The sequence below is a fragment of the Ruegeria sp. HKCCD6157 genome, assembly GCF_013110685.1.
In the GTDB taxonomy this organism is placed as follows: Bacteria; Pseudomonadota; Alphaproteobacteria; order Rhodobacterales; family Rhodobacteraceae; genus Ruegeria.
Genome location: NZ_WVRB01000005.1, coordinates 1 through 224125 on the forward strand (window position 1 = coordinate 1; position 224125 = coordinate 224125).

Genomic DNA, 224125 nt, shown 5'->3' on the forward strand with positions numbered 1-224125 from the left:
CGTTGCCACCGCCATTGCCGCCACCGTTGCCACCGCCATTGCCGCCACCGTTGCCGCCACCGTTGCCACCACCGTTGCCGCCACCGTTGCCACCGCCGTTGCCGTTACCATTGCCGCCAGCATTGCTTCGGCCTGCACTGTTTCCACGAGTGGTAGAGGCACTCTGAGCGTTGTTGCTTTTGGATTTGGTTGAATTGCGTGCGGCTTCAGAAATCTCGCGCCCCGTACTTGAGCGGTTCGAGACGACTGTGCCGGTTTCGGCGTTCACGATCACGCTGACGATTTTCCCGCCCGGCTTTTTGACCAGGATACGATAGTAAATCTTGTCTGTTTTGAATGCGCGCGCATCAACAGGTGTTCCGCCGTATGCTTTTTTCACGCCTTTGATCACACGGTTCAGCCGTATCGCACTGCCTGACAACGTCGCCATGCGCAGTTCAGACTGTTTGAGTTCGCGTGCATCTGCCGCCGCTTGCCCACCAGACAAGACAGTCAGCAAAGCTGCAACCAGAAAAAACGTTTTGGCCTGCATAACACCCTCAAACACCTTCATCGAAGACTACTAGGCCAGACATGAACCGATGATGAACAAGCAGTTAGCCCTGCGTTCAAGCGACCTAAAGTTAAATCAGTGGCAACGGTTTTGATTCGACTGCGAGTCAGACTGCCGAAACACCGTGGTCAACCTCAGCGCGCTGATTGCCATTGCTGGAGGTTTTGAGGAGATTGAAAATGAAAACCACCAAGTGCGGACTGCTGAAAGCTTCGACGATCGCGATTGCCTTGTTGGGGTCCACGGCCATTGTAGCCACCGTCGCAGCTCCTGATTTTGCTTATGCCAAGCCGGGCAACGGTAACGGTAGCGGCAATGGCGGTGGAAACGGCAATGGCGGCGGAAACGGTGGTGGTAACGGTAATGGCGGCGGCAACGGCGGTGGTAACGGTAATGGCGGTGGGAATGGCAACGGCGGTGGCAATGGAAACGGCGGTGGGAATGGCAACGGCGCCCAGGGAGATCGCGGAGACAAAAGCTCGGCTGGGAATGGTGGCCGTGGGAAAGGGGCCGACAAAAGCCGTAGCGGGGCCAAGGCCGGGATATTCGGACAGGGGAAAACAAAATCGCAGTCTGCTCGGTCTGGTACCAAAAAAGGCGGAGGGTTTTCTCTGAAAAATCTGTTCAACGGGAAAGGCAAAGCTCGCAATACAGCAACCAACTCAAGGGTTGCTACGACAACCCTTCAAACGCAAAAGACCAAGGCGCAAAGAACGGTTCGCCAGAATGTGATTTTAAAAGAGTCCAAGCGCCCAGTTGCCCGGGCAAAAGGCAATCGTATGGCTGCGCTGCTTGGTGCAGATCCCTCTGAGTTGGGCGCACTGAACGCCGCCAATGCAAGCCCAACGGCCCTGGCCAATGCAGCACCCAATTCGCGGGTTGGCAGAATTGCCACGTACCGAGACACAGTGCTGGCCGGAGAGCCTTTGCGGGAGGAACTGGAAGAACAGTTGGAGTTTCTTGAAGGGCTGGAAGAACCAGAGCGGACAGTTCAAGAAATCGAGGATGACTTGGAAGTCGCAGTAGGTGAGGTACAAACCAACCAGGATACGGTCGCAGAACTTGAACAAGCTTTGGAGGATGCGGGCGGTAGTGATCCGGATATCGAAGCGCAGCTAGAAGAGGCCCAAGCCGAATTAGATGCTTCGATTGATGAAGCCCAGACTCTGAATGACGAAAGACAGGCAGCCATTGAATACAATGAAGCCGTTGAAGAGGTGGAAGAGCTAACTGAACTTGTCGAAGAGCAAGATCTGGCCGAACGTGAGGCACTGGAAGCCGCTGCCAACAAGCCTGTTACGGATGCAGTTGAGGAACAGGTTAAAGCGCTGCTGGGGCTTTGACCTGAGGCTTCTCGGCAATCGCCAGTCTCCACTTCAGGACGAACTGAAAGCTGGAGCGTCGATAAGCCTTTCGGATACTAAGTTGGAAGGTAGATTCAGTCGGCCTGATAGGCGCAAGCTCTTGATGATTGCGATGCGCAACAAGAAAACCCCGCCCCAAGCTGGGACGGGTTCCTGTTACAATTCAGATGTTTAGGGCGAAAGTCGAGAATTGTCGGGGGGGCCGCCGAATTGCCTTCAGACGTTTTGGTGAGCCTCGGATAGCCGCTTGTTTTTTGTGATCTCTGTCAGTGCATTTTCGATAGGAGGGAAGCGGCTATTGCTCGAATTCATCGCGGTTTGCAGGCGCTCTTCAGCAGATTTGCTAGAGGTCCGCATCGCAATTTCAGTGCTGCGATCTTCAGTCACAAAGGCAGGTTTGACCATTTTGTTCCCCTTGTTTCCGTCAAACGATATACGTCTCGTTCGATCCAACTTGGTCAGTATGCGCAAAGTTGTTTGAACCTAATGAGAATACACTGTTCATGTTCGGTTAATGTTGTTTACGAAATAAGAACAAAGGATTGGCCTGGCCGGGCGCCACTTCAATTGCCCCATTCCAACTTGACGGTTTCTAAGGTCGTTAGATGAGAATGTTGTGCCAAGCGAACCATAGCTTCACAGCAGAAGACTTCGGCAGTAAGCCAGTCTCCGCCGATGCATTGGTCAAATCCCGAAGATGATCATAATTGGAAAGATCAGTTAAAGGAGGCGGAAAAGATGAAAACGGCTTTGGCAATCACGGCGACGGTGTTCACTATGCAGGCCGGGCCCTTTGCGGGTGCGAGTTTTGACATCCAGTCTCTTGATTTTGGACAGAGTATCGGGTCGCACAATGCACTGCAGCCTGTTTTCGTGAAATCAAAAGCAGGTAACTGTCCTCCGGGTTTGGCCAAGAAAGCAGTGCCGTGCGTTCCGCCCGGCCAAGCTAAACGATACCGAGTCGGGGATTTCATCTACAATGGGTATGTTCGCATCGACAATCCTAGCCGATATGGCCTGCGGCGAAACGGCTACTATGTGCGTGCCGGAGACTATGTTTACCAAGTGAACCGGGAGACACACGAGGTGCTGAACCTAATAGGGGCAGTGGTCGATGTTCTTAATTGATTGCATACTTTACGATCAATCACTGCTCGGATTGACGCCTTTGGGTTGTAGGTGAAGCACGGGAGTTTGGGCTTTTCGAGGCCGTCATAGGCGAAGCAGCATCACCGTTAATCTTACCCTGTAACGTCATTAGGGAAGGTCCAGAGCCTACTTTGAATGTTCCCTCACAAGTCTGTCGTCGCAGCCCGCTTTCCGATCATGTGCCGCAGTTCTAGGTTCTAGGCTTCAGCGAATTCACCAGATGCGCAGGAAGCCGCCGCTAGCTGCATTGCGATGCAAAGAGACCATTTGAATGTCTGGTCTGCGGACATAGCACTAGTTCGCTGCGTTTGCTCGAATGTCGGCAATCTGGCCAACGCTTGGACTAGAATCGAGCTTTCAGCGAGGCCTTCGAATTTTGCCGGTCATTCGCAAGCCATCACGAATGTTAAGTCCCATCATCGTTAGGTTGGCCGCCCCGGCGACTAGTTCAATCACCTGAACCGTGTAAAAGGTGCTGTCGAATTCGCCAGCGGCGGCTTTGCCTGCAAGAAACCAGGCGGCAGGTACGAGGATCAGCAAGCCGTTGAGCGCAATGATCGGCATACGGGTCTTCTTTGCTGTCGTCAGTGCATCTTTGCGTTTCCGACCCATTGCCATGCCCGATCCGCCAGCAATCGCCATTGCCGGGATGAGGATGAACATGCCTTTCAGGATCAATGCCTTGACGGTCGCGACTGTTTCATGGCTCGCAAAGAGTTCGCTGGTGGCCGTTGACGTCCAGAAGAGGAGGATCATCACAAAGCCGATGCCGCCCGCGATGGCGTGAATCTTTGTTTTCATAGCGGTTCACTCAAATTGGCTTTTGGAAAGGATTACGTCAGGCCGTACAGCAATTCAGCACCGCAACCTTCTCGAACAGGTGGGGTGCGGTCACAGCGCTTGAAGGATAGTGGCTGAGCTGCTGCTGAAACTCGGGGTTGGAAAACGCGGCGCGGAAGTCCGCAACAGACTCCCAGACCGCGTAGTTCAGGTACATGCTGCCGTCGCCAACGGCTTTGTGCAGTTGGGTGCTGATGTAACCCGGTTGCTTCTTCATCCATTGGGCATCGCACTTCCAAGCTTCTACCAAGGCGACTTGGTCAACGAGATCGACTGTGAAGAGATTGACGAGAACGACAGGTCCAGCGTCGATGTCCAATTGCCGTTCAATGGGAAACTCCGGGTCGAGGGGTTTGAAACTTACCATTTCGGTGCTCCTTGAAAGTAGCTTCGTTTTGGTGTCATGTTGTCATATTTAGGAAGTATCAAACATAATGACAACACGTTGTCAAATGAAATGAGGAATCGACATGCCGGATGCGCGAAGGACTGAAGAAGGAGAAGCCGTGACAGCGCTGATACTGGATGTGTTTCGGTTGAACGGTCGATTGCAGCTTGCCGGCGATCGCCTCGTAACAGAACTCGGTCTGACAAGTGCCCGATGGCAAATCCTTGGCGCGATTGCTTATTCGGATCGGCCGGAATCCGTTGCCTGGCATGCACGGACGATGGGTGTTCACCGGCAGGGCATACAACGGATCATCAATGAATTGAGCAAAGAAGGCATCGTGGAGTTTCGGCCAAACCCGCACCACAAACGTGCGCATCTTGTTGCTCTGACGCAAAAGGGGCAGGAGTTGTACGAAGCCGCAATTGCGAAGCAAATCCCATGGGTCAATGAACTCTCGGAAGGCCTGTCGCCAGATGATATTGCGACAGCGCAAAATGTTGTTGGTCGTCTCAAGGCACGCCTCGAAGAAACCTCAACGCGACAAGATCAGAGTTCGACCCAAAGCTGACACTCGTACAGAGTGCAGCATCGGACGTTCTTGGGCTCGGTGCGGTCATTCGCTCGATTCAGCTGACCGTCTGCATTGTGGGCATAGCTGTTGTTCGCACGTCTGTCCGAATGTCAGCTAACTTTCGCAGACCGCCCTCATAGTCCCGAACGGCGGCGGGTTGAAATGAGTTGTGCGCGCCTCATCACAACTCGTTCTATTCGATGCTTAATTATGTCGAGAATTCAACCCTCACCGCGTCATCTCAGGCAGTTTGATCCTTTGGATCTTACCTGATGGGCCTTTCGGCAACTCTTCCAGTAAATAAACCGTGTCTGGAGATTTGAACGCGCCGAGCCTTTGGACACAAATCTCGACAAGTTGTTCGGACGACAACGTGGAGCCATCACACAATTTAACGGCCGCCTCCACACGTTCACCATAAGTTTCGCACGGGCGAGCAAAAGCGGCGGCTTCAATTACGTCAGGATGCGAATACAGTGCTTCGTCGATTTCACGAGGGGCAATGTTTTCCCCGCCCTTGATAATCAGTTCCTTCAGTCGACCGGTGACAAAGAAATACCCGTCGTTGTCGATATGGCCCAAATCACCTGTTCGAAGCCACCCTTCCGAGGTGAAGGTTTCGCCGGTTGCGTCGGGGTTCTTGAGATACTCGCGCATAACATTTGGTCCACGCACAGCGATCTCGCCTTGCAGATGAGGTGGTAGAGGAGTCAGATCAGGCGACAGGATGCATGCCTCATTGCCAAACGCCTTGCCCGGTGAGCCAATTTTGCGAATACCCGGCGGCAATGGGTTCGATAGTATCTGAGCGGCGGTTTCGGTTAGGCCCATGGTTTCAACAATCGGCACTTCGAAACGGGCTTCGAATGCAGTTTGCACATCGGGTGCAAGCGGGGATGACGCTGAACGGCCGAAGCGTAACCGATCCCGGGTGTCGGATGCCGGGGTTATGTCAGAGTGGAGCAGGTGCGAGATGATTGTCGGCACGACAGAGAACCATGTCGCCTTCGCCTCTTCGCACTGGTCCCAAAACTTGCTGGTTGAAAACTTCTCGGCCACCGCCAATGATCCGCCAGAGACCAATGCGCTTATGACCGTTACGCACAAGCCGTTGATGTGGTAAATTGGCAATACGCAGAGACCGCGATCGCTTGGCGTCAACCTGTGGGCCACGGTTGGTGTCCAACCGCCTGCCAACAAGCTCGCGTGGCTGTGCACGACACCTTTGGGGCGTCCTGTTGTCCCCGATGTGTACATTAGCAGTGCGTCGTCTGCTGGCTCAAGCCGGTGCAATACCGGGGCTTTGTTGTCACCGGCTTCTGTGAGCCGAGACATTCTCGTCGGGCTCACCCTTTCGAACAAATTGACCTGTGTCTCGCCGACAAGTGCAATGCGCGCTTCGCAGTGATCCAGCGCATATCCTATAGCTTCGTCTCCCGCGACGAGGTTGATCACCGTCGCACGGAACCCGCCGTAAAGCACTCCGTAAAGGCATTCGATTGCCTCGCGACCGTTTGGCTGCAGGATAGCGACGCTCGTCCCTTTATTCAGTCCCAACGCCGTCAATTGTTGCGCAAGTTGTTTTGCTTTGCTCTGCAAATCCGACCAGGTCAGCGCAGGCTCGCCGTCAAAAAACAAATAGGCGTCGCGATCACCGTCGGTGCTTGCCCGGTCATCTAGCCAGTCGCGGACGGTGCCGTTTGGCGGCGTATGATCATCCACCTTCATTCCCCTGCATCCGCCCAGTAGTCTCCGAAGATGTCTTCGACGGTGGGTTCGATGGGTGGAATTTCCCGAACGATCTTGGTGGTTTGGATGAAGTGCTTCCAATGCAGGTTCTCATCAATTGCATTGCCCCCCCAACTGCCGCATCCCATCGAAAGCGAGAAGGGCATGCCGTTGTTGAATGAGCCACCGGTCGCGAAAGTGTGCGCCTGATTGACGATGACACGGCAGGTTGGCATCAAGGCACCCAATGCCACCGCACGCGCGTCATCTGCGGTGTGAATGCCGATGGAATGCCCTGCCCCTTGATAGTCCAGAATGCGCGCCGCGATGGCTCGCGCGTCCTCGTAGTCCTTCGCGCGGTAAAGCGCGGCAACGCGGCTTAGCTTTTCGCCGGACAGCGGATGATCCGGGCCGATGCCTTTAGTTTCGACCGCAAGGAACTTTGTGTCTTCGGGCACCTGATCAGACAGACCTAACGCCGCAATCATCTTGTCGGCATCCTGCGCGATGACCTCTCGGTTCAGATGGCCGTCGGGCCAAAGCTTCGAAACAATCTGAGCTTCGTCTTCCACCAGCGCCCCACCTTCATTGGCGAGCGCCGCAATGAAATCCTCATAGATCGCGTCCACAACGATCATCGAGTTTTCAGACGAACAAGAAGTTGCGTTGTCGAACGTCTTGGAAGCGGTAATTTTTTGAGCAGCAGCCTTCAGGTCGGCGGTCTCGTCAACGATAACCGTAACGTTGCCTGCGCCCACGGCCACAGCGGGTGTACCGCAGGTCTGGGCACGATGGACATTGTTCTGGCTGCCTGTGCAAATCACCCTGTCGCACAGCTCCATCATGGCCTGAGTTTTAGCCTTGGAGCCGGGCGCGGAGACCATCTGAACAAGATCATGATTCAGCCCCAGCTTGTCAAATTCGGCATGAATGTTGGACAAAAGCAACTCGCAGCTGGCCATACCTTTGGGCGAAGGGGCAACAACCACCGCGTTGCCACACTTCAATGCGTTAATGATGTTGTTGGCAGGCGTGGCTGCAGGGTTGGTTGAGGGCACCACAGCGCCCACCACCCCGATGGGGCGCGCGATTTCGGTGATGCCAGTGGAGGCGTCGTTGCTGATAATCCCGTGCGTTTTCACGCCCTTGATGTCGCGCATCAAGCCAAGTGTCTTGCGATGGTTCTTAATGATCTTGTCGGGCACATTGCCAAGCCCAGTTGTCTCGACCGCAAGTTCGGCCAAAGCCCGATTGCGAGAAGGCTCCATAATCGCCCAAGCGGCAGCTTCGGCAGCGCGGTCATAGCGCCTTTGGTCGGCACCCGTCTCGTAAGCTTTCTGCGCGGCGCGGGCTCGCGCCACAACCGTGCTCAATTGAGCAAAATCATCATGTGCATTCATCGCGAAATTCCTATGGAAGAGGATAGGGCTCGTGTCGCCCCATCCAGTACTCTGCCACTCGTTAAAGACCTGCCAGAAGCTCTTTCAGAGTTTCCTGACGTGCAGCCCACATTTCCTGAACCTCTTCACGGGTCATGATGTGCATGGGCGAACCGCCTGCTTTCATTTTGCCCGCCACACGCGAGTTCTTGAACATCTCGGGCACGGTTGCGGCCAGTTTGTCGATGACCTCTGGCGGCGTGCCTTTGGGCACCATGACACCGCGGAAGTTCACGCTGGCGTTGTCGATGTCAAAGCCCTGCTCTTTTAACGTCGGGACGTCAGGCAGGAACTCATTGCGTTCCAGATCAAACACGCCAAGGATTCTGACGTTGCCCGCTTCCTGAGCACGGAATGCGTCTGACAGATTATTCACGCCGCCCATGACGTCACCCGCTATCACGGCTTTCATTGCTGCCGCACCGCCGCCTTTGGTCGGGATGTATGCCATTTTAACACCTGCTTCTTTCTCAAGTTGCAAGGCGGCAATGTGGTGTCCAACAAACAGACCTGCCCCAGAGAACGTCAGTTTCCCGGGGTTTTCCTTGGCGTAGGTGACCACGTCCTCCATGGAGTTGAAGGGGCTGTCCTTGGCCACCACAAATACCGCGGGGTCAGCGCCCCAGTTGGCGATCGGTTCGAAGCTGTCCGCCGAGTATTCGACACCGCCCTTAATCGACTGCGCAATGAAATGCGGAATGTTGTATGCCCCGAGCGTATAGCCATCAGCCTCGGCCTGGGTTGCAAACCAGTTCCAGCCAACCCGCCCACCAGCGCCGGGTTTGTTGATGATCGCAATGGGCATGCCAAGCGCATCTTCATTACCTGCCGTCATGGTGACAATGCGGGCCTGGAAGTCGGTGGCCCCGCCAGCACCATAGCTGACCATCATCATGATGGGGCGTTCCGGGTAATCCTCGGCGATGGCCATGCCACCGGTCAGGGACATTAGCGCCAACGCGGCGCCTGCCAGTAAATGTTTCATGTTAGATCCTCCCTTGGATTTTTGATCGCCGCTTTGCGCGGTCTTTTTCAGAAAAATATCTCTCGCGGTGTGTAGACTTTGAGCAGCAGGGCGAAGAGCCCGTACATCACCGCCAGAAACCCTGCGGTGATGATCAAGCGCTTGACCCAGGTCTTGGCTTCGTCATGTGGCGCCGGGTCGTAGAAGCTGAGAAGCAAGAAGAACGTGATCGTACCCGCGGTGTAGAAACCCAACGCCTTGGCGGCCCAGAAAATGTAGACAAGCGAGATGGTCAGGCCTGGCAGAAGCCACACGAGATCTTTGCGCGAAACGCCATTTCCCACCTTTGTCCAACCAAGGATCGCTTTGACGAATGTCCACAATGCCAAGACGACGAAGACGGTCGAAATCAAACGCGGAAACAGGAAGGCTTCGGCAGGCTGTTGCGTATAGCTTACCCATGCCACCCACATCCCGACCGCCGCAATAATGCCGGACGCCACAATGTGTTGAATGCGTGGAAGACTGATTTGGCTCATCCCATGATCTCCTCTTTAGAGGTGTAGCGACGGCTGCGAAGTTCCATCCAGACCGAATAAGCAATTGATGCAATCACGATGGCAATTAGGACGATGTTCAGCGTGCCAGTCAGGAAATAGCTCGCCATCCCGTCAGTGGCTCCGGCAATCATTGACCCTTGGATGAAATTTGCTTCGGCAATCGGTCCAAGGATCAGGCCAAGCACCAGCGGCGCGGCCGAGAAGCCGAAGCGTTCAAGGAAGTACATCATAACGCCCAATGCGGCCATGACGTAAACGTCGCCCATGCTGGACTGGACCGAGTAGCTGCCGAAGACGGCGAGCCCCAGAACAACGGCCGCCATGACGCTTTGCGGCACCTGTGCAACCCGGGCGGCAAGGCCAGCCACATAAAGGCCGAAGATGCACATGAGCACCTGACCGATCAGCATCGAGTTGATAAAGGTCCACGCCACATCCGGATGATTGTCAAAGAGATCGGTGCCCGGAAAAATTCCGTGGATCAGCAGACCACCCAGCAGCACTGCTGCCGTGGGTGAACCAGGGATCGAAAGCGTCAGAAGTGGCACAAGGCTTGGGCCGACCATGGCGTTGTTCGCGCTTTCTGCTGCGATCACACCTTCACTGTGGCCCTTGCCAAATTTATCGCGTTCCGGGCTGAACTTTTTGGTTTGGTCATAGGCGACAAGACCTGCGATTTGACCTCCGACGCCTGGAACAAGCCCAATGATCGAACCTGTGATGGTACCAATGCTAAGGGCGCGAGGGCGGCGCAGAAGCTCGCGCACCGCATCCATGATCGAATGTTTCTCGACCTCGATCACTTCAGCATTTGCTGCTTTGCGGCCTTTTGCGAACATGGTCAGTACCTGGGGAATGGCAAACAACCCGATGAGCGCCGCAATGATGTTGATACCGCCACCCAATGCTGGGTGAAAAATAAACCGCTGCGCGCCCATGATGTCGTCAAATCCGATGGTCGCAAGCCAGAGGCCGATGCAACCGGACAGAAGGCCCTTCACCACCGAAGCGCTGTCCAGCGAACCGATTACAGTGACGCCAAGGATGGCGAGCCAGAACAGGTGACTGGGACCGAATGCCAGCGCCCACTGCGCCAGAACGGGTGTCAGGAAGATCAACAGCAGAACACCAATCACGCCCCCGACTGCCGAAGCTAGGAAGCTGAGCTGCAACGCTTGCGCCCCTTTGCCTTGCTTGGCCATGGTGTGACCGTCCAACGTCGTGGCGATGTTTGCAGGTGCGCCGGGAATTTTAAGAAGAATGGCGCTGACCGCGCCACCTGCCACTGTGGATGTATAGGCCGCTCCCAAAAGGATTAGTCCCTGAACGGGTGCCAGGTGGAAGGTGAAGGGGATTAAAAGGGCCACTGCCATTGTCGGTGATAGTCCGGGGGTTGCCCCCAAAATCAGCCCACCAATCGTCCCCAAAAGCAATAAGCCAAAAGAGATCGGTGTGAAGACATCTCCGAAGTAATAAAGGAATTCCAATGTTCCACCTGATGGTTTTCTCACGTTGACATCACAGGCTAAGAGATGAAAATAGTTTTGCAAATGTTTTCATTTATTAGCCGACAAAGTGTGAATAATGGCTCGAAAACAAAAAGATAAACCTGATATTGTCGCTGTTGCGAAAGCGGCAGGGGTGTCCATCTCGACGGTCTCACGAAGCTTCAATCACCCTGATCTTCTCAAACCGGCGACTCGCAAGAAGATCGATCGAGCGGTTCAGAAACTGGGCTATATTCGCAATCGCGCGGCGCAGGTGATGCATGGGCGGCGCAGTGGCACCATCGGACTGGTCGTGCCAACAATTGACAACGCGATCTTTGCCGAATTGATCCAGTCCTTCTCTGATGGGCTCGATCAGTACGGATTCACGATGCTTATTGCATCTCACGGTTTCGATTTGGATCGCGAATACAAAATGCTGCGCAAACTGATGGAACACCGTGTCGATGGGCTGGCGCTTATCGGGCTGGAACACTCAGACGCCACCCTTCAACTGATCGAACAGCAGGGGGTGCCAACTGTTGCAATCTGGAACTATGCCGACGACGCACGATTGTCTTGCGTAGGGGTCCAGAATTCAGAGGCTGGCAGCTTGGCCGCGCGTCACCTGTTGGATCTCGGCCACCGCGACATCGGCCTTGTCTTTCCTGACCTTGCTGGAAACGACCGAGCTCACGATCGGTTGCACGGTGCTCTTTCAGAGCTGCGGCGGAAAATGATCGAGGTGCCTGCAGAATGGCGACTGCAAGCCCCCTACAGCATTGCGGACTCAAAACGCGCTAGCCTGTCATTGTTGGGTAAGTCTCCGCGCCCCAGTGCCATTTTGTGCGGTAACGACATTATTGCTCAAGGCGTGCTTTATGCCGCGAAACACTTGGGCATTGCTGTGCCTGGAGAACTTTCAATAATGGGGATTGGCGATTTCAAAGGATCGGGAGAATTCGAACCGTCACTCTCCACCATCCGCATCCCGGCCAAACGAATTGGAGCTTTGGCCGCAAAGCAAATAGCGGACGCCGTTACTGGAATAAGCACGGGTCCAACGGCGACAAAGTACGAACTCAGTGTATTAGTTCGGGATTCCACCGCGACTCCATCTGGAATGGCAAACATCTGAAACGGTCCTGAACATCTTGGCGAACACAGCTTGCCACTTGGAGCGATCACTGATGGTGCCAAGCAAACTTCTTTTAAGGTCCGCTGCACCGAGATTGCCTGACATTCGTGCAAATAGCAGCAATTGTTGAAATGGGCTCGAGGCAGTCATCCAAAGGTTTTTGTCGGATGCCGGCTAAGCGCCGCTGCAGTAAGTGCAGAACCCTTTGCTTCCATCAGCTTTCTCCTCTTACTCCATAAACGAGAGTACGCCCAATTGTGATACGCGGTGAGTTTTTTGGAGTGCTCAAGAAAAGTCAAACGATTGACCGCTATGGGCTCAAAGCAGTCGTTTGCTAAAACCGGCGTGAGTGTCAGTTACAAGTATTTAACCAACGTTCTGTCGCATGACACGTTGCGCTATCCGCGCTTGGTATCCGGCTTTGTGTGGTATGTATTTTGGTATCTTTTATCAAGAACTGAATAAATTATATACTTAACATGAGCTTGTAGGTTTAATTATGCTGACTTCGTCTCCGCCATCCAACTTCCTTTATCTTTCTGTTCGGGGAGATTCAGCCCGAAGATGGCTGGGCCCCAGATATCCTGTTTTGCATTGGATTCTGCGATTTCTCGAAAGATCGGAAAGCGGCGGCGGGGCTTGGTGTCCAGCGCGATCGTAGCCCTTTCTATCCCGAATATTCCCAATCTCTTTCAGAACAGGGCAAAAAGCCTGTCAGAATGACCGGTCACGATCCGGTAACGGCGTCGTGCGAATCGTTGTTTCCGTCGATCGGGAGAGCAACATGCCGCAACATTTCGTTCCGTCTGAACGCTGGCAGGACCTGGAAAAGCCCAATCTTGGATTGAACCGGGATCAGTGTCCTTCGAGCGCGCCGATTGGTGCCCGAGACAGGGCGGCCGCAGAACATAACGGCGAAGCAGACCTGTTTGCCGGGACTTGGCCCACGAGCTTTTCGAAGGGCTTGCGGCATGACGAAAATGGTATCGTCGACGCGCAGGTTTATACCGAATTTCTGGAAGAAGTGGCTGACCCTACCTGCACCGACAATCATGGAAACAGGCTGACGCTGTTTGACACGCCAGCCTATTCCGGGCCCTTCCGCACCGCGCCATCAGAGGGTGGTGAATTTAGATGGCGTGCGTGGGAAGGGCCAATCCTGGGTCATCGGTTGGGGTTCAATGGATTGGACGCCGGCGGTTTGGGTATCGCTCCGGCGCCCAGGCTTGGGTCAGATGAATTGGCGGCAGAGATGGCCGAACTCTATGCGATGGCCTGTCTGCGGGATGTGCCCTTCGAAACCATTCGGGATAGTGCCGAGGGAACCGACAAGGTGCTTGGCGCCCTTGGCCGGTTGGAGTGGTTCCGCAAAGACGGTTGCCCAAAGGATGCCAGCGGCGGCGAGATCGGGAAAGTACCGGCGGCGCGCCGGGTTCGAGATGGCGAAGGTCTGTCTTCGCGAACTTTGTTCCGCGGCTCGGGCCAAGGCTGTTCGGACGGGCCTTACGTGTCGCAGTTCCTTTTGCAGGGGTACGACCCGCTGACGTCAGACGCGGCGCATGTGCAAGGGCGGTGGTTGGCAAATACAACTGCGCCAAGGGCAATGCCGTTTGGTCCATTTCGGGTTGACCAAAGAGTTGCCCCACAGGCCGTAGGCGTGGACTATTTGCGGGACTGGGCCGAGTGGCTGGACGTTCAGAACGGCGCGGACGCGACCGGCGAACAAGTCTTTGAAGCCTGTGGCCCGAAGTTTATTGAAACACCTCGCGACCTTGCTACCTATGTGCATTTTGACTCGATCTATCAGGCTTTTTTCAATGCCTGCCTGTTGATGTTGGGCCGCGGGTTTCAAGCAGATGACGGTCTGCCCGAAGTCTGGAATTCCCGTGCGGAGGATGGCGGGACCCATTGGGGCGGATCGCACGCGCTGTCGATGCTGGCAGAAACTGCGACCAGGGCAATGCGGGCCGTGCGACGCCAGACCTTTCAGGTGCACAACCGCGCCCGTCCTGAAAAGCTGGGCAGCGTTGCAACTCTGGTGGCGAATGGTCATGGCGCGGTGCTTGGGGCAGCGGAACCGTTTGCCGCAGCCCATCTTGAGAAATTGGAAAGCGCCGCCTGCGAAGATTTCAGTCTTGTGGAAGCCATATCCGCCGCGCCGGCCACTAAGCGGTTCGCCCACAACGCGGTTTCTCATAAGGGGCTGCCACAAATCGATCGCAACCTGCTGTTGCCTGTTGCTTATCCCGAGGGCTCGCCAATGCAACCGTCCTACGGGGCGGCGCATGGCGCAGTTGCCGGGGCGTGCGCGACGCTGCTCAAGGCGTTCTTCAGAACACATGCGCTGGACGGGTCCCGGGTATCTTTGGCAGAGGCGGGTATGGAGCGCGTCTTTGTTCCTGCTCCGGGTGGCAGGACACTGGTTGACTCCGTGCGGCCAGAGGACAGCGCAGCGAAACTTACGCTGAATGGCGAGCTGAACAAGTTGGCTGCGAATATCGCGATCGGGCGCAATTTTGCAGGGGTACATTTCTACAGCGACTATTTCGACAGTATCCGAATGGGTGAACGCGTTGCAGTGGGCATTCTGGCCGAACAGATGGCGAATTTCCGGGGGGGCGCGAAAATGTCGCTTGAAACATTTGATGGAGATCGCCTCAACATCGTTGGCGGTCGTTCTTGCGGTAGCGAAATCCACATTGTGAACAGTACGCCCGAATTGTGGTGGACCCGTCATTTGCCCGAACAGGCGGGGTGGGCAGGATGAAGCTATCAGGCCCCATGACAGGTCGGTTTCCATGATGCTTCCTTGTTCGTCACCGGTGGCGATCGCCCCGTCGGAATTGAAACCCTGCGGGCATCGACCGCTGACTTTCCATTCTAGTGTCTCTGAAGCCCAACGGTGTTCTTTGATGTCTGTATTCCAATCGCCGGGACTTGCTGATCAAGGCGTGAACGACGCCACCCGGTCCGCGTGGAATTCGACCATTCAGTACATATTCGACGTGCAGGGCGTCAGCCCGTTTCTGGTCATGGATCCGCGTGACATCGAGGCGGGCCAGCCTTCGAATGGGTTCAGATGGCGCGCCGATCCGCGGGAACCGCGGGACTGTCTGGGCGATGAGCTGGCGGCGCGCGTGTGTGACCAAGGCTGGCCCGGCAGGGTTGAGCTGCACAATGAATATCTTGAATACACGTTGGTAATGCGACCCGATACCAGTGGCAGACTGCGCCCGAAGCGATTTGTGGCCACTACCGAGTTTGTGGAGTGGTGGCAGTTCATGGCGGTGTTCGATTTCGATCACTTCCTGTCGGTGGTCGCATCGGTGACCGGGCGCTTCTACTCCTGCAAGGATCTGTTTGAAGTCTCACGGTCGGTATGGACGTCGATGGATGTGTCCGAGCGTGCAGCCCGCTTTCACAAAAGGCTGGTGGGTAGGGATCACGCGCATCCGCCGGAACATCCGTTGAATATCCAGCATGCCCTGTTTCTGGCCAAGGGTACGAACCGTTTGACCGATCTGATCCAGACCATGCATTTTTCTTCCTTCCCGTATCTCGTGAAGGACGGCGAGAGCAACCGGCGCGCCCGGCTTGAAGAAGTTCTTGATTTCGCGAACCGGCAGGATCTGTACTGCGGGCATGCAGGGTTCCGCCTGGTGAGCGATACGCTTGAACTGGCCGCGGGGAAATGTGGCAAGTCACCAGCGGGTCGGGCGATGGCATTCTCTGATCCGCTTGGGCTGTATATTCAGGCATTCCATACATCACGACTGTTTGTGGGTGCGGGCAGGGTGCCTCGGGGCTGGGTCCGGTTCAGTCGCGGTGCGCGGGGAATGCACATGCGCCTTGAATTCGGGCCTGCCGACGACGATCCCCGGTTTTTGGATGATACCACGCTGGGAACAGGCCCTTCGGCGCGCCCTGTCTCGGGCTATGCTCTGGCCAGCCTGATCGAGGTCGGCCCGATGATCACATTTGCCGCCAGGCCACGCGTGATCACCCGTGTCGAATTTGTTGAAACTCCGCATGTTGATCCGGGGCGGGTTGTCCGCAGCCTGCCCGAGACCGAACGTTGCAGGCAGCTTTTGGAATTCGCGGACCGTTGCAAGGCAAAGACCAACGGCGACACGACACGCTTTCCCAGAGACGGATCCTGACCAGTGCTCAAACTGCTACGGCTTTGACCACCGGCAGGGGAATTTCAGGTGCGGTCATGTCAAAAACCGCAACCGGACGACCAAGGGCGCGGCTTGCCGCTGTCAATACCGTCGTCAGCGACGGGTTCGGGCTGTCCCACGTCCGCGTGTCGAACAACCGCGTCGGAGCAACAGGCCGGTCATTCTGCGCGCCGCGATAAAGCCGGAACAGACGGGCCTGTTCGGCATCCATGCCGTGATCCGTTACACCGTTGTGATCAAGCATCACCATGTTGCGCCAGGACACCACCGCCTCGGATGCTGCGTGCCAGACGCCCTGCTCCAGATTTGCGGAAAGCGCCGATCCATAGGTCGGCCTGCCGCCATCCGCATCTGCGCAGACCGCGCGCAGCAGAAGGCCGATGCCCGGAACTTCGAGGACGTGAAGGCTCAGTTGCCGCAGTTGGACGTGCAGCCACTGCGTCAAATCACGGGGCAGGACCGTGTCCGGCGCCAGGTGGTCAAACCTCTGCGACCCAAGAGCGTGTTCCAAACACTCCAGCGCCGCCCACAGCGCGGCGGCTTCATGTGTCGGGCCAGCCGCGGCACCTTTCGAAGTGACCTTTCCGTCACTGCCCGGAACACCCAGTGCAAGCGCGTCGTTTGGCATCACATGGGATGCGCCATCCGACGCAATCAGGCTTTCGCGGGTTTGTGGTGCTTTGGCACTGTATTGCAAGGCATAGCGCTCGATCGCTTCGAACCCGGCCAGCCGCGCCGCCTCTTTTGGTGTGCGGCCGGTGCCGAAAGACACGCGATGGCCCATCCCGCCCTTGGGGGGCAGAGCTCCGTCGCGCAGCTCGATCAAGCGAAAAGCCGCGTGGATCGGCGCATCTTTGGGGAATTCGGCAAACGAGGGTTTGGAAATTAGCCGAGCAGTTTCAGCGCGTTCTATCAACGTGTCGGTCATTTTCATTTCCGGATAAGCATATAACGGGGTATACAAGTGGGCATTGTTGTTTGAGAAGGAGATTTTACATGGCTCGTTTGGCAATCAACCCGAATTATTCGTTGAAAGACTTGGGGTGCGAAGTTCTGAATGCCGCGCGCGGCCGTGCGCTGGGGTCGCAAGATGATCAGGACGCGGCGGAACGCAAAATTCAAGAAATCCTTGCGGACAGTGGTAATCCAGAGGTCAGGTTTGTCTATGACACCAAGGATCTGGTTCATATCGTTGTTCCGGACCTGAGTGACAAGCAGCCGGAACCGAACCCCGATCACGAGTCATGGTGCTGCAAACTGGCCTATGAAGCGATGGGCGGTATCGTCATATTTGGATGCAGCGGTTAACGACAACCCCCGAACGTTTTTGAGGGCCGTTAGTGACTGAGGCAAAAACCAAGGTTTTTTTGACCGGACCGTTTCAGATTGTCCGTGACGACGGTCAGGATGTGACGCCTCGGGGCACCAAAGCGAAAGCTCTTCTTGCTTTGGTGCTTCTGTCGAAAAACGCGATACGCAGCAGGGCTTGGTTGCAGGACAAGCTCTGGAGCGAGAGTTCGCCCGCACAAGGCGCGGCGTCGCTGCGCAAAGAGCTGAGTGTTCTCAGCAAGCACTTTTCCAAGCACAAACTTGATATTCTTGAAATCACCCGTGAAACGGTGTCGGTCAATCTGGCAGCAGTCGAGGTTGATCTGTTTGACGAGCAGCTTAGTTCCGATCGGGCTGAATTGCTGGAAGGGTTGGACGTTGCCGAACCCGAGTTCGAGGCATGGCTGACGGTTGAACGGCAGGCCTATTGGGACATCGATACAGACTCAGACGGGCCGGTTCTGGCGGGCCGTGGTTTGCCGGTGCATTGGGGGCGTTTGCGTCCAGCGGTTGTGGTTGAGCCTTTTGAAGTTGTCGGGGAAACGCCGGATATCAGCATCGCCGCCTCCTCCATACGAGACGAACTCATGTTTCTTCTGGGCACAATGTCCGACGTGATCGAACTGCGTGACGCGCGCAGGCAGGAAAGCCCGGTTGAAGGTTATGTTCTCAGCGGCAGCGTGGTTGGCGCGGAAGGTCTGCGGGTGGCCGCTCAATTGACGTCAACCGCGGATCAGGTGTGCCTTTGGACACAGCGGTTCCGCTTTCGTGCGAAGGAAACATTCGACGCGGTCGAAGAAATCGCCATGAAGGTCGTCGAGGCGCTCCAACTGCGATTGCGTGACGGGTATTGGTCAGAAATCTGGTCTGGCCGTGCCACTTCGACCGAGGCCTGGTCTGCGTTCCAGAAAGCGCGCATATTGGAAAGTCAGGCAACGGAAGACGGGTTGCAGGATGCCATCCGTCAATACCGCGCCTGTCTCGAGTTTGACCCCGGATACCTGCCGGCACGTGTGGCGATCGGTTTCTGTCATTTGGACATGATCCGCCTGGGTATGGATGCAAACCCGGCCGAGACGCTGGCAATGGTAGAGGCCGAATGCAAACAGTTGCGCAACCTGAACCCGACTGACCCGTATTGCTCGGCCCTCCATGCTTTTACCCACAGTGTTGCCGGCAACACGTCAGAGGCTTGCAGCTTGATGCTTGCCGTCGTGGAACGTTTCAGCGGAAGCCCGGAATTGTTGGGATATTACGGCATCCTGTTGGTGTATGATGACCGGGCCGAAGAAGGTGTTTCGGTCTGCAAGAAAGCGTTGGCGTTGACGCCGCATCCGCCCATTTGGATCGAAGCAAATCTGGCAATTGCAATGATGATGACCGGGGACAAGGCCGCGTGGCAGCATGCCCATAACGTGTTGCGGGTTGATCCCGGACGCGTTCGTCCCAGGGTCGTGCTGTGCATGCTGTCCGCCGCTGCCGGGAACCATTCCCTGGCGCGTCGACATGCCCGGCAGATTCTGGAATTGCAGCCGGGCTTTTCGGCCGAACGCTGGGCCTGGCCCGGCTGTTTCAAGAACAGGCAACACTACGAGAAAGGCGTGCGGCTGTTGTCGGCGGCTGGTCTGTGACGGGTCGTCAGGTTTCTTCCAGCACCTTGCGGGCCACGCGAAAACACTCCAGCGCCTGAGGAACACCGCAATAAATCCCGACCACGTGGATGATGGCGCGGATTTCTTCCTTTGAAACCCCGTTGTTGATGGCGCCCCGGCAGTGGATTTCCCATTCATGCATCTTGCCCAGTGCACCGATCATAGACAGGTTCATCATCGACCGGGTCTTGGCGTCGATCACGTCGTCGCCCCACCCAAACCCCCAGCACCAGGCCGTCATGGCTTCTTGAAACGGGCGGGTGAAGTCGTCGGCGGCAGCAAGGTTTTTTTCCACATACTCTGCGCCCAGCGTGTTCTTCCTTTGCTCGAGCCCTTTCAGAAACAGGTCTTCGTCGAAAATGTCGGCCATTGCGGGTCTCCGGTGTGTCAGTGTGTCAGGCGGTGTCTGTAAAGGTGATCGTAATGCGGTTTCATCCTGCGGTGCACCTGTTTCACACGGTCTGGCGCGTCCGCGATGTCGATATGCGTGCGGGGCTGCGGGGCAAGCCCGGTCGATTTCGCCAGTTTGCCATGGAACGATCCGCCGTCCCACCAACTGAGGGCGGACGGATCACCGCCCGGTTCCCATGTCAGCGCCTCTTGGATGAATGGGATTCCCACCGCGTCACAGAAGGCCCGGGTCATGCCGTGTGGGTCTTCCAGCAGGTCATCGCTGTCAATGACCGGCGGCGGAGTTCCGTTCAACGCCGTCAACAGATCGAACAGCGCGCGCTGTTCGGGAAAGCCAACCTCGCCTTCGGCAAAGTCCGGCCATTGCTTGTACATCGAAGTGATGGTCTTGGCCGGGTCCCGGATCAGGAAGGCGTGGGTGAAATGCGACAGAAACTCGGCATCCCACATGTGGTTGATGTAATGCGGAAAATCCTTTAGGAAGACCGGCCCCCGTTTCGCCCGCTGCTGAATGTCCTGCCACACGCTGTCCAGTGTCAGGCCCGGCGTTGTCACATCACCCGGTTGGAACCGATGCCAAAGCGGGTCTTCACCCTGATACCACGCCTCGCCAAAGGGCTCGTGCAGGCAGTCGAGATCACCGCGTTGCCGCATCATCCACTCGAACGCGGTTGACGTGGATCTGGGCACGGCCCAGAGCGCGAGGATTTTGTGCATGGTCATGGCCTCTCGAACAACTCAAGACGTTTCAGCAATTGCCCGTGCGGTTTGTCGGGTGCGATACCGAGGGATTTGAAGATGCGCCAGTAAAGCGCGATGTCGTGGCCGATCACCGGTTTGCCCAGCGCGCCTTCAAGCGTGTCGGCCAGATGCAGCGGGCGCTGGGGCAAGCCACCGGGTCCGGTGCGGAAATTGCACATGCCATTGATCAGGATCGCTTCGGCCCGAGGTGCCTTGTCGGCCACATATTCAAAGCTTTTCAGCGCCAGATCGCCGTCAAAGACCCAGCGACAGGAATTGACGTCTTCCTGACTGTCGAACCAGCCCTGATCGTGGAAATTCCCGGCCCAGACCACATCAAACCCGGCTTCTTTCAAGAAACCGACCGTGCCCTGCCACCATTCCGGCCAATGATAGGCGGCGTTCAGGGCAACCTTTTCGACATTCAGGTCACGCAATGCCTCGACCATGGCATATCCCGCCATGTGAAAGCGGGTGCCATATGTGTCTGACAGGTCTTCGCAGTGTTGCCGAACGCCTTCCACGCCCAGCCCGCAGGCATGGACCCAGTTCGAACCGACCTGACCGCAGACATCCACACCGTTGCGGGACATGCAGTGCACGAAGTCTTCGAGCATGCCAAAGTTCTGTTTCCGCTGATCCAACCCGTGCACATAATCTGGCACATGCAGCATCCACCCGTGAACGCCCACCGTTTCGGGGCACATGCGCAGGAAATCCGATGGCGCGGCGTCAAAATCGAACGGCGGGCAGGTGAACCCGACCTGATGAGGGAACAGTTTGTGTTCCGGGCGCCAGACTTCAGGCATCAGCATCAGCGTGCAACCTCGGCCACTAATCCACCGCCTCGCGCATCCATTGCTGAAGCCGCGCGATGGAATGTTCCGACATCACCCCGCAGCCCGGATCCAGAACAAGCGGTCCGGGGCGATAGCCCCGCGACTTGAGCCCGCGATGAACGGATTCCACAAGGCGGATGTCTTCCTCGACCGTGGTTTCACGGTCCTGTACCGCCAGTTGCCGGATGACCGCACTGTCCGAGCCGCCCTCGGTGTACCAGCCGCGCCAGACGGTGCAGTGATCGGCATCAACCGCGCGCCAGTGATAGGTGTTCAGCACGTTGCCGGGATAACACTGGAACGAGAACATCGGCCACAGGAACCACGATTGGTAATCGCCCGCGTGCGGTACCGACAGGTCGATGGGGTAGGTCATCTTGTCGAGGCTCTGGCATTCCGTCGTGTGACGCAGGACGTAGCCGCCGCCCGCGTCCGGCTGAATGTCATAGGTCTCGGGTTTGACCACACCTTCGGCAAAGGTCGGGTGATTGGTCGGGCAGTGATAGCATTCCGAGTAGTTCTCGACACTGACCTTCCAGTTGCAGTTTTCGGGGATCTCGACCCATTCCAGCGGTTCCAGATCGTCGATATGCGGAACGAACGCGCGGATTTCCTCGCGCACGCCGGGGTACCATTCATCCATTGGCGTGGCGTCGTCATCGAGGTTGACGAAAATGAAACCGTTGAACACTTCGGTGCGCACCGAGGTCAGGCAAATGGCGCTGCGGTCGAACCCCGGGACGGATTTGATGTTGGGTCCGGCGCGCAATTGACCGGACAGCTCATAAGTCCAGGCGTGGTAGGGGCAGACGACGACACGCGTGTTGCCCGCGCCGGTGACCATTTCATGCGCGCGATGCTGGCAGACGTTATAGAATGTGCGGATTTCGCCGTCGCGGCCGCGAATGCAGAACAAGTTCTGGCCGGCGATCTCAAACGCAAAGTAGTCCCCCGTTTCCCGGACCTGCGCGACATGGCCCGCAAACTGCCACGTTCGGGACAGAAGCCCCTGCATTTCCTTCTCGAAAATAGCAGGATCGATATAGTATCGCGCGTCCAGTGAGTGGGTCAGGGGTGCGTTCATTCGGGCTCCTCCGCGTAGAGGCCAAGTTGGTGTCTGCGTTGGTGAAACCGTTCCACCCGCTCGACGATCTCATCGCTGGACACTGCGATCACGAAGGACAGCAGAGTTTCCAGCAAGGCAATCGTTGAAACGGAGGACGGAAAGAATTGCGGCGTGTCGGCGGCGACGACAAAACCATGATGGGCGTTCAGGATCACCGGGCTGGCCGGGCTGTCGGAAATACCGATGACGGTCAGACCCTGTTGACGAGCCAGCTTGATCGCCTCGATGACTTCGGTGCGATAGGGGTGGCAGGTGATCGCGATCAGCACGTCCTGTTCATCGGCCCAGGCCAGATCATCCACCGGGGTCGAGCCGGGGCGGGGAATCGCGTGGAACTGCTTCATCCCGGTTGACGCAAGATAAGTGAAATTGCGCGCGTTCGAGTTGTTGACGCCGACGCCCAGCGTGAAGATCTGGCGGCAATTCCAGATATCCTCGGCAGCGGCTTTCAGAGTTGCGGCATCGATCCCGGCAAAGGTTTCTTCGATATTGCGGATCGCCGCACCCACCATATCGGCATAAAGCCCACCCAGTTCCCCTGACTTGCCAATGTCCTGCAACCAGCGCGCGCGGTCTGGAAACGACACGTTGCCCCGTCGAATCGCTTCGCGGAAGGGGGCCCGGAAATCTTCATACCCTTCGAAGCCCACCTGCCGGGCCATGCGCACGAAAGTATTGGGTTTGACCTTGGCCGCCTCGGCAATCTCGCGCACGGTTGAAACCCCAACATCCGTTGGGTTTTCCAGCACGTACCGAGCGGCTTTCTGCGCCTCGGGGGTAAGGGCGTCCCACTCCTGGCTCAGGCGGTCCAGAACGATTGATGATACATTTGTGTCATTCATGATTGACGATGGTACATTTGTGGAATTAGCCTGTCGAGCAGAAACGCGACTCGGGAAGAGGAAAAATCATGTCCGAGAAGAATCTGCCGTCACACGCCCGCGTGGTCATCGTGGGCGGAGGTGTCATGGGGGTCGGTCTGGCCTATCATCTGGCGCATGAAGGGTGGGGCGCTGACACCGTCCTGCTGGAAAAGGCCGAGCTGACCAGCGGCAGCACCTGGCATGCAGCGGGACAGATCACGCATTCGACCTCAAGCTTTGGGCTGGGAAAATGCGTGGATTACAACATCGGGCTGTACTCCGGCCGGTTGGAGGCTGAAACCGGCCAACCGGTCACATGGCATGGCTGCGGTTCGTTCCGTCTGGCCTATACCGAGGATGAGATGGACTGGCTGCGCCACACCTTGTCGGTTGGTCGGTCTCTGGGCTTCAATATCGAGCTTGTCGGCCCCGAAAAGGTGGCTGAACTGCATCCGTTCTACAATCTCGAAGGTGTTCTGGGCGCGCTGCATACGCCGGATGACGGGCATGTGGACCCGACCAATGTGACCATGGCCATGGCCGCTGGAGCTCGGCAAAAAGGCGTTCGCATCTTTCGCAGCTGCCGTGCCACCAACATCACGCAGGCCGAGAATGGCGAATGGGTGGTTGAGACCGAGCAAGGCACCATCACCTGCGAGCATGTGGTGAATGCAGGCGGCACCTATGCAAGGCAAATGGGCGAGTGGTCGGGGCTGCAACTGCCGATGACCTCGATGACGCACCATTACTTCGTGACCGAACCGGTGCCTGAATTCCAGAACCTGGACACCGAACTGCCGGTGATCCGTGATGACCGCAAGGTCTCGGGCTATATCCGGATGGAGCAGCAGCGCGGTCTGATCGGGATTTACGAAAAAGAGAACCCGAACTCGGTCTGGCATGATCGCTGCCCATGGGAATACGAAAACTGGTTGTTCGACGCGGATTACGACCGGGTGATGCCGTGGCTTGAGGAAAGCCTGAACCGGATGCCGATCTTTGCCGAACTGGGCATTCAGCGCGACGTGCACGGGGCGATCTCGCACCCGCCGGATGGCAACCCTTTGATCGGACCAGCGCCGGGGGTTCGGAACTATTGGTGCTGTTGCGGGACGCAGATCGGCATCGGCTGGGGGCCGGGTCTGACCCGCGAACTGGCGCGGTGGATGGTGCATGGTGCTGCCGATATCTCGATGCGCGAATTCGATCCGCGCCGGTTCGGCAGCTATGCGACCAAGGATTGGCAGGTGATCAAGGCCGAGGAAGATTACTGCCTGCGCCATGAAATCCCCTTTCCGCATTTCAACCGTTTGGAGGGGCGACCGATCAAGCCGTCGCCGCTGCATGAGCTGCTGAAATCCAAGGGCGCGGTGCATGAAGAAGTGTATGGTTTCGAACGCCCCCGCTGGTTTGCGCGGGAAGGTGTGGAACAGCGCGATCACTACTCCTTCCGCCGCACCCCCGCCGACGACATGGTCGCGGCCGAGGTCAAGGCGGTGCGCGAGAGCGTCGGCATCATGGATGTCACCGCCTTCACCAAGGTCGAGGTTTCGGGGCCGGACGCCTATGCCCTGCTTGATCGGCTGACCGCCAACCGGATGCCGCAAAAGGTAGGCTCGATCACGCTGACCCATATGCTGAACTGCCGCGGCCGTATCGAATTGGAGACCACGATTGTCCGCATGGCCGACGACCGCTTCTATCTGGTTTGTGCGGCCTTCTTCGAACAGCGCCTGCTGGATCATCTGGCGCAGCAGCGCGCGAATGAGGATGTGCAGGTAAATGCCCTGTCCGCAGACTGGTCGGCCCTGTCGCTGAACGGTCCTCGATCGCGGGATGTGCTGGCGCGCTGTACCGATGCCGATCTGACCAATGCCGGGTTCCGCTGGCTTTCCGCGCAGGAAATCACCATCGCCGGTCACAAGGTCTGGGCCTTCCGCATGTCCTATGCCGGTGAACTGGGCTGGGAACTGCACATGCCGAACGCCGCCTGCCTCGACGTCTACAACGCGCTTTGGGCGGCAGGTGAGGCGCGTGGCATCACCGACTACGGCAGCTTTGCCATGAACGTGATGCGAATGGAGAAGGGCTTCAAAGGCGCGGGCGAGTTGACCAACGAGGTCACTCTGGCCGAGGCCGACGTGCTGCGTTTTGCGCGCACCGACAAGGATTATCTGGGCAAGGACAAGACGCTCAACACCGACCTGCCCTGGATCTGTGCCTATCTTTCAATTGAACCGGATGGAGAGATTGATGGGCATGGCGGAGAGGCGGTGCTGCTGGACGGGCGCGTCGTCGGGTCCACGGCGTCGGTCGCTTATGGCCACACCGTCGGCAAGATTTTGGCCTTTGCATACCTCAAACCCGAAGCGGCCAAGGCCGGGACACAGCTGGAGGTCGTGATCCATGGCCAACCCCGTGCCGCCCGTGTTCTGGACAAACCTGCTTACGACCCCGACAGTTTGCTGCCCCGCAGTGACGCCATACTGGAGACCGCTTGATGAGCCTGCCCGATACGATGAGAGCCATGGTCACAATGGGCCATGGTGGTCTGGAACAGATGGTGATGCAGGAAGACTGGCCGCGCCCCGAACCCGCGGCCGGTGAAGTTCTGATCAGGGTCGCAGCCTGCGGCCTGAACAATACCGACGTCAATACGCGGTCCGGCTGGTACTCCAAGACCGTCACGGATGCGACCACCGGTGGCGCATTCGAGGAAGTCGGTGAAGAAGACCCGACATGGGGCGGCAACCCGATCACCTTCCCGCGCATTCAAGGCGCAGATGTCTGCGGCCGTATCGTGGCCGTTGGCGAGGGCGTGGACAGCGCTCGTATAGGCGAGCGTGTCATCACGGATGGCTGGCTTCGAGATCCAGCTGATCCCGGCAACATGAACAAGACAGGGTATTTTGGTTCGGAACGCGATGGCGGGTTCGCCGAATATACTACGACTCTGGCGGTCAATGCGGTGCCGATCACTTCGGAACTGTCGGATGCCGAACTGGCCACATTCTCCTGTTCCTATTCTACCGCCGAAGGGATGCTGTCCCGTGCCAACGTGACGGAAAAAGACACCGTTCTTGTGCCCGGTGCCTCTGGCGGGGTGGGTGGTGCTTTGGTTCAATTGGCCAAACGCCGTGGCGCGCGTGTGATTGCAATGGCATCCGAATCCAAACACGCCGACGTCGCCGATCTTGGCCCCGATGTGATATTGCCCCGCACACCTGAAGATCTGCGGTCGGCGCTGGGCGACGAGAAGATCACCGTGGTCGCCGATGTGGTAGGTGGCCCTTACTGGCCGAACCTGATCGACGTACTGGAGCGCGGCGGGCGCTACACCTGTTCGGGGGCCATTGCAGGTCCGATGGTCGAACTTGACCTTCGGACGTTCTATCTGCGCGATCTGACCTTCACCGGTTCGACCGTGATCGGACCCGAGGTCATGAAGAACCTCGTGGCATATATTGAAGCCGGCGAAATCAAGCCAGCTCTGGCCGCAACCTATCCTTTGGAGGAGTTGCGGGAAGCGCAAGCGGCGTTCATCGCCAAACAGCATACCGGCAATATCGTGGTGGTGCCATGACGTTGGATGATGTTCTCGAGGCGGCCCGCCAATTGCATCAGGCGCATCCTGACCTTGCCGCGTTTGCATCATGGCCGGACGATCTGACGCCGACGGGTTTGCAGCCTGCTCACATTCCGGCGACCGATCTGTTGGGCGATTTTGGCCTTGATGGCGTGGCGCCAACCCGCGATCTGGTCGCGGCGATCAAGGCCAGCGCGCATCTGGCTCAATGGAAACACACATATACCGAAGAGGAAGTCGGTGCGGATTTCCTGAATCGGTACGGGTATTACGAACTGTTCGGACCGACCGGGCATTTCCACTCGACCCAATTGCGCGGCTACGTGGGATATTGGGGCGCGGGGCTGGATTATGACTGGCACAGCCATCAGGCGGAAGAGCTGTATCTGACCCTTGCGGGCGGAGCGGTTTTTCGCAGCGACGAGGATGAAACCTTCGTCGGCCCGAACCAGACACGACAGCACAAAAGCTGGCAAAGCCACGCCATGACAACGACGGACCAACCGATCCTGACCTTTGTCCTGTGGCGAGGCGAAGGGATGGGCGACCTGCCCAGAATGGACGCCGCATGAAAATCACCCGCATCCGAATTTACCAGACCGGGCTTCCCTATGTCGGCGGTACCTATGCCTGGGGTGCGGGAAACGCGATTGAAACGGCCATCGCATCGGTGGTGGTAATCGACACTGACGCGGGTTTGCGGGGCTGCGGTGAGTTCACGCCCTGTGGCGAAAACTACATGGTGGCCCATTCCGAAGGTGTGGCTGCGCTGGCGCGTCTTGTCGCCGGCAAACTGCTGGGCGAGGATCCGCGTCAGGTGGGGCGGATCGAGCACTTGATGGACCATCTGGTACAGGGGCATGGCTATGCCAAGGCTCCGTTCGATGCGGCATGCTGGGATATCCTGGGTCAGGCGTGTGATCAGCCGGTCTGGATGCTGTTGGGCGGCAAGCTGACGGATGGCGCGCCAATGTACCGGGTCGCTCCGCAGAAAGCGGTCGAGGAAACCGTGGCCGAGATGGACCGGTACCGGGAACAGGGTTATCGGCAGTTTCAGATCAAAGTGGGCAGCGACTGGGCCAGTGACATTGACCGGATACGCACCACTGTACCGTTGCTGAAACCCGGCGAGAAAGCCATGGCCGATGCAAATCAGGGCTGGCGCGTGGACGATGCGATCCGCATTGCACGCGAGACCCGGGATCTGGATTTCATTCTCGAACAACCTTGCCGCACGTATGAGGAATGCCAGCAAGTGCGCCGGATTGCCGAGCAGCCATTGAAGCTGGATGAATGCGTGACCGGGATCCATATGGCCCAGCGTATCGTCGCAGACCGGGGGGCAGAGATTTGTTGTCTCAAGATCTCGAACCTTGGCGGAATCAGCAAAGCCCGACGGGTACGGGATTACCTGATCGACAACCGCATCCCTGTGGTCAGCGAAGACACCTGGGGAGGAGAGATCACGTCTTCGGTTGTCGCCCATTTTGCGGCGTCGACCCCGCCTGAATACCTGCAGAACACCACGGATCTGATGAACTACAACACGCGATCCACGGGCGTCGGCGGTCCTGTCGTGAAAGACGGAAAGCTATATGCAACCAATTCGCCGGGATTGGGTGCAACCCCCGATTTTGAAAGCCTCGGCGCACCCGTGGCGGAGTATGCGCTATGAAGATTGAAACCATTACCGTTTTTCAGGTCGATTTGCCGCTCGAGCATCCCTATTGGCTTTCCGGGGGGCGCCTGAAGTTCGAAACGCTTGATGCGACGCTGGTCAGGCTCGAAACCGATACCGGTCTGATCGGCTGGGGCGAGGGCACGCCCTGGGGGCACACCTATGTACCTGCGCACGGGCCGGGCATCCGGGCCGGGATCGAAACGATGGCCGCTTTCATCCTGGGCCTTGATCCGCGTCGCGTGCTGGACGTGGAACGGGCCATGGATCTAGCCTTGCCCGGGCATCTATATGCCAAAAGCCCCATAGATATGGCCTGCTGGGATATTGCCGGTCAGGCGGCGGGTTTGCCGATTGCCGATCTGATGGGCGGCGGATCGCGGACACCGCGCCCGATCGCGTCCTCGGTCGGGGCAAAAACCGTCGAGGAAACACGCGAGGTCATGGAGCGGTATCGCAGGCGCGGCTATGTCGCGCATTCGGTGAAGATCGGCGGTGATGTCGAGCGGGACATTGCCCGAGTGCGGGATGTGGAAAGCATCCGGCAGCCCGGAGAGATTGTTCTTTATGATGTCAACCGTGGCTGGACGCGCCAGCAGGCCTTGCGGGTGATGAGCACCTGCGAAGACCTGAACGTGATGTTCGAGCAACCCTGCGAAACACTGGATGATATCGCGGCGATCTCGGGGCTTCATGCGTCCCCTGTGTCTGTGGACGAGTCCCTTGTGACCTTGCAGGATGCCGTCCGGATTGCCCACGATGGTCTGGCCCAGATATTCGGGATCAAGCTGAATCGCGTGGGTGGCCTGACCAAGGCCGCGCGGATGCGCGATATCGCGCTGGCCCATGGGATAGACATGTTCGTGATGGCCACCGGTGGAACGGTTCTGGCCGATACCGAGGCGCTGCATCTGGCCGCCACGATCCCAGATGACCGTTGCCACGCGGTTTGGGCCTGTCAGGACATGATCACGGTTGATGTTGCAGGTGGTCGAGGGCCCCGCAACGTCGATGGCCATCTGCATCTGCCCGAAGCGCCGGGGCTGGGCGTGCATCCGGACGAAGCCGCATTGGGTGATCCAGTAGGAGAATATGCTTGAGAATTGACAAGATAACACTCTGGTCCGTCGATCTGACAAGCCATGAAACCTATCACATGGCCGACGGCAAGACCTGCGCGACCGTGACGTCTCATATCCTGCGCCTTGAGACGGATACAGGTCTGACAGGTTGGGGCGAGGTCTGCCCGATCCCGCATTATCTGCCCGCCTATGCAAATGGAGTACCGGGGGCCATCGCTGAAATGGGTCCCGAGATTCTCGGGATTTCACCAATTGGGGTCGACGCACCGATGCGAAAGCTGGACGGGTTTCTGCAAGGCCACAGCTATGCGAAATCGATCGTCGACATTGCACTGTGGGATCTGTTCGGCCGCGCGGCGGGGGTGCCGGTTTACGCGTTGCTGGGCGGGCGGACACGGGCGGATATGCCGCTTTACCATTCGATCACATGTATCGCGCCGGACGAAATGGCGCGCATTGCCAAGGCAGCCTTCCAGACGGGCATTCGGCAATTCCAGGTCAAGCTGGGTGTCGAGGGTGATTGGCAAGCCGACGCCGAGCGGCTGATCAAAGTGCGCGAAGCCGTGGGAACCGGACCGCTTGTGTATGGCGACTGGAACTGCGGCGCATCGCGCCTTCAGGCAACGCGAACCGGGCGCGCAGTGGCGCATCTGGATATGATGCTGGAACAGCCCTGCAAAACACTGGAAGACTGCGCCGCTGTTCGTCAGTCGACGGGTCTGCCCATGAAGATCGACGAAAACGCCTTTGATCTTGCATCGCTGATGCGGGCGCATGAGTTGGGTTGCATGGACGCGGTGGCGCTGAAACTGTCGAAATTCGGCGGTCTTTCGGCAATGCGCCGCGCACGCGATCTGACCGTGCAGCTGGGTGCCGAGATTTGTGCAGAATGCACCTGGGGATCGGATATCGTAACGGCGGCTTCGCTGCATTTTGCGGCTTCGACCCCGCATGGATCGCTGATGAACACTTGCGACTTGTCCTCTTACGTTGCTCCGCGCCTGTGTCCTGACGCACCAAACCGTGAAAACGGCCGGATTGCACCGCCCGAAGGCCCGGGTTTAGGTGTAACACCTGACCTCGAAATTCTTGGTGCCCCGATTTTGGAGATTGATTGAGATGCTGAAGATCCAGACACAGTCCGAGTGGATAGCACGCGCACAAGAGGTTCTGCCAGCTGGCGGTTTCGGCAACTTCGATCCGGGCATCATCATCGCCCGTGGCGAGGGCAGCCATGTCTGGGACGAGGACGGGAACGAATATATCGACTATCTGATCGGGTCCGGTCCGATGTTGCTGGGCCATGGCCACCCCGAGGTGATGGAAGCGGTGCTGGAGCAACTGCCCAAAGGCATGACCTTCTTCGCCAACAACAGCAAAGGCATCGAACTGGCCGAGGCCATCATCGAAGCCGTCCCCTGTTGCGAGCAGGTGCGTTTCGTTGCCTCTGGGGGCGAAGCAGACATGTACGCCATGCGGCTGGCGCGCGCCTATACAGGGCGCGACAAGATCCTCAAGTTCGAAGGAGGGTATCACGGAATGAGCGCCGAGGCGCAGATGAGCCTGGCCCCCAGCCGCCGGGTCAATTTCCCGCAGGCCGTTCCCGACAGCGCGGGTATCCCCCAAAGCGTGGCCGAGCAGATGCTGATCGCGCCTTTCAATGATCTTGACGCGGTGGCGGCGCTGCTGGACGAACATGATGATGTCGCTGCGATCATGGTCGAACCCTTGCAGCGGATCATCCCGCCCGAGCCGGGGTTTTTGCAGGGCTTGCGGACCTTGTGCGACAAATTTGGTGTGCTGCTGATTTTTGATGAGATCGTCACCGGGTTCCGTCTGGCTTATGGCGGCGCACAAGAGCGATATGGCGTGACCCCGGATATCTGTACGCTTGGCAAGATCACCGGTGGTGGCTTCCCTCTGGCGGCACTGGGTGCCAGCACCGAGATCATGAAGCATTTTGACAAATCGAAGGTCGGAGACCAGGGCTGGCTGATGCAGTTGGGCACTTTGTCCGGCAACCCCATAGCCTCAGCGGCGGGGCTGAAGACGATGGAGGTTTTGCGGCGCGACGGCACCTATGAACACCTGCGCTCGATTGGGAGGCAGTTGCAGCAGATGCAATCGGACGCTTTGACTGAGGCGGGCATCGCCCATCGCATCTGCGGTGACGAGACCTTGTTCGACATTTATTTCACCAAGGCCGAATGTCGGGATTATCGCAGCGCAAACCATGATGATCCGCAGCGCAATGCAACTTACAATGCAACCTTGCGGGCGCACGGGGTCTTCAAGGCTCCGGGCAAACTGTACCCGTCGCTGGCGGTTACCGAAGCGGATCTGGAACAGACCAGTGAGGCCGTTCGTCACGCCGTTGACGCGATTTCCTGAAGGCGGGTCTGGCACAACGCAATCTGGCACAACGTAAACGGGTCGCTGTTGAACTCAACAGCGACCCGCTACCTTTGGAAGCCGGGGGTCAGCCTCGCCCCCTCGAATACTGATTAAAACACCGGCAATCTGAAAACTTTTCGATACTTTCGAGACTGGCCCGACTTCCTCTTCGGTATGTCACAGTAATGCCGGATCGCGCCGCCTGCTACAGTGATCAAGTTCACACTAAACAAATTTATTTTGATTTTTTCCATTCGAATAGATCAGGTCCCGCCTGTTCAAGCAGTTCAGCCGCCATCGCGCGGGCCATCTCGGGCCCATCCTCGACGGGGCCGGTCATATCCCTGCTGGCGGTTTCCGTTCCGTCCGGGCGCAGCACTTCGCCCCGCAACCTTAGGGTGTTGCCGTCAAGTTCGGCAAGGCCGGCGATCGGGGTTTCGCAGGACCCGTCCAGCGCGGCCAGCAATGTGCGTTCAGCCGCCAGACGCCATCCCGTTTCGGTGTGATGAATCGCGTCCAGCATTTCGGCCGCGCGCATGTCGTCGCTGCGCCGTTCGATGCCGATGGTGCCCTGCGCGATCGCTGGCAACATGTCGTCAGGGGAAATGGCGCTGGCCGGAACCTCATCCATTCCCAAACGGCGAATGCCTGCCATTGCCAGAAACGTGCAATCGGCAACCCCGTCTTCAAGCTTTTTCAGCCGTGTCTGCACGTTTCCGCGAAACTCGACCACTTTCAGATCCGGCCTCCGGTTCAGCAGCTGCGCCCGCCGCCGCAAGGACGAGGTGCCCACAACGGCGCCTTCGGGCAGATCGTGAATCGAGCCCAACCGCGGAGATATGAAGGCGTCGCGCACATCCTCGCGCGGCAGAAAGGTATCCAGGACCAGCCCTTCGGGTTGTTCAACGGGCATGTCCTTTGTTGAATGCACGGCGATGTCGATCTCGGCGCGCAGCATCGCCTCTTCGATTTCCTTGGTGAACAGGCCCTTGTTGCCGATTTCCTTCAGCGGTCGATCCGCGTCGATCATGGCGCGATTGTCACCGGTCGTCTTGATCACTACGATTTGGAACGCATCCTGTGGCAGATCGAACGCATCGCTCAGACGCTGTCGCGTTTCATAGGCCTGAGCCAGAGCCAGCGGCGAGCCACGAGTGCCGATTCTGAGGGGCGATGCGGGGGTGGGCAGGGTCAAAGTCATGTGCACAGCTTTAGTCGCGTCACATTGCCCTGACAATGGGGGCTGAGCTTGACAAATTGCCGCCGAAGGACGACCCGTTGCCAAAACCTGAATGCTGGGGACAAACATGGCCGAGACAAAGAAGCTGCTGCGGGCGCTGGCGGGCGAAGTACAGGATGTGCCGCCGATCTGGATGATGCGTCAGGCGGGTCGGTATTTGCCGGAATACCGGGCCACGCGTGCTCAGGCCGGAGATTTCCTGTCACTGTGCTACAATCCTGAACTGGCAGCGGAAGTTACCTTGCAGCCAATTCGGCGATATGGGTTCGATGCGGCGATCCTGTTTGCCGACATCCTTCTGGTGCCACAGGCGCTGGGGGCTGATCTTTGGTTCGTGACAGGTGAAGGCCCGCGTTTGTCCACCATCACGCAGCAGGCCGAGTTTGATGCGTTGAAGCCTGTTGACGCGATTCACGAGACATTGTCACCGGTTTACGAGACGGTGCGCATTCTTTCGCGGGAATTGCCGTCGGAAACCACCTTGATCGGATTCGCAGGTGCGCCGTGGACTGTGGCTACGTACATGATTGCAGGGCGCGGCACGCCGGATCAGGGTCCCGCGCATGCGCTGCGCGAAGGTGATACCGCTTTGTTCGAGGCGCTGTTGGACCGCATCACCGCGGCGACGATTGAATATCTGTCCGCTCAGATCGACGCCGGTGCCGAGGTGGTCAAGATATTTGACAGTTGGGCGGGGTCTTTGAAGGGCGAAGCTTTCCGAAAATACGCGGTCGAGCCGTGCCGGGTGATCACGCAGGCCATCAAGGAACGTCACCCCGGTATCCCCGTGATTGGATTTCCGCGGGAAGCAGGCGACGGGTATGTCGGGTTTGCAAGGTCGACCGGCGTGGATTGCGTGGCGCTGGACAATTCCGTGTCGCCCGAATGGGCGGCTGAGAACGTGCAGATTGATGGCTGTGTACAAGGCAATCTGGCGTCGTCGCACATGGTTACCGGCGGGCAGGCGCTGGTGGATGAGACCCGGCGCATCGTTGAGGCGTTTTCCACGGGGCCGCATATTTTCAACCTCGGCCATGGGATCACTCCGGATGCCGACCCGGACAACGTTCAGCTGATGATCGACACGGTGCGCGGCGGGTAGAACGCGTGGGAGGGGGCCAGCCCCCTCTTGGCCGCTGGCCAATTCACCCCCGGGATATTTCTGGCCAGATGAAGAGTGTGTCAGGTGCGTTCTGGCGCTTGGAGTTCGTTCAGGATCTCGGCGGTGTGTTGTCCGCGCGCCGGGCTGGGCTTTGGTTGCCACTGGTGTGTGGAGAAGCGTGGGGCGGCGGCGGCCTGTAGGGTGCCGTCAGTCTGGCGCCAGGATTGACGGGCTGCATTCATCGGGTGGGCTGTGGCCTCGTCGGGGCTGAGTACCGGTGCGACGCAGGCGTCTGACCCGTCGAACAGTTTGGCCCAATGGTCGCGCGGCCTGGACGAGAAGATTTCGACCAGGCGCTGGGTCAGGTCGGGCCAGAGCTTGCGGGTGTACTGCTGTTGGAATGCCCGGTCCCGGGACAGCCCCAGGATTTCAAGAAATCGGGCGTAGAATTTTGGTTCAAGGCATTGGACCGAAACAAATCCGCCGTCCGCGCAGGTGTAGGTTCGGCTCCAATGCGGACCGTCCAACAGGCTTTGGCCGCGGGTTTCAGACAGGTTTCCGGTTTGGCGCATAGTCATCAGAAGGTTCATCATATGGGCCGAGCCGTCGTAGATGGCGGCGTCGACCACGGTGCCTTTCCCGGTTCTTTGTGCGTTGATCAAACCTGCCAGGATGCCCGCGACAAGGTACATGGCGCCTCCGCCGATATCGCCGACCAGGGTTGCAGGGGTTTGAGGCGGCTGATCCGGGAGAGAGGCGTACCAGAGCGCACCGGACAAGGCGATGTAGTTCAGGTCATGCCCAGCCGTTTCGGCCAGCGGGCCATCCTGCCCCCAGCCTGTCATGCGGCCATATATCAGCTTTGGGTTGCGGGTCAGGCAAAGATCCGGGCCAAGTCCCAGCTTCTCCATCACGCCGGGGCGAAAGCCTTCGATCAGTGCGTCCGCCGTGTCAATCAGGCGGCGGGCGGTCGCCAGATCTTTGGGATCCTTCAGATCAAGCGCGATCGATCGTTTGCCGCGGTCCAGAAGCGAGCTGTCCGGCATGCCCGGTGTTACTGCCTGGCCTTTGCGGTGGATCGTGATGACGTCGGCGCCCAGATCGGCTAGCTGCATGGCGGCAAACGGGCCGGGGCCCAGCCCTTCGATTTCGACTATGCGTATTCCATTCAGCATCGGCGCCCTCCGTTTTGGCAGAGTTTGCGGGTGGGTTGACGGATTGCAAGTTGGAATTGAGCATGGTTCTGACAACCATTACAGAATGCGCAGCACGTTGCGCGAAATTGACCTGTTACAGGCTGGTTCCGCGCGATAGGGTCTCGGTCGGAACGGGGAACGGATATGACGACCATTTTGTCCATCAAAAACCTTCGCAAGTCTTACGCGGATGGGTTCGAGGCGCTGAAAGGTGTGTCTCTGGATATTGAAGAGGGTGAGATACTTGCGCTTCTGGGACCAAATGGCGCCGGAAAGACAACCCTGATTTCGACGATTTGCGGAATAACGGCTCCGACCTCGGGGGTGGTCACGGTTGGCGGACATGACACCCAGTCCGATTATCGCGCAGCGCGCAGGATGATAGGGCTTGTACCGCAAGAGATCGCGTTGGAACCGTTTGAAAAGGTCTGGAACACGGTCCGGTTGTCGCGTGGGCTGTTCGGTCTTGGCAAGGACAACGCGCGGATCGAAGAGATTCTGCGCAAGCTGTCTCTGTGGGACAAGCGCAACAACGCGATCAAGGAATTGTCCGGCGGCATGAAGCGGAGGGTGCTGATCGCCAAGGCCCTGGCCCATGAACCCCGGGTGCTTTTTCTGGACGAGCCGACTGCCGGAGTGGATGTCGAGTTGCGCAAGGACATGTGGGAGCTTGTGGCGGAACTGAAACGGGACGGTGTCACCATCATTCTGACCACACATTACATTGAAGAAGCAGAAGCGATTGCGGATCGTGTCGGCGTCATCGACAAGGGTGAGCTTTTGCTGGTGCAGGACAAAGACACACTCATGTCGCAGATGGGAAAAAAGCAGATCGAAGTCATGCTGACCGAACCCATCGACCGAATTCCCGATAGTCTGGTCAGCCACAATCTGGCCCTCAACGGCGCGGGTGATTGTCTGATCTATACCTACGATACCCATGCGGATCGTACCGGCATAACGACCTTGCTGAATGACGTGTCCGAGGCCGGGTTGGTGTTGCGCGACGTGCAGACTAGGCAATCAAGCCTGGAAGAGATTTTTGTCAATCTGGTATCTGGAGAGGCCGCATGAACTGGACCGCGATCGCTGCCATCTACCGGTTCGAAATGGCCCGTTTCTTTCGCACTCTGGCACAGAGCTTTCTGTCGCCGGTTCTGTCGACGTCGCTTTATTTTGTGGTTTTTGGCACCGCCATCGGCAGCCGTATCCAAGAGGTCGAGGGCGTTTCATACGGTGCGTTCATCGTGCCGGGGCTGATCATGTTGTCGGTGGTGATGCTGTCGATTTCGAACGCGTCGTTCGGAATTTACTTCCCCAAGTTTCTGGGCACCATCTACGAGCTGTTGTCCGCTCCGGTCAATTTCATCGAGATCGTGATCGGATATGTCGGAGCCGCCGCAACCAAGGCGTTGTTCGTGGGGTTGGTGATATTGGTCACCGCGACGTTTTTCGTCGATATTCGGATCGAGCATCCATTCGCCATGGCAGCGTTTCTGATCCTGTCCTGTCTCAGCTTTTCGTTGCTGGGATTCATCATCGGCATCTGGGCCAGCAACTTCGAGCAGATGTCGCTGGTGCCGCAGTTGGTGGTGACGCCACTGATCTTTCTGGGGGGTACGTTTTATTCGATCTCGATGCTGCCGCCATTGTGGCAGACCATCACGCTGTTCAATCCCGTGGTCTATCTGATTTCGGGTTTCCGCTGGTCCTTTTACGGGCTGGCAGATGTGCCGATCGTTTTCAGCCTTCTTGCCATTGTCGCGTTTACAGCTCTGTGCTTGGCGGTTATCGGCTGGATATTCAAAACCGGCTGGCGCATTCGCAGCTGACCCTCGCCAAGGCGTTGCATTTTTGCCCATCGGGTGTGTGAATTTGGTTCACGTCGCGTTTAACGCCGGCAGAGTCCCTTGTTTACGGGTTGGGGGCACTCTACATCGGCACCCATGAAGCTCAGCCTGCCGTTCGTAAAAAAGCACCCTTGCGTGGCCGTTGTCCGTTTGTCCGGTTCCATTGGAATGGCGGGGCGTGGGGCGCTGAACGACACAACCCTGGCCCCGGTTCTCGACAAGGCGTTTCGAAAGGGTAAACCTGCGGCTGTCGCGCTCGAGATCAACTCTCCGGGCGGGTCGCCTGTACAAAGCTCTTTGATTGGCGCCCGAATTCGGCGCTTGTCGGAAGAGCTGGACGTGCCCGTGATCGGGTTTGTCGAAGATGTTGCGGCATCCGGAGGGTATTGGCTGGCGGCCGCCGCGGATGAGATCTGGGCCGACGACAGTTCGGTTCTTGGCTCGATCGGAGTCATTTCGGCAGGTTTTGGCGCGCATGTTTTCCTGGCGCGGCAGGGGTTCGAGCGGCGCGTCCATACAGCGGGCAAATCGAAATCGATGCTGGATCCCTTTTCGCCGGAAAAGAAAGAGGATGTGGCGCGCTTGCAAGGGCTGCTGGGTGACATCCACGAAAACTTCATCGCGCATGTCAAAGCCCGCCGAGGTGACAAGCTGGATCACAGTGCCGATCTGTTCACGGGTGAAGTCTGGCTGGCGCGTCGCGCGCATGAACTGGGTTTGATCGATGGTATCGCCCATCTGAAACCCAAAATGCAGGAACGCTTTGGCGACAAGGTCAAGTTCCGCCGTTATGGCTTGCGCAAACCAATCTGGTCGCGGTTCGGGGCCAACCTGGCACAGGATGCCATCGCCGGATTAGAGGAGCGTGCGGCCTACGCGCGTTTTGGTTTGTGACGTGATCATCAAGGCTGTCACACTTTTTCTGATTGGCATGGGTGTCCTGGCGATGTTCGGCAAACTGCGCTTTCCGGGGCAGAAGAAACTGAGTTCCGCCAAGTGTCCGCGCTGCGGACGGTTTCGCATAGGCAAAGGCCCCTGCGCCTGCGAAAAAGGAGGTCGGACTTGATCACCACTTGGCTGCTGTCTGGTCTTGGGCTGTTGATCCTGCTGCTTGCAGGCGATGCGCTTGTGCGCGGTGCTGTAAACCTGAGCCTGCGTCTGGGTGTTCCGGCGTTGATCGTCAGCCTTACGATTGTGGCCTTCGGCACGTCTGCGCCCGAGTTGCTGATCGCCATCAGCGCATTGAAAGAGAACGCGCCCGGTATTGCGCTGGGCAACGTTGTCGGATCGAACACGGCCAACATCCTGTTGGTTCTTGGACTGCCCGCATTGCTGGCAACGCTTCACACAAGTGAATGTGACAGCCGCAGGAATTACGTCTTCATGCTGATGGCGACGGTTCTGTTCATCGGGCTGGCTTTTTGCGGAACATTCACCTTCTTCAGCGGTCTGATCCTGCTGGCGGCGTTGAGTCTTGTCCTGATGACTGCCTTTCGTGAGGCAAAAGCACATCGCAAGGCCTGCGGTGAGGCTTGCGCGGATGACGACGAGCTTGAAGGCTTGGAGGAAGCCGACCCTGACATGCCGTACTGGAAGGTATCGATTTACCTGATCCTGGGGTTGGTGGGGCTTCCGATGGGTGCGCACTTGCTTGTCGACAACGCGACCGTCATCGCAAGAACCTATGGGGTCAGCGAAACGGTCATCGGCCTGACCCTGATAGCGGTTGGAACCTCTTTGCCCGAACTGGCGACGACGCTTATGGCGGCATTGCGCAGACAGGCCGATGTTGCGCTGGGAAACGTGATCGGTTCGAACATGTTCAACCTTCTGGCCATCATCGGGATCGCAACCTGGTTCGGCCGTATTCCGGTCGATCCGGAATTCCTTCGATTCGATCTGTGGGTCATGCTGGGCGCATCGCTGCTGCTGGTTCCGTTTGTATTCCTCAAACGCGACATCTCGCGCGTCTGGGGGTTGGTGTTGACTTTCCTTTATGTGCTTTATGTCATCGTACTGCTGGTGTGATCTGACCAAACGAGGTGAAGCATGACCCGAGCCCTAGTCACCGGCGCCGGTATTCGTCTGGGCCGGGCCATGGCACTGTATCTGGCAGATCGAGGTTTCGATGTGGCCGTGCATTACGTCTCATCCGAAGGCCCGGCGCAGGAGACGGCGGCAGAGGTACAGGCCCTGGGCCGAAAATCCGTGACCCTGAAGGCCGATCTGCTGGACGAAGCTCAGGTTCAGGGGCTGCTGCCCAAAGCGGCCGAGGCGCTGGGCGGGCCGATCACGTTTCTGGTGAACAACGCATCGATCTTCGAATACGACAACATCCGCACGGCAACCCGGCAAAGCTGGGATCGACATCTCGACAGCAACCTGCGCGCGCCCTTTGTGCTGACGCAGGCCATGGCAGGTCAGGGGCTGAGTGCTGGAACAGATGAAAATGGCGAACCGCTTGCAACCGGCCTTATCGTCAACATGGTGGACATGCGCGTGCGTAAACTGACGCCCGAGTTCATGTCATACACCATCGCAAAAATGGGTTTGTGGGCACTGACCCGAACGGCGGCGCAGGCGTTGTCTCCGACGATCCGTGTCAATGCGATCGGGCCCGGCCCAACGATGCAAGGCCACCGCCAAAGCCAAGAGCATTTCCAGGCACAGCGTTCAAATACCGTTCTGGAGCGGGGATCCAACCCGTCTGACATAACCGCTGCGCTTGGGTACTTTCTGGATGCACACGCGGTCACTGGACAGCTGTTATGCGTGGACGGCGGTCAGCATCTGGGTTGGAAAACTCCGGATGTTCTGGGTGTAGAATAAGTAATTCTGCTGCAAGTTTTGCACCGCTCGCAATTGTGTTACACGCGCGTTACAAAAATGTCTTTTTTTTCATACACTTGCTAAGTATACAAAAAAATAACATTTAAAAACAAGTACTTGATAAGTTGCCTATTTTTTGTGCAAGTAAAGGAAAAGGCAAGGAAACAAGGGGATTTCCGATCTTCCGGAATTTTATCTTCACACTTATCCACAGAAACAGTGGATTTGTTTTCTCTTGATCTGGAAGGCGTGAGATTGCAGCCATTGCCAGAGAATCATATCTCAGGATCATGACCACCGACAGCGAATCATCCCCCACCGGCTATGCCTGCATTCAGCGCTATGTAAAAACGCTGGACAGTTCTCCGGGCGTTTACCGCATGCTCGATGCAGACAGCCGGGTTCTGTATGTCGGCAAAGCCCGAAATCTCAGGGCACGGGTGTCGAATTACACACGGCCGGGTCATTCGGGGCGGATCGAAAAGATGATCGCCGCGACGGCCTCGATGATGTTCCTGACCACGCGAACCGAGACCGAGGCCCTGCTGCTGGAGCAGAACCTGATCAAGCAGCTCAAACCTAAGTACAATGTACTGTTGCGGGATGACAAAAGCTTTCCGAACATACTGGTCGCCAAGGATCATGACTTTCCGCAGATCAAGAAACACCGAGGGGCGAAGAAGGAAAAAGGTGCCTATTTCGGCCCCTTCGCCAGTGCCGGTGCGGTGAACCGGACGCTGAACCAGTTGCAAAAAGCGTTCCTGCTGCGCAACTGCTCGGATTCGATGTTCGACAGCCGAACGCGGCCATGCCTTCTGTATCAGATCAAGCGGTGTTCCGGGCCGTGTGTCGGCCTGATCTCAGAGCAGGATTACCGTGAAAGCGTGAAGGACGCCGAACGCTTCCTGTCGGGCCGCTCGACCAAGGTGCAAGAGGAACTGGCCGAGCAGATGATGGCCGCATCCGAGGCGATGGAGTTCGAACGTGCCGCCGGTCTGCGTGACCGCATCCGGGCTCTGACGCAGGTGCAGACCTCTCAGGGCATCAACCCGCGCGGTGTGGCCGAGGCGGACGTGATCGGCCTGTATATGGACAGCGGTCAGGCCTGCGTGCAGGTGTTTTTCATCCGTGCGAACCAGAACTGGGGCAACAAGGATTTCTATCCCCGCGTCGGCCCGGATGTTTCACCTGCCGAGGTGATGGAGGCCTTTCTGGGCCAGTTCTACGACAACAAGGAACCGCCGCGTCAGCTGATCCTGTCGGACGGAATCGAAAACGTGGATCTGATGCAGGATGCGCTGTCTGAGAAAGCCGGGCGCAAGGTCGAAATCCTTGTGCCGCAGCGTGGCGAAAAACAGGAACTTGTTGCCGGTGCCTTGCGCAACGCGCGCGAGGCTTTGGCCCGCCGCATGTCGGAAAGTGCCACGCAGGCCAAGTTGCTGCGCGGGCTGGCCGAGGCGTTCGATCTGGATGGTCCGCCGGGACGGATCGAAGTCTATGACAACTCTCATATTCAGGGCACCAATGCTGTCGGCGGCATGATCGTGGCCGGCCCCGAGGGGTTCATGAAGAACGCTTACCGCAAGTTCAACATCCGCGGAGACGACCTGACACCGGGTGACGATTTCGGCATGATGAAAGAGGTGCTGAACCGCCGCTTCACCAGACTGCAAAAGGAAGACCCGGACCGCGACAAAGGGTTGTGGCCCGATCTGTTGCTGATTGATGGCGGCGCCGGGCAGGTAAGCGCGGTGCATCAGATCATGGTCGAACATGGGGTCGAAGACATTCCCATGGTCGGCGTCGCCAAGGGGGTCGACCGCGACCACGGCAAGGAAGAATTCCACCGGATCGGCCAGCGCCCCTTTGCGCTGAAACGCAACGACCCTGTGTTGTATTTCATTCAACGTCTCAGAGACGAAGCGCACCGGTTCGCCATCGGCACCCATCGTGCGAAACGCGCCAAGGCCGTGGGTGCAACGCCGTTGGATGAAATCCCAGGGGTAGGTGCCGCGCGCAAGCGTGCTCTGTTGACCCATTTCGGCAGCGCCAAAGCCGTCAGCCGGGCCAATCTGGCCGATCTGAAAGCGGTCGAAGGGATCTCGGCGGGGTTGGCGCAGAAGGTTTACGATTTCTTCCACGACAAGGGCTAGGCCTGCCGGCCCCGCCAGAGGATGTAAAGACCCGACGCGACGATCAGCGCGCTGCCGATCCACATGTTGGGATCCAGCTTCTCACCAAACATGGCTATGCCAAGCCCGATGCCGAACAACAGCCGGGTGTATCTGAACGGGGTCACGGCGGACACTTCGCCTGTGCGCATCGCCTTCATCAGTGACGCATAGGCCAATACGCCCATCAGCACCGCACCGATCAGATGCAGGCTGGTGTGAAGGCCGACCGGTGCAATCGGCGCGCCCTCCCAGAACCGATAGGCCACGCCGGCCACGATGATGCTGAGGAAGCCGTAGAACCCCAGGACTTCGGTTCCAAGCGTGGCAGGTGCTGCGCGGCTGGCCAGATCACGTCCGGCAAATCCCAGCATTCCCAGCACCGCCAGTATCGACAGCAGCGAAAAGCTGTCTCCGGTGGGTTGCAGGATGACGACAACGCCGATCATGCCGACAAAGATTGCGCTCCAACGCCGCCAACCGACTGTCTCGCCAAAGAACAACGCGGCGCCTGCAACAACGACCAGAGGCGTGGCTTGCAGAATCACCGTGGCCGAAGACAACGGCGTCAGTGCGATGGCCAGAACATAGAACAACCGACCAAAGACCTCGAACAGCACCCGAATTTTCATCGGGCGGGACAGAACGTCAGGTTGCAGCAGCCGCTGCCCACGGGCCCGGGCCACCGCAGCGAAAATCACCGACCCGCCCGCGCCGAAAAGAACCAGGACCTGCCAGATCGGCAGCGCGGCTGAGGCTGCCTTCAGCAACGCATCCTCCAGCGCAAAACCGGCCATCGCGGCGACCATCCAGAGGCTGCCGATCATGTTCGACCGTGTGTCGGTTTGAATATGCGCTGTCATCTGGTGCTTTCCGGCTGGGCTTGCGCGGCAATCTGACCGCAAAGCCGGGAAAGGCCAAGAGGTACTGTTCTGAGACGTCGGGCCTGCGGCGCTTTGACCAAGCGTTTGTGAGTGATGCAGTTTTTTGTCTGATTGGCTTTTCTGTCCCGGACCGGCGATATAGGGTCCAAGCCATGAAGTGGAATTTGCCTAATCTCCTGACCGTCCTGCGCCTGCTGGCCGCGCCCGGGCTGGCAGTCATGTTTCTGTATTTCACCCGTCCCTATGCGGACTGGTTTGCACTGATCCTGTTCCTGTCAGCGGCGATTACCGATTGGTTCGATGGGTATCTGGCCCGCGCATGGAAGCAGGAGACCAAGATCGGAGCGATGCTGGATCCGATCGCCGACAAGGCCATGGTGGTGATCGCGCTTATGATCCTTGTGGGCTATTCGACCGAGCACTGGACGCCGTGGCTTGTCCTTCCTGCAACCGTGATCCTGTTTCGCGAAGTCTTTGTCTCGGGCCTGCGGGAATATCTGGGCGATGTGGCCGGGACGCTCAAAGTCACCAAACTGGCCAAATGGAAGACCACGGCCCAGATGATCGCCATCGCGGTACTGTTTTCGCAGGGTATCTTCGAGCACTATGCCGTGATGGCGAGTTTTGGCATGGATGCCGAGCTGGTCGAGCAGATCATTGCGGGTCAGGTCGAAGACGTGAACCATCTGCGCCTGAATGTCGATGGCATGTACTGGGCGGGTCAGGTCGGGCTGTGGCTGCTGTGGATTGCGGCAACGCTTACATTGATCACCGGTTATGACTATCTACGTAAAGCCATGCCTCATCTGAAGGAGAGCTAACCGATGGATGTTCTGTATTTCGCCTGGGTGCGCGAACGCATCGGCTTGCCAAGGGAAAAGGTCGAAACGCAAGCGGCCACGGTCAGCGAATTGGTGACTGAACTAAGCGCTCGGGAAGAGCGCTATGCCGCGGCATTTGCCGATCTGTCCGCGCTGCGCGTTGCGTTGGATCAGGAGCTGTCGGATTTCGATGCGTCGCTGGCAGGTGTTCGGGAAGTTGCGTTTTTCCCGCCGATGACGGGCGGTTGACCGATGCGGATCGCGGTTCAGGAAGAGGCATTTGATCTGGGGGCCGAGGCCAATGCCTTTGCTGCCGGGGATGATTCCAACGGTGCCATCGTCACCTTCACCGGCGTTGTGCGTGACCTGGCGAGCGGTGATCTGGATGTGATGGAGATCGAGCACTATCCCGGTATGACCGAACGCGCCTTGACCAAGATCGCCGAAGAGGCGCAGGCGCGTTGGGCATTGGGTGACGTGCTGGTCATACACCGTTTTGGACGCTTGGTTCCGGGGGATCGCATCATGATGGTGGCCACGGCGGCTCCGCATCGCAAGGACGCGTTCGAGGCGGCCGAATACCTGATGGATTACCTGAAATCCCGCGCGCCGTTCTGGAAAAAGGAAATTACCTGTTCCGGTGCCGAATGGGTTGCGGCCAAAGATCAGGACGAAGACGCTCTGACCCGCTGGTAGCGTCGCGCGACCACCGCGGTGGTTCTGGAATCCGAACGGTTTCAATTCTTCTCTGGACGCCGGCTCACGAGCCTGCGCTAAATCTGCGCAAGTGAATCAAGAGGATGGCGGCATGCATGACGGGCTGAGAAACAAGGGCCTAGCGACACGGGCAATCCACGCAGGCGAGGCCCCGGACCCGGCCAGCGGTGCGTCTGCGCCGGCCCTGCATATGTCTTCGACATTCGTCACGGATCAGGTGGCGGGGTTTTCGGCCCACGATCTGGAGGAAGAAGCCCCTTATCTTTATGGGCGCTGGGCCAATCCCAACGTCAGGACGCTGGAAGCCAAGATCAGCATGTTGGAAGGCACCGAAGATTGCCTGTGTCTGGCGTCCGGTATGGCGGCCGCCACCGCCATCTTCCTGACGTTCCTGTCTGCCGGGGATCATTTGATCGTTTCCGACGTCTCTTACGCGGGCGTGGCAGAGCTGGCGCGGGACACGCTGCCGCGTCTGGGGATCCATGTCAGCACGGTCAACATGTCCGATCTTTCGGCGGTATCAGCAGCCATCAGGCCGAACACGCGTCTCATCCACACGGAAACACCCGTGAACCCGATCGGTCGTCTGACCGATCTGGCATCGATTTCAGCAATTGCCAAAAGCGCGGGGGCGTTGCTGTCCTGCGATGCGACTTTTGCGTCTCCGCTTGGTCAGCCAAGCAAAGAGCTGGGCGTTGATCTGATCATGCATTCGGCGACCAAGTATGTCGGCGGGCACGGTGATGCCATCGGTGGTGCGGTGGCCGGGCGAAAGGACCTGATCGCGAAAATCCGCACCGAATCCGCGATCCACCACGGCAGCATCATGTCCCCCTTCAACGCGTGGATGATCGCGCGGGGCATGGCCACTCTGCCGCTGCGGATGACAGCGCATCAGGCAGGTGCCACCGTCGTTGCCGATTGGCTTGAGACACGCGCGCGCGTGACCAGAGTGATCTATCCGGGGCTGAAGTCGCATCCCCAATACGAGCTGGCCCAACAGCAGATGCGCAACACATCCGGCATGATCGCTTTTCAGGTGGGTGATCACGCAACAGGCGAGGCACTGGCCCAGCAGATGATCGATAAACTCCGGATCGTTCACTATGCCGTGTCGCTTGGCCACCATCGCAGTCTGATATTCTGGATGGGAACCGAAGCTTTGATGCAATCGTCCTTCCGATTGGAAGGGGCGCAATTGGCAAGTTACCGGGATTTCGCAGGCGACGGCGTGTTCAGGCTGTCGGTTGGACTGGAAGACTCCGAAGATCTGATCGCAGACTTGGCGCAGGTCCTGTGAGCCGTCCGGGAAGGCGGTTTCTCAGTCGGCGTTGTTGATCCGACCGCGCATTTCCTCGGCCTCTTGCCGCGCGGCGCGCAGACCGTCCATGGCCGCGGCCAGCTCTGCCTCTGTCTGGGTCAGCTGATTGGTCAACTCGGCTTCACGTTGCTGAAGATAGGTTATGGCCTGATCGCGGGTTTCTTCCGCTTCGTGCAGTTCCTGGCTCATGCGATCCAGATCGGCAACGTCGCTTTGGCGGACGCGGGACAGGCGGTGTGCCAGCCAGTTGGCAAACCAGCCCATGCAGAAGGCCGCAAACAGAATGACGGCTGTGGCGATGATGAATTCGGTTCTGTTCAACTTACTGGTCCTCTGCGTCCGTGTCTGGTGCGGTCGATTCGGTCTGATCCGTTTCAGGCGCGTCAGCCTCGGCCTCAGCCTCGAGCGCTTCGAGGCCTGTTTCGGAGGCTTCGACCGGCTCGGGACGAATCAGCCGGAACTCGATCCGCCGGTTGGCTTCGCGGCCTTCTTCGGTGTCGTTGTCCGCGATGGGCTGTGTTTCACCGTATCCAACGGCAGTGTAGCTGCTGGTGGGAATGCGCCGCCCGCGCAGCTCGTTCAGAATCGATTGCGCCCGTGCCTGGCTGAGCTGCTGGTTCATCTCTTCGCGGCCCTGGCTGTCCGTATGGCCCTGGATCTCCAGCCGGATCGGCCCGCAGTCACGCAGGATGTCGGCGATCTGGTTCACCGTATCGCGCGAGTCGGATGCGATCGTTGCCGATCCGGGTTCGAACGCAATTTTGCTGACGGATTGAATTTCGGCGATCTGCGCTTCGCAGACTTCAGGATCGGGCAGCGCGTCTTCGGGCTCTGGCGGAGGCTGATAGGTGATCGTCAGAGTGAATTCCTGCCCTTCGCCCAGCTTGTCCGACAACTGACCTGCGATACGGGCTTTGGCATCCTCTTCATGGCTGAGGCCGGTCAGTTCGACCGAGCCTGGTGTTACGGTCAAGGCCCCGTTGTGAAGCTGGGCCAACGCCTCGAGGCCGGCCAGAACACGCACCGGCCAATCTGCCGGAAGCCCCGGCGCGATGCGGGTCGCGGTATAGACCTGATCCGAGCCGAAGGCCGCGCGGGCATAGCTGTCGACCATGTCCCGCAACGTTTCATCCCCAAGACGCCCTCGCAGTTGCACAAGCCCTTCGGGGCTTCGGGTCGCCGAGAACTCAACGGGTCCGGTCTGTTCGCTGGTTTCAGGTTCCGGCAGCACAGCATGCAGGGCAAAGACCTGAGGCAACGCTGTTTCAAGTTCACCTACAACCCGGTCGAACAAGGCTGGATCCGTGCCTTGCGCCGCAACCAGGGTAATGTCCGCATCCGACATCGTGACCGAACCTTTGCCGATTCTGGCCAGTGCCTGAATGCTCTTCTCGGCGGCTTCGGGCCAGCGTGGCGAGGGCTCGCCCAGACCGATGGTGCAGGAATATGTTCCCGACAACCCGGCATCGCGCGCAGCGGTCACGATCTGGTCGCGTGCCTTTGCATCCTGTGCCGAACAGGCGTCAAATTGCCCACCGTCTTCGTTGATCAGAAAACGCAGCGTAAAGGGCGTTATGACGGGACGAGGTGCCGAGATCGCCAGCCCGATCCGCAGGCTGGGCGGCGCGGCGCGGGTCAGATCGCGTTCGAGACGTTGTTTTTCCTGTTGGCTGTCCGCAATGGCGGTGATTTTGACCAAATCGGCGTTTGCGGAAATTTTGGCACGCGGCAGGCTCGCCAGCGCCTCGATGGCATATGATATCGCGGCATCCCAACCGTCGGGCTTGGGGTAATCCGCGGTTTCCATCAGGTCCGAAACTGCGATGTTGCGGTCGAGTTTGCTCAGCCTTCTGATCAGGTCATCTCTGTCTTCGCTGGCCGGGATCAGGCCGATGATCGAGATGCCGTGATCGTTGCGCAGAATTTCCGCCGAAAAGCGCGGCGGCGCCAGGGCAGAGGTTGCTTCGACCTCCATTTCATCGATTACGCGGGACGCATCGACCTCAGTTCCGGCTGCGGTCAGTGCGTTGAATCGTGTCGCCTCATCGGGTGCAATCCCGGTCAGGACCACGCGCAAGCCGTCTGACTCGACCTCGGCCCAGTCGTGTCCTTTGAGGTCAAGCGCCCGGCGCACGGCGAACTCCGATGTCTCTTCGATCTTTGTGACGGCATAGCTGGCTGCCAAAAGCGACAGCCCGGCTGATACAAGAAAGATCAGGGAAACAACGATAAAATACGGCAGACGCATGTTTGGGTTTGACACTCCTCAGGCGGTTGGGCCGATCTTTACAGGCCGCGTTCAGCAGGTGCAATCAGAGCAACAGGGCGACGCAGAGGAAGATCAGCGGAATCAAGCCAGTGTCGCGGTTGAGCCTGAACAATTGCAACAGTCTGGCATTGTCTTCGATGTCCAGCGCGCGGAGTTGCCACATCATGTGCCAGCCCATTGCCCAAGGCCCACAGAGCGCAACGCCCAATGCCAGCATCGAGGCATCCGGCACCCCTGCATCGACGATGGCCAGCCCCATAAGCGACACGGTCGCCACCAAAAAGTACTTCAGCCACCGCGCTGTATCAGCTCCGAACAAACGAGCAGTTGATTTGATGCCGATCAGTTCGTCATCCTCGGTATCCTGATGCGCATAGATTGTATCGTAGAACAGGGTCCACGCGATTCCAGACAGGTAAAGCGTCACCGCTGGCCATCCCACGGAACCGCTATGCGCCGCCCAGGCCAGAAGGGCGCCCCAGTTGAAGGCCAGCCCCAGAAACACCTGAGGCCACCAGGTAAACCGTTTGGCAAACGGATAGATCGTAACGGGCAGCAGGGACAGAACACCCATTGCGATTGCCGCCTGATTGAAGCTGAGAAGGATGCCAAGCGCCAGAATGCATTGCAGGACCATCCAGACCGCGGCCTGCCGGACACTGACCTGACCCGAAGGAATCGGGCGCGAGCGTGTGCGTTCGACCTGCCCGTCGAATTCCCGATCCGTAATGTCATTCCACGTGCAACCGGCGCCCCGCATCAGGAAGGCCCCAAATGCGCATCCCATAGCGATCCACAGATCTTCCCAACGCGGCTGACCATCATGCAGGATCGCCAGCGCCAGCCCCCACCAACAGGGTATCAGCAGCAGCCATGTCCCGATGGGTCGGTCCGCGCGGCTGAGGCGCAGATAGGGGCGGGCAAAGGCCGGGGCACGGGAGTCGACCCAGTTGCCGCTGACGGCATCGGCGACTTGACCATCTGGTGTTGGGGCATTGCCTTGCATATGTAGGGTCTCATGAGTGCGAAGATCAGACTGTATGTAGAGCAGCCCTTGGGTCAGGGGCAATCGGTTCCTTTGACGCGCGACCAGGCGCACTACCTCTTTGGTGTCATGCGACTTGCAGTCAAAGGGCAGGTCGCCCTGTTTAACGGGCGGGACGGAGAGTGGTTGGCCGAAGTCTCCGAGGCGGGAAAACGCGGCGGGAAGCTGACCTGTATCGAACAGACGAAACCGTTGCAGTTGCCACCCGATCTGTGGTTCCTGTTCGCACCCATAAAAAAGGCCCGCACCGATTTCATCGTGGAAAAAGCCGCCGAAATGGGCGCGGCGCGTATCCTGCCGGTGCAGACCGAGTTCACCAATTCCGAACGCATTCGTCAGGACCGCCTGCAGGCCCATGCGGTCGAGGCGGCCGAGCAGTGCGGCGGAACCTTCGTGCCCGAGGTTGCCGATTTGCAGCGGTTGGATCGGCTGCTGGATGCATGGCCCGAAGATCGTCAACTGATGTTCTGCAACGAAGCCGAGGTTGGATCGGCCCTGCGACTGGCCGCCAATGAAAAAGGACGGCCCTGGGCAATTCTCATCGGCCCGGAAGGCGGGTTTTCGGACCAGGAACGCGCGCGTTTGACAGGGTTGCCATTCGCGCATGTGGTCAGCCTTGGCCCTCGTATCCTGCGGGCCGACACGGCAGCGGTGGCTGCATTGACCATGTGGCAGCAGGCGCTGGGGGATTGGGCGTGATCCAAGAAGCCTCGCCGTCTGATGCCCCGGCCATTGAGGCGTTTTTGGCCAAACATCCCGATACTTCCATGTTTCTGCGCAGCAACCTGTTGGCGCACGGGATTGGATTTGGAGACGATGACCACTCCACCCGGTTCTTCATTTGGGGGCAGGATCGCATCCAAGGCGTATTTGGCCTGACCAAAAAGGGCTACCTGATGGCGCAACTGCCCGATTGTTCGCCAGAGGCCGCTCAGGCATTTGCGGGCCGGATCGCAGGTCAGATCGTTCTGGGCATGACAGGGGCTGCACAACAGGTTGAGATGATATTGGACGCGCTAGGGCTTGGACAGGCCTGTTATCGCCTGCATCATGATGAACCCCTGTACCGCCTGGATCTGGGCGAAATCCCAGAGGCACCGATTCCATTTCGTGCCCTGTCCGAGGCAGACCGGCCGTTACTGACGCGTTGGTTTGCGGATTACTTCGAGGATACCGACCAGGCCAAAGGGCAAGAGGCGCGTGAAATGGCCTCCGATCGGATCACCACCGATATTCAATCAGGCAGGGCGATTGTCATGCTGGAAGACGACGCCCCCGTAGCCATGGCCGCCATCAATGCATCAGTCCGGGATCAGGTTCAGGTCGGCGGTGTATTTGTGCCGCGCGAGAACAGAAATTGTGGACTCGGGCGCAAGGTCACAACAGCTGTGTTGCAAAAGGCGAGGACCGACGGCGCGAACGCGGCCATCCTGTTCGCCAACAATCCACCTGCCGCGCGAGCCTATGAAGCTATGGGGTTTCAGCAGGTCGGCTGGTATCGGATCGCCCTGTTGCAAACACCACAAAAGGTGCTGTCATGAGTTTCATCCGACCCGAGGCAAAACTGGCCCTGTGGCGCTGGCGCGAAGTGCTGGTTGCCGGGTTTGTCCTGATCCTCGGTTTCAGCTGGATCAACGGGCCCGGTGGTCTGCTGGGGTGGATCGGCTGGCTGCTTGTCGCTGTCGCAATCGCCCTGGCGGTGATCGGGGTGCAGCGCGCGCGGTTCAGAACCGGCACTGGCGGACAGGGTGTCGTGACCGTCGATGAAGGTCAGATCACCTATTTCGGCCCACTGGATGGCGGCATCATCGCCATGCGCGAGATTGAGCGGCTGGCGCTCGATCCGACCTCGACGCCGGCGCATTGGGTGTTGGAACAACCGGGTCAGACGGTGCTTCACATTCCTGTGAATGCGGAAGGGGCCGAGGCGCTGTTCGATGTCTTCTCGGCGCTGCCGGGCCTGAAAACCGAGCATATGCTGGCCGAACTGAACGGTGGATCGGCCCATCCGGTCGTGATTTGGGAGCGTACGCCCTCGCGCCCTCCACACCTTCGGCTGCATTGACACCGGCGCGGTTTGCCCCCACGACTGGCCAAAAGACAGACACATCAGGATCGGAGCACGGGTCTCATGTCCATCCCCCAGTCCGGCGGCGGACCAATCGAACGCCATGAGCAATTGGCCGAATATCTGGAGTCGGGCTGCAAGCCCAAGGCAGACTGGCGCATCGGCACCGAGCATGAGAAATTCGGCTACTGCAAGGACACGCTGAAACCGTTGCCGTTCGAAGGTGCGCGATCCATCGTGGCGGTGTTGGAGGGCCTGCGCGACCGGCACGGTTGGGCCGAAGTCCGTGAAGCGGGTCATCTGATCGGTCTGGAAAAGGATGGCGCCAATGTCAGCCTGGAGCCGGGCGGCGCGCTGGAGCTGTCGGGGGCTCCGCTCGAGACCATCCACGAAACCTGCGATGAGGTGAACACCCACCTGCGCGAGGTAAAGGACATCGCAGATGAGATCGGCGTGGGTTTTATCGGTCTGGGCGCTGCTCCGATCTGGACCCATGACGAGATGCCGTTGATGCCCAAGGGCCGCTACCGGCTGATGAACGACTACATGGAGAAGGTTGGCACCATGGGTCGCGCCATGATGCGGCGCACTTGCACCGTTCAGGTCAATATCGACTTCGGGTCTGAAGCCGACATGGTGCAGAAACTGCGCGTGGCGCTGGCCTTGCAGCCGGTGGCAACGGCGTTGTTTGCGAACTCGCCCTTTTTCGAGGGCAAGGTAAATGGCCAGAAAAGCTGGCGCAGTTACATCTGGCGGCATCTGGACGATGCGCGTACGGGCATGCTGCCTTTCGTGTTCGAAGACGGCTTTGGGTTCGAGCGTTACGTGCAATACGCGCTCGATGTTCCGATGTATTTCGTCTATCGCGACGGCCAGTATATCAATGCGCTGGGCATGTCTTTCCGCGACTTCCTGAAAGGCGAACTGCCCGCTCTGCCGGGTGAAACGCCCACGCTCAGCGATTGGGCCGACCACCTGACCACCGCCTTCCCCGAGGCGCGGATCAAGAAATTCATGGAAATGCGCGGGGCCGATGGTGGCCCATGGCGGCGCCTGTGCGCCTTGCCCGCCTTCTGGGTTGGCCTGACTTACGATCAGACGGCCCTGGATGCGGCTTGGGATCTGGTCAAAGGCTGGGACACCGAAACCCGCGAGGCGCTGCGTGTCGCAGCTGCCAAAGACGGTCTGCAAGCGAAGGTCGGCAAAATCAACATGCACGATCTGGCGCGTGAGGTTGTGGCGATCTCCGAGGCCGGCCTGAAAGCCCGCGCCTATCCCGGTGCCGGTGGTCTGGTGCCGGACGAGACCCATTTCCTCAACGCGCTCAAGGACAGCATCCAAAGCGGGAAAGTGCCTGCGGATGAGTTGCTGGAACACTACAACGGCGACTGGAACGGTGATCTGACCCGGATTTTCCCCGAATACAGCTATTGATCCGCCCGGTCCCGCTTGCATTCGCGGGGCTGGCCCGATAGCAGGTTGGCGACCAAATTCAGAGGGCGTCATGGACGATCTTAAGGCAAAATATCTGGGCCAAATCGCCGAGGCAGGCGACGAGAACGCGCTTGAGGCGATCCGCGTCGCCGCCGTCGGCAAAAAAGGCGAGGTCGCGCTGAAGATGCGCGAGTTGGGTAAAATGACGCCCGAGGAGCGCCAGGTGGCAGGCCCCGCGCTGAATGCCCTGAAGGATGAGATCAACGCGGCCCTGTCCGCCAAAAAGGCAGCCCTGGCCGATGCTGCGCTGGATGAGCGTCTGCGCACCGAATGGCTGGACGTCACCCTGCCGACCCGCCCGCGCCGTCAGGGCTCGATCCACCCGGTCAGCCAGGCAACCGAGGAACTGACCGCGATCTTTGCCGAACTGGGCTTTTTGGTGGCCGAAGGGCCGCGGATCGAGACCGACTGGCACAATTTCGACGCGCTGAACATCCCCGGCCACCACCCCGCGCGGGCCGAGATGGACACGTTCTATATGCACCGCGCCGAGGGCGATAACCGCCCGCCGCATGTGCTGCGGACACACACATCTCCGGTGCAGATCCGGTCGATGGAGAAACAGGGCGCGCCGATCCGCGTCATCTGTCCGGGCGGCGTCTACCGCGCTGACTATGACCAGACCCACACGCCGATGTTCCATCAGGTCGAGGGGCTGGCGATTGACAAAGACATCTCGATGGCGAACCTGAAATGGGTTCTGGAAGAGTTCGTGAAGGCGTTCTTCGAGGTCGGCGACGTCGAGCTACGCTTCCGCGCCTCGCACTTCCCCTTCACCGAGCCGTCGGCCGAGGTCGATATCCGCTGTTCATGGGATAACGGTCAGCTGAAGATCGGCGAGGGCGATGACTGGATGGAGATTCTGGGCTCGGGCATGGTCCACCCCAAGGTGATCGCCGCCGGTGGCATCGACCCCGAGGTCTATCAGGGCTTTGCCTTCGGCATCGGCATCGACCGTCTGGCGATGCTGAAATACGGCATTCCGGATTTGCGGGCGTTCTTTGACAGCGACCTGCGCTGGCTGCGGCACTACGGGTTTGCAGCGCTGGATATGCCGAACCTGCATGGTGGTTTGTCGCGGTGAGCTTTTTTGTAGCTCTGGTGAAGTAAATGCAGTTTTCGATTTGGCTGCCATTTCTTGGGGCAATAATTGGTGCTTCGATTCCGGTTCTACTGGGTGCACTTTTTTATTCTTCCCAGAAAAGGGCGGATCGTCGAGAGCAGTTGCACGACGAAAAAAGGCACGCTTATCGAAACTTCTTAAAGTGCTTGCAGCAACTAGGTATGGCATCTTTATTGAAAGCAAGGACACCAGAAAAAGAGCTCTCTCAGGAGATCACGGAAGAAGCGCTTACAGCTTTGTTCGTGCTCCAATTGTATGCGCCTGACGAAATTGCCGACAGTGCCGGTAAATTAGTATCTCAAGCAATAGATCTCACATTGGAAGATCGCGTTTTTGCAAAAGATAGACGCACACTTACTAAGGCCATGCGAGCAGATCTATCACGCTAGCGGATTGGCTGGATCGCGCGGGGCAAAGGCCGAAAGGCCTCGCGCTATCGCCAGACCGCCCGGACGGGCTGGCGATTTGTCTCCGCCCGCGCACCGCTCGAACAGCGCGCGGATTCGGCTGGCATAAAGTGCCCAATACAGACCAAGGATCGCCATCCCGCGGTCTGGCGACGGCGCGGCTTATTACACTCCCCCACGGGCTTGTGACGTGACAGTGCGGAAAGTACCGCTAGGGTCGGGAGCATGATCTATCGACTGATTTGCCTTTTTCTGCTGGTCGCAACACAAGCCCTCGCCGTGGATACTTGCCATGGCGAGACCGCCTGTAACCTTGGCGAGCGCTCATACCATGTGCTGGAACCGGACGGGTGGGACGGCGAAACGCCGCTGCCGGTACTGCTGCACTTTCACGGATGGGCGCGGCAGGGGGATGTTGTGGTCAATCATCAACGGATCGCGGGCGCGACCAAGCTGCGTGGCGTTTTGTTGGTGGCGCCGAACGGGCTGGGCAAAAGCTGGGATTTCTGGACCTCGGACACTGGCGATGTGCCTTTTGCCGACCGGGTGCTGGAGGACGTGGCCAAGCGCTATCCGGTTGATCCGGACCGCATCTATGTCTCCGGCTATTCTTTCGGGGGCGCGATGGCGTGGCGCTATGTGTGTCAGTCGGGCAATGATGTTGCTGCGTTGCTGGCCGTTGCGGGCTCGATCCGTCAGACGGAAGACTGCCCCGAAGCCCCGCGCGAGGCGCGCCATGTGCACGGCCTGAGCGATACGGTGATGGATTTTCCATACGGCGCAAATGGCGATACCACCTATCCGGTGGCGCTGTGGCGGGAAAAGTACAACTGCAACGGCGGCACCCCGCGCGGCGATTGGAGCGTGAGACCGTTCCTGACGCTCAGCCGGGTGGAATGGGCCGATTGTGCGCAGGGGCAGGTGGTGCTGGACACCCATCCGGGCGGGCATTTCATCCCGCATGGCTGGATCGGGCGGCAATTGGACGAGCTTTTGGGCCGCACCCCCACCTATCCGTGACCCGCAGCGCTTGCACCTTGGCGCATTCTTTGTCATTGCCTGTGCCGACTGGATATCTGCCAAAAAAGGCCCCGAGCAATGAAATTCACTCTGTCCTGGCTGAAAGACCACCTCGACACCGATGCGTCGGTTGATGAGATCACTGAGGCGCTGACCGATCTTGGCCTTGAGGTCGAAGAGGTCATCAACCCGGCTGACAAGCTCAAGGACTTTACGCTGGGCTATGTGAAACACGCGGAAAAACACCCTGACGCCGACAAGCTGCGTGTCTGCAAGGTGGACACGGATGAAGGCGAGTTGCAGATCATCTGCGGCGCGCCCAACGCCCGCGAAGGGATCACTGTCGTCGTCTGCAAACCGGGCATGTATATCCCCGGTCTGGACCTGACGATCAGCGTCGGCAAGATCCGCGGCGTCGAAAGCTTTGGCATGATGGCGTCCGAGCGCGAGCTGGAGCTGTCGGACGAACATGACGGTATCATCGAATTGCCCTCGGGCGAGGTCGGTGACAGATTCGTTGATTGGCTTGCCGAGAATGACCCGTCGAAAGTCGATCCCGTGATCGAGATCGCGATCACTCCGAACCGGCCGGATGCTCTGGGCGTGGAAGGCATCGCGCGTGATCTGGCGGCGCGTGGGATCGGCACTCTGAAACAGCGCGACTACGTGCCGGTGCCCGGTGATTTCGAAAGCCCGATCAAAGTATCGATTGACGAGGATACGCTGGATGGCTGCCCGCATTTCACGGGCCGGCTTATCAAGGGCGTCAAGAACGGCCCCAGCCCGCAGTGGTTGCAGGATCAGTTGAAGGCGATCGGGCTGCGTCCGATTTCGGCGCTGGTGGATATCACCAACTATATGACATTTGACCATAACCGCCCGCTGCATGTGTTTGACGCGGACAAGGTGCAGGGCAACCTTCGCGTTCATCGCGCCAAAGGCGGTGAAACCCTGGTGGCGCTGGACGAGAAGGAATACACCCTTCAGCCCGGCATGATGGTCATTTCCGATGACAAAGGCCCGGAATCCATCGCAGGCATCATGGGCGGTCAGGAAACCGGCTGCACCGAGGATACTGTGAATGTGTTTCTGGAAAGCGCGTTCTGGGATCATGTGCAGATCGCGCTCGCGGGTCGGGCGCTGAAAATCAATTCGGACGCGCGGTATAGGTTCGAACGCGGCGTGGACCCTGAATACACGCTGGAAGGGCTCGAGCACGCAACCCAGTTGATTCTGGACATCTGCGGTGGCGAAGCATCCAAAGTGGTCGAGGCGGGCAAAGCGCCGAACCACGCGCGTGCGTACAAGCTGGATGCCGAACGGGTGCAGTCTCTGGTCGGGATGGACATTCCCGAAAGCGAGCAACGTCAGACGCTGACCCGTCTGGGTTTCCGTCTGGAGGGCGAGATGGCCCACGTGCCAAGCTGGCGCCCCGATATCATGGGTGAGGCCGATCTGGTGGAAGAGGTCGCACGGATCGCCTCGTTGACCAAGTTGCAGGGCAAGCCCTTGCCGCGTGTCACCGATGGTATTCCCAAGCCGGTGATGACACCGACTCAGCGCCGCCAGTCCATGGCGCGCCGCACCTGCGCCGCGCTGGGTTACAACGAATGCGTCACCTATACGTTCATCGATCAGGCTTCGGCTGCTTTGTTCGGTGGCGGGGATGACGTGACCATGCTTGAAAATCCTATCTCGTCCGAGATGAGCCACATGCGCCCGGATCTGCTGCCCGGATTGTTGCAGGCCGCGGCGCGCAATCAGGCACGCGGATATGCCGACGTCGCCCTATTCGAAGTTGGCCCTGTTTTCCATGATGGCGAACCCGGCGACCAGGAAACCCAGATCGCCGGCCTGCTGGTTGGCCGCAACGGCCCCAAGGATGTGCACGGGGCCTCGCGCCCGGTGGATGTCTTTGATGCCAAGGCGGATGCCGAGGCCGTTCTTGCGGCGATCGGATCACCGGCCAAGGTACAGATTCTGCGCGACGGCGATGCCTGGTGGCATCCGGGTCGTCACGGCAAGATCTGTCTGGGTCCAAAAAAGGTGCTGGGTGTTTTTGGTGAGCTGCACCCGCGCGTGTTGCAGGCGATGGATATCAAGGGTCCGGCAATGGCCTTTACGATCTGGCCCGACGAGGTTCCCTTGCCCCGCAAGTCCGGTGCCACACGTGCCGCATTGGAATTGCGTGACTTGCAAGCGGTTGAACGTGACTTTGCCTTTGTCGTTGATGAAAACGTCGAGGCGCTGACATTGGTGAACGCGGCGGCAGGTGCCGACAAAGCGCTGATCGAAGATGTGCGTGTCTTTGACGAATTCATCGGTGGCAGCCTGGGTGAAGGTAAAAAATCGCTGGCCATAACGGTACGTTTGCAACCGACAGAGCAGACGCTGAAGGAAAAGGACATCGAAGCGGTGGCCGAAAAGATCATCGCCAAAGTCTCCAAGGCGACCGGCGGTGTTCTGCGGGGCTGATGCAGGGCCGCCTCCGGCGGGAGTATTTCAGAAAAGATGAAGGGGCGGTGGCGCCCTTTCCGCGATTACGGAGGACGAAAGATGCTGAACGTGTACCTCTCTGGCGAAATCCACACCGATTGGCGCGAACAGATCATCGACGGCGCGCAGGGGTTGGACATCACATTCAACAGCCCGGTGACTGACCACGCGGCCAGCGACGATTGCGGCGTTGCCATTCTTGGGGAAGAGCCGAACAAATACTGGCATGACCACAAGGGTGCGATGGTCAACGCGATCCGGACGCGCAAGGGCATTTCGGATGCTGACGTTGTGGTTGTCCGGTTTGGCGATAAGTACAAACAGTGGAACGCGGCTTTTGATGCGGGCTATGCCGCAGCGCTGGGCAAATCCGTCATCGTGCTGCACGGCCCTGAGCATCAGCACGCGTTGAAAGAAGTGGATGCAGCTGCGCTGGCCGTGGCAGAAAAGCCCGAGCAGGTTGTTGAAATCCTGCGGTATGTGCTGACGGGCGCACTGCCGGGCTGAGTTTTGCGAAGAGGGTGCCAATTTTTTGGCACCCTTCCAATCGTGAAACAGATTAAGCGCGTGCGGGTATGGCCTTGCCGCGCTGCACCGCCGGGCGCTGCATGAAACGGTCGACATAGGCGACGACATTGGCGTAGTCGTCCCAGCCAACAACCTCTTTCGCGCCGTAGAAGTCCAGAGCATTCAACCAGGGGGCAAGAGCGATATCGGCGATGGAGAAATCGCCGGCGATCCAGTATTTCCCTTCCAGTTGCGTATTGACCACGTTCAAAAGGCGTTTGGCCTCGTTGACATAGCGTTCGCGCGGTCGGGGGTCTTCGATTTCGCTGCCCGCGAATTTGTAGAAGAAGCCAAGCTGGCCAAACATCGGCCCTACGCCCCCCATTTGGAACATCAGCCATTGTGTAATGCGATGCTTGTCCGCTGCGCTTTTTCCCAGCAACTTGCCTGATTTCTCGGCCAGATACAGCAGGATTGCCCCGCTTTCGAATAGGGCCAGCGGCTCACCGTCCGGCCCGTTGGGATCGATGATGGCTGGGATTTTGTTGTTTGGGTTCAGCGACAGAAACTCGGGGCTTTTGACATCCGCATCCGATAGCGTCACCAGATGGGGCTCATAGGGCAGGCCGGTTTCCTCCAGCATGATCGACGCCTTGACGCCGTTTGGAGTCGGATAGGAATACAGTTGAATCTTGTCCGGGGATTGCGCGGGCCAACGCGCCATGATCGGGTGAGGTTTATTGTCCAGCATTGGGGGCTCCTGCTTGGCTGTCTGTGTAACAGCTAGGGGCCACGCCTGATTTATTTAAGCCCTTGGCGATGTGCATTTCCGGTCAGGCCGTGTTTTCTGGTGAACAAAGGGGAAATCCAACGCAACTCGCACCTAGACCGGAAGCCAAACTTGGCTCACAATCTGGTGACCCCCGCGAAAACCTCGCGGGTTTCTTGCTGTTGAAAGGAGATGGGCGTGGATGAGGTCGTAACACAGGTGGGCGCATTTGCCCCGCTGATCATGAGTGCCGTCAAGGCGCTTGTCGTTCTGATCCTGGGCTGGATCGTGGCTGGTGCAATCGGGGGCATGGTTCGCCGCAGGATCAATTCGACGCCGCATATTGATCCGACGCTTGGGAACTTTATGGCAAGCCTGATCAAATGGGCCATTCTCGCCATGGTTCTGGTTGCCGTTCTGGGCATCTTCGGAATTGAAGCCACCAGCATCGTCGCCATTCTGGGTGCCGCGTCCCTGGCTATCGGCCTGGCGCTTCAAGGCACGCTCAGCGATCTGGCGGCCGGTGTGATGCTGGTTGTCTTCCGGCCTTACAAGCTGGGTCAATTCGTGGATATCGGCGGCACGTCAGGCACCGTAAAGGACCTGAACCTGTTCACCACCGAGCTGGTGACGCCGGACAACGTGCAGATCATTGTTCCGAACGGTCAGGCATGGGGCTCGATCATCACGAACTACTCTGCCCATGACACGCGTCGTGTCGATCTGGTATTCGGAATCGACTATGGTGACAGCGCGGACAAAGCCATGCAGGTCATTCTGGATGTGGCCAAAGCGGACAGCCGCATTCACAGTGACCCGGAGCCCTGGGTTCGGGTTACGAACCTTGGTGACAGCTCGGTGGATTTGACGGCACGGCTGTGGTGCTCGGCGCCAGACTATTGGGATGTCAAATTCGAGTTGACGAAAACGATCAAGGAAGCCTTTGACGACAAGGGTATTTCGATCCCTTATCCGCATTCGGTGGAAATCCAGAAACAGGGGTGACGGCTCCCGCCCGTCGATCGGGCATTCGAAAATGCCCTCCTCCCGTTGGGCCGGGCACCGCGCAAGAGCGCGGTGCCCTTTTCTTTGTTCAAACCATCGCTTTGAGTCCGACCGCGCCACGCCTGTGGCGTGGCGCTATGCCCAACGCTGGAAATCGCTTTTCAAAAGCGATTTCAGGGGCGGGAGTGTTTACGACTTGACGATCACGTTGGGCGAGACGACGTCGATACCAAGGGCCTTGCCGACCGCATAGTAGGTCAGCTTGCCAGCGTGGACGTTCAGACCTTCCAGCAGATGCGGATCGTCCTGACACGCCTGTTTCCAGCCTTTGTCCGCCAGAGACAGCATGAACGGCATCGTGGCGTTGCCCAGGGCGATGGTCGAGGTGCGCGCCACCGCGCCCGGCATGTTGGCAACGCAGTAATGCATGATGCCGTCGACATCGTAGATCGGGTCGGCATGGGTGGTGGCTTTCGACGTCTCGAAGCACCCGCCCTGATCGATGGCAACATCGACAAGTACGGCACCGGGTTTCATCGTCGACAGCTGTTCGCGCGAGACAAGTTTTGGGGCCGCGGCGCCGGGGATCAGAACGGCACCGATGACCATATCGGCATCCTGGATCAACTCGGCCGTGGCACCAGCGGTCGAATACTGGTTCTTGAAGGTTCCGCCAAAGACGTCGTCCAGATAGCGCAGCCGCGGCAAGGAACGATCCAGAACGGTGACATCCGCGCCCATTCCGGCAGCGATCTTCGCCGCATGGGTCCCGACGACGCCACCGCCGATTACGACCACTTTGGCAGGGCCGACACCGGGTACGCCACCCATCAGAACGCCGCGCCCGCCATTGGCCTTTTGCAGGGTCCACGACCCGACCTGAGGGGCCAGACGACCGGCGACTTCGGACATAGGTGCCAGCAGGGGCAGGCCGCCGTTCGCGTCGGTCACAGTCTCATAGGCGATTGCGGTGCAGCCCGATTCCAGCAGGTCATGCGTCTGATCCGGGTCCGGAGCCAGATGCAGATAGGTGAACAGCAACTGCCCTTCGCGCAGCATCTTGCGTTCCACGGCCTGGGGTTCCTTGACCTTGACGATCATGTCGGCGGTAGCAAACACCTCTTCCGCAGTGTCGATGATACGCGCGCCAGCCGCGACATAGGCGTCGTTGTCAAATCCCGCGCCGATGCCTGCGCCGGATTCGATCAGGACTTCGTGACCCCGTGCAACTGCTTCCTGAGCAGCATTGGGCGTCATCCCGACGCGGAATTCCTGAGGTTTGATTTCCTTGGGGCAACCGATTTTCATGGGGTTCTCCGTACATAAACTGCTTAAATTATGTGCATTTCGCAGTGCAATTTCTGTGAAAGAAAACGTGTCAGTACATTTTTCTTTGGAAGAATATCGCGTAATATACAAAAACCTTGCAAAGGAATTGCATAAATGAGCTTGGATACGACTGATCGAAAGATTCTGGCGGCATTACAAAAAAACGGCAGGATGTCGAATTCGGAATTGTCTGAACAGGTCAACCTGTCTCCGTCGGCTTGCCACCGGCGTGTTCAGCGGCTGGAGGTTGAAGGCTACATTCGCAACTACGTGGCGCTGCTGGATGCGCGGAAGATGAACGTGCCGACAACGGTCTTTGTCGAGATCACGCTACAGGGGCAGGCCGAAGAGGTTCTGGATGCGTTTGAAAAGGCGGTGGCCCGGATACCGGATGTGCTTGAATGTCATCTGATGGCCGGTACGGCGGATTACATTCTGAAAGTTGTGGCGGAAGACACCGAAGATTTCGCCCGCATCCATCGGCAATACCTGTCGCGCCTGCCCGGGGTTGCGCAAATGCAAAGCTCGTTTGCCTTGCGTACCGTGTTCAAGACCACTGCCTTGCCGGTCTGATTGTCATAAAGGCCCGGGATAGGTGAACAGAAAAAGGTGGATCAGGTTGAACCCGAAATGCATCATCACAGGCACCCACAGGCGCCTGGTTGCATAGTATCCCAATCCGCAGGCCAGCCCGAGAATGGAAGCAAAAACCACCAGCGCCGGACCCCCGGCGACATGGGCCAGCCCGAACAGCAGGCTGGCTGCTATTACACTGCCAACGGCCCCCAGGCGCGGGGCGATGGCCGATTGCAGATAGCCACGAAAGAAGGCTTCTTCTGTCAGGCAAGTCAGAAACAGGTTGGACAGGGCAAATACCAGCCACCAGGGCGGGACCGTAAATTCCGGCTGCACCGCGCCGAAGGAAAGCCCCAACAGAAACAGCCCCGGCAGGAGCAGCAACCCTGCCAGCAAGGCCGTGCGATTGATCTGCGTTTTGCCGCGCAGCATCCCGGGCCAGGCCAGAAGAACGGCAAAGAAGACCATCGGTTTGTCCAGGTTCAGATGCAGGGTGAAACTGGCACTTCCCGCGCCTGCCTGTACCTGATCCAGAATTTTCACATTTTCGAATCCCGGCAGCAGATGTGCACCCATCACCAGACACCACAGGATCAACAACAAGTGTCCGGCGACAGCAGGCCATCCTTTCAGATGGGGCAGCAATGAAGCTCCGACCAGACCAAAGGCCGCCGCAGCGATCGCCATGGGTGACATCAATCTTGTCACCGAGGCAATGCTGATGAACAACGCCAGTAACGACAAGCCGATGCCTGTCCGCCGGGTCAGCACCATCAATTGCGCTGATATCAGAACAAGCCAGGGCCAGATCGCGGGCATCACGGAAAGAAGGAAAGTCACAATCGCCTCGTCTTTGTCATGCGCACCGTGATGCCGCACCAAAACGAGGCAATGCAAGCATCCGTGGCCAAGTGCCGTGCATTGCGTCAATTCAGACGCTTGTATCCCGCGGGACAGATGTACAAATTCAGGTGAAAGATCATATTCCCGCGCTGGACCTGATTTGCAGGTACGACAACAGCGGCAGGCCTCGTGACCCTCGCATCAATTTATCTGGTGGCATCAGGTTGTTACACGGGCCCGATATGGTCCGAACCCGAAGACCGAGAAGGAGCTGACCTTGGACAACGAAAACACTGGCGCCCCCAAAGACTGGCTGGAAGCCGAGCTGGAGGACACGCTGGACGAAGATTTCGAGATAGAATTCAGTGAACCGATGCTGTCGATGGAAGTCCGGAAAATCTATCGGGAACAGCATCCGGACATGTTGGATCGCAAGGTTTACTTCCGCAATCTGCTGCGCCTGCAAGCCGAACTGATCAAGGTTCAGGACTGGGTACAGCATACCGGGGCCAAGGTCTGTATCCTGTTTGAAGGCCGTGACAGTGCCGGTAAAGGGGGCGTGATAAAGCGGATCACCCAGCGTCTGAACCCGCGTGTCGCGCGCGTGGTGGCATTGCCGGCACCCAGCCGCCGAGAGCAAAGCCAGTGGTATTTCCAGCGTTACGTACCGCATCTGCCGGCGGCGGGCGAAATCGTTCTGTTCGACCGCTCCTGGTACAACCGGGCCGGCGTCGAGCGGGTGATGGGTTTTGCGTCCGAGGACCAGGTTGAACAATTCTTTCAGGACGTTCCTGAGTTCGAGCGGATGCTGGTGCGGTCAGGGATCATTCTGCTGAAATACTGGTTCTCGATCACGGACGAGGAACAGCAGTTGCGATTCCTCATGCGTATTCACGATCCGATGAAGCAATGGAAGCTGTCACCGATGGATCTTGAATCCCGCATCCGCTGGGAATCCTACACAAAGGCCAAAGAGGATATGCTTTTCCGAACGAATATCCCCGAGGCCCCGTGGTACATCGTCGAAGGCAATGACAAAAAACGCGAAAGGCTAAACTGTATCGAGCATCTTTTGACAAAAATCCCGTACGAGGACGTGCCTCAGGAAAAGGTCAATCTGCCCGATCGCAAGTACAACCCGGAATACGAACGCCGCGTTTTGCCGGATGAGCTTTACGTACCAAAGATCTATTGAAGCAATATCAGGCTCTGAGCCGGAATATGCGAGGCCGACACGGCCGGCCTCGCACAGGGTCAAATGATCAGGCTGCATCCATCATGCAGTCAAAGTGGAAGAAGTTGACTATTGTGATGTCACAGTCATCGACGTCGGCGGTTTCGGTGCCCGCAGGCTCGGATTCCGTTTCCGGCGTGGCGTCGGCGGTCGGCATCATGTCGATATCATCGGTGTCTGCCACGTCCGTGTCGCCGTTCATATCGTCACCCCAGTTGAACTCGTCAAACTGCGCTTGCAGGTTTTCGAGGAAACTGGCGATTTCATCCAGGAAGGCCTGAACGTCAAAGCAGAACGTCTCGGCCTCACCCCCGTCAACCACGTCCACGTCCGGCGTTTCGAGTTCCGGCTCTTCGGTCTCGGTGACGTCGGTGTCGGGTGTTTCGGGCTCCGGTTCCTCGGTCTCGGTGACGTCGGTATCGGGCGTTTCGGGTTCCGGCTCTTCGGTTTCGGTGACGTCGGTGTCGGGTGTTTCGGGTTCCGGCTCTTCGGTTTCGGTGACGTCGGTGTCAGGTGTTTCGGGTTCTGGTTCTTCGGTTTCGGTGACGTCGGTATCGGGTGCTTCGGGTTCTGGTTCCTCGGTCTCGGTGACGTCGGTGTCGGACGTTTCGGGCTCCGGCTCTTCGGTTTCGGTGACGTCGGTATCGGGTGCTTCGGGTTCTGGTTCCTCGGTTTCGGTGACGTCGGTGTCGGGCGTTTCGGGCTCCGGCTCTTCGGTTTCGGTGACGTCGGTGTTGGGTGTTTCGGGCTCCGGTTCCTCGGTCTCGGTGACGTCGGTGTCGGGTGTTTCAGGTTCCGGCTCTTCCGGAACGGCAACTTCGTCCGGTGTGGTTGGCGGAACGAGCGGTGTGTTCGTATTGCCGTTGTCCAGCATGACTGCCGCGTCGGTTGCGGCAAAGTTCTGGGTGACCATCACCGCATCAAAACCCTGCATATCGCCGGTTTCGATGCCGATCCCGATATACTTGAAATCCGGGTTCAGAATATTGGCGCGGTGGCCCGGGCTGTTCATCAGGTTCTGGTGCAACTGAGCCACGTCATCGCTGATGCCGGGCTGTCCGCGTTCGGACTGCCATGCGATGTTTTCGCCGGTCCGCCAGTTGCCCTCAAGATCGAACCCGGCGTTTTGCATCCGCTGAGTCGCACTGGAACCGCCCGAGCCGGTGTGGCTGAACGTGTCTGTGTCCAGCATCCAGGTGCTGTGATCTTCGGATGAATCGTTCAGCTGTGTCTCAAGCTGAAGCGGGTTGAGCCCGCGGGATGTGCGTTCCTGGTTTATCAGCTCCAGCATCTCGCGTTCGAATGTACTTGCAGTCGACATTTTTGCCTCCGTTTGTGTTTGTGCCCTTCCGGACGGGCTCACTTAGAGGTCGGGATATCGACGGTGGTAGAGGGTGTTTCACCTCAGGCGAGTTTTGGCAACGCGATGCTACCGATGCGGGATTCGCTGCGCTGCAAAATGCCGGGCAAAATGTTGCTGGCGAGGAAATGGCGGCTTGTCGCACAGCCGGTACCACGAGTCGGCGGATTGAAACCGATCGCCGAAACGACAAACCCCCGGGCGATGCCTCGGGGGTCGTCAAATAGTGTCATCCAAAGCTGGACGAGACCAAAGGTCTTAGAGCAAACCTTCGCGCTGTGCTTTCTTACGTGCCAGTTTACGGGCACGACGGATCGCTTCAGCCTTCTCGCGCGCTTTTTTCTCGGACGGTTTCTCGAAATGTTGCTTAAGCTTCATTTCACGGAACACGCCTTCGCGCTGCAGCTTTTTCTTCAGGGCACGAAGCGCCTGATCGACGTTGTTGTCGCGAACACTAACCTGCATGTGGTTGTCACCACCTTTCTAGATAGAGTTGCAAGGAAATTGCAGGAGTTGGCCGTATAGCAAAGCCGCTCTAACTTGTCTAGTACTGGGGCCGACAACCGGAGAACCGCCATGACGACCACATATGAAGATGCAAAACAGCAGCTTTTGGATGCGATGCTGATCCATGTTCCCTTCGATGGGTGGTCGGAATCCAGTTTTCGCGCCTCCATTTCCGATTGTGGTCTGGATGACGGCCTGGCGCGCGCGATCTGTCCGCGCGGCGCGGTTGATCTGGCGCTGGCCTACCACGCGCGCGGCGATCAGGCGATGCTGGACCGCATCAAGTCCGAGGACCTGAGCGGGCTGAAATTCCGTGACAGGATTGCCGCTGCGGTTCGGTTCCGGTTGCAGGCCGTCGAGGACAAAGAGCTGGTGCGCCGGGGCATGACACTGTTTTCCCTGCCGACACATGCAGCAGATGGTGCCAAGGCGGTTTGGCAGACCTGCGATCTGATCTGGGATGCGCTGGGCGACACCTCGGATGATGTGAACTGGTACACGAAGCGGGCCACTTTGTCGGGTGTCTATTCCTCGACGCTGCTGTTCTGGCTGGGCGATGACAGCCCGGATCATCAGCGCACGTGGGAGTTTCTGGATCGCCGGATCGCTAATGTCATGGAGTTTGAAAAGTTCAAGGCACAGTTGCGCGAAAACCCGGTGTTGAAACCGTTTCTGGCGGTTCCGAACTGGCTGGCGGGTCAGGTGAAGGCTCCGGTAAAAATGCGGGCCGATCTTCCGGGGATGCTGAACCCCCGAAAGTAGCGCGTCTTGGTGCTGGGCCTTGGCCCTGATGCCTGTTAGGCATTGGGCAAAGGAGGTGCCTATGACCCAGATGATGCGCGCTGTTGAGATCACCGAACCGGGTGGTCCCGATGTTTTGCAACTGACCGAGCGTCCGATTCCCGAACCGGGTGCAGGGCAGGTCGTTCTGAAAGTGGCCTATGCCGGGGTGAACCGCCCGGATGCGTTGCAGCGCGCGGGCGCTTACGATCCGCCGCCCGGTGCCAGCGACCTGCCGGGGCTTGAGGCTTCGGGCGAAGTGGTCTCGGTCGGGGCCGGGGTCGAAGGACTGTCCGTCGGCGATCAGGTCTGCGCGTTGCTGCCGGGCGGCGGCTATGCCGAATATGTCGCCACCCCTGCGGCCCATTGCCTGCCGGTCCCTGCCGGCATGGGACTGAAAGAGGCGGCCTGCCTGCCCGAGACCTTTTTCACCGTCTGGTCCAACGTGTTCACCCGGGGCGGGCTGAAAGCAGGCGAGAGATTTCTGGTTCATGGTGGCTCGAGCGGGATTGGCACGACGGCCATCCAGTTGGCCAATGCTTTTGGGGCCCGCGTTTTTGCCACCGCAGGGTCGGATGAAAAATGCGAGGCTTGCGTCAAATTGGGTGCGGAAAGGGCGATCAACTACCGCGATGAGGATTTTGTGGCCGTCATGCGGGCCGAAGGCGGGGCAAACCTGATCCTCGACATGGTCGGAGGCGACTATATCCCGCGCAACGTCAAAGCTCTGGCCGAGGATGGGCGGCTGGTCCAGATCGCCTTCCTGCAAGGCCCGGTGGTCGAGCTGAACTTTGCCCTGATGATGGTCAAGCGCCTGACCCTGACCGGCAGCACCCTGCGCCCGCAAAGCGATCTGGCCAAGGCCCGGATTGCGCAGGACCTGCGCGAAGCTGTCTGGCCTCTGCTTGAGGCTGGCAAGGTTGCGCCTGTCATGGACAGCGAGTTTGATCTGGCCGAGGCTGCCGCCGCCCATGCACGCATGGAAAGCTCGGGCCATATTGGCAAGATCGTCCTGAACGTCGCGGGCTGAACTCTGCGCGCGCGGGGCAGACCCGCGCGTTCACGCAACCGCGCGGCGGTACAGGTGCCATGTGGCATGACCCAGAACCGGCATCACTATGATCAGGCCCAACAGCATCGGCAGGGCACCCAGAAACAGAAGGGCCGCCACGATGAACCCCCAGGTCAAGATGACGCCGGGGTTGTGACGCAACACGCGAAACGACGTCACGACCGCCACCGGCAATCCGACTTGCCGGTCCAGAAGCAACGGAAAGCTGACGACGCTGATTGCCAGAGCGCAAAGAGCGAATACGAAACCAACGGCGAGTCCGACAACCATCATGGTCCAGCCGGCAGTCGTCGTGAAAGCCTGCTTGGCAAAAGTGCCAAGTGACGCGGGGGCTTCTGGCCCCATTGTATGCGTGTAAATGCTCTGCGCCACCATCAGCCAGATCAGCAGAAGCATCACCAGATAGAAGCCCAAAACCAGAATTGCGCCGAAAGCCGGAGAGCGGAATACACCGAACGCATCCAACCAATGCACCGTGCTGCCTTGTTCTCGTTTGCGGCTGATCTCATACAGCCCCACAGCTGCGACTGGACCGATCAAGGCAAAACCGGCGATCAGAGGCGCCAGAAGGGGCACCATGTTGACGTTCAGGGCAAAGCCGAACATCAAAAGCCCCGCAATCGGGTATATCAGCACAATGAATATGGCATCCGCCCGTGTTTCGACAAAGTCGTGATACCCCGCCTTCAGACAGGCGCGCAGATCTTGCATCGTCAATGTCTGCACCATCGGCAAATGCTTGGTATCTGCGCTTCCGAGTTTTGAAACGCTATCCGAGACATGATCACTGGCCGCCCCCAGATTCTGGGCCGCCCAACTGATCGGATTTCCGATTGTTTTAGCCATTTTCATCCCCTTTCCTGGCGAGATTTGCGCCGCGGAATGGATCCGGCATTAAGTTGTCCGTGGCCGGACCAGCCGACAACGCCTGATCGCAGTATAGCACAGTTTGGCGGAATCCTGATCAACACTCTGATATCTGACGATTGCTCCGCATCGCAGTCATGTTAGCTTGATGTCAGGCAAGAGGAGGTCAGGATGCAGACAACAGCGAAAACGGTGGTATTGCACGAATTCGGCGGGCCCGAGGTTCTGCGGATCGAAGACAGGCCATTGGGCGACCCCGGACCGGGTGAAATACGTATCCGTCATCATGCCTGCGGTCTAAACTTTATCGATGTTTATCAACGCACTGGATTGTACCCCCTGGAGCTCCCCCATGCTTTGGGGATGGAAGCGGCGGGTGTCGTCGAGGCCGTCGGGGAAGGGGTAACGCACCTGAAACCCGGTCAACGGGCCGCGTATGCCGCAGCCCCACCCGGCGCGTATTGCGAGGCCCGCGTGATGCCTGCGGCACAGGTGTGCCCTTTGCCGGATGGCATCTCTTTCGAAGCGGCTGCGGCAATGATGTTGAAGGGTTTGACGGTTGAATACCTGTTTCACCGAACCACTCCGCTGAAACGCGGGGATACGGTGCTGTTCCACGCAGCGGCGGGTGGGGTCGGACTGATCGCCTGCCAATGGGCGAAGTCAGAAGGGATCACTCTGATTGGCACGGCGGGAACCGACGAGAAGTGCAGCCTCGCCCGGTTCAACGGGGCCGCGCATTGCATCAACTACCGCTCTGAGAATTTCGCCGAACGGGTGGCCGAGATCACCAAAGGCAAGGGTGTGGATGTGGTCATGGATTCCGTGGGGGCGGACACGTTCGAAGGATCGTTGAACTGCCTGAAACCCTTGGGAATGATGATTTCCTTCGGCAACGCCTCAGGGCCGGTGCCGCCATTCGATATCGGTGTTCTGGGCAAGAAAGGATCGCTCAAGATTACCCGCCCCACTTTGTTCACCCATATTGCGGACCACTCCGTCTGTCAGGCAATGGCGCGCCGCTTGTTCGGCAAGGTCGAGGGCAGAGAGGTCAAGATCCACATCGACCAGCGCTTTGCGCTGGATCAGGTGGCCGATGCACATCGCGCGTTGGAAGCGCGGCAGACGACCGGCAGTACGATTCTGGACCTTTGATGCGAAACCCGGCCTGTCAGGCCGGGTTCAACTTTATCCGGAGTGCCGTTCAGAACCGGTAAGAGACACGAACCTGCAATGTGGTTGCGTCGACATCCACATTGTTTCCGTTGAAGTTATCGAATTCGTGGTACAGAAGTTCTCCGCCAATACTCACATTTGGGGCCACGATCTGTTCATAGCCTGCGCCGATGAACCACCCGTCATCACTGCCCAGGGTGTCGGTGCCCGCTTCGGCGTAGCCTGCCGTGCCGTACAGCAAACCTTGCGGGTTTACCTTGTAGCCGGCGCGCGCCTTCAACCGCCAGACATCTTCGACAGTTGCGGCGCCGGACAGGCCCACGTCAGTCCAGTCATAGTCAAATCCGCCGCCAACGACCCAGTCGCCCAGATCATAGTCGTAGCCCAGGATGATACCACCGATCGCGCCATCGCCATCGACACCGGACAGGCTGGTGTCTACATCGGCATAACCCAGTTGCAGACCGCCATAAAACCCGGTCCAGTTGCCCGAGGATTGTGCCATTGTCGATCCCGCGACCACGGTTGCGACAGTAGTGATGAGAGCCAATTTCAAAGTCATCTCATTTCCTTTCGATTGTCACTCTGCTCCAGTGAAATTCGGTTCACTTATGCAGACAGTTACGATCCGCGGACGTCATCGGATCAGTGATACCTACGAACCCCTGCCCGAATTTTGCCTCTGAAACGTGACAAGACACGCCGGGGGCCTTTGAAATCGGGCACTTCTGATACTGATGAGATAGGTAGAGATGAGAGGTCTTCAAACGATATGCGGCAGCGGAACATTCCGCCGCCGACACAGCTGAAGATTTAGGCGGATTATTGCTTTTGCAATTCAGCAGGGGTCTTGTCCGCGATGTTTTCCCAGTTTGCACTTGCGCTTTCGATAAAGCCCGGGATGTCGCCTTCCCAGCGTTCCTGGATGTCTTCCGACAAGTTCAGGTACAGTTTGTTGTCGACGATTTTCCAGTGGTTCGGGTCACCGTCGAACTTGAAGCCCATGGCTGTACCAAAGGCACAATAGCCGCCGTAGGCAGGCAGGTAAGCTTCCGGGTTGGCTTCGAAGGCGGCTTTGTTTTCCTCGGACGAGAAACGGTACAGCGCATCGTCGTGTAGCGCGGTGATGCGATAGTCGCCCTTGGTCGCTTCACCGACGGTGAAATAGGCAACCGGGTCATAACCCTGCATGGCCAGACCGGTCGAGCTTGCGTTGATGTCCACTCCAGCGGCCAGTGCGGATGTTGCCAGTGCAACGGACAGAGCGACGCCACCGATCAGAGATTTAAACTTGTTCATTGTTCCACCTTTCGTGAAAGGAGCCTCGTCTGTGTGCGGATCGAAGGCCCCGGATTGTTGTCCTGTGTGGCCCGTAATTGACCGTCACGACAGCGATCTGGGAAGCAGGCGGATCACGTTCAAAACAATGAATCGTGATTGTGCGTCAGAGAGGAACGTCTGTTCAAAAATGCAGGCCTGACATTACGCGTCCGGTTCAAAATCCAGAACAAACGCGATGACTTTGCTGGCCGCCATTTCACAAGGCCTCAGCAGCGCGCCGCTGATGCGTGTCTGATACAGATTCATGCTGATATAGTCGGTGCCGCCCAGTTCGCGTGCAACCAGCTTGTGGGATTTCCCCTTTGCCATCTGTTGGCGCACGACGACATAGCGCCGATTCCCCGATGTACCGGCAAACCTGCCCTCGGGCAGTGCGAAAAACGCGGAAACGAAAGCGTCCGGCGGTGTCACGATTTTCCGATTTTCGGTTCAGTCCCGGCCTTGATCCGTGCGACGTTGGTGCTGTGACGCCAATAGATCAGAAGGGTCAGGATAATCCCAAGGATAAAGGATTGTCCGTTTGTCAGAACCAGCACCCAGGTCGTTGAAAGCGCGGCCGCGGCCAGTGCTCCGACCGAGGATATCCGCCAGATCGCCGCCGCCACCAGCCAGCTGAGACAGCACGCAACTCCGACGCGCCAGTCCAGCGCCAGCCAGAGGCCCAGAAAGGTGGCCACGCCTTTTCCGCCCTTGAAACCCAGCCAGATGGGAAAGCAATGACCCAGAAAGGCAAAAAGGGCTGCGATCTGCGCGGCGTCTTCTCCGGCATAAGCACGGGCAATCAGAACCGCCGCCGCGCCCTTGGCCGCGTCGAACAGCAAGGTCAGCGCCGCGGCGGCTTTGTTGCCGGTGCGCAGGACATTGGTTGCGCCGATATTTCCGGATCCGATTTCGCGCAGATTTCCCAGCCCCATGACCTTTGCAAGCAGCAGGCCGAAGGGAATGGAGCCCAAGAGATATCCAACCACCGCCCACTGGAGCAGTTCGCTGGTCGAGTTGTCGATCGGGGGCATTAGGAACTCCGGAACACTTCTTTACCTGCAACATAGGTCGAAATGACCTTACCTTGCATCCGCTGGCCGTCAAATGGCGTGTTCTGAGATTTGGATTTTAAGGCAAAGCGATCAAGCACAAAAGGCACATCCGGGTCGAACAGAAGCAGATCCGCCGGCGCGCCTTCCGACAATCGGCCGCTTTCCAGACCAAGCCGTTTGGCCGGGTTCAATGCCATCACCCGGAACAGGGTCGGCAGGTCCAACTGGTCGGCATGATACAGGCGCAATGCCGCCGGCAAGAGCGTTTCCAGCGCCACCGCGCCCGAGGCGGCCTCTTCAAACGGCAGGCGTTTGCTTTCTTCGTCCTGCGGCGTGTGCATCGAACTGATCGTGTCGATCAGGCCGGTGCGCACCGCCTCGATCACCGCCTGCCGGTCATCCTCGGACCGCAGCGGAGGCTTGACCTTGAAGAAGGTACGATAGTCGGCCACGTCCAGTTCGTTCAGCGTCAGGTGATGGATCGAGGTGCCGGCAGTGATGTCCAGCCCGTTGCGCTTGGCCCGTTCCAGCGCGGGCAGGGCGCGGGCGGTGGTGATTTGGTCGGCGTGATAGGCCGCGCCCGTCATTTCCAACAGCGCGATGTCACGGTCCAGCCCCATGCGCTCGGCCATGGGCGAGACCGCAGGCAATCCGCGCAGGGCGGCGAATTTGCCGCTGGTGGCCGCGGCGCCATGGCTCAGGCCCGGATCTTGCGGGTGGGCAATCACCAGCGCGCCGCAGGATTTCGCATAGGTCAGTGCGCGGGAAAACACCTTGGTATTGGTGATGACGTGATCGCAATCGGTAAAGGCCACGGCGCCTGCGTCCTGCAAGAACCCGATTTCCGTCATCTCACGCCCTTCGCGCCCCTTGGTCAGCGCGGCCATCGGCAGCACGTTGACCGGCGCATCCGCCTGCGCGCGCCGGGTCGCGAATTCCAGCGTTTCTGGCGTATCGACCGCAGGCAGTGTATCCGGGCGGGTGACAATGGTGGTGACACCACCGGCTGCGGCAGCGAGGCCTGCAGACTTGTAGCTTTCCTTGTGCCGTTCGCCCGGCTCACACACCTTGACGCCGATATCGACGATGCCGGGGGCGAGGCACTTGCCCCCGCAGTCGATGACCTGGGCGTCAGCAACGGGCGCGTCGCCGTTGCCCTTGCCGTGAATGAGGCCGTCGGCAATTTGCATCCAGCCGGGACTGTCCGTGCCGGTTTCAGGGTCGATCAGGCGGGCGTTGGTGAAGATCAGGGCGGTCATGTATGGGTCTCTCGGGCTTGGGTCAGCGCGGCCAACGCGGCATCCGGGTCGGGCAGATGGTCGAATCTGAAAAAGGGGTGGCGGTTAAAAACCACCGCTGAGGGCACAGTGCGGAAATTCAGGAACCGGTTGATTTCAAGTTTTTTGGTTTTCAGTTCTTTGTTGACTTGCCACGCGTTCTGCGGCGTCACAACATAAACGCGTTGCGAGCGAACAAAGCGGTCCGCCCACATCACGAATGCCAGCACGCCCGTGCAACTGAGCAGCTTCCAGAAATCCCGCACCGAGTCGACAATCCACGGGCTGGCGAACCACGCCAGACCGACAGAGCCGATCAGAATCCTGTAGGACCAACCCAGATGAGGTGGGAAGAAACCGTTATGCGGCCGCCCGAACCATAGAACCTGTTCGCCCTCTGGTATCTTGTCGCGCCACCATTCGTCGCTCATCCCATCGCCCTTTCAATCGCGGCTTTGGTGGCGGCCGGGTCTGACTGGTATTTGATCAGATGCTTGTCGCCGGTTTTGGTGACAACCTGGACGAAGCTGCCCATGATATTCACGGCGGTGATCTGGTTCAGCGGCACGCTGCGTCCGCCGGGACCGGTCAGCGCGGTGTCTGACAATTGCCAATTCGAGACCAGTTCTTCCGAGGCCAGATACCACGCGCGTATGCCGATGGCGGCCAGGCCAGCTGGGGCTCCGGTCCAGACGTAAGGATTGCCGATCAGCCACAGCACGGCCATTGCACCGGCCATGGCAACGGCAGCCAGCCATGCATTTGTGCGGATATAGGCCCCTTTGTCCGGGGCGAAGATCACAGGATCAGCCATAAGATGCCTCCGATGACCACAAGCGCGACCAGTGCCAGAATGGCAGATCCGACGCGGCGGGGGGTGTCACCCGCTGTGACGGTTTGCGGGGCGGAAAAGGGTTTGGCGCTTTCGGTTTCGATGATCCCCCCGGTCCAGTTCGTGGCCTCTTCCGTGAACAGGCCGATCAGGCGCAGGCGCGGATCGGGGTTCAGCGTCGCCGGGTGTCCGTTGAAAGCCGCGCTGCGAAGGACCATGACCCAACCGTCGACAGAGGCCAGAGCGTTCCGGTCCAGCTGGTCCGCAGACACGCCGCAGCCCTCGGTCATGTAGCCGTACAGGCCGAGCTCTTCGAGGTCGGAGACCGGGAAAATATCGATATGGCTGGAATCCAGCCCGTCGACCCCAAGCACCTGATCGGCGGCACCCGGTTCGCGCAGGAACTTCGCCTCTTCCGGGCGCATGTCCAGCGTGAACAGGCGCAAAACGCCGCGTTCGTGGGGGGCGACGGTCAGATCGTTCATGCGGCCTCGCGCAGGTTGCGGGCCAGCATATCCATCGCGGCCATGCGGACGGCGACGCCCATTTCCACCTGTTCCTGAATGACGGATCGGTTGATGTCGTCCGCCAACGTGCCGTCGATCTCGACCCCGCGGTTCATCGGGCCGGGATGCATCACGATCGCGTCCGGCTTGGCCTGCGCCAGTTTTGCGGCGTCCAGACCGTAGCGGTGGTAATATTCGCGTTCCGAGGGGATGAACCCGCCATCCATCCGCTCTTTCTGAAGGCGCAGCATCATGACGACGTCAACGTCCTTGAGGCCCTCGTTCATGTCGTCATAGATTTCGGCCCCGAACTCGGCGAACTGGCTGGGCACCAGCGTCGGCGGGCCAATCAGGCGGATGCGGTTTTCCATCTTGCCCAGCAGGATCAGGTTCGATCGGGCGACGCGGGAATGGGCGACATCGCCGCAAATGGCAATGCTCAGCCGGTGCAGGCGACCTTTGGCGCGACGGATGGTCAGGGCGTCCAGCAGGGCTTGCGTGGGGTGTTCATGTTTGCCGTCACCGGCGTTCAGAACGGCGCAATTGACCTTCTGCGCCAGCAGATCGACCGCGCCGGAATGCGGGTGCCGCACCACCAGAAGATCCGGGTGCATCGCGTTCAGCGTCATCGCGGTGTCGATCAGGGTCTCGCCTTTTTTGATCGAGCTGGCCTGCATCGCCATGTTCATCACATCCGCACCCAGACGCTTGCCCGCCAGTTCGAAACTGGCCTGCGTGCGGGTCGAGTTTTCAAAGAACATGTTGATCTGGGTCAGCCCCGACAGAACGTCGGAATGCTTGGTCGACTGGCGGTTCATGTCGACATAGGTCTCGGCCAGATCCAGAATGTCGGTGATATCGGATTGCGACAGATGCTCGATGCCAAGAAGGTGACGATGGGCGAAACGCATGGGCGGGCTCCTGTCTGACAATCGCGCCGCTTATAGGAAGCCGGGCGGCGCAAGGCAACCTAAGGTTCCGTACCCTCAGGCAGTTTTTCGCAGCCGCCTTCGGGCAGGCATTGCTGGCCCGGCTTGCACCATTTGCCATAACCGCAGTCGATGGCCTTGATCGGTACGCAGCCTTGATGCGCCGAGCATTTGAAACCGGGGCGGCATTGTGATCCGGTTTCCTCGCACAGGAACCACCCCGGACGCGAGCAGCCCCCGCCGGGCAGGCAGGCCGAACCGCGCGCGCAGGTTCTGCCATCAGCGCATGTGGTCGGTGGCGTCGTATCCAGTTCCGGTGCGCTTCGTTCACACTCGCCACGGCCATTGCAAAAACTGTCGCCCGGACAATCCAGCCGCGATGCGCATTTGTTCAGGCCTGCGGGCGCACATCTGAGTCCACCAGCGACGCAGCGTTCGAACGGACCGCAACTGCGCCCGCCGCCGCAATAGGTGCCGCCCAGTGGAATGCAATGGCCATCAAAACTGCATCTTTGCCCGCCTGAACAACATGTGCTGCCACATTTGAACTGACCCGCACGGCACTGCCCGTGTTTGTCATGAAATGTGGCCCATGCCGGATCATCGGTGACAACCAGCACTAGTCCAATGATGAGGAATCGCAGAAATCTGAGCATCGCATGCCGATGGTCGGCGCGACAGAGCGACCGATCAAGCCCTATTCGCTTTCCCTCAGCCCTCAGGCGGGTAAGTTATCCCTATGGAATCGGGCTTGGACTATTATTCTGCGCGGGCGCTGCTGGAATGGCAGATCGAACTGGGCGCGACCGAGGCAATCGGTGATGTGCCGGTTGACCGGTACGCTTTGCCCGACACCTCGGCCAAACCCAGGAAACCGGAAACGCCCCCCGCCGCCCCGGCAAAGCCAAGGGATGTGGACCCGGTAGCAATCGCGGGATCCGCAGCACGGGGCGCGGGATCGCTGGATCAGCTGCGCGCAGCGATGGACGCGTTCGAGCATTGCGAGCTCAAGCGCGGCGCGCGGCAGTTGGTCTTTGCCGACGGGACCCCCGGCGCGCGCGTGATGATCATCGGCGAGGCGCCGGGTCGCGATGAGGATCGCGAGGGCAAACCCTTTGTCGGCCGTGCGGGTCAGTTGCTGGACCGGATGCTGGCGGCAATTGAACTGGATCGTCGCGAGAACGTCTATATCACCAATGTGCTGCCATGGCGGCCGCCGCAGAACCGCGACCCCAAGCCCGAAGAGATCGGGATGATGAAGCCGTTTCTGGAACGCCACGTGGCCTTGGCCAGACCCGAGGTTTTGGTTGTGATGGGGAATATCAGTTGTCAGGCGGTGCTGGGCAAACGCGGCATCACCCGCCTGCGCGGCAAATGGGATCAGGCAATGAATCTGCCGGTGATTCCGATGTTCCACCCGGCTTACCTGCTGCGGCAACCGCAGATGAAACGGCAGGCCTGGGCGGATCTGCTGGAACTGAAAGCGCGGCTGCGAGGTGCAACATGAAGGTTCTGGCATTCTCTGATCTGCACATGGCGCGCAACCGGGCAGCCGATCTTGTTGCCGCCAGCGCCGAGGCTGATCTTGTCATCGGTGCCGGTGATTATTGCAATTCGCGTCAGGGGCTGGACCAAGCGATGCAGATGCTGTCCGGCATTTCGGCCCCGCTGGTCCTGATCCCGGGAAACGCGGAAAGCGCAGAAGAACTGGGCAATGCGGCCCCGGACGGTGTTCATGTCCTGCATGGGTCTGGCATGACCATAGACGGCTTGCGCTTGTTTGGTCTTGGCTACGGCGTACCACCGACTCCGTTCGGAGACTGGTCCTGTGACCTGACGGAAGGTGAGGCGACCGAGATGCTCGACCGGTGTGAAACGGCTGATGTCCTGATCGTTCATTCTCCGCCCAAAGGGTATGGGGATCAGACATCGCAAGGCCTTTCGGTCGGATCGACTGCCATACGGGATGCGGTGGAACGCCTTCAGCCGGGATTTGCGTTCTTCGGTCATGTGCATGAAAGCTGGGGCTATCGCGGGTCCTTGGGGCGAACGCATTTGGCCAATCTGGGCCCGATGCCAAGTTGGTTTGAGGTGGATGCGTGATCGAATTCCAGACTTTGCTGGTCTTTGTTCCAGCGGCACTGGCACTGAACCTGACGCCCGGTGCTGATATGATGTTCTGCTTTGGCCAAGGGCTGCGATCCGGGGCGTGGCCTTCGGTATCGGCAAGCGCCGGCGTGTCCGTGGGTTCGATGATTCACGTGCTGCTGGCAGGGCTTGGGCTGGGCGCTGCGGTGTCGGCGCTGCCCTGGCTTTTCGAAGTGATCCGCTGGATGGGTGCCGCTTACCTGATGTATCTGGCTTGGGGAGCGGTCCGGAACGGCGCTTCGACAGGGGATGCGCCTATGCGGTCGACGCGCATGGCCTTTCGGGATGGGTTGTTGGTCAACCTGACCAATCCCAAGGTCATTCTGTTCGTGTTGGCGTTCATACCGCAATTCGTCGACCCGACTGCGGGATCGGTTCTGGTGCAGTTCCTGATCTTTGGGCTGATCATCTCGTTTGGCGGGTTCTTGGTGAACGGGCTGGTCGGAATTTTTGCCGGCGGGGCAGGCAAGGTGCTGATCGGCAACCCGCGCGCCTCGCGTATTATTGGTTGGGTCACAGGGGGTATATATTCCGCCCTCGCGATCCGGCTTGTCATGATGGAAAGGGCCTGACGCAAGATGTCACGCATTGACGAAACCAAGGAGTTCATCCCCGTCAGAATTGCCGTTCTGACCGTTTCGGACACCCGATCGATGGACGAAGATCGCTCGGGGCAGACATTGGTGGACCGGATCGAAAAAGCGGGCCATGTTGTTGCGGATCGCCAGATCATCCGGGATGAGCGCGACCAGATCGCCGATCAGTTGCGGGCATGGGTGGCTAATGAACAGATCGATGTCGTGATCTCGACCGGTGGAACGGGTCTGACGGGGCGGGACGTGACCGTCGAGGCGCATCGGGACGTGTACGAAAAAGAGATCGACGCATTCGCTACTGTCTTCACCATCATTTCGATGGAGAAAATCGGCACTTCGGCGGTGCAGTCCCGTGCAACCGGGGGGGTTGCGGGGGGAACATACCTTTTTGCATTGCCCGGCAGCCCGGGGGCCTGCAAGGATGCGTGGGATGGGATTTTGGAAAAACAGTTCGATTACCGGCATCGCCCCTGCAATTTTGTGGAAATAATGCCCAGATTGGACGAACATCTGCGACGGAAGTAGACTGGTCGTACGTTCAATTCCGTATAACCGCTTTGTGGCTTGGCATAATTCGTGATCCGGCTACATGTTGTGGACGGCAGCTTGGTGCAACCGGGGTAACTGTTTGATGCGATTTCTACGGCAGAGTCTTGTCGGTATCTTTCTGGCGTTCCTGACGCTTGCTCTGCTGTTTATTGCCGCGCAGATCATCATGGGTGCCGTTCAGGACGTCCTGACGCGTGAGGACCAGGCGCCCGCCGCCCGCGAACGGGTCTTTGCGGTTGCCGTACGTCAGGCCGAAGCGGAAACCGTAATCCCATATCTCGAAGCATTCGGAGAGGTCCAGAGCCGGCGCAGACTTGAATTGCGCGCGGCACTGGGTGGCCGCGTTGTCGCCCTGGCAGAGGATTTCGTGGATGGCGGAACGGTGACTGCCGGGGAAGTTCTGGTTGAACTGGATCCGGCGGATGCCCAATCCGCGCTGGATCGGGCCAAGTCCGATCTATTGGACGCACAATTCGAAGAACGTGATGCCGAACGGTCTTTGCTGCTGGCGCAGGACGAATTGAAATCGGCCGAGGCGCAAGCCGAACTGCGGGAACGGGCGCTGCAACGGCAACGCGATCTGGAGTCCCGAGGGGTAGGCGCCGCCGCCAGCGTGGAAGAGGCGGAACTGGCGGCTGCTTCGGCACAACAGGCTGTGCTGGCGCGCCGTATCGCGCTTGCACAGGCTGAATCCCGCGTCGATCAGGCAACGACGTTGTTGGCGCGGGCGGTGATCGCCTTGGAGGCAGCCGAACGCGATCTTGACGATATGACCATTCGGGCCGGATTCAGCGGTACGCTGACCGATGTGACGCTTGTGGAAGGGCGGTTGGTGTCGGCGAATGAAAAACTGGCTGAACTGGTTGATCCAAACGCTCTTGAAGTGGCGTTCCGGGTGTCGACGGCACAATATGTACGTCTGTTGGACGAGAATGACAGGCTGATCAACGCACCGGTCACGGTTTCTCTTGAGGTGACGGGCACCGATCTGACCGCGACTGGTCATATCAGCCGCGACAGCGGTTCTGCGGGCGAGGGTCAGACCGGACGTTTGATCTATGCGCGTCTGCAAGAGGCATCCGGTTTCAAGCCCGAAGATTTCGTCACCGTCTCGGTTCAGGAACAACCGCTTGCCAATGTGTTCCGCTTGCCGTCTTCGGCATTGGACGCATCGGGAACGGTTCTGGTGCTGGGTACGGATGACCGTCTGGAAAGTTTGCCGGTGCAGCTTGTCCGCAGACAAGGTGACGAGGTTTTGCTGCGGGGCGAAGGGTTGGAAGGGCGCGAGGTTGTCATCGGACGCACGCCGTTGCTTGGATCTGGCGTGCGGGTGCGGCCCTTGCGGCTTGAGGCCGGGGCAGACCCGGGTATGGTCGAACTGTCAGATGCGAAACGCGCTGAACTCGTGGCCCGGGTCGAGGCCAACGAATCCATGCCTCAGGATGAAAAAACTCAGGTTCTCGGTCAGTTGCGGGAAGCGCGCGTCCCTTCATCTCTGGTGCGGCGCATTGAAACCAAGGCCGGGGGCTGAGCGTCATGATGCGCGAGATACCTGGCGCAGCGGGTGGCCTTCTCAGTTACTTCACACGGCACCGGACGGTCGCCAATTTGCTGCTGCTGGTGATGCTGGTTCTGGGTGCAGCGGCTATCCCGAACATGCGGGCGCAGTTCTTTCCGGATGTCATTCTGGAACGGGTTGATGTCACCGTCTCGTGGGAAGGTGCAGGCCCCGAGGACATGGATGCCGGTATCGTGCAGTTGTTGGAACCTGCGCTGCTGGCCGTTGAAGGGGTAACCAGTACCGAGGCCAGTTCCCACCCAAGTTGGACCCGCGTCAGACTGGAGTTCGAGCCGAACTGGGACATGTCCCGCGCGGTCGAAGACGTCCGGACCGCCATAGACGGTGTGACGGATCTGCCCGAAGGCTCGGAAGAACCTGAAATTCGACGCGGCGCTTGGCGGGATCGGGTTACGGATGTCGTTATCAGTGGCCCCACCGACACCAATCAACTGGCGAAGCTGACGGATGAGTTCATCAACCGCTTGTTCTCGGCAGGGGTTACGCGAACCGAAATCAGGGGCATTGCCGCGCCCCAGATCATTGTCGAGATCACCACGGCGCAATTGATCGCAAATGACATCACCATGGAAGAGATCGCGTCGGCGATTGCGGCCGAGGTCAGCACCGATCCCGCTGGTGAGGTTGAGGGCGCAGGTGCGCGTATCCGGGCCGGAACCGAAAAGCGGACCCCGGAACAGATCGAAGACATCGCGCTGCGGACCTTTGCCAACGGGTCGAAGCTGAAGGTCGGTGATATCGCCAGGATTCGGGTCGAAGGTGTCACACGGCATCGCAGTTATTTCGTCGACGACGATCCGGCCATGTCCATCCGGGTTGACCGGTCAAACCTGGGTGATGCGATAGACATCCAGCACAAGGTCGAAGATGTTGCCCGTGAAATGCAGGCCAGCTTGCCCGAAGGTGTGAAGATTGAGCTGATCCGCACTCGCGCCCAGGCCATAACCGACCGATTGAACATCCTGGTCAACAACGGGTTGATGGGTCTTGGCCTTGTCGTCTGCCTGCTGTTCTTGTTCCTCAACGCGCGCATCGCTTTCTGGGTTGCGGCGGGTATCCCGGTGGCGATGTCGGCCGCAATCGCATTGATGTATCTGGGGGGCTTGTCGCTGAACATGGTCTCGCTGTTCGGCCTGATCATCACGCTGGGCATCGTGGTTGATGACGCCATCGTGGTAGGGGAACACGCGGATTTCCGCGCCCGGCGTTTGGGTGAGCCGCCCGTTGTGGCAGCAGAACGTGCGGCGCGGAGGATGGCCATGCCGGTGCTGGCTGCGACTGTCACGACGGTAATTGCGTTTTTCGGCCTGACCCTGGTGGGCGGACGTTTCGGAGAATTGATCCGCGACATTCCCTTTACGGTGATCGCCGTTTTGATCGCTTCGCTGGTCGAATGCTTTCTGATCCTTCCCAATCACATGGCGCACGCCATCGCGCATTCGGCCAAGGAACACTGGTATGATCTGCCCAACCGGGTCGTCAATCGTGGTTTCCGTTGGGTTCGGGATCACCTGTTCCGTCCCTTGATCGCCTGGGTGATATGGGCGCGCTACGTCGTCGTGGCGCTGATGATCGCGGTATTGGCCAGCCAGGTTGCGCTGTTCATTCGCGGCGACGTGAATTGGCGTTTTTTCAATGCACCAGAGCGAAGTTCGGTGACCGGCGGCTTTATCATGCGCGAAGGTTCGACGCGATCAGATACGCTGGAAATGATGCGCCTTCTGCAACAGGCGGTCAATGACCTGGGCCAGATCTATGAAGAGCGTCATGGGCGCAATCCGATCGACTATGTCCTGGCCGAGGTCGGCGGCAATGCCGGGCGTGCGCTTGCTGCGGCTGACGGCAAGGACGGCAGTGTGCTGGGAGGCATTTCGATTGAATTGATCGACGCCGATTTGCGCCCATATTCGAGTTTTGAGTTTGTGGGTGAGCTACAGGATTTCGTACCGCGTCACCCCAAGGTCGAAGTGATCAGCTTCCGTGGTTGGCGGTCCGGCCCCGGCGGCGATGCTATCGATGTGCAATTTTATGGTTCGGACGTAAATGTCCTGAAAGCCGCATCAGAAGATCTGCAAACTGCGCTGTCGAAGCTTCCCGAAGTCTCGGCGCTTGAGGACACTTTGACATATGACAAGGAAGAGTTCATCCTGGACCTGACTGCACAGGGAGAGGCGCTGGGTTTCCGGATTGAAACGCTTGGTCGCGCCCTGCGCAATCGCCTGAACGGTATCGAAGCGGCGACTTTCCCGGACGGGCCACGCAGTGCCGAGATCCGTGTGGAACTGCCTGAAGGCGAACTGACGGCTGATTTCCTCGAGCGTACGCTCATGCGGTCTCCTGACGGGGTTTACGTACCGCTGGCCGACATCGTTTCGGTCGAGCGTGAATCCGGTTTCTCGACGGTTCGGCGCGAAAACGGTCTGAGGGTTGTTTCGGTCTATGGCGACATTTCCGAGGATGACCCGGCACGCGCGGCTGAAATCGAACGGGCGATGCAGGAAGAAATCCTGCCGAATATCGCTGCCGAACGGCAAGTCGAGTGGCGCATGTCGGGCCTCAGCGAACAGGAAAATGAATTCCTTGCCGAAGCCCGCACCGGTTTGATCCTGTGCCTGACAGGTATCTACCTTGTTCTGGCCTGGGTGTTCGCCAGCTGGACACGGCCTGTGGTGGTCATGGCAATCATACCTTTTGGCCTCGTTGGTGCGATCTGGGGCCACTACATCTGGGATGTGCCGCTTAGCATGTTCACGGTGGTCGGGTTGCTGGGCATGACGGGGATCATCATCAACGACTCGATCGTTCTGGTGACGACGATAGATGCGTATCAAAGAGACCGTGGTCTGGTTCCGTCCATTGTCGAAGGTGCAGCGGACAGGTTGCGTCCCGTGATGTTGACCACTTTGACCACGGTTCTTGGACTTGCACCGTTGCTTTACGAAGGCTCGCAACAAGCGCAATTCCTCAAGCCGACCGTGATCACGCTGGTTTACGGGCTTGGGTTCGGGATGTTGCTGGTTCTGATCCTGGTGCCTGCCCTGTTGGCGATCCTCAATGACGTGGCGCGTCCTATGACAGCCATGCGCCGTGCCGCGCGGGCACCCGACCGGGTGGTTCGCGGGGCGCTGGCGGCAACCGGGGCCGCATTGGCTGTTTGGTTCGGCCTGACGATGATTTGGCCCGCGGTTACAGGCGCACCGCTTGGCGTGCTGCAAGGCCTCTATGCGGGTGGAGATGGCATTGCGGTGCTGCGAATGGGGTTGGGTGCATTCCTGGCCGGGGCAATTCTGATCGTGGTCCTGAGCGTGATCCTGTCAGGTTTGCTTTATGGGCGGCTGACAAGATCGGCCGATGCCTGATCCGCGCGGATCGCGTGTTCCAAAAGGTCGATGACCCGCGCGCTCATCGGCAGGTCGCCCCGGCGTATCTGCTCGATAGCGAACCAGCGGGCATCCAGCGCGTCGTCACCAGCCTGTGGTTTGCCGGAGAGATAGCGGCAAGCAACGCCGACCAACAGGTAATGGGACAAAACCTGACCCGCCTTGTCGTGACGCAGCAGATCCAGATTTCTCAGGTAATGAGACGGTTCCGCAATCACCGAGGTTTCTTCCCGCAACTCGCGCTGCGCCGCCTGCAAAACGGTTTCACCCCACTCTACATGGCCGCCGGGGAACCCCCACAGCCCTTTGTCCGGCTGTTTGCTGCGCTGAACCAGAAGAACCTTGTCCCGATGCAGAACAACCGCCAACGCACCGATCTTGGGGGATTGGCTCATGCATTCAGCCCGCGCTACAGCCCAGAATATCCACCGCGTGGTCGGATCCCAGAACGGTGATCCGGATCTCGGATCGGTCCAGCGCAAAAGGTGCACCTGATGTGTGAATGATTTCCGCTTCGGCCACCAATGTATCCCCCTGCCTCTGAGATACGGGTTGCGAGGCCCATAGCAAAGGATTGCCGGGTTCGATCACGGCGACTTCTCGACCACCCGCGGACGGCATCGTCATCCGTGCCTCGATCCGCATCCCATCTTTCGTGGGCGTCAGATTGCAGGTGGTCTTGGTGACACGGGCTTCGCGCGCGGAATAGGGTCTTTGCGCCATCGCTGCGGCAATCGCCGGGTTGCGATCAGCTTCGGCGTCCAGCGTGTGGTCGAAATCCAGGCGTTCCGGGATGCAAACGTCTTTGCAGACCCCCAGATCCATCCTGCCTTTCAGACGGACCGGTTTTGCCGGGTTGCGCGGAGTGACCTTGATGGGCAGGACCAGCTGATTTTCATAGCCAATCGATTGCAGGCCATTCTGGTCAAAGACCTCGGGCGAGGGCCAGATGATTTCCACCTGGCCGACATTGCTGGATCGCTTCCAGTCGAACTCGGGCGGGATGCCGGAATCTCCTGGCGCGCGCCAGTAGGTCTTCCAGCCATCCTTGAGCGTCAGTTTCAACGCGGACATATAGGTGCCGTTGGTCGTCCGTCCACCATCCAGAACATCCAGCCGAACCACGTTGTCCAAGTCTTGCGCGGCAACTGGGACGGACAGGCTCAGACACGCGAGCGCGGCGACGGCGGTGGGTTTGATCGGCATCTTCATACCCCATAAATGCGCGTCGATGGCGCGGATTCCAAGTCACGATCCGGTCACCGCGCTGAAATCTGTCGAAATACGGGTTGGTCTCTTGCAAACCGGGGTGCGGCAGGGCCATTGTTGACGTGAACTGACAAAGAGATGACGGCCCATGGACCTGACCGGAAAACTGTTGATTGCGATGCCCGGAATGGGCGATCCGCGATTCGACCATTCGGTGGTGTATATGTGCAGCCATGGCGACGATGGCGCCATGGGATTGATCGTGAACAAGCCTTCGGATCTGCGAATCAAGACGTTGCTGGGGCAACTGAACATCGCCTGCCGTATCCCGGTGATCGGAGAGCGCCTTGTGCATTTCGGTGGCCCGGTCGAGATGTCGCGCGGATTTGTCCTGCACAGCGCCGATTATGAGGCCAATCTGCATTCGATGCATATTTCCACGGATTTCAGCATGACGGCGACGCTGGATGTGCTTGAAGATCTGGCCTCTGGCAGCGGACCACTGAATTCGATGCTGACGCTGGGCTATTCCGGCTGGGGGCCGGGTCAGCTTGAGGACGAAATCGCGATGAACGGCTGGCTGACCACCGAAGCGACGACAAAACTTGTCTTCGACGTGCCTGATGACGAAAAATGGGAAGCTGCCTTGGCGACGCTCGGGGTGGACCCTCTGACGTTGTCCGCCAGCGCAGGCCGGGCCTGATCAGCTGTCGCGCGGCGCAGCGGCACGGCGCAACCTGTCATTGATTGCAGCTCCCAATCCGGTGTTCGGGATCGGAGATACGGCAATGGGTCGGCCGGTCTCGTTCAATCTGTGAAGGGCTGCAAAGAGGTTCGCGGCCGCCTCGGTCAGACGTCCATCGACAGACAGGTTCAGGTCGCAATCCACTGGCCCAAAGCCCAGCAGAACCTCATCCCCGTGACGCGCAGTGGCGTTCAGGCGGACCGGGGCGTCGGGCGCATAATGCGACTGCAACTGCCCCGGAGCGGTCAGCAGATCGCCGGATTGGTGCAGGTGCAGGTGCATGTTCAGCACGCTTTCGATCCGGTCCAACGCAACGCCGCCAGGACGCAGCAATGTGGGCTCTCCGGCCAGACCCACAATGGTGGATTCCAGACCCACCGCACAGGGGCCGTCGTCCAGAACAGCCGCGATCCGTCCGCCAAGACCGGACCACACATGAGCCGCCGTCGTGGGGCTGATCTGACCCGAGGGATTGGCCGAAGGGGCCGCGACCGGCCCGTCAAAGTCGGCCAGCAGCGCACGCGCCGTCGGATGCGCAGGTACCCGCACGGCCAGAGTGTCCAGCCCGGCGGTCACCAGCGAGGAAACCCCGTGCCTTTCGCGCAACGGCAAAACCAGGGTCAGAGGACCGGGCCAGAAGGCCTGTGCCAGCTGCTCGGCCAGATCCGACCATTGCACAAAGCGCTGGGCCGCTTCGACCGAGGCGACATGGGCGATCAGCGGGTTGAAGCTGGGCCGTCCCTTGGCCTCGTAAATCGATGCGACGGCCTGTCCGTTGCGGGCGTCGCCGCCAAGGCCATAGACCGTTTCGGTCGGAAAAGCGACCAGAAGACCCTGGCGCAAAAAATCGGCAGCCTGCGCGATGCCGCCGGGATCTGCCGTCAATTCCTGTGTGCCGGATGAGATCATATCTGATGACGCCGCGTTTTGGTTGCCTGGAACTTGAGGTAAGGTACGTAATCGGTTCAGGCCCACACGCTTACCGGCGCTTGCATTTGATTCCAAGCCCGCCGATGTATTCTGATCCGTTAGACCCCGAGAGAAATCATGCCATATCGCGCCCCAATCTCAGATTATCAATTTCTGCTGGACCATGTCGTCGGGTTCGACCAGGTCGCCGCCACCGAGACTTTTGCAGATGCCAGCGCTGATGTCGTCACTGCCATCCTGACCGAAGCGGCCAAGATGAGCGAAGAGGTTCTGGCCCCGTTGCAGCGTGCCGGTGATCTGGAACCGGCGCGGCTTGAGAATGGCGTGCTCCGCAGCTCTCCGGGTTATGCCGATGGCTGGAAGGCGATTGCCGAAGGCGGGTGGATCGGGATCAGCGCTGATCCCCAATTTGGCGGAATGGGCCTGCCGATGGCTGTCACCACTGCCGTGAACGAGATGATGAGCGCCGCTTGCCTGTCGCTGCAACTTGCTCCGCTGATGGCGCAGGGCCAGATCGAGGCGTTGGAACATCACGCCAGCGACGAATTGAAGTCGCTGTATCTGCCCAAAATGATTTCGGGTGAATGGTCTGCTACCATGAACCTGACCGAAGCTCAGGCCGGATCGGATGTGGGCGCGCTGACCTCGAAGGCTGAGCCAAATGGTGATGGCACATACTCGGTGACCGGGCAGAAGATCTTCATCTCCTGGGGCGACAACGACTTTGCTGAAAATGTCTGCCATCTGGTTCTGGCCCGCCTGCCGGACGGTGTGCCCGGCACCAAGGGCATTTCCTTGTTTCTGGTGCCGAAATACATCCCCGATGCGGATGGCAATCCCGGCGTGGCCAACGACCTGAAGGTTGTTTCCGTCGAACACAAGATGGGCCTGCATGGCTCTCCCACCTGCGTGATGCAATATGACGGCGCCAAAGGATGGCTTGTCGGTAAGGAACATGGCGGTATGGCGGCCATGTTCACCATGATGAACAACGCCCGCCTGGGCGTGGGTGGCCAAGGTGTGGGCGTTGCGGAAGGCGCCTATCAGCATGCTTTGGCCTATGCGCTGGAACGCAAGCAGGGCAGGACGCCTTTAGGTAAGATCATCGATCATGCGGATGTGCGTCGCATGATCATGGATATGCGCGCCGATATCTTTGCAGCTCGGGCGATTCTTCTGGCCAACGCGACCGCGATTGACATGGCGAAAGCCACCGGCGACGCCGATTGGGCCGCGCGGGCCGCGTTGTTGACGCCAATCGGCAAGAACTTTGGGGCCCGGACCGGGATACGCGTGGCCGAAACCGGCGTACAGGTGCATGGCGGCATGGGCTTTGTCGAAGAAACAGGCGCGGCGCAATACTCCCGCGATGTTCGCGTGACCGCGATTTACGAGGGAACCGACGGCATTCAGGCCATGGACCTTGTTGCGCGCAAAATGATGGACGGGGGCGAGGCGGCGTCGAACCTTCTGGACGAGATCGAAGAACAGGCCGAGCACGCGCGCACGACGATGCCCGATCTGGCCGGTCCAGTGTGGGAGGCAACAGAAACCCTGCGCGAGGCAACCGAATGGTTGGTGGCACAAGACGACATGAACGACCGATTTGCAGGCGCAACGTCCTATCTTCAGGCGTTTGCCCGGGTTCTTGGCGGGCATTATCACCTGTCCGCGGCACTGGCTGATCCGGAAGGACCACGGGCCAAACTGGCGCGCTACTACATCAACGCCTTGTTGCCCGAGCATTCCGGGCTTCTGGCGCGGGTGCAAAGCGGCGCGGATGACCTCTTTTCGCTCAGCCCGGATGAGTTGGCGGCGTGATGGACGGGGATCGCGTATCGGGGATCAGATATCCGTGGGCGGAACCGCCTGCGCCGGGTGAAGCCGTCGAAGTTGCCGAGGGTGTGCTGTGGATGCGCCTGCCTCTTCCGATGGCGCTGGATCACGTCAATATCTACGCGCTGGACGATGGCGAAGGTTGGACGGTGATTGACACCGGGCTGTCGTCGAACAAAACGCGGCGTATCTGGGAAACCCTGATGGGCGGGCCTTTGAAAGGCAAACCGATCACCCGTGTGGTGGTGACGCACCATCATCCTGACCATGTCGGCAATGCCGGGTGGTTTCAGTCGGAAAACGGGGCCGAGCTGGTCACAAGCCGCACCTCATGGCTGTTCGCGCGGATGCTGACGCTGGATGTGCAGGAGACATGGCCGCAGGAAACGCTTGATTTCTATCGCAACGCCGGCATGGCACCCGAGGTTCTGAAGGCGCGGATGAAGGATCGTCCGTTCAACTTTGCCGACACGGTTTACCCCATGCCGCTGGGCTTTGCTCGGATCAAGCAGGGCGACGTGATCCGAATGGGAGGGCGCGACTGGGATGTTCATATGGGCAATGGCCACGCGCCGGAACACGCCACCTTCTGGAGCCGTGACGACAATCTGGTGTTGAGCGGCGATCAGATTCTCAGCTCGATCAGTCCCAATCTGGGCGTCTATGCCACGGAACCGATGGCCGATCCGGTTTCAGCGTGGCTGGAAGCCTGCGAGCGGTTGCAGACGCTTGCTCGGCCCGATCATCTGGTTCTGGGCGGGCACAAGCTGCCGTTTTCGGGCCTGCCGCTGAGGATGAAACAGCTGATCGACAACCATCACGGCGCGTTGGACCGCCTGTTGAAGCATCTGGATCAACCCAGAGCGGCCGCAGATTGTTTTCTGCCACTGTTCAAACGCACGATCCGCGAAGGCGAATATGGGCTTGCGCTGGTTGAGGCGGTTGCGCATGTGAATCATCTCTACCACATTGGTGCGGTAACCCGGACGCAACGCGCTGACGGGGCATGGCTGTATCAGCGCAAAGGGTAGAAGAATGCAGGACCAGATCGAAACCTCGGCCGAGGCCGCCGAAGCCGCCGCTTTGCCGCGGTGTCACGAGGTGCACGCGGATCCCAATGCCGAATCCGGAGCCAAGGACCTGCCCGAGGGGTTGAAGAAGCCTGTTGTCAACAAAAGCCCGGCGCAATGGGCTTACGAGCGTCTGATCATGTATATCCAGAACTTTGAAAAGACGCTGGACGGCAATCACGAAGTCGCCATGGGCTTTACCGGTGGCGATGCCGGCGTCATGCGGATCGAAGGGATGGGGTATTTCGACCCCGACATGATCACCTTTTACGGATCCGACGGAACCGGGGCCCGCACGCAATTGGTGCAGCATGTCAGCCAGTTGAACGTGATGCTGCGCGCCCTGCCCAAATCGGTCGAGGACAAACCCGCCAACCGAATCGGTTTCCGTCTGGCGGCGGATCTGGAAGACAGCTGACTTGCAATTCACGCTTGCGCGCCTTTGAATGACTGCATCAGTCCGGAGGCGCCCACGTGACAAGATTTTTTCAAGCAGTAACACATGCCTATGCAGGTGCCTGGGAACGGCGCCGGGTCTTTGTGCCAATCTATGTCGCAGTGCGCTTGCTGCTGGTGGCGCTGATCGCGCCGGGTGTGGCTGTGGCTGTCAATCTGGCGGTCTCTCTGTCAAATCAGACCGCTCTGACCGATCAGGACATTGCGATGTTCCTGCTGTCTCCGGCAGGGTTCATCGCGGGTGTTGCTGTGCTCAGTCTGTTCTTGCTGGCCGAGGTTCTTGTGTTCGCGGTCATGGCCGGGTCCTTGCGTATGGGAGAAAACGACCCTTGGCGCGCAGGCAGTGCGGCACTGGCACTGAACCTGTCCCGCTTTCCGGCGCTGTTCGGATTTGCCGTTCGGTTCATCCTGCGCGTTCTGCTGCTTGCCTTGCCGTTTGTGGCCGTCGCGGGGGTGATCGCATGGTGGACGCTGACGGAATATGACATCAATTATTACCTGACATTCCACCCTCCGGCCTTTCAGGTGGCCGTGGTTCTGATCGGGCTTGTCGTTCTTGCGTTGGCATGGGTGTTGATCCGCCGTCTGTCGGGATGGGCGCTGGCGTTGCATCTGGTCCTGTTCGAGGGGGCCTCACCACGCGGAGCATTCGCGAAAAGCGAACAAAAGATGGAAGGCAAGCGCGGGCGTTTGAAGATCGAGCTTGCCCTTTGGCTGGGACTGCGGCTTGTGATTGCGGCTTTGATTGCGGCGGTGGCCAGTCTGTTGTTTGCGGTTGTGCCCTTGCAGGAAGGCGGCAGCCTCAGACTGGCATTGATCCTCAGCCTGATCATTGCGGGGCTTTGGTCCCTGGCGGGCTTGGTTCTGGCGGCCACGGCGCTGGGCGCATTGGCGGTCTTGCTGGACGGTTTCTTTGAAGCTGAGACCAAGGACGTTCCCCATCCCGAACCCCGAAGGATCCGCGTGCCGGTTCTTGTCACTGTCGCGGCGGCCTTGGCCGCGTTGGGCGTTGGCTTCTGGCTTGGGCAAAGCTTGCTGGAACGCGTGCAGGCGCCGGATCAAGCCGAGGTCATCGGCCATCGGGGCGCTGCGGCTTTGCGACCTGAAAACACAATGGCCTCGGTCCTGAAAGCGATAGAAGATGGTGCGGACTGGGTTGAGATAGACGTTCAGGAAACGGCGGACGATGTGGTTGTCGTGGCCCATGACAGCGATTTCATGAAATTGGCCGGCGTCAACCTGAAGGTCTGGGATGCGACCATGCAGGATGTGGCTGATATCGACATCGGAAGCTGGTTCGGACCGGAATACGCCGCAGAGCGGACCCCGACCCTGCGAGAGGTACTGGAAGCGGCCAAAGGTAAGTCGAAGGTTCTTATCGAGCTGAAATATTATGGTCACGACGTCGATCTGGAAAATCGGGTGATCGGCCTTGTCGAAGAACTTGGGATGCAGAACGACGTTGCCACCATGTCGCTGAAATACCCGGCCGTGCAAAAGATGGAAAAGTTGCGGCCCGATTGGCGCTCTGGTGTGCTGGCGGCCACGGCCATTGGGGATCTGTCGGGGTTGGAAGGTGAATTTGTCGCCGTCAATGCAGGCATGGTTACACCCGGGCTGATCCGCAAAGTGCAGGACGCTGGTAAGGATATCTATGTCTGGACGGTGAATGATCCGTTGCAGATGTCCAGGATGGCCTCGATGGGTGTGGATGGTTTGATTACCGACCGCCCGGCCATGGCCAATGAGGTTTTGCGCATACGCGCTGAAATGGGGCCGGGCGAGCGGCTGTTGCTGTGGCTGGCAACCACCTTTGGATTGCAGGTCGATACAGAGGTGATGCGCGATGAAAGTCCTTGATATGGCGCTGTTTCTGTCTCTGCTACCACTGTCGGCATGGGCACAGGATCTGATGCGCGGATTTGAGATGCCGGGCCACCGTGCCCTGATCGAGCAAAGCGAGGGCGCCGAACTGACGCCGTTTGAAACCGATGGCTGTTCAGGCGGGTTGTCAGCCAGTTGGCGCTGGGTGGCAAAGCAATTCCCACAGGTTGGCGCGCTATATCAAGAGCACCCGCCGTGGGAGTACTGCTGCGTCATCCACGACCGGGTATATCACAATGCGGGCGGTGCAGAGACAGCCAACGAAAGCTATGAGGCACGTCTGGCAGCGGATGACGCCTTGCACGCCTGTGTGGTGCAGCACGGAGACAACCATGCCGAGGACTATGCCGACCAGTACGACATGTCGCCTGAACAGATTCGCAGCGTGCACGCGATCACTGCGGATGCAATGTACGGGGCGGTGCGATTCGGTGGCGGGCCGTGCAGCGGCCTGCCCTGGCGGTGGGGGTTCGGGTATCCCGGTTGTTCGGTTCTCAAGTAACAGCGTCCTGCGCGCGAATGACGTGGTGACAGGCGTTCTGTTTTCTATTATCCAACAGATCAATCACGCGAATTGGGAATCTGAGACTCATGGCTGAACACAAGCACGGCGAAATGGACATCACGGTCCAAACCAAGACATTCAACGGTTTCATCAAGGCCACCACGTGGTGTGTGGTCGCCATTGCCTTCCTGTGCCTGTTCCTGGCGGTTTTCGCCTCCTAATCGTTTCGGGGGCTGACTTGTTTAGGATATTGATTGCCTGCTTGCTGGCAGCGACAGTGGCGGGCTGCGCCAATTCGAACCGTCCACAGGCGGATCGGAACGAGATCGTGTCCCGGTCCTACCGTGATCCGGGGCCAGCGACCCTGACGCTGTACACAATGATCAACACACGCACCGGATCGGGCGCGCATACGTCGCTGATGATCTCGGGCAGCGAGCGTGTGATCTTTGACCCTGCCGGTTCGTTCCGGGCGGATGTGGTTCCGGTGAAGGATGATGTGCTTTACGGCATTACCCCGGCGGTCGAACGAGCTTATCGCAGCTCGCACGCGCGCGAGACGCATTATGCCCGCATACAGACTATTCAGGTGAGCCCGCAACAGGCTGAAATCGCCTTGCAACTGGCAAAGCAATCCGGTCCGGTCGCCGGAGCGTTCTGCACTAACTCGACTTCTCAACTGTTGAAGCAGGTGCCGGGGTTCGAGCAGATTGATGTGACGTTCTATCCGGTTAACCTGTCGGAACAGTTTGCGCAGATTCCGGGCGTCGTGACCGAAGAATATCGGGAAAATGACGATGCGGATCTGCAAAAAGGTTTGGCGGCAAACAATGCGCGTCTCAACCAGCTCGACGCTGTCTCAACTCAGTAGATAAAGCAGACCATAGAGCGTGGCGGCCCCGGAAAAGATGGCCGCTATCACGTTTTTGCTGATCACTCCGACCGCCAGGGCAACGGCTGCCGCCGACATACGTGGCAGATCAGGCTGCCCTTCGGTGGCAGAGGGCCAAACGACCAGCGGTGCGATCAATGCGGGAAGGATGGCCACCGCTGTATATCGCAGGTGACGCAGCAGCCAAGGCGGCATCGGGCGATCACCCACAAAACCGATAAAGACAAAGCGCAGCGCATAGCTGCCGATGGCAAGCCCGATGATAATGGTCCAGATGGTGACGGAATCGGGCTGTGTCATTGTCGCGTCTTTCTGCGTTCGAGAATCAGTTCCGCCTGTGCTCCGGCAACCATTCCAGCGCATCCGGCGATCAGCAGACCCAGATTGAACGGGATTACGACGGTCAACAACGATACCGCGATGGCCACAAGGGCCGCGACCACATGTGCAAAGGTCCGCATCATCGGCCCTATCATGGCCAGAAAGGTGATAGGCAGGGCAAAATCCAGCGCCCAGCTTTCCGGTATTTGCGCACCCAGCACCGCGCCCAGATAAGTGCTCAGAATCCAAAGCGGTGTGATCGGCGTGACAGAGCCCACGAAATAGGACATGCGTAGTGGCACTGACAGGTCGGGCTCTTTCTCGAACCGCACGATCGAGCAGGCATAAGATTGATCCACGGTCAGATATGCCGCAAAGGCACGCTGCCACATGGGCGCGGAACCCAGGTAAGGTGTCAGTGATGCGGAATACATCGCCATACGCAGATTCACGGCCAGCGCCGAGATTATGATGATCACGGTCGGGGTGTTGTCTTGCAACAATTGCAACGCCGTGAATTGCGCGGCACCTGCAAAAACGGTCGATGTAAAGGCCATCGTCTGGACAAGGGTCAACCCGGCTTCGGTCGCAAAAACACCAAACAGAAGGCCAAAGGGCACGGCGACGAAGATAAACGGCGTCCCGTCCCGAAAACCTTTCCAGAAGTATGACTTGGATGTGGCAGAGGCCATGGCTAAATCCTATGGTGATTCATGCAGCAGTAACTGTCTTGGGAAGGGGTTGCAATTGGCCACGGAATTCGATCTGTCGGACTATCTTATCGCCCCTGATCCGGGTGCGATGCGCCTAACCCGAGCGGTCGAGGGTGTGGACCAGAACGGTGAAATCAGCCAGATATCCGTGGTCGAGGAACGCCCGCTGACGATCTTCCTCAATTCGCAGGAAATCGTGACGGCGATGACGATTGGCGACTATCCCGAATATCTTGCGCTGGGCTTTCTGCGCAATCAGGGGATGCTGCTGTCGGATGACGAAATCACGCGCGTGGAATATGACGACGATCTTGAAACCGTGATCGTCCGAACCGCGCGCGAAACATCGTATGAGGACAAGCTGAAGAAGAAGACCCGCACCAGCGGGTGTGCCGTGGGTACTGTGTTTGGCGACATGATGGAGGGCTTGGAAGACGTACAACTGCCGCAGGTTCAGGTGCGCACCTCCTGGCTGTATGATCTGGCCTCGAAGATCAACCGCACTCCGTCGCTGTACCTCGAGGCCGGAGCGATTCACGGCACGGTCCTGTGCCGTGAAAACTGCCCGCTGGTCTATATGGAGGACGTGGGCCGCCACAACGCCGTCGACAAGATCGCAGGCTGGATGCTGTCAGAAGGAGAGAGTGCGGCGGACAAGATCCTCTATACTACTGGTCGTCTGACATCCGAAATGGTGATCAAAACGGCGATGATGGGGATTCCGGTACTGGCTTCCCGCTCGGGCTTCACCGCCTGGGGCGTCGAGATCGCGCGCGAGGTCGGGCTGACGCTGATCGGGCGGATGCGCGGCCAGCGCTTTGTCTGCCTGTCGGGTGAGGATCGCCTGCTGCGCGACGTGGACCCGTCAACCGTAGCGATCGAAGACAGGAAACACCGCCGGAAAAGTGCAGGATGATTTTGGAAACCCTTAGACTTTTTTTCCTGTTTGTTGTTGCAGTCAGTATCTTGCCGCTGAGCATTCTTGCTGCGCGAAACTACGCGCGCAGCAAACGAGCAATCGTAGAGGGCATGGCACGGTTGGACGAAGAAATTTTGGATCGATTGGGGTGGGAGGCAAGAGAATACATCGGCACATTCGACCTGTTTGCCCCATTCCGGATGGGATGGGCAGCTTGGGGATTGGCGGTGCAAAAACAAAGCGCCGTGTTGCAACGTACCCTTCTTCAAGGTTTGCCAGCCTCAGTCGTTTTGCCAAACGAAATCAGACGATCACTTCGCAGGTATCGGTGCTTTTTCTGGTTGTTTTTCGCGCCTGTGGCGGTTTTGGTGCTCTTTTTCGCTTTCATTCGCTTGAGCCATGTCTTGGCCGACTTTTCCGGACTTCCTGTGAGCCTGTGTTTCATTTTGCTTGGTGCGGGTAGTGGGGTTTGGATTTTTTCACCGCTGGAGAAATTCCAAAAATGGCCGGAGATCGAGGACCCATCATGACGAAACCGCTTGGCGTCATTCTTGCAGGCGGGCAGGCCACACGTATGGGTGGTGGCGACAAAGGTTTGCTGCAGATCGGGGGGCAGAGCCTGCTGTCCCATGTGATTGACCGTCTGTCCCCACAGGTAAGTGGGTTGGCGTTGAACGCGAATGGCGACCCTGAGCGCTTCGCTGATCTGGGCCTGCCCGTCCTGCCTGACACGATCGAAGGGTTTGCCGGGCCTCTGGCCGGTGTGCTGGCCGGGCTCGACTGGGCGGCAGAGCAGGGGGCGGACTGCATCGTGACAGCTGCCGCGGATACGCCATTTTTCCCGCGCGATCTGGTTACGCGACTGACGCAGGCTGCGGAAGGGCAGGTACACCCGTTGGTCTTGGCCACCACGCCGCGTTCGGGCGACGAGGCGCTGAAATCCGGTGGTGGCAAGCGAGTCAACCGACACCCGACGTTCGGGCTTTGGCCCGTGGCGCTGCGCGATGATCTGCGGGCGGCGCTGATGGACGGGTTGCGCAAGGTGGTGCTGTGGACCGACAAACATGACGGGCGCGAGGCATTGTTCAACGCCGACCCGTTTGATCCGTTTTTCAACGTCAACACGCCTGAAGATCTGGATCGTGCCCGGACACTGTTGGAGCAGGCATGAGGGTCTATGGCGTCACGGGCTGGAAGAATGCCGGCAAAACCGGGCTGATGGAACGGTTGGTGGCCGAGATCACCAGCCGGGGCTTTACGGTCTCTACGGTCAAGCACGCGCATCACAGCGTCGATGTGGATCAGCCAGGCACCGACAGTCACCGGCACCGCGTTGCGGGGGCCAGCGAGGTGCTGCTTGCCTCGGGGCAACGCATTGCTTTGATGCAGGAATTGCGGGGCGCGCCTGAACCGCCGCTGGCCGAGCTGCTGGCGCGGCTCTCGCCGGTCGATCTGGTGCTTATCGAAGGCTTCAAGCGCGAGGACCACCCCAAGATCGAAGCGTATCGCGCCGCGGCGGGCCATGCGCTGATGGCACCTGAAGATGCCACCATCCGCGCGGTGGCCAGCGACACTCCGCTGGACTTGGACCGCCCGGTCTATGATCTGGATGATAGTGCCGGGATTGCTGACTTCATCCTGAAAGAGGTCGGTTTGTGAGCCTGTTCCAGACCTTTGCAATGGTGGATTGGTCTGGCGGAAACGACACCGGGCCGACCCCGCGCAAGGATGCGATCTGGGCTTGCATTGTACGAAACGGAAAAGCGCTTGACCCCGAATACCTGCGTAACAGGCGGATAGCCGAGCAGAGGTTGGATGCTCTGATCCGCGCCGAACTTAAGGCCGGTCGCCGCCTGCTTCTTGGGTTCGATTTTCCTTTTGGATATCCTTGCGGCTTCGCACGGGCGATGACCGGAACGGACGATCCGCTGGCGTTGTGGGACTGGTTCGACCAACAAGTCGAGGATTCTCGGAAGGCCAACAACCGCTTTGATCTGGCGGGTCGGATCAACCTTCAGTTTGGCGGCCGTGGTCCGTTCTGGATGAATGGATTGCGCCGAGAGATTGACGGCCTGCCGCGTACCAAATCGGACTATTCCAACCCGTTCCCGAACCGTCGTGTCGTTGAGACTCTGGCAAAAGGAAGCTTCACCTGCTGGCAGATGGCAGGGGCAGGCGCGGTTGGTGGCCAAGTCATGATGGGGCTGCCGATTCTGAACCGGCTTCGCCACCGGTTTGCCGGGCAAATCTCGGTCTGGCCGTTCGAGCCGTTGGATAAACCTGTCGCCTTCGTGGAAATCTGGCCGTCTTTGACCCTTGGCGCTGCACCGGATGGGCGGATCAAGGATGCCTGGCAGGTTGAACAGGTCGCCTTGACTCTGTCGCGTTTGACAGAGCAGGAGTTGGATGCGCAATTGAACGTCTCAGCGGCAGAGGAAGGTTGGATATTGGGTGTGCCTCAGGACAAGCCGAACATAGCCCCGCCCCCGTTGCGGAACGATTGCTTCGCGTTGCCCGCCGGGGTCAATTGGACACCGGTGGATGAGGCGCTGGCCTGTTTGCGTGACAGGCTGCACCCGATTACCGCATCTGAGACGATGGCGCTGACCCGGGCATGCGGGCGCGTTCTGGCTGGGGATGTGGTCGCCCGACGTTCGAACCCGCCGCAACCGAATACGGCCGTGGATGGGTACGGTTTTGCCGGTCCCGCCCCTGATGGCCCGCAGATCATGCTGTTGATTGACGGGCGCGCGGCGGCAGGGATCCCGTTCGACGGTGTCGTGCCTGAAGGTCGGGCCTTGCGCGTGCTGACGGGGGCGGCGCTGCCCGCCGGTGTCGACACGGTCATTCTGGAAGAGGATGTCACGGTCAAGGACGGCCACATAGCCTTCCACGGCCCGTTGAAGAAAGGCGCCAACACACGGCACGCGGGAGAAGATGTGACCGCAGGCGATATCGCCCTTCCTGCCGGGCGCAGGCTGACCCCTGCCGATCTTGCCCTGCTGTCTGCCGTGGGGATTGCCGAAGTCAACGTGCGCAAACCGCTTCGCGTGGCCGTGGTCTCTACGGGTGATGAATTGGTCGAAGCCGGAGAGAGCGCTGGTCCAGGTCAGATTTTCGACGCCAATCGCCCGATGCTGCTGTCATTGATCGAACGTATGGGGTTCGTGCCCGTGGATATGGGGCGTGTTTCGGATGATCGGGACGCCTTGCGGGATCGATTGGATCAGGCCGCGGAACAGGCGGATGTGATTTTGACCAGTGGTGGCGCGTCAGCGGGTGATGAAGACCATGTTTCGGCCCTGTTGCGTCAGGCCGGAGCGATGCAGCACTGGCGCATTGCGTTAAAACCCGGGCGGCCGCTGGCTTTGGGTTTGTGGTCTGGCGTGCCGGTGTTTGGCCTGCCGGGAAATCCGGTTGCCGCCATGGTCTGTACGTTGATTTTCGCGCGTCCGGCCTTGGGGCTGATGTCCGGCGAAGGCTGGGCTGAACCGCAAGGTTTCGAAGTGCCTGCCGCCTTTGAAAAGCGCAAGAAGCCCGGTCGCCGGGAATATCTGCGCGCCCGAATGCGGGATGGGCGGGCCGAGGTCTTCCACTCGGAAGGATCAGGCCGGATCAGTGGCCTCAGCTGGGCTGAAGGGTTGGTTGAAATCGAGGACGGCGCGCGCCATGTCAAACCCGGCGATATGGTCCGGTTCCTTCCGTATGGAAGTTTCGGGTTGTGACGGTCACGATTTCCAGAGGGTTCGCCGATCGGGAACGCGCGCAAGCGGCGGCACTGTTCTGGCAGGCATTTGCGGCCAAGCTGGGCAAAGTCATGGGGCCGGACGAAAAAGGATTGGCTTTCTTTGAAATCGCATTGAACCCGGATTTCGCGCTGGTTGCACGGGATGAAACGGGCCGGATGCTGGGTCTGGCAGGTTTCAAGACACGTGACGGCTCTTTTGCGGGGGGCAATATGTCTGTTCTGGCGCAGGTCTATGGCTGGTTCGGGGCGACTTGGCGCGCCTTGGTTCTGAGCGTGCTGGAGCGCGAACTGAAACCGGGCGTGTTCCAGATGGATGGCATTTTTGTCGCTGCCGAGGCGCGCGGCAAAGGAGTGGGCACGGCATTGCTGAATGCCATCAAGTCCGAGGCCCGCAACCGCGACATGTCAGAGGTTCAGCTTGATGTCATCGACACGAACCCCCGCGCCCGCAGCCTTTACGAGCGCGAAGGATTCCAGCCCATGGGTCAAGAAAAAACCGGACCGCTGAAGTATCTGTTCAATTTCAGCAGCGCGACCAAAATGTCGTGGATTGTCGGGCCGGATTAATCAAACGTGCCCGCCACGCGACCCAGCAACATGAATGCGCGGGCCGTTCGGGTTTCACCCAGTTCACTCAGTTCCGCATCGCTTGCCGTGGGTTCGAACTCGGCCATCATCTTGTCAAACCGACGCAGGAAATGGTGCGCGGCGTCGCGGAAAATCGGATCCTGTTTCATCCGGGCTGCCGTCAGCGCAAGTGAGGATCTGTCGCGTACACCCCCCAGTGCCGCCACGGCGCGCCCGCGTGTGCCCTGGGCGAACTGGCGCCAGATTTCTGGCCGGGCCTTGTCGGGCCGCAGGTCATCCATGTAGATGCCTTCCTGGCTGAGCAGCGTCAGAACATCCTGTGAAGCTTGCACAAGCTGTGCCGTCTTGCGGTCCTTCAATGCAACACGCAGCGCATTGAACCCCTCGGTGTCATCCTGCGTTTCGGGGAAGTTCAGGGCGCGGATGAAAACTTCGGTACTCAGCGGCGGAGTGATCTCTTCCGCAGGTGTGCCCAGTTCCAACGAGGTCTGGTCGCCCGGAGCGGAACTCTGCGCGGTCGTGGCAGAGCGCGCCGTGCGTTTGGTCGAGAACGTTGCCAAGGCGTCTTCGGTTTTCCGTGTGGCCGCAGCGATTTCATCCAGCTTTTTGGTCACCGCAGGTTCATAGGTGCTGGAGGCGCGCTGCTGCTGCGCCACATAGGCCTGCCGGATCGCGTCGATTGCCGTTTGCAACCGCGCGCTTTCCTCTCGCATCACCCGGCTGGCGCGCATCGCGGTGGCCGCAACCCAGATCATCGCCACGGGCATGAACACGGCCAGAAAGGCGACGACAAAGCCACCGTTCTGCCCCTGTCCGGGCAGCACGAGAAAGACGACCGACACCACCAGCCAGATCAGGCTGAGCACCAGTGCAACAATCTCGATTTCGGTGACAGCCGGAGACTTCGGGCGATCATAGATGCCCAGCGACGTCGGCTTTTCGGTTTCCGGGTCAGGTTTTGGCCCCGACATTACATGCGCTCCGGTCAGGCGTACTCGATACTCAGGATTTCGTAAGAGCGCACGCCGCCGGGTGTGCGCACTTCGACACTGTCCCCTTCATCTTTGCCGATCAGGGCGCGGGCGATAGGGGATTTGATGTTCAGCAGGCCGTTTTCGATATTGGCCTCGTATTCACCAACGATCTGCCAGGTCTTTTCTTCATCGGTATCTTCGTCGACCAATGTGACTTTTGCGCCAAACTTGACCGCACCCGACAATTTTGCCGGATCGATGACATCGGCCAGCGACAGAATACCTTCCAGTTCCTTGATGCGACCTTCGATGAAGCCTTGTTTTTCACGGGCAGAATGATATTCGGCGTTTTCCTTCAGGTCGCCCAGCTCGCGCGCCGAGGCGATGGCTTCGATGATCGCCGGGCGTTCAACGGATTTGAGGTTCTTCAGCTCAGCCTCGAGCGCGGCATTGCCCGCAGGCGTCATCGGGATCTTTTCCATACTCTCTACGTCCACGCATAAATTGAGTCGCCCCGCCGCACAGGAGCGTCGGGGCGAATGTTAGATTGGCAGTTACCTGACCCAAATGCCACGTGAATTGCAAGAGGTGACAGCGTCAGCAGCGATCAATTCGCGACTTCGCGCCGTTTTGATTTGGGGTGGGGCCTGTGCCGATGATCGGGATGCCGCGACCTGCGCCAACGCTGCGATGGGGTGCAAAGCCAAATCATCTCAATCATATTGCACCACTTCGAACTCGATCCCGTTGTCATCGCGGAAATAGAACCGGCGCCCTGGTTCGTAATCGGCATGGTTGTGGGGCTCGAATCCTGCCTTGCGAACCTTGTCTTCGGTGGCATCGATGTCTTCGACCAGAACACCCACGTGGTTCAGCCCGCCGATTACATCATAGCTGCTTTCATCCGACTGCTTCGGGTCGTCAGGTTTGTACAGTGCCAGATACGTATGGGCCGAGCCGACATGCACGGTGTATCCGCCGGCAATTGCGGGGCCCTCCCAGCGGGTTTTCCAGCCAAAGACCTTTTGCATCCAATCGGCCGAGGCCTTCGGGTCGCGGACAGTGAAGTTGGTGTGTTCAAGCGTCGCCATCATGGGATCTCCTGTGTTTTTTGGCTTGTCCCGACTCAGCGTAATTTCTAAACCTAACTTTAGGTCAAGGAATTTTTTGTGAGGGTTGATGGCGGTATCAGAGGGGCTGGCGATTGGCGCATTGGCCCGGCGCACAGGTCTGGCCGTGTCGGCCATCCGGTATTACGAAGCACAGGGTCTGATTTCGCCCTGGCGCAACGCGGGCGGACAGCGGCGCTATCAGCGGGCCGATATTCGGCGGCTGAGCTTTGTCATGATTGCGCAGCAGTTCGGCCTGACCCTGCCGGAAATCCGTCAGGTGCTGTCGGGCCTGCCGGGAAACCGCACGCCGACGCCCCAGGACTGGAAGGCGATCAGCGTACAGCTGAGGGCCCATCTGGATCAGCGAATCGACACCCTGACGCGGTTGCGCGACAATCTGGATGGCTGTATCGGATGCGGGTGTCTGAGCCTGCCGAAATGCGCGCTTTACAACCCCGATGACCGGGCAAAATCGCATGGTAGCGGTCCCAGATACCTGATGGGGGACACACCGGAAGGTTGATGTGTCGAATAGCGCCCTTGTTACGCCGTGTTTCGATTGACCAATGTCTTTGTGACCATGTAATCAGCCGTGAAACAAAATTGCGCAGATCATGCGGTGACAGCGCCAATTCGGAAAGTTAGCTAAGGAGCCCGCGATGGCCGAGATTGAACGCGAAGCGATGGAATACGACGTGGTGATCGTGGGTGCAGGTCCTGCGGGCCTGTCTGCGGCCATCCGTCTGAAACAGCTGGATGCCGACCTGAACGTAGTGGTTCTGGAAAAAGGTTCGGAGGTTGGCGCGCATATCCTGTCAGGCGCGGTTCTCGACCCCTGTGGTCTGGATGCTCTGATACCGGACTGGAAGGAAAAAGGCGCGCCGCTTAATGTGCCCGTGAAAGACGACAAGTTCTACATGCTGGGTGAGGCGGGTCAGGTCCGTATCCCGAACTTCCCGATGCCGCCCCTGATGCACAACCATGGCAACTACATCGTTTCGATGGGCAATGTCTGCCGCTGGATGGCGGAACAGGCCGAAGAACTGGGTGTCGAGATCTTCCCGGGCATGGCGTGCTCGGAAATGGTCTATGGCGAAAATAGCGAAGTCAAAGGCGTGGTTGCCGGTGTCTTCGGTCTGGAACCAGACGGTTCCTATGGCCCCAACACCGAACCGGGGATGGAGCTGCACGGCAAATATGTCTTCCTGTCGGAAGGTGTCCGTGGGTCGCTGTCCAAGGAAGTGATTGCCAAATACGATCTGTCTGCCGGCAAAGAGCCGCAGAAATACGGTGTCGGCATGAAAGAGATCTGGGAGATCGACCCTGCCAAGCACAAGGAAGGAAGCGTGACGCACACGATGGGCTGGCCGTTGGGCAGCAACGCTGGCGGCGGGTCCTTCATTTATCACCTTGAAAACAATCAGGTTTACGTCGGATTCGTGGTTCACCTGAACTACAAGAACCCGCACCTGTACCCCTATATGGAGTTCCAGCGGTTCAAGCACCACCCGATGGTGGCCGATCTGCTGAAAGGCGGCAAGCGCGTGGCCTACGGCGCCCGCGCGATTACGGAAGGCGGCTATCAGTCGATGCCAAAACTGGTTGCTCCGGGCGTGGCGCTGTTGGGCTGTTCGGCGGGCATGGTCAACGTGCCGCGCATCAAAGGCAACCACAACGCGATGCTGTCGGGCAAAGCTGCGGCCGAGGCTGCTTATGACGCCATCAAGGCCGAGCGTTCGGGCGATGAACTGACGGTTTACGAGACCGAAGTTCGCAATGGCGCGATTGGTTCCGACCTGAAAAAGGTTCGCAATGTCAAGCCGATGTGGTCGAAATGGGGTCTGACCGCCAGCCTGATGCTGGGTGGTCTGGACATGTGGACCAACACGTTTGGCTTTTCGCTGTTCGGCACGCTGGGTCACGGCAAGAACGACGCGGAATCGACCGAGGATGCCAGCAAGCACCAGCCAATCGATTACCCAAAGCCGGATGGAACGCTGTCCTTCGATCGTCTGACGAATGTCTCGTTCGCAGCGACGAACCACGAGGAAAGCCAGCCCTGCCACCTGCGTCTGGCCGATCCGGAAATCCCCGTGAAGGTCAACCTGCCGAAATACGATGAGCCGGCGCAGCGGTATTGCCCGGCCGGTGTTTATGAAGTGGTCGAGGATGAGAGCGGTCCGCGATTCGTCATCAACTTCCAGAACTGCGTTCATTGCAAAACCTGCGACATCAAGGATCCCAGCCAGAACATCACCTGGACCACACCGCAGGGCGGCGACGGTCCAAACTATCCGAACATGTAAGCAAAAAACGGGCAATGGCGGCGCTGTGAAGGCTCTGCCATTGCCTCTTGCCTGCCGAAGCCCTAGCTTACCCCTCAGTCAACGATAGCAAGGCAGGATTTCGGTGTTTTCCCTGGTTCGTCGCGCGGCTTTGTCCGTGCTGTTCATGTCGTCGGTCGCAGTTCCGGCCTATTCGGAAACGGGTGCCGGGTCATATCTGGCCGGGCGGCAGGCGATTTACGAAAACGACTATTCTGCCGCTGAAAGGTACTACGCTCAGGCCCTCAGGTTTGATCCCCAAAATGCGCTGTTGCAGGAAAGTGTTGTCGTCGCGCGCATCGCTTTGGGGGAAGTGGCGCGCGCGCTGCCGATCGCCCAGCAGATCGAAGAAGCCAACCTGCCCAGTCAGGCTGCGCGTATGGTGATTTCGGCCAATCTGATCGCCGATGGGAAATTTGACGACCTGCTGGCCCGTGACCCTGAAACACAGGGAGTTGGCCCCCTTGTTGACGGCCTGATGATCGCCTGGGCCCATCTGGGACAGGGTGAGATGACGAAAGCGATGGAACAGTTCGATTCCGTCGCCACACAGGATGGTCTCAGGGAATTCGCGCTTTACCACAAGGCGATGGCTTTGGCGTCTATCGGTGATTTCGAAGGCGCCGAGGCGATACTTGCGGACAATGATGGAACGGTTGCCCGGTTCTCTCGTCGTGCCGCCTTGGCCCGCACCGAGATTCTGTCGCAGCTGGATCGCAACGAAGACGCCATTCAGTTTCTGGACGATGTGTTCGTGGCGGGCAGTGACCCGACCATCGAGGCGTATTTGAGCCAGTTGGCGGCGGGTGAAACACTGCCGTTCACCCATGTCCGATCCGCTCAGGACGGCATGGCCGAGATTTTTTTCACCGTCGGTGCCGCATTGAACAGCGAAGCTTCGGCCGATTACGTTCTGCTGTACGCACGCTTGGCCAGTTTCCTGCGCCCCGATCATACGGATGCCATTTTGCTGAGCGCGGATCTGCTGGACAACTTGCAGCAATATGATCTGGCGGTTGAGGCATACCGCCTGGTCCCGGCGGACAGCAACGATCACCATGCGGCCGAATTGGGCCGCGCCGAAGTTCTGGACCGTTCGGGAAAAACCGATGCGGCCGTCGAGGTGTTGCAGAACCTGGCTGCGCAAGACCCTGATTTTCCGGGTGTGCATGTCGCTTTGGCAGACTTGCAGCGCCGACAGGAAAACTATGCCGCTGCCGTGGCCTCTTACGACACTGCGATCGCGCTGACGGACAGCGCGGCGGGTGGAAATTGGTTCCTGCATTATGCTCGCGGAATCAGTCATGAAAGGCTGAAGCAATGGGATCAGGCCGAAGCTGATTTCCGCCGGGCGCTGGAACTGAACCCGGATCAGCCTCAGGTTCTGAATTACCTGGGGTATTCGCTGGTTGAGCGCAAAGAAAAGCTGGATGAAGCATTGGATATGATCGAGCGCGCAGTAGCTGCGCGTCCGGACAGTGGCTATATCGTGGACAGTCTGGGTTGGGTTCTGTTCCGTCTGGGGCGTTACGACGAGGCCGTCGAACACATGGAACGTGCGGTTGAGCTGATGCCGGTGGATCCGGTGGTCAACGATCATCTGGGTGACGTCTACTGGGCTGTCGGCCGCGCGCGCGAGGCCGAGTTTCAGTGGAGCCGCGCCTTGTCCTTCATCGACCCGGAAGACACGGACGGCGAAGCCGATCCGGATCGAATCCGGCGCAAGATCGAAGTCGGGCTGGATGCCGTTCTGGCCGAAGAAGGTTCGGAGCCATTGAAAGTCGCCAATGGAAATTAAGGCGTTTGCGCCCGCCAAGATCAACCTGACCCTTCATGTGACTGGCCGTCGAGACGACGGCTATCACCTTTTGGATTCGTTGGTTGTATTCGCCGATCTGGGTGATCGGCTGACATTCACCCCCGGCCCCGAATTGTCCATGGACGTTCGCGGCGAGTTTGCCGGCGGAGTCCCCACGGACAGCCGAAACCTGGTCTGGAGGGCGGCAGAAGCTGTCGGTTGGACCGGTCATATCCAACTGACCAAGTCCCTGCCCCATGGGGCGGGCATTGGCGGAGGGTCGTCTGATGCTGCGGCCACGCTTGGGGCCCTGGCAGATCAGGGCCACGACCTCCCGCAGTGCCTGCCGTTGTCATTGGGGGCGGATGTCCCCGTCTGCCTGGAAGGTCGGGCGACAAGAATGCAGGGCATTGGCGATCGTTTGACGGCGGTGAACCTTCCGCACCTGCCCGCCCTTTTGGTCAACCCGAATGTACAGGTGCCCACCGGTGCCGTTTTCAACGCGCTGGCGTCCAGAGACAACCCGCCAATGCCTGAAAGCGCACCTGAGTTTGAAAATGCCGATGAGTGCGCCCAGTGGCTGCGCAATCAACGCAACGATCTGCAAGTGCCCGCCATGAACGTCGCACCTGAGATCGAACAGGTTTTGGACGAGTTGACGATGACCAATTGCGCGCTCGTGGTGCGAATGTCAGGGTCAGGATCAACCTGTTTTGCGCTTTATCCGACGATGAAAGACGCGCATTTTGCGGCCTATGAGATCGGCGCAGCCCATCCTGATTGGTGGTGCCGCGCCACACAGCTCAATTGAGACGTGAAACCACGTAATCGGCCAATTCGCGCAACAGGCTGCGAATCTCATGATCCGGCAGTACCTCCAGCGACGCCTTGGCTTTGTTGGCCCAGCCCAAAGCGTCTTGCCGGGTTTCTTCCAGCGTGGCGTATTTGTTCATCAGACCCAGCGCCTGATCCAGATCCCCATCCTGTTGGCGGCCCTTTTCGATCGTGCGCTCCCAGAAGGCGCGTTCTTCCGGCGTGGATTGCGCCACGGCTTTGATGACGGGCAGGGTCAGTTTCCGTTCACGGAAGTCATCGCCAACATTCTTCCCGGTCGCTTTGCTGTCGCCCTGATAATCCAACAGGTCATCGGCAATCTGGAACGCGATGCCCAGTGAATCGCCATAGTCGAAAAGCGCTTTGACCTGCTCTTCCGAGGCACCTGCGATCACGCCGCCCACTTCGGTCGCGGCTGAAAACAATGCCGCTGTCTTGCCGCGCACGACCTGAAGATAAACGTTTTCATCCGTGCGCAGATCGGTTGCGGCCGTCATTTGCAGCACTTCGCCTTCGGCAATGGTTGCAGAGGCATTGGCCAGGATATCCAGAACGCGCAGCGAGCCCGTTTCCACCATCAACTGGAAACTGCGTGAAAACAGGTAATCGCCAACCAGAACGCTGGATTTGTTGTCCCAAAGCAGATTGGCGGTCGGGCGGCCCCGTCGCTGTGCGCTTTCATCCACGACGTCGTCATGCAGCAGGGTGGCGGTGTGAATGAACTCGACCGTCGCAGCAAGGCGCACATGGTGGTCGCCGGAATAGCCAAACAGGCGTGCTGCGGCCAGTGTCAGCATCGGGCGCAGGCGTTTTCCACCTGCTTCGACCAGATGCCGCGTCACTTCCGGGATGCGTGGCGCATGGTCCGATGCCATCCGCGTGCGGATCAGCCCGTTCACGGCCTCCATCTCGCCCGACAGAATTTCAGCCAGACGCTCATGCGGTTTTGAGATCATGTCGACGGTCATCACACTCCTGATACAAGGCTCGACTTTCGCCTCGCCTTGCCCTTACATCCATCCCCATGAAAGAACTGTTGCGCAGTACCGATCCGACAATCTTGGCCTTTGCATCCGCTCTCCTTGAGGGCGAGGATATAGACTGCTTTCAGATGGACGTAAATATGAGCATCCTCGAAGGTGGTATCGGGATCTTCCCCCGTCGACTGATGGTTCGGTCCGAAGACCTGACCCGGGCCGAGCGTGTGATGCGCGACAACGAGATCCCGCTGGGCCGATGATGCGTTTTGACGACAATGAATTGACGTGCAACGATTTCCTTGGTGGCCGGGTGCGATTGCTGCAACCTGCGTCAGGTTACCGCGCCGGAGTAGACCCTGTTTTGCTTGCGGCATCCGTCCCTGCAAAGGCCGGGCAATCCGTGCTGGAACTGGGATGTGGCGCGGGGGCTGCCATTCTGTGCCTGTCCGCGCGGGTGCCGGGGCTGCAAATGGTTGGGATCGAATTGCAACCGGCCTACGCGGATCTGGCCCGCCGCAATTCGGAAATCAACAGCTGTGATCTGGATGTGATCGAGGCTGACCTGAACGCTTTGCCTGATGACCTCCGACAGCGGCACTTTGATCACGTAATCGCGAACCCGCCCTATTACCGTTCTGGGGCGCATAGCCCCGCCAGCGACACAGGGCGGAGCATTGCCCTGGGTGAAAATACGCCTCTAATTGACTGGATCACCGTGGCGGCCAAACGCCTTGCCCCTCGGGGGTTCCTGCACATGATCCAGAAAGCCGACCGTCTTCCCGATATGCTGACGGCTTGTGAAGGGAAACTGGGTTCAATCGAGGTGCTGCCGCTCAGCGCGCGGGTGGGCCGCGAGGCAGAACTGGTCATCCTGAGCGCCCGCAAAGGGGGACGCGCGGCATTTCGCCTCCATGCGCCTTTGATTCTGCACGCCAGTGAGCGCCACGAAAAAGACGGTGAAAGCTATACCGAGGCGGTCTCAGCCGTGCTTCGACAGGCCGCTCCGTTGCCTCGGAACTTGTGCCATCGGCAATGACCAGCCGAATTTGTCGGATTTGTTACAGATTCTGTGCGTCTGCAGCGTGACAGGGTGGAAACGATGTGGTCAAATTCTTACGTGACATACAGACACATAAACAAGGAGGATCGCAATGAGCGTGAGCGCACATCTGACGGAACTGAAGAAAAAGCACGAATCTCTCGGTCTAGAAGTGGAACAAGCCCAACGCTCGCCAGGTATCGATGATCTCCATATTGCTCAGTTGAAAAAACAGAAGCTCAAGCTGAAAGAAGAGATCGAACGCCTGTCCGCTTAAGTTTTCAGGCTGGCGCGGGCCGCGATCAAGGCCCCGCCGGTGATCAGAAAGGCAGCGATCGCAAGCCCCCAGGACGGGGTCGCGATCCCGGCCACCACCAAAGCAAGGGTCGACAATAACGGGGCCGCATAGGATGAGGTTCCGAGGATTTGAATGTCGCCTTGCTTGACGCCAATGTCCCAGACGTAGAACGCCAGCCCGACGGGCCCAAGGCCGAGTGCCAGCACCGACGCCCAGCCCAGTGCCGTATCGGGCAGTACAGTATCTTCCACAGCCAGATGCAGCAGACCCGAAGCCAGTGCAGCCGCAAGGCAGAATACTGCGACGGAACTGGTCGGCGTGCCCTCCAGTTTGCGTGATAGAACGGAATAGCCCGACCATGTCAGTGCGCAAAGCAAAGCCAATGCGTATCCGGGCAGGTATTGGGCCTGAAAGCCCGCGCCGCCACCCCCGGCAATGATGACAGCGGCCCCTGCGAATCCAAGGCAGGCCCCGATCAGGTGGCCGATACGCAGATGTTCACCCGGAAGCAGGCCTGACAGAAGCACAATGAGCAGAGGCCAGAGATATGCGATCAGCCCGGCCTCGGCAGCCGGCGCCATGCGCAGGGCCGAAAAATACAGCGCGTGATAGCCAAACAGGCCCAATGCGCCAAACAGGTAGGTCGTCCAGGGGACTTGCTTTAGATCGCTCAGACCACCTGTCGCCGTCGCCCAGACAAGCCCAAGCGTACCACCAATCGAAAAGCAGATCGTGTTCAGCAGCAGGGGCGGCGTGGGTGCCGACCCGACAGTGAACAACGCCAGCAAGGCCCATAGCAAGACAGCCACGAAGCCGATGGCCGTTGCGCGCATTTTGGTCATGGGCGGGAAACCTCTTCAATCGGTATGATTTTGAACTCATCCGATATATGCGCGGTTTTTTCAATCTCGGTCAGGAACCAATCGCGAAACGCCGCGATCTGAGGTTTCTTTTCAGCCCCCGGCAGGCACAGAAACCGGAACCGGCCTTGTGTTTCCAGGGCCACCTTGAACGGCGCAACCAAGCGGCCTTCGGTCAGGTCCTTGAGAATCATGGCGCGTCGCCCCAGTGCCACGCCGACACCGGCAACAGCGGCATCAATCGCGTGATCGGCATTGGAAAAGTGCGCGCCATGGGTCGGAGTAAAATCCACCCCCACGGCACGGAACCAAGCGGGCCAATCGCAAGGCGGGGTCAGAAAACTGATCGAATCGTCATGGATCAGCGGGGCCCCTTCAAGGCTTTCCGGCGTGGTGAATTGTTCCGCAAGTTCGGGCGTCATTACAGGGGTCAGCCATTCCTTTCTGACGGGAACGGAATACAGCCCGTCATCGGCCGAATTCCCGAAGCGGATGGCGACGTCCACGTCGTCCCGTTCCAGATCCATGTTGCGCAGCGTGGCCGAGAATTTCAGATCGATCTCGGGATGCGCCCGAGCAAATTCGTAAAGCCGCGGCGCCAGCCACTTGGCGGTCAAAGCTGGGCCCGCGGTGACGGTCAGGCTTGTGTCATCTTCCTGTCTGCGCACCGCACGCCATGCGGCTTGCAAGGTGGCAAACCCTTCTGCCGCACCAGGCGCAAGGGCACGGCCCGCCTCGGTCAGTTCTACGGCGCGGTTCAGACGACGAAACAGCGGCCTACCAAGGTGTTCTTCAAGCGACTTGATCTGAAACGACAGGGCAGCTGGCGTCACATGCAGCTCTTCCGCCGCCTTCGAAAAAGACATGTGCCGGGCTGCGGCGTCAAAAGCACGCAACGCGGTCAGCGGAGGCAGATAGTCACTCATAGTGAAGAAAAACTTAACTGAAGTCTCAAGAAAGCTCGTTTGTCGTGTTTGTTTTTAACAGCCATATTCACATCAGGTCAAATAAAACTGATTTGAAAAGGAGACTGCCATGATCGAGATGACGACGAATCCCGCCGCCCAGATGGCGATCCTGCGTGCCCACCAAGAGCGCAGCAGGGTGGTCTGGCAGTTTTGGGGATGGATATTCGGTTCCCGCTGATCGCAGCGCGCGCGTTCTTACGGGATCAGAAAGGGCCGGCCCAAAAGGACCGGCCCGTTTTTTGTTCACAAGTCTGGATCAGACGAAGAATTGCGCACCGTTGGCCGAGATCGTCGAACCGTTGATGAACTGCGAATCGTCCGATGCCAGGAAGACCACGCAGCGGGCGATTTCCTCCGGCTCACCCAAACGGCCGGCCGGGATCTGGCCAATGATGGACTCGCGCACCTTCTCAGGCACTGCCATGACCATTTCGGTTGCAATATAGCCGGGGCAGATCGCGTTGGCAGTGATCCCCGCCCGCGCGCCTTCCTGCGCCAGGGATTTCACGATGCCCAGGTCGCCTGCCTTGGTCGCTGCATAGTTCACCTGAGCGAACTGGCCTTTCTGACCGTTGATCGAGCTGATGACGATGACACGGCCGAACTTGCGCTCGCGCATGCCGGGCCAGATTGGGTGCACGGTGTTGAACACGCCAGTCAGGTTGGTGTCGATCACGTCTTTCCACTGATCCGGTGTCATTTTGTGGAACGGTGCATCGCGGGTGATGCCTGCATTGGCGACGACCACATCGATGGGGCCAACCTCGGCTTCAACCTTTTCGATGCCCGCTTTGGATTCGTCATAATCCGCGACGTTCCACTTGTAGGTCTTGATCCCGGTTTCTTCGGTGAATTTTGCGGCTGCTTCGTCGTTTCCTGCATAGGTGGCCGCAACGTTATATCCTTCGGCTTTTAGCGCCTTGGAAATTGCTGCGCCAATGCCGCGGGAACCGCCGGTTACGAGTGCTGTTCGTGCCATTTATGACTCCTTCAATTTTAGTCGTCTTAGTAATGCTGTTACTCTGAGAGATGGTTGTGCGCAATATTGTTTCGTTTTGAATCTCGGTTTCCGGGCGGCAATATCGTCGCATCCAAGGGTTAGAACCTCAATGTAACAAAAAAAGGCGCCCACTGGGCGCCTAATTCTATTTGATTGTCAAAGCGCTTAGTCGCGCTCCACACAAAGGGCAACGCCCATGCCACCACCGATGCACAAGGTGGCCAGACCCTTTTTCGCATCGCGTCGCTTCATTTCGAACAACAGGGTGTTCAAAACACGGCACCCCGAAGCACCGATCGGATGGCCGATGGCAATGGCGCCGCCGTTTACGTTCACGATCGACGGATCCCAGCCCATATCCTTGTTCACCGCGCAAGCCTGCGCGGCAAAGGCTTCGTTGGCTTCGACCAGGTCCAGATCGTCTACCGACCAGCCTGCTTTTTCCAGTGCCTTGCGCGATGCATAGATCGGGCCGACGCCCATGATCGACGGGTCCAGACCGGCGGTCGCATAGGACGCGATGCGCGCCAGAGGTTCGATTCCCCGCTTTTCGGCGTTTTCGGCTGACATCAGCAGCGTCGCGGCCGCACCGTCGTTCAATCCCGAGGCGTTGGCAGCTGTGACCGAACCGTCCTTGGTGAAGGCCGGACGCAGTTTGGCCATCGCCTCCATGGTTGCGCCATGACGAATGTATTCGTCCTTGTCCATCACGATGTCGCCCTTACGGGTCTTGATGGTGAAGGGCACGATTTCGTCTGCGAACTTGCCGGCCTTTTGGGCTGCTTCGGCCTTGTTCTGCGAAGCAACGGCGAATTCATCCTGCATCTCGCGGCTGATCTGCCATTTCTGTGCAACATTCTCGGCAGTCTGACCCATGTGATAGCCGTTGAAAGCATCCCACAAGCCATCGCGGATCATCGTGTCGATATACTTCATGTCGCCCATCTTGTGACCGGCGCGCAGCGCGGCGGCGTGGGGTGACAGCGTCATGTTTTCCTGACCACCAGCAGCGACGATTTCCGCGTCTCCCAGCTGAATATGCTGGGCGCCCAAAGCAACGGCGCGCAGGCCCGAGCCACAAACCTGATTGATGCCCCATGCGGCGCTTTCCTGTGGCAGGCCGGCATTGATATGCGCCTGTCGCGCGGGATTCTGGCCTTGGGCGGCAGTCAGAACCTGACCCATAATGGTTTCGCTGACTTCGCCTTTTTCCACTCCGGCGCGCTCGACAACTGCTTCCAGAACGGCAGCGCCCAGATCATGGGCAGGTGTGTTCGCAAACGAACCACTGAAGCTGCCAACACCTGTGCGTGCGGCGGATGCGATTACTACGTTGGTCATATGATCAGTCCTTTACCGTCATGGGCCAGCGGAATTTCTGACGGCGCAGGTCGAAAGGTGTCCTTTCGAAACAAGAGCGCCCCGTGATCCCCCGCTCAAGTACTCTTGCAATAGCGTAACGCTGCACATGCAGCAACGGGCAGCTTGTCTCAGTGTCGGAAATGGTAGGAAAATGTCGATGAACAGGCAATCAACTGACTGTTTTTGATCTGTTTTCCAGCTTCCAGGGTTCCACGACACTGGGTGCGCCATACAAGAATCCTTGCAGGCAATCCACGCCACTTGCCACCAAGAAAGCGGCATCCTCCTGCGTTTCAACCGATTCGGCCGTAACCAGAATTTCAAATTCACGGGCCACTGCAATCAGGGCCCGCACCAAAGTCTGGTTGTCGGGATCGTTGCTGATGCCCCGAACGAACTGTCCATCGATTTTGGCTGCGTCGAACAGAAACTCGCGAAAATGGCGAAAGCTGAAGTTGCTGGCGCCAAAGTCATCCAACGCAAAAGCGATGCCGCGATCCTGCAAGCGGTCCATGAAGTCGACAACCAGCTCAGGCACCTGCATGGCCGAGCTTTCGGAGATTTCGAGGATCAAGCGTTCGCCCAATCCGGCGTCTCGTTTCAGGAATCTGTCCAGTACTCTGGACCAGTTGGAATAACCGATCGAACGAGCAGACATGTTGATCGACAGGCGTATTTCCGGGTTCCTCGCCAATGTGCGCAACCCAAGCTCCAACGCGACGCAGTCCAGATCGCGGCCGATAGGAGTGTTTTCGACCTGAGGCATGAATTCTCGCGCCGGGATGACGCGGCCGGTTTCGTCCAGAACCCGAATGAACCCTTCGTAAAACGCGACTCGGTACGGGGCGTGCGCCTGTATCACCGGCTGAAAAGCCAGTTTGCATTGCTTATGCTTCACGGCATCGGTTGCCATCTGCACAACCGAACGATCCCGCGTCGAAACGGCCGCATTCAACGGGCTGTCCGACCCCTCAGGCAGATTTGCCAGTTTTTTGTTTCCCATAAGCGCGGATTCCCATGTGTCCGGGACAGGTGTCCGGTCACAGTCTCGGGGCAAAGAGATGAATCTGCGGTTAAGGGTTCGGAAAAATTTCCGTCTCGCGGGCTCAGCGGGTGGATTGCCACGCGCGCGTCAAAGAAGCTGCCGCTCCAAGTATCGCGCCCATCGCACCTAGGGCCATCATTGCAAAACCCAACGCGATTAGGGCTGCAACGGCGCCCCCAAGGGCTGCGAGCATGGCCATCAACAGGCCGAACAGGCCGAAAAATGTTGAAATGGTTGCCAAACGATTCATACCGACCCTCGCTTACTCACACACACGTCTGTTGACTGATATGGCGCTGAATGACCGAGATTCAAGGCACAAGCAGGGTTCAGCCGGCCGTTTCAGGCCTGTTCTGCTTGTCCGCTGGGCAGTTTTTTGTCCAGATGCTCAAATCCTGGCGTTCCGCGGTCTTCCGGGTGGCGCGCCAGATGCTTGGCCTTGATCTGTTCCGAACTGTCCCGGCTGCCGTCATGGCTGTACCCAGGTGGGGCAAAGCAGTAGGCCAGCCGCTGTTTCAGGGTCAGACCCGGCTGGGTCGCGTCGCGCCAGATGGCCACCCATTCGTGAAAGGCCACCCGCAGGGGATTGAAAGTGCCGATATTGTGCACAAGGCCATAGTCCACCCGGTCGTCCTCCTGCTCGGGGACGAAGGTGCCGAACAGCATGTCCCAGATGATGAACACCCCGGCATAATTGCAATCCAGATAGCGCGCGTTGCGGCCGTGATGGGCGCGGTGGTGACTGGGGGTATTCATTACCGCCTCGAACCAGCGGGGCATCTTGCCGATGGCCTCGGTGTGAATCCAGAACTGATAGATAAGATTGAGACCACCGACGAACAAAACCATCGCAGGATGGAACCCAAGCAGGATCAGCGGGGCGCGTACGACCATCATGAAAGTGAACGTATAGGTCCAGGTCTGCCGCAGCGCGGTCGTCAAGTTGTAGTGCTGCGAGCTGTGATGGTTTACGTGGCTGGCCCAGACCCAGCGGATGCGATGGCCAAAGCGGTGGACCCAGTAGTAACGCAGATCGTCCAGGACAAAGCACAGGATGATAACCGGAATTGACGTACCCAGGTTCATCGGCGTGATCTGCCAAAGCCACATGAAAAACGCGTAGGCGATAAAGCCCAGCAAAAAACCCGATGCGATGTTTCCGGCCCCCATGATCAAAGAGGTCACCGCATCGCGTGTTTCATAACGCCCGCCTTTGCCTTTGACTGCGATCCACAGAAACTCGGCCAGAATTGCTGCGATGAAAAAGGGAACGGCCCATTGTACCGCATCGGGAAAACTCATTTGGTCTGTCATGCGGGCTCCATCAGGTCACGCCAGTGATGGCGTTCGAAATCGTCCAGTCGGATGAGTGTTTTGGGTACCGAGAATTCGTGAAACAGAATCTCAAAGCCTTCCGGATGATCCAGAAGATCATAGTCCACCAGATGCCGGGCCACGGTGTCGGCCCCGAAGGACCAAAGCAACCCATTGCCCGAACTGGTGCGCACCACCGCGGCGTGGCCATCATGGGAAACCGTGACGTCGACCACATCATCGTCCGGAAAGTGACGTGCCCATTGTGATCGTGCAATGTCGGGCGTAAGCCTTACCTGCTGCGACCTGCCGGTGAGATGCAATAACAGGGTGACACCAGCTATGCCGCCGACGACCAGCGCCAGTAGAATTTCAAGTGGCATTCCATCCTCCTGAGCGCAGAGTGCAAAGGAGTTGAAACTCTGTCAAAGGTGGCGTAGCGTCAGCTGTTTTCCAGCCGTTCCAGTATCTCGTGTTGCACCACACGTTCGACGAAGGGCACCAGCCCCTCGGGGCCGGATGTACGATCCTTCAGGTGGATGCAGATATCCGGGCGGCGGGCGGCAATAATGCCCACCATTTCACCACGGATCGTGTCGTCAAGCCCCGCGCCCAGGATGGCGCAGGCAATCCGGGGCTCGGCATCCAGCTGTTTCCGAACCTCGTCCGTGTCATGTGCGCCCAGCCACTGAATCGGCAGATGATCCAGTTGCCGTGCCACGTCACCGATTACATTTGGCAACCGTCCAATCAGCAGTACGACGGGTTTCATCATTGCCTCCATTCCAAACAATATACCTGCCCTGTCCGGCAGGGCAGGAACAGTATATCACGCGATTGAAAGGGGCTGACGCCTTTAGTTGTTGATCGAATAAATGGTTGTTTTGCCCTTGCCTTTTTCGCGGGTCATTCGGGCAGTGGCCCCGTCAATTTCCCAAAGCTGACAATCCGTGCCCAGTGCCTTGCCGTCCAATACTCCGTTTCGGCACCAGAATTTTTTGTTCCAAACCCAGGTTCCGCTGAACTTTTTCCCACTTTTGAGTTTGGCTGAAATCGTGCCATCAGCATTCGCGACAAAAACATTGCCTTGTTCGTCGGTCAGCTTTTTCCCAACAATATCGGAATTGAACTGCTTTGCGGTCTTGATCCGTTTGTAGTCCGCATGTGCGGTGCCAGCGATTGCCAATGTGCCTGCAACAGCAAGGAATAAAATCGTATGTTTCATAAAAAACCTCCCACTCTTAATGCGTGGGAGGGTACCATAATTCCGCAAATTTTTCTAAATGCGTTAACTTTCGGCGCCAACAAGCGTCGAAATGATCGCCTTCGCACTGTCCGAGTTCCATTCGGCGTCGCCGATCAGCCGGGCGATTTCCTGCCCTTCGGGGTTCACGATAACCGTGATCGGCAAGGCGATCACGCCGAACTCACGGGCAGCGGCCGAGCTGGGGTCCTGGTGACGGGGCAGGTTGGCGATGCCGTTCTCTGCAAAAAACTTTTTGATGCCGGCAGACGAGTTGCGGCCCGTGGCCAGTGTCAGAACCTGAAACTTGTCGCCGCCGAACTCTTCCTGAAGCTCAGCGATCTGAGGCATCTCTTTGCGGCAAGGCGCACACCAGGTGGCCCAGAAATTCAGCAGCACATACTTGCCCTCATAATCGGCAAGCGTGCCGACGCCGCCGTCATCTTCCAGCTGGAATTCGATTGATTTCGCGGGTTTCGGTTCCTTGTGCAGGATCAGACGTTTCAGGCTGTCTTCCCGCAGAGGGGCCAGCGTCTCGGCATCGGTCGCCAAGGCGGCATTTGCACCCAGCGCAAGGGCCATATAAAGGGGGATCAAACGAAATAGGCGCATATCAACTCCGGGTTTTCTTACATGACCGATCAATCCTCGAACCAGATGTGGGGCGGCCGCTTTGCCGCCGGTCCAGACGCGATCATGGAGGCAATCAACGCCTCGATCGGGTTCGATCAGCGGATGGCAGCCCAAGACATCGCAGGCTCGCGCGCCCATGCGGCCATGCTGGCAGCCACAGGCGTCATAAGTGATAGTGACGCCGAAGCCATTCGGGAAGGGCTGCTCACCGTTTTGTCAGAAATCCAGAACGGAGAGTTCCAGTTCTCGACCGCGCTGGAAGACATCCACATGAATGTCGAGGCCCGTCTGAAAGAGATCATCGGAGAGCCCGCAGGCCGTTTGCACACAGGCCGGTCACGCAATGACCAGGTCGCAACCGATTTCAAACTCTGGGTTCGTGATCAGCTGGACGCCGCTGAGAGCGGCTTGCTGGCCCTGATCCGCGCGCTTTTGGCGCAGGCCGAGGCCGGGGCCGATTGGGTCATGCCCGGCTTTACCCACCTGCAAACGGCGCAGCCGGTGACATGGGGCCATCACATGATGGCCTATGTCGAGATGTTTGGCCGTGATCTGTCCCGCGTTCGTGACGCCCGCGCCCGGATGAACGAATCGCCACTGGGTGCTGCGGCGCTGGCCGGAACGTCCTTTCCCATCGACCGCCACATGACGGCACAGGCGCTGGGCTTTGACCGGCCTGCCGCCAACTCGCTGGACGCCGTCAGCGATCGTGACTTCGCGCTGGAGTTCCTGTCCGTGGCCTCGATCTGCGCCGTGCATCTGTCTCGGTTTGCCGAGGAACTGGTGATCTGGTCCTCGGCCCAGTTCCGTTTTGTCACCCTGTCCGACCGGTTCTCGACCGGCTCGTCGATCATGCCGCAGAAGAAAAACCCCGATGCGGCAGAGCTGATCCGTGCCAAGGTGGGTCGGATATTTGGCGCCAACACGGCGCTGATCATGGTGATGAAGGGCCTGCCGCTGGCCTATTCAAAGGACATGCAGGAAGACAAGGAACAGGTCTTTGATGCCGCCGACAACTGGATGCTGGCGCTGGCGGCGATGGAAGGCATGGTCAAGGACATGACCGCCAATCGCGACAGCTTGGCCGCTGCGGCGGGTTCGGGTTTCTCGACTGCAACTGATCTGGCCGACTGGCTGGTGCGGGTGCTGGGCCTACCCTTCCGAGACGCGCATCATGTTACCGGATCGCTGGTGGCCATGGCCGAGAAGAAGGGCTGCGACCTGCCGGATCTGACGCTGGACGACATGCAATCGGTCCATGCCGAGATCACAAATGACGTCTACTCTGTCCTTGGTGTCGAAAATTCTGTAAACTCACGCCAGTCCTATGGTGGCACGGCCCCGGATCAGGTGCGTGCTCAGGTTGAACGATGGAAGGCAATGGTGTGATGACCGTGCTGCGCGCGATTCTGATTGCAGGGTCCGGCCTAATGCTGGCCGGATGCGGAGCCGACGGTGAACCCGTTCAGCCGGCGCCCGCTCAGCCAACTGTCAGTGCAACCGTCGGCGTTGGCTCTGGTGGAGCGTATGTAGGCGGTGGCGTAGGTCTAAGCCGTGGGCCGCTGGGGATTTACCTGGGATTCTAAGCCACTTTCATATTGCGCATCGGTTTTATATCCACCAACGTGAGGTGGCATGTCGGTGCGCATGTCATCCAAAGAAAAGATACTGAAATGAGAACACTAGGACTGTTTCTGGTATTTGCGGCTTTGACGGCTTGCGAACCTACATCGGCAAGACGCCCGGAACCTGCGGCAGAGCCCAAGCAATCGGGCACCGGAGTTTCGATCTCGGGCTATGGCAGGGTTGGAGTTTCGACCCGAAATTAAACTTGGTTGATGGGTTCGGAATCCATTGATTCGAAGCCATCTTCTGGTCTAAGCGCGCAGTCATGGATCATTTTCTCTACCGCGACGGCGCGCTTTTCGCCGAGGATGTCCCTGTCTCCGAAATCGCTGCCGCGGTCGGAACGCCGTTCTATGTCTACTCTACAGCAACCTTGCTGCGGCATTTTCAGCTGTTCGACGATGCGCTTGACGGCACGGACCACCTTGTCTGCTATGCGATGAAAGCGGCCAGCAATCAGGCGATCCTGAAAACTCTGGCACAGGCGGGCGCGGGGATGGACGTGGTCTCGGGCGGGGAATACCTGCGCGCCAAGGCGGCGGGCGTTCCGGGCGACAAGATCGTGTTCTCTGGCGTAGGCAAAACGGCGGATGAGATTCGTACCGCGCTGACCGGAGGCATCCGTCAGTTCAACGTCGAATCCGAGCCCGAGATGGAAGTGATCAACGCCGTTGCACTGGAATTGGGTGTGGTTGCTCCGATCACGGTCCGGGTGAATCCGGATGTGGATGCCAAGACCCATGCCAAGATTGCGACCGGCAAGTCCGAGAACAAATTTGGAATACCGATTTCACGCGCGTCAGAGGTCTATGCGCATGCGGCCAGCCTGCCGGGTTTGGAAGTGATCGGTATCGACGTCCATATCGGCTCGCAGCTGACGGAACTCGAGCCATTCGAGCTGGCCTATAGGAAAGTGGCCGAACTGACCGAGCAGTTGCGGGCTGAAGGCCACAACATCCGTCGTCTAGATCTGGGCGGTGGATTGGGCATCCCCTATACCCGCTCGAATGACGCGCCGCCGCTGCCGGTGGAATACGGCGCATTGATCAAGAAAACACTGGGCCATCTGGGCTGCGAGATCGAGATCGAGCCGGGCCGCCTGATCGCAGGCAATGCGGGGCTGATGGTCAGTAAAGTGATCTATGTGAAGTCGGGCGAAGGCCGTGATTTCCTAATTGTCGACGGCGCCATGAATGATCTGATCCGCCCGGCGATGTATGAGGCGCATCATGATATCGTCGCGGTGCAGGAACCGGCGGCAGGCGTGGAGCAGCAAGCCTATGACATCGTGGGCCCGGTTTGCGAATCCGGTGACACTTTTGCCAAACAACGCAACATGCCGCCGCTGAAATCGGGTGACCTGATCGCCTTCCGCAGCGCGGGTGCCTACGGCGCGGTGATGGCCAGCGAGTACAATACCCGCCCGCTGATCCCCGAGGTTCTGGTCAATGGTGATCAATTTGCAGTCATTCGTGAACGACCAAGCTTTGACGAAATCATAAACCGCGATACCATACCTTCATGGCTTTGACGCGATGACCGCGCGGGCCTAACCCCGGAGGCTCGTCTTGTCCGACCGTTCAAACCTGCCCATTCCGCGCCTGTCCGTGTGGCTGACCCATGTCGGCATGGTGGCTGAACAGGTGCTGCGCGCGTTCTGGCCGGCGTTCTCGATCGTACTTGTTCTGCTTGCGGCTTTGATGCTGGGGCTTCAAGACGTTGTTTCCGTGGAATTTGTCTGGGCGGTCGGCGCGCTGTCCCTGGGGTTGTTGTTGACGGCCGCGGTGCTTGGCCTGAGGGGTCTCAAGTTGCCTTCGCGCGCCGACGTTTTGGTGCGGCTGGATGAGACCTTGCCGGGACGCCCAATTCAGGCCTTGATGGATGATCAGGCCATCGGTGCGGCCGATCGGGAATCCGTGGCGCTGTGGCAAGCCCACAAAGCCCGGATGGCGCAACGGGTCGCAACGGCCGAGGCCGTGAAACCAGATCTTCGGCTGGCATCGCGAGATCCTTATGCACTGCGCTACGCGGCGTTGCTGGCTTTTGTCGTGGCGCTGGTTTTCGGCTCTTTGTGGCGCGTGGGGTCTGTGGCGGACATGGCCCCGGGCACTGCCGCCGCCGGGCAAGGGCCGACTTGGGAAGGATGGGTCGAACCCCCGCGCTATACGGGCCTTCCAACGCTGTATCTTGCGGACCAAACGGATGCAGAGCTTGCCGTTCCCAAAGGCAGCCGCGTTACCTTGCGGCTGTATGGTGAGGTCGGGGCACATAGCCTGACGGAAAACAGCTCGGCCCTAGGGGCCGAGGCGGCGACCGACCCCGAGCAGGAGTTCGTGGCAGAACGCTCTGGCCAGTTGCGCATCGACGGGCCAGCGGGGCGGGAATGGGCCGTTGAGATCATCGACGACACGGCACCACAGATAGCCGTGGCCGGATCGGCTGAGGCCGAAGCGGGCGGGCAGATGAAGCTGCCATTCGTCGCAGGAGATGACTATGGTGTGGTTGCAGGCTCTGCCTTGATCGAACTGGATCTGGCTGCCGTTGACCGCCGCTATGGTCTGGCGGCAGAGCCCGAGCCACGTGAAGCGATCGCGGTTGAACTGCCTATGCCGATCACCGGCGACCGGGCGGATTTTGCAGAAGATCTGATCGAGGACTTCTCGCAACACCCATGGGCGCATCTGCCGGTCCGGATCACCTTGATGGCCACGGACGCGGCGGATCAGCAATCGTCTTCCGAACCTTATGTGACCGACCTTCCGGCCCGTCGGTTTTTTGATCCGCTGGCCGCGGCGGTGATTGAACAACGGCGCGATCTGCTGTGGTCGCGGTCAAATGCGCCTCGGATCGCGCAACTGCTGCGGGCTGTATCGCATCTGCCAGAGGACCTGTTTCGTTCGGAAACTGCCTATTTGCGTCTGAGGGTCGTGCTGCGGCGGCTAGAGACCTTTGATCAATACGGGCTGAAACCCGAACAGCAGGCAGAGATCGCCCAGGCTCTCTGGGATCTTGCGGTGTTGATCGAGGACGGCACGCTTGCGGATGCGCTGGAACGGATGCGGCGTGCGCAGGAACGTCTGACCGAAGCAATGAAGAACGGGGCCAGCGACGAGGAAATCGCGGAACTGATGCAGGAATTGCGCGAAGCGACGCAGGATTACCTCCAACAGCTGCAACGGTTGGCTCAGCCAAACGGCGAAGATGGCGAGCGTCAGCAGGGCCAGAACGGCGAGTCCCTGCAAATGACGCAGGATGATCTGCAACGCATGATGGACCGCATTCAGGAGCTCATGGAACAGGGCCGAATGGCCGAAGCCCAGCAGGCGCTGGAAGAGTTCCAGCAGATGATGGAAAACATGCGTGTGACTCAGGGTCAGAGCGGAGGGCAGCAGTCCGAAGGTCAGCAGGCCATGGAAGGTCTTGCGGAAACTCTGCGCGAGCAACAAGGGCTGAGCGATCAGGCCTTCCGTGATTTGCAGGAACAGTTCAACCCAGGCGCTCAATCCGGTGAAAGCCAGGGCAATGAGGGACGCAATGGCGGGCAAGGCCGGGGGCAAAGCCACGAAGGTCAGGGCGGTCAAGGGGAAGGCTCGGATCAGGCTGGCGAAGGCCAGCAGGGTCAAGGCACACTTGCGGATCGGCAGCAAGCGCTGAGAGATGAGCTGAGCCGCCAGCAACAGGGGTTGCCCGGTGCCGGTACGCCCGAAGGCGACGCCGCGCGCGAAGCGCTGGATCGGGCCGGGCGCGCCATGGACGAGGCGGAACAGGCCCTGCGTGGGGATGATCTGGCCGAAGCCATCGACCGGCAATCCGAGGCGATGGAAGCCCTGCGCGAAGGGATGCGTTCGTTGGGTGAGGCGATGGCGCAGAACCAGCAGAATCAGCCGGGTCAGGGAACGCAGGATGGCGATATGCAAGCCAACAACCGCGATCCGCTGGGCCGAAATCCGGGTGCCGCCGGTTCGATTTCAACAGATGAGAATTTGCTGCAAGGCGAAGACGTGTATCGGCGCGCGCGGGAACTGCTGGATGAAATCCGGCGCAGAACCGGGGAATCGGACCGTCCTCAGATCGAGTTGGAATACCTGAAACGTTTGTTGGAGCGGTTCTAGACCTCAGTTCTGGGTACCGGATCCAGCCTGTGCCTCAAGCCAGATACGCGCCTGATCCACAAGCGACACGTATGAACTCAGCAACGGGTCGGCCTGAGGGACCGCTTCGCTGATCTGTTGGGCATTTCCATAGATCAGATACAGAACCACGCCGATGATCAGCATCAACGCGAAGCCGCGTAGGAATCCGCCCGATTTGCGGGGTGGCTGCGGGACCTCTTCCGGCTCATCTGATCGCATGGTTGAATTGATGGCTTCGACATCCGGCAGCGCGTCTTTCTGCCCGGCATCGACAGCGGTTTCCGAAGCCGAAGGCCGCTTGGGGCGCACCTTGGGTTCTGGCGGCGTATCCAGCCCCAGATCGGGCTGGCTTTCGAGGCTGCTGCCTTCCTGCGCCCGCAATTCCGCTTCGCGGGCAGCTTCCTCTCTCAGAATGCTGGCGACGGACGGATCGACATTCCCGGTGGGCGCGGCGGGTTCATCAATTTCTGGCTTGTCTTCGGATACCGCTTTTTCAACAGGTTCCGGTTCAACGCCCTGCGGAGCGTCGACCACGTCGGGCGATGCGTCATCCTGTTCAGGGGTTTCCGCTTTTTCGTCCGGTGCCTCTGCGGCTTCGGCAGGGTGCTTCGCTTGGAACCAGGTCTGATCGCAGTTGGAACACTGTACGTCGCGGCCTTCCTCGGGGATGACCTCGTCAGGAACCTCGTACTGCGCGCTGCAATTCGGACATGTAAGACGCATGCTGCCTCCTCGGCCGGGCGAAGGGCCGATAATAGTTTTTTCAGGAATGATATTCGGTTAAGACCCAACAGCAAAGAGCGTTTTCGGTTTCGCGGGTCAAGTGTCACCAATTGGACTCGGTAGAGCCATTGAAACCATCACCATGCTCGGGCAAGAAGAGCGGCAAAATAACGGGGGCACGTGTGATCGAGCTGGAAAATGTCAGCTACACCTACGGTGGCGGCGAATTGCTGAGTGATGTCACGGTACAATTGCAGCCGGGTTCGTTTCACTTTCTGACCGGGCCTTCCGGGGCGGGCAAGACCACGTTGCTCAAGCTGTGCTATGGTGCCCTGCTGCCGAGCTCAGGGCGGTTGAGCGTGTTTGACCAGGATATTTCAACGCTTGATCGCGACCAGCTGGCCGTAATGCGTCGCCGCGTTGGTGTCGTGCATCAGGATTGTCAGTTCCTTGACCACATGACGCTTGCAGAAAATGTCGCGTTGCCACTGATGGTGTCCGGGCGTTCCGAAACATCCGAGCAGGAAAACCTGACCGAGCTGCTTAGCTGGGTGGGTCTTGGCGCCAGGCTCGAAGCGCTCCCGCCTGAACTGTCCGGCGGCGAGCGGCAAAGGGCCGCTCTGGCGCGTGCCGTCATATTGTCGCCTGACGTGGTTTTGGCGGATGAGCCGACAGGCAATGTTGACTGGGAAATGTCGCAACGGCTGCTGCGTCTTCTGATCGAACTGAACCGGATGGGCAAAACCGTCCTGATCGCCACCCATGATCTGAGCCTGATCCGCGCGGCCAAAAGCCAGGTACAGGCCCGTGTCTTGCGTATTTCGCAGCGCAAGCTGCAACTGGCGGGGGCGGATCTATGATCAGTCCTGACCTCAGAAATCTGTTGCGCGGTGACAAACGGGCAGACCGGGTTGTTCCCCCAACGGGATACACGGCGCACCTGACCCTGTTTGTCGCGGGTGCGATGGCGTTTCTTGCGGTATTCGCCCTGGCCCTGTCTCTGGCGTCGGGGCGCATTGCGGATCGCTGGGCCTCGGAACTGGCCGGCGCCGCAACCCTGCGCATCAACGCGCCAGCGGAACAGCGTGCAGCCCAGACCGAGGCCGCGCTGACCGTTCTGGGCCAGACGCCTGGCGTGGCCTCGGCCCGTGCTTTGACGCAGGAAGAGCAGGCGGCGTTGCTTGCCCCGTGGTTCGGGCCGGATCTGCCGCTGGATACGCTGCCCGTGCCGCAGCTTATCGAGATCATTGAAACCGAACCGGGCATCGACGCGGCTGGGTTGCGTTTGCGACTGGGGGCCGAGGTGCCGGGTGCCGTACTAGATGATCATACGCGGTGGCGGGAGCCTTTGGTTGATGCGGCGATGTCCCTGCGTCGTCTGGGGTGGATTTCGATCCTGCTGATCGGCGGTGCGACCGCTGCCATGATTACCCTTGCCGCCAACGCGTCGCTTGCCGCAAATGCCCAGATCATCGAAGTGCTGCGCCTGGTCGGTGCACGCGATGGGTTCATAGCGGGCGCATTCGTAAGGCGGTTTGCATATCGCGCATTCTTTGGGGCATCGGTCGGTACATTGCTGGGCATGACCGGTGTTCTGATGCTGCCCGAAGCCTCGGAATCGGGTGGTTTTCTGGCTGGCGTCGGCTTTCAGGGCAAAGACTGGGCGTTGCCGGTTCTTATTCCGATCCTTGGTGCCATGGTCGCGTTTTTTGCCACCTGGGCTGCGGCCCGACGCAAATTGAAGGAGCTTTCCTGATGTTGATGGCTGTTCAATGGGTTCGGTCATTGATCTTCATGATCGTGATCTACGCCTGGATGCTGATCCTTGGCATTGTCTTTCTGCCCTATGCACTGTTTTCCAAGGCTGGCGCCCTGAGGGCGTGCAAGACCTACGCGCGCAGCACCATGTGGCTGGCTCGTTGGATGGTTGGCATTCGGTGTGAAGTGCGGGGTGGGGTCCCAACGAATGAGGTGGTCATAGCCGCAAAACACCAGTCGTTTCTTGATATCATCATCATTTTTGATGCCATTCCGCACGGCAAGTTCATCATGAAGCGCGAGCTTTTGTTTACGCCAGTCATTGGAATGTATGCGCGGCGACTTGGCTGTATTCCGGTCAATCGCGGCAAGCGCGGTGCTGCCGTGACCAAGATGGTCAAAGATGTGTCGAAAGAGTTTTCGGAACCCGGGCAGCTTGTGATTTACCCGCAAGGGACACGTGTGGCGCCCGGTGCGAAGAAACCTTACAAGGTTGGAACAGCCGTTCTTTACGAAGGGCTCGGCTTTCCCTGCGTTCCGGTCGCGACGAATGCTGGCGTTTTCTGGCCCCGAACGGGTGTCATGCGCAAACCGGGCCTTGTGATCGTCGATTTCCTCGACCCAATCGAGCCGGGTGTTGGCCGGGACGAATTCCTTGCCCGGCTGGAAGATGTGATAGAAACACGTTCCAACGAGTTGATGCGGGAAGTGGGGTTTGATCCGGATGGAGCATATTCGTGACATTGAAACGCTTGAAGCTTTGTATGGTCGGCCCGGTGCTCCGTCCTTGCGAAAGGTCGTTAATCAACTGACGCCTCTCTATCGCAAGTGGATCCTCGCATCGCGCCTCTGTGTGCTCAGCACAGTCGGCCCTGAAGGTGTGGATGGCAGCCCTCGGGGCGATGATGGCCCGGTGGTTAAAGAGCTGGATGCGAATACGCTGGCTCTGCCGGACTGGCGCGGCAACAACCGTCTGGACAGTTTGCGCAATATCGTGCGCGATCCACGTGTTTCGCTGATGTTCCTTGTTCCGGGGTCCAACAACGTCGTTCGGGTGAACGGGTTGGCGCGGGTAACGGCGGATGAGACCCTGCGGCATCAATTCGAGAAGGTCGGCAAACGCCCGGCGACCGTTATCGTCGTTGAAATCGCCGAGATATACAGCCAATGTGCCCGTGCTCTGATCCGGGCGCGTATCTGGTCAAGCGGTGATGAAAGCGGCGATCTTCCCACGATAGGCCAGCTTCTGTCCGAGGCATCAGACGGCGCGGAAGGCGGCGCGCGATATGACGAGGAATGGCCTGCACGCGCCGCAAAAACGATGTGGTAGATGTGGGTGTCGGCTGTGGTTCAAACCGCAGCGGCCCCGATCCTGGATACTTTTTCCACCCAGCGATCTACGCTGCCGGGCTTGGGATAGCTTGCACCGGAAAAATAGGTGAAACGCGTTGGTTTGAAGCCGACGAACCCAAGAATCTGGTCCCGTACCTGACGGATTAGCGCCTGCCGGTATATCAGGCGCATGAACCATCCCGGCGTGTCTGACGTCAGGATGACACGCGCGGTGCGCCCTGTCAGCATCGGGGCCGGAAACCCGATCTTGGTAGTGTTCCGTGTGTCAAAGGTTCGCCCCGGAATGAACATTCGGTCGATCAGTCCTTTGAGTTTGGCTGGAAGGCCGCCCCACCACATGGGGGTGGTCAGGACCAGATGGTCGCTCCACTCAAAGTCTTGCAGCACTTGTTCCAGAACCGGCTCAAGTGGTTTGAAGTCGTGATAATTGCCCTGACCGAAATCAAAATCGAATTGCAGATCGCTCAGATGAACCAACCGTACATCGTGCCCGTTTTTGCGGGCCGCGTTCCTGTACGTTTCGGCAAATGTGCGTGACAGGCTGCTTTCTGCGGGGTGTCCGTCAAGGATGAGAATCTTTTTCGTTTGCATCGGGTATCTCCTGAAAAAGTGACCGTGGTCAATTTATAGAATCAAAAAGTGACCGAGGTCAATAAAAAATTTGACCACGGTCAGAAATTATGCGATTGAGCCATATGCAAAAGACAATTCAGAAACGTACGATCAAGACCCGCGCCAAGCTTCTTGCGGCCGCTGAAGAGGTCATCCGCAATGGCGGATATGAAGCGTTACGGGTGGAAGAGGTCGTGAAGGCCGCTGGGGTCGCGAAGGGCACCTTTTTCGCGCATTTTCACGACAAGGATGCGCTGATGGAAATTCTGATCGCAGACAAGCTGAACGCCTGTCTGGATCTGGCCGAGGCCGGAACGCCACCCAAAACTGTTGCAGAAATCGTCACTGCGCTGGAACCGGTTCACAGTTTCATGACGTCCGAGCGATATGTATTCGATCTGTTGATCAGGTATTCCGGTGCGACGGCTGTCGCCGAAATAGGACCGGTGGCCTATTGTTTTGAGCGATATTTCCGCATCGTGATGCTGTGGCTCGAAGACGCAGAGGTGCGCAAGGATGTGCCACCCGAGTTATTGGCCGAAGGTGTGCAGGCCTTTGCCATTCAGGCCATGTCACTAAGATTCTGTGCGTTGCATTCCGCGACGACATTCACCGACAGGTTGGAGACCTATCTGGATGCCTGGTTGACCCCGACAGGCTGATCGCTGTCGGGATCAAGGTTGTCAGCTGGGGATCGGGCCGTCGCCGCAAGCCAGAGCGGCCTCGCGTACAGCCTCGGAATAGGTCGGATGCGCGTGGCAGGGTTTGACGTGGTTCGGCGCAGCCGATGAAAGGTCCGGTGGACCTTTCACGCGTCAAACGGGCGGAGCCCGACCTGCCTAGCTGTGGATCGGACCATCGCCGCAAGCCAGTGCGGCCTCGCGCACGGCCTCGGAATAGGTCGGATGCGCGTGGCAGGTCAGGGCCAGATCCTCGGCGGATGCGCCGAATTCCATCGCCACGCAGACCTCATGGATCAGATCGCCTGCTGCGGGGCCGATGATATGGGCGCCCAGGATACGGTCGGTTTCCTTGTCGGCCAGGATCTTGACGAACCCGTCAGAGGCAAAGTTGGCTTTGGCGCGGCCGTTGCCCATGAACATGAACTTGCCGACCTTGTAGGCACGGCCTTGTTCTTTGAGCGTCGCCTCGGTTTCACCGACATTGGCGACCTCGGGCCACGTATAGATCACACCCGGAATGACACCATAGTTTACATGGCCATGCTTGCCCGCAACCTGTTCCGCGGCGGCCATGCCTTCATCTTCGGCCTTGTGCGCCAGCATCGGGCCTTCGATCACGTCACCGATGGCGTAGATGCCCGGTACGTTGGTTTGCCAGTCCGCACCCACCTTGATCTGGCCGCGCGGGGTCATCTCGACGCCCAGAGCGTCCAGCCCCAGACCATCGGAATAAGGTTTGCGCCCGGTGGCCACCAGCACGGTATCGGCGTCGATCACATGCTCACTGTCGTCCTTGAGCAGCTTGTATGTCACCTTCGCCTTGGTCTTGGTTGCTTCGGTTTTCTGCACCGCGGCACCCATGATGAAATTCAGCCCCTGTTTCTTGAGGATACGCTGGAATGTCTTCTGTACTTCCGGGTCCATGCCCGGCGTGATTTCCTTGAGGAACTCGATCACCGTCACCTCGGCACCCAGGCGGCTGTACACCGAACCCAGTTCCAGCCCAATCACACCCGCGCCAATCACCACCATTTTCTTCGGGATCTTGCCCAGAGACAGCGCGCCGGTTGAGGTCACAACGACTTTCTCATCCACTTCGACACCGGGCAGCGAGGACGGTTCGGAGCCTGACGCAATGATGATGTTCTTGGTTTCATGGATTTCATCGCCAACCTGAACCTTGCCGGCCGCAGGGATCGAGCCCCAACCTTTCAGCCAGTCGATCTTGTTCTTCTTGAACAGAAACTCGATGCCCTTGGTGTTGCCCTCGATCACCTCATCTTTATAGGCCTGCATCTGTTTCCAATCGACCGAAGGCGATTTGCCCTTCAGGCCCATTTTGGCAAAGTTGTGTTCGGCTTCATGAAGCTGATGGCTGGCATGCAGCAAAGCTTTTGACGGGATGCAGCCCACGTTCAGGCAAGTGCCACCCAGTGTTTCGCGTCCCTCGACCACAGCGGTTTTCAAACCCAGTTGAGCGCAACGGATCGCGCAGACATAGCCGCCGGGTCCGGCGCCGATTACGATGACGTCATAGTTTGCCATTACATTCTCCTAAACCGACCGGACGATCCGGCGCTTTCCCGACCCGATCTGGCGGGTCGGGAATATCTATTGTCAAACGGGTTCCAGCAGCTTGATCGAGATATGCGCAATGCCGCCGCGTTCATGGTGCATTGCCAATTCTTCGGATCCGAAAAATGCCTTGGCCTTGTCCAGGTTGATCACCTCGAACATCGCGATCGCATGGTCCTTCTGATCGGGATCGCGCCAGACATGCAGGTCGCGGATACCCGCGGCCTTGCGCATTGGCTTGTCCTCGCGGAACACTTTCAGCCAGGCGTCGAAATCGGCCACATCGGCCTGCCAGAGTACATGTGTCGCCATGGTTACAGATCCATCAGCAGGCGGCGCGGATCTTCAAGCGCCTCTTTCACGCGAACCAAGAAGGTTACCGCGCCCTTGCCGTCAACAATGCGGTGGTCATAGGACAGGGCCAGATACATCATCGGGCGGATCTTGATCTCGCCATTGATGACCATCGGGCGTTCCTGGATCTTGTGCATGCCCAGAATGCCGGATTGCGGGGGGTTCAGGATCGGCGAGGACATCAGCGAGCCATAGACACCACCGTTCGAGATGGTGAACGTGCCGCCCTGCATCTCAGCCATGCTCAGCTTACCTTCGCGGGCGCGTTTGCCCTTTTCGGCGATAGCTTTTTCGATGGCCGCAAAGGACATGCTGTCAGCATCGCGGATGACCGGTACAACCAGACCCTGTGGCGTGCCAGCAGCCACACCCATGTGAACGAAGTTCTTGTAGACGATGTCCGTACCATCGATCTCGGCGTTGACTTCGGGAACCTCTTTCAGCGCGTGACAGCAGGCCTTGGTGAAGAAGGACATGAAACCCAGGCGCACACCGTGCTTCTTCTCGAACTGGTCTTTGTACTGATTGCGCAGGGCCATCACCTCGGTCATGTCCACCTCGTTATAGGTGGTCAGGATCGCAGCGGTGTTCTGCGCATCCTTCAGGCGCTTGGCGATGGTCTGCCGCAGACGGGTCATCCGTACACGCTCTTCGCGGGCTTCATCTTCGGCAGCAACCGGTGCGCGCGGAACCTGAGCAACGGGTGCCGGCGCAGCCGCCGCAGGTGCAGGGGCCGAAGCAGCCGCAACCGCCTTGGCTACATCTTCCTTCATGATGCGACCATCGCGACCAGTGCCGGTGACCTGATCGGCTGACAACCCGGCCTCGGCCATCGCCTTTTCGGCAGACGGCGCATTTGCAACATCCTTGCCGGTGCTTGCCGCAGCAGGAGCCGCAGCAGCAGCTGCCGGTGCAGGGGCTGCGCCTGCGGTCGCGCCCGAGATGACTGCCAGCTTTGCGGTTGCATCAACGGTTGCACCTTCCGGCGCGACGATTTCCGCCAGAACACCCGCAGCCGGGGCGGGTACCTCGACCGAGACTTTGTCGGTTTCCAACTCACACAGCATCTCGTCCTGCACGACGCTGTCGCCGACTTGCTTGAACCAGGTCGAAACAGTCGCCTCTGTCACGGATTCGCCAAGCGTGGGCACCATCACGTCAACCGACCCGCCCGATGCAGAGGGTGCGGCCTCGGGGGTTGCTGCGGCTGTTGCCGGGGCAGGCGCGGCTGCACCTTCACCGGCAGCAATCGTCGCCAGCAGAGCATCGACACCAACCGTGTCGCCTTCGGCGGCCACAATCTCACCCATCACGCCAGCTGAGGGAGAGGGCACTTCGACCGTCACCTTGTCAGTCTCCAGCTCACACAGCATCTCATCCACGGCGACTGCATCACCGGGCTTTTTGAACCATGTTGCAACAGTGGCTTCGGTGACCGATTCGCCAAGCGTGGGAACACGAACTTCAATCGTCATCGCTTATTTTCCTTCGAGGCTCAGCGCTTCGTTAACCAGCGCTTCTTGTTGGGCTTTGTGTTGGCTGGCCAGGCCCGTTGCGGGCGAGGCCGAGGTTGCGCGACCGACATAAGCCGGACGGGTATGTTTCGCGCCGATCCGGGAAAGAACCCATTCGATATTGGGTTCAATAAAGGTCCACGCACCTTGGTTTTTGGGCTCTTCCTGACACCAGACCATTTCGGCATTCTTGAACCGTTCAAGCTCGTTGATCAGAGAATGCGCCGGGAAGGGATAGAACTGTTCGATCCGCATCAGATAAATGTCGTCGATGCCGCGAGCATCGCGTTCCTCCAGCAGGTCGAAATAGACTTTACCGGAACACATCACCACGCGTTTGATCTTGTCATCCGCCACCAGCTTGGTGTCGGAATTGCCCTTCTGGGCATCATCCCACAATACCCGGTGGAAGCTGGATCCGGTGGTGAAATCCTCTGCGGTGCTGACTGCCAGCTTGTGGCGCAGCAGTGATTTCGGAGTCACCAGGATCAGCGGCTTGCGGAATGTCCGGTGCAGTTGGCGGCGCAGGATGTGGAAATAGTTCGCAGGCGTCGTGCAGTTCGCCACGATCCAGTTGTCCTGACCGCACATTTGCAGGAACCGCTCCAGCCTTGCCGACGAATGTTCGGGGCCTTGCCCTTCGAACCCATGCGGCAGCAGACAGACCAGGCCGGACATCCGCAGCCATTTCGATTCACCCGAACTGATGAATTGGTCGAACATGATCTGCGCGCCGTTGGCGAAGTCCCCGAACTGGGCTTCCCACAGGACCAGCGCATTTGGTTCGGCCAGCGAGTATCCGTATTCGAAGCCGAGCACTGCATATTCGGACAGCATCGAGTCGATCACTTCGTAATGCGACTGACCTGCGCGAATGTTGTTCAGCGGGTAATACCGTTCTTCGGTTTCCTGATGAACGAATCCGGAATGGCGTTGGCTGAAGGTGCCGCGCGTGGCGTCCTGCCCTGCAAGGCGTACCGGGTAGCCCTCGGTCAGCAGGGACCCGAAGGCCAGCGCCTCACCAGTGGCCCAGTCAAAGCCTTTACCGGTTTCAAACATCTGTTTCTTGTGCTCAAGCAGACGACCAACCGTCTTGTGCATGGCAAATCCGCTTGGTGCGCGGGTAAGGGCATCGCCGATTTCGGCCATGGTTTCCGGCGTGATCGCCGTCTCGCCGCGCATGTATTCGTCTTTGTTCTTGTCAAGATGCGACCAGCGCCCATCCAGCCAATCGGCCTTGTTGGGTTTATAGTCCTTACCGGCCTCGAATTCGTCGTTCAGATGAGCCTGGAAGGCCGCCTTCATATCCTCGATCTCACCCTCGGGGATCAGGCCATCCTTGACCAAGCGTTCCGTATACAAGGACAGCGTGGTCTTATGCGTCTTGATCTTCTTGTACATGATCGGGTTGGTGAACATGGGCTCGTCGCCCTCGTTGTGACCAAACCGGCGATAACAGAAGATATCCAGAACCACGTCCTTGTGGAATTTCTGGCGGAACTCGGTCGCCACCTTGGCTGCATGAACAACCGCCTCGGGGTCATCCCCGTTCACGTGGAAGATCGGCGCCTCGACCATCAGCGCGATATCCGTCGGATATGGGCTGGAGCGTGAAAAATGCGGCGCGGTGGTAAAGCCGATCTGGTTGTTCACCACGATATGCATTGTCCCACCGGTGCGATGCCCGCGCAGACCGCTCAGGCCAAAGCCTTCGGCCACGACGCCCTGACCGGCAAAGGCTGCATCGCCGTGCAGCAGAATGGCCATGACCTTGGTGCGGTCCGTGTCGCCCAACTGATCCTGCTTGGCGCGGACCTTGCCCAGAACCACAGGGTTCACCGCCTCAAGATGCGACGGGTTCGCCGTCAACGACAGGTGCACGCTGTTGCCGTCGAACTCGCGATCGCTTGAAGCACCGAGGTGGTATTTCACGTCGCCCGAACCATCCACGTCTTCGGGTTTGAAACTGCCGCCCTGGAATTCGTTGAAAATGGCGCGGTACGGTTTGCCCATCACATTGGCCAGAATGTTCAAACGGCCCCGGTGCGGCATCCCGATCACGATATCACTGAGGCCGAGCGCGCCGCCACGCTTGATGATTTGCTCCATCGCCGGAATAAGCGCCTCACCGCCATCGAGACCAAAGCGCTTGGTGCCCATGTACTTGACGTGCAGGAATTTCTCAAAGCCTTCGGCCTCGACCATCTTGTTCAGGATAGCTTTGCGGCCTTCCTTGGTGAACTGAATTTCCTTGCCATAACCCTCAATGCGCTCTTTCAGCCAGGCGGCCTCTTCCGGGTTCGAGATATGCATGTATTGCAGAGCAAAAGTGCCGCAATAGGTCCGTTTCACGATCTCGACGATCTGCCGCATCGAGGCGACCTGAAGTCCCAGAACGTTGTCGATAAAGATCGGGCGATCCATATCGGCATCGGAGAAGCCGTAGGTTTTGGGATCCAGTTCCGGATGATTGCTGGCCGCGCGCATGCCAAGTGGGTCAAGGTTGGCGGCCAGATGGCCCCGGATCCGGTAGGCCCGGATCAGCATCAGCGCCCGCAGACTGTCCAGCACCGCGCGCTTGATCTGGTCATCGCTGACTTCGACACCTTTGTCGGCGGCCTTTTCCTTGATCTTCTTGCCTGCGGCCTTGGCGTCAATCTCGGCCCACTCGCCGGTCAACGCACCGGTCAGATCATCCGCTGGCATGGGCGGCCAGTCCGTGCGCGCCCACGAAGGCCCTTCGGCCTCGCGCTGCACATCAGGCGCGGCGTCACCCATGGCCTTGAAGAACTCGACCCAGGCAGCGTCTACCGCACCGGGGTTCTTGGTGTACTGCGCATAAAGCTGTTCCAGGTATTCGGCGTTATGCCCCTGCATGAAGCTCGAGGCATGAAAGGCAGTATTGGGCGAGTGTTCGGTCATTGGGCTACCTCATGTGGGTTGGGACCGTATTGATTGGTGCCTGGTTGACTGGGGCGGGTCAGCCACCACAGCACCAGGAGGGGCGACACCACCAGAACGATAAGTGTCGGGATGACGATCAGCAATGTTGCGCGGGTAAACAAAATGTCGAGCGTTCCGCCATGCTGGAAACTCGAGGCGATCCCGATACCAAAGATCAGGACGGCAAAGGCCCCAAGGACCAGCAGGATCGGCAGCAGAGCGTACAGCCCACTGCGCCCGGTATCGTGCATCCGCCGCCACGCAACGGCCAGATGCGGGAAGAAGACGATCAGGCCGACGATGCTCTGCACCGGAGCCGAGGACGTTGCGGTGACAGATTTCACCTCATCGCTTTCGGTGATCGCGACCTGAGTGAAGAACTGCCAGTCGATGATGCCGGCGATGATGTTCCAAATCACGATGAACAGGAAAAAGAACCAGTATTCGGGCCGCGAGGCACGACCTGAGAAGGTGAAAAACTTGGAGAAACAGGTGCGTATGGCGTCGGAGAAGGTCATGCGAAGCCCTCTTCACGTGGCACCCCAAATCGATTTTTGTCTGGGTCGGAAGCAACCAGCATCAACCCGATAACATTGGACGCAACCAGCGCGCTTGTCACTATCGCGATTAGGAACACTGGAACAAAAAGAAAGATGACCAGAAGAAACAGGAGAATCGGTCCGCCGATCAGCAACCCGAAGCCAAGAAAGACATGATACCCCAGCCAAACGATAAATACTGTTGCGAACGGATAGAGCGCTTGATGCCCATCTTCGCCAGTATCCTGCAGCCGTCTGCACATTGCCGAAAGCAGGGGCAAAGACGCGGCGGTGATCACCAAAAGCCTCGAGGTGCCCCAGTTTACGAGAACGCTCCAGTCAAACAGTAATGCGGCGGAGATCGGCAAAACAATTGCAATAGGGGCAAACCACCAAAACTCAGAACGCGACGCTCTGCCCGAAAAGACAAATGTCTTTCGGATGCCGGTCGATATGGCTTGCTTTGGTCCCATCGTTACTGTTCCGCCCGGAATTGCCAAAGGCAAACTTCAGGATTGATGGGCGGGCGCGTCTCGCCCACCCCCGAGCCGGGCGTTGCCCCAAAAGCATATGCCCGGTTCTTGGTCACTTACCCAATCGCTTCCAGCACGGCTTCGCCCAGCTGCGCCGGGCTTTCGGCCACGACGATACCGGCCGAGCGCATGGCTTCGATCTTGTCTTCGGCGCCGCCTTTGCCACCGGCGACAATCGCGCCTGCGTGGCCCATACGGCGGCCCGGAGGGGCTGTGCGGCCTGCGATGAAACCGGCGGTCGGCTTCTTGCGGCCCTTCTTGGCCTCATCCGCCAGGAACTGCGCGGCTTCTTCCTCGGCCGAGCCACCGATCTCACCGATCATGATGATCGACTCGGTCTCGTCATCGGCCAGGAACCATTCCAGCACATCGATATGCTCGGTGCCTTTGATCGGGTCGCCGCCGATACCCACGCAGGTGGACTGGCCCAGACCCACATCGGTGGTTTGCTTGACGGCCTCATAAGTCAGAGTGCCCGAGCGGGACACAACGCCGACCGAGCCGCGCTTGTGGATATGGCCGGGCATGATGCCGATCTTGCAGGCGTCGGGTGTAATCACACCGGGGCAGTTCGGGCCGATCAGGCGGGATTTGCTGCCTTCCAGCGCGCGCTTCACCTTCATCATGTCCAGCACCGGGATGCCTTCGGTGATGCAGACGATCACTTCCATCTCGGCATCAATCGCTTCGAGGATCGAATCCGCAGCAAACGGCGGCGGCACATAGATCACGCTGGCATTGGCTTCGGTCACGTGCTTGGCCTCGTGGACCGAGTTGAATACGGGCAGGCCCAGATGCTCCATCCCGCCTTTGCCGGGGGTGACGCCGCCGACCATCTTGGTGCCATAGGCAATGGCCTGTTCGCTGTGGAATGTACCCTGCGAGCCGGTAAAGCCCTGACAGATCACTTTGGTGTTTTCGTCGATGAGGACTGCCATATTGTCCCTTTCTCTAGGCGGTGTTGGATTGATTGGGTTCAGTCGCCGGCAGAACCTGCGGCGCGTAGGTAATTTTCTCGAGCGTGGCACGTCCCAGGGCCAGGTTGGCCGTCGTACGCAGGCCGCTGCTGATTTCAGCGATGCCACGCCTTGCTTTTTGCCGGATCAGGGGCCAGCCTGTTGGCCGCGCGCGCGGCGCACCCATATTGTATTCGCCGGGCGCTTCGTTGCCCTGTTCGACCATGGCCGGGATCACCTGATAGATGTTGGTCTGGCGCGCCGCCGGCGAGGCGGAAGGGTTGAACAACAAACCATCCAGCGTAATGTCAAAGGGTTTCTGGGCCAGGAAGTGCCGGGCCGCTTCGCGTGTAAGCGCATAAGCTGCACCACCAGGATGGCGCGAGCGCATCAGGCGCAGTTCCCGCCCCAAATGGGACAAACGCTTGCGTCCAAGTGCCACGTAAAGCTTCGTGCTGCGCCAGCGTTCGAACCGGACGATATCGGCATCTGTGGGCCACCATGAGGCATCATTCAGCCAGTCTGCCAGTTCCGGTGTCAGAAACACATCATCCTCAAGGATCAACGCCTGTTCCGCGCCCGAGGCGATCAGCGCCTCCCATGCTTTGGCATGGCTGAGGGTGCAGGCCATGTCCTTGGTATGGAAATAGCCCCACGGCCCCTCGGCCCGACAGTCGCGCAGGAAATCCTCACGGGTGGCGGCGTCGCAATCAACAGCATTGACGCGCGTCGCCGACAGGCCTGCCTTTTGCAGCTCCTGCTCCATCAAACGCGCCCGCCCTGTGGCGCGTTCCAAGCCTATGAGGAAGATGGGGATGGTCATCAGATCGATTGCTTCTTTCGGCCTTGCGCGGCAATGCTTTTCAGCTTGGTTTTAGCCGCGATGGGGCGGGCCCGAGGCCAGCCCCACTTGAACAAGCTTAACCCTTGACCGCTTTCACGATCTTCTCGGCGCCGTCTTTCAGGTTGTCCGCCGCGATCACGTCCAGGCCAGAGGTGTTGATGATCTCTTTGCCTTTCTCGACATTGGTTCCTTCCAGACGCACAACCAACGGAACCTTTAGGCCGACCTCTTTCACCGCGGCCACGACGCCCTCGGCGATCACGTCACAGCGCATGATGCCGCCGAAGATGTTGACCAGGATGCCTTTGACCTGCGGATCGCTGGTGATGATCTTGAACGCCTCGGTCACCTTCTCTTTGGTGGCGCCGCCACCCACGTCGAGGAAGTTGGCAGGCTCGGCACCATAAAGCTTGATGATGTCCATCGTCGCCATGGCCAGACCGGCACCGTTGACCATACAGCCGATCTCACCATCCAGCGCTATGTAATTCAGGTCGTATTTGCTGGCTTCCAGCTCCTTGGGGTCTTCCTCGGTCGTGTCGCGCAGCTCGGCGATGTCGGGGTGGCGGTAGACCGCGTTGCCGTCAAAGCCGACCTTGGCGTCCAGCACCTTGAGATCGCCGCTGTCGGAAACGATCAGCGGGTTGATCTCCAGCATCTCCATGTCCTTCTCGACGAAGGCTTGATAGAGCTGACCCATCAGTTTGACGCATTGCTTGACTTGCGGGCCTTCCAGACCCAGCGAGAAGGCGATGCGGCGACCGTGATACGGCATGTAACCGGTGGCCGGATCGACCGAGAAGGACAGGATTTTCTCGGGCGTTGCGGCGGCCACCTCTTCGATGTCCATGCCGCCCTCGGTCGAACAGACGAAAGAAATGCGGCTGGTTTGACGATCTACCAGCAGGGCCAGGTACAGTTCGCGCTCGATGCCCGAGCCTGCTTCGATATAGATGCGGTTGACCTGCTTGCCTGCCGGACCGGTCTGATGCGTGACCAGAGTACGGCCCAGCATCTTTTTGGCTTCTTCGGCGGCTTCTTCAACCGATTTGGTCAGACGAACACCGCCTTTTTCACCGGCGTCGGCCTCTTTGAACGAACCCTTGCCGCGACCACCTGCGTGGATCTGTGCTTTGACAACCCAAAGCGGGCCGTCCAGCTCACCTGCTGCGGTTTTGGCTTCTTCGGCGCGCAACACGGCGCGACCATCGGACACCGGTGCGCCATAGCTGCGAAGGAGGGCTTTGGCCTGATATTCGTGAATGTTCATCGAAACTGTCCCGTCTGACTGCGTTTAATCGTTATAGGGGTGTCTAGCGGGCAAGTTTAAAGGGTTTTTTGATGCTCGATGGGTTTTTAGCGAAGATTTTCAACATTTGTGATCACGGGATTTTAGGGTGTGATCACAAAATTTCTGATGTGGCAAAACGATTCGAAAAAACTGCGCAGCGTCAGAAAACCACATTCGAAAAAAGGGATTTGCGGCGTTTGCGCCAACATTTGCGACCGGGACATGCGCGGGCCAAACGAAAACCGGCCCTGAAACGGGCCGGTCTGTTATTCGGAGTTCAGGGTTGTTTTACGCCAGCGAGCTGTCGATGCCCTTGCACGCGTCGATCAGACCCTTCACGGCGTTCACCGAGTTGTCGAACCCTGCCTGCTCGTCTTCGTTCAGCTTGATGTCAACGATACGCTCGACGCCGCCAGCGCCGATCACAGTCGGAACACCGACATAGAGCCCGTCTACGCCCAGTTCGCCGTTGCAGTAGGCCGCGCAGGGCAGAACGCGTTTCTGGTCTTTCAGATAGGCTTCGGCCATTTCGATCGCCGACGTTGCAGGCGCGTAATAGGCCGAACCGGTTTTCAGCAGGCCAACGATTTCGGCGCCGCCGTCACGGGTGCGCTGCACGATGGCGTCCAGTTTCTCTTGCGTGGTCCAGCCCATCTCGACCAGATCAGGCAGCGGAATACCGGCAACGGTCGAGTAACGGACCGACGGCACCATGGTGTCGCCGTGGCCGCCCAGAACGAAGGCGGTGACGTCGCGCATCGAGACGTTGAACTCTTCCGACAGGAAGTGTGCAAAGCGCGCGGAATCAAGCACCCCTGCCATGCCGCAGACCTTGTTGTGCGGCAGGCCCGAGAATTCGCGCAAGGCCCAGACCATCGCGTCCAGCGGGTTGGTGATGCAGATAACGAACGCTTCGGGTGCGTGGGCTGCGATGCCTTCACCAACCGACTTCATGACTTTCAGGTTGATGCCCAGCAGATCATCGCGGCTCATGCCCGGTTTGCGGGCCACGCCTGCGGTCACGATGCAAACATCCGCGCCAGCGATATCGGCATAGTCGCTGGTGCCTTTCATCGAGGCGTCGAACCCTTCCGAAGGGCCGGATTCAGCGATGTCGAGCGCCTTGCCCTGAGGCAGCCCGTCTGCGATGTCAAACAGGACAACGTCACCCAGTTCTTTGACAGCTGCGAGATGTGCGAGCGTGCCGCCGATGTTCCCCGCGCCGATCAGCGCAATCTTGGGTCTGGCCATTTGGAATTTCTCCATATCCGGTCGGTATTGAAATCGCGGTTGTGCTAGTCGTTAAAACGTCAATAGGCAAGAGTTCTGCGACGTGGCATACAACCGCATACTGTTTGCAGGCCCCGCTTTGATTGCGCTAAACGGCCTTTGAGACAAGCCAAAACCGGGACTGTCACATGTTCGAATTGAACTTGATGTTTTTTGCCGTGGCGATCCCTGCCGTGATCTTTGCCGGTATTTCAAAGGGCGGTTTCGGTTCCGGCGTGGCCTTTGCCTCGTCGTCGATTCTGGCCTTGATCCTGACGCCCGGGCAGGCTTTGGCCCTGATGCTGCCGATCTTGATGGTGATCGACGTGGCCACTTTGGGTCCCTATTGGAGGCGGTGGAGCTGGCCGGATTCCCGTCTGCTGATCCTTGGCGCCGTGCCCGGTGTGGCGATGGGTGCGTGGCTTTATCGTGCAACAGATGATGATCTGTTGCGTCTGCTGATTGGTGGCATCTCGGTCGGGTTCGTAATCTGGCACATCGCGCAGTCGAAAGGGTGGGTGCGCGGGTTTGCCAGGCGACTGCCGCCGTCTTCCGGTTTGTTTGCCGGGCTGGTCGCGGGTTTCACAAGTTTCGTCAGCCATGCCGGTGGCCCCCCGGCAGCGGTCTATCTATTGTCGCAACGCCTGACGAAAACGGAATTTCAAGCCAGTACGGTACTGGTTTTCTGGGTGATCAATATCGCGAAATTCATACCTTATGCGTATCTGGGTATGTTCACATGGCAGACGTTATGGGCGGATTTGCTGCTGACACCCTTTGCGATCCTGGGGGCATGGCTGGGCGTCCGGGCACATTTCATGTTGTCCGAACGCCTGTTCTTCGGGCTTGCCTATGTGCTGCTGACGCTCACCGGCAGCAAGCTGATCTGGGACGCGCTTACCTGATCAGGCATTGGGTCGCAGCGCCTCGGTCACCTCTTCAAAAGCCTGACCAGAAGCCACAAGGCAGGTGATCCCGTTGGGCAACGTCACCGTGATCGTCCAGCTGCCGGTTTCGTTCGAGGCAAAAAGCTCCATGACGGCGCCTTTCCGGGCCAGTCCCAAACCCCTGCGCGTTTCGCCATAGGCCTCGTGCAACCGTTCCAGTACAGCTTCTCTGGGCGCACAGTTTTGACCCTGAGCATGCACATGTTGCGCGGCCAGGACCATGATCCCAAGCCCCATCGTCATCTTGAACACCGTCTTTCGCATCCCGTACCCCTTTTTGATTCCAACTGCCGATCAGGGTGGGTGGCAAGGGACGAAATCCGGTTAAGGGAACGCACGTTGCGTCGGGTTTGCTGCGGTGCGGCGATTTTGTGCTTGAACTTTCCTGCAAAAAATGTCCCATTCCGCGCAACTTTATTTCAATGGGAGTGGTCCATGGATCCTCGTCTGCGCCCCTATCGTTCGGTTCTCTACATTCCTGGTTCGAGGGACCGGGCCCTGGACAAGGCCCGTTCTTTGCCTGTGGATGCGATCATCTTCGATCTGGAAGATGCAGTTGCAGCGGACGAAAAAGAAAACGCTCGCGAAACGCTGAAAGGGGCCTTGGCCGCTGGGGGCTATGGTGCGCGGGTCAAGATCGTCCGGATCAATGGGCTGGACACCGAATGGGGGCGTGCCGATGCCGAGGCGGTGCGCGACATGGATGCCGATGTTGTCCTGTTGCCCAAGGTGAATTCGGCGGCTGACGTGGATGCTCTGGCGGCGATCACCGGAGAATTGCCGATCTGGGCCATGATGGAAACGTCGCGCGGAATGCTGAACGCTGCCGAGATCGCCGCGCATCCGCTGATGGCCGGGTTCGTGATGGGCACAAACGATCTGGCCAAAGAACTGCAAACCCGCTTTCGTCCCGATCGCCTGCCGATGATGACTTCGCTGGGTCTGTGCCTGTTGGCCGCCAAGGCCGAAGGGCTGATCATCATCGATGGCGTGTACAACGCATTCAAGGAAGCCGAGGGTCTGGCCGCCGAGTGTGCGCAGGGTCGCGACATGGGCTTTGACGGCAAAACACTGATCCATCCGGCCCAGGTCGATGTGGCCAACACGGCCTTCGCACCATCGGATGACGAGATCGATCTGGCCCGCCGCCAAATTTCGGCATTCGAAGAGACCGAAGCGCAAGGGCAGGGTGTTGCCGTCGTGGATGGCAAGATCGTTGAAAACCTGCACGTTGCAACGGCCCGTGAAATTCTGGCAAAAGCAGAGGCGATTTCAGCTTTGCAAGCGGGGTAAGCCAGCATGGGCTTTGTTCTTCTGATTTTGGGCGTGGCGCTGTGGTGGGCCGCGCATCTGTTCAAACGCGTGGCGCCTGAACGCCGCGCCGCGATGGGCGACGGGGGCAAGGGGGCAGTAGCCCTGGCGCTGGTCGCGTCGATCCTGTTGATGGTGTTCGGCTATCGCATGACCGACTTCATTTATGTCTGGGCGCCGCCGACCTTCCTGATTCACGTCAATAATCTGTTGGTTCTGATCGCGATTTTCATGATGAGCCCCGCGGGCACAAAAGGCCGGGTGCTGAACAAGCTTCGCCATCCGATGCTTGGTGGATTCAAGCTGTGGGCCTTTGCGCATTTGCTGGTGAACGGAGATCTGGCCTCGATCATCCTGTTCGGCGGTCTTCTGGCATGGGCCGTGGTCGAAGTTGTTGTGATCAACAAGGCCGAACCCGACTGGACGCCCGGTGAACCGGGAACCTATGGCAAGGATGCGATGTTCTTTGTGGCGTCGATCGTGCTGCTGGTGATTATCGGATATATCCACGGCCTGGTCGGACCGTCTCCGTTTGGCTCATGAGGACCTGACCCCATGGCGAAACTCTATCGTTTGTTGACCGAAGAAGACACGTCAGCCTTCTGCCACAAGGTGTCAGATGCGCTGGCGAAGGGATGGGAGCTGCACGGCGACCCGTCCTATGCCTTTGACTCAGCCAACAATGTAATGCGGTGTGCGCAGGCTGTGACCAAAGAGGTCGAAGCCGACTATTCCCCCGACATGAAACTGGGACAGCAGTAATGGTAAAAACAAATCCGGGCCGATTTTTCGAGGATTATTCCGTAGGGCAGGTGTTGCAACACGCCGTGCCGCGCACAGTGACCGAGGGCGAACGCGGTTTGTATCACGCGCTTTATCCCGCGCGTCACGCGCTGTATTCCTCGGACGAATTTGCCCGGGATTGCGGTTTGCCGGAAAGTCCGCTTGATGATCTGGCGGCGTTTCATCTGGTTTTCGGTAAAACGGTTCCGGATGTCTCGTTGAACGCGGTAGCCAATCTTGGTTATGGCGAAGGCCGTTGGCTGAAACCCGTCTATGCCGGTGATACCCTGCGATCTGTGTCCGAGGTGATTGGCGTCAAACAGAATTCCAACGGGAAAACAGGTGTCGTCTGGGTCCGCACCCGTGGATTGAACCAATTGGACGAAGTCGTCATCGAATATGTCCGTTGGGTGATGGTGCGCAAGGCAGACGTGAATGCGCCAGCGCCCGAAACGGTTGTTCCCGAATTGAAGAAGGCCTTGACGCCCCAGGATCTGATCGTGCCCGAAGGTCTGGATTTCTCGAATTACGATTTCGCTTTGGCCGGTGAAGCGCATCGTTGGGGCGATTATGAAATCGGAGAGAAAATCGACCACGTGGACGGCGTCACCGTGGAAGAGGCCGAACACATGCTGGCCACGCGATTGTGGCAGAACACCGCCAAGGTGCATTTCGACCTGACGTTCCGCCCGGAAGGCAGGTTGATCTATGGCGGGCACGTGATCTCGATGGCGCGGACATTGTCGTTCAATGGGCTTGCGAACGCGCAGATGATTGTCGGCCTGAATGGCGGCGCGCATGCCAATCCGTGTTTCGCGGGCGACACGATCAAGGCCTGGTCCGAAGTTCTGGATAAGGCAGAAACCGGTGTTCCCGGCGTGGGTGCGATCCGCCTGCGTCTGGTGGCGACAAAGGGTGGCGATCCGTTCGTTTTGAAGAATGACGAGGGCCGGTATTTGCCGGATGTGCTTCTGGACCTCGACTATTGGGCGCTCATGCCGCAATAGGCGTGCTGACGGTAATGTGAGCCATTCGCGTGCAAGCCGTGCTAGGCTTGCAACATGCATATTCTGCGCGCGATATTGACCAGCGTTTGTCTGGCGCCGGCGGCTCAGGCCTGCGATCTGGCGCTGGCCCTGGCGGTTGACGTTTCCGGCTCTGTCGACGCCAGCGAGTTTCGTATCCAGATGGACGGGCTGGCCGCTGGTCTGCGTGACCCGATCGTGTCCGAGGCATTGGTTCGTGGTCAGGCGCAGTTGATGCTGGTGCAATGGACCGGGTCGTCGCGCCAGCAGGTCACGATCCCCTGGACCCGAGTTGACAGTTTCGCGGCGCTGGATCGTTTTGCCGATCAGGTTGCCGAAGATCCACGCATCTGGCGGAACTTCTCGACAGCGATTGGCGAGGCGCTGCACACGACGCTGGACGCATTTGAGTCCGTTTCCGATTGCAAACGGCGACTGATCGATCTGTCGGGGGACGGCGTATCCAATGAAGGCGTCGAACCGACGCAAGTTCACGCGGCTTTGCGCAACCGCGGCATTGTCGTCAATGCGTTGGCCATCGAAGAAAGTGAACCGGACCTGACGGCCTATTTCTTTGAGAATGTCATCGTGGGTGAAGGCGCTTTTGTCGTTTCGGCCTCGGGCTTCGCGGACTACCCGGAACGAATTCGCAAGAAACTGCTGCGCGAAGTGACGCAGCAAACGGCAGGCCTGAAATGACAGTCAGGAGATTCGTGATCACATGCCTTTGGTCTTGAAATCGCTAACATTGATGAAGGGGAATGTTAAATGTGATCACGACAATATTTTGTGTGATCACATACCGGAATAATCCGTCAAATTGCGCTGAATTTAGTGGTTTTTGCACCCGCAGCACGTGACAGTGTCGCAAAAAACAGTAAAACGTTCGGTAGCCAACCGAAAAGGAGCCGCCATGGCCGATGTAAATCGGGGCAACCGCCCACTTTCGCCGCACCTGTCGATCTATCGTCCACAGCTGACGTCGGTCACATCCATCCTGACACGCATCACCGGAAACGCGCTACTGCTGGCGGCGCTGCTGATCGTCTGGTGGTTTCTGGCCGCAGCAACGTCGCCCGAGGCCTTCGCCGTTGCGAACGGAGTGATTACTTCGGTGCTTGGCGATCTGGTGATGGCTCTGTCCGTTTGGGGTCTTTGGTATCACACGCTGGCCGGTGTACGGCACCTGATCTGGGACAATGCGATTGGGCTGGACCTTCCCACAGCGACAAAGCTGGGCTGGGCCGTCGTCATCGGATCGGTCGTGCTGACCCTTCTGACCCTTGTCATCGTCGCGTGATTGGAGGCCTTACATGCGTTATCTGACCGACCGCAAACGCGCCACTGGCCTTGGCTCGGCGAAATCCGGCACCGCTCATTTCTGGGCGATGAAAGTCAGCTCGGTGGCTCTGCTGATCCTTGTGCCTTTGTTTGTTTTCACCTTCGGCCCGGTTCTGGGTCAGCCGTTTGACGTGGTACTTGAATACTACTCGCGGCCCTTCCCGGCCATCGTGGCAGCACTGACGCTGGCGGTTGGCTTCAAACACTTCGCAGACGGTGCGCAGGTGATGCTTGAAGACTATGTTCACGGCACGCTTGAGAAGGTCCTGATCATTCTGGTGACCTGCCTGTCCTACGGTGCGGCCGCGGCCGGCATCTTCGCCATCGCGCGCATTGCCCTTTAATTCCCGGAGCTGAAAGAAATGGCTGCATACGAATACGAAACGCATGAATATGACGTGGTCGTTGTCGGCGCCGGTGGGGCCGGTCTGCGGGCGACATTGGGTATGGCGGAACAAGGCCTGCGTACGGCCTGCGTGACCAAGGTTTTCCCAACCCGTTCTCATACCGTGGCCGCGCAGGGTGGCATTGCCGCGTCGCTGTCGAATATGGGCCCCGATCATTGGCAATGGCACATGTACGATACCGTCAAGGGCTCGGACTGGTTGGGCGATACCGACGCGATGGAGTACCTCGCCCGCGAGGCGCCCAAGGCGGTCTACGAGCTGGAGCACTATGGCGTTCCGTTCAGCCGGACGGAAGAGGGCAAGATTTATCAGCGCCCCTTCGGTGGACACACCACTGAATTCGGAGAAGGTCCTGCGGTACAGCGCACCTGTGCAGCCGCCGACCGGACCGGCCACGCGATCCTACATACTCTGTACGGACAGTCGCTCAAGAACAACGCCGAGTTCTATGTCGAGTATTTCGCCATCGACCTGATCATGTCCGAAGACGGTCAGTGTCAGGGTGTCGTCTGCTGGAAGCTGGACGATGGCACCATGCATGTCTTCAACGCCAAGATGGTGGTGCTGGCTACGGGTGGCTACGGCCGTGCCTATTTCAGTGCGACCTCGGCCCATACCTGCACCGGTGATGGCGGCGGCATGGTGGCCCGTGCTGGGCTGGCCTTGCAGGATATGGAATTCGTTCAGTTCCACCCCACCGGCATCTACGGTTCGGGCTGTCTGATCACCGAAGGCGCGCGCGGCGAGGGCGGGTACCTGACAAACTCGGAAGGTGAACGGTTCATGGAGCGCTATGCGCCCCAGTACAAGGACCTCGCACCGCGCGATTACGTTTCGCGCTCGATGACCATGGAAATCCGCGAGGGACGTGGCGTAGGGGCCGAAGGGGATCACATTCACCTGAACCTCAGCCACTTGCCTGCCGAGGCTCTGGCGGAGCGCCTGCCCGGCATCTCGGAAAGCGCCAAGATTTTTGCGGGTGTGGATGTCACCAAGGAACCGATCCCGGTTCTGCCCACCGTGCATTACAACATGGGCGGTATCCCCACGAACTATTGGGGTGAGGTTCTGAACCCGACTTCCGACGATCCGACTGCGGTCGTTCCCGGTTTGATGGCCGTTGGCGAAGCCGGTTGTGCCTCGGTCCACGGTGCGAACCGACTGGGGTCGAACTCGCTGATTGACCTTGTGGTCTTTGGCCGGGCGGCAGCGATCCGGGCTGGCAAGGTTGTCGACGCCGAATCCCCCAACCCGGTTCTGAACCAGGCGTCGGTCGACAAGGCGTTTGACCGTTTTGATGCGGTGCGTAACGCCAGCGGTTCAATCCCAACCGCTGATCTTCGGCTTGAGATGCAAAAGACCATGCAGGCGGATGCGGCCGTGTTCCGAACCGCCAAGACCATGGCCGAAGGCGTCGAGAAGATGACGGCGATTGCCGCAAAGATGGACGACCTGAAGGTCACAGACCGTTCGTTGGTCTGGAACAGCGATCTGATGGAAACCCTTGAACTGACCAACCTGATGCCAAACGCGCTTGCCACCATCGTCGGCGCCGAGGCCCGCAAGGAATCCCGAGGGGCCCACGCGCATGAGGACTTCAGCGAGCGTGATGACGAAAACTGGCGTGTTCACACGGTCAGCCGGGTTGAGGGCAGCAAGGTTGAGCTCAGCTATCGTCCGGTCATCGTTGATCCGCTGACGACCGAGGACCAAGGCGGTATCAGCTTGCAGAAAATCGCGCCCAAAGCGCGGACGTTCTAAAGGCTGGTCAGGAACAGGGGCGAGATGGCAGAGTTTTCTTCGACCGATTATTGGCAACGCCGATATGAGCGCGGCAAGACCTCGGGAGCGGGGTCTTACGGGCGTCTTGCCGTCTACAAAGCGAATTTCATCAACACGATGGTCGAGATGGAAGGCGTGGACTCGGTTGTAGAATTGGGATCGGGCGACGGAAATCAGGCGCAATTGTTTGATATCCCGAAATATACCGGTCTTGATGTCTCGGACCTCTGCGTTCGTCGCTGCAACGAAGTTTTTCGATCCCGCCCCAATTGGGTGTTCAAAAACGCCGATTCCGAGGTTGAGCCGCATGACGTTTCTCTTTCGCTGGATGTCATTTATCATCTGACCGAAGACAGCGTTTTCGAGAACTACATGCGGCGGTTGTTCGGGCTGGCAAAGCGTTTTGTCGTTATCTATTCGTCTGATTTTGACCAGAACCCTTCCAACCAGCATGTGCGCCATCGCCCGTATTCCCTGTGGGTTGAAGAATTCATGCCCGGCTGGCAGCTCTATTGTGAAGAAGAGAACCCGTTTGCCGTCAAAGGGCATGCGCATGCCTCAAAGAACAGCTTTGCCGCGTTCAAAGTGTTCGAGCGGAGTTGAACGTGTGACTGGCGCAAGCACCATATCGACCCGGAAAGCCAAACAAGCCGCTTTTGATCCAGTCACATTCCGGAAGGGCGTTCAAAAAAGCGCAAGTCATGGTGAAATCCCAGGCGCATCGCGGCATATGCCTTGCTGGTGCTTGCAATGACGGTCGAGAAACTCCAATCCGGGCAAAGCGATCCCAAGATCATCCTGATCGGCTTGAACCGCTGCGCGACGACCTCGTTTCACAAGCTGTTTCAGAACAACGGGATTCCTTCGGTGCATTGGGAAGATGAACAGGGTCTAAACCTTGCACACCGCATGGTAACCAATATTGCCATGGGGCGCAGACCACTGGATGGGTTCGGTGCCGTCCGGGCCTTCACCGATATCGCCTTTGTCAATTCGCGCTTCATGCTGGACGGCGCGCGGTTCTTTCGAGAGCTGCACGCGGCTTACCCCGACGCCTATTTCTTGCTGAACACGCGCAATCGCGATGACTGGATCGCATCACGTGCCAACCATTCCGGCGGTAGGTACCTAGAGCGATGCTGCAAGGCCAATGGACAGACGGCCGACGAGGTAAAACGGGGCTGGGCGCATATGTATGACGTGCACCATTCCGAGGTCGAAGCTTTCTTTGACGACAACCCGCGCTTTCTGCGCTTTGATATCGACCGGGACGATCCGCAAAGCCTTGCGGATTGGCTTTCGCCGGATTTCGACGTGAACATCGCCCATTGGGGGCATTACAACCGAGGGGCGTCTGAATGCGCCCGGACAGGCTGAAAGGCGGCCTTGTGCTGAATGGAGAATTGACATGGTTCAACTGACCCTGCCCAAGAATTCCCGGATTACCACCGGCAAGACCTGGCCAAAGCCGGACGGCGCCACGAACGTGCGCAAGTTCCAGATCTATCGTTGGAACCCCGATGACGGGCAGAACCCGCGTGTCGACACCTATTTCGTTGATATGGATACGTGTGGTCCGATGGTGCTGGACGCGCTGATCAAGATCAAAAACGAGATCGATCCGACCCTGACGTTCCGCCGGTCTTGCCGCGAAGGCATCTGTGGATCTTGCGCGATGAACATCGACGGGATCAACACGCTGGCCTGTATCTATGGCATGGATGAGATCAAGGGCGATGTGAAAATCTATCCGCTGCCGCATATGCCGGTGGTCAAGGACCTGATCCCTGATCTGACTCATTTCTATGCCCAGCATGCGTCCATCATGCCGTGGCTGGAAACCAAAACCAATCGCCCTGCGAAAGAATGGAAACAGTCCATCGAAGACCGCAAGAAGCTGGACGGTCTTTATGAATGCGTGATGTGCGCCAGCTGCTCGACCTCATGCCCCAGCTACTGGTGGAATGGCGACCGTTATCTTGGCCCCGCGGCCTTGCTGCATGCCTATCGCTGGATCATCGACAGCCGGGATGAAGCCACCGGTGAACGTCTGGATGAGCTGGAAGATCCGTTCAAGCTCTACCGCTGTCACACCATCATGAACTGTGCCAAGACCTGCCCGAAAGGTCTGAACCCGGCCAAGGCGATTGCCGAGATCAAGAAGATGATGGTCGAGCGCGCGGTCTAAACACAGGCCCGACTTGCGATTTTCGCATGTCCATCTTGCAAAATTGGGCGATGCAGCCCCGGCTGCATTGCCTTATTTTTTGGGCAGGGAGGAGTGATGAGCTTTAGTCAGGATCACTCCAATGAGCAAAGACACATCCGAACGGAAAACCGACGCCCAAAACGCGCTGGAACTGCTTGAACAGGCATGGGCCTATTACACGCCCGAACCCGCGAAGTCTGACAAGGAACCAGAGCTTTTCGAATACGCAAACGCAGCCTGATACAGGCGGCAAGGCTTGCAAACTGACGGTTTATCGGCAAAGCAGAGGGATGCCTGTTCTTCTGCTTCTTCTGGCGGCCGGCGTGTTTGCCTATTTCCTCTGGCGCTCGCGCCATTCCGGGCTGACACGTGATTGCAGGTGGCGGCAGGACAAGAGCCACGGCATCTGGCGGTGCAGCTTCTGCGGTGCCGAAATCACTGCACTGGACCAACCTTTGCAGTGTTTGAAGGCGCGTGATCCCTGAAAGATAGGGCTTTCCGAGGGCTGAATAATGCGCCACTCTGCCCGGCATGACCGTTTCAGAAAACACTCTCCACCCTCCTGAAGACGCCGAAGCCCGTCGCGCGGTTGCTCCTGTCATCTGTTACCCGAACGAGGCATTGCCGCGACCGGATGTACCTTGGATGAAGTCCCTTCGAGCACGCGCAAGCAAAACGGGCGAAGTGCTGGTGCCGCCACGCGATGCGCGTTGTTTTGAAGTGCCTGCCGGCCATTTCTTTCGCATCACTTCCGTCGAGGGGCCGCAGGTTGGCGATCTGAACCTCTGGAACCGAAACGACCTTTCAGAACGCTTCTATTCCGGAAAAACCCGGGCGCTGCATGGCACGCATCTGACCACCGGAGAGCGGATGTGGTCCAGTTTTCCTCATCTGCGCCCGATGGCCACGATTATTGCGGATACGCTGGAGTGGTACGGGATCGATTCCTATGGGGGGTCGGTTCATGACGTCATCGGTACGCGATGCGATCCGTATACGGGCAACCTTTTGTCCGGTACGCAATACCACCATTGTTGCCATTCCAACCTGACCCGCGCGCTTGCGGATCACCTCAATATTCCGCTGGCCGAAGCCGAACCAGCGGTGCACGACGTACTGAACGTTTTCATGTGTACCGGTTTCACCCGCGACACGGGTCAGTACTTCATGAAAGCCTCACCCGTGCGCCCCGGAGATTTTCTGGAATTTTTTGCCGAGATTGATTTGCTGGGCAACCTCAGCGCCTGCCCGGGCGGAGATTGTTCCTCGGAGCATTCCTCGGACACGGCTGCATGCTACCCCTTGCTGGTCGAGGTGTTCGCGCCTGCCAATGGTGATTTGAAGGGGTGGGACAGCCCTGCGAGCAATGGTTATGATCGCTCGCACGGGCGTTAGCAACGGCAGGCACCCGGCTCCTCGTGCCTGCCCACCATCAGCTGTTGGGGAACGCAGTCTGAAGCGCGATTTCCACCATTTCACCAAAGCTGCTTTCACGTTCTGATGATGGCAGAGCCTCTCCGGTCAACAGGTGGTCGGAAACAGTGAGAACGGCCAAGGCGCGGCATTTGTGGCGCGCCGCCAGGATGTAAAGTTCGGCCGCTTCCATCTCGACCCCCAGAATGCCGTGACGCACCATCTGTTCATTGAGATCTGGACGCTCGTCATAAAAGACATCTGACGAGTAAATTCCACCAACATGGGTCGGCGTTCCCTTGGCGGCAGCCGCCGTGGCGGCAGCTTGCAGCAGCCCCCAATCGGCGCAGGGTGCAAAGTTCAGCTCTTTCATGATGCCGCGCGACGGCGTGCTCAGCGTGGTTGATGTCATGGCCAGAATAACGTCACGAATTTTGACGCTGTCCTGCATCCCCCCGCAGGATCCGATGCGGATCAGGGTTTTCGCATCGTAATCGCGGATCAACTCGTTTACATAAATGGAAAGAGACGGCATTCCCATGCCGCTTCCCTGAATTGTTACGGGGTTTCCCTTCCAGTTTCCGGTAAAGCCGAGCATTCCCCGAACGTTATTGACCTGTTTGACATCGTCCAAAAACGTTTCGGCCGCCCATTTCGCCCGGTAGGGATCACCGGGCAAAAGAACGGTTTCAGCTATTTCGCCTTTTTCGGCGCCAATATGAATTGTCATTTTCAAAAACGCTCAGATTAGATTTCCAGATCAGAAATATCCACGCCTGCGGCCAGCGCGTCATGCACCCATTGAGGTTTGCGGCCGCGTCCGGTCCAGGTTTGATCGGGATTTTCCGGATTACGGTATTTAGCCTTTGTTTTTGTTGGCTTAACGCTGCGCGATGCTTCTCCGGACAGTTCAGACAAAGAGAAGCCGAATTCTGCCGCAGCCTTTTCTGCGGCTTTCAAAGCTTCCTGACGTTCGCGTTTTTCTGCCCTGATCAAAGCGTTTTCAATGTCATTGCGCAAAGCCAAAAGGTCTTTGCGTGACATATTCTCAAGATTGATCCCCATCATTCTTCTCCATCAGATAATAATTACGGTGCACATGAGCGCGCACCGTAATTCCAAATACCTGCTTATTCCATCCCGAATTTTTCAGAGACGGAAACAGGAGAAAAAGTGCCTTGCAGCTAATTTACTCTGCGGCGAGGTTCCGCGGATCCGCCAGAGTAACAATATCGCCCATTATCGAATTGAGTTCGAAGTTTTTCGGGGTGTAGACCTTGGCCACACCCATGGATTTCAGTTTTTCGGCATCTTCGTCCGGAATAATGCCACCCACCACGACTGGGATATGAGACAACCCCGCCTGCCGCAGACGTTCCATGACGTCATTGACCAGTGGCAGGTGGCTGCCGGACAGGATCGACAATCCAATGACATGCGCGTCATCTTCGCGAGCGGCCGCAACGATTTCTTCGGGTGTCAGGCGAATGCCCTCATAGCTGATGTCCATACCGCAATCGCGGGCACGGAAGGCGATCTGTTCGGCACCGTTGGAATGGCCGTCCAGCCCGGGTTTGCCTACAAGGAACTTCAGACGCCGGCCCAGCTTGTCGCTGACGGCATCAACGGCGGCACGCAGGTCGTCCAGCCCTTCGGTCTTGTTCGAAACAGACCCCGAAACACCGGTTGGGCCGCGATAGGTTCCGTAGACTTTGCGCATTTCTTCGGCCCATTCGCCCGTCGTCGCGCCGGCCTTTGCGGCGGCAATGGACGGTTCCATGATGTTTGCCCCGGTCTGTGCCGCTTCGCGCAGCGCGGCCAGGGCCGCTGCTACGGCCGCTTCGTCCCGTTCTGCGCGCCACGAATTCAGGCGGTCGATCTGTTCTTGTTCCACGGCAGGATCAACAACCATGATGCCACCGTCTTCGGTTTGAAGGGGTGATGCCTCGCCTTCGATCCATCTGTTCACACCGACGACAACGGTTTCGTTGCGCTCGATCCGGTTCAGGCGTTCAGCGTTGGAATCCACCAGTCGGGACTTCATGTATTCGATCGAAGCGACCGCGCCGCCCATCGAATCCAGGTTGGCCAGTTCGGCCCGCGCGCCTTCTTTCAGCTCTTTTACCTTGGCATCGACAGCGGGGTTGCCATCGAACAGGTCTTCGTATTCCAGCAGATCGGTTTCGTAGGCCAGGATCTGCTGCATCCGCATCGACCACTGCTGGTCCCACGGGCGCGGCAGACCGAGCGCTTCGTTCCAGGCGGGCAACTGCACCGCTCGGGCTCGTGCATTCTTCGACAGGGTTACGGCCAGCATCTCGATCAGGATGCGATAGACGTTGTTTTCGGGCTGCTGCTCGGTCAGACCCAGAGAGTTCACCTGCACGCCATAGCGGAATCGACGGAATTTCGGATTTTCAACACCATAGCGTTGTTGCAGGATCTCATCCCAAAGATCCACGAAGGCACGCATTTTGCACATTTCAGTGACAAAGCGGATGCCAGCATTCACAAAAAAGGAAATGCGACCGCAGAGCGCCGGGAAATCCTCGGCAGGTACACGTGGGCGCAATTCGTCCAGCACGGCGATGGCAGTGGCCAGGGCATAGGCCAGTTCTTGCTCTGGCGTCGCACCCGCCTCTTGCAGGTGATACGAGCACACGTTCATCGGGTTCCATTTCGGAACATTGGTATAGCAATACTCGGCCACGTCCGCGATCATCTTGAGCGACGGCTTGGGCGGGCAAACATAAGTGCCGCGGCTCAGGTATTCCTTGATCAGGTCGTTTTGAACCGTGCCCTGTAGTTTGGATGCATCCGCGCCTTGTTCCTCGGCGACGGCGATATAAAGCGCCAAAAGCCATGGCGCAGTGGCGTTGATCGTCATCGAGGTGTTCATCTGCTCCAGCGGGATCTGGTCGAACAGAACCCGCATGTCGCCCAGATGACAGACCGGCACACCGACCTTGCCGACTTCTCCGCGGGCCAAGGTGTGGTCGCTGTCATAGCCTGTTTGCGTGGGCAGATCGAAGGCCACGGACAGGCCGGTTTGGCCTTTCGCAAGATTCCCCCGATAGAGCGCGTTCGAGGCTTTGGCCGTGGAATGACCGGCATAGGTTCGGATGAGCCAGGGGCGATCTTTCTGCGTCTGCGTCATAGCGGGGCCTCGCGTTTCAGTGGGCAATAAAATTTCGTCTTGAGGTTCTAAAGCGCAATTTTCGGGACATGTCAATTCGCTGCGTTGCGGCATGCCGCAATTGTTCAGATTGTGGGCGGCTGTGATTGGTGGCAATCTGCCGCCATGACGCAAACCGTGGAACTTCCGCTTTGGCTTTTTGTGCTGATCGTGGTCTTTGCCATGGTCACTTTCGCATCGCATTTCCTGTTTCCGTCGGTTCGCTGGTTTTTCCGTCGCAGGTTGGAACGCGCGGTGGCGCGACTGAACCAGCGCCTTCAACGCCCAATCCAGCCTTTCAAGCTGGCGCGTCGACATGACATGATCCAGCGCTTGATCTATGATCCGCAGGTTGGCCAGGCGGTTCAGCAACATGCCCGTGAAACCGGCATGCCCGAGGCCGTCGCCTCGGAGCAGGCACGTCGTTATGCCCGAGAGATCGTTCCGTCCTTTTCGGCCTTCGCCTATTTCAGCTTTGCGATCCGGCTGGCCCGCTTGCTGAGCAACACATTCTACGAGGTACGGCTTAGCTATCAGGACGAAGAATCCGTCAGGAACATTGATCCCGAAGCTACGGTTGTCTTTGTCATGAACCACCGGAGCAACATGGATTACGTTTTGGTCACGTATCTTGCAGCCCGGCATTCTGCGCTGTCTTATGCTGTCGGAGAGTGGGCCCGGGTCTGGCCGCTCAGCCGATTGATCCGGGCGATGGGGGCGTATTTTATCCGGCGCAAGTCCGGCAGCGAACTCTATCGTCAGGTTCTGTCCACCTATGTGCGCCACGCAACCGAAGCCGGCGTAACTCAAGCCATGTTTCCAGAAGGCGGGCTGAGCCTGACCGGGGCCATTGCGCGCCCCAAGCTTGGACTGCTCAAATACATTATGGATGGAACATCGCCACAAGGGCGCGATGTGGTGTTTGTCCCGGTTGCCCTGAATTACGACCGTGTTTTGGAAGACACCATCCTGACCCGCGCGGCACTTGGAACAGAGCGGCGGTTTCGCGCGCGGATCGGCGTCATCACGCGCTGGATAGTGAAACAGATCTGGCGTCGTTTGATCGGCCGATACAAGCGGTTCGGTCTGGCGTCCGTCCGGTACGGCAGGCCGATCTCTCTCAAGGAATTCCGGGCCGAGGGCAGCGACGACATGATGACGGATTTGGCCCGGGCGCTGATGCAACGTATCCAGCATGCTATTCCGCTGGTGCCGGCACCAGCGGCCTGTTTGCTGGTGCGCGACAACGGCCCGATGTCTGAAGAAGACGTGCTGTCACAAATTCGACAGATGATGGAGCGCGATGACCCGCAGACCAAGGACAATTCGCAGGCCATATCAAATGCTTTGGATCAACTGGTTGAACGCCGGATTCTGAACCGACAGGGGAACATGCTGTCCGTATCGGGTCAGCGCGGCGATCTTCTGGACTATTACGCCGCATCCGTCCCGGCGGGTTCAGGTGAATGGGTTTCTGCATCCGCAAAATAGCTTTCTGCAACCGCTGGGTCATAAAATTACAATATGGTGCCAAAAACGGTTGCAATATTACTCAGCGCCCAATATTCCAGTCTGTGAAGCGCGCGATTCTGCGTCGCGGCAAAGGCACTGAACAGAGGAGGCCGGCATGGCTTTGGACACCGAAAGTGGTATCGCGTCGTACGAGGCACCTGAAAAAGATCTGTATGAAATGGGTGAAATCCCACCCATGGGATATGTCCCAAAGCAAATGTACGCTTGGGCCATTCGCAAAGAACGTCATGGTGAGCCGAACACCGCCATGCAGCAGGAAGTTGTGGATGTTCCGACCCTGGACAGCAACGAAGTGCTGGTTCTGGTTATGGCCGCAGGGGTCAACTACAACGGCGTCTGGGCCGCTCTGGGGCAGCCGATCAGCCCGTTTGACGGCCACAAAGCACCCTACCACATCGCGGGTTCGGATGCGTCGGGCATCGTTTGGGCCGTTGGCGACAAGGTGAAGCGCTGGAAAGTTGGCGATGAGGTTGTGATCCACTGCAACCAGGACGACGGCGACGACGAGGAATGCAACGGCGGTGATCCGATGTATTCGCCCAGCCAGCGGATCTGGGGCTATGAAACACCGGATGGCTCGTTCAGCCAGTTCACCCGCGTGCAGGCACAGCAGCTTATGCCGCGCCCCAAGCATCTGACATGGGAAGAAGCGGCGTGCTACACCCTGACGCTGGCAACCGCGTACCGGATGCTGTTTGGCCACGAACCGCACGATCTGAAACCGGGTCAGAATGTCCTGGTCTGGGGTGCGTCGGGCGGTCTAGGGTCCTACGCGATCCAATTGATCAACACCGCAGGCGCAAATGCGATCGGTGTGATTTCAGACGAAAGCAAGCGTGATTTCGTTATGGGTCTGGGCGCCAAAGGCGTTCTGAACCGTCGTGACTTCAACTGCTGGGGTCAATTGCCCACGGTCAACACACCGGAATATGCCGAATGGTTCAAAGAGGCCCGCAAATTCGGCAAGGCGATCTGGGACATAACCGGCAAAGGCAACAATGTTGACATGGTGTTCGAACACCCGGGTGAAAGCACTTTCCCGGTGTCGACCTTCGTTGTGAAAAAAGGCGGTATGGTCGTGATTTGCGCTGGAACATCGGGTTTCAACTGTACATTCGATGTGCGCTACATGTGGATGCACCAAAAGCGTTTGCAGGGCTCGCACTTTGCTCATCTGAAGCAGGCGGCAGCCGCGAACAAGCTGATGGTCGAGCGGCGCCTTGACCCCTGCATGTCCGAAGTATTCACGTGGAATGACCTGCCCGAGGCCCATATGAAAATGCTGCGGAACGAGCACAAGCCGGGCAATATGTCCGTTCTTGTTCAGGCGCCGCGTACGGGTCTGCGTACCCTCGAGGAAGTCCTGGACGCAGGCTAACAACCCGCCAGGGTTGTAGACAAAAAACGCCCGCGAATCACCTTGCTGGTTCGCGGGTGTTTTACGTTTTTCAGTCCCCTGACGATCTTTCAAATGCTTGCAATTTTTCCCATCGCTATTTTTGGGGAGTAGAAACCGGCGAATAGGCCAAAAAAGATCATACATGTTATGGTTGTGTTAACCCTTCGTTAACTGTTTCAGAGAGACCCTGATGGCGCAAAATGAGTGGATATTGGACGTATTGTCGGACCTCAATGCTTTCGCCGTTGCGAATGGTTTGAGCGCGCTTGCAGAGCAGCTTGATGACACAAGACTGATCGCGGCTGCCGAGATTGCGTCCATGAAGAACGAGGCACGGGCGCCCGCGGATGGCAACGAAGGTCGATTTGGGTCAAATCCTTCAGGATTTGGAAAACACCAACACGCTTGAAGAACTCAGCGCCGTAGCTGAGCGTTTGCGGGACGCGTTGAACGTCGAGCACCTGACGTATCACTGGGTTGACGGTGCCGGAGATCAATACGGCTACACCACCTATTCAGACGCCTGGGATGAGCGCTACAGGGAAAAAAACTATCACCGTATCGACCCTGTGATCTTGGGGTGTTTCCAGCGGTTTCATCCGGTTGACTGGAAGTCGTTGGATTGGTCCGGCAAGGTGGCAAAGGCCTTCCTTCTGGATGCGCAAAACCATGGCGTTGGCAATCAGGGGTATTCAATCCCAATTCGGGGTCCAAATGGTCAGTTTGCCTTGTTCACGGTCAACCACAGTTGTGATGATCAAACCTGGAAGAACTTTATCTCGACTTACGGGCGTGATTTGATTCTTGTTGCGCATTACATAAATCGCAAGGCGCTGGAGTTTGAAAAAGACAGACAGCCGGACTGTCCGCGCAGCTTGTCGCCAAGGGAAATCGACGCGATCACACTTTTGGCGTTGGGATACAGCCGCGCCCAAGTGGCCCATTCCCTGACGATTTCCGAGCATACGTTGCGCGTTTACATTGAAAGCGCGCGCTCAAAGCTGGGCGCACATAACACAACCCACGCAATCGCCACGGCACTCAGCCGGGGATTAATAGTGGTTTAAGAGGCGAACGGCCTCCACACGCAAAATTAACCACGACTCTGTACTCCCTTCGTTCCTGCACAGGACGACAAGGGGAACAAGTCATGTTGCGTTATCTATATGCCGATGAGTTACACAGATTTCCGACTTTGGCAGAGGGGATGTTCAAAGATCGTGCGGATCAGTTCAAGACCCGGTTGGGGTGGGATGTCCACGTCAACGAGAAGGGCGAAGAGCGGGACGAATACGATGATCTCAATCCGCTTTATGTCATCTGGGAAGAGCCGGATGGCAGCCACGGAGGGTCGATGCGTGTATTGCCTACGACCGGTCGGGTGATGATCAATGAGGTTTTTGGTCATCTGAATGGCGGCAAGCCGATTTGCAGCCCCCTGATCTGGGAGGTCACCCGGTTCTGCCTGTCCCGAACAGCCAGCCCGCATACTGCCGGCGCCATCATGTTGAGCGGCGGTGAAATGATGGAAGGTTTCGGCCTGACGCATATCGCCGGCGTATTCGATGCAAGGATGATCAGAATCTATCGCCTGATCGGGTCCTCGCCCGAGGTTCTGGGAACCCAGGGCAGCGGGCGCGATCAGATTTCAGTCGGATTGTGGCCCTATTCCGCGGACGACTGCAACCGGGTGGCCGAGCGTGCGGGCATCCCGCGCGACCTGTCTCGGATGTGGTTCAAGGCCGCATTCGGGCCGAAGAAACAGCACCGGTTCGCCCTGTCCGCTTAAGTGTCGGAAAACGCTAATCCACATCTGGTGGTGGTCGGCGCGGCCCTGTAGGGTCGCGCCATGTCCTTGCCGAATGTAACGTTCTCAGATGATCAGGCCGCCGCGTATGACAGCATCGCCGAGATGCTGCGGGCAGCGGGTGTTGATCTCGAAGATGATGCCCTTCTGAAACTGCCAGGCGCAGGAAAATCTGGTGTGATGGCCGTGATCGGCAAGGCCGGATCGGGCAAAACGCTGCTGTTGGCCGAGCTGTACAAGGCACTGGCAGAGACGGGTGTTCAGATCGTGTCCGGCGATTATGAAAGCCGCAAATCGAAAGACAAGCGCAGCCTTGCCATCCTGGCCCCGACGAACAAGGCTGCAAGCGTTCTGCGATTGCGCGGCGTGCCTGCGACCACGATTCACCGCATATTGTACACGCCGGTCTATGATCCGGAATACGAGCGTATTGCGGAATGGCTGGCCGGCAATGACGAACGCCCCGATATCGAAGGTTTGACGGATGAAGCCTTGGATCGTGCGGCTGCTTTTTACCAAAACAACAAATCTATCCCCGGGGCGCTGGCCGCCGCCGGTTTGCGAGGGTCGGATTTCATCACCGGGTGGAAGCGCCGTGACGAACCGCTGGATATCGGGTTCGTCGATGAGGCGTCGATGCTGGATGACCGCCAGTTCGATGATCTCAAAGAGATTTTCCCGACTCTTCTGTTGTTCGGCGATCCGGCTCAGCTGGCACCGGTAAATCAGTCCGGCAGCATGGTGTTCGAGGCATTGCCCGAGCCCAGGAAGCTGACACTTCAGCGCGTGCACCGCCAGGATGCAGACAACCCAATTCTGGATCTTGCGCATGCGCTGGCTGACCCGGCAATGGGCTTCGAGGATTTCGAGCGACTGATCGAAGAAACAGCCCGTCGGGATGATCGGGTTGTCTGGGGCCAGCGGGTTGAGGTCGATCTGATGGCCCGAAGCCCGGTTCTCGTCTGGCGCAACGCCACGCGCATTCGTTTGATACAGGCCTTCAGGCAAGTTCACGGCGCACCGGATACGGAATTGCTGGAAGGTGAACCGCTTATTTGTGATGGGATCGAATTGCCCTTGAAACATCGCAAGAAACGGCTGGACCTTGAGGCGCGGGGGCTGATCAAAGGAGCTCAGGTGGTATATCTGGGGCCGGGACGAAAGCCGGGGTTCTCGCGTCTTCACGTGATGGGGGCCGAAGACCCGCAGGTCAGCGCCGCGTCCATTGTTCAGATCGAAAAACCGGACGAGGAAGAGCCGTTCATTCCCTATGCCGCCCGCATGGGGGCGACCTTTTTGCACGGGGCGGCAGTGACGATCCACAAGGCGCAGGGGTCACAATGGGATACGGTTCAGGTGTTCGCTCCGGATCTCTATGCCGCCGCTCGCATGGGCCGGACCGAGGCCGGACAGCCATTGTGGAAGCGTTTGGCATATGTCGCGATCACACGCGCGCAAGAGCGGCTGATCTGGGTGGTGCGCAATCGCCTGGCGAAACCCACGCACCCCCTGCGTGTGGATGACTTGAGGGCGATTCCGGCGGCTTCGCTGACATTGGAGGTGGAAGAGACATGAAATCCATCATCGTAACGGGTGCCAGTTCAGGTATCGGCCGGGCAACGGCCCTGCTGTTTCTGTCCCAAGGGTGGACGGTCGGGCTGTTGGCGCGCAGCAAAGACAAACTGGAAGCTCTGGCAAAAGAGCATCAGGCAGCCATCGTCCTGCCTGCGGATGTGACCGACCCGAATGCGGTTGAACGGGCTTTTCGGTCTTTTGCAGACCGGACCGGGCGGCTGGATGTTCTGTTCAACAACGCCGGGATCTTTGCGCCGGGCGGCACGATCGACGAGATCGCTCTGGACGATTGGTATCAAAGCGTCAACGTGAACCTGAACGGCATGTTCCTATGCGCGCGTGAAGCTTTCAAAATCATGCGTCACCAAAACCCGCAGGGCGGCCGGATCATAAACAACGGCTCGATAGCGGCACATGTTCCGCGCCCGAATTCGGTACATTATTCGGCCACAAAGCACGCCATTACAGGGCTGACGCGCAGCCTTTCGCTGGATGGGCGTCGCTTTGGAATTGCCTGCGGGCAGATCGATATCGGAAATGCGCGTACGCAGATGGTTCAGGGCCTTGTGGACGCGGCGCAAGCCGCGGGCGAGACACCAGACCCGACGATGGGGGTGGAAGACGCCGCGCGCTCGGTCCTGCATATGGCAAGCCTGCCGCCCGAGGCCAATGTGCAGTTCATGACCGTCATGGCCACGACCATGCCCTATATCGGCCGAGGGTAACGGTTACTTTTCTCGCAACAGCCGGAAGGCTGTCGAGGCGCCCCAGCCTGCCGCAATCGCTATGACCAGCGACATCAGACCGTACCAGACGGGCTGCTGGCGGGACATATTGTACAAAAAACGTTCCAGGCCGACTTTCCGGACATCAATGATCGCTTCATATTGCGAGACGACCTCTCCGCCACGGGTCAGGAATATCCGGGCGGAATAATCGCCTTCGGTCAGATCGGCGGGCATATCGATCGAGGTGCGGAACAGGGTCTGTTCATCCACTGCCACGGTGTTTTCACGGATCGAATACAGGTGCTCGTGTTCTCGAATTCGTATTACGGCATCTGCAAAATCCTGTGCGCCCCGGATATGCATCGCGGCACCGACCGAGCGGATCGCGCGTTCGATCGAAATTCGGTAACGCAGGTCTTCGGTGTCGGACAGGATGTCGTCAAAGGGTCCGCTGGTTGCAACGGCGTAAAAGCTGGGTGCAAGGTCGACAAGAACACTGTCGGTGTTCACCCAGATCCCAAGCTTGCGTTCCTTGCGTCGCACGGTGACAGGCTCGGACGGACCCGCAACCGCGACGATGACTTCGACCGGAGGGCCGGAAGGGATTGGGGTTTCCCGCTTGATGGCCCCAAAAATCAGAAGCTCCGATCCGTCGAATGTCGCGGTGATGGCAACCCGGTCCTGGCTGAGACCAAGGACAACCTGTTCTTCCGCTGCCAAAGCGGGCGTGCAGAACAAGCACAGGGCGGCAATAAGCGAACGCAGCATCCTCAGTGCCCTCCGCCGCTACCAAGTGAGTAGAGCTCGGCGGGTTCGATAAGCAGATCAAGTGCAAGCTTGCCACATACGGCCAGCACCAGAGCGGCAAGCAGCACGCGCAATTGTTCCGCCGGCATCCGGGCTCCGATCACGGTTCCGATCTGGGCGCCAATGACGCCGCCCACCAGCAACAAGACCGCCAGAACAACATCAACCGTATAGTTGGTGGTGGCGTGCAGCATCGTGGTGAAGGCTGTCACAAAGATGATCTGAAACAGCGACGTGCCGACAACGACCTTGGTCGGCATACCCAGCAAGTAGATCATGGCAGGGACCATGATAAAGCCGCCGCCAACGCCCATGATCGCCGACAAAACCCCAACGCACAGACCGACCAAGGCCGGCGGGATGACCGAGATATACAGGCCCGAGGTGCGAAAACGCATTTTGAAGGGCATGGCATGGACCCAGCCCCGCTGCCGGCGCTTGGCAGGGGCCGCGCCGCCTTTCTTGGCTTTACGCAGGGCCCTCAGGCTTTCGACAAACATCAGGCTGCCAATGACGCCAAGAAAAACAACGTAACAGAGTGTCACCAGCAGATCGACCTGACCCAGGCTTTTGAGATAGTTGAAGACAACCACGCCCAAAGCGGCCCCAACAAGCCCGCCAACCAGCAATACCGTTCCCATTTTTAGGTCCACGGTCTTTCGTCGGAAATGTGCCAGAACTCCGGAAAAGGATGATGCGACGATCTGATTGGCTTCGGTAGCAACAGCCACCGCCGGCGGAATACCGATGAAGAACAGCAGCGGGGTCATCAAAAAGCCGCCACCGACACCGAACATTCCGGACAGGATGCCAACCATGCCGCCCAACCCCAACAAGAGAAAGGCGTTTACTGAGACTTCGGCGATGGGAAGGTATATCTGCATGGGCTCTTCTAGTCGCACTGAGTTGAGAGGCGCAACGCCATAGCGTCGCATTCGCCTAAATATTTAAAAAATTGAATGTGACTAATCGGCACATACGACCAGACCTGCCTGTTTGCGCTGATCGGGTCTGCGGGCAACTGCCAGTTTGCAGGAAGGTACACACTCATACCCTCTTAGAACGGTTGCGGCATGCAAAATCAACTCTGCATGCCGCTCCGCAGCGAACAGGACTGAAACTCAGTTCGGAACTGGCCTTATCAGCGCTCCTTGACGTAGGGTTCTCCGCCTGCCCGAGGCGGGATGGCTTTGCCGACGAAGCCGGCAAGGATCACCACCGTCAGAATATAGGGCAGGGCGTCCATCACCTGCACGGGAATCACGACGCCACCCAGGTCGATATTTTGGAACCGCAGCGCGATCGCTTGCAGCAGACCAAACAGCAAGCAGGCCCACATGGCATGCCACGGGCGCCACTTGGCAAAGATCAGGGCGGCCAAGGCGATAAATCCACGACCGGCGGTCATTTCCTTGACAAACCCTGCCTGCAAGGCCGTAGCCAGATAGGCGCCTGCGATGCCGCACAGCACACCACAGATGGCGACGGCGGCGAACCGCAGGCCAACCACCGAGACACCGGCGGTGTCCACTGCGGCCGGGTTCTCACCCACCGCCCGCAGGCGCAGACCGAACCGGGTGCGATACAGAATCCACCAAGTGGTCGGAACCATCAGGAACGCGACATAAACCAGGATCGAGTGGCCCGAGAGCAATTCGGAATAGATGGGACCAACAATTGGCACACCGCCGAGGGACTCGGCGAATGGGAAGTTGATCGGTTCGAACCGGCCCCCGCCAAACAGGGAGGGTGTCCGACCACCTTGCTGAAACCAACTTTGCGCGACCAGGACGGTCAGGCCCGAGGCCAGAAAGTTGATGGCCACGCCCGATATCAATTGGTTGCCCCGGAAGGTGATCGACGCCAGCCCGTGCAGGCCCGACAGCAACAAAGAGGATGCGATACCAGCCAGCAGGCCCAGCCAAACCGACCCTGTGACAGCTGCGATTGCAGCCGAAAAGAACGCTGACATCAACATTTTGCCTTCGAGGCCGATGTCGAAGATCCCGGCCCGTTCCGAAAACAGACCGGCCAGACAGGCAAGCAGCAGTGGCGTGGACAGGCGAATAGTCGAATCCAGAACCTGAATGAGGGTTACAAAAAATTCCATCACTCAGCCCTCTTCCGCATACCCAGGAAAAGTTTTTCAAGCGGCATTCGCACCATGTTGTCCAATGCGCCGGTGAACAGGATGACCAGGGCTTGAATGACCACGATCAGTTCCCGCGGAATCGAAGCCCACAGCGCCAGCTCGGCACCGCCCTGATACAGAAATCCGAACAATAGCGCGGCCAGAAACACACCAAACGGATGTGAACGCCCCATCAGAGCCACGGCGATGCCAATGAAACCCGCGCCCTCGGTCGAGTTCATAACAAGTCGCTCGGCTTCGCCCATGACATTGTTGATGGCCATCAGCCCTGCCAGCCCGCCGGAAATCAGCATCGCGACAATCGTGATGCGCACAGGTGAAATACCGGCATAGACAGCGCCGGTCTCGGAATGGCCGTAAGCCCGGATTTCATAACCCAGACGCGTGCGCCAGATCAGTGCCCAGACTACGACGCAGGCAAGCAATGCGATGAAAAAGGTGATGTTCGCCGGGGCGCCGCGGAAAACAACGTTCTCGGCAGTCGAGAACATCTCCTGGAAAGAGGGCAGATGCACGCTTTCAGAGAACCGCGCGGTGGCCGGATCCTGCGACCCTTGGGGCCGCATGACATTGACCAGCATGTAATTCAGGAAAGCAGCGGCGATGAAGTTGAACATGATCGTGGTGATCACGATATGGCTGCCACGCTTTGCCTGAAGATAGGCCGGAATGGCTGCCCAGAGCGCGCCGAATAGCATCGATGCCGCACAGGCGGCAAGCAAGGCAATGCTCCAATGCGGCCAGTCGACATAAAGACAGACCATGGCCACGCCCAGCCCGCCCAGCATCGCCTGACCTTCGCCCCCGATGTTGAACATACGGGCATGGAAGGCGACGGCCACCGCAAGACCGGTAAACATGAAGTTGGTCGCGTAATAGAGCGTATAGCCCCAGCCATAAGTCGATCCCAGCGCACCAGTGACCATCAATTTGACGGCCTCGACAGGGTTTTCGCCGATGGCAAGGATGACCAGCGCCGAAAGGATTGCGGCCAGTATCAGACTGATCAGGGGGATCAGAATGACATCGGCCCATTTAGGCATTTTTTCCATGTTACGCGGCCTCTCCCGCAACACCGGCCATCAGAAGGCCCAGTTCTTTTTCATCTGTCTCATGGGGCAGGCGTTCTCCCATGATATGTCCGTCAAACATCACCGCGATCCGGTCCGAGAGCGAGAAGATTTCTTCCAGTTCGACCGACACCAGCAGGATTGCCTTGCCCTGATCACGCAGCGCGACAATCTGTTTGTGAATGAACTCGATGGCGCCGATGTCCACGCCCCGCGTGGGTTGCCCGACCAGCAGCAGGTCAGGGTTGCGTTCAATCTCGCGGGCGACAACGATTTTCTGCTGATTGCCGCCCGAGAAACTTTTGGCTGCCAGCCAGGGATTGGGCGGGCGGACGTCGAATTTTTCGATCTTGGCTTCGGTATCGGCGCGCAACGCCGCGTTGTCCATGAAGATACCGCGTTTATAGGCCGGGTCGCGGTGATATCCGAAGGCCACGTTTTCCCAGGCGTGGAAGTCCATGATCAGGCCTTCGCGCTGTCGGTCCTCGGGCACGTGGGCGATGTGATGCGCGCGGCGGGCCTGACCATCTGATCCGGCTCCACTCAGTGCCAGCGGTTCGCCGTTCAGCTTGATCGAGCCCTGCCCAGGGCGCATTCCACCAAGAACTTCCAGCAGTTCGGATTGACCATTGCCGGCCACGCCGGCGATGCCGACGATCTCACCTGCGCGCACGGTCAGGTCGATGTTTTTGACCCGTTCAACGCCCGCCGAATCAAAAACGCTGAGATTTTCGATCTCGAGAATGGGTTTGCCGGGCGTCGCGGGCACTTTGTCGACTTGCAGCAGAACCTTGCGGCCGACCATCAGTTCGGCCAGCTCCTCGGGGCTGGTCTCGGATGTTTTGACCGTGGCCGTCATTTGCCCGCGCCGCATAACCGATACCGTGTCGGTGTTTTCCATGATCTCGCGCAGTTTGTGCGTGATTACGATGACTGTTTTGCCCTCGGACCGCAGTCGGTCGAGAATGCGGAACAGCTGATCGGCTTCGGCTGGGGTCAACACGCCGGTCGGTTCGTCCAGAATCAGAATTTCGGCCTTGCGGTACAGCGCCTTCAGGATCTCGACCCGCTGCTGCATCCCCACGCCGATCTCGTCGATGCGCTTGTCGGGATCGACGAACAGTTCGTATTCTTCCTCGAGCTCTTTCAGCTCTTTGCGGGCTTTTGCCAGTGATGGCGCCAGCAACCCGCCATCCTCGGCGCCCAGTACGATGTTTTCCAGAACTGTGAAATTTTCCACCAGCTTGAAATGCTGGAACACCATCCCGATGCCCGAGGCGATGGCCGCCTGGCTGTCCGGGATGTCGGTCTTGGTCCCATTGATCCAGATCTCACCTTTGTCGGCTTTGTAAAAGCCGAAGAGAATGCTCATCAACGTGGATTTGCCTGCGCCGTTTTCACCGATGATCCCATGGATCGAACCGGGTGCAACGCTGATCGAGATGTCTTTGTTGGCCTGAACTGGCCCAAAGGCCTTGGATATCCCTTTGAGCTCAATGGCTGGGACGGTCATGTCTTGCCCTCAACTGCCGAGAAAGCCATCCAGCTGTCTGCCCGGATGGCGAAGTGGGTGGCGAGGCAGAAGGCACTCTCCCGCCTCGCGCGTTATCAGAACTGCAGCGCCGGGCAGCTGTCGTTCTCGTAATAGCTTACAACTTTGATGTCGCCGTTGATGATCGCCTTGCGGGCTTCGTCGACGGCGTCGCTCATGCGAACCGAAACAAGCTCTTTGTTGTTTTCATCCATGGCAACACCAACCCCATCTTCGGCCAGGCCCATGATGAAAACCCCGGTTTCGACATTTTCGCCTGCTTTCATCGCTTCATAAACAGCGACGTCCACACGCTTCAGCATCGAAGTCAGCACTTTACCCGGGTGCAGGTGATTCTGGTTGCTGTCCACACCAATCGACAGGATGCCTTCGTCAGCCGCAGTTTGCAGAACGCCAACGCCGGTGCCGCCGGCCGCGGCGTAAATCACATCAGCGCCCTGGCTGATCTGAGCTTTTGTAAGTTCTGAACCTTTTACCGGATCGTTCCAGGCAGCAGGCGTTGTTCCTGTCATGTTGGCAACAACATTGATGTCTGGGTTCACGGCCTTCGCGCCCTGGGCATAGCCGCATCCGAAATGGCGAATCAACGGGATGTCCATGCCTCCGATGAAACCAACGGTGCCAGTTTTCGACGCCATGGCGGCCATCATCCCGACCAGGTAGGACCCTTCGTGCTCGGCAAAGCCAATCTGGCGGATGTTTGGAGCGTCCAGCCAAGTCACGTCAACAGCGACGAATTTGGTGTCGGGGTAATCACTTGCAACAGCGGCCAGGGCATCGGCGATTCCGAACCCCATGGTGATGATCGGATTTGCACCGGATTCCGCAAAACGGCGCAGGGCCTGTTCGCGCTGCGGCTCTGCCTGAATTTCGATTTCCAGATACTTGCCGCCGGTTTCATTCGCCCAGCGCTGCGCGCCGTTATAGGCGGCCTCGTTAAAGGACTTGTCGAACTTGCCACCCAGGTCAAAGATCACCGCCGGCTCGGCCAGAACCGCTCCGGCTGACATTGCGACGGCAGCGGCAGCACCCATCAAGGATTTCATCAGGGTCATTTCAGTCTCCCAATATTATTTTGTTGGCACAGGGTCAGATTAGCCCCGTTCACCCACTTTTAGCGAGCATAACTGTTGTGATGGCGGGTATTAAGGGGGTTTGCAACCACCATGGTCAACTGATTTCTGACCAAATGGTCTAAAAAACGGGCGATTGCCGTTGGGGCAGGCCGCATTCCATTACAAGTGCATCAGTTTTCTGGCCCGTTTCGCGCGCATAATACACCTTGCGCAGCCCGCACTGCCGATATCCGCATCGATTGTACAGGGAAATGGCCGCAATGTTGTCGGCGGCGACATCCAGAAAGGCACGCTTTGCCCGCAAATCGATCGCCTGGTCATGCCATTCCTGCATGAGTCGAAGTGCCAGGCCTTGCCTTTGAAACGAAGGGTGGGTCGCAATTGTCAGCAACTCGGCTTCGCGCGCTATCACCTGAAACAGTGCAAAGCACCGGGAATCTCCGACGGCATGAGTAAAGCGGTTTTCAAGAAGGGCGGCGAATTCATCTTCTGTCCAGCCGCGCGAGTGCGAAAACGCTGCGGCATGGGTCGATGCCATCTCGTGCGGTGTCATTAGTTCAGCAGAACAGGGGGGGTATCGCGGGACGGAGCCGCGTCGGCGGGCCTTACGTACAAAGGTGCAGGCGGCAAGCTGGTACGATCCCAGCGCCGCGCGGCCAGCCGGGCGATGGCTTGTGCCAGCAAGGCAGGGTCAGAGCAGGAATACAACGGCCCGCCAAGTTCCGCTTCGGCCCGGGGCAAGAGACACGGATCGGCACCGGGCATTTTCACATAAACCTGGTCGCGCGGGGCAGGGATCGCCGGTATCTGCCCGTCTTCCGCCAGCTCACGCAGGGCATCGAAGCCGGAAACTCCGACCGCAGGGATTTCAAGCCCAAGTGCAAGACCCCGCGCGGCCGAGACCGAAATACGGATGCCGGTGAAGTTGCCGGGCCCAATCCCAACGCCGATCGCGTCCAAACCGGCCCAATCACAGCCGGTTTCCGCCAGAACGTCTTCCAACAGCGGAATCAATCGTTCGGCCTGTCCGCGTGACATCGCTTCGGCACGGGACGTCACGATTTCGCCATCGCGCAACAAAGCGGCCGCGCAATGCGCGGCCGATGTGTCAAACGCCAGAATCGTCGGGTTAGACGGCAACAGGGCGAACCTCGGTCACTTCCGGAATGTAATGGCGCAGAAGGTTTTCGATACCCATCTTCAGGGTCAATGTCGAAGACGGGCAACCCGCGCAGGCCCCTTGCATGTGCAGATAGACGACGCCGCGATCAAACCCGTGGAACGTGATATCACCCCCATCCTGAGCCACGGCAGGACGCACACGGCTGTCCAGCAAATCCTTGATCTGGTTGACGATATCAGCGTCCTCACCAGAGTGCTCGGCATGGCCCGAGGCCCCGGCGGAATCTGCGCCCATAACAGGTTGCCCGGATTGATAATGCTCCATCACCGCGCCAAGAATGGCCGGTTTGATGTGGTCCCACTGAACGTCATCCGATTTGGTGACGGTGACAAAATCGTTGCCAAAAAACACGCCTGTCACACCGTTGACGGCAAAAATACGTTTGGCCAGAGGTGATTTTTCGCCCGCGTCCGCAGTTGGGAAATCCGCTGTTCCAGCTTCCAGCACCGTTTGGCCGGGCAGGAATTTCAACGTGGCCGGATTGGGGGTGGATTCGGTCTGGATGAACATGAGGGCGCTCCGTCTGATGTGCTTCTGATATGCGCGCAGGCGCACGGGAAGTCAAGATTTGGAACGATTCTAAATTGTCGAGGCGTATTCTAATGCGTCATCCAGACGGTCATCGCCCCAGAACAACTCTTCCCCGGCCAGAAAACTTGGTGCACCAAACAGACCAAGCGCCTTGGCGCGGGCAGATTGTTCGAACAGGGCCTGTTTTATGTCCGTGTCCCCTGCGCGGTTCATCACGCCGCTGTGCAGCCCTGCCTCGTCGAGGCAGGAGGCCAGTACGCTGTCCTCGGAGATATTCTGCCCGGCGCCGAATTCGGCGCGGAAGACGGCCCGAACAAACGCCGCCCGTTCCCGATGATCCTCGATGGCCAAAACCAGACGCGCTGCCCTGAGCGAATTCTGAGGAAACGGATCAGGCTTTGCAAAAGGAAGCCCGCGCGCCTTGCACAGACGTTCCATATCGCGCCACATGTACCGCCCTTTGGCCGGATACAGGTTGAAAGGCGAGGTGTGCCATCCTTGATCCGCGAAAATCGGGCCCAACAGGAACGGGTGCCATTCTATGTCAACGCCCTTGTCTTGCGCGGCCGCTTCGATCCGCATCGCGCTGAGGTAGGAATAGGTCGAGGCGAATTCGAACCAGAACTGTATCGTCTTCGCCATCGCCGCGCCTCAGGTTATTTCTTCCAGTTTCTCTTTGCTCAGATTGCCCGGAACGATCGTGATCGGAATCGGCAGGCTCCCCGAATTCTTCGTCAGTTGAGTCACCAACGGACCGGGACCTTTCTTGTCGGTCCCCGCCCCAAGTACAAGAACACCAATCTCGGGATCGGACTGAACATGTTCAATGATCTGTGCCACGGGATCACCTTCGCGAATGGCCAGTTCCGGTTCCACGTTCTGCTTGTCCCGCATCCATTTGGCAAACACTTCGAAATGCGCATGGATACGTTCGCGGGCTTCTTCACGCATGGTTTCGGCCACACCGATCCAGTGATTGAACTCGTCGGGCGGGATGACAGACAGGACCGTCACACCACCTCCGGTATGGGCAGCCCGCATTGCGGCAAACCTCATCGCGTTCAGGCATTCGCGGCTGTCATCCAGAACGACTAGGAACTTACGCATGGGTATCCTCTTTAGGTTTCCGGGATCATGCCCGACCGATCGCACGCTGGCAACTCGGGCAAGCCTGGGGCATAGTGCTATCGTTCACTTGCAGCCCAATCCCAATAAAGCGCACGCGCACGGCGAGCAACAGGACCCACCTGAAATTGCGTTTCCTCCAGCGCAGTTACCGGTGTGACCTTGCTCATGTTGCCGGACATGAAGACCTCGTCGGCCTCGTGGAAATCCTCGAAGCTCAGGACCGTTTCGTGGACCTTTACTCCATCTGCGCGCAGGTTTTTGATATGCCGTGCTCGGGTAATTCCAGCCAGGAAGGTTCCGTTCGGGATCGGTGTAAAGACTTCGCCATCCTTCACCATGAAGATGTTGGCCGTCGCCGTTTCCGCCACATGCCCCATCGCATCGGCCACCAAAGCGTTGGAAAAGCCTTTCGAGCGCGCCTCTTGCAGCATGCGGGCATTGTTGGGGTAAAGGCACCCCGCCTTGGCGTTGACGACCGCGCTTTCCAGAACCGGGCGGCGGAAGCGCGTGGTCGACAGAGTGGCCGACGCGGTTTCCGGGGCCATCGGGATTTCTTCCAGGCAGATGGCAAAACCGGTGCTGTTTTCCTGCGGGACAATTGCCGTGCTGTCACCGTCGATCCCCCAGTACATCGGGCGAATGTAAACGGCTGTGTCCGGGCTGTAGGCCTGCAACCCTTCGCGTATCAACTCGACCATCTGTTCGGTCGTCATGGTCGGCGTCAGCATCAAGGCTTCGGCTGACCGGTTCACCCGCGCGCAATGGGCATCCAGATCCGGGGCCACGCCGTCAAAATATCGCGCGCCGTCAAAGACCGAAGATCCCAGCCAGGCGCCATGGTCCGCCGCGCGCATGATGGGTGCGTCCCCCTCATGCCATTGGCCTTGAAAATAGGTCCGGATGTTCGTGCCGGTTGCCATGACGCCCTCCTTTGATTCAGGCAAACCCTAGGAGGGCGTCAGGCGAAGGTCCAGTGCAATCAGCGTGATGCGGCGCCGACCATGCCAACGATCTCGTAGGTCTTTTGCAGGATCGGAGCAGCGATTTCACGTGCGCGCTCGGCGCCCCGGGCGAGAATCCGGTCGATCTCGGCCTGATCCCCCATCAGGCGTGACATTTCGGTCGAGATCGGAGCCAGTTTCGCCACTGCCAGATCGGCCAGCATCGGTTTGAACTCACCGAACTGCTTGCCGCCTACTTCGGACAGAACCTGTTCGATGGTTTGATCGTTCAGGGCCGCGTAGATATTGACCAGGTTACGCGCCTCGGGGCGGTCCTCGAGCCCTTCGGCCTCTGACGGCAGAGCATCAGGGTCGGTCTTGGCTTTGCGGATTTTCTTGGCAATCGCTTCGGCGTCATCCGTCAGGTTGATCCGGCTCATGTCAGAAGGATCGGATTTCGACATCTTCTTTGATCCGTCCCTCAGGCTCATGACCCGTGTGGCCGCACCTTCGATCACCGGCTCGGTGACGGGAAAGAAATCGACGCCGAAATCGTTGTTGAACTTGATGGCGATGTCGCGAGTCAGCTCAAGATGCTGTTTCTGGTCTTCCCCGACCGGTACGTGGGTCGCGTGGTAGATGAGGATGTCCGCAGCCATCAGAGCAGGATAGGCAAACAAGCCAAGCGAAGCGTTCTGCTGGTTCTTGCCGGCCTTGTCCTTCCACTGGGTCATGCGCTGCATCCAACCCATACGAGCAACACAGTTAAATATCCAAGCCAGTTGCGCGTGTTCCGGCACTTGGCTTTGATTGAACAAAATCGATTTTTCGGGGTTTAGTCCAGAAGCGATGTAACCGGCACAAAGCTCCCGCGTTGCATGCTGCAACTCGATTGGATCTTGCCAGACCGTGATTGCATGAAGATCGACCATGCAATAGATGGTTTCAAATTCCTCGCTTTGCATTCTCACCCAGTTCCGAAGCGCACCGAGATAATTGCCGAGGTGCAGGTTACCCGAAGGCTGTGCGCCGGAAAACACGCGGGGCGTGAACTGGGTCTCGGTCATCAAAGGGAACTCCTGTCTGGAAAAATCAGCCCCCGTCGCTTACCCATGAGGCAAAGGGACGTCAACAGCCGCGAAAGGCCATCCCAATGAGCAGTGAGCATTACACACCCGCCGTAAACCCGTTGCCGCCCGTTGTGGTGGCGCTGGTTCTGTTCATCATCGGCGTCGAACTGGCCTTCACGCTGGGATCGCGCGGTTTGATCGGAGGGCCGGCGGCCGTGGGCTGGCGTCTGGACGCGATACAGCACTATGCCTTCTCGGCGGATATTTTCGATTGGATGGTGCTGAACGGGCGTTGGCCGTTCGAACATCTGGTCCGGTTCGTGACCTATCCCTTTGTATCCGCCAACTTTACGCAGGCGATTTTTGTCTGTGTCTTCGTTCTGGCGATGGGAAAAATGGTTGGTGAGGTTTTCGGTGGTGTCCCCATGCTGCTGATCTTCGTCGTCTCGGGGATTGGCGGCGCGTTGAGTTATGCCGTTTTGCTGGACCCACGCTATCCCCTGATCGGAGGGTTTCCTCCTGTTTATGGCCTGATCGGAGCATTCACGTGGTTGTTGTGGCGCAAACTGTCGCTTGTGGGGACAAATCAGGCAAGGGCGTTCCAACTGATCGCCGTTCTGATGGGCATTCAGTTCCTGTTTGGTCTGATCTTCGGCGGAAACGCGGAATGGGTCGCCGATCTGGGCGGGTTTGCCACTGGCTTTGGCATGTCATTTCTGGTGGCGCCGGGGGCCTGGGCCCGGATCGTCGGGCGCATCCGCCGCGATTGATCAGGCCCGGCGCAAGGCGCGTTTGAACTCTGACAATCTGAACGCTCCCAGGACATGACCAAGACAGAAATACGAGACGGCGGCGACCACGATCAGGACCAAAAGCGCAAGATAGCGCCAACCGGGAATGTCCAGCGTCCAACCCAAGAAGTGGATCAACGCAAACAAGACCGCGCCCATACCGACCGAGGCCAGAACGATCCGGCCCGCACGTGCCCTGAAACGGTCATCGAAACGCGCTTCTTCGCCCATACGACGTGCGCCGATCGCCAGAAGAACAACCATGGCCCAGCCGGCAGTTGACGCGGCAATCGCAGGGGCGATCCAACCCACCAGCGGAAATAGGCCAAACGCCAAGGCCGCGTTCACGACCATTGCGACTACCGCATAGCGGAACGGGGAACGCGTATCTTCGCGCGCAAAGAAAAGGGGTTGCAGCAGTTTTTGCAGCATGAATGCAGGTAGACCGATGCCATAAATCGCGACCGCCAGCGCTGTCGCAGCGGTATCCTCGGGACTGAACTGTCCCCGTTCGAACAGCACCGAAACCAGCGGGTTCGGGATGATCAGGAACGCCACGGTCGAGGGCAACGTCAACAGCAGCATGAATTCCCCGGCGCGGGAAAACGCGTTGCGGGCCCCTTCTTTGTCGTCGGCGCGCAGGCGGCGGGACAGGTCAGGCAGCAGGACAATGCCAATGGCGATTCCGACGACGCCCAAAGGCAGTTGGTACAGGCGATCCGCGGCAAACAGCCAACTCACGGCCTTTTCGGTCTTTGACGCCACCAGTTGTCCGACCACCAGATTGACCTGCGTAACCCCCATGGCCAAAGCGGCGGGAACAGCGATGCGGACCATCCGGCGCATCTCGGGCGTCAGGTGGGGCAGGCCGGGGCGGATACGGATACCTGCACGTTCGGTCGCCACCCAGACCAGCACCAGTTGTGCGACGCCGGCGACCGGAATGACCGAGATCAGCCATCGTATCACCTCGCCGCCAGAGATGGCCCCGGCGATCAGCGCGGTGCAGGCAAAGATGTTCAGCAAAACAGGTGCCGCTGCGGCCGCTGCGAACCTGCCGGTGGCGTTCAATACCCCCGAAAACAACGCCGCCAAGGACATGAAAAGGATATACGGGAACACGACATAGCCATAGTCCACGGCCAGATCGAAACGTTCATCCCCATGGAACCCTTCGGCCGTCAGCCACACCAGACCCGGCATGAAAACCATGGCCAGCCCGACCAGCGCCAGAACGGCCACGGCCAACAGGTTGAACGCATCCTGCGCGAACCCCTGGGGGTTCTCGTCCGCCTCCAGCCGTTTCGAGAACATGGGCACAAAAGCAGCGTTAAACGCACCTTCGGCGAAAAAGCGGCGGAACATGTTCGGCAGGCGAAAGGCCGCGACGAAAGCATCCATCACCGGCCCGGGGCCGATGAAGGCGGTCAGCAGAATTTCCCGCAGAAACCCCAGTATTCGACTGGCCAGCGTCCAGAAGCCGACCGTGAACAGGCCTGAAAACAAACGGATTTGCTTCATGAGGCCGCACGCTCAGCGCCTTCGGTGATCGCCTTGCGCAGCTTGGCCTCAAGCCCACGTTGCTTGCTTTCCGAATGATATTTCAAGCCGAACATATCCTTGACGTAAAACGTATCGACTACCTGTTCGCCATAGGTCGCGATCACGGCATTGGCGATGTAGACATTCGCTGCGGCGAGGGTCCGGGTCAGATCAAACAACAGACCCGGACGGTCGCGGGTGTCCACTTCGATGATCGTGTAAATTTCAGAGCCGTCATTGTCGAAGGTGATATGCGTTGGAACGTTGAAGGCACGCTCGCGCTTCTTAATCTTGTCGCGTGATTTCAACGCCTCTTTTGCGACCACTTCGCCGCGCAGTGTCTTGTGAATCATCTGCGTCAGACGTGGCAGGCGCGAGGCTTCAAACGGGTGTCCCTCTGCGTCCTGAATCCAGAAGGCATCGGTAACGTAGCCGTCTTTGGTGGTATAGCTGCGAGCATCCACAACATTCGCGCCGACCAGGGCCAGCGCGCCGGCGATGCGCGCAAAAATACCGGGGTGATCGCCCATCGCAAAACAGGCTCGGGTTGCGTCGCGATCCTCGTCCGGTTGCAGGCGGATCTCCATCGCGCCGGGGTCGCCGCTTTGTTCCAGCGCACGCAGCATGTTCGCAAACTCGACATGTGTGGCCAGATTGAGACCCTGCCAATACGGGTCGTAGTGGCGCCCCGTCTCGGATTTGAGGTCGGCCTTGGACCAGGCTGCCAGTTCGGTGCGCAGGGCTTTCTTTGCCTCGGCGCCGCGATTGGCGCGGTTGAGGTCCTCCATCCCGGTTTCCAGCGCGCGCTTGGTTTCAGCGTGAAGGGCACGCAAAAGCGTGGCTTTCCAGTTGTTCCATGTGTTCGGCCCCACGCCGCGAATGTCGCAGACGGTCAGAACGGTCAACAGGTCTAGCCGTTTGACGGTTTGAACTGCCTTGGCGAAATCACGCACTGTGCGGGGGTCTGAAATGTCACGTTTCTGTGCCATGTCGGACATCAGCAGGTGATAGCGCACCAGCCATTCGACCGTTTCCGAATCTGCTTTGTTCAGGCCCAGTCTTGGTGCCACCTTGCGCGCGATCTGTGCCCCAAGGATCGAGTGATCCTCGGGTCGCCCCTTCGCGATATCATGCAGCAACAGGGCAACATACAGCACCTTGCGATTGACCCCACCTTTCAGAATCGAAGAGGCAAGAGGCAGCGATTCAATCAACTCTCCGCGTTCGATCTGGGCCAGATTCACGATGCACTGGATGGTATGCTCGTCCACCGTATAGCTGTGGTACATGTTGAACTGCATCATTGCCACGATGGGCTCGAACTCGGGCAGGAAGGCGGATAGTACGCCCAGTTCGTTCATCCGCCGCAAGGCTCGCTCTGGGTTGCCGTGTTTCAGCATCAGGTCCAGAAAGATGCGCCGCGCCTCTTTGTCATTGCGCATTTCGTCGTCGATCAGATGCAGATTTGCCGCCACCAGACGCATGGCATCCGGATGGATCAGCATTCCCGTTCGCAAGCCTTCTTCGAACAGGCGCAGAAGGTTTACCTTGTCGGACAGAAATTTGTCAGGGTCCGCTACGTCCAGACGACCGTGAACAACCCGGTATCCCGCTTTGACCCGCCGGCGCCTGCGGAAAATACGCTCCAGCAAAGGTGCGCCTTTCACGTGCAGCGCCTCAAGCTTCGTCAGAAAAATCCGCGTCAACTCGCCGACACGCGTGGCTTCGCGGAAATAGCGTTGCATGAACACTTCGACCGCCCGGCGACCGGCGTGATCCTCATAGCCCATGCGCGCGGCAACCTCGACCTGCATGTCAAAAGTCAGTTGCTCGGTGGCGCGACCCGTCACCAGATGCAAATGCGAACGAACGGCCCAAAGAAATTCTTCGGCCTGAACGAAAGTCTTGAACTCTTCCGGGGTGAACAGACCCAAAGGCACAAGTTCGGCCACGTCCTGAACGCCATAGATGTACTTTGCGATCCAGTAGAGGGATTGGAGGTCGCGCAACCCCCCTTTGCCCTCTTTCACATTGGGTTCGACCTTGTAGCGCTCTCCCTGTTTCAGGTGACGCTCATCTCGTTCGTTCAGTTTGGCTTCGATGAATTCCCGCTCGGTTCCTTTGAACAGCTCGGTTTTCAGGCGTCGCTCAAGCTCGTCGGCCAACGCCTTGTCGCCCGCCAGATAGCGTTGTTCAAGCATTGCCGTGCGGATCGTGAAATCCTCGGTACCCAGCCGAAGGCAGTCTTTGATCGTGCGCGAGGAATGCCCGACCTTAAGCCTGAGATCCCAAAGAATATAAAGCATCGATTCGATGACGCTCTCGGCCCAGGCGGTGATTTTGTAGGGGGTCAGAAACAGCAGATCGACATCCGAAGACGGCGCCATTTCACCGCGCCCGTATCCGCCAACGGCCAGTACGGCGATCTTTTCACCTTGTGTTGGCGTCGCAAGCGGATGCAAGCGCGTGCTGGAGACCAGCATTGCGGTTCCGACCAGCTGGTCCGTCAGGTAGGTATAGGACCGGGTCAGCGCGCGCGCGTCGAACGGACGTTCGCTGAAGGCATCGGCAATGGCTTTGCGACCCGCTTTCTGAGCGTCGCGCAGAATGCGCACTGTTTCAGAACGCATTTTGCTGTTGTCAGAGCTGGTCTCGAACACCTCGGCCAGCGCATCATTGACGCTGACGCTGTCAAAGATGTTTTCGGCAGGGCAAATTAGCGCGCCATCCGGCGCCATGGTCTCGCCCGATCGCTCAGAAACCGGCACCAGAGAAGCTTTGCGGGGCAGGGTCAATCACAACCACCTGTTTATTCTGAATCGTCGCGACGGCAAGGCCGCGTTCATTGGTGCCGTTCGGGCGGAGGCGGAAGATACCGCCAACACCTTGGAAACCGGCATTTTGGGTCAGGGCAGCACCGGTCAGAGCATTGGATTTGCCCTGGCTGACCAAAGCACCAATCGCCGCTATTCCGTCATAGGCCAGACCGCTGATCGGATGAGGCGCTTCTCCATATGTCGCGTTATAGCGTTGACGATAGGCTTGGGCCTTTGACGGGTCGGGCAGGGCGAACCATCCCCCTTGCACGCCCGGCAGCTCCAGTGTTTGCGGGGGGATATCCCAACGGGTTAGACCGATGAATTGTGTCGTCGCCGGAGAAACGCCGGCCTCAGGCAGCAATTGCGAGAAAAGTGGCAAGGCACCCGCTGTCGTTGCCGTCATGAAAATCGAGTCCGCCCCTGTCGAATCGACGGTGGCCTTGATGGTGGGAACCGAGTTGATGACACCCTGTTGCGACCGGTCGTATCCGACCGTTCCCGCATTGTTGACCCGGCTGTTTGCCAGAGCATTGGCGATGGCAGCTTGCCCCACTTGCCCCGCGGCATCATTGCTGTGCACGATAACCGTGTTCGTTTTGCCTTGCCTGCCCGCATAATTCATCAGCCGGTTGGCGGTGTTTTCAAAGGTCGGTCCAAGTACAAATACATTGCCACCCGCAATGCTGGTGTTGTTCGAGAACGAAAGAACATTCACGTTATTGTTCAGTACGGCCAGTCCGGCAGCGTTTGCCGCCTGGGCGTAAACAGGGCCGACAATGATCTTGGCGCCTTCGGCAACGGCCTGCTGGGCCACCGCTGTCGCCGTGGTCGGGTTTCCTGCCGTATCGTAAACACGCAGGTCGATTTTGACGTTAGGCAGATCGGACATTGCCATACGGGCCGCATTCTCAAGGCTCTGCGCCAGCGCGGCGTCGCCCGAGCGGGGAACCAGCAAAGCAACCGGAACAGGATTCGACGTGTCAATCGAAGGGCCACCCCCAACGCCGCCCGGCTCACAAGCGGCCAGAAATGCTGCGGTCGTCAGGGCAATGGCGGCTTTCGCCAGCTTGCTTACGGGCTTGCAAACGGTAAACATCTAAATGAAAACTCCCTGATCCGGCGGCTGTGAATGCTTCTGTTCTGTTGAGCCGCGATAATAAACGTCACGCTGTGAGGGTCCAGCTTTGAATTTCCAAAAGATCAGATTGGCTGCGGGCCTGTATTTTGTTGCCACTCCGATCGGAACCGCGCGCGATATTACGCTCAGGGCGCTGGATGTTCTGGCCTCGGCTGATGTGATAGCGGCGGAGGACACCCGGAGCCTGCGGCGGTTGATGGAAATCCATGGCATCCCCCTGGAGGGTCGGCATATCCAAGCCTACCATGATCACAGCGGCGCCGGGGCGCGTGGCAGACTTATGGATGCCCTCGCACAGGGACAATCGGTCGCCTATGCATCCGAGGCGGGTATGCCGCTGATCGCTGATCCGGGATATGATCTGGGCAAACAGGCGGCCGAAGCCGGGCATATGGTGACCTGTGCGCCCGGGGCATCCGCTGCCATAACAGCGCTGACCCTGGCGGGCCTGCCAACGGATTCATTCTTTTTCGCAGGTTTCTTGCCCAATGCATCGGGCGCACGCCGGACCCGGATTGAGGCTTTGAAAAACATACCAGGCACCTTGGTGTTCTATGAATCCCCGAAACGCGTCTCGGCCAGCCTTGCAGATCTTGCGGAATGCCTGGGGGCAGATCGTCAAGCGGCCTTCTGCCGTGAACTGACGAAAAAGTTCGAAGAAATCCGTCGTGGAAGCCTGGCCGATCTGGCGGCGGAAATTCAGGAAAAACCGGTCAAGGGTGAGATCGTTTTGCTGGTGGATCGCGGCCATTTGCAAAGCGTTAACGAATCCGACGTAGAAGAGGCTTTGAAACGAGCTTTGGAAACCCACTCGGTTCGGGACGCAGCGGATCTTGTGTCAGAAATGTATGATCTGCCGCGCCGACCTATTTACCAGAAAGCTCTGAAACTGGGAAAGGGATGACATGGGGCGGCGTGCAATTCAGGGCTCGGTTTCCTACCAGGCGGGGCAGTCGGCCGAGCTTCGGGTCGCCTCGGACTACGAGCGCCGGGGGTTTGCAATTGCGCATCATCGGTGGCGGGGTGCCGGTGGTGAAATCGATCTGATTGTGCGGGACGGCGATGGGCTGGTGTTCATCGAGGTCAAGAAAAGCTCCAGTTTCGAAAAAGCTGCAGCCCGGATCAGCCAAAGACAAATCGACCGAATCTGTGCTTCAGCCGCGCAATACCTGGAAAACGAACCGGGTGGGCAATTGACCAATGTCCGATTTGACGCGGCACTGGTAGATGGCACTGGCGCGGTTCAAATCATCGAAAACGCCTTCGGTCACGCCTAAGCCCCATTGAACCCTCAGGCCTGCTGGGCCATGTATCTTGCGTGAAACTGAGGGACACGACATGAAAATCGCCTTTCAAATGGACCCGATCGGGGCCGTGGACATCAACGCCGACAGCTCATTCCGTCTGGCGGAGGAGGCGCAGGCGCGCGGTCATTCGTTGTTTTTCTATGGGCCGGATCAGCTGGCCTATCAGGAAGGTCGTATCACGGCGCGCGGCCATGACATGACCGTGCAGCGGGTCGCCGGCGATCCGGCGGTTCTGAGCCCCGAACGTGAGGTTGACCTGGCCGATTTCGACGTGGTCTGGCTGCGTCAGGATCCACCCTTTGACATGCATTACATCACGTCCACCCATCTGCTGGACCGCCTGAAAGGGCAAACGCTGGTGGTTAACGACCCGTTCTGGGTTCGGAACTATCCTGAAAAACTGCTGGTTTTGGATTTCCCTGACCTGACGCCGCCGACAACGATTGCCCGTGACATAAAAACGATCAAGGCGTTCAAGGAAAAGCACGGCGATATCATCCTAAAGCCGCTTTATGGCAATGGCGGTGCGGGCGTGTTCCGACTGGATGCCAATGACCGCAACCTGACCTCTCTGCACGAGCTATTCACGGGGTTCTCGCGCGAGCCTCTGATCGTGCAAAAGTTCCTGCCGGATGTCAGCAATGGCGACAAGCGGGTGATCCTCGTGGACGGTGAACCGGTTGGCGCAATCAACCGGGTGCCGGCCGCGGGCGAAACGCGGTCAAACATGCATGTGGGCGGACGCCCGGAAAAGATCGGGTTGTCAGAGCGTGATCTGGAGATCTGTGCCGCCATCGGACTGTTGCTGAAGGAAAAAGGGCAGATTTTTGTCGGGATCGACATCATTGGCGACTATCTCACCGAGATCAACGTGACCTCGCCGACCGGTATTCAAGAGCTGGAACGGTTCGACGGCGTGAACATTGCCGAAAAGATCTGGCAGGCGATTGAAGCCAAGATCTAAGCCATCACGCGGGCGCTGATGCGAAAGCTCAGCGCCTCTGCGACATGTGGCCTGCGGATGTCGGCTGAGCCGTCCAGGTCGGCGATCGTCCGCGCCACCCTCAGAATGCGATGAAAGGCACGGGCCGATAGGCCGAACCGATCAGCCGCCTTCAGCAAAACTGCTTTTCCTTCTGCATCGGGTGTTGCGATCTGTTCCAGAACTTTGCCTTCGGCGTCGGAATTCTGACGCATCTCTGGCATTCCCCGAAACCGGTCTGCCTGTATGGCGCGGGCGTTTTCAACCCGCGTGGCAACTGTCGCCGAGCTGTCGCCGGAAGGGGGCAGATCAAGATCGGTGAAGCCCACAGGCGGAACTTCGATCCGCAGGTCGAACCTGTCCATCAAGGGCCCCGAGATACGGTTCAGATAGTCCTCGCCGCAGCCGGGTGCGCGAGAGCAGGCGCGCGATGGATCCGTCAGGTAGCCGCATTTGCACGGGTTCGCGGCGGCCACCAGCATGAAGCGGCAGGGGTATTTCACATGGGCATTGGCACGCGCCACCATGACTTCTCCGGACTCTATTGGCTGGCGCAGGGTCTCCAGAACCGTACGCGGAAATTCGGGGAACTCATCCATGAACAGCACGCCGTTATGCGCCAAAGAGATCTCACCGGGCTTGGCACCTTTGCCCCCGCCGACAATGGCTGCCATCGAGGCCGTATGATGCGGTTCCCGAAAAGGACGCGTGCGGTTGATGCCGCCTTCATCCAGCAACCCGCACAGGGATTGGATCATCGAAGTTTCCAACGCTTCGACTGCGGTCAGCGGAGGCAAGATGCCCGGAAGCCGTGCAGCCAGCATGGATTTGCCCGACCCCGGCGTGCCGATCATGATCAGATGGTGACGCCCGGCTGCCGCTATTTCCAAAGCGCGTTTGGCGCGTTCCTGCCCCTTTACATCGCGCAGATCCCGCACGCTGGGCGTCAGATTCACCTCGCCGGGTTGTGCCGCGGGCAAAGGGGACTGTCCCGAGAAATGGCGGACAACATCGCCCAGGGAACCCGCGCCGATAACCTGAGTGGCGTCGACCCATGCAGCCTCGGCGCTGGAGGCTTTGGGACACAGCAACATGCGATCTTCGGACGCGGCCGTCATGGCGGCGGGCAGGGCGCCGACGACAGGTACCAGAGATCCATCAAGCGACAACTCTCCCAGTGCGACCGTTCCTTCGGCGGCATCGGCTGGGATGACCTCGAGTGCCGATAACAGCGCGACTGCGATGGGCAGGTCGAAATGGCTGCCTTCCTTGGGCAGATCGGCGGGAGACAGGTTGATCGTAATTCGTTTCGACGGCAGAGCGATGGCCATCGCGCTCAGCGCGCTGCGGACACGGTCGCGGGCTTCGGACACGGCTTTGTCGGGAAGGCCAACGATGGAAAAGGCCGGCAAGCCGGGCGATACGGCACATTGCACCTCGACCGGGCGGGCTTCGACGCCGTGAAAGGCAACAGTGTGGGCGCGGGCGACCATGGCAGTCCTGTTCTTGGTTAACAGGGTGTTGCTGCCATGATTGTGGTTTAAGAGTCGTTAACAGTTGCGCGCAATGCAGCGAATTTTGGCCACGCGTCGGGATCGGCAACGGTTTTGTCGCGGCAGAATGGATTGCAGAAGCCCCAGCATTTGCCATCCAACTCCAGAAACTCCGCGACGGGTTTGCCGGAATACGGGCAAACTTGGTTGATTGACGGGCCGGAGACCGGCTTGGCGGTTGAAACCCCTCCGATCGGCCAGGGCTTGGACGGCAAATCCTGACGATAGGGAAAAGGGTCGTATCTGACAGTCAGGCCCATTGCGCGCCATTGTCTGACGGCGGGGTCTGACAAAAGGTCCAGGCAATAGGTCCGGTTCGCCTTGGAAACTGGCAGCCCATATCCGATGATCCGCGCTGCGACAGGTGTGTAAAACACGTCCGCCAGCGAATACGTGCCAAACAACGGGCCTTGTTCCGCACCGGACACTTTGCGCGCATGGTCCCAGAGTGTTTCGATGCGAGCCAGATCTGCCAGTGTTTCATCTGATGGGTCGAAACCCTGCCAGACGTGGCGCAATTGCATCGGGCATTCACCCCGCAAGGCAACAAACCCTGCCACCATCTCGGCGCACAGCCAGCGGGCGGTTGCCCGGGCGACGGGATCTGATGGCCACAACCCGGCATCAGGGTGGCGCTCGGCCAGGGTTTCAGCCATGGCCAGGCTTTCGCCCACCACAGTTCCTTCCGGCAGGCGCAGGGCAGGCACAAGTCGCGCTGGGGCCAAGGGCTCCATATCCTGTGCCATTGTGCCCGAATACAGGCCAATCATGTGGCTTCTGTAGGGCAGGTTGAATTTCTCAAGCATCAACCAGCCACGCATTGACCAGCTGGAGAAGAGGCGGTCGCCGATATACAAATCATATGTCATACGCAGACGATGCCGCAGGTTCGCAGTTCGGTAAAACATTGATTTGTGAGGGGTCTGTTCACGGAAGGTGATTGATTGTACCGACGGACCACCTGTCTGCGTCGATCAGGATATCCGTCACCGACAAGTTGTCGATTCGGTGTGAAAAAGTCTGTTGTCCGTCCAGATCAAGGGCGCGCTGCACCTGAGTTAGGATAACGCCGAAATGCGCGACGATGACCAGATCGCCGCCTGAATGTGCTGAAACAAGCGTGTCGATCGCCGCGTCGACCCGATTGCGGACGTCGTTCCAGCTTTCACCTTGCGGCGGGCGGACATCGCCGGGGTTGTCCCAATACGCAAAGGCCAGTTCCGGGTCTTCGGCTTCGATTTCGGCAAATCCGCGCAACTCCCAGTGACCAAAATGAATTTCCCGCAAGCCCGGATCATGAGGAAGGCGTTGACGTTGACCTTGTATGGCCGTGGCGGTGTCAACTGCCCGTGACAGATCGGACGAGATCACAAGCGCCTCGGGCGGCAAATGGTCGTTCAGACGTTTCAGTGCGGCTGTATCACTCAGGTCGGCGGGCAGGTCGGACCAGCCGACCATGGTTTTCGCGTGCGTCGGCCCGTGTCGAACAAGGTGAAGGCGCGTCACGGCAATTGCCCTTTCAGAACCAAGGGCAATCCGGCGGTGATCTGCACCACCAGATCGGCCTGCGCTGCAAGTGCGATGTTCAACCGCCCCTGGGCTTCGCGAAACCGGCGGGCCAGGGCGTTGTCCGGGACAATACCGTGGCCAACTTCGTTCGAGACCATCACGATTTGCGCGGGGCATGCACGAAGGGCGTCAAGCAGGGCGGTTTGTGCCGCTTCCAGATCGGTATCAGTCAACAGGTGGTTGCTCAGCCACATGGTGGCGCAGTCAATCAGGCAAATCTGATCGGGCGACAACGTGGCCAGAACCGGCCCCGGATCGAAGGGTTCTTCAACCGTAGTCCACCCGTCGCCGCGTTGTTCAAGATGGCGCTCAATCTTCTGGCGCATCTCGTCATCAAACACTTGTGATGTCGCAAGGTAAACTCGGCTTTTCCCCTGAGAAACAACCAGTTCTTCGGCGAAAACCGACTTGCCTGACGCGGCCCCACCCAGAACCAAGGTTAAATCCGGCGACACAGTACTTACCTATAGTTGATCCGTTTGGTGCTGTTTTGCGTAATGGTCATAGGTCGGCAAAGCAAGTCTGACCAGTACCTGCAAACAGGGGAGAGGTTTATGGCACTGGATAATGCGACGGACTTTTCGATGTCCCGGCAAGCAATGAAGGCCGAGCTGCTGGATGCGGAAACCGAACTGAAACTGGCTTATGCCTGGCGTGATGAGCGTGATGAACAGGCATTGCACCGTCTGATCACCGCCTATATGCGTTTGGCGATTTCGATGGCGGCCAAGTTCAAGCGCTATGGCGCGCCGATGAATGATCTCATTCAGGAAGCAGGCCTTGGCCTGATGAAGGCCGCAGACAAGTTCGATCCAGATCGCGGCGTGCGGTTTTCGACCTATGCCGTATGGTGGATCAAGGCAAGCATTCAGGACTATGTCATGCGGAACTGGTCCATGGTTCGGACCGGGTCAACCTCATCTCAAAAATCGCTGTTCTTCAACATGCGTCGAGTTCAGGCCCGGCTGGAACGGGAAGCCGCCACCGAAGGGCAGGAACTGGACCGCCACCAGTTGCATCAGATGATCGCCACGGAAATCGGTGTGCCGCTGCGCGACGTCGAGATGATGGAAGGTCGTCTGTCCGGCTCTGATTTTTCGCTGAATGCGGTGCAATCCGCTGATGAGGATGGGCGCGAGTGGATCGACGCCCTGGAAGATGACCGCGAGCAGGCAGCCGAAGCAGTTGAACACAGCCATGACACCGAACAATTGCGCAAGTGGCTGTTGACGGCGATGAATGCCTTGAATGATCGCGAGCGTTTCATTGTGCGCGAGCGCAAGCTGCGAGACCCCGCGCGAACCCTGGAAAGCCTTGGAACCGAGCTGGGTCTGTCAAAAGAACGTGTGCGTCAGCTTGAAGCCGCAGCCTTCGCGAAAATGCGCAAGAACCTTGAAGCCCAGTCGCGCGAGGTGCAACACTTCATCGCATGAAACAGTTTGCGATTCTTGTGTGCGTTCTGGGTCTTACGGTTGCGGCAGCGCGACCGGGGCTGGCAGAGCGGCTTGTTCCCGCTGATGCCATGTCCGCGATGCGGGACGCCGATGTCGTGATATTGGGGGAAGTTCACGACAACCCGACGCATCATCTGGTGCAGGCCGAAGCGCTTGAAGCTGTTTCACCCTCGGCCGTCGTCTGGGAAATGGTCACGGAAGAGGGCGCGCAGAGGCTCGCGCAGAAAGCTGTGTCCAACCCGGAAGAACTGAGCCGTATTCTGGAATGGGCTGAAAGTGGCTGGCCGCCGCTCAGCATGTATTATCCGGTGTTCGAGGCATCAGGCGCGCCGGTTTACGGGGCCATGGTTCCGCGTGCTGCCGCGCGTGCCGCGATGGAACGCGGGGCCGCCACGGCGTTGGGTGCAGACGCGGCGCGTTATGGTCTGACGGTGCCTCTATCGCCCGAAGAACAGGCCGCGCGCGAGGCCGACCAGTTGGCGGCGCACTGCGATGCGCTTCCGGCTGAAATGTTGCCCCAGATGGTTGCGATCCAACGATTGCGCGATGCTGTGCTGGCCCGTGCCGTGGTCCGTGCGATGGACGAAACCGGGGGTCCGGTTGCCGTGATCACCGGAAATGGTCATGCGCGAAAGGATCGGGGCATACCGACCTATCTTGCGCGCCTCAGACCTGGTTGGAAAGTCGTGGCCGTCGGACAATCCGAGGATGGAGTGATCGACGGAGAATTCGATATCGTTATCGATAGCCCCACGGCCGAGCGCGAAGACCCCTGTGCGGCATTTCAGGTTCAGAATTAATCGCTGGAACTACCTGCGGGCCTTGCCTAATGTCGGGGCCGACCGGGACGGGAAGGGCTGAACATGCTGTCATCCAAACGCATTCTGCTGATTATCGGTGGCGGAATCGCGGCCTACAAATCACTGGACCTGATCCGCAGGCTGCGCGAACGTGGCGCGGACGTAACCCCTGTATTGACGCGCGCTGCGGAAGAGTTTGTGACACCGCTATCCGTATCGGCTCTGGCAGGAGAAAAAGGCTATCGCGATCTGTTTGACCTCACCGATGAGGCCGAGATGGGGCATATCCAACTGTCCCGCTCTGCGGATCTGATCGTTGTGGCCCCCGCAACGGCGGATCTGATGGGCAAGATGGCCGCAGGGCTGGCCAACGATCTGGCCTCGACCCTTCTGATGGCCACAGACACACCCGTTTTGTGTGCGCCCGCGATGAATGTGCGCATGTGGACCCACCCGGCAACACAGCGAAACCTGAAGCAGCTGCAAGCGGATGGCGTGCGCTTTGTGGGCCCGAACGAAGGCGACATGGCCTGTGGCGAATACGGTTCGGGGCGCATGTCCGAGCCGCTGGAAATTGTCGCGGCGATTGAGGCTCGGTTGTCTGCGGGGCCCTTGGCGGGCAGGCGGGTGCTGGTGACGTCCGGCCCGACGCATGAACCAATAGATCCGGTCCGGTATATAGCCAACCGTTCGTCCGGGGCTCAAGGTGCCGCCGTGGCCCGGGCGCTGGCGGAGTTGGGCGCCGAGGTGACCTTTGTGACCGGCCCGGCAGACGTGCCGCCCCCGGCGGGCGTGCGGGTCGTACCTGTCGAAACCGCGCAACAGATGTCTGATGCGGTTGATGCAGCTCTGCCCGTCGATGCCGGAATATTCGCGGCTGCGGTCGCGGACTGGCGTGTCGCCAGCGCATCGGACAAGAAGCTGAAGAAAAGCCGCGACGGCCTGCCGGTACTGGAATTCGCCGAAAACCCGGACATTCTGAAACGAGTTTCCGGGATGGGCGCGAACCGTCCGCCGTTGGTTGTCGGCTTTGCGGCCGAGACGGAAAATGTGATCGAACACGCCACGGCCAAGCGCCTGCGCAAAGGCTGCGACTGGATCGTCGCCAACGATGTCAGCCCTGCAACGGGCATTATGGGCGGGTCGGAAAATGCGGTCACCCTGATTTCGGACAACGGGGCCGAAGAATGGCCCCGTATGGGCAAAGACGAAGTTGCCCGGCGTCTGGCGGCGAAAATCGCGGACGCGTTGGCAGGCTGAAGGAAAGGCAAGGGCATGGTTGCAATCCGGGTGATCCGCGAAGACGGGGCAGACCCTGCCGTGGCACTTCCCTCTTACGAAACCTCGGGGGCGGCCGGCGCGGACGTGCGTGCCAATCTGCCCGGCGGCGCGCCGATTACGCTGGACCCCGGTCAGCGGGCGCTGGTGCCGACCGGCCTGCGCATTGAAATCCCGCAAGGGTATGAGGTTCAGGTTCGGCCCCGCTCGGGCCTTGCGTTGAAACATGGGATTACACTGCCCAACACGCCGGGCACCATCGACAGCGACTATCGTGGGCCCTTGGGCGTGATCGTGATGAATGCGGGCCAGGAACGGTTCGAGATCGCCCACGGAGATCGTATCGCGCAGCTTGTGGTCGCGCCGGTGGTGCAGGCCAGGTTTGAACTGGCTCAGGCGCTGGGCGAAACCGATCGCGGGGCTGGCGGTTTCGGCTCGACCGGGCGCGGCTGATGCTGTTGGTTTTCATCCTGGCTGCGGGGCTTTGGGGTGTCGGTTATATCGCCGGCACGTCGAAAAAAGCGCGCATGGTTTCCGTGAGCGTGTTGCTGGCCGGCGTCATACTGTCCCATCTGATCTTGCCGGATGGGCACCCTCTTCGCGAAGCAACGGGTGGGTCTGCGGCGCTTTGGCTGATCCTCGTGGGTTTCGCGGCGCTGGCTTTGCTGTATGGCAGAATACTCAAAGCCTTGCGTAACCGCGCAGTTTCAACTTCGGAACCGGAGCCCGACATGCCCTCGGACCGATTTACCGAGGCCGAGCTGGACCGCTATGCCCGCCATATCGTTTTGCGCGAACTGGGTGGGCCCGGTCAGAAAAAACTTAAAAAAGCCCGCGTACTGGTGATCGGCGCAGGTGGTCTGGGTGCACCTGCGCTGCAATATCTGGCGGCTGCGGGTGTCGGCACGATCGGGATCATCGACGATGACGTTGTCGAGAATGCCAACCTGCAACGACAGGTCATTCACCGGGACGCGGATATTGGAATGCCCAAGGTCTTTTCGGCGCAGCAGGCGATGGAGGCGCAAAACCCGAACGTCGTTGTTCTGCCCTATCACCGCCGCTTGAGCGAGGAAATCGCCACCGACCTGTTTGCAGACTTCGATCTGATTCTTGACGGGACCGACAATTTCGAGACCCGGTATCTGGCCAACCGAACCGCCGTCGCGCTGGGCAAACCGCTGATATCGGGGGCTTTGTCACAGTGGGAAGGTCAACTGAGTGTGTTTGACCCGGCCAATGGCAGCCCCTGCTATCAGTGTATCTTCCCAGAGGCCCCGGCCCCAGGTCTGGCCCCTTCCTGTTCCGAGGCCGGAGTGATCGGCCCGCTGCCGGGCGTGGTTGGGTCGATGATGGCGGTCGAGGCGATCAAGGTAATAACGGGCGCCGGCATGGCGCTGCGCGGCGAGATGCTGATCTATGACGCGCTGTATGGCGAAAGCCGCAAGATTGTTCTGACCCGCCGGGACGATTGCCCTGTTTGTGGCATGGCAAACGATTAACCTTTCTTTACACGGGGTGGGTGTTCTGGAACACCCGGCCATGGCGACATAGCTATGGGATCAAAGGAGATCCGCATGACCAACCCGATCCTGTCCAATTGGACCACACCGTTTGAAATCGCCCCTTTTTCCGATATCTCGGATGATGATTTCTCGCCCGCACTGGAGCAGGCGATGAAAGAGCATAACGCCGAGATTGATGCGATAGCTGCAAATCCGGATACCCCCACATTCGCCAACACGATCGAGGCGCTCGAGGCCGCGGGTGGGCAACTGGACAAGGTCCTGTCGGTGTTCTTCACGATTGCGGGCGCGGACAGCAACCCAAAGCGGGAAGAACTGCAACGCGCGTTTTCCCCCAGGCTTTCAGCGCATTTTTCGGGCATTTCTTCAAACAAATCGCTGTTCAAGCGTGTTGCCGACCTATGGGCACGGCGCGATGATCTTGACCTGACCGAGGAGCAGGCGCGTGTTCTGATGTTGACCCACCGGGGTTTTGTGCGTGCCGGCGCGGCCTTGGAGGGGGACGAAGACGCCCGTATGCAAGAGATCAAGTCGCGCCTCGCGTCGCTGGGCACGGCGTTTACCCAGAACCTGCTGGCGGATGAGCGGGACTGGTTCATGGATCTGACCGAAGAGGATCTGAACGGCCTGCCGGATTTCGTCGTGGACGCGGCACGTGCCGCGGGGCAGGAGAAGAAAGCCGAGGGACCAGTGGTCACCTTGTCACGGTCGCTGATCGTGCCATTCCTACAGTTTTCGCCCCGCCGGGACCTGCGCGAAAAAGCCTATCGTGCCTGGGCCGCGCGCGGTGCCAATGGGGGCGAGACCGACAACCGAGACATCGCGGCCGAGATCCTGGCCTTGCGCGAAGAGCGCGCCAAGCTTCTAGGCTATGATACGTTCGCCGACTACAAGCTGGAAACCGAGATGGCGCGCACGCCGGATCGGGTGCGTGAGCTGTTGATGCAGGTTTGGGAACCGGCCAAGTCCCGCGCCGACGCCGACGCGGATGTTCTGACGCAGATGATGCAGGAAGACGGCATCAACGGCCCGCTGGAAGCCTGGGATTGGCGGTACTATGCTGAAAAGCGGCGCAAGGCGGAACATGATCTGGATGAGGCCGCGTTGAAACCCTACCTGCAACTGGATCGCATGATCGAGGCTTCGTTTGCCTGCGCCAACCGGCTTTTCGGGCTGGAATTCAAACCGTTGGACGTACCCCTCTATCACCCGGATTGCCGGGCTTGGGACGTTACCCGCGACGGGCAGCATGTTGCCGTATTTATCGGAGACTATTTTGCACGAGGGTCCAAGAGGTCAGGTGCCTGGTGCAGCGCGATGAGGGCGCAGGCCAAATTCCCAAAGAAGCAGACACCGGTTGTCATCAATGTCTGCAACTTTGCCAAGGGGGATCCCGCCCTGCTGTCCTATGATGACGCGCGGACCCTGTTTCATGAATTCGGCCATGCCCTGCACCAGATGCTGTCCAACGTGACATATGAAAGCATTTCGGGCACGTCCGTGGCGCGCGATTTCGTAGAATTGCCCAGCCAGCTTTACGAACACTGGCTGGAAGTGCCCGAGGTTCTTGCCGAGTTTGCGACCCATGCGGAAACGGGCGAGCCGATGCCGCAGGAAATGCTGCAAAAGGTGCTGAAGGCGGCCAATTTCGATCAGGGATTCCAGACGGTGGAATATGTCGCCTCGGCCCTTGTTGATCTGGCCTTCCACGATGGCGAGGCGCCGACAGATCCGATGGCGAAACAGTCAGAAGTTTTGGCCGGGTTGGGGATGCCGAAGGCCATTGGAATGCGCCACGCTACTCCGCATTTCGCACATGTCTTTGCAGGCGATGGCTACAGCTCGGGGTATTACAGCTATATGTGGTCCGAAGTGATGGATGCCGACGCCTTTGCCGCCTTTGAAGAGGCGGGAGGTGCCTTTGACCCCGAACGCGCCAAAGCGTTGGAGGACAACATCCTGTCCACTGGCGGTTCGCGCGAGGCAGAAGACCTGTATCTGGCGTTCCGGGGAAGATTGCCGGGGGTTGACGCCCTGTTGAAAGGCCGCGGTCTGATCGCGGCCTGAAATCAGTAGCCCAAAGCGCGATCCACCAGGTGCACGAAGGGCTCTCCGGCTTCGCCGCGCCGGATGTTTTCGCAAATGACCTGCGCGGCTGTGGCCGGGCGGGTCTCGGACGCGATATGAGGGGTCACCGTCACGTTCGGATGTGCCCAATACGGATGATCGGGGGGCAGGGGCTCGACCCGGAACACATCCAGCGTCGCGTGACCGACCTGACCCGCGTTCAAGGCATCCAGCAGCGCATCGTCATCGATCAGAGGTCCGCGACCCGGGTTGATGATCCGCGCGCCCTTGGGCAGCAGGGCCAGCGTTTCTGCATTCAACGCGTTTTCGGTGGCAGCGGTGTCAGGCAGCAGCAGAGCCAGTATCTCGGCCTGGGAAAGCGCGTCACGTAGACCGTCAGGACCATGCAGGCAATTTACGCCGGGGATGTCCTTGGCGGTGCGGCTCCAGCCTGTGACCGTGAAATTCAGCGAGGCCAGGGCGCGGGCCGCGGCCTCGCCCAATGCGCCGAGGCCCAGAATGCACACTTTGCGCTCTTGCGCCAAAGGCGGGGCATCCGGGGCCCAGACGCCATCCTGGATGGTGATGTGGCGATCCATTCCCAGATGATAGCGCAGCACATGGCCCACCACCCATTCGGTCATACCCTGCGTCAGCCCGTGATCCACCATTCGCGCCAAGGCGACGTTCAGCGTGTCATTGTCCGCGATCTTTTCAACCCCGGCCCAGAGGCTCAGAACCGCCTTCAGGCGTGTAAAGGGCGAAAAATCCAGTAACCCGCCATTCGGAGCGTAGACAACGTAATCGACCTGATCCGGGTTAAATTCCGTACCGAGCCGCGCCTCAACGCCGGCTTCCGCAAGGTATCGAGTGAGCAGCGGTTCATAGACGGGCCACAGGGCAGGGCGCGCGGAAAACAGAACGTTTACGGGCATCGGGAGCCTTTCAGATCAGCGGGGACGATGGATATGAGCGCTTTGGACGATGCCGAACGCGGCCATCAGCACCAGCATGGCCGATCCGCCATAGCTGACCATTGGCAGAGGGACGCCCACAACCGGTGCCATGCCCATCACCATCGACATGTTGACGGCAAAGAACAAGAAGAAGTTCAGCGCGATGCCCAGAGTAACCAGTGACGAGAACCGATCCTTGGTGGCCAATGCGGTCGCCGTGCAGAACACAAGGATCAGGGCATAGAGAGTCAAGAGCGTGATGCCACCGACGAACCCGAATTCCTCTGCGAGGGTGGTGAAGATGAAATCGGTGTGTTTCTCGGGCAGGAAGTTCAGCCGGGATTGCGTACCCTGCATGAAACCGCGCCCGTTCCAGCCCCCGGAACCAAGGGCGATCTTGGATTGCGTGATGTGATACCCGGCACCCAAAGGATCGGTAGAGGGGTCAAGAAACGTGTCGATCCGGCGGAACTGATAATCCTTGAGCAACTGCCATTCGGTCCCGCGACTGTTGAACACGGCGGCGATCAGGCCCACGACGGCGGCAATGACGGCCGCAAAGTAAGCCCAGTGGACACCCGCAAGAAACATCAGCCCGCCACCGGCAGCCAACAGCAGGATCGACGTGCCGAGATCCGGCTGCTTCAGAACCAGCAGGGTTGGTAGGACAATCAGGGCCACGGGAATAAAGACCCACAGGGGGCGCGATGTCTTGTGCGATGGCAGCCAGTCATAATACGCCGCCAGAACCATGACTAGGGCCACCTTCATGACTTCTGAGGGTTGCAGGCGCATGAACCCAAGGTCGATCCAACGCTGCGCACCCATGCCGATGGTGCCGAACAATTCCACGAATACCAGCAACGCGACCGATCCGAGATAGGCCAGCACGGACATGTTGCGCCAGAACCAGATCGGAACCAAAGCAATGATGAACATCGCGATCAGGCCAAGCCCGAACCGCTCCATCTGCGGTTCTGCCCAGGGTGTCCACGACCCGCCGGCAACCGAATACAGCATCAGGAACCCTGCGCTGGCCGTGCTGATCAGCAACAGGGTCAGCGGCCAGTTCATGTACAGGAATTTCCGAAACCCCGACGGCGTGGATTTCACGGCATATTCAAGATAGCTCATGCGCGGTCCTTTCCATCGGGACGCGCTTTGGGGCGACGGTCGCCCTCGAGCCGTTTTTGCTGTTCCTTGATACGCTCGCGGTCGGCAACCGGATATGCCTCAAGCGGTGGAGTACCGTTGTAGAGCGCCTGAAGCATGATATCGCGGGCCACCGGTGCCGCCGCCTTGGACCCGCCGCCGCCATGTTCAACGACCACGGCAACCGCGTATTTCGGATTGTCATAGGGCGCGAAGCAGACGAACAAGGCGTGGTCGCGACGTTCCCATGGCAGGTCTTCGTTGCGGATCACGCCGGCGGCACGCTCGGCCTTGGTGATGTTCCGAACCTGGCTGGTGCCGGTTTTGCCGGCCATGCGGAACTCGTCTGCGATGATGCGGCTGCGATAGGCCGTTCCCCGCCGATCGTTCGAGACCGAGTACATGGCCTTGCGCACCTGTTCCAGATTGTAGGCGTTGATGTCCAGCGGCTCCCCCGCGCCCGAAGGCTGCTCGACACCGTCGATCGAACGCACAAGGCGCGGTGTCACCGATCGGCCGGTGGCGATACGAGCCGTCATGACGGCCAGTTGAAGCGGTGACGCCAGCATGAACCCTTGCCCGATGGACGCGTTGGCCGTGTCGCCCACCAGCCAATCCTGACCGTGTGTCCGCTGCTTCCATTCCTGATTGGGGGCAAGTCCAGCGGCAACCGCCGACATCGGAATATCGTGCTTGACGCCCAGCCCCAATTTACGGGCCATTTCGGATATCTTGTCGATGCCCACCCGCAAAGCCACGTCGTAGTAATAGACGTCGCAGCTTCGTTTCAGCGACAGGTTCAGATCGACCGTACCATGCCCGCCGCGCTTCCAGCAGTGGAACCTGCGGCTGCCGACCTTAAGGTGCCCGGGGCAATACACTGTGTTGCCGGGGCCTATCACGCCGGCCTCCAGCGCGGCCAATGCGGTGACCATCTTGAACGTCGACCCCGGAGGATAAGTGCCTTGCACGGACTTGTTGGCCAGAGGGCGATACTTGTCCCCCGTCAATGCCCGATAATCAGCGACCGAGATACCGCGCACAAACAGATTTGGATCGAAACTGGGTGTAGAGCTGACAGCGCGCAGGTCCCCGGTTTCGCAATCCAGAACAATTGCAGCCGCGCTTTCACCTGCCAGCCGCGCTTGCGCATATTGTTGCAGGTCGGCATCGATCGCCAATTGCAAGTCCGCACCCGGCTGACCTTCCTGCCGGTCCAGCTCGCGCATGACGCGCCCTGTGGCATTGACTTCGACACGCTTTGCGCCGGCTTTGCCACGCAAAGCAATTTCCTGCTTGGCTTCCAACCCGACCTTGCCAATCTGAAACCGAGGGATTCGCAAAACCGGCTCGGGGTCTTCGAGCTTGCTGAGATCGTAGTCGCTGACTGGGCCGACATAGCCGACGATATGGGCAAAATCCTCATAGCGTGGGTATTGACGTGTCAGGCCGACCTCGGGCGTCACACCCGGAAGGGCCGGGGCATTGACTGCGACTTTCGAGATGTCTTCCCAAGTGACCTGATCCGCCAGAGTGACCGGTAGGAACGGCGCTGATCGGCGCATTTCGGTCCGGGCGCGTTCGATCTCATCGTCGTTCAGCGGGATGAGTTCCGACAATTTGGCAATCACCTTGTCGACGTCACCTGCGTCTTCACGCACGATGACGATGCGATAGGATGGTGAGTTCTGACCGATGATCTGACCATTGCGGTCATAGATACGTCCACGGGTTGGCGGGATGAGTCGAATGTTGATGCGGTTTTCTTCGGCCAGCAGGCGGTATTCGTCGGCCTGATCCACCTGCATGAAACGCATCCGTGCGGCCAGCCCGCCGATAAAAGCCGCCTGCAAACCGCCCAGCAGCAGCGCCCGGCGTGGCAGGCGTTTATAGGCAAGGCCCTGCGACTTGGGTTTGCGTTGTTTCATGCTCCGCCCCCTACGGCTCCGCCATCAGCAGCAGACAGGCGGTGGACGCCGAATACGCTTTGGCTCAACAGCACGATGAACGGGTAGAAGGCGATTGTCAGCACAAGTTGAATCACGACTGGCCACAAAGCGGCCTGCTGCACAGACAAGATCGACAAAACGACTCTGTTCGTCAAAAAGACCATGGCAATCACCACACCGACGGACATCCATTCTCCGACAAATCCAGTGTCCTTCATACCCGGAGCGGCAGAGCGCAGATAGGCGGTGCCAAACACCACCAGCGCGGCCAGAAGGCCCGGCGGGCGTTGCAGCAGCAGATCTGCCATCAGCATGACGAACGCGACCAGCAGGGTGGGCACATAATCGGGGCGCCGCAAAACCCAGGCAAAGGTCAGCGCAATCAATACATCAGGAAAAGGCCAGCGATCCGGTTGCGCATCAAGCGGCAGCAAGTGCATGAACAGCACGACAAAGGCCAGCGCAACGTAAAGGCCGCGCATGGCCCAGTTGTATGAGGCGGGCCTATCCATCGCTGACCTCATCCGGTACAAGCGCAGTTTCGGGCCGAGTTGGCCCGACGATCCCACCCGGATCCTGAATCGGCGGGGGCGAATGGAAGCGCAGAACGCGAAGAAACTCGAGCCGTTCAAAATCCGCTGAAAGGCGAACGCGCAGGCGGCCGCCCGGATCCGCGGCGATCTGGCCGATCAAAAGGCCTGCCGGAAAAACACCACCGTCACCGGATGTGATGACCCGATCACCGGGGCGGACCAGCTCTCGGTTTTCCAGGAACTCGACCACTGGGGCCGGAGTATTGTCTCCTTTGATCAACGCGGTCTGGCCAGAAGGCTGAATCGTTGCCGGAATGGCACTGGTGGCATCCGTCACCAGGATCACCCGAGCCGTGTCTGGCCCGACGCCGGAAATTCGGCCAACCAGCCCGATTCCATCCATCGTGGCCCAGCCATCAACGATCCCGTCGCGTTCCCCCACATTCAACAGGACGGACTGCCGGAAGGGTGACCCGCTGTCGGCCATCACAACACCCGTGATGTATGTCAGGCGCGGGTCGAGGCGGACATTGTTCAGATCCAACAGACGCGCATTTTCCTGCTCCAACTGCAGTGCGGCCTCTTTCCAGGCACGCATCAGGCGCAGTTCGCTGCGCAGCTCGCGGTTCTGCTCGCTCAGACGCTGGTAGCTTTGGAAATCGCGCACAAGGTTCACAGCGGCAGTCACCGGCACCATGGCCCAATCCATCGACGGTACGACCGCGTCCACCACCTGCGCGCGGAACCGCTCGACGCGTGGGCTGTCGATCCGCCAGACCAGAAAGATACCCAGCAAGCACAGGATGACGATCCCCAGCAACAAGCGGCGCAGAGGGGTCGTGTAGTCATCGCGCTGTGATCGGTCTTTTGCCACAGGTTACCTTCCCGTGCTGCTCGTGCCGAATTCAGACTGCCCCAAAAAGGTGCGCGCCTCAGCTTTCGTAGTCAATCGCGTGGCGCAGCTGTTTTTCGTATTCTAGCGCCTTGCCGGTGCCCAAAGCCACACAATTCAGGCTTTCGTCCGCGATGGACACGGCCAGGCCAGTCTGTTCGCGCAGGGCCAGATCCAGATCACCCAGAAGCGCGCCACCGCCGGTCAACATAACGCCGCGATCCACGATATCGGCGGCCAGATCAGGCGGAGTGGTTTCCAGCGCAGTCATCACCGCTTCGCAGATCTGCTGGACGGGTTCCGACAGTGCCTCGGCGACCTGGGCCTGGCTGATCTCGATTTCCTTGGGTACGCCGTTCAACAGGTCACGACCCCGGATATGCATTGACTGGCCGCGGCCATCATCAGGCATCCGCGCCGTGCCGATGGTGGTCTTGATCCGCTCGGCGGTGGATTCACCGACCAGCAGGTTCTGCTGGCGACGCAGGTACGAGATGATGGCTTCATCCATGCGGTCGCCACCCACGCGGACCGAGCGGGCATAGACGATGTCGCCCAGCGACAGAACCGCCACTTCGGTTGTACCACCACCGATGTCGACGACCATGTTGCCGGTCGGGTCGGTGATCGGCATGCCCGCGCCGATGGCGGCGGCGATCGGTTCGGCGATCAGGCCGGCGCGGCGGGCACCAGCGGACAGAACCGACTGACGGATCGCCCGCTTTTCAACGGGTGTCGCGCCATGGGGGACGCAGACGATGATCTTGGGCTTCGAGAAAGTCGAACGCTTGTGAACCTTGCGGATGAAGTGCTTGATCATTTCTTCGGCTGTATCGAAGTCAGCAATCACACCTTCGCGCATGGGGCGGATGGCTTCGATAGAACCGGGCGTCCGGCCCAGCATCAGCTTGGCATCTTCGCCGACAGCCAGAACTTTCTTCACGCCGTCCTTGACGTGATAGGCTACGACCGAAGGCTCAGACAGGATGACACCGCGCCCCTTGACGTAAACCAGCGTGTTCGCCGTTCCAAGGTCGATGGCCATGTCCGCTGTGAACAGGCCGCCCAGATTGCCAAAGATCCCCATGTTTCCCCTGATCCTGTATGTCGGTTTTTCTACTGCCCGCGACTCGACGGTTCCGGGACGGATGACTTATAGGGTGCCATCACGCCCGGTAAAAGGGCTGATTCCGCGACAATCAGCACCTTTCCGCCTTATTGAATGGGACTTTAGAAGGCAAAATGCTCTCTTATCAACACATTTACCACGCCGGGAATCTGGCTGATGTCCAAAAGCACGCATTGCTGGCCTGGGTGCTGAATTATTTGACGCAGAAGGACAAGCCGCTCAGCTATGTCGAAACGCACTCCGGGCGGGGGCTGTACCAGTTGGACGCGGACGAATCCATGCGGACGGGCGAGGCGGCGGCAGGAATCGCGCGCGCGCAACGAGAAGGGTGGTTTGGCCCCGGACATCCGATGGCGCGGGTTCTGAAAAACATACAGGCCCGGCACGGCGACGCGGCCTATCCGGGATCGCCGATGATTGCAGCACATCTGTTGAGGGATCAGGACAGCCTGCATTTTGCCGAGCTGCACCCCCAGGAACATGCCGCGCTGTCTTTGGCAATGTCACCGTTCGGGGCGAAGGTGTATCGGCAGGACGGGTTTGAACTGGTGCAATCCCTGCTGCCTCCGACGCCGCGACGGGGGCTTTTGCTGATTGACCCAAGCTATGAGGTGAAGACCGATTACGATCGACTGCCCGGAGTGATTGCCAAACTGCACCGGAAATGGAATGTCGGGGTGATCGCCCTGTGGTACCCGGTTCTGACGGACAAACGCCACGCCCGGATGATCGCGACGCTTGAAGCGCAAAACTTCCCCAAGGCCATTTGCCATGAGGTGACATTTCCACCGGTGCGCGAAGGGCATCGGATGGTGGGATCAGGGATGTTCATTCTGAACGCACCATTCGGCATCGAGGAAGAAACGACACGCCTGTCGCAGCTGTTTGCAGGTCTCTGAGGCCAGCCAAAGAAATGCAACCGATACTCCCGCCCTGTTTGCCTGCATCAGAGATGCCGTCAAACATGTTGGGCCCGGCAGCGCGCCGCAGGCGCGCTGCCGGGCCCAAAGCTGCAAGGGTGCTCGGCGCAGCCGGGCAACCGCAGGTGCGGGAGCCCCTCATCGCGCCACTTTGGATCAGGTCAGGTCTTTGTAACTGATTTCGCGGGCATCCGCGCCCGGGCCGGTCTTTTCCCGGCGCACGATCAGGCGGTTCAGCGCGTGGATATAGGCTTTGGCCGAAGCCACGACGGTATCCGTGTTCGCTGATTGACCCGTGGCGATCATGCCATCTTCTTCCAGCCTGACCGAAACCGTGGCCTGCGCATCGGTGCCTTCGGTCACCGCATGAACCTGATACAGCTGCAAACGGGCCGTGTTGGGGTAAATCGCACGGATTGCCTTGAAGGTCGCGTCTACCGGCCCGTCACCGTGTTCAGTTGCGATGACATCCTTGCCGTCGACTTCCAGCTCGACCGTCGATTCCGCCTGCCCGCCGGTGCCGCAGGTGACTTTCATCGACACCAATTGCAGATAGTCGTCCGCCTCATCCAGGGTCATCAGCGCAATGAGATCGTCGTCGAACACTTCTTTCTTGCGATCCGCCAAATCCTTGAACCGCACGAAGATGTCTTTGAGTTGATTGTCGCCAACTTCAAAGCCCAGCGTTTCCAGTTTGTCGCGCAGAGCGGCGCGGCCCGAGTGTTTGCCCAGAGGCAGGGATGTGCCCGACAGGCCGATATCCTCGGGGCGCATGATCTCGAAATTGTCGCGGTTCTTGAGCATGCCGTCCTGATGGATGCCGCTTTCGTGGGCAAACGCGTTCTTGCCGACGATGGCCTTGTTGAACTGCACGTTGAAGCCCGACACCGTAGCGACCCGGCGCGAGATATGCATGATCTTGGTCGTGTCGATCCCGGTGTGGAAGGGCATGATGTCATTGCGCGTGCGCATTGCCATCACGACCTCTTCCAGGGCGGTGTTGCCGGCGCGTTCGCCCAGGCCGTTGATGGTGCATTCGATCTGGCGCGCACCACCGATGACCGCCGCCAGCGAATTCGCCGTCGCCATGCCGAGGTCGTTGTGACAATGGGTGGCAAAGATCACCTCATCTGCGCCCGGAACCGTTTCGATCAGGCGTTTGATCAGGTCCGCTGATTCCAGCGGCGCAGTATATCCCACGGTGTCGGGGATGTTGATGGTGGTCGCCCCGGCCTTGATCGCGATTTCGATGACGCGGCACAGGTAGTCCCATTCGGTCCGGGTCGCGTCCATCGGCGACCACTGCACGTTTTCGCACAGGTTGCGCGCGTGGCTGACCGTTTCGTGGATTTTGTCAGCCATCTCGTCCTGTGTCAGGTTCGGAATGGCGCGGTGCAGCGGAGAGGTGCCGATGAAGGTGTGAATGCGGTTCTGTTCCGCGTGTTTGACCGCCTCCCAGCAGCGGTCGATATCGGCGAAATTGGCGCGTGCCAGACCGCAGATACGGGCGTTCTTGGCGTTCTTGGCGATCTCGGATACCGCTTTGAAGTCACCTTCGGATGCGATCGGAAAACCGGCTTCGATGATGTCGACGCCCATGTCATCCAGCAGCTCGGCAATCTCGAGCTTTTCGTCATGGGTCATGGTCGCGCCGGGGCTCTGCTCGCCGTCGCGCAAAGTGGTATCGAAGATCAAGACACGGTCTTGGTCGGTCACGTTGGTCATGGGAATCTCTTTCTTGTCTGTCCTAAAGCCTGTTGGCGCGCTGGCGTCCTCCTCTGAGCGGGCGCGCCGGATGGCACGCTCAGAGGCGGATTAGGATCAGTAGGCCACGCAGAACCGCGCCGCGAGGGGCGGCTTTGGCAAAAGGGATATCTGCGCAGTTGATCATGGGTTTGAGGTTATACAGACGCCGCCGGGAATGAAAAGAACCAATTTTCGACAAGTTGCGGCGTAGGGGGTTGGAAATTCCCTGTCCCTTGATTGATCCGTCCATGCCGCTAGCTGGTCGCAGATGGATACTGCTTTGATCATTGGTGCGTCCGGCGGGATCGGTGCGGCCGTACGCGAGCAATTGGAGGCGCGGGGCGTTGCGGTGACGTGCCTCTCGCGCTCTGTCGAGGGGTTCGATCTGATGGAACCAGATCGAGCAAGCCGGATGCTTGAACGCCTATCGGGCCCGTTCGATCTTGTTCTTGTCGCTTCCGGGGCGCTGGAGATTTCAGGCAATGCGCCCGAAAAGACCATTCGATCTGTTTCGGCAAGGGCAATGATGGACCAGTTTGCTCTGAATGCCGTTGGTCCGGCGTTGGTGCTAAGCCGGGCCCATCAGTTGTTGCCGCGGCAGCGGCGTTCGGTATTTGCTGTATTGTCCGCGCGGGTCGGGTCCATTGGCGACAATCGGATGGGCGGCTGGATCAGCTACCGCGCGGCCAAGGCCGCGGTCAATCAAATCGTCCACACTTCGGCAATAGAATTGGCCCGGACACACAAACAGGCGATATGTGTTGCGCTGCATCCCGGTACGGTCAAAACAGAGTTTACTCGGAAATATCTGGGACGGCATCCCGCCGTTGAACCCGGTGAAGCCGCGCGCAACCTGTTGTCCGTGATCGGCGGGTTGCGCCCGGCGGATACCGGTGGGTTCTTTGACTGGGCCGGAAAACCTGTTCCCTGGTGAGCGATCATTCGCCAGACGGATCTGGTTGTGCCGTCTCTGAATCCGGGTCTGTCTGCTGTGCCGGAGCGTCTGCGCCGCCCTGCCGGTCCGGGGTTTGATTCGGTAAAACACCGTTTTCCCAGATACCGGTTTCTTCTTGCCCGTTGGCATAGCGCATGGTTCCGCTGCCCTGCCTTTTGTTGTCGACAAAGTTGCCCTCATAGACGTCGCCGTTCGAATAGGTCGCAATGCCTTCGCCGTTGATTTTGCCCTCGGACCAGTCGCCGACATATTTGAACCCGGCAGGGGTCACGATTTCTCCTTTGCCGTGACGCTTTCCGTTCACGAAGTCCCCGGTGTATACCGTGCCGTCAGAGTATGTCGCCTTGCCTTTTCCCTGACGAACCCCGTTGACCCAGTCTCCGTCATAGATCGAACCGTCCGCGCGGGTCATCACACCCTTGCCGTGGCTTTGCGCGTTTTTGAACTGACCCTTGTAGATCATGCCGGTGGCATAGGTCGCCGTACCCTGGCCTTCGATGACGCCGGCGATCCACTCACCCTCGTAAGTGGAGCCGTCGGGATAGGTGATGCGGCCGTTTCCTTCCGCCAGATCGGCCACGAAATCGCCCACGTAAACCGAACCGTCGGGATAGGTCAGCTCACCCAGGCCTTCTATCTGACCCTGGTTCCAGTCGCCGGTGTACACAAAACCATCGGTTCCGGTGAACGTGCCTTTGCCATGGCGGCGATCATCGACAAAATCGCCCTCGTAGACGTCCCCTGACGCGTGAGTTACTTTGCCTTTGCCCTGACGGCGCCCCTGCACAAGCTCGCCTTCATACACATCACCATTGGCATAGGTCAGGCGACCTGTCCCGGTGATCTGGTCCTGGGTCCATTCGCCTTCGTATACCATTCCGTCAGGCATTGTCTGGGTGCCCGTGCCATCGCGCAAGCCGGCGTTGACATCGCCTTCGTAAACGCTGCCATCGGCATAGGTAATCGTGGCCTTGCCTTGCCGCTGACCGTCCACCCAGTCGCCATCGTAGACATACCCATCGGGAAAGGTCAGTTTGCCCTTGCCGTGCCGTTGTGCGTTCCTGAACTCACCCTCATAGCGCGAGCCATTGGCAAATTCAGCGATGCCCGTGCCATTGATGGATCCGTTGGACCATTCACCGTCATAGCTGCTGCCATTGGCGTAAACGATCTTGCCGCGCCCTTCCGGCTGACCTTTGACGAACGCGCCTTCATAAACCGATCCATCCGGGTACTTGGTGACGCCCTGGCCCTGAATTTCGCCTTCCACCCACTGGCCGGTGTATTCGAACCCGTTGGGCAGCCGATACGTACCCGTCCCGTGGCGCAGGCCATTCTCATAAGTGCCCTCGTAGACGCCGCCCACCTCGTCATCCTTGACGATAATCGTGCCGTCCTGCGCAACAGCGGTCGCAGCTGCCAGGCTCATGGCCACAGCCCCAATTGAGTTTCGGATCACGTTCATTTTGGTCCTGCCTGCCGGATCATCGTTGGTTGCATCCCTGGGCGCAAAACTAGGATACCGTCGCGGGCAGGGCAACGGGTTTTGCCGCATTGGCCTTTTACTCGCGCGATGATCTGCTAAATGGCAATAGGACTGACGAGGCAAGAGGGCAGCATGGCCGACCGTTTCCGCATCACTCTGGCGCAACTGAACCCGACCGTAGGGGACATCGACGGCAATGCGGCCAAGGTCGTTGCTGCGTGGGAACAGGGCAAGGCGGCGGGGGCCGATCTGGTGGCGTTCCCCGAGATGTTCATCACCGGATACAACACGCAGGATCTGGTGCTGAAGCCTGTGTTTCATCGCGCGGCCATGGATGCGGTCGAGTCTCTGGCCGCGACATGCGCCGATGGGCCCGCGATTGCCCTGGGTGGTCCGTGGGTCGATGATGGCAAGTTGTACAATGCCTATCTGATCCTGAAGGGGGGGCGGATCACCAGCAAGGTTCTGAAGCACCATCTGCCGAATGAGACTGTTTTCGACGAAGTGCGCCTGTATGATGCGGGTCCTCTGGGCGGTCCGTATTCGGTTGGCAACTTCCGTATTGGCAGCCCCATCTGCGAGGATGGCTGGCACCCGGATGTTGCGGAAACGCTTGAGGAAACCGGGGCCGAGTTTCTGCTGATCCCCAATGGGTCGCCCTATTTCCGGAACAAATACGATGTACGTCTGAACCATATGGTCGCGCGCGTGGTCGAAACGGGCCTGCCGCTGATCTACCTGAACATGGTCGGCGGGCAGGACGATCAGGTCTTTGACGGCGCCAGCTTCGGTCTCAACCTGGGCGGAGAGCTGGCCTTCCGGATGCCAGTATTCGACGAAGTGGTTTCTCAGGTGGATCTTGAGCGCGGCGATGATGGCTGGCGCATTGTGCCGGCAGAAATCGTGCCTCAGCCGGATGTGTGGGAGCAGGATTATCGCGCGATGGTGCAGTCCCTGCGGGACTATATTGGCAAGACCGGCTTCAAAAAGGCAGTTCTGGGACTGTCCGGAGGGATCGATTCCGCGTTGGTGGCGACCATCGCGGTGGATGCCATCGGGGCCGACAATGTTCGCTGTGTGATGTTGCCGTCGGAATATACCAGCCAAGCGTCATTGGACGATGCCGAGGCCGTCGCCAAGGCGCTGGGTGTGCACTATGACCATGTGCCGATTTCGGAAAGCCGGGCTGCCGTCACCAACACGCTCGCTCCGCTATTTGTGGGGTTGGACGAAGGCTTGACCGAGGAGAACATTCAGTCGCGCCTGCGCGGGCTTTTGCTGATGGCGATTTCGAACAAGTTTGGTGAAATGCTTTTGACCACCGGCAACAAGTCCGAGGTCGCGGTGGGCTATGCCACGATCTATGGCGACATGAATGGCGGCTACAACCCGATCAAGGATCTGTACAAGACCCGCGTGTTCGAAACCTGCCGCTGGCGCAACGCCAATCATCGAGACTGGATGATGGGGCCTGACGGAGAGGTCATTCGCCCGTCCGTCATTGACAAACCCCCCAGCGCCGAACTGCGCGAAGATCAGAAGGACAGTGACAGTCTGCCGGACTATCCCGTACTGGACGCGATACTTGACATTCTGGTCGATCAGGATGGCTCCATCGCGGATTGCGTCGCCGCCGGATTTGACGAGGCGGACGCGCGAAAGGTCGAGCACCTGATCTATATCAGCGAGTACAAACGGTTCCAGTCCGCTCCGGGCACGCGCTTGAGCAAGCGGGCATTCTGGCTGGACCGGCGGTACCCGATCGTAAATCGCTGGCGTGATCGTCACTGAAATCGAAGCCAAGCCCGTCAGATCGGAAACAGTGAAGTTTCCGTGTTGTGCATTGTTCCTTGATCGAGGGGCAAAGCCCGTGCAACCGAGCGAAAAAGGCCATCCCTGGCTTGCTTGGGTGACATTTTTCTGACACATTTTTGCTTGGAAGTTGCCCAATGTGGGGCGGATGCGACGCATTGTCGTTGATGGCGAAGGCCGAATGTGGCGAACGCAGCGTATCCGGGGTTGGATGTCTGAGTGAATGGTTTGGTGTTAAAATGTACGAGGATTATGAAAGATCGCTTCATGCGCCTTTGAAATGGCGCACAATGGAATCTCCGCCGCAAGAATTGGATGAAGAAAAGCTGGATGCAGCAATTGCCGATCTGTTGAATGAGCAGCGGCAGTCGGAAGATCAGAAAGCGGCCATGTTGCGGCCAGAGTTTCCGCAATTGCTTCCACAGGAAGACGTATCCGCGCAAGCGGCGCTTAAGGAAAACCGGTTGTCCGCGATCTTGCGCCAAAAATGGGCGGAACTGTCCGGCGCAGCTTAACCTTCGGCCCCGCGCTTTAAACCTCAGGCGTCTGGGTCACAGATGCCGAAAATCGTATGTTGCGGTGGCAGTTTGTATTGCCCATGCTTTGTCTTTTGGTCTCCATAGCGGTCCAAGCGACAGAGTAAGGCCTATTGATGACCACGCCCAAACCAACTCCTGTAGAACCTGATCTTGCCCTGCCCAAAACCGTTGATGTCGTGGTCATCGGCGGCGGAATCATCGGCGTTTCAACCGCGTTGGAACTGGCAGAGAGGGGCGCTTCGGTTCTTGTGTGCGAAAAAGGGCAGATTGCAGCCGAACAAAGTTCACGCAATTGGGGTTGGGTCCGTCTTGGGATGCGGGACCCAAGAGAGATACCCCTGATGCAGGAATCGTTGCGCATCTGGCAGACGCTCGATGACCGGCTGGACCGCAAGACAGGTTACACCCGATCCGGTATCCTTTTTGGCGCATCCGGCAGGCGGGATGCCGGCAACATGGAACGTTGGTTGCACCATGTCGAAGGATTGCAGACCGGCGCGCGGATGGTTTCGGGCGGTGAGTTGGCAGACCTTTTGCACGGCAACCAATCGGGCTTTGAAACCGCTTTGTACATGCCGCAGGACGGTCGTGCCGAACCGCAGTGGACAGCCCCCGCCATCGCCGAAGCTGCGCGGGCTCGGGGCGCAGTGATCATGACGAATTGCGCCGTGCGCAGTGTGGACGTTCAGGCTGGACGTATCGCTGGTGTTTTCACCGAGCGCGGCAAAGTTGCCAGCGGCCGCGTCGTTCTGGCCGGGGGTGCGTGGTCGCGCCTGTTTGCAGGCAATGCGGGGATCGAACTGCCGCAGCTGAAGGTTCTGAATACGGTTCTGCGCACATCCCCCATCGCAGAGGGGCCCGAGGTGTCGTTGTGGTCGGATGATTTCGCAATCCGAAAACGGGCCGATGGCGGTTACACAATTGCATCCGGCCATGAGAATACCGTGGACATCGTGCCGGACAGTTTTCGATTGGCGATGCAGTTCCTGCCGGCTTTTGTGCAGGAGTGGAAATCTCTGCGCTTTCGCTTGTCCAAACGCTGGACGATCGAAGCACAACAGGACCGGAGATGGCTGCCAACCGATGTGACGCCGTTCGAAAAGTGCCGGATCCTGGACCCTGAGCCGTCTCAAAAAGCACTGCGACGCGCCTGGGCCAGTGCATGCAAGGGATACCCCGCTGTGCAAACAGGCGAGATCGTACAAAGCTGGGCAGGTATGATCGATGTGACGCCGGATGCGATTCCCGTCATCTCGGGCGTGGATGATCTGCCGGGAATGTACATTGCCACGGGGTTTTCAGGCCATGGCTTTGGAATCGGCCCCGGGGCGGGGCGGCTGATGGCTGATCTGGTTGCCGAAACAACGCCTTGCGTGGACCCGGCCGCCTTTCGCCTGTCGCGGTTCAGTGACGGTTCAAAAGTGCGGCCGGATCCGGGATACTGAACGCTCAGCCCATCATCTGGTAGCTGACCGGGACAAAGCGAAAGCCTTCTCCACGGGTCTCAACATACCCGGCGCCGGGGAAGGGCATGTGATAGCCGACCATTGGCACCTTGTCGGCAGCCAGCATGCCAAGAACATCGCGGCGTGCGGCAGTGGCTGCGGCCTTGTCCATGTCAAACCGGACTTCCCATTCGGGATGGGCGAAAGACCAGACATAGTGGTTGGCCAGATCCGCCGTCAGCACCAGACGTTGCCCGTTGCTTTCCAGATGGTAGACCGTGTGGCCCGGTGTGTGGCCATGAGCGGCCACTGCGGTAATGCCCGAGGCAACCTCGCCCCCGTCTTCGACAAAGGTCATTTTCTCGGCCAGCGGTGTGACTTTTTCAGCGACCAGATCGCCCACACGATTGCCTGCGTCCTGCGCAGCCCAGAAATCATATTCCGGAGATGCCGTCACGTAGCGCGCATTGGCGAAGGTGGGCGCGCCTTCGGTGGTCATGCCACCGATATGGTCAGGGTGCATATGCGTTATCACGACCACATCGATCTGATCCGGGGTCACGCCCGCATCTGCCAGCGCGGCCTGTATGCCACCTTGCCCCAGACCGGTATCAAACAGAACCAGCTCTGATCCCGTGTTGACCAGTGAGGGGGTAAAGAAAAACTGTGCGACGTCTGCCGGAATGAAGTTTTCAGCCGAAACCTTGGCAAATTCTTCGTCCGTCGCTCCGCCCCCAAAAATCTCTTTGGCTCCGTCGCGGGGAAAGCTGCCATCCAGCAGGGTCGTGACCGTGAAATCGCCAATATGAAATGACCTGGCGATGGTCGAGTTTGCTTTGGTTTCCGGGCTGGCGGCCAAAACCGGGGCGGCCGCGGCTGCAAACGGCAAGGCGGCGGCACTTCCCAAGGCAGCGCGGCGTGTTAGTTTCATTGTCATCTTCGTTCTCCCTGTCAGGACATCATTGGTTCAGTTAGGGCGTCGAGAGGCTCTTGCCAGTTTATACGCCATTCAGATGGGGTGCATGGGTGAATAATACGTGTTAATTTTTGTTCATGGCGCGATCAGACAACAAGACAGTTCCGACAGATCAAAGCGTCGAGAATTTCCTGAGAACGGTTCAACCGGCGCGCCGTGCTGAAGACGCGCATCAGCTTGACAAATTGTTTCGCGCCACCAGCGGGTTCAAACCGGTCATGTGGGGCCCGTCGATCGTCGGGTATGGCCGCTACCATTATCGCTACAAATCGGGTCGTGAAGGCGACTTTCTGGCAACCGGTTTTTCGCCGCGCAAATCAGCTTTGGTGATTTACATCATGCCGGGTTACGCAGATTTTGCGGATCTCATGGCCAGATTGGGAAAGCACAAGCTGGGCAAGTCCTGTCTGTACGTCAACAAACTGGCGGATATCGACACGGGCGTTTTGCGCGAACTCATTCGCGCCGGACTGGACGACCTCGACAGGGTGTGGCCGGTGAAACCGTTCTGAATCACCTGATGGATCAAGCGGCGGCTGGACAAAAACGCCCCCATGTGACAAGAGCCGCGCCAACAGGAGACACCCATGACAACCACCCGTTTCGCCCCGTCGCCCACCGGTTACATCCATGTGGGCAACCTGCGCACCGCCCTGATGAACTATCTGATTGCCCGCAAGGCAGGCGGTACGTTCATCCTGCGCATCGATGATACCGACCCCGAGCGGTCGAAAGAAGAGTATGTCGATGCCATCAAGCAGGACCTGGAATGGCTGGGTTTGCATTGGGACCGGGTCGAGCGTCAGTCGGACCGTCTGGACCGCTATGCCGAAGCGGCCGACAAGCTGCGCGCGATGGGTCGTTTGTACGAAGCGTTCGAAACGCCGACCGAGCTGGATCTGAAACGCAAGAAGCAACTGAACATGGGCAAGCCGCCGGTCTATGACCGCGCTGCGCTGAACCTGTCCGAGGCCGAGAAAGAGAAGCTGCGCGCCGAACGTGGCAACGGCGTCTGGCGCTTCAAGCTGGATCATGAACGTATCGAATGGAATGACGGCATTCTTGGCGACATCTCGATTGATGCGGCTTCGGTTTCCGATCCGGTTCTGATCCGTGGCGATGGCCAGGTTCTCTATACGATTGCGTCGGTTGTGGATGATACTGAAATGGGCGTGACGGATGTCGTACGGGGTTCGGACCATGTGACCAACACGGCGACGCAGATCCAGATCATCGAGGCGCTGGGCGGGCGTTGTCCGCGTTTTGCCCACCATTCTCTGCTGACTGGTCCGCAGGGTGAGGCATTGTCGAAACGGCTAGGCACGCTGGCCTTGCGCGATCTTCGCGAACAGGGTGTGCAACCGATGGCATTGCTGAGCCTTATGGCGCGTCTGGGCTCGTCTGATCCGGTTGAGCTGCGCTCGGAAATGGCCGAGCTGATCGAAGGGTTCGATGTAAACCGGTTTGGCGCCGCGCCGACCAAGTTCGATGTACAGGACCTGTTTCCGCTGACCGCCAGGCATTTGCAATCGCTGCCGCTGTCCGATGTGGCCAGTGCCGTTGCGGATGCAGGTGTTCCAGATGAATTGGCAGAACCTTTCTGGGCCATGGCCCGCGAAAACATCACCACCCTGGCCGATCTCAAGGGCTGGTGGGAGCTGTGCCGTGATGGGGCCGATCCCCTGATCGCTGATGAAGATCGGGAATTCATTGCCCAGGCGATGGCTTTGCTGCCCGAAGGTCCGTTCGATGGTGATACGTGGGGCACCTGGACCAAAGCCGTGAAAGAGGCAACCGGTCGCAAGGGCAAAGGCCTGTTCATGCCACTGCGCAAAGCGTTGACCGGCATGGAGCGCGGCCCGGAAATGGCTGGGCTGATGCCGTTGCTACAGGTGATCCGCGCGCGCGGCTAACGTGGTGGCACACCAATTTTCTGGGCCACGTCATCGGCGTGGCCCATTTTTGTTACGCCGGCTGTACGAACCGCACCGATAAACTTGTCAGGCGGTCATCGATAAAATCACGTTCGACAGGTTTGAGTTGCTGATGGCGTGGATAACGCGGTTCGGCGCGATCATTCAGGATCGGGGCATCCCAGCCTGTTGTCGTCTCAAAGAAACGATCCGCGCCGTCTTCGCCGAACGCCCGCAAGTAACCCTGCACGACAACATCGATATAGCTGAGCAGCAACGGGTGGTGATTGCTGGGCTGGCTGTGCCGATCCTGCGGGACGGCGTAGACAGCTATTTCGACATCGTGCGTCAAGGGATGTGAAACCGACTGCGTTGCGGGAATTCGGTCATACGCCCATTCCCGTTCATCCAGCGCGGCCCAGTCATTATTGGGAACATGCGCAATCATGCCTTCGATCTCTGACTTCGGGTCGGGCACGGCAGTCAGAAACGCCACGGGTCGCAGATCGGTATGCCGCCATGCCCGCCGCCAACCCTTCAGTCGCGCGGGGCGTGGATCGGGGAAATCATGCGTCGCGAGGTTCACGAGGCTGCCATAGCCAAAGAAATATGGGTCGGCCATCCAAGAAGTGTCCTTTGGGTCGATTGATGTATGTCAAACCGCTTTTTTCCCGGACATGCAATAAGGTTGCATCTTGAATTTAGGGAGGCCCTCATGCGGATTACCAAAAGGACGAATATCGCTGTGCGCCTGTTGATGTATTGCGCAGCTCACCCGGACAGGCTGGTCACGAAATCCGAAATCGCCGAAGTGTGCAACATTTCGGAAAACCATCTGGCGCAGGTGATCAATCAGCTGAGCCAGCTGAACTATCTGAGCACGCAGCGCGGTCGAAACGGTGGCATGTCGCTGGCGCGCCCCGCGGATCAGATCCGCATCGGTGCGGTGTTCCGGCATGTTGAAGGGGCTTTGCCCATTGCCGAGTGTTTCGCCGACGCTGACAACACGTGCCCGCTCACGGATGCCTGCCGGCTGAGGCTTGCGCTTCAGGACGCGGCAGAGGTGTTCTATGCGTCCCTCGACGATGTTACCCTGGATGCGCTGGTATGTGACAATGATCCGCTGCTGAGGCTCTTGCAGCCCGTGGCCTGCGTGCGCTGATTTCAATCGCTCGCGCGCAATATGCGCGCCGGACGCACCGAAAGTGGACGCAGGGCAAATGCCAGCCCAGCACATACCGTGACGCCTATCCCGGCCAGTACGATGCCGAAGGCCGATGACCAGATGACCGTGAACTCTGTGTCGAAGATGTAGGTGGCAACGGCCCAGCCGCCCAGAATGCCAACGAACAGCGCGACGCATCCCGCGGCGGCCCCAAGCAGAACAGATCGCAGGCCAAAGCTGCGCAGGATACTGCCACGATCTGCACCCAATGTCCTGAGGATCGCTGCTTCGTATCTGCGGGCAGGTTCGCCCGCCGCCGCTGCGCCGATCAGAACCAAAAATCCGGTCAGTAGCGATACTCCTGCACCGTACGAGGTCGCTGCGGCGATACCTGCCAGCAGGCCCGAGACGCGATCAATGGCGTCGCGCACCCGGATGGCCGTGATATTGGGGAACTGGCCCGCAAGATCCCGCAGGATGGCCGCCTCGGCCTGTTCTTCGGCATAGACCGTCGCGATAAAGCTGTGCGGCGCACCGGCCAGCGCAGAGGGGTTCATCGACATGACAAAGCCCATTCCCGCGGTAGAGAAATCCACCTCGCGCAGGGACGTCAGCTCTGCCGTGATGTCACGCCCCAGGATATTGACGGTCAGTTGGTCGCCCAGGTTCAGGCCCATCTCTTTGGCTTCTTCTGCGGAAAAGCTGACTTGGGGTGCACCTGCGTAATCTTCGGCCCACCATTCCCCTGCGGTCAGGCGTGCGTTCGGCGGCGGTTGAACCGAATAGGTCACGCCGCGATCCCCTTCCAGCACCCAGTGATCTCCGGCCACGTCCCGAGCGGGCCGGCCGTTGATCTGCGTGATGATCCCGCGCAACATCGGCGCGCTTTCAATGCGGCTGACCGCGGGGTCGCTTTGCAGGCGTTCGGTGAAGCCGGGCATTTGATCTTTCTGGATGTCCACAAAGAAGTACGACGGCGCAACATCCGGCAGGTTGCCCGAAATGGCGTTGCGCAGGGTCCCGTCGATCTGCCCGACCGCAGCCAGCACCGACAGGCCCAGCCCCAGTGACAGAACCACAGATCCTGCACCTTCGCGTGGGTCCGAGATGGCCGACAACGCCCATCTGACTGTGGGTCGCCCCCGGGCCAACGAAGTCCCAGCCCGGGCCAGTTTGCGAATGGCATAAGCGGCGAGGGTCAACAGCGCCAGTGCACCGACAAGCCCGCCGCCGGTCCAGACAGTAAACCGCGTCGAGCCGCTGAACCATGATGCCAGGGCGATCAGCAACAACAGCCCGGCACCGGTTGCCACGACGTAAATCAGACGTGGAAAGGGGCGGGCCGAGCTCAGCGCGTCGCGAAACAACGTCGCGGCGCGCACATCTTCGGTGCGGGCCAATGGCCAAAGGGTGAACAGGAACGCTGTGAGCAGACCGTATATTGCTGCCTCGATCAGCGGCTGTGGATAAAGGGAAAACACTGCTGGAACCGGCAATTGGCTTTCCAGCAGCGGGGCCAGAACAAGCGGCGCCAATCCACCCAGCGTCAGGCCGATCGCGATCCCGAAGACGGACAGAACGCCAATTTGAATCATGTAGGTTTGAAAAATGGTGGCGCGATCGGCCCCCAAGGTACGCAGAGTCGCAACCGTTTCTGTCTTCTGCGCCAGATAAGCACGCACGGCGGCAGAAACGCCGATGCCGCCGACGGCAAGCCCGGACAGCCCGACAAGGACAAGAAATGCACTCAGGCGATTGACAAACTCGGATATCCCGGGGGCACCGTTGCGTGCATCCGTCCAGCGCATTCCCGTGCCTTCGAATGCCGCATCAGCCCTTGCGGATACCTCTGAAACATCTGCGTTCCGGGGCAGGATCATCCTGTACTTTGTCGAAAACAGCGTTCCGGGTTCCAGCAGACCGGACGCCTGCAACGCCTTGGTTCGAACCAGAGTGCGCGGCCCAAGGCCAAACCCATCCGCCGCGCTGTCGGGCTCGTCCAGCAGGGCAGCCCTCAGGATGAATTCTTGCGTCCCAAGTGAAAACCGATCACCGACGGACAACCCAAGCCGGTCCATCAGCACAGGTTCCATCACGGCCCCGGGCAAGCCGAAACTGCCGTTCAGGGCGTCTTCCAGCGGGATCTCGGGTTCCAGCCGTACCGAGCCGACAAGTGGGTACGCGTTGTCGACTGACTTGACCTGAGTCAGCGCTCGTTCCGGACCTGTCGCGCCGGGCACAACGGCCATCGAGCGGAAATCGACAACCTCGGACATCTGGACGGATGTCTGTTGCATCCAGGCGCGCTCTGCCTCATCGGCAAAACGATAGGTGAATTCAAGTTCGGCATCGCCCCCCAGCAGCGAGGCCCCTTCTTGCGCAAGCCCAGCCTGTATGGCCTGCCGCACCGACCCGACGGCCGCGATGGCGGCGACCCCCAACGCCAAACAGGCCAGAAAGATCCGAAAACCGCTCAGGCCTCCGCGTAGCTCGCGGCGGGCGAGCCGCCCGGCCATCCGCAGGCTCATTCCGCGGCCTCCTGCCGGGTCTCTTCGGCGATCCTGCCGTCACGCAACCGAACGACCCGATCACATCTTTCGGCCAATGAATGGCTGTGGGTCACCAGAACCAGGGTTGCATCGTATTTCCGGCGCAGACCAAACAGCAAATCAACAATTGCGGCCCCGTTGGTTTCGTCCAGGTTCCCGGTCGGTTCATCAGCCAACAGGATTTTGGGGCGCGGCGCAGATGCTCGTGCCAAGGCAACACGCTGTTGTTCTCCGCCCGACAGTTGCGCCGGGTAATGATCGCGACGGTGCGACAGGCCAACGGCGTCCAGCTCTTGCTCGGCCCGGTCGAACGCATCCTTGTGCCCTGCCAGTTCCAGTGGGGTTGCCACGTTTTCAAGCGCGGTCATCGTCGGGATCAGATGGAAGTTCTGAAACACCACCCCCATACTGTCGCGCCGAAACCGGGCCAGAGCGTCCTCATCCATGTCGGTAAGGTCTTGACCCAGCGCCATGATTTGACCGTGCGTCGCCTGCTCCAACCCCGCCATCAACATCAGCAGCGAAGACTTGCCCGAGCCAGAAGGCCCGATAAGCCCCAGCGTCTCGCCCTTGTTCACAGTCAACGTAATGTCATGCAGAATATCGACCCGCCCGGCATTGCCATCCAGGGACAAAGCGGCATCTTGGAGGGCGAGAACAGCAGTCGTCATGGGTCTACCCGAAAAAGGAGCGGTCTTTTGGGATATGGAGCGATCACCACGTTGCGCAAGGCTTTGATGGCAGGCCTTTTCACGTGGTGCGGTTTTGCGGCCACAGCCGAACAAGTGGTGATTGCGGCTTTGGGGGACTCGCTGACTCAGGGCTATGGGCTGGTGGAGGAAAGCGGGTTTGTTCCACAGCTTGAACGCTGGTTGCAGACGCAGGGCGCGGATGTCCGCGTCATCAACGCAGGCGTTTCGGGTGACACGACGGCGGGCGGGGCCGCACGTGTGGACTGGACCCTGACACCGGATGTGGATGGCATGATCGTTGCCCTTGGCGGCAACGACCTGTTGCGGGGGATCGACCCTGCCGTATCAAAGGCCAATCTGCGCAGGATCCTTGACGTGGCGCGGGGCGTGAATGTACCGGTTCTGCTGATCGGTATGCAGGCGCCGGGTAACTACGGGGCCGATTACAAGCAAGCTTTCGACGGAATGTACCCAGACTTGGCGAAGGAGTTCGACGTCCTCTTCGCCGCCAGTTTCTTCGAAGGGCTTGCGGCCGAGGGCGATCCCGGTGCGGTATCGCAGTTCATGCAGCCGGACGGAATACATCCAAACGCGGATGGGGTGGCAAAGATCGTTGAATCACTGGGGCCGTCCGTTCTGAAGCTTGTTGATCAGGCGGGGCAAGCGGAATAGGCGCCCATCCATGGGCACCTAGACGACCGTGACAACTGTTCCGATCGGGACCCGGTTGTACAAATCGATCACATGCTCGTTCAGCATTCGTATGCACCCGTTGGACACCGCCCGGCCAATGGTCTGCGGCTGCGTCGTGCCGTGGATGCGGAAATAGGTGTCGACACCGTTCTGGAACAGATACAGCGCGCGCGCGCCCAGCGGGTTATCTCCGCCGCCGGGTTGGACATAGTCGTTGTCCTTGAATTTGGCGTAAGCGACGGGATCACGTTCGATCATCTCATCGGTCGGGCGCCAGGTCGGCCATTCCTTTTTCACATCGATGGTGGCCGTGCCGGTAAACTCCAACCCCGCTTTGCCGACGCCGCATCCATAGCGGATCGCCTTGCGAGGTTCCGTGACGAAGTAAAGATAGAACGACCGGGGCGCGACCAGCAGCTGACCAGGTACGAACTGTTTCTTGATGCGCACGAATTGCGGTGTCGGATCATACTCGACCGCTTTTTTGGCGCTGGCGATGCCCGGCAACATGCTGGCCGCCGTTCCGGCCAGAAAAATACGGCGTGTAAACATCGAAACCCTCGTCGAATGACCAATGAAACTGAAACCAATTTCATCATGATACGATATTTGGTCAATTCTAGGGCAGACATCACGTGGACGTGATGTGTCCTGCCTGCCACCCGAGGTGGTAGCGGGAAAGGGGCGAGGGGAATCCCCTCACCCGATATCAAGCTCAGGCCAGCTGGATGCTGTCGGCGCTTTCGCGGCCGTCACGACCGGCGCGCAGCTCGTACGTGACTTTCTGGTTGTCGGCCAGACCGGTCAGGCCCGAACGTTCGACAGCCGAGATGTGTACGAATACATCTTTGCCGCCCTCTTCCGGTGCGATGAAGCCGAAGCCTTTGGTGGTGTTGAACCATTTTACGGTGCCTGCTGGCATATCCGTGTCTCCTGTTTGAGTGCTGCCCACGGAGTTGCGGCAGCCTGGCGTCGTCGGTCTGTATCGATAGACTGACTGCCGATGAAGGAGACAGTAGGTCGAATAGAAAAACGTAAGCTCTTTGCATATGGCATCGGGGCGGGGGTGTGACAAGGGATTTTGTTTGATTTGTGCAGGGGCATGAGGGATTTCCGCCGTGTCCACAGGCCCGGGGAGGCTAGTTTTCTTTCACGGTGCCGCAGCCTTGCCCAGCATCGACGAACAGGTTGGACGGTCGCTCTTAGTTATCACTGATGCCGTGCAGAGTGGTGTTCATGTCACCAGATGGTCACTGCCTTTTTCACTGCAATGCAGGGCGCGATGCGGGTTGTGTCAATCGCGATCGCTTTCCCGTTCAGGCGTGGGCGATCAAGCCAGTCACGATCGGGATGAAGGCACCTGAGTCGCGCCTGCCTTTGCACCGGCAGAATACCGGTTTGTGACGCGCGCATTCTCTGTCAACATCACGCCCGAGAAAGTCGTCGCGATGGATGGAGCCTGTCCCGCGCCATACGCCTGCCGTTGACGCAAGGCATGCGCTGCGATTTCAGAAACGAAAGTGCCGGGCATGCCTGTTACCCATAAAGTGCGCGGGCCTCGGCAAAGGACAAAAGACGACGGTTCTTCTCGTCCCACAGGTGAAGCCGCGCATTGGCGAGGCTTTCCCGGATGGTCATCCGGTTGCTGTTCGCCAGTTCTTCATGATCGCGCAGCACTTCGGTCAGACGATAGAACGGAATGCGGCTGTAGAGGTGGTGTACATGGTGGATGCCGATATTGGCACTGAACCACTGCAACACCGAGGGCAGGATATAGTGCGAACTTCCGTGCAGCGCCGCTTCATGCAGTTGCCAGTCTGCATCCGCGTCCCAATGCGTGTTCTCGAACTGGTGTTGTACATAAAACAGCCAAACTCCGGCCGTTGCGGCAATCAGAGTCGACGGCAGGAAGATCAGCAACATCGGCATCAGCCCGCCAAAATAGTAGATGGCCACAAGGGCAACCAGAATCGCAAGATTGGTCGCCATCGCGCTGACCCAGAACCTTACGCTGTCTGTCAGACCCAGCGGAAGGCGGTTTTGAAACAGAAACAGATAGCCAGGGCCAAGCACGAACAGAGTAATAGGGTTCCGGTACACGCGGTACCAGAACCTGTTCAGTGGTGTTTTGGCGCGGTATTCAGCCACGGTCAGGGTGTGGACATCGCCCATCCCGCGCTTGTCCAGGTTGCCGGAACTGTTGTGATGCGTGGAATGCGTGCGGCGCCAGACATCATATGGTGTCAGTGTCAGAACTCCGATGCCGCGCCCGATCCAGTCGCTGACGGCCCGGTTTTTGAAGAATGCGCCGTGCCCGCAATCATGCTGGATGGCAAACAACCGCAACAGAAAGGCCGCATTGAGGGCGGAAATCACAAAGGCCAGCCAATAGCTGACTGAAAGTGACATCCAGGACAATGCCCACAGTCCGAAAAAGGGGACAATGCTTACGCCCAGCTCAAAAGCGCTGCGCATTTGGTCCGGTTCGCGATATTTGGCAAGCGTTGTTACCCAGTCACGTGCGGCGGTGGTCTCCGGCTTGTCGCGGAGCGAGAGAGAGGGTTCAGTCATACGCCTGCCAGTCTAGTGTTTGTAGGCCACCGGATAGACGACCACCCCGACATAGCAAGCGGTTTTTCTTAAAGGCGCTGCATTTCACGGTCACTTTTCGGTCAAAGGCCGGCAGAGGTGCCCTTTGCGTAACACCTGGCTCAAGACCTCATGCCGGCGTCCCGGGGCGCAGGGCAATCTACAGGCTTGTCAAGTGCGGTTATCGGGCCTATACGCCTGCGGTGGCTTTCCGCCACGAGAATCAAAAACCAAGAAATGCCGTGTTTGGCCCATCACGCTTCGGGGTCATATCCGGCTTAGGAGAAGCGACATGAAACTGAACGAACTGCGCGACAATCCAGGCGCCAGCCCGAAACGCACCCGCGTTGGCCGTGGTCCGGGTTCCGGCAAAGGTAAAATGGGTGGCCGTGGTATCAAAGGCCAGAAATCCCGTTCGGGTGTGGCCATCAATGGCTACGAAGGCGGCCAGATGCCATTGTACCAGCGTTTGCCCAAGCGCGGCTTCAACAAGCCGAACCGCAAGGAATTCGCCGTTATCAATCTGGGTCTGATCCAGAAATTCGTCGACGCCGGCAAGCTGGACGCTTCGGCTGCGATCACCGAAGACGCTCTGGTTGCGTCCGGTCTGGTGCGCCGCAAGCTGGACGGTATCCGCGTTCTGGCCAAAGGCGAAATCAGCGCCAAGGTGAACCTGGAAGTGACCGGTGCTTCGAAATCTGCCGTCGAGGCAGTCGAGAAAGCGGGCGGTTCACTGAAGGTCACAAAAGCTGCTGCGGCAGAGTAATCGCTTGTGAGCGGGCAAAGACCCGCTTACATAGACCTCAGAGTTTTCCAAGACGCCGTCCGAGCCGGAAAACGGTTCCGGGCGGCGTTTGCATAAGAGAGACCGATTTATGGTATCAGCAGCAGAACAAATGGCAGCCAACACAAGCTGGGCTGCTTTGGGCAAGGCCACCGATCTGCGCAACCGCATCCTGTTCACGCTGGGTTTGCTGATCGTCTATCGTCTGGGCACCTTTATTCCGGTGCCGGGGATTGACGGAGCAGCTTTGCGCGAATTTATGGAACAGGCGGGGCAGGGCATCGGCGGCATGATTTCGATGTTCACCGGCGGGGCGCTGGGGCGGATGGGTATCTTTGCCCTCGGCATCATGCCTTACATCTCGGCCTCGATCATCGTTCAGCTTCTGACATCCATGGTTCCCGCGCTCGAACAGCTCAAGAAAGAGGGCGAGCAGGGGCGCAAGAAGATCAACCAGTATACCCGGTTCGGCACCGTGGCTCTGGCCACCGTTCAGGCTTATGGTCTGGCCGTTTCGCTGGAATCGGGCGATCTGGCGACTGATCCGGGGCTCTATTTCCGCATGTCGACCATGATCACGCTGGTTGGCGGCACAATGTTTCTGATGTGGCTGGGTGAACAGATCACTGCACGCGGGATCGGCAACGGTATCTCTTTGATCATCTTCGTCGGCATCATTGCCGAGGTTCCGGCTGCTCTGGCGCAGTTCTTTGCAAGCGGCCGCAGCGGTGCGATCAGCCCTGCCGTGATCGTCGGCGTGATCATTATGGTCATCGCGGTCATCACCTTTGTGGTGTTCATGGAGCGCGCCCTGCGCAAGATCCACATTCAGTATCCGCGCCGCCAGGCCGGTATGAAAGTCTACGAAGGCGGCTCAAGCCACTTGCCGGTCAAGGTCAACCCTGCGGGTGTTATTCCGGCGATCTTCGCCAGCTCGCTGCTGCTGCTGCCGGTCACGATCTCGACCTTCTCGTCCGGTGCTGCCAACGGGCCGGTCATGTCGTGGCTGCTGGCCAATTTCGGCCCCGGACAGCCGCTTTACCTTCTGTTCTTTGCCTCGATGATCGTGTTCTTCGCCTATTTCTATACGTTCAACGTGTCGTTCAAACCGGATGATGTGGCGGACAACCTGAAAAAGCAGAACGGTTTTGTGCCCGGCATCCGGCCCGGCAAGAAAACCGCCGAGTATCTGGAATACGTGGTCAACCGCGTGCTGGTGCTGGGTTCAGCCTATCTGGCGGCGGTCTGTCTGCTGCCCGAAATTCTGCGGGGCCAGTTTGCCATTCCGTTCTATTTCGGCGGCACCTCGGTTCTGATTATCGTCTCTGTGACCATGGACACGATCCAGCAGGTCCAGAGCCACCTGTTGGCGCATCAATATGAAGGGCTTATCGAAAAGTCCCAGCTGCGCGGCAAAGGCAAGAAACGCGGCAGAAAGGGAGCTGCTCGTCGATGAACATCATTCTTCTGGGCCCCCCGGGGGCAGGCAAGGGAACGCAGGCGCGTCACCTGGTAGAGACCCGCGGGATGGTGCAGCTCAGCACCGGGGATATGCTGCGCGAGGCCAAGACCAGCGGAACCGAAATGGGCCAGAAGGTTGCTGCGATCATGGACGCGGGCAAGCTGGTCACCGATGAGATCGTGATCGGCCTGATTGAGGAAAAACTGACCACCGAAAAAGGCGCCGGTTTCATCTTTGACGGCTTCCCCCGCACGTTGGCGCAGGCCGACGCGCTGTCGGCTCTGCTGACCAAGCTGGGCCAGTCCCTGCACACCGTGATCGAGATGCGCGTGGATGACGATGCTCTGGTGGAGCGGATTACCGCACGGTCAACCTGCGGCGGATGCGGTGAGGTCTATAACGACAAGACCAAGCCGATCCCGGCTGACGGCAAGTGCACCAACTGCGGCAAGGAAAATGACTTCGTTCGTCGCGCCGACGATAACGAAGACAGTCTGCGCACGCGGTTGATGGAGTACTACAAGAAGACCTCTCCGCTGATCGGCTATTACTATGCCAAGGGCGATCTGCGCCCCGTGAACGGGCTGGCGGACATCAAGGAAGTCACGGCGTCGATCGAGGCCATTCTCGGCTGATTTCAATATGGGCTTGACGGCACCGCCAAAAGCCCATATCGACCCCCATCCCTAAAGGGAATCAAGACCGCGTGCGGGATTCGTCCCAACCGCCCCGACCACCTCGAATAATGCTGAACCCTCTGGCCACACTGCCACGGTAAAGCGTTGTGAAAAAAGGTTCTGGAGTTACGGAACCGCAACGAAAAGGAAAGTGACACGTGGCACGTATTGCCGGCGTAAACATCCCGACTGCAAAGCGGGTACCTATCGCCCTCACATATATCACCGGTATCGGAAACACCTCGGCCAAAGCGATCTGCGAAGCCGTGGGCATTGAAGCGCACCGTCGCGTCAACGAACTGTCCGACGCCGAAGTTCTGGCCATCCGCGAGCACATCGATGCAAATTTCACCGTTGAAGGTGACCTGCGTCGCGAAGTTCAGATGAACGTCAAGCGCCTGATGGACCTGGGCTGCTATCGCGGTCTGCGTCACCGCCGCAACCTGCCGGTTCGCGGTCAGCGTACCCACACCAACGCTCGTACCCGCAAAGGCCCTGCAAAGGCCATCGCTGGTAAGAAGAAATAAGGGAGGGTCTGACCGATGGCACGTGACAAGACTCGCGTTAAGCGCAAAGAGCGCAAAAACATCGCATCGGGCGTTGCCCATGTGAATTCGACCTTCAACAACACCAAGATCCTGATCTCGGACGTACAGGGCAACGCCATCTCGTGGTCGTCTGCCGGTACCATGGGCTTCAAGGGATCGCGGAAATCGACCCCCTACGCCGCTCAAATGGCTGCCGAAGACGCAGGCAAGAAGGCGCAGGAACATGGCGTCAAGACGCTGGAAGTCGAAGTTCAGGGCCCCGGTTCGGGCCGTGAATCGGCACTGCGCGCGCTGGCTGCCGTGGGCTTCAACATCACGTCGATCCGCGACGTGACACCGATTGCTCACAACGGCTGCCGTCCGCCGAAGCGTCGTCGCGTCTAAGCGATTTTGAATTGAGCTGGGGCTGTGTTTCTGCACGGCCCCAGCACGTCATTTTGAACCTCGGGCGTCTGCACCTTGTTGGTCATGGGGCGCGGACAGGAATGGAGGGATTACATGATCCACAAGAATTGGGCAGAATTGATCAAGCCGACCCAGCTGGAAGCCAAGCCGGGCAATGATCCTGCACGTCAGGCCACACTGGTTGCCGAACCGCTGGAGCGTGGCTTTGGTCTGACCTTGGGCAACGCCCTGCGCCGCGTCCTGATGAGCTCGCTGCAAGGTGCGGCCATCACCAGCGTCCAGATCGATAACGTCCTGCACGAGTTTTCGAGCGTGGCAGGCGTTCGTGAAGACGTCACCGACATCATCCTGAACCTCAAGCAGGTTGCCCTGCGCATGGAAGTCGAAGGCCCCAAGCGCCTGTCGATCAATGCCAAAGGCCCCGCAGTCGTCACCGCTGGCGACATCAGCGAAAGCGCCGGTATCGAGGTTCTGAACCGCGATCACGTCATCTGCCACCTGGACGATGGCGCTGACCTGTTCATGGAACTGACCGTCAACACCGGCAAGGGCTATGTCTCGGCCGAGAAGAACAAGCCCGAAGACGCGCCTATCGGCCTGATCCCGATCGATGCGATCTATTCGCCGGTCAAAAAGGTCGCCTATGACGTTCAGCCGACCCGTGAAGGTCAGGTTCTGGACTATGACAAACTGACCCTGAAGATCGAAACCGACGGTTCGATCACGCCGGAAGACGCGCTGGCCTTTGCCGCTCGTATCCTTCAGGATCAGCTGTCGATCTTCGTCAACTTCGACGAGCCGGAATCGGCAAGCCGTCAGGACGAGGACGATGGTCTGGAGTTCAACCCGCTGCTGCTGAAGAAGGTGGACGAGCTGGAACTGTCGGTCCGTTCGGCAAACTGCCTGAAGAACGACAACATCGTCTATATCGGCGACCTGATCCAGAAGACCGAAGCCGAGATGCTGCGCACCCCGAACTTCGGCCGCAAGTCGCTGAACGAGATCAAGGAAGTACTGTCCGGCATGGGCCTGCACCTGGGCATGGATGTCGAGGACTGGCCGCCGGACAACATCGAAGATCTGGCGAAGAAATTCGAAGACGCGTTCTAAGCGCGTCTTCCCCAATGCCCGGCCCGAAGTGGGAATATCCGGGGACCAAATGGGCATTTCCGCCCCAAGGAGAGCCGGTGACACGCATCGCCGGCCAGACAAAGCAAAACGCAAGATAGGAATTGAAAAATGCGTCACGCACGTGGTTACCGCCGCCTGAACCGTACTCATGAGCACCGCAAGGCGCTGTTTGCGAACATGGCTGGCTCGCTCATCGAGCATGAGCAAATCAAAACGACTCTGCCCAAGGCAAAAGAACTGCGCCCGATCGTTGAAAAACTGATCACTCTGGGCAAGCGCGGCGACCTGCACGCCCGCCGTCAGGCCGCGGCACAGCTGAAAGAAGACAAAGACGTCGCAAAGCTGTTCGAAGTTTTGGGCCCCCGCTACGCCGAGCGTCAGGGCGGTTATGTCCGTATCCTGAAGGCTGGCTTCCGCTATGGCGACATGGCACCGATGGCGATCATCGAATTCGTTGATCGTGACGTCGACGCCAAGGGCGCGGCCGACAAAGCCCGCGTTGCCGCCGAAGAGGCAGCAGACGAAGAATAAGATCTGACCTAAGGTCACGGTCGAACCTCCGTTCGGGAAACCGGACGGAGGTTTTTTCGTTATGGCATGTCCGACATGTTGCGGGGCATACCCGACCGCCGACT

At 58.9% G+C, this 224125-nt stretch carries 235 protein-coding genes; 125 read left to right on the plus strand and 110 right to left on the minus strand.

Annotated features, from left to right (window positions below; genetic code table 11):
* Window positions 1-532: PepSY domain-containing protein (locus tag GS612_RS15065; RefSeq protein WP_216603617.1), on the minus strand; the 532-nt coding region annotated here is incomplete at its 3' end.
* A 200-nt stretch (window positions 533-732) separates the two neighbouring features.
* On the opposite strand from GS612_RS15065, the gene GS612_RS15070 reads away from it, so the two are divergent.
* A complete protein-coding gene (locus GS612_RS15070) occupies window positions 733-1896 on the plus strand; it encodes a hypothetical protein (protein ID WP_171641444.1) in 1164 nt (387 codons plus the stop codon).
* A 237-nt stretch (window positions 1897-2133) separates the two neighbouring features.
* On the opposite strand, the gene GS612_RS15075 is transcribed toward GS612_RS15070, so the two are convergent.
* Complete coding sequence (locus tag GS612_RS15075; RefSeq protein WP_171641446.1) at window positions 2134-2322, minus strand: hypothetical protein; 189 nt, start codon at window positions 2320-2322, stop codon at window positions 2134-2136.
* A gap of 333 nt (window positions 2323-2655) precedes the next feature.
* Between GS612_RS15075 and GS612_RS15080 the strand changes: the two genes are divergently transcribed.
* A complete protein-coding gene (locus GS612_RS15080) occupies window positions 2656-3045 on the plus strand; it encodes a hypothetical protein (protein ID WP_253286194.1) in 390 nt (129 codons plus the stop codon).
* 378 nt (window positions 3046-3423) lie between these two features.
* On the opposite strand, the gene GS612_RS15085 is transcribed toward GS612_RS15080, so the two are convergent.
* Entirely contained in the window at window positions 3424-3867 is a 444-nt protein-coding gene (locus GS612_RS15085; protein WP_171641448.1) for a hypothetical protein, read from the minus strand.
* A gap of 37 nt (window positions 3868-3904) precedes the next feature.
* Window positions 3905-4273: an antibiotic biosynthesis monooxygenase gene (locus GS612_RS15090; protein WP_171641450.1), complete on the minus strand. Its 369-nt coding sequence runs from the start codon at window positions 4271-4273 to the stop codon at window positions 3905-3907.
* Between the two features lie 139 nt (window positions 4274-4412).
* On the opposite strand from GS612_RS15090, the gene GS612_RS15095 reads away from it, so the two are divergent.
* Window positions 4413-4865: a MarR family winged helix-turn-helix transcriptional regulator gene (locus tag GS612_RS15095; protein WP_371809353.1), complete on the plus strand. Its 453-nt coding sequence runs from the start codon at window positions 4413-4415 to the stop codon at window positions 4863-4865.
* A 231-nt stretch (window positions 4866-5096) separates the two neighbouring features.
* Here GS612_RS15095 and GS612_RS15100 read toward each other — a convergent pair whose 3' ends face one another.
* From GS612_RS15100 to GS612_RS15120, 5 genes are all read right to left on the minus strand, one after another.
* The gene (locus GS612_RS15100) at window positions 5097-6596 is read right to left on the minus strand and encodes an AMP-binding protein (protein ID WP_171641454.1); all 1500 of its coding nucleotides are present in this window, start codon (window positions 6594-6596) and stop codon (window positions 5097-5099) included.
* The gene (locus GS612_RS15105; protein WP_171641456.1) at window positions 6593-7996 is read right to left on the minus strand and encodes an aldehyde dehydrogenase family protein; all 1404 of its coding nucleotides are present in this window, start codon (window positions 7994-7996) and stop codon (window positions 6593-6595) included. The genes GS612_RS15100 and GS612_RS15105 overlap by 4 nt, the downstream gene beginning before the upstream one ends.
* A 61-nt stretch (window positions 7997-8057) precedes the next feature.
* Window positions 8058-9020, minus strand: a complete 963-nt coding sequence (locus GS612_RS15110) for a tripartite tricarboxylate transporter substrate binding protein (RefSeq protein ID WP_171641458.1) — start codon at window positions 9018-9020, stop codon at window positions 8058-8060.
* A 47-nt stretch (window positions 9021-9067) separates the two neighbouring features.
* Complete coding sequence (locus GS612_RS15115; protein WP_171641460.1) at window positions 9068-9538, minus strand: tripartite tricarboxylate transporter TctB family protein; 471 nt, start codon at window positions 9536-9538, stop codon at window positions 9068-9070.
* A complete protein-coding gene (locus tag GS612_RS15120) occupies window positions 9535-11046 on the minus strand; it encodes a tripartite tricarboxylate transporter permease (protein WP_171641759.1) in 1512 nt (503 codons plus the stop codon). The genes GS612_RS15115 and GS612_RS15120 overlap by 4 nt, the downstream gene beginning before the upstream one ends.
* A 97-nt stretch (window positions 11047-11143) precedes the next feature.
* Here GS612_RS15120 and GS612_RS15125 point away from each other — a divergent pair, with 97 nt between their 5' ends.
* The 3 genes from GS612_RS15125 to GS612_RS15135 all read left to right on the plus strand — a co-directional run bounded on the left by GS612_RS15125 (window position 11144) and on the right by GS612_RS15135 (window position 16344).
* A complete protein-coding gene (locus GS612_RS15125; RefSeq protein ID WP_171641462.1) occupies window positions 11144-12184 on the plus strand; it encodes a LacI family DNA-binding transcriptional regulator in 1041 nt (346 codons plus the stop codon).
* A 784-nt stretch (window positions 12185-12968) separates the two neighbouring features.
* Window positions 12969-14951, plus strand: a complete 1983-nt coding sequence (locus GS612_RS15130) for a hypothetical protein (protein WP_171641464.1) — start codon at window positions 12969-12971, stop codon at window positions 14949-14951.
* A 145-nt stretch (window positions 14952-15096) separates the two neighbouring features.
* Window positions 15097-16344 carry a hypothetical protein gene (locus GS612_RS15135; protein ID WP_171641466.1) on the plus strand — a complete coding sequence of 416 codons (1248 nt, stop codon included), beginning with the start codon at window positions 15097-15099 and terminating at the stop codon, window positions 16342-16344.
* Window positions 16345-16351: 7 nt separating this feature from the next.
* On the opposite strand, the gene GS612_RS15140 is transcribed toward GS612_RS15135, so the two are convergent.
* Complete coding sequence (locus GS612_RS15140; RefSeq protein ID WP_171641468.1) at window positions 16352-17293, minus strand: YcaO-like family protein; 942 nt, start codon at window positions 17291-17293, stop codon at window positions 16352-16354.
* Window positions 17294-17361: 68 nt separating this feature from the next.
* Between GS612_RS15140 and GS612_RS15145 the strand changes: the two genes are divergently transcribed.
* Together GS612_RS15145 and GS612_RS15150 are read left to right on the plus strand one after the other, a co-directional pair.
* Complete coding sequence (locus GS612_RS15145) at window positions 17362-17673, plus strand: hypothetical protein (protein ID WP_171641470.1); 312 nt, start codon at window positions 17362-17364, stop codon at window positions 17671-17673.
* Window positions 17674-17705: 32 nt separating this feature from the next.
* Window positions 17706-19325 carry a hypothetical protein gene (locus tag GS612_RS15150; protein WP_171641472.1) on the plus strand — a complete coding sequence of 540 codons (1620 nt, stop codon included), beginning with the start codon at window positions 17706-17708 and terminating at the stop codon, window positions 19323-19325.
* A 7-nt stretch (window positions 19326-19332) separates the two neighbouring features.
* Here GS612_RS15150 and GS612_RS15155 read toward each other — a convergent pair whose 3' ends face one another.
* The 5 genes from GS612_RS15155 to GS612_RS15175 are packed head-to-tail and all read right to left on the minus strand — an operon-like array spanning window position 19333 to window position 23305.
* Complete coding sequence (locus GS612_RS15155) at window positions 19333-19716, minus strand: carboxymuconolactone decarboxylase family protein (RefSeq protein WP_152456719.1); 384 nt, start codon at window positions 19714-19716, stop codon at window positions 19333-19335.
* A 17-nt stretch (window positions 19717-19733) separates the two neighbouring features.
* Window positions 19734-20480, minus strand: coding sequence for a sulfotransferase family protein (locus tag GS612_RS15160; RefSeq protein ID WP_253286195.1), 747 nt, complete (start codon window positions 20478-20480; stop codon window positions 19734-19736).
* Window positions 20477-21313 (minus strand): hypothetical protein, encoded by an 837-nt coding sequence (locus tag GS612_RS15165; protein ID WP_171641476.1) that lies wholly within the window; start codon window positions 21311-21313, stop codon window positions 20477-20479. Before GS612_RS15165 ends, GS612_RS15160 begins: the two co-directional genes overlap by 4 nt.
* A gap of 19 nt (window positions 21314-21332) precedes the next feature.
* Window positions 21333-22421, minus strand: coding sequence for an aromatic ring-hydroxylating dioxygenase subunit alpha (locus GS612_RS15170; RefSeq protein WP_171641478.1), 1089 nt, complete (start codon window positions 22419-22421; stop codon window positions 21333-21335).
* Window positions 22418-23305: a MurR/RpiR family transcriptional regulator gene (locus GS612_RS15175; RefSeq protein ID WP_152456722.1), complete on the minus strand. Its 888-nt coding sequence runs from the start codon at window positions 23303-23305 to the stop codon at window positions 22418-22420. The genes GS612_RS15170 and GS612_RS15175 overlap by 4 nt, the downstream gene beginning before the upstream one ends.
* 68 nt (window positions 23306-23373) lie before the next feature.
* Here GS612_RS15175 and GS612_RS15180 point away from each other — a divergent pair, with 68 nt between their 5' ends.
* The 7 genes from GS612_RS15180 to GS612_RS15210 are packed head-to-tail and all read left to right on the plus strand — an operon-like array spanning window position 23374 to window position 32063.
* The gene (locus GS612_RS15180; protein WP_171641480.1) at window positions 23374-25827 is read left to right on the plus strand and encodes an FAD-dependent oxidoreductase; all 2454 of its coding nucleotides are present in this window, start codon (window positions 23374-23376) and stop codon (window positions 25825-25827) included.
* Window positions 25827-26909, plus strand: coding sequence for an alcohol dehydrogenase family protein (locus GS612_RS15185; RefSeq protein WP_253283968.1), 1083 nt, complete (start codon window positions 25827-25829; stop codon window positions 26907-26909). Before GS612_RS15180 ends, GS612_RS15185 begins: the two co-directional genes overlap by 1 nt.
* Window positions 26906-27484 (plus strand): dimethylsulfonioproprionate lyase family protein, encoded by a 579-nt coding sequence (locus tag GS612_RS15190; protein WP_171641482.1) that lies wholly within the window; start codon window positions 26906-26908, stop codon window positions 27482-27484. The genes GS612_RS15185 and GS612_RS15190 overlap by 4 nt, the downstream gene beginning before the upstream one ends.
* Window positions 27481-28587 carry a mandelate racemase/muconate lactonizing enzyme family protein gene (locus GS612_RS15195; RefSeq protein WP_171641484.1) on the plus strand — a complete coding sequence of 369 codons (1107 nt, stop codon included), beginning with the start codon at window positions 27481-27483 and terminating at the stop codon, window positions 28585-28587. Before GS612_RS15190 ends, GS612_RS15195 begins: the two co-directional genes overlap by 4 nt.
* The gene (locus GS612_RS15200) at window positions 28584-29690 is read left to right on the plus strand and encodes a mandelate racemase/muconate lactonizing enzyme family protein (RefSeq protein ID WP_171641486.1); all 1107 of its coding nucleotides are present in this window, start codon (window positions 28584-28586) and stop codon (window positions 29688-29690) included. Before GS612_RS15195 ends, GS612_RS15200 begins: the two co-directional genes overlap by 4 nt.
* On the plus strand, window positions 29687-30790 hold the full coding sequence (locus GS612_RS15205) for a mandelate racemase/muconate lactonizing enzyme family protein (RefSeq protein WP_171641488.1): 1104 nt from the start codon (window positions 29687-29689) through the stop codon (window positions 30788-30790). Before GS612_RS15200 ends, GS612_RS15205 begins: the two co-directional genes overlap by 4 nt.
* 1 nt (window position 30791) lies before the next feature.
* Entirely contained in the window at window positions 30792-32063 is a 1272-nt protein-coding gene (locus GS612_RS15210; protein WP_171641490.1) for an aspartate aminotransferase family protein, read from the plus strand.
* A gap of 238 nt (window positions 32064-32301) precedes the next feature.
* Here GS612_RS15210 and hemC read toward each other — a convergent pair whose 3' ends face one another.
* A complete protein-coding gene (gene hemC, locus GS612_RS15215; protein ID WP_171641492.1) occupies window positions 32302-33267 on the minus strand; it encodes a hydroxymethylbilane synthase in 966 nt (321 codons plus the stop codon).
* Window positions 33268-33373: 106 nt separating this feature from the next.
* Between hemC and hemE the strand changes: the two genes are divergently transcribed.
* The gene (hemE, locus tag GS612_RS15220) at window positions 33374-34408 is read left to right on the plus strand and encodes a uroporphyrinogen decarboxylase (RefSeq protein WP_171233206.1); all 1035 of its coding nucleotides are present in this window, start codon (window positions 33374-33376) and stop codon (window positions 34406-34408) included.
* Window positions 34409-34488: 80 nt separating this feature from the next.
* Here the strand turns inward: hemE and GS612_RS15225 are convergent, their stop codons facing one another.
* Window positions 34489-35583, minus strand: coding sequence for a CaiB/BaiF CoA-transferase family protein (locus GS612_RS15225; protein WP_171641494.1), 1095 nt, complete (start codon window positions 35581-35583; stop codon window positions 34489-34491).
* A 165-nt stretch (window positions 35584-35748) separates the two neighbouring features.
* Between GS612_RS15225 and GS612_RS15230 the strand changes: the two genes are divergently transcribed.
* From GS612_RS15230 to uvrC, 6 genes are all read left to right on the plus strand, one after another.
* Window positions 35749-36678 (plus strand): ABC transporter ATP-binding protein, encoded by a 930-nt coding sequence (locus GS612_RS15230; RefSeq protein ID WP_171641495.1) that lies wholly within the window; start codon window positions 35749-35751, stop codon window positions 36676-36678.
* Window positions 36675-37436 carry an ABC transporter permease gene (locus GS612_RS15235; RefSeq protein WP_152456733.1) on the plus strand — a complete coding sequence of 254 codons (762 nt, stop codon included), beginning with the start codon at window positions 36675-36677 and terminating at the stop codon, window positions 37434-37436. The genes GS612_RS15230 and GS612_RS15235 overlap by 4 nt, the downstream gene beginning before the upstream one ends.
* Before the next feature lie 114 nt (window positions 37437-37550).
* Complete coding sequence (locus GS612_RS15240) at window positions 37551-38348, plus strand: S49 family peptidase (protein ID WP_171641497.1); 798 nt, start codon at window positions 37551-37553, stop codon at window positions 38346-38348.
* A 171-nt stretch (window positions 38349-38519) separates the two neighbouring features.
* Complete coding sequence (locus tag GS612_RS15245; protein ID WP_171641760.1) at window positions 38520-39482, plus strand: calcium/sodium antiporter; 963 nt, start codon at window positions 38520-38522, stop codon at window positions 39480-39482.
* A gap of 21 nt (window positions 39483-39503) precedes the next feature.
* Window positions 39504-40283: an SDR family oxidoreductase gene (locus tag GS612_RS15250; protein ID WP_171641499.1), complete on the plus strand. Its 780-nt coding sequence runs from the start codon at window positions 39504-39506 to the stop codon at window positions 40281-40283.
* A 290-nt stretch (window positions 40284-40573) separates the two neighbouring features.
* Entirely contained in the window at window positions 40574-42436 is a 1863-nt protein-coding gene (gene uvrC, locus GS612_RS15255) for an excinuclease ABC subunit UvrC (protein ID WP_171331420.1), read from the plus strand.
* On the opposite strand, the gene GS612_RS15260 is transcribed toward uvrC, so the two are convergent.
* Complete coding sequence (locus GS612_RS15260) at window positions 42433-43317, minus strand: DMT family transporter (protein WP_171641501.1); 885 nt, start codon at window positions 43315-43317, stop codon at window positions 42433-42435. The two genes, uvrC and GS612_RS15260, sit on opposite strands and share 4 nt — an antisense overlap.
* A gap of 173 nt (window positions 43318-43490) precedes the next feature.
* Between GS612_RS15260 and pgsA the strand changes: the two genes are divergently transcribed.
* The 4 genes from pgsA (at window position 43491) to GS612_RS15280 (ending at window position 46176) form a co-directional block, all read left to right on the plus strand.
* Entirely contained in the window at window positions 43491-44159 is a 669-nt protein-coding gene (gene pgsA / locus GS612_RS15265; RefSeq protein WP_171641503.1) for a CDP-diacylglycerol--glycerol-3-phosphate 3-phosphatidyltransferase, read from the plus strand.
* Between the two features lie 3 nt (window positions 44160-44162).
* The gene (gene moaD / locus GS612_RS15270) at window positions 44163-44408 is read left to right on the plus strand and encodes a molybdopterin converting factor subunit 1 (RefSeq protein WP_171641505.1); all 246 of its coding nucleotides are present in this window, start codon (window positions 44163-44165) and stop codon (window positions 44406-44408) included.
* 3 nt (window positions 44409-44411) lie between these two features.
* Window positions 44412-44855, plus strand: coding sequence for a molybdenum cofactor biosynthesis protein MoaE (locus tag GS612_RS15275; RefSeq protein WP_171641507.1), 444 nt, complete (start codon window positions 44412-44414; stop codon window positions 44853-44855).
* Window positions 44856-44967: 112 nt separating this feature from the next.
* Window positions 44968-46176, plus strand: coding sequence for a PLP-dependent aspartate aminotransferase family protein (locus GS612_RS15280; protein WP_171641509.1), 1209 nt, complete (start codon window positions 44968-44970; stop codon window positions 46174-46176).
* A 21-nt stretch (window positions 46177-46197) separates the two neighbouring features.
* Here the strand turns inward: GS612_RS15280 and GS612_RS15285 are convergent, their stop codons facing one another.
* The 3 genes from GS612_RS15285 to ubiA form a co-directional block, all read right to left on the minus strand.
* Window positions 46198-46518: a hypothetical protein gene (locus GS612_RS15285; protein ID WP_117870533.1), complete on the minus strand. Its 321-nt coding sequence runs from the start codon at window positions 46516-46518 to the stop codon at window positions 46198-46200.
* Between the two features lies 1 nt (window position 46519).
* The gene (locus GS612_RS15290) at window positions 46520-48445 is read right to left on the minus strand and encodes an OmpA family protein (protein WP_171641511.1); all 1926 of its coding nucleotides are present in this window, start codon (window positions 48443-48445) and stop codon (window positions 46520-46522) included.
* A gap of 64 nt (window positions 48446-48509) precedes the next feature.
* Entirely contained in the window at window positions 48510-49472 is a 963-nt protein-coding gene (ubiA, locus tag GS612_RS15295) for a 4-hydroxybenzoate octaprenyltransferase (protein WP_171641513.1), read from the minus strand.
* A gap of 12 nt (window positions 49473-49484) precedes the next feature.
* On the opposite strand from ubiA, the gene GS612_RS15300 reads away from it, so the two are divergent.
* The 9 genes from GS612_RS15300 (at window position 49485) to GS612_RS15340 (ending at window position 58626) form a co-directional block, all read left to right on the plus strand.
* Window positions 49485-50210 carry a 16S rRNA (uracil(1498)-N(3))-methyltransferase gene (locus GS612_RS15300; protein ID WP_171331414.1) on the plus strand — a complete coding sequence of 242 codons (726 nt, stop codon included), beginning with the start codon at window positions 49485-49487 and terminating at the stop codon, window positions 50208-50210.
* Window positions 50207-51052: a GNAT family N-acetyltransferase gene (locus tag GS612_RS20710; RefSeq protein ID WP_216603619.1), complete on the plus strand. Its 846-nt coding sequence runs from the start codon at window positions 50207-50209 to the stop codon at window positions 51050-51052. Before GS612_RS15300 ends, GS612_RS20710 begins: the two co-directional genes overlap by 4 nt.
* Window positions 51049-51576, plus strand: coding sequence for a hypothetical protein (locus GS612_RS15310; RefSeq protein ID WP_171641516.1), 528 nt, complete (start codon window positions 51049-51051; stop codon window positions 51574-51576). Before GS612_RS20710 ends, GS612_RS15310 begins: the two co-directional genes overlap by 4 nt.
* Window positions 51577-51642: 66 nt before the next feature.
* Entirely contained in the window at window positions 51643-53013 is a 1371-nt protein-coding gene (locus GS612_RS15315; protein WP_171641518.1) for a glutamate--cysteine ligase, read from the plus strand.
* A 70-nt stretch (window positions 53014-53083) separates the two neighbouring features.
* Window positions 53084-54157 carry a phenylalanine--tRNA ligase subunit alpha gene (gene pheS / locus GS612_RS15320; protein ID WP_171641520.1) on the plus strand — a complete coding sequence of 358 codons (1074 nt, stop codon included), beginning with the start codon at window positions 53084-53086 and terminating at the stop codon, window positions 54155-54157.
* 26 nt (window positions 54158-54183) lie between these two features.
* Entirely contained in the window at window positions 54184-54585 is a 402-nt protein-coding gene (locus GS612_RS15325; RefSeq protein WP_171641523.1) for a hypothetical protein, read from the plus strand.
* A 243-nt stretch (window positions 54586-54828) separates the two neighbouring features.
* Window positions 54829-55623, plus strand: coding sequence for a PHB depolymerase family esterase (locus tag GS612_RS15330; protein ID WP_171641525.1), 795 nt, complete (start codon window positions 54829-54831; stop codon window positions 55621-55623).
* 78 nt (window positions 55624-55701) lie between these two features.
* Complete coding sequence (pheT, locus tag GS612_RS15335; protein WP_171641527.1) at window positions 55702-58098, plus strand: phenylalanine--tRNA ligase subunit beta; 2397 nt, start codon at window positions 55702-55704, stop codon at window positions 58096-58098.
* Window positions 58099-58179: 81 nt separating this feature from the next.
* Window positions 58180-58626 (plus strand): YtoQ family protein, encoded by a 447-nt coding sequence (locus tag GS612_RS15340; RefSeq protein WP_171641529.1) that lies wholly within the window; start codon window positions 58180-58182, stop codon window positions 58624-58626.
* Window positions 58627-58678: 52 nt separating this feature from the next.
* On the opposite strand, the gene GS612_RS15345 is transcribed toward GS612_RS15340, so the two are convergent.
* On the minus strand, window positions 58679-59377 hold the full coding sequence (locus GS612_RS15345) for a glutathione S-transferase family protein (protein WP_171641531.1): 699 nt from the start codon (window positions 59375-59377) through the stop codon (window positions 58679-58681).
* Between the two features lie 210 nt (window positions 59378-59587).
* Here GS612_RS15345 and GS612_RS15350 point away from each other — a divergent pair, with 210 nt between their 5' ends.
* Window positions 59588-60400, plus strand: coding sequence for a mechanosensitive ion channel family protein (locus GS612_RS15350; protein ID WP_216603620.1), 813 nt, complete (start codon window positions 59588-59590; stop codon window positions 60398-60400).
* Window positions 60401-60589: 189 nt separating this feature from the next.
* Here GS612_RS15350 and ald read toward each other — a convergent pair whose 3' ends face one another.
* Window positions 60590-61708, minus strand: coding sequence for an alanine dehydrogenase (gene ald / locus GS612_RS15355; protein WP_171641536.1), 1119 nt, complete (start codon window positions 61706-61708; stop codon window positions 60590-60592).
* Window positions 61709-61843: 135 nt separating this feature from the next.
* On the opposite strand from ald, the gene GS612_RS15360 reads away from it, so the two are divergent.
* Window positions 61844-62302 carry an Lrp/AsnC family transcriptional regulator gene (locus GS612_RS15360; protein WP_171641538.1) on the plus strand — a complete coding sequence of 153 codons (459 nt, stop codon included), beginning with the start codon at window positions 61844-61846 and terminating at the stop codon, window positions 62300-62302.
* A gap of 3 nt (window positions 62303-62305) precedes the next feature.
* On the opposite strand, the gene GS612_RS20715 is transcribed toward GS612_RS15360, so the two are convergent.
* Complete coding sequence (locus tag GS612_RS20715) at window positions 62306-63145, minus strand: CPBP family intramembrane glutamic endopeptidase (protein WP_171641540.1); 840 nt, start codon at window positions 63143-63145, stop codon at window positions 62306-62308.
* Window positions 63146-63425: 280 nt separating this feature from the next.
* Between GS612_RS20715 and ppk2 the strand changes: the two genes are divergently transcribed.
* A complete protein-coding gene (gene ppk2 / locus GS612_RS15370; protein WP_371419726.1) occupies window positions 63426-64343 on the plus strand; it encodes a polyphosphate kinase 2 in 918 nt (305 codons plus the stop codon).
* 67 nt (window positions 64344-64410) lie between these two features.
* On the opposite strand, the gene GS612_RS15375 is transcribed toward ppk2, so the two are convergent.
* The 3 genes from GS612_RS15375 to rpsU all read right to left on the minus strand — a co-directional run bounded on the left by GS612_RS15375 (window position 64411) and on the right by rpsU (window position 66207).
* Entirely contained in the window at window positions 64411-65703 is a 1293-nt protein-coding gene (locus tag GS612_RS15375) for a CAP domain-containing protein (RefSeq protein ID WP_171641542.1), read from the minus strand.
* Between the two features lie 83 nt (window positions 65704-65786).
* Window positions 65787-65975, minus strand: coding sequence for a hypothetical protein (locus GS612_RS15380; RefSeq protein WP_171229838.1), 189 nt, complete (start codon window positions 65973-65975; stop codon window positions 65787-65789).
* A 25-nt stretch (window positions 65976-66000) separates the two neighbouring features.
* Complete coding sequence (gene rpsU / locus GS612_RS15385) at window positions 66001-66207, minus strand: 30S ribosomal protein S21 (protein WP_005614280.1); 207 nt, start codon at window positions 66205-66207, stop codon at window positions 66001-66003.
* A 111-nt stretch (window positions 66208-66318) separates the two neighbouring features.
* On the opposite strand from rpsU, the gene GS612_RS15390 reads away from it, so the two are divergent.
* Together GS612_RS15390 and GS612_RS15395 are read left to right on the plus strand one after the other, a co-directional pair.
* Window positions 66319-67011, plus strand: a complete 693-nt coding sequence (locus GS612_RS15390) for a COQ9 family protein (RefSeq protein WP_171641544.1) — start codon at window positions 66319-66321, stop codon at window positions 67009-67011.
* Between the two features lie 61 nt (window positions 67012-67072).
* Window positions 67073-68059 carry an NAD(P)H-quinone oxidoreductase gene (locus GS612_RS15395; protein ID WP_170346289.1) on the plus strand — a complete coding sequence of 329 codons (987 nt, stop codon included), beginning with the start codon at window positions 67073-67075 and terminating at the stop codon, window positions 68057-68059.
* A gap of 30 nt (window positions 68060-68089) precedes the next feature.
* Here the strand turns inward: GS612_RS15395 and GS612_RS15400 are convergent, their stop codons facing one another.
* Window positions 68090-68947, minus strand: coding sequence for a DUF2189 domain-containing protein (locus GS612_RS15400; protein WP_171641546.1), 858 nt, complete (start codon window positions 68945-68947; stop codon window positions 68090-68092).
* Between the two features lie 192 nt (window positions 68948-69139).
* Between GS612_RS15400 and GS612_RS15405 the strand changes: the two genes are divergently transcribed.
* Window positions 69140-70123 (plus strand): quinone oxidoreductase, encoded by a 984-nt coding sequence (locus tag GS612_RS15405; RefSeq protein WP_171641548.1) that lies wholly within the window; start codon window positions 69140-69142, stop codon window positions 70121-70123.
* Window positions 70124-70172: 49 nt separating this feature from the next.
* Here the strand turns inward: GS612_RS15405 and GS612_RS15410 are convergent, their stop codons facing one another.
* The 10 genes from GS612_RS15410 to GS612_RS15455 form a co-directional block, all read right to left on the minus strand.
* A complete protein-coding gene (locus tag GS612_RS15410; protein ID WP_171641550.1) occupies window positions 70173-70706 on the minus strand; it encodes an outer membrane protein in 534 nt (177 codons plus the stop codon).
* 260 nt (window positions 70707-70966) lie between these two features.
* A complete protein-coding gene (locus GS612_RS15415; RefSeq protein ID WP_171119757.1) occupies window positions 70967-71443 on the minus strand; it encodes a YHS domain-containing (seleno)protein in 477 nt (158 codons plus the stop codon).
* 183 nt (window positions 71444-71626) lie between these two features.
* Entirely contained in the window at window positions 71627-71896 is a 270-nt protein-coding gene (locus GS612_RS15420; protein WP_171233158.1) for a hypothetical protein, read from the minus strand.
* Window positions 71893-72498: a glycerol-3-phosphate 1-O-acyltransferase PlsY gene (gene plsY / locus GS612_RS15425; protein WP_171206089.1), complete on the minus strand. Its 606-nt coding sequence runs from the start codon at window positions 72496-72498 to the stop codon at window positions 71893-71895. The genes GS612_RS15420 and plsY overlap by 4 nt, the downstream gene beginning before the upstream one ends.
* On the minus strand, window positions 72498-73778 hold the full coding sequence (pyrC, locus tag GS612_RS15430) for a dihydroorotase (protein WP_171641552.1): 1281 nt from the start codon (window positions 73776-73778) through the stop codon (window positions 72498-72500). The genes plsY and pyrC overlap by 1 nt, the downstream gene beginning before the upstream one ends.
* Window positions 73775-74227 (minus strand): hypothetical protein, encoded by a 453-nt coding sequence (locus GS612_RS15435; RefSeq protein ID WP_171616878.1) that lies wholly within the window; start codon window positions 74225-74227, stop codon window positions 73775-73777. The genes pyrC and GS612_RS15435 overlap by 4 nt, the downstream gene beginning before the upstream one ends.
* Window positions 74224-74610: a hypothetical protein gene (locus tag GS612_RS15440; RefSeq protein ID WP_171616876.1), complete on the minus strand. Its 387-nt coding sequence runs from the start codon at window positions 74608-74610 to the stop codon at window positions 74224-74226. Before GS612_RS15440 ends, GS612_RS15435 begins: the two co-directional genes overlap by 4 nt.
* A complete protein-coding gene (locus tag GS612_RS15445) occupies window positions 74595-75113 on the minus strand; it encodes a hypothetical protein (RefSeq protein ID WP_171616874.1) in 519 nt (172 codons plus the stop codon). The genes GS612_RS15440 and GS612_RS15445 overlap by 16 nt, the downstream gene beginning before the upstream one ends.
* The gene (locus GS612_RS15450; protein WP_171641554.1) at window positions 75110-76045 is read right to left on the minus strand and encodes an aspartate carbamoyltransferase catalytic subunit; all 936 of its coding nucleotides are present in this window, start codon (window positions 76043-76045) and stop codon (window positions 75110-75112) included. Before GS612_RS15450 ends, GS612_RS15445 begins: the two co-directional genes overlap by 4 nt.
* 409 nt (window positions 76046-76454) lie before the next feature.
* Window positions 76455-76643, minus strand: a complete 189-nt coding sequence (locus GS612_RS15455; protein WP_171641555.1) for a hypothetical protein — start codon at window positions 76641-76643, stop codon at window positions 76455-76457.
* A gap of 159 nt (window positions 76644-76802) precedes the next feature.
* On the opposite strand from GS612_RS15455, the gene GS612_RS15460 reads away from it, so the two are divergent.
* The 6 genes from GS612_RS15460 (at window position 76803) to GS612_RS15485 (ending at window position 84294) form a co-directional block, all read left to right on the plus strand.
* Complete coding sequence (locus GS612_RS15460; RefSeq protein ID WP_171641557.1) at window positions 76803-77570, plus strand: uracil-DNA glycosylase family protein; 768 nt, start codon at window positions 76803-76805, stop codon at window positions 77568-77570.
* Window positions 77567-78166, plus strand: a complete 600-nt coding sequence (locus GS612_RS15465) for a metallophosphoesterase (protein WP_171641559.1) — start codon at window positions 77567-77569, stop codon at window positions 78164-78166. Before GS612_RS15460 ends, GS612_RS15465 begins: the two co-directional genes overlap by 4 nt.
* The gene (locus GS612_RS15470; RefSeq protein ID WP_171641561.1) at window positions 78163-78783 is read left to right on the plus strand and encodes a LysE family transporter; all 621 of its coding nucleotides are present in this window, start codon (window positions 78163-78165) and stop codon (window positions 78781-78783) included. Before GS612_RS15465 ends, GS612_RS15470 begins: the two co-directional genes overlap by 4 nt.
* 6 nt (window positions 78784-78789) lie before the next feature.
* The gene (gene moaB, locus GS612_RS15475) at window positions 78790-79332 is read left to right on the plus strand and encodes a molybdenum cofactor biosynthesis protein B (protein WP_152456776.1); all 543 of its coding nucleotides are present in this window, start codon (window positions 78790-78792) and stop codon (window positions 79330-79332) included.
* Between the two features lie 106 nt (window positions 79333-79438).
* Entirely contained in the window at window positions 79439-80887 is a 1449-nt protein-coding gene (locus tag GS612_RS15480) for an efflux RND transporter periplasmic adaptor subunit (protein WP_171363537.1), read from the plus strand.
* 5 nt (window positions 80888-80892) lie between these two features.
* The gene (locus GS612_RS15485) at window positions 80893-84294 is read left to right on the plus strand and encodes an efflux RND transporter permease subunit (protein WP_171641563.1); all 3402 of its coding nucleotides are present in this window, start codon (window positions 80893-80895) and stop codon (window positions 84292-84294) included.
* Here GS612_RS15485 and GS612_RS15490 read toward each other — a convergent pair.
* The gene (locus tag GS612_RS15490; RefSeq protein WP_171641565.1) at window positions 84261-84710 is read right to left on the minus strand and encodes an NUDIX hydrolase; all 450 of its coding nucleotides are present in this window, start codon (window positions 84708-84710) and stop codon (window positions 84261-84263) included. The two genes, GS612_RS15485 and GS612_RS15490, sit on opposite strands and share 34 nt — an antisense overlap.
* 4 nt (window positions 84711-84714) lie before the next feature.
* On the minus strand, window positions 84715-85527 hold the full coding sequence (locus tag GS612_RS15495; protein WP_371809354.1) for a protein-disulfide reductase DsbD domain-containing protein: 813 nt from the start codon (window positions 85525-85527) through the stop codon (window positions 84715-84717).
* Between the two features lie 145 nt (window positions 85528-85672).
* On the opposite strand from GS612_RS15495, the gene GS612_RS15500 reads away from it, so the two are divergent.
* Window positions 85673-86227 (plus strand): YqgE/AlgH family protein, encoded by a 555-nt coding sequence (locus GS612_RS15500; protein ID WP_171641567.1) that lies wholly within the window; start codon window positions 85673-85675, stop codon window positions 86225-86227.
* On the opposite strand, the gene GS612_RS15505 is transcribed toward GS612_RS15500, so the two are convergent.
* Window positions 86228-87178 (minus strand): L-threonylcarbamoyladenylate synthase, encoded by a 951-nt coding sequence (locus GS612_RS15505; protein WP_171641569.1) that lies wholly within the window; start codon window positions 87176-87178, stop codon window positions 86228-86230.
* Between the two features lie 138 nt (window positions 87179-87316).
* Here GS612_RS15505 and GS612_RS15510 point away from each other — a divergent pair, with 138 nt between their 5' ends.
* The 7 genes from GS612_RS15510 to GS612_RS15540 all read left to right on the plus strand — a co-directional run bounded on the left by GS612_RS15510 (window position 87317) and on the right by GS612_RS15540 (window position 93821).
* Window positions 87317-89020, plus strand: a complete 1704-nt coding sequence (locus GS612_RS15510) for an acyl-CoA dehydrogenase (protein ID WP_171641571.1) — start codon at window positions 87317-87319, stop codon at window positions 89018-89020.
* Entirely contained in the window at window positions 89020-90066 is a 1047-nt protein-coding gene (locus GS612_RS15515; RefSeq protein ID WP_171641573.1) for an MBL fold metallo-hydrolase, read from the plus strand. Before GS612_RS15510 ends, GS612_RS15515 begins: the two co-directional genes overlap by 1 nt.
* Window positions 90067-90070: 4 nt before the next feature.
* Window positions 90071-90523 carry a DUF6173 family protein gene (locus tag GS612_RS15520; RefSeq protein ID WP_171641575.1) on the plus strand — a complete coding sequence of 151 codons (453 nt, stop codon included), beginning with the start codon at window positions 90071-90073 and terminating at the stop codon, window positions 90521-90523.
* Between the two features lie 56 nt (window positions 90524-90579).
* Window positions 90580-92421 carry a glycerophosphodiester phosphodiesterase family protein gene (locus GS612_RS15525; RefSeq protein WP_171641577.1) on the plus strand — a complete coding sequence of 614 codons (1842 nt, stop codon included), beginning with the start codon at window positions 90580-90582 and terminating at the stop codon, window positions 92419-92421.
* Window positions 92408-92947, plus strand: a complete 540-nt coding sequence (locus tag GS612_RS15530; protein WP_171641579.1) for a hypothetical protein — start codon at window positions 92408-92410, stop codon at window positions 92945-92947. The genes GS612_RS15525 and GS612_RS15530 overlap by 14 nt, the downstream gene beginning before the upstream one ends.
* An 89-nt stretch (window positions 92948-93036) precedes the next feature.
* The gene (locus tag GS612_RS15535) at window positions 93037-93171 is read left to right on the plus strand and encodes an aa3-type cytochrome c oxidase subunit IV (protein WP_050604020.1); all 135 of its coding nucleotides are present in this window, start codon (window positions 93037-93039) and stop codon (window positions 93169-93171) included.
* 17 nt (window positions 93172-93188) lie between these two features.
* Complete coding sequence (locus GS612_RS15540; protein ID WP_171171212.1) at window positions 93189-93821, plus strand: hypothetical protein; 633 nt, start codon at window positions 93189-93191, stop codon at window positions 93819-93821.
* Here GS612_RS15540 and GS612_RS15545 read toward each other — a convergent pair.
* Together GS612_RS15545 and GS612_RS15550 are read right to left on the minus strand one after the other, a co-directional pair.
* Window positions 93810-94142 carry an AzlD domain-containing protein gene (locus tag GS612_RS15545; RefSeq protein ID WP_152456788.1) on the minus strand — a complete coding sequence of 111 codons (333 nt, stop codon included), beginning with the start codon at window positions 94140-94142 and terminating at the stop codon, window positions 93810-93812. The genes GS612_RS15540 and GS612_RS15545 overlap by 12 nt on opposite strands.
* Window positions 94139-94855, minus strand: a complete 717-nt coding sequence (locus GS612_RS15550) for an AzlC family ABC transporter permease (RefSeq protein ID WP_171641582.1) — start codon at window positions 94853-94855, stop codon at window positions 94139-94141. The genes GS612_RS15545 and GS612_RS15550 overlap by 4 nt, the downstream gene beginning before the upstream one ends.
* 49 nt (window positions 94856-94904) lie before the next feature.
* On the opposite strand from GS612_RS15550, the gene fdhD reads away from it, so the two are divergent.
* The 6 genes from fdhD to GS612_RS15580 are packed head-to-tail and all read left to right on the plus strand — an operon-like array spanning window position 94905 to window position 100110.
* Complete coding sequence (fdhD, locus tag GS612_RS15555; RefSeq protein ID WP_171641761.1) at window positions 94905-95792, plus strand: formate dehydrogenase accessory sulfurtransferase FdhD; 888 nt, start codon at window positions 94905-94907, stop codon at window positions 95790-95792.
* A complete protein-coding gene (locus GS612_RS15560; protein WP_171641584.1) occupies window positions 95789-96325 on the plus strand; it encodes a hypothetical protein in 537 nt (178 codons plus the stop codon). The genes fdhD and GS612_RS15560 overlap by 4 nt, the downstream gene beginning before the upstream one ends.
* Window positions 96322-96966, plus strand: coding sequence for a molybdenum cofactor guanylyltransferase MobA (mobA, locus tag GS612_RS15565; protein ID WP_171641586.1), 645 nt, complete (start codon window positions 96322-96324; stop codon window positions 96964-96966). The genes GS612_RS15560 and mobA overlap by 4 nt, the downstream gene beginning before the upstream one ends.
* The gene (gene mobB, locus GS612_RS15570) at window positions 96963-97454 is read left to right on the plus strand and encodes a molybdopterin-guanine dinucleotide biosynthesis protein B (RefSeq protein WP_171641588.1); all 492 of its coding nucleotides are present in this window, start codon (window positions 96963-96965) and stop codon (window positions 97452-97454) included. The genes mobA and mobB overlap by 4 nt, the downstream gene beginning before the upstream one ends.
* 20 nt (window positions 97455-97474) lie before the next feature.
* Entirely contained in the window at window positions 97475-99520 is a 2046-nt protein-coding gene (gene glp / locus GS612_RS15575; RefSeq protein ID WP_171641763.1) for a gephyrin-like molybdotransferase Glp, read from the plus strand.
* On the plus strand, window positions 99517-100110 hold the full coding sequence (locus tag GS612_RS15580; protein WP_371809355.1) for a GNAT family N-acetyltransferase: 594 nt from the start codon (window positions 99517-99519) through the stop codon (window positions 100108-100110). The genes glp and GS612_RS15580 overlap by 4 nt, the downstream gene beginning before the upstream one ends.
* On the opposite strand, the gene GS612_RS15585 is transcribed toward GS612_RS15580, so the two are convergent.
* The 3 genes from GS612_RS15585 to GS612_RS15595 all read right to left on the minus strand — a co-directional run bounded on the left by GS612_RS15585 (window position 100107) and on the right by GS612_RS15595 (window position 102199).
* A complete protein-coding gene (locus tag GS612_RS15585) occupies window positions 100107-101102 on the minus strand; it encodes a hypothetical protein (protein ID WP_171641590.1) in 996 nt (331 codons plus the stop codon). The genes GS612_RS15580 and GS612_RS15585 overlap by 4 nt on opposite strands.
* 14 nt (window positions 101103-101116) lie before the next feature.
* Window positions 101117-101587: a transcription elongation factor GreA gene (greA, locus tag GS612_RS15590; protein WP_170346321.1), complete on the minus strand. Its 471-nt coding sequence runs from the start codon at window positions 101585-101587 to the stop codon at window positions 101117-101119.
* A 231-nt stretch (window positions 101588-101818) separates the two neighbouring features.
* Window positions 101819-102199, minus strand: a complete 381-nt coding sequence (locus GS612_RS15595; RefSeq protein WP_171206067.1) for a VOC family protein — start codon at window positions 102197-102199, stop codon at window positions 101819-101821.
* An 85-nt stretch (window positions 102200-102284) separates the two neighbouring features.
* Here GS612_RS15595 and soxR point away from each other — a divergent pair, with 85 nt between their 5' ends.
* From soxR to GS612_RS15615, 4 genes are all read left to right on the plus strand, one after another.
* The gene (gene soxR / locus GS612_RS15600) at window positions 102285-102740 is read left to right on the plus strand and encodes a redox-sensitive transcriptional activator SoxR (RefSeq protein ID WP_170346323.1); all 456 of its coding nucleotides are present in this window, start codon (window positions 102285-102287) and stop codon (window positions 102738-102740) included.
* Between the two features lie 136 nt (window positions 102741-102876).
* On the plus strand, window positions 102877-104523 hold the full coding sequence (locus GS612_RS15605) for an electron transfer flavoprotein-ubiquinone oxidoreductase (RefSeq protein ID WP_171641592.1): 1647 nt from the start codon (window positions 102877-102879) through the stop codon (window positions 104521-104523).
* A gap of 145 nt (window positions 104524-104668) precedes the next feature.
* Window positions 104669-106339, plus strand: coding sequence for a tetratricopeptide repeat protein (locus GS612_RS15610; RefSeq protein ID WP_171641764.1), 1671 nt, complete (start codon window positions 104669-104671; stop codon window positions 106337-106339).
* On the plus strand, window positions 106329-107150 hold the full coding sequence (locus GS612_RS15615) for a 4-(cytidine 5'-diphospho)-2-C-methyl-D-erythritol kinase (protein WP_171641594.1): 822 nt from the start codon (window positions 106329-106331) through the stop codon (window positions 107148-107150). Before GS612_RS15610 ends, GS612_RS15615 begins: the two co-directional genes overlap by 11 nt.
* On the opposite strand, the gene GS612_RS15620 is transcribed toward GS612_RS15615, so the two are convergent.
* Entirely contained in the window at window positions 107143-108141 is a 999-nt protein-coding gene (locus GS612_RS15620; RefSeq protein WP_171641596.1) for a polyprenyl synthetase family protein, read from the minus strand. The genes GS612_RS15615 and GS612_RS15620 overlap by 8 nt on opposite strands.
* 56 nt (window positions 108142-108197) lie before the next feature.
* Here GS612_RS15620 and GS612_RS15625 point away from each other — a divergent pair, with 56 nt between their 5' ends.
* The 3 genes from GS612_RS15625 (at window position 108198) to GS612_RS15635 (ending at window position 109469) form a co-directional block, all read left to right on the plus strand.
* Window positions 108198-108413 carry a DUF2007 domain-containing protein gene (locus tag GS612_RS15625; RefSeq protein WP_152456800.1) on the plus strand — a complete coding sequence of 72 codons (216 nt, stop codon included), beginning with the start codon at window positions 108198-108200 and terminating at the stop codon, window positions 108411-108413.
* Window positions 108410-109189: a tRNA1(Val) (adenine(37)-N6)-methyltransferase gene (locus GS612_RS15630; protein WP_171641598.1), complete on the plus strand. Its 780-nt coding sequence runs from the start codon at window positions 108410-108412 to the stop codon at window positions 109187-109189. The genes GS612_RS15625 and GS612_RS15630 overlap by 4 nt, the downstream gene beginning before the upstream one ends.
* Window positions 109190-109304: 115 nt before the next feature.
* The gene (locus GS612_RS15635; RefSeq protein WP_083445267.1) at window positions 109305-109469 is read left to right on the plus strand and encodes a YdcH family protein; all 165 of its coding nucleotides are present in this window, start codon (window positions 109305-109307) and stop codon (window positions 109467-109469) included.
* Here GS612_RS15635 and GS612_RS15640 read toward each other — a convergent pair.
* From GS612_RS15640 to GS612_RS15690, 11 genes are all read right to left on the minus strand, one after another.
* Window positions 109466-110332 carry a DMT family transporter gene (locus tag GS612_RS15640; protein WP_171641600.1) on the minus strand — a complete coding sequence of 289 codons (867 nt, stop codon included), beginning with the start codon at window positions 110330-110332 and terminating at the stop codon, window positions 109466-109468. The two genes, GS612_RS15635 and GS612_RS15640, sit on opposite strands and share 4 nt — an antisense overlap.
* A complete protein-coding gene (locus tag GS612_RS15645) occupies window positions 110329-111276 on the minus strand; it encodes a transcriptional regulator GcvA (RefSeq protein ID WP_171641602.1) in 948 nt (315 codons plus the stop codon). Before GS612_RS15645 ends, GS612_RS15640 begins: the two co-directional genes overlap by 4 nt.
* 298 nt (window positions 111277-111574) lie before the next feature.
* A complete protein-coding gene (gene phbB / locus GS612_RS15650; RefSeq protein ID WP_152456804.1) occupies window positions 111575-112297 on the minus strand; it encodes an acetoacetyl-CoA reductase in 723 nt (240 codons plus the stop codon).
* A gap of 186 nt (window positions 112298-112483) precedes the next feature.
* Window positions 112484-113659: an acetyl-CoA C-acetyltransferase gene (locus tag GS612_RS15655; protein ID WP_152456805.1), complete on the minus strand. Its 1176-nt coding sequence runs from the start codon at window positions 113657-113659 to the stop codon at window positions 112484-112486.
* A gap of 190 nt (window positions 113660-113849) precedes the next feature.
* The gene (locus tag GS612_RS15660) at window positions 113850-114683 is read right to left on the minus strand and encodes an EAL domain-containing protein (RefSeq protein WP_171641605.1); all 834 of its coding nucleotides are present in this window, start codon (window positions 114681-114683) and stop codon (window positions 113850-113852) included.
* Window positions 114684-114786: 103 nt separating this feature from the next.
* Window positions 114787-114975 (minus strand): hypothetical protein, encoded by a 189-nt coding sequence (locus GS612_RS15665; protein ID WP_171641607.1) that lies wholly within the window; start codon window positions 114973-114975, stop codon window positions 114787-114789.
* Window positions 114976-115067: 92 nt separating this feature from the next.
* The gene (locus GS612_RS15670; RefSeq protein WP_171641609.1) at window positions 115068-116039 is read right to left on the minus strand and encodes a sterol desaturase family protein; all 972 of its coding nucleotides are present in this window, start codon (window positions 116037-116039) and stop codon (window positions 115068-115070) included.
* On the minus strand, window positions 116036-116422 hold the full coding sequence (locus tag GS612_RS15675; protein ID WP_171233129.1) for a hypothetical protein: 387 nt from the start codon (window positions 116420-116422) through the stop codon (window positions 116036-116038). The genes GS612_RS15670 and GS612_RS15675 overlap by 4 nt, the downstream gene beginning before the upstream one ends.
* A gap of 59 nt (window positions 116423-116481) precedes the next feature.
* Entirely contained in the window at window positions 116482-116811 is a 330-nt protein-coding gene (locus GS612_RS15680; protein WP_152456810.1) for a hypothetical protein, read from the minus strand.
* Between the two features lie 84 nt (window positions 116812-116895).
* Window positions 116896-117264, minus strand: coding sequence for a hypothetical protein (locus GS612_RS15685; RefSeq protein ID WP_171641611.1), 369 nt, complete (start codon window positions 117262-117264; stop codon window positions 116896-116898).
* A gap of 63 nt (window positions 117265-117327) precedes the next feature.
* Window positions 117328-117894, minus strand: coding sequence for a TlpA disulfide reductase family protein (locus GS612_RS15690; RefSeq protein ID WP_171641613.1), 567 nt, complete (start codon window positions 117892-117894; stop codon window positions 117328-117330).
* Window positions 117895-117915: 21 nt separating this feature from the next.
* Here GS612_RS15690 and argH point away from each other — a divergent pair, with 21 nt between their 5' ends.
* The 5 genes from argH (at window position 117916) to GS612_RS15715 (ending at window position 123653) form a co-directional block, all read left to right on the plus strand.
* On the plus strand, window positions 117916-119304 hold the full coding sequence (gene argH / locus GS612_RS15695; protein ID WP_171641615.1) for an argininosuccinate lyase: 1389 nt from the start codon (window positions 117916-117918) through the stop codon (window positions 119302-119304).
* Window positions 119286-119501, plus strand: a complete 216-nt coding sequence (locus GS612_RS15700; RefSeq protein ID WP_224854660.1) for a hypothetical protein — start codon at window positions 119286-119288, stop codon at window positions 119499-119501. The genes argH and GS612_RS15700 overlap by 19 nt, the downstream gene beginning before the upstream one ends.
* An 87-nt stretch (window positions 119502-119588) precedes the next feature.
* Window positions 119589-119744: a hypothetical protein gene (locus GS612_RS15705; RefSeq protein ID WP_171229797.1), complete on the plus strand. Its 156-nt coding sequence runs from the start codon at window positions 119589-119591 to the stop codon at window positions 119742-119744.
* 62 nt (window positions 119745-119806) lie between these two features.
* On the plus strand, window positions 119807-121072 hold the full coding sequence (lysA, locus tag GS612_RS15710) for a diaminopimelate decarboxylase (protein WP_171641617.1): 1266 nt from the start codon (window positions 119807-119809) through the stop codon (window positions 121070-121072).
* A gap of 37 nt (window positions 121073-121109) precedes the next feature.
* Window positions 121110-123653 carry a TIGR02302 family protein gene (locus GS612_RS15715; protein WP_371809356.1) on the plus strand — a complete coding sequence of 848 codons (2544 nt, stop codon included), beginning with the start codon at window positions 121110-121112 and terminating at the stop codon, window positions 123651-123653.
* Between the two features lie 3 nt (window positions 123654-123656).
* Here GS612_RS15715 and GS612_RS15720 read toward each other — a convergent pair whose 3' ends face one another.
* Entirely contained in the window at window positions 123657-124397 is a 741-nt protein-coding gene (locus GS612_RS15720) for a zinc-ribbon domain-containing protein (RefSeq protein WP_152456815.1), read from the minus strand.
* A 182-nt stretch (window positions 124398-124579) separates the two neighbouring features.
* Between GS612_RS15720 and GS612_RS15725 the strand changes: the two genes are divergently transcribed.
* From GS612_RS15725 to GS612_RS15740, 4 genes are read left to right on the plus strand one after another with little or no spacing between them, the layout of a single operon-like run.
* Window positions 124580-125257, plus strand: a complete 678-nt coding sequence (locus GS612_RS15725) for an ATP-binding cassette domain-containing protein (protein WP_171641619.1) — start codon at window positions 124580-124582, stop codon at window positions 125255-125257.
* Window positions 125254-126153, plus strand: a complete 900-nt coding sequence (locus GS612_RS15730) for an ABC transporter permease (RefSeq protein ID WP_171641621.1) — start codon at window positions 125254-125256, stop codon at window positions 126151-126153. Before GS612_RS15725 ends, GS612_RS15730 begins: the two co-directional genes overlap by 4 nt.
* Window positions 126153-126896 carry a 1-acyl-sn-glycerol-3-phosphate acyltransferase gene (locus tag GS612_RS15735; RefSeq protein ID WP_171641623.1) on the plus strand — a complete coding sequence of 248 codons (744 nt, stop codon included), beginning with the start codon at window positions 126153-126155 and terminating at the stop codon, window positions 126894-126896. The genes GS612_RS15730 and GS612_RS15735 overlap by 1 nt, the downstream gene beginning before the upstream one ends.
* Window positions 126880-127485, plus strand: a complete 606-nt coding sequence (locus GS612_RS15740) for a pyridoxamine 5'-phosphate oxidase family protein (RefSeq protein WP_171641625.1) — start codon at window positions 126880-126882, stop codon at window positions 127483-127485. Before GS612_RS15735 ends, GS612_RS15740 begins: the two co-directional genes overlap by 17 nt.
* A 20-nt stretch (window positions 127486-127505) precedes the next feature.
* Here the strand turns inward: GS612_RS15740 and GS612_RS15745 are convergent, their stop codons facing one another.
* Complete coding sequence (locus tag GS612_RS15745) at window positions 127506-128099, minus strand: NAD(P)H-dependent oxidoreductase (protein ID WP_171641628.1); 594 nt, start codon at window positions 128097-128099, stop codon at window positions 127506-127508.
* Between the two features lie 104 nt (window positions 128100-128203).
* Here GS612_RS15745 and GS612_RS15750 point away from each other — a divergent pair, with 104 nt between their 5' ends.
* Window positions 128204-128782: a TetR/AcrR family transcriptional regulator gene (locus GS612_RS15750; protein ID WP_171641630.1), complete on the plus strand. Its 579-nt coding sequence runs from the start codon at window positions 128204-128206 to the stop codon at window positions 128780-128782.
* Window positions 128783-128803: 21 nt separating this feature from the next.
* Here the strand turns inward: GS612_RS15750 and GS612_RS20660 are convergent, their stop codons facing one another.
* The 11 genes from GS612_RS20660 to mdh form a co-directional block, all read right to left on the minus strand.
* Window positions 128804-128932: a hypothetical protein gene (locus tag GS612_RS20660; RefSeq protein ID WP_256367778.1), complete on the minus strand. Its 129-nt coding sequence runs from the start codon at window positions 128930-128932 to the stop codon at window positions 128804-128806.
* Window positions 128933-128959: 27 nt separating this feature from the next.
* Window positions 128960-130348 (minus strand): dihydrolipoyl dehydrogenase, encoded by a 1389-nt coding sequence (gene lpdA, locus GS612_RS15755; RefSeq protein ID WP_171206053.1) that lies wholly within the window; start codon window positions 130346-130348, stop codon window positions 128960-128962.
* Window positions 130349-130420: 72 nt separating this feature from the next.
* Complete coding sequence (locus GS612_RS15760) at window positions 130421-130690, minus strand: hypothetical protein (protein ID WP_152456823.1); 270 nt, start codon at window positions 130688-130690, stop codon at window positions 130421-130423.
* A 2-nt stretch (window positions 130691-130692) separates the two neighbouring features.
* The gene (odhB, locus tag GS612_RS15765; protein WP_171641632.1) at window positions 130693-132207 is read right to left on the minus strand and encodes a 2-oxoglutarate dehydrogenase complex dihydrolipoyllysine-residue succinyltransferase; all 1515 of its coding nucleotides are present in this window, start codon (window positions 132205-132207) and stop codon (window positions 130693-130695) included.
* Window positions 132208-132210: 3 nt separating this feature from the next.
* Window positions 132211-135168 (minus strand): 2-oxoglutarate dehydrogenase E1 component, encoded by a 2958-nt coding sequence (locus tag GS612_RS15770; RefSeq protein ID WP_171641634.1) that lies wholly within the window; start codon window positions 135166-135168, stop codon window positions 132211-132213.
* Window positions 135165-135707 (minus strand): DUF805 domain-containing protein, encoded by a 543-nt coding sequence (locus tag GS612_RS15775; RefSeq protein ID WP_171229787.1) that lies wholly within the window; start codon window positions 135705-135707, stop codon window positions 135165-135167. The genes GS612_RS15770 and GS612_RS15775 overlap by 4 nt, the downstream gene beginning before the upstream one ends.
* Entirely contained in the window at window positions 135704-136201 is a 498-nt protein-coding gene (locus GS612_RS15780) for a DUF805 domain-containing protein (protein WP_152456827.1), read from the minus strand. Before GS612_RS15780 ends, GS612_RS15775 begins: the two co-directional genes overlap by 4 nt.
* 116 nt (window positions 136202-136317) lie before the next feature.
* Window positions 136318-137199 (minus strand): succinate--CoA ligase subunit alpha, encoded by an 882-nt coding sequence (gene sucD, locus GS612_RS15785; protein WP_152456828.1) that lies wholly within the window; start codon window positions 137197-137199, stop codon window positions 136318-136320.
* A 13-nt stretch (window positions 137200-137212) separates the two neighbouring features.
* Window positions 137213-138040 carry a glycosyltransferase family 25 protein gene (locus GS612_RS15790; RefSeq protein ID WP_171641636.1) on the minus strand — a complete coding sequence of 276 codons (828 nt, stop codon included), beginning with the start codon at window positions 138038-138040 and terminating at the stop codon, window positions 137213-137215.
* 97 nt (window positions 138041-138137) lie between these two features.
* On the minus strand, window positions 138138-139331 hold the full coding sequence (sucC, locus tag GS612_RS15795; protein WP_152456830.1) for an ADP-forming succinate--CoA ligase subunit beta: 1194 nt from the start codon (window positions 139329-139331) through the stop codon (window positions 138138-138140).
* 309 nt (window positions 139332-139640) lie between these two features.
* Window positions 139641-140603 (minus strand): malate dehydrogenase, encoded by a 963-nt coding sequence (gene mdh, locus GS612_RS15800; protein WP_171233113.1) that lies wholly within the window; start codon window positions 140601-140603, stop codon window positions 139641-139643.
* Window positions 140604-140770: 167 nt separating this feature from the next.
* Here mdh and GS612_RS15805 point away from each other — a divergent pair, with 167 nt between their 5' ends.
* On the plus strand, window positions 140771-141526 hold the full coding sequence (locus tag GS612_RS15805; protein ID WP_171229784.1) for a sulfite exporter TauE/SafE family protein: 756 nt from the start codon (window positions 140771-140773) through the stop codon (window positions 141524-141526).
* Here GS612_RS15805 and GS612_RS15810 read toward each other — a convergent pair whose 3' ends face one another.
* Window positions 141527-141832 carry a hypothetical protein gene (locus GS612_RS15810; protein ID WP_171641638.1) on the minus strand — a complete coding sequence of 102 codons (306 nt, stop codon included), beginning with the start codon at window positions 141830-141832 and terminating at the stop codon, window positions 141527-141529. It abuts the gene before it with no gap.
* Between the two features lie 171 nt (window positions 141833-142003).
* On the opposite strand from GS612_RS15810, the gene GS612_RS15815 reads away from it, so the two are divergent.
* From GS612_RS15815 to GS612_RS15880, 14 genes are all read left to right on the plus strand, one after another.
* Window positions 142004-142861 (plus strand): CoA ester lyase, encoded by an 858-nt coding sequence (locus GS612_RS15815; protein ID WP_171641640.1) that lies wholly within the window; start codon window positions 142004-142006, stop codon window positions 142859-142861.
* 6 nt (window positions 142862-142867) lie between these two features.
* The gene (locus GS612_RS15820) at window positions 142868-143422 is read left to right on the plus strand and encodes an NnrU family protein (RefSeq protein WP_171641642.1); all 555 of its coding nucleotides are present in this window, start codon (window positions 142868-142870) and stop codon (window positions 143420-143422) included.
* Between the two features lie 12 nt (window positions 143423-143434).
* Entirely contained in the window at window positions 143435-143641 is a 207-nt protein-coding gene (locus GS612_RS15825; RefSeq protein WP_171171155.1) for a DUF1737 domain-containing protein, read from the plus strand.
* Window positions 143641-144669: a MaoC family dehydratase gene (locus tag GS612_RS15830; RefSeq protein ID WP_152456836.1), complete on the plus strand. Its 1029-nt coding sequence runs from the start codon at window positions 143641-143643 to the stop codon at window positions 144667-144669. Before GS612_RS15825 ends, GS612_RS15830 begins: the two co-directional genes overlap by 1 nt.
* Window positions 144670-144723: 54 nt before the next feature.
* The gene (locus GS612_RS15835) at window positions 144724-145386 is read left to right on the plus strand and encodes a DUF1194 domain-containing protein (protein WP_152456837.1); all 663 of its coding nucleotides are present in this window, start codon (window positions 144724-144726) and stop codon (window positions 145384-145386) included.
* A gap of 214 nt (window positions 145387-145600) precedes the next feature.
* Window positions 145601-145987 (plus strand): succinate dehydrogenase, cytochrome b556 subunit, encoded by a 387-nt coding sequence (gene sdhC / locus GS612_RS15840; protein ID WP_152456838.1) that lies wholly within the window; start codon window positions 145601-145603, stop codon window positions 145985-145987.
* A gap of 13 nt (window positions 145988-146000) precedes the next feature.
* Complete coding sequence (sdhD, locus tag GS612_RS15845; protein WP_171641643.1) at window positions 146001-146372, plus strand: succinate dehydrogenase, hydrophobic membrane anchor protein; 372 nt, start codon at window positions 146001-146003, stop codon at window positions 146370-146372.
* A gap of 18 nt (window positions 146373-146390) precedes the next feature.
* Window positions 146391-148196, plus strand: a complete 1806-nt coding sequence (sdhA, locus tag GS612_RS15850; protein WP_171641645.1) for a succinate dehydrogenase flavoprotein subunit — start codon at window positions 146391-146393, stop codon at window positions 148194-148196.
* A 24-nt stretch (window positions 148197-148220) separates the two neighbouring features.
* Window positions 148221-148820, plus strand: a complete 600-nt coding sequence (locus GS612_RS15855) for a class I SAM-dependent methyltransferase (RefSeq protein ID WP_171119694.1) — start codon at window positions 148221-148223, stop codon at window positions 148818-148820.
* 147 nt (window positions 148821-148967) lie between these two features.
* Window positions 148968-149594: a sulfotransferase gene (locus GS612_RS15860; protein WP_171119693.1), complete on the plus strand. Its 627-nt coding sequence runs from the start codon at window positions 148968-148970 to the stop codon at window positions 149592-149594.
* Window positions 149595-149625: 31 nt separating this feature from the next.
* Window positions 149626-150405 carry a succinate dehydrogenase iron-sulfur subunit gene (locus GS612_RS15865; RefSeq protein WP_152456842.1) on the plus strand — a complete coding sequence of 260 codons (780 nt, stop codon included), beginning with the start codon at window positions 149626-149628 and terminating at the stop codon, window positions 150403-150405.
* Between the two features lie 121 nt (window positions 150406-150526).
* Entirely contained in the window at window positions 150527-150667 is a 141-nt protein-coding gene (locus GS612_RS15870; RefSeq protein WP_171641647.1) for a hypothetical protein, read from the plus strand.
* 49 nt (window positions 150668-150716) lie between these two features.
* The gene (locus tag GS612_RS15875; RefSeq protein WP_171641649.1) at window positions 150717-150911 is read left to right on the plus strand and encodes a hypothetical protein; all 195 of its coding nucleotides are present in this window, start codon (window positions 150717-150719) and stop codon (window positions 150909-150911) included.
* A gap of 46 nt (window positions 150912-150957) precedes the next feature.
* Window positions 150958-151821 carry a DUF1989 domain-containing protein gene (locus GS612_RS15880; RefSeq protein WP_171641651.1) on the plus strand — a complete coding sequence of 288 codons (864 nt, stop codon included), beginning with the start codon at window positions 150958-150960 and terminating at the stop codon, window positions 151819-151821.
* A 37-nt stretch (window positions 151822-151858) separates the two neighbouring features.
* On the opposite strand, the gene deoD is transcribed toward GS612_RS15880, so the two are convergent.
* The 3 genes from deoD to GS612_RS15895 all read right to left on the minus strand — a co-directional run bounded on the left by deoD (window position 151859) and on the right by GS612_RS15895 (window position 154996).
* Entirely contained in the window at window positions 151859-152569 is a 711-nt protein-coding gene (gene deoD / locus GS612_RS15885) for a purine-nucleoside phosphorylase (RefSeq protein ID WP_152456845.1), read from the minus strand.
* Between the two features lie 17 nt (window positions 152570-152586).
* Complete coding sequence (locus tag GS612_RS15890) at window positions 152587-152904, minus strand: H-NS family nucleoid-associated regulatory protein (protein WP_171641653.1); 318 nt, start codon at window positions 152902-152904, stop codon at window positions 152587-152589.
* A 124-nt stretch (window positions 152905-153028) separates the two neighbouring features.
* Window positions 153029-154996 (minus strand): protein meaA, encoded by a 1968-nt coding sequence (locus tag GS612_RS15895; RefSeq protein WP_171641655.1) that lies wholly within the window; start codon window positions 154994-154996, stop codon window positions 153029-153031.
* Between the two features lie 144 nt (window positions 154997-155140).
* On the opposite strand from GS612_RS15895, the gene GS612_RS15900 reads away from it, so the two are divergent.
* The 6 genes from GS612_RS15900 (at window position 155141) to GS612_RS15925 (ending at window position 162053) form a co-directional block, all read left to right on the plus strand.
* On the plus strand, window positions 155141-156505 hold the full coding sequence (locus GS612_RS15900) for a 1-acyl-sn-glycerol-3-phosphate acyltransferase (protein ID WP_171641656.1): 1365 nt from the start codon (window positions 155141-155143) through the stop codon (window positions 156503-156505).
* A 136-nt stretch (window positions 156506-156641) separates the two neighbouring features.
* Window positions 156642-157925, plus strand: a complete 1284-nt coding sequence (gene ccrA / locus GS612_RS15905) for a crotonyl-CoA carboxylase/reductase (RefSeq protein ID WP_170346380.1) — start codon at window positions 156642-156644, stop codon at window positions 157923-157925.
* A 368-nt stretch (window positions 157926-158293) separates the two neighbouring features.
* A complete protein-coding gene (locus GS612_RS15910; protein ID WP_152456851.1) occupies window positions 158294-159013 on the plus strand; it encodes a LuxR family transcriptional regulator in 720 nt (239 codons plus the stop codon).
* A gap of 83 nt (window positions 159014-159096) precedes the next feature.
* Entirely contained in the window at window positions 159097-159735 is a 639-nt protein-coding gene (locus GS612_RS15915; protein ID WP_152456852.1) for an acyl-homoserine-lactone synthase, read from the plus strand.
* A gap of 60 nt (window positions 159736-159795) precedes the next feature.
* Window positions 159796-161328, plus strand: coding sequence for an ATP-dependent RecD-like DNA helicase (locus tag GS612_RS15920; RefSeq protein ID WP_171641658.1), 1533 nt, complete (start codon window positions 159796-159798; stop codon window positions 161326-161328).
* Window positions 161325-162053 (plus strand): SDR family oxidoreductase, encoded by a 729-nt coding sequence (locus GS612_RS15925; protein WP_171641660.1) that lies wholly within the window; start codon window positions 161325-161327, stop codon window positions 162051-162053. The genes GS612_RS15920 and GS612_RS15925 overlap by 4 nt, the downstream gene beginning before the upstream one ends.
* Window positions 162054-162056: 3 nt before the next feature.
* On the opposite strand, the gene GS612_RS15930 is transcribed toward GS612_RS15925, so the two are convergent.
* The 13 genes from GS612_RS15930 to trpS form a co-directional block, all read right to left on the minus strand.
* Window positions 162057-162824, minus strand: coding sequence for a TIGR02186 family protein (locus tag GS612_RS15930; RefSeq protein WP_171641662.1), 768 nt, complete (start codon window positions 162822-162824; stop codon window positions 162057-162059).
* Window positions 162825-162826: 2 nt separating this feature from the next.
* Complete coding sequence (locus GS612_RS15935; RefSeq protein WP_152456856.1) at window positions 162827-163747, minus strand: sulfite exporter TauE/SafE family protein; 921 nt, start codon at window positions 163745-163747, stop codon at window positions 162827-162829.
* 257 nt (window positions 163748-164004) lie between these two features.
* On the minus strand, window positions 164005-164973 hold the full coding sequence (locus GS612_RS15940; protein ID WP_152456857.1) for an ABC transporter permease: 969 nt from the start codon (window positions 164971-164973) through the stop codon (window positions 164005-164007).
* A complete protein-coding gene (locus GS612_RS15945) occupies window positions 164973-166067 on the minus strand; it encodes an ABC transporter permease (RefSeq protein ID WP_152456858.1) in 1095 nt (364 codons plus the stop codon). The genes GS612_RS15940 and GS612_RS15945 overlap by 1 nt, the downstream gene beginning before the upstream one ends.
* Window position 166068: 1 nt before the next feature.
* Window positions 166069-167598 carry an ABC transporter ATP-binding protein gene (locus GS612_RS15950; protein WP_171641664.1) on the minus strand — a complete coding sequence of 510 codons (1530 nt, stop codon included), beginning with the start codon at window positions 167596-167598 and terminating at the stop codon, window positions 166069-166071.
* 95 nt (window positions 167599-167693) lie between these two features.
* Entirely contained in the window at window positions 167694-168692 is a 999-nt protein-coding gene (locus GS612_RS15955; RefSeq protein WP_171641666.1) for a BMP family protein, read from the minus strand.
* A 139-nt stretch (window positions 168693-168831) separates the two neighbouring features.
* Window positions 168832-169266: an N-acetyltransferase gene (locus GS612_RS15960; protein ID WP_171641668.1), complete on the minus strand. Its 435-nt coding sequence runs from the start codon at window positions 169264-169266 to the stop codon at window positions 168832-168834.
* Complete coding sequence (tsaB, locus tag GS612_RS15965; protein ID WP_171641670.1) at window positions 169266-169853, minus strand: tRNA (adenosine(37)-N6)-threonylcarbamoyltransferase complex dimerization subunit type 1 TsaB; 588 nt, start codon at window positions 169851-169853, stop codon at window positions 169266-169268. Before tsaB ends, GS612_RS15960 begins: the two co-directional genes overlap by 1 nt.
* On the minus strand, window positions 169843-170406 hold the full coding sequence (locus tag GS612_RS15970; RefSeq protein WP_171641672.1) for a NifU family protein: 564 nt from the start codon (window positions 170404-170406) through the stop codon (window positions 169843-169845). Before GS612_RS15970 ends, tsaB begins: the two co-directional genes overlap by 11 nt.
* Window positions 170407-170475: 69 nt before the next feature.
* A complete protein-coding gene (locus tag GS612_RS15975; RefSeq protein WP_171641674.1) occupies window positions 170476-171069 on the minus strand; it encodes a 2-hydroxychromene-2-carboxylate isomerase in 594 nt (197 codons plus the stop codon).
* A 9-nt stretch (window positions 171070-171078) separates the two neighbouring features.
* Window positions 171079-171534 carry a universal stress protein gene (locus tag GS612_RS15980; protein ID WP_152456865.1) on the minus strand — a complete coding sequence of 152 codons (456 nt, stop codon included), beginning with the start codon at window positions 171532-171534 and terminating at the stop codon, window positions 171079-171081.
* 77 nt (window positions 171535-171611) lie between these two features.
* A complete protein-coding gene (locus GS612_RS15985) occupies window positions 171612-172475 on the minus strand; it encodes a branched-chain amino acid aminotransferase (protein WP_171641676.1) in 864 nt (287 codons plus the stop codon).
* Between the two features lie 59 nt (window positions 172476-172534).
* Window positions 172535-173563 (minus strand): tryptophan--tRNA ligase, encoded by a 1029-nt coding sequence (trpS, locus tag GS612_RS15990; protein WP_171641678.1) that lies wholly within the window; start codon window positions 173561-173563, stop codon window positions 172535-172537.
* Window positions 173564-173649: 86 nt separating this feature from the next.
* Between trpS and GS612_RS15995 the strand changes: the two genes are divergently transcribed.
* On the plus strand, window positions 173650-174336 hold the full coding sequence (locus GS612_RS15995) for a rhomboid family intramembrane serine protease (protein ID WP_171641680.1): 687 nt from the start codon (window positions 173650-173652) through the stop codon (window positions 174334-174336).
* On the opposite strand, the gene murJ is transcribed toward GS612_RS15995, so the two are convergent.
* From murJ to GS612_RS16010, 3 genes are read right to left on the minus strand one after another with little or no spacing between them, the layout of a single operon-like run.
* A complete protein-coding gene (gene murJ, locus GS612_RS16000) occupies window positions 174337-175878 on the minus strand; it encodes a murein biosynthesis integral membrane protein MurJ (RefSeq protein WP_171641681.1) in 1542 nt (513 codons plus the stop codon).
* Complete coding sequence (locus GS612_RS16005; RefSeq protein ID WP_152456870.1) at window positions 175875-178694, minus strand: [protein-PII] uridylyltransferase; 2820 nt, start codon at window positions 178692-178694, stop codon at window positions 175875-175877. The genes murJ and GS612_RS16005 overlap by 4 nt, the downstream gene beginning before the upstream one ends.
* A complete protein-coding gene (locus GS612_RS16010; protein ID WP_171641683.1) occupies window positions 178654-179814 on the minus strand; it encodes a penicillin-binding protein activator in 1161 nt (386 codons plus the stop codon). Before GS612_RS16010 ends, GS612_RS16005 begins: the two co-directional genes overlap by 41 nt.
* An 88-nt stretch (window positions 179815-179902) precedes the next feature.
* Between GS612_RS16010 and rsmI the strand changes: the two genes are divergently transcribed.
* The 3 genes from rsmI to gshB all read left to right on the plus strand — a co-directional run bounded on the left by rsmI (window position 179903) and on the right by gshB (window position 182127).
* The gene (gene rsmI / locus GS612_RS16015) at window positions 179903-180760 is read left to right on the plus strand and encodes a 16S rRNA (cytidine(1402)-2'-O)-methyltransferase (protein ID WP_171641685.1); all 858 of its coding nucleotides are present in this window, start codon (window positions 179903-179905) and stop codon (window positions 180758-180760) included.
* 1 nt (window position 180761) lies between these two features.
* Complete coding sequence (locus tag GS612_RS16020) at window positions 180762-181133, plus strand: YraN family protein (protein ID WP_171641687.1); 372 nt, start codon at window positions 180762-180764, stop codon at window positions 181131-181133.
* A 61-nt stretch (window positions 181134-181194) separates the two neighbouring features.
* Window positions 181195-182127, plus strand: coding sequence for a glutathione synthase (gene gshB, locus GS612_RS16025; protein ID WP_171641689.1), 933 nt, complete (start codon window positions 181195-181197; stop codon window positions 182125-182127).
* On the opposite strand, the gene GS612_RS16030 is transcribed toward gshB, so the two are convergent.
* From GS612_RS16030 to cobU, 4 genes are read right to left on the minus strand one after another with little or no spacing between them, the layout of a single operon-like run.
* Complete coding sequence (locus GS612_RS16030; RefSeq protein WP_171641691.1) at window positions 182124-183638, minus strand: YifB family Mg chelatase-like AAA ATPase; 1515 nt, start codon at window positions 183636-183638, stop codon at window positions 182124-182126. The two genes, gshB and GS612_RS16030, sit on opposite strands and share 4 nt — an antisense overlap.
* Window positions 183639-183685: 47 nt before the next feature.
* Window positions 183686-184567: a glutathione S-transferase gene (locus tag GS612_RS16035; RefSeq protein ID WP_171641693.1), complete on the minus strand. Its 882-nt coding sequence runs from the start codon at window positions 184565-184567 to the stop codon at window positions 183686-183688.
* A gap of 58 nt (window positions 184568-184625) precedes the next feature.
* Window positions 184626-185204 (minus strand): histidine phosphatase family protein, encoded by a 579-nt coding sequence (locus tag GS612_RS16040; RefSeq protein ID WP_171331344.1) that lies wholly within the window; start codon window positions 185202-185204, stop codon window positions 184626-184628.
* Complete coding sequence (gene cobU, locus GS612_RS16045) at window positions 185201-185722, minus strand: bifunctional adenosylcobinamide kinase/adenosylcobinamide-phosphate guanylyltransferase (RefSeq protein WP_171331343.1); 522 nt, start codon at window positions 185720-185722, stop codon at window positions 185201-185203. The genes GS612_RS16040 and cobU overlap by 4 nt, the downstream gene beginning before the upstream one ends.
* Before the next feature lie 99 nt (window positions 185723-185821).
* Between cobU and GS612_RS16050 the strand changes: the two genes are divergently transcribed.
* From GS612_RS16050 to GS612_RS16075, 6 genes are all read left to right on the plus strand, one after another.
* Window positions 185822-186700 (plus strand): RNA polymerase factor sigma-32, encoded by an 879-nt coding sequence (locus GS612_RS16050; RefSeq protein ID WP_152456879.1) that lies wholly within the window; start codon window positions 185822-185824, stop codon window positions 186698-186700.
* Window positions 186697-187521, plus strand: coding sequence for a ChaN family lipoprotein (locus GS612_RS16055; RefSeq protein WP_171641694.1), 825 nt, complete (start codon window positions 186697-186699; stop codon window positions 187519-187521). Before GS612_RS16050 ends, GS612_RS16055 begins: the two co-directional genes overlap by 4 nt.
* Window positions 187522-187584: 63 nt before the next feature.
* Entirely contained in the window at window positions 187585-188781 is a 1197-nt protein-coding gene (coaBC, locus tag GS612_RS16060; protein WP_171641696.1) for a bifunctional phosphopantothenoylcysteine decarboxylase/phosphopantothenate--cysteine ligase CoaBC, read from the plus strand.
* 15 nt (window positions 188782-188796) lie between these two features.
* Window positions 188797-189252 (plus strand): dUTP diphosphatase, encoded by a 456-nt coding sequence (gene dut, locus GS612_RS16065; protein WP_171641698.1) that lies wholly within the window; start codon window positions 188797-188799, stop codon window positions 189250-189252.
* On the plus strand, window positions 189252-190301 hold the full coding sequence (locus tag GS612_RS16070) for a HesA/MoeB/ThiF family protein (RefSeq protein WP_171641700.1): 1050 nt from the start codon (window positions 189252-189254) through the stop codon (window positions 190299-190301). The genes dut and GS612_RS16070 overlap by 1 nt, the downstream gene beginning before the upstream one ends.
* A gap of 75 nt (window positions 190302-190376) precedes the next feature.
* Window positions 190377-192392 (plus strand): M3 family metallopeptidase, encoded by a 2016-nt coding sequence (locus GS612_RS16075; protein ID WP_171641702.1) that lies wholly within the window; start codon window positions 190377-190379, stop codon window positions 192390-192392.
* A 2-nt stretch (window positions 192393-192394) separates the two neighbouring features.
* Here the strand turns inward: GS612_RS16075 and GS612_RS16080 are convergent, their stop codons facing one another.
* From GS612_RS16080 to GS612_RS16105, 6 genes are read right to left on the minus strand one after another with little or no spacing between them, the layout of a single operon-like run.
* Window positions 192395-193327 (minus strand): glyoxylate/hydroxypyruvate reductase A, encoded by a 933-nt coding sequence (locus tag GS612_RS16080; protein ID WP_171641704.1) that lies wholly within the window; start codon window positions 193325-193327, stop codon window positions 192395-192397.
* A gap of 15 nt (window positions 193328-193342) precedes the next feature.
* On the minus strand, window positions 193343-194482 hold the full coding sequence (gene rodA, locus GS612_RS16085) for a rod shape-determining protein RodA (protein ID WP_171641706.1): 1140 nt from the start codon (window positions 194480-194482) through the stop codon (window positions 193343-193345).
* Entirely contained in the window at window positions 194479-196428 is a 1950-nt protein-coding gene (gene mrdA / locus GS612_RS16090; protein ID WP_171641709.1) for a penicillin-binding protein 2, read from the minus strand. Before mrdA ends, rodA begins: the two co-directional genes overlap by 4 nt.
* Entirely contained in the window at window positions 196425-196961 is a 537-nt protein-coding gene (locus tag GS612_RS16095; protein WP_171641711.1) for a rod shape-determining protein MreD, read from the minus strand. Before GS612_RS16095 ends, mrdA begins: the two co-directional genes overlap by 4 nt.
* Complete coding sequence (mreC, locus tag GS612_RS16100; protein ID WP_170346418.1) at window positions 196954-197856, minus strand: rod shape-determining protein MreC; 903 nt, start codon at window positions 197854-197856, stop codon at window positions 196954-196956. The genes GS612_RS16095 and mreC overlap by 8 nt, the downstream gene beginning before the upstream one ends.
* Before the next feature lie 58 nt (window positions 197857-197914).
* Window positions 197915-198961, minus strand: a complete 1047-nt coding sequence (locus GS612_RS16105; protein WP_039523195.1) for a rod shape-determining protein — start codon at window positions 198959-198961, stop codon at window positions 197915-197917.
* 155 nt (window positions 198962-199116) lie between these two features.
* Between GS612_RS16105 and GS612_RS16110 the strand changes: the two genes are divergently transcribed.
* On the plus strand, window positions 199117-199902 hold the full coding sequence (locus GS612_RS16110; protein WP_171641712.1) for a 23S rRNA (adenine(2030)-N(6))-methyltransferase RlmJ: 786 nt from the start codon (window positions 199117-199119) through the stop codon (window positions 199900-199902).
* A 177-nt stretch (window positions 199903-200079) separates the two neighbouring features.
* On the opposite strand, the gene GS612_RS16115 is transcribed toward GS612_RS16110, so the two are convergent.
* Window positions 200080-201648, minus strand: coding sequence for a 2-isopropylmalate synthase (locus GS612_RS16115; protein WP_171641715.1), 1569 nt, complete (start codon window positions 201646-201648; stop codon window positions 200080-200082).
* A 289-nt stretch (window positions 201649-201937) separates the two neighbouring features.
* Here GS612_RS16115 and GS612_RS16120 point away from each other — a divergent pair, with 289 nt between their 5' ends.
* The gene (locus GS612_RS16120) at window positions 201938-202603 is read left to right on the plus strand and encodes an SDR family NAD(P)-dependent oxidoreductase (protein ID WP_171641717.1); all 666 of its coding nucleotides are present in this window, start codon (window positions 201938-201940) and stop codon (window positions 202601-202603) included.
* Between the two features lie 4 nt (window positions 202604-202607).
* On the opposite strand, the gene GS612_RS16125 is transcribed toward GS612_RS16120, so the two are convergent.
* On the minus strand, window positions 202608-204089 hold the full coding sequence (locus tag GS612_RS16125) for a 2-isopropylmalate synthase (protein WP_171641719.1): 1482 nt from the start codon (window positions 204087-204089) through the stop codon (window positions 202608-202610).
* 153 nt (window positions 204090-204242) lie between these two features.
* Here GS612_RS16125 and GS612_RS16130 point away from each other — a divergent pair, with 153 nt between their 5' ends.
* The 3 genes from GS612_RS16130 to GS612_RS16140 all read left to right on the plus strand — a co-directional run bounded on the left by GS612_RS16130 (window position 204243) and on the right by GS612_RS16140 (window position 207906).
* A complete protein-coding gene (locus GS612_RS16130; protein ID WP_171641721.1) occupies window positions 204243-205901 on the plus strand; it encodes an NAD+ synthase in 1659 nt (552 codons plus the stop codon).
* Window positions 205902-206089: 188 nt separating this feature from the next.
* Window positions 206090-206437, plus strand: a complete 348-nt coding sequence (locus tag GS612_RS16135; RefSeq protein ID WP_253286202.1) for a hypothetical protein — start codon at window positions 206090-206092, stop codon at window positions 206435-206437.
* Window positions 206438-206574: 137 nt separating this feature from the next.
* Window positions 206575-207906, plus strand: a complete 1332-nt coding sequence (locus GS612_RS16140) for an FAD-binding oxidoreductase (protein ID WP_171641722.1) — start codon at window positions 206575-206577, stop codon at window positions 207904-207906.
* Between the two features lie 4 nt (window positions 207907-207910).
* Here the strand turns inward: GS612_RS16140 and GS612_RS16145 are convergent, their stop codons facing one another.
* The gene (locus tag GS612_RS16145) at window positions 207911-208843 is read right to left on the minus strand and encodes an MBL fold metallo-hydrolase (protein WP_171641724.1); all 933 of its coding nucleotides are present in this window, start codon (window positions 208841-208843) and stop codon (window positions 207911-207913) included.
* A 116-nt stretch (window positions 208844-208959) separates the two neighbouring features.
* Here GS612_RS16145 and GS612_RS16150 point away from each other — a divergent pair, with 116 nt between their 5' ends.
* Both GS612_RS16150 and gltX read left to right on the plus strand, forming a co-directional pair.
* The gene (locus GS612_RS16150; protein WP_171641726.1) at window positions 208960-209394 is read left to right on the plus strand and encodes a DUF1801 domain-containing protein; all 435 of its coding nucleotides are present in this window, start codon (window positions 208960-208962) and stop codon (window positions 209392-209394) included.
* A 75-nt stretch (window positions 209395-209469) separates the two neighbouring features.
* On the plus strand, window positions 209470-210795 hold the full coding sequence (gene gltX / locus GS612_RS16155) for a glutamate--tRNA ligase (RefSeq protein ID WP_171641728.1): 1326 nt from the start codon (window positions 209470-209472) through the stop codon (window positions 210793-210795).
* 52 nt (window positions 210796-210847) lie between these two features.
* Here the strand turns inward: gltX and GS612_RS16160 are convergent, their stop codons facing one another.
* Window positions 210848-211417: a gamma-glutamylcyclotransferase family protein gene (locus GS612_RS16160; RefSeq protein WP_171641730.1), complete on the minus strand. Its 570-nt coding sequence runs from the start codon at window positions 211415-211417 to the stop codon at window positions 210848-210850.
* 93 nt (window positions 211418-211510) lie between these two features.
* Here GS612_RS16160 and GS612_RS16165 point away from each other — a divergent pair, with 93 nt between their 5' ends.
* Window positions 211511-211957: an Rrf2 family transcriptional regulator gene (locus GS612_RS16165; RefSeq protein ID WP_170346430.1), complete on the plus strand. Its 447-nt coding sequence runs from the start codon at window positions 211511-211513 to the stop codon at window positions 211955-211957.
* A gap of 2 nt (window positions 211958-211959) precedes the next feature.
* On the opposite strand, the gene GS612_RS16170 is transcribed toward GS612_RS16165, so the two are convergent.
* Both GS612_RS16170 and GS612_RS16175 read right to left on the minus strand, forming a co-directional pair.
* The gene (locus tag GS612_RS16170) at window positions 211960-214488 is read right to left on the minus strand and encodes an ABC transporter permease (RefSeq protein WP_171641732.1); all 2529 of its coding nucleotides are present in this window, start codon (window positions 214486-214488) and stop codon (window positions 211960-211962) included.
* Entirely contained in the window at window positions 214485-215180 is a 696-nt protein-coding gene (locus GS612_RS16175) for an ABC transporter ATP-binding protein (RefSeq protein WP_171641734.1), read from the minus strand. Before GS612_RS16175 ends, GS612_RS16170 begins: the two co-directional genes overlap by 4 nt.
* A 66-nt stretch (window positions 215181-215246) precedes the next feature.
* Here GS612_RS16175 and GS612_RS16180 point away from each other — a divergent pair, with 66 nt between their 5' ends.
* Window positions 215247-215873: an arylesterase gene (locus GS612_RS16180; protein ID WP_171641768.1), complete on the plus strand. Its 627-nt coding sequence runs from the start codon at window positions 215247-215249 to the stop codon at window positions 215871-215873.
* Between the two features lie 18 nt (window positions 215874-215891).
* On the opposite strand, the gene GS612_RS16185 is transcribed toward GS612_RS16180, so the two are convergent.
* The 3 genes from GS612_RS16185 to GS612_RS16200 form a co-directional block, all read right to left on the minus strand.
* Window positions 215892-216446, minus strand: coding sequence for a L,D-transpeptidase (locus GS612_RS16185; RefSeq protein WP_170346434.1), 555 nt, complete (start codon window positions 216444-216446; stop codon window positions 215892-215894).
* 163 nt (window positions 216447-216609) lie between these two features.
* Complete coding sequence (locus GS612_RS16190; protein ID WP_152456904.1) at window positions 216610-216816, minus strand: cold-shock protein; 207 nt, start codon at window positions 216814-216816, stop codon at window positions 216610-216612.
* Window positions 216817-217430: 614 nt separating this feature from the next.
* On the minus strand, window positions 217431-218465 hold the full coding sequence (locus GS612_RS16200; RefSeq protein WP_171641737.1) for a fatty acid desaturase: 1035 nt from the start codon (window positions 218463-218465) through the stop codon (window positions 217431-217433).
* A gap of 310 nt (window positions 218466-218775) precedes the next feature.
* Between GS612_RS16200 and rplO the strand changes: the two genes are divergently transcribed.
* The 7 genes from rplO to rplQ all read left to right on the plus strand — a co-directional run bounded on the left by rplO (window position 218776) and on the right by rplQ (window position 224021).
* The gene (rplO, locus tag GS612_RS16205; protein WP_152456906.1) at window positions 218776-219249 is read left to right on the plus strand and encodes a 50S ribosomal protein L15; all 474 of its coding nucleotides are present in this window, start codon (window positions 218776-218778) and stop codon (window positions 219247-219249) included.
* Window positions 219250-219358: 109 nt separating this feature from the next.
* Entirely contained in the window at window positions 219359-220723 is a 1365-nt protein-coding gene (gene secY / locus GS612_RS16210; protein ID WP_171641739.1) for a preprotein translocase subunit SecY, read from the plus strand.
* Entirely contained in the window at window positions 220720-221364 is a 645-nt protein-coding gene (locus tag GS612_RS16215; protein ID WP_152456908.1) for an adenylate kinase, read from the plus strand. Before secY ends, GS612_RS16215 begins: the two co-directional genes overlap by 4 nt.
* Window positions 221365-221564: 200 nt before the next feature.
* On the plus strand, window positions 221565-221933 hold the full coding sequence (rpsM, locus tag GS612_RS16220) for a 30S ribosomal protein S13 (RefSeq protein ID WP_008757392.1): 369 nt from the start codon (window positions 221565-221567) through the stop codon (window positions 221931-221933).
* Window positions 221934-221948: 15 nt separating this feature from the next.
* On the plus strand, window positions 221949-222338 hold the full coding sequence (rpsK, locus tag GS612_RS16225) for a 30S ribosomal protein S11 (RefSeq protein ID WP_008757289.1): 390 nt from the start codon (window positions 221949-221951) through the stop codon (window positions 222336-222338).
* A gap of 114 nt (window positions 222339-222452) precedes the next feature.
* A complete protein-coding gene (locus GS612_RS16230; RefSeq protein WP_117870179.1) occupies window positions 222453-223469 on the plus strand; it encodes a DNA-directed RNA polymerase subunit alpha in 1017 nt (338 codons plus the stop codon).
* Window positions 223470-223598: 129 nt separating this feature from the next.
* Window positions 223599-224021 carry a 50S ribosomal protein L17 gene (rplQ, locus tag GS612_RS16235; RefSeq protein WP_170687292.1) on the plus strand — a complete coding sequence of 141 codons (423 nt, stop codon included), beginning with the start codon at window positions 223599-223601 and terminating at the stop codon, window positions 224019-224021.
* The last annotated feature ends 104 nt before the right edge of the window (window positions 224022-224125 follow it).

What these genes read in the sequence shown, in the direction of transcription:
- GS612_RS15975 (WP_171641674.1), bottom strand. Translation starts at nt 171,069, where the DNA reads ATGGCGAAGACGATACAGTTCTGGTTCGAATTCGCCTCGACCTATTCC.
- GS612_RS15560 (WP_171641584.1), top strand. Translation starts at nt 95,789, where the DNA reads ATGATTTTGGAAACCCTTAGACTTTTTTTCCTGTTTGTTGTTGCAGTC.
- GS612_RS15450 (WP_171641554.1), bottom strand. Translation starts at nt 76,045, where the DNA reads ATGCGTTTCGCCCATCGTCACCTTCTTGGCATCGAGCATCTGTCGCAA.
- GS612_RS15340 (WP_171641529.1), top strand. Translation starts at nt 58,180, where the DNA reads ATGCTGAACGTGTACCTCTCTGGCGAAATCCACACCGATTGGCGCGAA.
- GS612_RS15380 (WP_171229838.1), bottom strand. Translation starts at nt 65,975, where the DNA reads ATGACACTATTTGACGACCCCCGAGGCATCGCCCGGGGGTTTGTCGTT.
- rpsK (WP_008757289.1), top strand. Translation starts at nt 221,949, where the DNA reads ATGGCACGTGACAAGACTCGCGTTAAGCGCAAAGAGCGCAAAAACATC.
- phbB (WP_152456804.1), bottom strand. Translation starts at nt 112,297, where the DNA reads ATGGCACGAACAGCACTCGTAACCGGCGGTTCCCGCGGCATTGGCGCA.
- GS612_RS15455 (WP_171641555.1), bottom strand. Translation starts at nt 76,643, where the DNA reads ATGACAAACACGGGCAGTGCCGTGCGGGTCAGTTCAAATGTGGCAGCA.
- GS612_RS15260 (WP_171641501.1), bottom strand. Translation starts at nt 43,317, where the DNA reads ATGACAGCGCATATTCAAACCGACACACGGTCGAACATGATCGGCAGC.
- GS612_RS15345 (WP_171641531.1), bottom strand. Translation starts at nt 59,377, where the DNA reads ATGCTGGACAATAAACCTCACCCGATCATGGCGCGTTGGCCCGCGCAA.
- GS612_RS15195 (WP_171641484.1), top strand. Translation starts at nt 27,481, where the DNA reads ATGAAAATCACCCGCATCCGAATTTACCAGACCGGGCTTCCCTATGTC.
- GS612_RS15145 (WP_171641470.1), top strand. Translation starts at nt 17,362, where the DNA reads ATGGCTCGTTTGGCAATCAACCCGAATTATTCGTTGAAAGACTTGGGG.
- GS612_RS15730 (WP_171641621.1), top strand. Translation starts at nt 125,254, where the DNA reads ATGATCAGTCCTGACCTCAGAAATCTGTTGCGCGGTGACAAACGGGCA.
- GS612_RS15460 (WP_171641557.1), top strand. Translation starts at nt 76,803, where the DNA reads ATGGAATCGGGCTTGGACTATTATTCTGCGCGGGCGCTGCTGGAATGG.
- GS612_RS15670 (WP_171641609.1), bottom strand. Translation starts at nt 116,039, where the DNA reads ATGACAGACCAAATGAGTTTTCCCGATGCGGTACAATGGGCCGTTCCC.
- GS612_RS15645 (WP_171641602.1), bottom strand. Translation starts at nt 111,276, where the DNA reads ATGAGTGACTATCTGCCTCCGCTGACCGCGTTGCGTGCTTTTGACGCC.
- hemE (WP_171233206.1), top strand. Translation starts at nt 33,374, where the DNA reads ATGGCCGAGACAAAGAAGCTGCTGCGGGCGCTGGCGGGCGAAGTACAG.
- GS612_RS15485 (WP_171641563.1), top strand. Translation starts at nt 80,893, where the DNA reads ATGATGCGCGAGATACCTGGCGCAGCGGGTGGCCTTCTCAGTTACTTC.
- GS612_RS15510 (WP_171641571.1), top strand. Translation starts at nt 87,317, where the DNA reads ATGCCATATCGCGCCCCAATCTCAGATTATCAATTTCTGCTGGACCAT.
- GS612_RS15985 (WP_171641676.1), bottom strand. Translation starts at nt 172,475, where the DNA reads ATGGCAACCGGCACGAACATCCGGACCTATTTTCAAGGCCAATGGCAT.
- murJ (WP_171641681.1), bottom strand. Translation starts at nt 175,878, where the DNA reads ATGAAGCAAATCCGTTTGTTTTCAGGCCTGTTCACGGTCGGCTTCTGG.
- glp (WP_171641763.1), top strand. Translation starts at nt 97,475, where the DNA reads ATGGTGGATTGGTCTGGCGGAAACGACACCGGGCCGACCCCGCGCAAG.
- GS612_RS15735 (WP_171641623.1), top strand. Translation starts at nt 126,153, where the DNA reads ATGTTGATGGCTGTTCAATGGGTTCGGTCATTGATCTTCATGATCGTG.
- GS612_RS15665 (WP_171641607.1), bottom strand. Translation starts at nt 114,975, where the DNA reads ATGAATCGTTTGGCAACCATTTCAACATTTTTCGGCCTGTTCGGCCTG.
- GS612_RS15780 (WP_152456827.1), bottom strand. Translation starts at nt 136,201, where the DNA reads ATGGGACCAAAGCAAGCCATATCGACCGGCATCCGAAAGACATTTGTC.
- dut (WP_171641698.1), top strand. Translation starts at nt 188,797, where the DNA reads ATGGTTGCAATCCGGGTGATCCGCGAAGACGGGGCAGACCCTGCCGTG.
- GS612_RS16050 (WP_152456879.1), top strand. Translation starts at nt 185,822, where the DNA reads ATGGCACTGGATAATGCGACGGACTTTTCGATGTCCCGGCAAGCAATG.
- GS612_RS15175 (WP_152456722.1), bottom strand. Translation starts at nt 23,305, where the DNA reads ATGAATGACACAAATGTATCATCAATCGTTCTGGACCGCCTGAGCCAG.
- GS612_RS15920 (WP_171641658.1), top strand. Translation starts at nt 159,796, where the DNA reads ATGTCCTTGCCGAATGTAACGTTCTCAGATGATCAGGCCGCCGCGTAT.
- sucD (WP_152456828.1), bottom strand. Translation starts at nt 137,199, where the DNA reads ATGGCAGTCCTCATCGACGAAAACACCAAAGTGATCTGTCAGGGCTTT.
- GS612_RS15155 (WP_152456719.1), bottom strand. Translation starts at nt 19,716, where the DNA reads ATGGCCGACATTTTCGACGAAGACCTGTTTCTGAAAGGGCTCGAGCAA.
- GS612_RS15405 (WP_171641548.1), top strand. Translation starts at nt 69,140, where the DNA reads ATGCAGACAACAGCGAAAACGGTGGTATTGCACGAATTCGGCGGGCCC.
- GS612_RS15350 (WP_216603620.1), top strand. Translation starts at nt 59,588, where the DNA reads ATGGGCGTGGATGAGGTCGTAACACAGGTGGGCGCATTTGCCCCGCTG.
- GS612_RS15400 (WP_171641546.1), bottom strand. Translation starts at nt 68,947, where the DNA reads ATGGCTAAAACAATCGGAAATCCGATCAGTTGGGCGGCCCAGAATCTG.
- sdhD (WP_171641643.1), top strand. Translation starts at nt 146,001, where the DNA reads ATGCGTTATCTGACCGACCGCAAACGCGCCACTGGCCTTGGCTCGGCG.
- GS612_RS16175 (WP_171641734.1), bottom strand. Translation starts at nt 215,180, where the DNA reads ATGACGACTGCTGTTCTCGCCCTCCAAGATGCCGCTTTGTCCCTGGAT.
- GS612_RS15465 (WP_171641559.1), top strand. Translation starts at nt 77,567, where the DNA reads ATGAAGGTTCTGGCATTCTCTGATCTGCACATGGCGCGCAACCGGGCA.
- GS612_RS15640 (WP_171641600.1), bottom strand. Translation starts at nt 110,332, where the DNA reads ATGACCAAAATGCGCGCAACGGCCATCGGCTTCGTGGCTGTCTTGCTA.
- GS612_RS15895 (WP_171641655.1), bottom strand. Translation starts at nt 154,996, where the DNA reads ATGACGCAGACGCAGAAAGATCGCCCCTGGCTCATCCGAACCTATGCC.
- GS612_RS15835 (WP_152456837.1), top strand. Translation starts at nt 144,724, where the DNA reads ATGCATATTCTGCGCGCGATATTGACCAGCGTTTGTCTGGCGCCGGCG.
- GS612_RS16115 (WP_171641715.1), bottom strand. Translation starts at nt 201,648, where the DNA reads ATGACCAACGTGACCGACCAAGACCGTGTCTTGATCTTCGATACCACT.
- GS612_RS15860 (WP_171119693.1), top strand. Translation starts at nt 148,968, where the DNA reads ATGACGGTCGAGAAACTCCAATCCGGGCAAAGCGATCCCAAGATCATC.
- GS612_RS15960 (WP_171641668.1), bottom strand. Translation starts at nt 169,266, where the DNA reads ATGACACCGCACGAGATGGCATCGACCCATGCCGCAGCGTTTTCGCAC.
- ald (WP_171641536.1), bottom strand. Translation starts at nt 61,708, where the DNA reads ATGAAAATCGGTTGCCCCAAGGAAATCAAACCTCAGGAATTCCGCGTC.
- GS612_RS15685 (WP_171641611.1), bottom strand. Translation starts at nt 117,264, where the DNA reads ATGAAACATACGATTTTATTCCTTGCTGTTGCAGGCACATTGGCAATC.
- GS612_RS15390 (WP_171641544.1), top strand. Translation starts at nt 66,319, where the DNA reads ATGACGACCACATATGAAGATGCAAAACAGCAGCTTTTGGATGCGATG.
- GS612_RS16135 (WP_253286202.1), top strand. Translation starts at nt 206,090, where the DNA reads ATGGCGAAGGCCGAATGTGGCGAACGCAGCGTATCCGGGGTTGGATGT.
- GS612_RS15115 (WP_171641460.1), bottom strand. Translation starts at nt 9,538, where the DNA reads ATGAGCCAAATCAGTCTTCCACGCATTCAACACATTGTGGCGTCCGGC.
- GS612_RS15440 (WP_171616876.1), bottom strand. Translation starts at nt 74,610, where the DNA reads ATGGCTGATCCTGTGATCTTCGCCCCGGACAAAGGGGCCTATATCCGC.
- GS612_RS15505 (WP_171641569.1), bottom strand. Translation starts at nt 87,178, where the DNA reads ATGATCTCATCCGGCACACAGGAATTGACGGCAGATCCCGGCGGCATC.
- GS612_RS16165 (WP_170346430.1), top strand. Translation starts at nt 211,511, where the DNA reads ATGCGGATTACCAAAAGGACGAATATCGCTGTGCGCCTGTTGATGTAT.
- GS612_RS15075 (WP_171641446.1), bottom strand. Translation starts at nt 2,322, where the DNA reads ATGGTCAAACCTGCCTTTGTGACTGAAGATCGCAGCACTGAAATTGCG.
- GS612_RS15130 (WP_171641464.1), top strand. Translation starts at nt 12,969, where the DNA reads ATGCCGCAACATTTCGTTCCGTCTGAACGCTGGCAGGACCTGGAAAAG.
- GS612_RS15545 (WP_152456788.1), bottom strand. Translation starts at nt 94,142, where the DNA reads ATGACACAGCCCGATTCCGTCACCATCTGGACCATTATCATCGGGCTT.
- mdh (WP_171233113.1), bottom strand. Translation starts at nt 140,603, where the DNA reads ATGGCCAGACCCAAGATTGCGCTGATCGGCGCGGGGAACATCGGCGGC.
- GS612_RS15890 (WP_171641653.1), bottom strand. Translation starts at nt 152,904, where the DNA reads ATGGGGATCAATCTTGAGAATATGTCACGCAAAGACCTTTTGGCTTTG.
- GS612_RS15865 (WP_152456842.1), top strand. Translation starts at nt 149,626, where the DNA reads ATGGTTCAACTGACCCTGCCCAAGAATTCCCGGATTACCACCGGCAAG.
- GS612_RS15760 (WP_152456823.1), bottom strand. Translation starts at nt 130,690, where the DNA reads ATGGCGACACATGTACTCTGGCAGGCCGATGTGGCCGATTTCGACGCC.
- GS612_RS15995 (WP_171641680.1), top strand. Translation starts at nt 173,650, where the DNA reads ATGAGCAGTGAGCATTACACACCCGCCGTAAACCCGTTGCCGCCCGTT.
- sdhA (WP_171641645.1), top strand. Translation starts at nt 146,391, where the DNA reads ATGGCTGCATACGAATACGAAACGCATGAATATGACGTGGTCGTTGTC.
- GS612_RS15200 (WP_171641486.1), top strand. Translation starts at nt 28,584, where the DNA reads ATGAAGATTGAAACCATTACCGTTTTTCAGGTCGATTTGCCGCTCGAG.
- GS612_RS15720 (WP_152456815.1), bottom strand. Translation starts at nt 124,397, where the DNA reads ATGCGTCTTACATGTCCGAATTGCAGCGCGCAGTACGAGGTTCCTGAC.
- GS612_RS15240 (WP_171641497.1), top strand. Translation starts at nt 37,551, where the DNA reads ATGAAGCTCAGCCTGCCGTTCGTAAAAAAGCACCCTTGCGTGGCCGTT.
- GS612_RS15360 (WP_171641538.1), top strand. Translation starts at nt 61,844, where the DNA reads ATGAGCTTGGATACGACTGATCGAAAGATTCTGGCGGCATTACAAAAA.
- GS612_RS15830 (WP_152456836.1), top strand. Translation starts at nt 143,641, where the DNA reads ATGGTAAAAACAAATCCGGGCCGATTTTTCGAGGATTATTCCGTAGGG.
- GS612_RS15790 (WP_171641636.1), bottom strand. Translation starts at nt 138,040, where the DNA reads ATGACCATCCCCATCTTCCTCATAGGCTTGGAACGCGCCACAGGGCGG.
- GS612_RS15925 (WP_171641660.1), top strand. Translation starts at nt 161,325, where the DNA reads ATGAAATCCATCATCGTAACGGGTGCCAGTTCAGGTATCGGCCGGGCA.
- GS612_RS16170 (WP_171641732.1), bottom strand. Translation starts at nt 214,488, where the DNA reads ATGAGCCTGCGGATGGCCGGGCGGCTCGCCCGCCGCGAGCTACGCGGA.
- GS612_RS16020 (WP_171641687.1), top strand. Translation starts at nt 180,762, where the DNA reads ATGGGGCGGCGTGCAATTCAGGGCTCGGTTTCCTACCAGGCGGGGCAG.
- GS612_RS15625 (WP_152456800.1), top strand. Translation starts at nt 108,198, where the DNA reads ATGAAAGAACTGTTGCGCAGTACCGATCCGACAATCTTGGCCTTTGCA.
- GS612_RS15740 (WP_171641625.1), top strand. Translation starts at nt 126,880, where the DNA reads ATGGAGCATATTCGTGACATTGAAACGCTTGAAGCTTTGTATGGTCGG.
- pgsA (WP_171641503.1), top strand. Translation starts at nt 43,491, where the DNA reads ATGAAGTGGAATTTGCCTAATCTCCTGACCGTCCTGCGCCTGCTGGCC.
- GS612_RS16145 (WP_171641724.1), bottom strand. Translation starts at nt 208,843, where the DNA reads ATGACAATGAAACTAACACGCCGCGCTGCCTTGGGAAGTGCCGCCGCC.
- GS612_RS15880 (WP_171641651.1), top strand. Translation starts at nt 150,958, where the DNA reads ATGACCGTTTCAGAAAACACTCTCCACCCTCCTGAAGACGCCGAAGCC.
- mrdA (WP_171641709.1), bottom strand. Translation starts at nt 196,428, where the DNA reads ATGAAACAACGCAAACCCAAGTCGCAGGGCCTTGCCTATAAACGCCTG.
- rpsU (WP_005614280.1), bottom strand. Translation starts at nt 66,207, where the DNA reads ATGCAGGTTAGTGTTCGCGACAACAACGTCGATCAGGCGCTTCGTGCC.
- GS612_RS15875 (WP_171641649.1), top strand. Translation starts at nt 150,717, where the DNA reads ATGCCTGTTCTTCTGCTTCTTCTGGCGGCCGGCGTGTTTGCCTATTTC.
- moaD (WP_171641505.1), top strand. Translation starts at nt 44,163, where the DNA reads ATGGATGTTCTGTATTTCGCCTGGGTGCGCGAACGCATCGGCTTGCCA.
- GS612_RS15930 (WP_171641662.1), bottom strand. Translation starts at nt 162,824, where the DNA reads ATGCTGCGTTCGCTTATTGCCGCCCTGTGCTTGTTCTGCACGCCCGCT.
- GS612_RS16230 (WP_117870179.1), top strand. Translation starts at nt 222,453, where the DNA reads ATGATCCACAAGAATTGGGCAGAATTGATCAAGCCGACCCAGCTGGAA.
- GS612_RS15950 (WP_171641664.1), bottom strand. Translation starts at nt 167,598, where the DNA reads ATGACCGTCCCAGCCATTGAGCTCAAAGGGATATCCAAGGCCTTTGGG.
- GS612_RS15375 (WP_171641542.1), bottom strand. Translation starts at nt 65,703, where the DNA reads ATGTCGACTGCAAGTACATTCGAACGCGAGATGCTGGAGCTGATAAAC.
- GS612_RS15820 (WP_171641642.1), top strand. Translation starts at nt 142,868, where the DNA reads ATGGGCTTTGTTCTTCTGATTTTGGGCGTGGCGCTGTGGTGGGCCGCG.
- GS612_RS16180 (WP_171641768.1), top strand. Translation starts at nt 215,247, where the DNA reads ATGGCAGGCCTTTTCACGTGGTGCGGTTTTGCGGCCACAGCCGAACAA.
- GS612_RS15940 (WP_152456857.1), bottom strand. Translation starts at nt 164,973, where the DNA reads ATGGAATTTTTTGTAACCCTCATTCAGGTTCTGGATTCGACTATTCGC.
- GS612_RS15300 (WP_171331414.1), top strand. Translation starts at nt 49,485, where the DNA reads ATGAGTGCGAAGATCAGACTGTATGTAGAGCAGCCCTTGGGTCAGGGG.
- GS612_RS15325 (WP_171641523.1), top strand. Translation starts at nt 54,184, where the DNA reads ATGCAGTTTTCGATTTGGCTGCCATTTCTTGGGGCAATAATTGGTGCT.
- GS612_RS15110 (WP_171641458.1), bottom strand. Translation starts at nt 9,020, where the DNA reads ATGAAACATTTACTGGCAGGCGCCGCGTTGGCGCTAATGTCCCTGACC.
- GS612_RS15180 (WP_171641480.1), top strand. Translation starts at nt 23,374, where the DNA reads ATGTCCGAGAAGAATCTGCCGTCACACGCCCGCGTGGTCATCGTGGGC.
- GS612_RS15775 (WP_171229787.1), bottom strand. Translation starts at nt 135,707, where the DNA reads ATGACCTTCTCCGACGCCATACGCACCTGTTTCTCCAAGTTTTTCACC.
- GS612_RS15520 (WP_171641575.1), top strand. Translation starts at nt 90,071, where the DNA reads ATGCAGGACCAGATCGAAACCTCGGCCGAGGCCGCCGAAGCCGCCGCT.
- GS612_RS15610 (WP_171641764.1), top strand. Translation starts at nt 104,669, where the DNA reads ATGTCGTCGGTCGCAGTTCCGGCCTATTCGGAAACGGGTGCCGGGTCA.
- GS612_RS16010 (WP_171641683.1), bottom strand. Translation starts at nt 179,814, where the DNA reads ATGTTTACCGTTTGCAAGCCCGTAAGCAAGCTGGCGAAAGCCGCCATT.
- pheS (WP_171641520.1), top strand. Translation starts at nt 53,084, where the DNA reads ATGGACGATCTTAAGGCAAAATATCTGGGCCAAATCGCCGAGGCAGGC.
- GS612_RS15250 (WP_171641499.1), top strand. Translation starts at nt 39,504, where the DNA reads ATGACCCGAGCCCTAGTCACCGGCGCCGGTATTCGTCTGGGCCGGGCC.
- GS612_RS15700 (WP_224854660.1), top strand. Translation starts at nt 119,286, where the DNA reads ATGGAAGGCAATGGTGTGATGACCGTGCTGCGCGCGATTCTGATTGCA.
- GS612_RS16105 (WP_039523195.1), bottom strand. Translation starts at nt 198,961, where the DNA reads ATGGGGATCTTTGGCAATCTGGGCGGCCTGTTCACAGCGGACATGGCC.
- GS612_RS16030 (WP_171641691.1), bottom strand. Translation starts at nt 183,638, where the DNA reads ATGGTCGCCCGCGCCCACACTGTTGCCTTTCACGGCGTCGAAGCCCGC.
- GS612_RS15225 (WP_171641494.1), bottom strand. Translation starts at nt 35,583, where the DNA reads ATGCTGAATGGAATACGCATAGTCGAAATCGAAGGGCTGGGCCCCGGC.
- GS612_RS15165 (WP_171641476.1), bottom strand. Translation starts at nt 21,313, where the DNA reads ATGCTGATGCCTGAAGTCTGGCGCCCGGAACACAAACTGTTCCCTCAT.
- deoD (WP_152456845.1), bottom strand. Translation starts at nt 152,569, where the DNA reads ATGACAATTCATATTGGCGCCGAAAAAGGCGAAATAGCTGAAACCGTT.
- ubiA (WP_171641513.1), bottom strand. Translation starts at nt 49,472, where the DNA reads ATGCAAGGCAATGCCCCAACACCAGATGGTCAAGTCGCCGATGCCGTC.
- GS612_RS15515 (WP_171641573.1), top strand. Translation starts at nt 89,020, where the DNA reads ATGGACGGGGATCGCGTATCGGGGATCAGATATCCGTGGGCGGAACCG.
- GS612_RS15970 (WP_171641672.1), bottom strand. Translation starts at nt 170,406, where the DNA reads ATGTTCATCCAGACCGAATCCACCCCCAATCCGGCCACGTTGAAATTC.
- GS612_RS15945 (WP_152456858.1), bottom strand. Translation starts at nt 166,067, where the DNA reads ATGGAAAAAATGCCTAAATGGGCCGATGTCATTCTGATCCCCCTGATC.
- sucC (WP_152456830.1), bottom strand. Translation starts at nt 139,331, where the DNA reads ATGAACATTCACGAATATCAGGCCAAAGCCCTCCTTCGCAGCTATGGC.
- gshB (WP_171641689.1), top strand. Translation starts at nt 181,195, where the DNA reads ATGAAAATCGCCTTTCAAATGGACCCGATCGGGGCCGTGGACATCAAC.
- lpdA (WP_171206053.1), bottom strand. Translation starts at nt 130,348, where the DNA reads ATGGCAAACTATGACGTCATCGTAATCGGCGCCGGACCCGGCGGCTAT.
- GS612_RS15825 (WP_171171155.1), top strand. Translation starts at nt 143,435, where the DNA reads ATGGCGAAACTCTATCGTTTGTTGACCGAAGAAGACACGTCAGCCTTC.
- GS612_RS15330 (WP_171641525.1), top strand. Translation starts at nt 54,829, where the DNA reads ATGATCTATCGACTGATTTGCCTTTTTCTGCTGGTCGCAACACAAGCC.
- GS612_RS15910 (WP_152456851.1), top strand. Translation starts at nt 158,294, where the DNA reads ATGGCAACGAAGGTCGATTTGGGTCAAATCCTTCAGGATTTGGAAAAC.
- mobB (WP_171641588.1), top strand. Translation starts at nt 96,963, where the DNA reads ATGAGGGTCTATGGCGTCACGGGCTGGAAGAATGCCGGCAAAACCGGG.
- GS612_RS15230 (WP_171641495.1), top strand. Translation starts at nt 35,749, where the DNA reads ATGACGACCATTTTGTCCATCAAAAACCTTCGCAAGTCTTACGCGGAT.
- GS612_RS15750 (WP_171641630.1), top strand. Translation starts at nt 128,204, where the DNA reads ATGCAAAAGACAATTCAGAAACGTACGATCAAGACCCGCGCCAAGCTT.
- rplO (WP_152456906.1), top strand. Translation starts at nt 218,776, where the DNA reads ATGAAACTGAACGAACTGCGCGACAATCCAGGCGCCAGCCCGAAACGC.
- GS612_RS15915 (WP_152456852.1), top strand. Translation starts at nt 159,097, where the DNA reads ATGTTGCGTTATCTATATGCCGATGAGTTACACAGATTTCCGACTTTG.
- GS612_RS15070 (WP_171641444.1), top strand. Translation starts at nt 733, where the DNA reads ATGAAAACCACCAAGTGCGGACTGCTGAAAGCTTCGACGATCGCGATT.
- GS612_RS15275 (WP_171641507.1), top strand. Translation starts at nt 44,412, where the DNA reads ATGCGGATCGCGGTTCAGGAAGAGGCATTTGATCTGGGGGCCGAGGCC.
- secY (WP_171641739.1), top strand. Translation starts at nt 219,359, where the DNA reads ATGGTATCAGCAGCAGAACAAATGGCAGCCAACACAAGCTGGGCTGCT.
- GS612_RS15100 (WP_171641454.1), bottom strand. Translation starts at nt 6,596, where the DNA reads ATGAAGGTGGATGATCATACGCCGCCAAACGGCACCGTCCGCGACTGG.
- GS612_RS15490 (WP_171641565.1), bottom strand. Translation starts at nt 84,710, where the DNA reads ATGAGCCAATCCCCCAAGATCGGTGCGTTGGCGGTTGTTCTGCATCGG.
- GS612_RS15435 (WP_171616878.1), bottom strand. Translation starts at nt 74,227, where the DNA reads ATGAGCGACGAATGGTGGCGCGACAAGATACCAGAGGGCGAACAGGTT.
- GS612_RS15615 (WP_171641594.1), top strand. Translation starts at nt 106,329, where the DNA reads ATGGAAATTAAGGCGTTTGCGCCCGCCAAGATCAACCTGACCCTTCAT.
- GS612_RS15090 (WP_171641450.1), bottom strand. Translation starts at nt 4,273, where the DNA reads ATGGTAAGTTTCAAACCCCTCGACCCGGAGTTTCCCATTGAACGGCAA.
- GS612_RS15085 (WP_171641448.1), bottom strand. Translation starts at nt 3,867, where the DNA reads ATGAAAACAAAGATTCACGCCATCGCGGGCGGCATCGGCTTTGTGATG.
- GS612_RS16200 (WP_171641737.1), bottom strand. Translation starts at nt 218,465, where the DNA reads ATGACTGAACCCTCTCTCTCGCTCCGCGACAAGCCGGAGACCACCGCC.
- GS612_RS15935 (WP_152456856.1), bottom strand. Translation starts at nt 163,747, where the DNA reads ATGCAGATATACCTTCCCATCGCCGAAGTCTCAGTAAACGCCTTTCTC.
- GS612_RS15635 (WP_083445267.1), top strand. Translation starts at nt 109,305, where the DNA reads ATGAGCGTGAGCGCACATCTGACGGAACTGAAGAAAAAGCACGAATCT.
- GS612_RS15410 (WP_171641550.1), bottom strand. Translation starts at nt 70,706, where the DNA reads ATGACTTTGAAATTGGCTCTCATCACTACTGTCGCAACCGTGGTCGCG.
- GS612_RS16125 (WP_171641719.1), bottom strand. Translation starts at nt 204,089, where the DNA reads ATGAACGTGATCCGAAACTCAATTGGGGCTGTGGCCATGAGCCTGGCA.
- GS612_RS15210 (WP_171641490.1), top strand. Translation starts at nt 30,792, where the DNA reads ATGCTGAAGATCCAGACACAGTCCGAGTGGATAGCACGCGCACAAGAG.
- GS612_RS15185 (WP_253283968.1), top strand. Translation starts at nt 25,827, where the DNA reads ATGAGCCTGCCCGATACGATGAGAGCCATGGTCACAATGGGCCATGGT.
- GS612_RS15135 (WP_171641466.1), top strand. Translation starts at nt 15,097, where the DNA reads ATGTCTGTATTCCAATCGCCGGGACTTGCTGATCAAGGCGTGAACGAC.
- GS612_RS16160 (WP_171641730.1), bottom strand. Translation starts at nt 211,417, where the DNA reads ATGGCCGACCCATATTTCTTTGGCTATGGCAGCCTCGTGAACCTCGCG.
- sdhC (WP_152456838.1), top strand. Translation starts at nt 145,601, where the DNA reads ATGGCCGATGTAAATCGGGGCAACCGCCCACTTTCGCCGCACCTGTCG.
- GS612_RS15595 (WP_171206067.1), bottom strand. Translation starts at nt 102,199, where the DNA reads ATGATGGCGACGCTTGAACACACCAACTTCACTGTCCGCGACCCGAAG.
- GS612_RS16095 (WP_171641711.1), bottom strand. Translation starts at nt 196,961, where the DNA reads ATGGATAGGCCCGCCTCATACAACTGGGCCATGCGCGGCCTTTACGTT.
- GS612_RS16080 (WP_171641704.1), bottom strand. Translation starts at nt 193,327, where the DNA reads ATGCCCGTAAACGTTCTGTTTTCCGCGCGCCCTGCCCTGTGGCCCGTC.
- GS612_RS16190 (WP_152456904.1), bottom strand. Translation starts at nt 216,816, where the DNA reads ATGCCAGCAGGCACCGTAAAATGGTTCAACACCACCAAAGGCTTCGGC.
- GS612_RS15980 (WP_152456865.1), bottom strand. Translation starts at nt 171,534, where the DNA reads ATGCGTAAGTTCCTAGTCGTTCTGGATGACAGCCGCGAATGCCTGAAC.
- GS612_RS15810 (WP_171641638.1), bottom strand. Translation starts at nt 141,832, where the DNA reads ATGCGAAAGACGGTGTTCAAGATGACGATGGGGCTTGGGATCATGGTC.
- pheT (WP_171641527.1), top strand. Translation starts at nt 55,702, where the DNA reads ATGAAATTCACTCTGTCCTGGCTGAAAGACCACCTCGACACCGATGCG.
- odhB (WP_171641632.1), bottom strand. Translation starts at nt 132,207, where the DNA reads ATGACGATTGAAGTTCGTGTTCCCACGCTTGGCGAATCGGTCACCGAA.
- GS612_RS15160 (WP_253286195.1), bottom strand. Translation starts at nt 20,480, where the DNA reads ATGACCATGCACAAAATCCTCGCGCTCTGGGCCGTGCCCAGATCCACG.
- GS612_RS15190 (WP_171641482.1), top strand. Translation starts at nt 26,906, where the DNA reads ATGACGTTGGATGATGTTCTCGAGGCGGCCCGCCAATTGCATCAGGCG.
- GS612_RS15690 (WP_171641613.1), bottom strand. Translation starts at nt 117,894, where the DNA reads ATGCGCCTATTTCGTTTGATCCCCCTTTATATGGCCCTTGCGCTGGGT.
- hemC (WP_171641492.1), bottom strand. Translation starts at nt 33,267, where the DNA reads ATGACTTTGACCCTGCCCACCCCCGCATCGCCCCTCAGAATCGGCACT.
- trpS (WP_171641678.1), bottom strand. Translation starts at nt 173,563, where the DNA reads ATGACCGAGACCCAGTTCACGCCCCGCGTGTTTTCCGGCGCACAGCCT.
- GS612_RS15655 (WP_152456805.1), bottom strand. Translation starts at nt 113,659, where the DNA reads ATGACCAACGTAGTAATCGCATCCGCCGCACGCACAGGTGTTGGCAGC.
- GS612_RS15770 (WP_171641634.1), bottom strand. Translation starts at nt 135,168, where the DNA reads ATGACCGAACACTCGCCCAATACTGCCTTTCATGCCTCGAGCTTCATG.
- GS612_RS15680 (WP_152456810.1), bottom strand. Translation starts at nt 116,811, where the DNA reads ATGAAACCCGTCGTACTGCTGATTGGACGGTTGCCAAATGTAATCGGT.
- GS612_RS15900 (WP_171641656.1), top strand. Translation starts at nt 155,141, where the DNA reads ATGACGCAAACCGTGGAACTTCCGCTTTGGCTTTTTGTGCTGATCGTG.
- GS612_RS15280 (WP_171641509.1), top strand. Translation starts at nt 44,968, where the DNA reads ATGCATGACGGGCTGAGAAACAAGGGCCTAGCGACACGGGCAATCCAC.
- GS612_RS15745 (WP_171641628.1), bottom strand. Translation starts at nt 128,099, where the DNA reads ATGCAAACGAAAAAGATTCTCATCCTTGACGGACACCCCGCAGAAAGC.
- rplQ (WP_170687292.1), top strand. Translation starts at nt 223,599, where the DNA reads ATGCGTCACGCACGTGGTTACCGCCGCCTGAACCGTACTCATGAGCAC.
- GS612_RS15535 (WP_050604020.1), top strand. Translation starts at nt 93,037, where the DNA reads ATGGCTGAACACAAGCACGGCGAAATGGACATCACGGTCCAAACCAAG.
- GS612_RS15080 (WP_253286194.1), top strand. Translation starts at nt 2,656, where the DNA reads ATGAAAACGGCTTTGGCAATCACGGCGACGGTGTTCACTATGCAGGCC.
- GS612_RS15585 (WP_171641590.1), bottom strand. Translation starts at nt 101,102, where the DNA reads ATGTCGGGGCCAAAACCTGACCCGGAAACCGAAAAGCCGACGTCGCTG.
- coaBC (WP_171641696.1), top strand. Translation starts at nt 187,585, where the DNA reads ATGCTGTCATCCAAACGCATTCTGCTGATTATCGGTGGCGGAATCGCG.
- greA (WP_170346321.1), bottom strand. Translation starts at nt 101,587, where the DNA reads ATGGAAAAGATCCCGATGACGCCTGCGGGCAATGCCGCGCTCGAGGCT.
- GS612_RS15675 (WP_171233129.1), bottom strand. Translation starts at nt 116,422, where the DNA reads ATGCCACTTGAAATTCTACTGGCGCTGGTCGTCGGCGGCATAGCTGGT.
- GS612_RS16035 (WP_171641693.1), bottom strand. Translation starts at nt 184,567, where the DNA reads ATGACATATGATTTGTATATCGGCGACCGCCTCTTCTCCAGCTGGTCA.
- GS612_RS15170 (WP_171641478.1), bottom strand. Translation starts at nt 22,421, where the DNA reads ATGAACGCACCCCTGACCCACTCACTGGACGCGCGATACTATATCGAT.
- GS612_RS15395 (WP_170346289.1), top strand. Translation starts at nt 67,073, where the DNA reads ATGACCCAGATGATGCGCGCTGTTGAGATCACCGAACCGGGTGGTCCC.
- GS612_RS15235 (WP_152456733.1), top strand. Translation starts at nt 36,675, where the DNA reads ATGAACTGGACCGCGATCGCTGCCATCTACCGGTTCGAAATGGCCCGT.
- GS612_RS15605 (WP_171641592.1), top strand. Translation starts at nt 102,877, where the DNA reads ATGGCCGAGATTGAACGCGAAGCGATGGAATACGACGTGGTGATCGTG.
- GS612_RS15705 (WP_171229797.1), top strand. Translation starts at nt 119,589, where the DNA reads ATGAGAACACTAGGACTGTTTCTGGTATTTGCGGCTTTGACGGCTTGC.
- GS612_RS15630 (WP_171641598.1), top strand. Translation starts at nt 108,410, where the DNA reads ATGATGCGTTTTGACGACAATGAATTGACGTGCAACGATTTCCTTGGT.
- GS612_RS16185 (WP_170346434.1), bottom strand. Translation starts at nt 216,446, where the DNA reads ATGTTTACACGCCGTATTTTTCTGGCCGGAACGGCGGCCAGCATGTTG.
- GS612_RS16075 (WP_171641702.1), top strand. Translation starts at nt 190,377, where the DNA reads ATGACCAACCCGATCCTGTCCAATTGGACCACACCGTTTGAAATCGCC.
- GS612_RS16130 (WP_171641721.1), top strand. Translation starts at nt 204,243, where the DNA reads ATGGCCGACCGTTTCCGCATCACTCTGGCGCAACTGAACCCGACCGTA.
- GS612_RS15445 (WP_171616874.1), bottom strand. Translation starts at nt 75,113, where the DNA reads ATGAACGATCTGACCGTCGCCCCCCACGAACGCGGCGTTTTGCGCCTG.
- ccrA (WP_170346380.1), top strand. Translation starts at nt 156,642, where the DNA reads ATGGCTTTGGACACCGAAAGTGGTATCGCGTCGTACGAGGCACCTGAA.
- mobA (WP_171641586.1), top strand. Translation starts at nt 96,322, where the DNA reads ATGACGAAACCGCTTGGCGTCATTCTTGCAGGCGGGCAGGCCACACGT.
- GS612_RS15500 (WP_171641567.1), top strand. Translation starts at nt 85,673, where the DNA reads ATGGACCTGACCGGAAAACTGTTGATTGCGATGCCCGGAATGGGCGAT.
- lysA (WP_171641617.1), top strand. Translation starts at nt 119,807, where the DNA reads ATGGATCATTTTCTCTACCGCGACGGCGCGCTTTTCGCCGAGGATGTC.
- GS612_RS15315 (WP_171641518.1), top strand. Translation starts at nt 51,643, where the DNA reads ATGTCCATCCCCCAGTCCGGCGGCGGACCAATCGAACGCCATGAGCAA.
- GS612_RS15550 (WP_171641582.1), bottom strand. Translation starts at nt 94,855, where the DNA reads ATGGCCTCTGCCACATCCAAGTCATACTTCTGGAAAGGTTTTCGGGAC.
- GS612_RS15855 (WP_171119694.1), top strand. Translation starts at nt 148,221, where the DNA reads ATGGCAGAGTTTTCTTCGACCGATTATTGGCAACGCCGATATGAGCGC.
- GS612_RS15805 (WP_171229784.1), top strand. Translation starts at nt 140,771, where the DNA reads ATGTTCGAATTGAACTTGATGTTTTTTGCCGTGGCGATCCCTGCCGTG.
- gltX (WP_171641728.1), top strand. Translation starts at nt 209,470, where the DNA reads ATGACAACCACCCGTTTCGCCCCGTCGCCCACCGGTTACATCCATGTG.
- GS612_RS15290 (WP_171641511.1), bottom strand. Translation starts at nt 48,445, where the DNA reads ATGCGTCTGCCGTATTTTATCGTTGTTTCCCTGATCTTTCTTGTATCA.
- GS612_RS16120 (WP_171641717.1), top strand. Translation starts at nt 201,938, where the DNA reads ATGGATACTGCTTTGATCATTGGTGCGTCCGGCGGGATCGGTGCGGCC.
- plsY (WP_171206089.1), bottom strand. Translation starts at nt 72,498, where the DNA reads ATGCCCCCGATCGACAACTCGACCAGCGAACTGCTCCAGTGGGCGGTG.
- GS612_RS15955 (WP_171641666.1), bottom strand. Translation starts at nt 168,692, where the DNA reads ATGACCCTGATGAAATCCTTGATGGGTGCTGCCGCTGCCGTCGCAATG.
- GS612_RS15310 (WP_171641516.1), top strand. Translation starts at nt 51,049, where the DNA reads ATGAGTTTCATCCGACCCGAGGCAAAACTGGCCCTGTGGCGCTGGCGC.
- GS612_RS15620 (WP_171641596.1), bottom strand. Translation starts at nt 108,141, where the DNA reads ATGACCGTCGACATGATCTCAAAACCGCATGAGCGTCTGGCTGAAATT.
- GS612_RS15140 (WP_171641468.1), bottom strand. Translation starts at nt 17,293, where the DNA reads ATGACCGACACGTTGATAGAACGCGCTGAAACTGCTCGGCTAATTTCC.
- GS612_RS15870 (WP_171641647.1), top strand. Translation starts at nt 150,527, where the DNA reads ATGAGCAAAGACACATCCGAACGGAAAACCGACGCCCAAAACGCGCTG.
- GS612_RS15815 (WP_171641640.1), top strand. Translation starts at nt 142,004, where the DNA reads ATGGATCCTCGTCTGCGCCCCTATCGTTCGGTTCTCTACATTCCTGGT.
- GS612_RS16140 (WP_171641722.1), top strand. Translation starts at nt 206,575, where the DNA reads ATGACCACGCCCAAACCAACTCCTGTAGAACCTGATCTTGCCCTGCCC.
- GS612_RS16055 (WP_171641694.1), top strand. Translation starts at nt 186,697, where the DNA reads ATGAAACAGTTTGCGATTCTTGTGTGCGTTCTGGGTCTTACGGTTGCG.
- GS612_RS15105 (WP_171641456.1), bottom strand. Translation starts at nt 7,996, where the DNA reads ATGAATGCACATGATGATTTTGCTCAATTGAGCACGGTTGTGGCGCGA.
- GS612_RS15125 (WP_171641462.1), top strand. Translation starts at nt 11,144, where the DNA reads ATGGCTCGAAAACAAAAAGATAAACCTGATATTGTCGCTGTTGCGAAA.
- rodA (WP_171641706.1), bottom strand. Translation starts at nt 194,482, where the DNA reads ATGAGCTATCTTGAATATGCCGTGAAATCCACGCCGTCGGGGTTTCGG.
- GS612_RS16110 (WP_171641712.1), top strand. Translation starts at nt 199,117, where the DNA reads ATGCTCTCTTATCAACACATTTACCACGCCGGGAATCTGGCTGATGTC.
- uvrC (WP_171331420.1), top strand. Translation starts at nt 40,574, where the DNA reads ATGACCACCGACAGCGAATCATCCCCCACCGGCTATGCCTGCATTCAG.
- soxR (WP_170346323.1), top strand. Translation starts at nt 102,285, where the DNA reads ATGGCGGTATCAGAGGGGCTGGCGATTGGCGCATTGGCCCGGCGCACA.
- GS612_RS15495 (WP_371809354.1), bottom strand. Translation starts at nt 85,527, where the DNA reads ATGAAGATGCCGATCAAACCCACCGCCGTCGCCGCGCTCGCGTGTCTG.
- GS612_RS15415 (WP_171119757.1), bottom strand. Translation starts at nt 71,443, where the DNA reads ATGAACAAGTTTAAATCTCTGATCGGTGGCGTCGCTCTGTCCGTTGCA.
- moaB (WP_152456776.1), top strand. Translation starts at nt 78,790, where the DNA reads ATGTCACGCATTGACGAAACCAAGGAGTTCATCCCCGTCAGAATTGCC.
- pyrC (WP_171641552.1), bottom strand. Translation starts at nt 73,778, where the DNA reads ATGACCGCCCTGATCTTCACCAACGCCCGCCTGATCGACCCTGAAACC.
- argH (WP_171641615.1), top strand. Translation starts at nt 117,916, where the DNA reads ATGACCGATCAATCCTCGAACCAGATGTGGGGCGGCCGCTTTGCCGCC.
- GS612_RS15660 (WP_171641605.1), bottom strand. Translation starts at nt 114,683, where the DNA reads ATGGGAAACAAAAAACTGGCAAATCTGCCTGAGGGGTCGGACAGCCCG.
- GS612_RS15530 (WP_171641579.1), top strand. Translation starts at nt 92,408, where the DNA reads ATGAAAGTCCTTGATATGGCGCTGTTTCTGTCTCTGCTACCACTGTCG.
- GS612_RS16215 (WP_152456908.1), top strand. Translation starts at nt 220,720, where the DNA reads ATGAACATCATTCTTCTGGGCCCCCCGGGGGCAGGCAAGGGAACGCAG.
- GS612_RS16070 (WP_171641700.1), top strand. Translation starts at nt 189,252, where the DNA reads ATGCTGTTGGTTTTCATCCTGGCTGCGGGGCTTTGGGGTGTCGGTTAT.
- GS612_RS16150 (WP_171641726.1), top strand. Translation starts at nt 208,960, where the DNA reads ATGGCGCGATCAGACAACAAGACAGTTCCGACAGATCAAAGCGTCGAG.
- GS612_RS15480 (WP_171363537.1), top strand. Translation starts at nt 79,439, where the DNA reads ATGCGATTTCTACGGCAGAGTCTTGTCGGTATCTTTCTGGCGTTCCTG.